This window comes from Dactylosporangium sp. CA-139066 (assembly GCF_050936175.1).
GTDB lineage: Bacteria > Actinomycetota > Actinomycetes > Mycobacteriales > Micromonosporaceae > Dactylosporangium.
In genome coordinates this window covers 2,156,766-2,382,655 of sequence record NZ_JBNJNH010000002.1, presented here as the reverse complement: position 1 = coordinate 2,382,655, position 225,890 = coordinate 2,156,766, and the positions used below count along the sequence as shown (strand labels likewise).

Below are 225,890 nucleotides of genomic sequence, written 5' to 3'. Positions count from 1 at the left end.
ACGACGACGTGCACCGCCGCGTCCGCGCCGTGCTCGCCTACCTGCGCGGCGCCTGACCGGCGAGGTCCCGTCGCTGAGGGGACGTCGGTCCCGGCCGGTTGGGGCGGTTCGGCCCGGGCGCCCGGCACGCTGGCTGATCTGAACACCCCCACCGCCGAAGCCCGGTGCGACAGCCGACCGCTGCCGCACCGGGCTTCGCCGCGATTCCTTGCATCGCGGCTACTAGGGTGTCGGGAATGAGGGTGTCGGCATGACCGAGGACGCGACGGGCGACAAGTCCACAAGCGACAAGCCGTGGCCGGTCCGGGTGGTCAGCCAGAAGATCGGCCAGTGGATCGGCCGGCTCGGGTGGATCTGGATCGACGGGCAGGTCACCCAGGTGGTGCGGCGGCCCGGCACCAACACCGTCTTCATCACCCTGCGCGACCCGTCCGCCGACCTCAGCCTCAGCGTCACCACCAACCGCGACGTCGTCGACCTCGGGGCGCCGGCCCTCGCCGACGGGGCGCGGATCGTCGTGCACGCGCGGCCCGAGTTCTACGCCGCGCGCGGGTCGCTCAGCCTGCGGGCCGACGAGATCCGGCAGGTCGGGCTCGGGGAGCTGCTCGCGCGGCTCGAGCAGGTGAAGCGGCTCCTGCAGGCCGAGGGGCTGTTCGCGCGGGAGCGCAAGCGGCGGATACCGTTCCTGCCGCGGCGCGTCGGGCTGATCACCGGGCGGGCCAGCGCGGCCGAGCGGGACGTGCTCACCAACGCGCGGCGGCGGTGGCCGGCGGTCGACTTCCGGGTGATCAACGTGGCCGTGCAGGGGGCCTCGGCCGTGCCGCAGATCATCGACGCGCTCAACGTCCTCAATCGGGACGAGTCGATCGACGTCATCGTCATCGCGCGCGGCGGCGGGTCGGTCGAGGACCTGCTGCCGTTCTCCGACGAGGCGCTGTGCCGGGCCGTGTTCGCCTGCCGCACGCCCGTCGTCTCGGCGATCGGGCACGAACCCGACACGCCGCTGCTCGACTTCGTGGCCGACGTGCGGGCGTCCACGCCGACCGACGCCGCCAAGCGGATCGTTCCCGACCTGGGGGAAGAGGTGCGGCTCATCGGGCAGGCCAAGCAGCGGCTCGACCGGGCGCTGCGCGGGCTGCTCGACCGCGAGCAGCACCGGCTCGACGCGCTCAGGTCGCGGCCGTCGATCGCCCGGCCGCTCACGATGGTCGACTCGCGGGCCGCCGAGGTCAGCGCGCTGCGGGACCGGGCCACGCGCAACCTGCTCCACCGCGTCGACCGGGCCGGCACCGCGCTCGAGCACACCCTCGCCCGGCTCCGCACGCTCTCGCCCAAGGCCACCCTCCAGCGCGGCTACGCGATCGTGCAGCGCGAGGACGGGGCCGTCGTGCGCGCACCCGACGACGTGGCCGCCAAGGACCGGGTGCGCATCCGGCTCGCCGATGGGTCGCTCGCCGCGACCGTGGAGGGATGATCGATGTCACGACGCCTGCAGGAGTACATGCTGGCCAGCGCCTCCGCCGGACGCGAGGTGGTCCGGGCCGGGCCGTTCACGGTGACGATCACCGGGCACGACCCGAACGTGTACGTCAACTACGCCATCCCCGACGCCGGCGCCGAGCCGTCGGTGGACGACATCGCGGCGCTGGTCGAGGCGTTCACCGCGCGCGGGCGGACGCCGCGCCTGGAGTACCTCCCCGGCCTCGCCCCGGCCGTCGAACCCGCCCTGCTCGCCGCCGGGTTCACGGTCGCCGACCGGCTGCCGCTCATGCAGTGCGCGCCCGGGGACGACGTGGATCACCCCGTGCCGGACGGGTTCGAGCTCGTCACGCCCGCGTCCGACGCGGACACCGAGGGGATGCTCGCCGCGCAGCACGAGGCCTTCGGGGAGCCGCCGCCGTCGGCCGAGCACGTCGCGGCGACCCGGGCGAAGGCCGCGGCCGGGCACATGTACTCGCTCGCCCCGCGAGATCGCCACCGGCGAGGCGGCCGGCGGCGGCGTGGCGGTCGCCGTCCGCGACGGGATCTCGGAGGTCGCCGGGATCGCCGTCCGCCCGCGGTACGAGCGGCGCGGCCTCGGCGCCGCCCTCACCCTGCACCTGACGCGGGCCGCGTTCGCGGCCGGGGCGACGCTGGTGTTCCTCACCCCGGCGGGCGACGCGCAGGAGCGCATCTACGCGCGCGTCGGCTACCGTCGCACCGACTCGGTGCTGTTTTTGGAGAAGGCCAAGTGAGTGAAGGCCCAATGAGTGAGGCACTGACGTACGAGCAGGCGCGCGCCGAGCTCGCCACCGTCGTGGAGCGGCTCGAGTCGGGCGGCTCGACGCTCGAGGAGTCCCTGGCGCTGTGGGAGCGCGGCGAGGAGCTGGCCGCGATCTGCCAGCGCTGGCTGGACGCGGCGCGGGCCCGCCTCACTCCCCCGGAGTCGTGACGACGGCCCAGGCCTCGTCGAAGGAGAGCGATCGCAGCCCGGCGGCCGTGAACCGCCGGGCGGTCGCCAGCGCGGGCGACCCGTCGTAGGCCGACAGCAGCCAGCCGGCGTCGCGCTCAAGGGCCGCCGTCAGGTGCATCACCGACGAGAACGTCTCCAGCGGGCCGCCCTGCGGGCCCTCGAGGCGGGGCCAGCCGCGGGCCAGGTGGGCGTTGAGCGCCGGCACACCCTCGACGCCCCGCCACATCGGGTCGGGCGCGGCGAACCGGGCGGTGCCCACGTGGCTGTGCCGGATGGCGGCGGTGCACAGCAGGCAGGGCTCGAGGGTGGAGTACAGGATGTGCTCCGGGTAGTGGCCGGGCGGCAGGTGCAACAGGGCGCCGATCTCGGCATGGGCGATGTTGCTGCCGCCCGGTTCGGCGCGGCGGTTGCGGCCCCGCGCCACGATGTCGCCGCCCGGCGCCACCAGCACCGCGCCCACCGGGATGCTGCCCGCCACGAACGACGCCCAGGCCAGCTCGAAGCACGCCCGCCAGGGCCCGCCGGGCGTCATGCGGTCAGGCCGATGTAGCGGGCCTGCGCGCGCATCTGGTGCTCGAAGAACTCGTCGCGGTGGTTGATCGTGTTGCGCAGCTGCCCGAAGATCTCGAAGCTCACCTGGCCGAACAGCGTCACCCAGGCCGAGAGGCCGCGCGCCATCACCGTCACCGGCACGCCGGGCGCGATCGCGGCGGCGATGCGCTCCAGGTCGCCGGCCGAGTCGGGCGGGGGCGGCGGGTCGTCGTTCGGCCGCAGCGCGCCGGCGGCCGCGGCGTCGTGGAGGATCGCGCCGAGCACCTGCACCGCCCGGGTGGCCGCGACGACCGTGTCCTCGGGCGCCTCGTACCCGGGGACGGGGCTGCCGTAGATCAACGCGTACTCGTGCGGCCGCTGCAGGGCCCAGCCGCGCACCGCCCCGGCGACGGCGAGCCAGCGGTCGGTGTGGGCCTCCCGCGGTACCGCTGCCTCGGCCTCCTCGGCGAAGCCGCCCAGCGCGTTGTATGCGTCCAGGATCAGGGCGGTGAGCAGCTCGTCGCGGCTGGCGAAGTACCGGTAGATCGCCGAGCTCACCACGCCCAGGTCGCGGGCGACGGCGCGCAGCGAGAGGTTCGCCCCGTCGGTCGCGAGGTGCCGGCGGGCGATCTCCTTGATCTCGTCCGTCATCTCCGCCCGGACGCGGGCCCGGATCGAGTTGGCCTTCATCAGTACATCATGACACACGCTCCTCTTCGAGAGCATCGCTCTTGCTTTTGTGTGATCGATGCTCCATGCTCTAAATCGAGAGCACCGCTCACAAAACCCAAGGGGAGGATGTCATGCAGGTCGTCGTCGGTTCGGGTTCGGTCGGCACCGCCGTCGCGCTCCAGCTCGCGGAGGCCGGCGAGGAGGTGCGCGTGGTCACGCGCAGCGGCCGCGGCCCGGAGCACAAGCTGATCTCCCGCGTCCAGGCCGACGCCGGCGACGCGGCCGCGCTGGCGAGGATCGCCAAGGGCGCCCGGGTGATCTACAACTGCGCCAACCCCGCCTATCACGAGTGGCCCACCGCCTGGCCCCCGATCGCGAACGCGCTGCTACGCGCGGCCGAGGCCAACGATGCCGTGCTGGCCGTCACGGGCAACCTGTACGGCTACGGCCCCGTCGACCGCCCGATGACGGAGGACCTGCCGCTGGCCGCGACCACGGTGAAGGGCCGCGTGCGGGCCAAGATGTGGCAGGACGCGCTGGCCTCGGGCGTGCGCACGATCGAGGTACGGTCGTCGGACTGGATCGGCCCGCTGAACTCCCTGATCGAGCAGGCGCTGCCGGCCATGCGCCAGAACAGGACGGCGTGGCTGCCGGCCCCGCTCGACGTGCCGCACACGTACACGTACACCGCGGACGCCGCCCGCACCCTGGTCGCCCTCGCCCTCGAGGAGCGCGCGTGGGGCCACGCGTGGCACACCCCGTCGGTGCCGCCGATGACCGCGCGCCGGCTCCTCACGCGCGTCGCCGAGCTGGCCGGCCTGCCCGCCCCGGCGCTGCGCAGCTACCCGAAGGCCGCCGTGCGCATGGCCGGCCTGTTCGACAAGCTCGCGCGGGAGTTCGTGGAGATCCGCTACCAGCACGACCGCCCGTTCGTCATGGACTCCTCGCGCGTGACGACCGAGTTCGGCCTGGTCGCGACGCCGCTGGACGAGTCGATCCGCGCCACGCTGCGGGAAGCCTAGAACGCCGTTTTCCCTGGCTCGGGCCCGTGCAACTGACGACCGTTCTTCCTACGAGACACCGGTCGACGCTGAAGCGTCTCCCTGCCACCCCCGCGGTGCCAAGGGCCTAAGCCGTGAGGCTCTCCGCCAGGCGCTGCAGCTGCTCGTCCTTGCCCTGCCCGACGATGATCACGGTGCGCGGGTCGGTCGTCTGCACAATGGCGCGCTCGCCCGGGCGGGTGCCGGTCACCCGGAGCCAGGTGGTGCCGCCGATCATCACGTTCTCGCCGGCCTGGGCGCTCTGGCTGACCACGGTCGACAGCAGCTCGGCGCGGGGCTTGGCGCTCTCGACGACCTGCATCGCGCCGTTGTCCGGCGCGGTTACCCCGAGGCGCAGCACGCCGTCGGTGAAGGTGGCAGACTCGATACGCCAGCCGCTGGGCAGGTTTTCGATCTGCAGCGGCTGGAACTGCCCGGCCCGCTGGGCCGACCCGTACGCCTCGCTGGGGTCCACCTGCGGCGGCGTCTCGTGGCCCAGGAAGCGGTAGAACCCGACGAGCAGGAACACCGGGACGATGAGCACCAACATCGACAGCGCCATGTCGCGCGGCCGGCGCGCCTTGGGCTCTCGGGTCGCCTGTGTCGGAGTCACCACCCGTCCATCTTGACAGGCGGGTCAGGCCGGGTCCCTGTCAGGATTACTTGATACGCACCACACCCACGCAACGACGCGCGAGGAGTGCACGAATGAGTCGTGAGATGGACCGGAACCTGGCCCTTGACCTCGTCCGGGTCACCGAGGCGGCGGCGATGGCGGCCGGCCGCTGGGTCGGCCGGGGCGACAAGAACGGCGGCGACGGCGCGGCCGTCGACGCGATGCGCCTGCTGATCAACTCGCTGCCCATGCGCGGCACGGTGGTGATCGGCGAGGGTGAAAAGGACAACGCGCCGATGCTGTACAACGGCGAGAGCGTCGGCGACGGCACCGGCCCGGAGGTCGACGTGGCCGTCGACCCGGTCGACGGCACGACCCTGATGAGCAAGGGCATGCCCAACGCGCTCGCCGTCCTCGCCGTCGCCGAGCGCGGCGCGATGTTCGACCCCTCGGCGGTCTTCTACATGGAGAAGCTCGCCGTCGGCGCCGACTGCGCCGACGTGGTCGACATCGAGGCCGGCGTCGAGGAGAACCTGCGCCGGATCGCGAAGGTGAAGCGCTCGAGCGTCTCGGAGCTCACCGTCTGCATCCTGGACCGCCCGCGCCATCAGGAGCTCGTCCACCAGGTACGCCAGACCGGCGCCCGCATCCGCTTCATCTCCGACGGCGACATCGCCGGCGCGATCAGCGCGGCCCGCGAGGTCAGCGAGACCGACGTCCTGATGGGCATCGGCGGCACCCCGGAGGGCATCGTCGCCGCCGTGGCCCTGAAGTGCATGGGCGGCGCGATCCAGGCGAAGCTGTGGCCGCGCGACGACGCCGAGCGCGAGAAGGCCCTGGCCGCCGGCCACGACCTGTCGCGCGTGCTGCACACCGACGACCTGGTGAGCGGCGACAACATGTTCTTCTGCGCGACCGGGGTGACGAGCGGCGACCTGCTGAAGGGCGTCCGCTACCGCTCGGGCGGCGCATACACGCAGTCGATCGTGATGCGGTCCCGCTCGGGCACGATCCGCTGGATCGACTCGTTCCACCGCCTCGAAAAGCTGCGCGCGTACTCCCTGGTCGACTTCTCCTGACCCACGGCGCCCCCGGGGCGCCCTTCGCAAAGCGCCCCGGCACCGCGCTGCTCGCCGCCTGACGGCGGGCCGAAATGTCGGGCCTCCTCCGTCGGCCCGACATTTCGGATTTATACCCTGACAGGCGACTTGTCGGGTTGCGATTGCTCGCGATGCGGCTTTCGGTTCGATATGCGAAGCTTCGGCCTTCCTGTGCACCGCACCTGCGTGCGCCGTGCCTGTGCAGGCCGCGCCTGCGTGCGTTGCGCGCAGTGCCCCGCCGAGAGCCGACGAGGTTGCGAAGCTTCGGCCTTCCTGTGCACCCACCTGCGTGCGCCGTGCCTGTGTAGACCGCGCCTGCGTGCGTTGCGCGCAGTGCCCCGCCGAGAGCCGACGAGGTTGCGAAGCTTCGGCCTTCCTGTGCACCGCACCTGCGTGCGCCGTGCCTGTGTAGACCGCGCCTGCGTGCGTTGCACGCAGTGCCCCGCCGAGAGCCGACGAGGTGCCGCGGTGTCGCGGTGTCGCGTTCTGCGTAATCTCTGAGCCGTTACGCTCCGGGCGCGCCGCCGCAGGTCTTCTTGACGGGGCCTCTAAGGCGTAGGCAGGCCGAAGCCGACGGTGGTGCCGCTGCCCTCGATCGACTCGAGGGCGATCCACCCGCCGTGCGCCTCGACGATCGCCTTCGAGATCGCCAGGCCGAGGCCGCTGCCCTTGATCGCTCGTTTCTGCGCGTCCGCCGTACGGAAGAAGCGGTTGAAGATCATCCCCTGCTCGTTGTCGGGGATCCCGACGCCGGTGTCGCGCACCCACAGCACGACCTCGCCGTCGCGCTCGCGGCCGGTGACGGTGACCGTGCCCGCCGGTTCGGAGAACTTGACGGCGTTGTCGAGCAGGTTGAGCACGACCCGCTCGAGCTGCTCGGCGTCGCCCTGCACGACCGGGATGTGCTCGTCGACGTCCAGCGTCAGCTGCAGCCCGGCCGCCTCCATCGCGGGGCGGATCGCCTCGCACGCGGCGTCGACGAGCCCGCGGATCCGCACGGGGCCGAGGGTGAGGGTGAGCGTGCCCGACTCGATGCGGGAGAACGTGAGCAGGTCCTCGATGAGGTCCAGCAGCCTCCGGCCGTTGCGGTCGATGATGCCGACGATCTTGCGCTCGGTCGGGCCGAGCGCGGTGGCGTCGCTGTCGGCCAGGATCTCGGTGTACCCCCGGATGCTCGTCAGCGGCGTGCGCAGCTCGTGCGAGACCGTCGCCACGAACTCGCTCTTGAGCCGGTCGAGCTCCTGCAGGTCGCTGTTGGTCCGGGCCAGCTTCTCGGCCTGCCGCTGCAGCGCCTCCTCCGCGCGGCGGCGGTCGGTGACGTCGGCGATCTGGTGCACGACGCTGCCGGCCTCCCCGCCGATGAGCGACGCCGAGTACTGCCCCCACACCAGCGACCCGTCGGCCCGGCACAGCCGCAGCTCCTTGGTGACCTTGTCGGCCTCGCCGGCGACGAGCCGCTTGAGCCGCTCCGCGACCAGCGGCCGGTCGTCCTCGCAGATCATGGCGGGCAGGAAGTCGTCCGGCTCGAGCCCGGTCATCCGGGACAGCTCCTGGTTGACCTGCAGGACCCGGCCGGCGAGGTCGGTGACGGCCATGCCGACCGGCGCGTGGTCGAACGCCGCCCGGAAGGTCAGCTCGGCCCGGCGGCGGTCGGCGAGCAGGCGCCGCTGGGACAGCGCGTGCTGTACGGCGGACCCGAGCCGGCTCAGCCGGTCCTTGAGCAGGTAGTCGACGGCGCCGTGGCGCAGCGCGTCGACGCACGACTCCTCGCTGAGCGCCCCGCTGACCACGATGACCGGGATCTCGTACCCGTCCGCCCGCAGCATCTCGAGCGCCTCGAGCGCATTGAACCGCGGCAGCGAGTAGTCGGCGAGGATGATGTCGGGCGGCCCCCCGCCGTCGCGCAGCGCCGCCCGGAACTCCTCGCGCGCCTCGACCCGGCGGCAGGCGGGCTGGAACCCGGCGCGGCGCAGCTCCAGGACGAGCAGCTCGGCGTCGTCGGCGTTGTCCTCGATCAGCAGGATCTTCATGGGCGCGTGTCGGTGAGGTTGAGGCCCAGCCAGTACACGCCGATGTTGTTCACGGCGGCCATGAACTGCTCCATGTCGACGGGTTTGACGATGTAGCTGTTGGCGCCCAGCTCGTAGCAGGCGTGCAGGTCGCGGTCCTGGGCCGACGAGGTGAGCATGACGACCGGGATGTGCCGCGTGCCCGGGTCGGCCTTCACCCGGCGCAGCACGTCGATGCCGTCGACCAGCGGCAGCTTGATGTCCAGCAGTACCACCTGAGGCGGATCGGCCCGGTGCGCGAACAGGTAGTCGAGGGCCTCCGCGCCGTCCCGGGCGACGTCGACGGCGCTGGCGACGTGGCCGCGCGCGAACGCCAGCCGTGCGAGCTCCAGATCGTCGGGGTTGTCCTCGACGAGCAGCACCCGGTTCACCGCACCACCTCCAGCGCGGGTGCGACCGCAGGGCGCGTGAACTCCGGGAGAGTGAAATAGAAGGTGGCGCCCGCGCCCGGCGCCGCGTCGGCCCAGATCTGCCCGCCGTGACGGTGCACGATGCGGTGGGCGAGCGCGAGCCCGATGCCGGTGCCCTCGTAGTCCTCGGCCCGATGCAGCCGCTGGAAGACCTTGAAGAGCTTGTCGGCGTACCGCATGTCGAAGCCGGTCCCGTTGTCCCGGACGAAGTAGGTGGCCTCGCCGCCGGCGGTGACCTTGTGCCCGACCTCGATGCGGCCCGGCTCGGCGTCCCGGGTGTACTTCACCGCGTTGCCCAGCAGGTTGGCGATGACGTGCCGCACGAGCCGCGGGTCGCCGAGCGCGTCGGGCAGCTCGCCGACGACGAGCTCGACCGCGCGGTCGCCGCGCTCGATGGCGAGCTCCTGCCACACCTCGGCGACGAGCTCGTCGAGCCGGACCCGGCGGCTGGCCATCTCCTGACGCTGCAGCCGGGAGAAGGCGAGCAGCCCGTCGATGAGCTCGCCCATGTGCTGCGCGCCGGCGCGGATCCGCGCGACGTAGCGGCGGCCCGGTTCGTCCAGCGCGGCGTCGTAGTCGAGGGCGAGCATCTTGGCGAAGCCGTCGACGGCCCGCAGCGGGGCCCGCAGGTCGTGCGACACGCTGTACGAGAACGACTCCAGCTCGTCGTTGGCCTCGCGCAGGTCGGCGGTGCGCTCGGCGACGCGCCGCTCCAGGTCCGCGTTGAGCCGCTCGATGACCTGCTCGGCCTGCTTGCGGGCGGTCACGTCCTGGCTGACCTTGACGAACCCGCGCACCGAGCCGTCCCGGTGGTGCACGGCGGTGAGCAGCCCATGGGCCCAGAACCGGGTGCCGTCCCTGCGCACCTGGGGCCTGTCGATCTCGACCCGCCCCCGCTCGGCCGCCTCCGCCAGGATCCGCTGCGGCCGGCCCGCCGCGCGGTCCTCGGCCGTGAAGAAGCGCTCGTAGGAGTCGCCGATGATCTCTTCGCTGCGGTACCCCTTGAGCCGCTCGGCGTTCACCGACCAGCTCACGATCCGCCCGTCGGGGTCGAGCATGTAGATGGCGTAGTCCCGCGCGCCGTCGAGGAGCAGCTGCAGCAGCTCCTCCGACGCGCGCAGCTGCTCCTCGGCGGCGTGCCGGTCGGTGATGTCGCGCAGCACGGCCACCGCGCCCGGCGGCTCACCCTCCTGCATGAGCGTCCGCAGCCGTACCTCCACCCGCCGCCCGCCCATGAGGCAATCGAGGTAGGTCTCGGTGCCGGCCTCCCCGCCGAAGCGCGTCCGGTACGGGGTGACGCCGTCGGCCTCGCGCATGTCGAGCAGCTCGGCCCACTCCGACGTCGGGCGCTCGGCCGCCTCCGGGCCGAGGATCGCCCGGGCGGTCGGGTTGAGCCAGGCCGCCCGGCCCTCCCCGTCGATGACCGCGACGCCGTCGGCGATGGTGTCCATGACGGCGGTCAGCAGCGCCGCCTGGTGGTGGGCGTGGGCGCCGGCGGCGCGCACCTCGGCGGTGGCCGCCTCGACGCGGTCCTCGGCGCGGCGGCGGGAGGTCGCCAGGGTGTACACCAGCAGCGCCGTCACCAGCGTGAGCGCCGCCCCGCCGGAGAACATGCTTTCGGCGAGGTAGCCGGCGGCGCCGGCCAGCGCGCGGCCGTCGGTGGCCACCCACAGCCGCCACTGCCGGTCGGCGACCTGCACCTCGACGCTGCGGCGCAGGGCCGGGCCGGTCGCGTCGCGGCGGTGGATGGCGGCGATCGTGCGCCGCTCGGACCCGGCGTCGGCGACGAGGCTGATGTCGAGCAGCTCCCGGGCCGGCTGCAGCATGGTGTCGGCGAAGAAGTCCGGGACGCGGACGGTCAGCTGGAGGTACCCGCGCAGCGCCCCCGTGCCCGGCTCGACCACCCGCTGCACGAGCGCCACGGTCTGCGGCTGCGCGTCGGCGGGGCCGTCGGCGTCGCGCAGCTGGACGTACGGCTCGGACGCCGCCGGCAGCCCGGTCTTCCCGGCGCGCACCACCGCGGACTCCGCCTGCGGCACGGCGGCCAGGTCGCGCCCGGGCCCCGGGCCGGGGGCCGGCGACCCGGCGAGGTCGCGCCCGACGACGACGAACAGGTGGTCGGCGATGCCCGGCGTGGCGGCCAGCGCCAGCCCGGCGACGCCCCGGCCGCGCCAGGCCGCCTGGGCCGGGCCGACGTCGGCGTCGGCGACCGGCACGACGTAGTCGACCGAGGTCGCGCCCGGCAGCCACAGCTCGCCCAGCGGCTGGGTGACGGTCGTGAACGCGTTCGCGTCGAGGTTCGGCAGCGCCTCCAGGGCCCCGGCGGCCAGCTGCAGCGCGTCGACGTAGCGCTGGGCGGCGGACGCGACCGCGTCCTGCGCGGCGGCGGTGCGCCGGTCGAGGGCCTGGGCGACGCCGTCGCGCTCGACGCGGTGCATCAGCAGCCCCGCGCCGCCGGAGACCAGCAGGCCCAGGAGCACCACGCCGAGGACCTGCAGACGGACGCCCACCACGCCTTGTCACATCGGCGCTGCGCATCGGTGGTTAAGAAGTTGCCGGTTAACCGTTGTCCGACGAATGGCCGGGGAACAGGTGCGCGGCCGGATCGATGATCACGGCGGCGTTGTTGACGGCGGTGGCCGCCTCCCCGAAACCGACCGCGATGAGGCGGACCTTTCCGCTGTACTCGCTGATGTCCCCGGCCGCGAAGACCCTCGGCAGGTTGGTGGCGGTCGTCGAGTCGACCCGGATGTGGCGCTTGTCGAGCTCGAGACCCCAGTCGGCGAGCGGCCCCAGGTCGGCGGTGAACCCGAGCGCGGCGACCACCGTGTCGGCCGGCAGGGTGCGCGGCTCGGCCCCGCGGACGGCCACCTCGACCGCCGACACGTGGCCGTCGCCGTGCAGCCGGGTGACCTCGGCGTTGACGACGATCTCGATCGGCAGCGCCTGGACGCGCGACACGGTGTGGGCGTGCGCGCGGAACTTGTCGCGCCGGTGCACCAGGGTCACGGACTTCGCGATCGGCTGCAGGGCCAGCGCCCAGTCGAAGGCGGAGTCGCCGCCGCCGACGATGACGACGTCGTGCCCCGCCAGGTCGGCCAGGTGCGGTACGAAGAACACCAGCCCAGAGCCCCCGAAGCTCTCGGCGGCCGGCAGCGGGCGGGCGGTGAAGCTGCCGAGCCCGCCGGTGATCAGCACGGCCCCGCACTTGAGCGACTGCCCGTCGGACAGGCCGAGCACCGGGCGCTCGTCTACATAGGACAGCTTCTCGGCCCGCACGCCGAGCAGGTACTCAGGGTTGAACTGCGCGGCCTGCTCGACGAGGTTGGCGACGAGGTCGCGGCCGCGGATGCCCGGAAAGCCCGCCACGTCGAAGATCATCTTTTCCGGATACATCGCCGTGACCTGGCCGCCCGGCTCGGGCAGCGCGTCGATGACGGCGGTCGACAGCCCGCGGAACCCCGCATAGTAGGCGGCGAACAGCCCGGCCGGTCCCGCGCCGACAATGGCCAGGTCGACTTCCCGCATGGGCCGAACGCTACGTCAGGTCCGGCTCCGGGGCCAGAGGCGCGCCCGGGGCGCGGCCAACGGCGGTCGTCTTGCGCGCGCCGCAACGTCAGCTCTGGCTCCGCGGCCGTGGCGGCCGGGCCCCGGCGGCACCGGTCGTCTTCCGCGCGCCGCGCCGCCGCAACGTCAGGTCCGGCTCCGCGACCGCGGGGGCCGGGCGCGGGCGGCGCCGGTCGTCTTGCGCGCGCCGCTACGTCAGGTCCGGCTCCGCAACCGGGGCGGCCGGGCCCCGGCGGCACCGGTCGTCTTGCGCACGCCGCTACGTCAGGTCCGGCTCCGCAACCGGGGCGGCCGGGCGCGGGCGGCGCCGGTCGTCTTGCGCGCGCCGCTACGTCAGGTCCGGCTCCGCAACCGGGGCGGCCGGGCGCGGGCGGCGCCGGCGGAACAGGATGGCCGCGAGCAGGCCGCCGCAGAACCCGAACAGGTGGCCCTGCCAGGAGACCTCGGGGTCGTTGGGCAGCACCCCGACGATCTGCCAGCCGTAGAGGAGCCCGATCAGCAGGCCGACGGCGATGTGCCACAGGCTGCGGCCCATCACGCCGCGCATGAGGATGACGCCGAGGTACCCGAAGATGACCCCGCTGGCGCCGACCGTGAGCCCGTCGCCGAGGAACCACACGCCGATGCCGGACACCACCGCGATGAAGATGGTGGTGAGCCAGAAGCGGGCGCCGCCGTCGGCCAGCACGAACGTGCCGAGCAGGATCAGCGGGATGCTGTTGGCCAGCACGTGCTCGAAGCTCGCGTGCAGGAACGGCGCGAACACGATGCCGTCCAGGCCCTCGATGCGGTGCGGCTCGATGCCGCCGTCGCGGGCGAGGCGGTGACCCGACAGCTTGTCCAGGAACTCGATGAGGAACAGGACCGGGACGAACGCGCACATGGCCACGAACGCCCGGCCGATCGAGGCGTAGAAAGCCTCGGTGCCGAAGCGGGTCGGGTCGGACTGCCGGTCAATATCTGAGGCCACGCCAATGTGGTAACAGAGTCGCGCCACCGCCGCCAGACGGCGACGGCGGCGCGCTCACGTTCGGCTTAGTACCAACCGGTGTTCTGGCTGTGCTGCCAGGCGCCGCAGGGCGTCTTGTACTTGCCCTTGATGTAGTTCAGGCCCCAGCGGATCTGCGTCTCCGGGTTGGTCTTCCAGTCGGCGGCGACCGAGGCCATCTTGCTGCCGGGCAGGGCCTGCGGGATCCCGTACGCGCCGCTGCTCTTGTTCGACGCGGTGGTCGTCCAGTGGCTCTCGCGGTCCCAGAGCTTCTCCAGGCAGGGCATCTGGTCGAGGCCGAAGCCGTAGCCGACGAGCACCGCGCAGCCGATCTTCTTGTTGCCTGAGTAGACGTTGCACGAGCTCGGCACCGGGTACTTCGGCGCGCCGTTCGTGGGCGGCGGCGCCGACGTGCTGGTGCGCTGGTTGGCCCGGCTCGCCTCCTCGGCCTGCCGCCGCGCCTCGTCGTCGGCGGCCTTGGCCGCGGCCGAGGCGTCCGATGCGGCGTCCTTGGCCTTGGCCATGGCGTCGGCCTCGTCGAGGGTGAAGGGCGACCGCGACACCGACGGGGTCGCGGAAGAGGAGGAGAAAACGCCGACGGCCTTTGGAGAGCCCGCGGACGCATCGTGCTGGGTCATTCGGTTGGCGATCACGAGCCCGCCGACCAGCCCCGCGAGGATCACGAGGGCGAACACGGCTCGCAGAGTGCCGACCCGGTGCCACAGCCGGATCACGTGGTCATCCATTCGTCGGGGACAGGGACACGGTGCCCGGGTCCGGCCGGGATTACACTCCCGCCCGGACCCTTACGCACCGTGAGCGCCTGATGCCGACTTACCTGGCGTCACGCGCTCGAGTCCCACCATCGCCTAGTGCATTCAATGGTGAGAACCCAAACGGTAGACCTTGTGATTCTAATCACGGCGCAATTCGGATACATTTCCTCAACTCGGACCGCCGTCACCGCTCGAATGGCAGGTCTTCCAGCAGATCCGTCACGACCTCGGCGATTGGAGATCGCTCCGAACGGGTGAGGGTGACGTGTGCGAAGAGGGGATGGCCCTTCAGCGCCTCGATCACCGCGGCGATACCGTCGTGCCGACCCACCCGGAGGTTGTCACGCTGCGCAACATCGTGGGTGAGCACCACCCGCGAGTTGCTCCCGATCCGCGACAGGACGGTCAGCAGTACCCCTCGTTCGAGCGACTGCGCCTCGTCGACGATCACGAAGGCGTCGTGCAGGCTGCGCCCCCGGATGTGGGTCAGCGGCAGCACCTCGAGCATCCCGCGCCCCGCGACCTCTTCCATCACGTTGTCGTGGACGAGCGCCCCGAGCGTGTCGAAGACGGCCTGCGCCCACGGCGACATCTTCTCGGCCTCGTTGCCGGGCAGGTAGCCCAGCTCCTGCCCGCCGACCGCGTACAGCGGCCGGAACACGATCACCTTCTTGTGCTTGCGCCGCTCCATGACCGCCTCGAGCCCCGCGCACAGCGCCAGCGCCGACTTGCCGGTGCCGGCCCGCCCGCCGAGCGACACGATCCCCACGGAGTCGTCCAGCAGCAGGTCGAGGGCGACGCGCTGCTCGGCCGAGCGCCCGCGCACGCCGAACGCCTCCCGGTCCCCGCGCACGAGCCGCACCGACTTGTCCACGCCGACCCGCCCGAGCGCCGACCCGTTCTGCGAGGTGAGCACCAGCCCCGTGTGCACGGGCAGGTCCCCGGCGCCGTCGAGGTCGACGGCCTCCCCCGCGTACAGCCGCTTGACCTCGGCCTCGCTGATCCCGAGCTCGACCATGCCGGTCCAGCTGTGATCGGCGGTCGGCCCCGGCTGGTACTCGTCGGCGGCAAGCCCGACGGACCCCGCCTTGACCCGCAGCGGCATATCCTTCGTGACGAGCAGGACGTCCTTGCCCTCGGCCTGCAGCGCGAGCGCCACGGCGAGGATCCGCGCGTCGTCGGTATCGGCCCGGAACCCGGCCGGCAGCACGTGCTGGTCGGCGTGGTTCAGCTCGACGCGGAGCGTCCCACCGGCGTCGGTGAGGGGCAGCGGCTCGTCCAGCCGCCCGTGCTTGGCGCGCAGCTCGTCGAGGAAGCGCAGCGAGCGCCGCGCGAAATAGCCCAGCTCGGGATGGTGCCGCTTACCCTCCAACTCAGAGATGACGACCAGCGGCAGGACGACGTCATGCTCCCCGAACCGAAGGAACGCCCCCGGATCGGACAGAAGCACGGACGTGTCGAGCACAAAGGTGCGCCGCACGGGAACGGGAGCTTCCTCGGCCTTCTTACGAGTACGCCGAACCGCCTTGACCGGCGCTGGCGCCGGCTCCGAGGCGGTGGAAGAGGAGGCTGCTGAGGGACTACGGCGAACGGTCACGGGATCTCCGGGGACGGGCACCTCGCCGCCCGCACTCGCGTCCTCCGACGCCCGCACGGGGTCGGGTGCTTGGCCCCGTGGCTTCACATGCGTTCGCTCGGTCCGGGCCTCGGATGCCGGGGAAAGCCCCCGCCACAGCATTGACGCTATCCGGTGCCAGCAAAATCCACTAGATCGCGAGGCCGATTCCCAGCCGATCGCGCCTGAACAGCTGACAGTGGCCGCCTTCCCCGCCTCCCCAGCCCCTCAAGACGCCGTCCTCCACCTCCGAGCGACTTCGCCTTGCGCACCTCCCTCACGCCCACAGCGCACCCACCAGACCGCACCCCACCTCCGGGCCGCCCTCACGACGCCGTTCCCCCACCGCCGAGCGACTTCGCCTTGCGCACCTCCCCTCGCCCACAGCGCACCCACCAGCCGCACGCGCCCCCCACCCCTCAGCCCGGCGGTGACCTGCCCCGCCGCTTCCGGGGCGGTCGTGCGCCCGACGGGCTAGAGCACGTCCCGAGGCCGCGCATCAGCGCGATCCGATCAAGCATGGCCATCAACCCCCTTTGACGGCGGAGGCGTCCGGACACCTCCCTTTACGCTGCTGACCGTACGCGCGGGGTACGACATTTTTCGGCGCCGCAAGATCGAGTCCCGCCATTGCCCTTCACCGCGCTTTATCGCCCGGCGGGGTATAAATCCGAAAAATCCGGCCACGGAGTGGCTGGATTTTTCGTGATCAACACCCGGCGCAGCCGAGCGAGCCGCCAAAACGCGCGACAACTACAGCGAGGGGCCACGAACGCCACGCGGGCGCGAGAGCCGGCCAGGGTGGTGGTCCGTTCAGCCTCGGGCTAGAGGACCCTATACAGGCGCCGAGGACCCGCTAAGCCAGCCAGCGAAGCGCCGCTGGTGGACCCGCAGCGACCCCGTGGGGCCCCACGCCGAAGGCGCCGGAAATCAAGCCCCGAAGCGGCGCTGGCGGTTCGCGTAGGAGCGCAAAGCGCGCAGGAAGTCCGTGCGCCGGAAGCTCGGCCAGTGCACGTCGCAGAAGTAGAACTCCGAGTGAGCGCTCTGCCAAAGCAGAAAGCCGGAGAGCCGCTGCTCCCCCGAGGTCCGGATCACCAGGTCCGGGTCGGGGAGGCCGCGGGTGTACAGGTGATCCGAGATGTGGTCGACGTCCAGGATCTCGGCGAGCTCCTCGATCGTCGTCCCGGCCTTGGCGTGCTCGTGCAGGAGGGAGCGCACCGCGTCGGCGATCTCGCGGCGGCCGCCGTAGCCGACGGCCAGGCTGACCTGGGCGCCGCCCGTGCGGTCGACCGTCTTCTCCTGGGCCGCCTTCAATGCCTGGGCGCTCGCGCTCGGCAGCAGGTCCAGCGCGCCGACGATGCGAAGTTCCCACGGGTTGCGGTCCGCGGCCAGGTCGGCGGCGAGGTTCTCGATGATCTGCAGCAGGGGGTCGAGCTCCTGCGCGGGGCGGGAGAGGTTGTCGGTGGAGAGCAGCCACAGCGTCACGTGAGCGACGCCGGCGCCGTCGCACCAGCGCAGGAGCTCCTTGATGCGCTCCGCGCCGACCCGGTGGCCGTCGTTGGGATCGACGTAACCCATCTCGCGCGCCCAGCGGCGGTTGCCGTCGACGATCACCCCGACGTGGTGCGGCTTCGGCTTGCCGAGCAGCCTCCGGGCGAGACGCTTCTCGTACAGCGAATAAACCACGTCACGCAGACCCACGGCAGCAAAGACTAGCGACCAACCGGGCGAAACAACACCGCTAGCCGGGCACCTGACAGTACCGAATCTGTAAACGCAGGAGCGGCCGGTCACCCGGGGGACCGGCCGCTCACCTGCGGTTATAGGGCGAGTCGGGCGCGCAGGGCGTCCAGCTCCGCCCAAAGAACACCCGGCAACTTCTCGCCGAACTTCTCGAACCAGGCCGCGATCTGCGGCAGCTCCTCGCGCCACTCGGCGGGGTCGACCCGCAGTACCGCGGCCAGGTCTTCCTCGCTCAGGTCGAGGCCCGACACGTCGAGCGAGCCGGGCGCCGGCACCGCGCCGATCGGGGTCTCCACGGCCGCGGCGGTGCCTTCAAGGCGCTCCACGACCCACTTGAGCACGCGCGAGTTCTCGCCGAAGCCGGGCCACAGGAAGCGGCCGTCCTCGCCGCGGCGGAACCAGTTGACGTAGAAGATCCTGGGCAGCTTGGAGGCGTCTCCGTCGGCGCCCTTGCCCATGTTGATCCAGTGGGCGAAGTAGTCGCCGCCGTGGTAGCCGATGAACGGCAGCATGGCCATCGGGTCGCGGCGCACGACGCCGACCTGGCCGACCGCCGCGGCCGTGGTCTCGCTGGACAGCGTGGCGCCGAGGTAGACGCCGTGCACCCAGTCGCGGGCCTCGGTGACCAGCGGGATCGTCGTCTTGCGGCGGCCGCCGAAGAGGATGGCGTCGATCGGCACGCCGCGCGGGTCGTCGTACTCCGGCGCCAGGATCGGGCACTGGGAGATCGGCGTGCAGAAGCGCGAGTTCGGGTGCGAGGACGGCTCGTCCGACTCGGGCGTCCAGTCCCGGCCGCGCCAGTCGGTGAGGTGCGCGGGCGGCTCGCCCATGCCTTCCCACCAGATGTCGCCGTCGTCGGTGAGCGCCACGTTGGTGAAGACCGAGTTGCCCCGCGCGAGCGTGCGCATCGCGTTGGGGTTGGTCTTCCAGTCGGTGCCCGGCGCGACGCCGAACAGGCCGAACTCCGGGTTGACGGCGTAGAGCCGGCCGTCGGCGCCGAAGCGCATCCAGGCGATGTCGTCGCCGAGCGTCTCGACCTTCCAGCCGGGGATCGTCGGCTCGAGCATGGCCAGGTTGGTCTTGCCGCACGCGCTCGGGAACGCCGCCGCGACGTACTTCACCACGCCCTGCGGCGAGGTGAGCTTGAGGATGAGCATGTGCTCGGCCAGCCAGCCCTCGTCGCGCCCGATGGCGCTCGCGATGCGCAGCGAGAAGCATTTCTTGCCCAGCAGCGAGTTGCCGCCGTAGCCGGATCCGAAGCTCCAGATCTCCCGGGTCTCCGGGAAATGGGAGATGTACTTGGTGTCGTTGCACGGCCACGCAACGTCAGCCTGGCCGTGCTCCAGCGGCGCGCCGACGGAGTGCAGGCAGGGCACGAAGGCGGCGTCGGCGCCCATGCGCTCGAGCACCGCGGTCCCCATCCGGGTCATGATGCGCATGGACGCGACCACGTACGGCGAGTCCGTGACCTCCACGCCGAACATCGGCTGCTCGGCGTCGAGGGAGCCCATGCAGAACGGGATCACGTACATCGTGCGGCCGCGCATGCACCCGTCGTACAGCTCGGTCATGCGCCGCTTCATCTCTTCCGGCGCCATCCAGTTGTTCGTGGGCCCGGCGTCGGCCTCGTCGGCCGAGCAGATGAACGTGCGCTCCTCGACGCGGGCCACGTCCGATGGGTCGGTGCGGGCCCAGAACGAGTTCGGGCGGGCGGCCAGGCGGACCAGCGCCCCGCTCTCGACCAGCTCGTCGGTCATGCGGCGCCACTCCCCCTCGGAGCCGTCGCACCACACCACCCGCTCGGGTCGGGTGAGCTCGGCGACCTCGCGGACCCAGGCGAGCAGCCTGGTGTGTGGGGTCGGCGCCTGATCCAGGCCGGGCACGATTACCGGGGCAGACATGCGGTGACTCCTCGTGGTCGGCATTGACCTGCAGGCCGGAGGGTGCGCGTCAGCGCGGCGCGCGATGCAGCAAGCGCGTCGAAAAACTCCAGCCGATTTAACTCAGCCTAAGCCGATCGACTGGGCCCAGCACCGCGAGAGCTTGTGAAAACCTGCACAAGTACCGAAGAAGTTTGCGGCCCGACGCAGATTTACGCGCGAACTTTTCGTGCAGCGCGCATGACTGCGCAACGGATGCCGTGCCTTACCCTGGCGAGGGTGACCGACGTGCAGTCCAAACCGCGCCCTGGGCTCCTGGCGCGCTTCGAGGGGCTCATCCGCGAGGTGGGCAAGTTCGGCGTCATCGGCGCCGTGTCCTTCGTGGTGGACACGGTGGTGTTCAACCTGCTCTGGGCGCCGCTCAACACGCTCGTGGCCGGAGCGATCTCGATGACGGTCGCGGCGACCGTGGCGTTCGTCGGCAACCGCTTCTGGACCTGGCGGGACCGGGCCCGCTCCGACCTGCGCCGCGAATACGCACTGTATTTCTTCTTCAACCTTTGCGGACTGGGCATCGCGCTGGGCTGTCTGTACCTCAGTCACTACGTGTTCGGGTTCACCTCGCAGCTGTCGGACAACATCGCCAAGAACGGGGTCGGGCTGGTCCTGGGCACCGCGTTCCGGTTCTGGTCGTACCGTCAGATCGTGTTCCGCAAGCAACCCTCCGTGGCATCGGGTGAGGACGCAGGGTGACCTGTGTCGCCCTGCACCCGCTGGGACGAGCGGCGTTTGGTCGCTTACCGTAAGGTTGGCCGGTGCGCCTAGCCAGCAGTCTTCGTGACCGGTACATCCCTGAGCGATACCGGTCCCTCGCGACCGAGCTGTTCAAGTTCGCCGCGGTCGGCGGGATCAACACCGTCATCGACTTCGCCCTGGTCAACGCACTGCTGTTCATCGGGCCGCTCAAGGCCAAGATCGTCGCGGCCGTCGTCGCCACCACGGTGTCGTACGTGCTCAACCGCCAGTGGACCTACTCGCAGCGCGACCGCAGCAGCGTTCGCCGTGAGTACATCCTGTTCTTCGCCCTCAACGGCGTCGGCCTGTTCATCCAGGAGGCGGTGCTGGCCGTGGCGAAGTACGGCCTGCACTTCAGCGAGTCCAACTCGGGCGACCGGCTGGCGTTCAACATCGCCAACGCGGCGGGCATCGGGCTGGCGATGATCTTCCGCTTCTGGGCGTACCGCACCTGGGTCTTCACCGCGTCGGCCGAGGAGCGCGAGATCGAGGCGCTCGAGGTGGCGTTCTCCGACACGAGCGCGATCGTGCCGGACGAGCGGCAGATGGAGGCGCTCGAAGCGGCCTTCTCCGACCCGTCGGTGCCGGCGCCCGCGCCGCGGCAGTCCGCCGACGAGGCGGCCCCCGTCGCGAAGCGCTGACGAGGGCCGGTGGCTCGTGTGTCGGGTTGCTGACTAGTCGTTCTTCATCTCCTTGACGAGGGCCTCGCGGTCGTCGTCGCCGAAGGTGTGCTTCTGCCGGTCCGCGTCGACCAGCTCGTAGAGCACGCTCTGGGTCTTCTCGACGTGCGGCAGGCTGTTGAGCTGCACCTGGCCGCGCTCACCGGCGGACTCGATCGTCAGGGTCCCGCAGCCGAGCATGCGCTCGAACAGCGAGTGCGAGAACGACACGTCGTTGACCCGGCCCAGCGGGATGTCCCGGCCGGTGCGCGAGAAGACGCCGCTGCGCATGATCACCCGCTCGTTGGTGAAGACATAGTGCGTGGTCCGCCACTTGATCCACGGCCACACGGTGACCACCAGCACCACCACGAGGGCCACGCCGGCCACGATGGCCATCGGGATCAGGCCCCAGCCGGTGAAGATCGCGAGCGCGATGACCGCCGCCAGGGCCAGCACGAACCAGACCACCGGCAGGAACAGCGCCTTCCAGTGGGGGTGCAGGCTCAGCACCACCTGCTCGTCCTTGGTCAGGACGCTTTCCGGGAACCCCACGCCAACCCCTCCTCGTTCATGAATGTCGGAGGTGAGGCTAGACCCTGATTGCCACCCGGCGGCATTGCCTACCCGGACGTATCTAATGCCCCGCTAACCTTGCGTGCACCACGTCGCCGGCCGCCACCGCGTGCACCGCGCCGAAGCGGTCCGTCACCTGCAGCCGGCCGTCGCCGTCGATGTCGGCGGCGAGGCCCTCGAGCGTGCCGCCGCCGGGCAGCTCGACCGTCACGCGCCGCCCGATCGTGCCGCAGTGCAGCTTGTACTCCTCGCGCAGCCCCGAGGCCGCCGGGTCGCCGCCGTGCCCGGTGAAGCGGGTGTACCAGTCGGCGAGCGAGCGCAGCAGCGCCTTCAGCAGGGGGTCCCGGTCGGCGTTCGCCGCGCCGCCGAGCGCCAGCGAGGTCGCGTCGGGGCGGGGCAGCTCGTCCTCGCGCAGGGTGACGTTGAGGCCGATGCCGAGGACCACGGCGCCGTCGGCCGCCTCGGCGAGGATGCCGGCGGTCTTCCGATCGCCCCGCAGCAGCAGGTCGTTCGGCCACTTGAGGTAGGCGTCGATGCGGGCGACCCGGCGCACCGACTCGGCCAGCGCCACCCCGGCGAGCAGCGGCAGCCAGCCCAGCCGGGAGGGCGGAAGGTCCGGGCGCAGGAGCACGCTGAGCATGAGCCCGGCCCGCGGCGGCGACTGCCACTGCCGGTCCAGGCGCCCGCGGCCGGCGCTCTGCCGCTCGGCGGCGATCACCAGGCCCTCCGGCGCCCCGTCGCGGGCGGCCGCGACCACGTCGGCGTTGGTCGAGCCGGTCTCCTCGACGATCCGCAGGTCGGTCCAGAACCCGCCGGGCACGACGAGCGCGCGGCGCAGGGTCGCCTGGTGCAGCGGGGGCCGGTCGAGCCGCGAGTACGCACCGGTGGAAATGTTCACAAGGCGACCCTATGCCGCCAAGAATAGGATGCCGAACGTGACAACAGAGCAGGTTGGAGTCGGCGCCGACATCCACACGACGGCCGGAAAGCTCGCCGATCTCGAGCGCCGCACGGAGGAGGCGGTCCACGCGGGGTCGGCCCGGGCCGTCGAGAAGCAGCACGCGCGCGGCAAGAAGACCGCCCGCGAGCGCATCGACCTGCTGCTCGACCCCGGCTCCTTCGTCGAGCTTGACGAGCTCGCCCGGCACCGGTCCACGAACTTCGGCCTGGAGGCCACCCGGCCGTACGGCGACGGCGTCGTCACCGGCTACGGCACCGTCGAGGGCCGCCAGGTGTGCGTCTTCGCGCAGGACTTCACCGTCTTCGGCGGCTCCCTCGGCGAGGTCTTCGGCGAGAAGATCGTCAAGGTCATGGACCTCGCGATGAAGATCGGCTGCCCGATCGTCGGCATCAACGACTCCGGCGGCGCCCGCATCCAGGAGGGGGTCGTCTCCCTCGGGCTGTACGGCGAAATCTTCTTCCGCAACGTCCGCGCCTCGGGCGTCATCCCGCAGATCTCGCTGATCATGGGCCCGTGCGCCGGCGGCGCCGTCTACTCGCCGGCCGTCACCGACTTCACCGTGATGGTCGACCAGACGTCGCACATGTTCATCACCGGCCCCGACGTGATCAAGACCGTGACCGGCGAGGACATCGAGTTCGAGGAGCTCGGCGGCGCCCGCACCCACAACACCAAGTCGGGCAACGCGCACTACCTCGCCTCCGACGAGGACGACGCGATCGACTACGTGCGCGCGCTGCTGTCCTACCTGCCGTCCAACAACATGGACGACGCTCCCGTCGTGCCCGCGCCGGCCCCGCTCGAGGTCACCGACGAGGACCTGGCCCTCGACGGCGTGATCCCGGACTCGGCGAACCAGCCGTACGACATGCACACGGTCATCGAGGCCGTCGTCGAGGACTTCCTCGAGGTGCAGCCGCTGTTCGCGCAGAACATCCTGGTCGGCTTCGGCCGCGTCGAGGGCCACCCGGTCGGCGTCGTGGCCAACCAGCCGATGCACTTCGCGGGCTGCCTGGACATCGACGCCTCGGAGAAGGCGGCCCGCTTCGTGCGCACCTGCGACGCCTTCAACATCCCGATCCTGACGTTCGTGGACGTCCCCGGCTTCCTGCCGGGCGCCACCCAGGAGTGGGACGGCATCATCCGCCGCGGCGCCAAGCTGATCTACGCCTATGCCGAGGCGACGGTACCCAAGGTCACGGTCATCACCCGCAAGGCCTACGGCGGCGCGTACGACGTCATGGGCTCCAAGCACCTCGGCGCCGACCTCAACTTCGCGTGGCCGACCGCGCAGATCGCGGTGATGGGCGCCCAGGGCGCGGTCAACATCCTGTACCGCCAGGAGCTGCGCGACGCCGCCGACCCCACGTCCCTGCGCGCCGACCTGGTGCAGGAGTACGAGGACACGCTCGCCAACCCGTACGTCGCGGCCGAGCGCGGCTACGTCGACGGCGTCATCCCGCCTTCGACGACGCGCGTCGAGATCGTCCGCGCGCTGCGGCTGCTGCGCACCAAGCGCGAGACGCTGCCGCCGAAGAAGCACGGCAACATCCCGCTGTAGCGCCGGCTCACGGGGGCGGGGGCTGGAACGTGACCTTGATGATGTTGTAGATCTGCTGGACCGGCGGGGACGACCAGATGTCGGCGGTGCACTCCCAGTAGATGGCCACGCCCAGGTTGGGGCGCACGCGGCAGCCCAGGTTGGACACGCGCATGTGGCCCTGCGACGAGTCGTAGGTCCACTGCCATTCGGCGCATGCGCCGAGGTAGTTCGGGACGTCCACGATCTTGACGCGCTGGTAGTTGGTGTACAGGCCCTTGGCGACGCGGGCGCGCTCCTGGTCGGCCCAGTCGGCCTTCGGGTCGCCCGGGGGCGGCGTGTACGTCACGTCGAAGCCGATGCGCATCCGCGGGTCGGTGTTGCTCTGGAAGAAGACCATCGACGGGGTGTCGGGGCTGGGTTGCGGAAGCCAGCCGATCGGCAGGCCGACGCGCCAGCCGAACTTCGGGTCGGTCTTCCACTCGTAACCGGGCGGGAGCTGGACCGTGTTGTTGCCGATCGAGCCCACGACGATCGGGGACGGCGACGGCGAGGCCGGCAGCGAGGACGACACGAGCGTGGCCGACGCCGGGGGTACCGCCGGCGGGGCGCCCCGGTCGGACCGGATGGAGTCGGAGAAGTACAGCGCGGCGCCCACGACCACCAGGAGCACGGCCACGCCGGCGGCGATCCAGCGCCAGCGCTGCGAGCGCGGGACGGTGCGGTCGAGCTCGTCGTCGTCCGACGTGAAGACCACGAGCGGCTCGTCCGAGGGCGCCGCCGACGGGGCCGGCGGGGCCACCGTGGCGCTGCCGTGGACGCGGCCGGGGTACCGGATGCTGGCGAACGGGACCGGTGACAGCTCCGATGCGGCGCCGGGCGCGGCGCTCACCGGGGCGATCGGCTCGATCGCCGCGGCGGGGCGCTGGTCCGAAGCGCCGGAGTGCGACGGATACCGCGAGTACTCCCGCGACCGCCGCGGCCGCGGCAGGGCCGGCATGCTCCAGGGCCAGCCGCGGCCCGCCCCGATCGCGGCGCGCTGCAGCAGCCGCTCGGTCTCGGCCACGCCGGCGCGCGAGCGCGGGTCCTTGCGCAGCAGCGCGTTGAGGACCGGCTTCATGACGCCGGCGCGAGTTGGGGCGTCGGGCTCCTCGGTGGCGAGGGCGGTCAGCGTGGCGTAGGTGGTCGAGCGCGCATACGGCGACCGGCCCTCGACCGCGGCGTACAGCGTGGCGCCGAGCGACCACATGTCCGACTCCGGGCCGGAGGTGCCCTCCTTCGCCCGCTCCGGGGAGATGTACTGCGGCGAGCCCAGGATCAGCCCGGGGCGCGTGACGGCGCCGTCGCCGCCGTCGAACACCGCCAGGCCGAAGTCGGTGAGCACGACCCGGCCCGTGTCGGCGAGCAGCACGTTGCCCGGCTTGACGTCGCGGTGCAGCACCCCGGCGGCGTGCGCGGCCTTCAGCGCGCCGAGGACCGCCAGCCCGATCTGGGCGACGCGCTCCGGCGGCAGCGGGCCGTCATCGGTGATCACCTGGTGCAGCGAGCGCGACGGGACGTACTCCATGACGATCCACGGCGCCTGCTCGGTGCGCACGACGTCGTAGATCCGCACGACGTTGGCGTCGTTGAGCCGGGCCGCGGCCCGGGCCTCGCGCAGGGTGCGCTGGCGCAGCTCCTCGCGCTCCTCCTGGGTCAGGCTCTCCGGGAAGATGATCTCCTTGATGGCCACGTCGCGGCGCAGCATCTCGTCGCGGGCCAGCCAGACCCGGCCCATGCCACCCGCGCCGAGCGACTCGATCAGTCGGTAACGCTCGGCAATCAGGGCCTTGGGCTGGGTCATCACCAAGAAAGTTACCCAACGCGCGCACCCCGCAAAAACCCCGGAAACGGTGAAGATCTCGCGTCAGTCCGCGCGGGACCGAAGCACCATGATCAGCAGGATGAGCAGGCCGAGCCCGACCAGGCCGGCGCCGATCAGGGCCACCGGAAGGACCTTGAACGTATCGAGGACCTTCTGCTGCGTCGGGGGCGCCTCCGAGGTGTCGAAGGTGACGGTGACGACGACGGTGTACTCCGGCTCGTCGGCCGCGTTGTCGGCGGCGATCTCGACCGTGCCGGGGATGGCGAGGGGGCCCTTTCCGGGGTTGGGGTCGAGGGTGGCGGTGACCGACACCTGTGCGCTCTTCGCCGCCGGGGCCGTCGGCCGCTGGACCATGCACCGGGTCGGGCTCAGGAAGCCCAGCGGCGCCGGCAGGGAGGCCTCGCTGTTGTCCTCGGCGGCGAGCACCGCGCGGCCGCTCGAGCCGTCCTCGCACTGCACGTCGAGCACGACGGCGCCGGCCCGCCCGTCGACGTTGCCGGCGAAGCGGACCGTGACCTGCAACTGGCGGGCGGGATCGAACAGGAACGTGGCCGTGCACTTGGCCGCGGGGCGGCCGGCGGAGAGGTGTGCGACATCGGCGGCCACATCCGGCATATCCGGATTGTCGCCCGGGTCGCAGGCGAACGAACTCAGCCGCCAGCTGCCGTCCACGGTGGACACCGGCGGGACCGGGGTGACCAGATAGTCGCCGAACGCCAGCGACCCGGGCACGTCGCCCTGGGCCACGGCGCCGATGCCGACCCCGGTCGTCGTCGCGACCCCGGACCAGCCGGCCAGGGCCTCGGCGCGTGGCGTCACGGCGAAGGACGCGGCCGCGGTGCCGCCGACGGTGACCGAGCGCAGCTCGAGCGAGCCGGCCTTGCGGCTGACCCGCACGGCGCAGTCGATCGCCGCGCCGGCCGGCACGACCACGGTGACGGTCATGTTGTCGGGCTTGAGCGTCTGGTCGCCGCAGGCCGCGCCGGCCAGGCTCCACGCCGCGGCGTCGCCGGCCGGCGGGGTGAGGGTCACCGCATACGAGCCGGGCAGCAGCGTGCCGAGGTCGGCGCCGGCCGCCGTCGAGGCCGAGCCGTCGCCCGTCGGCGTCGCGCTGAGCAGCCGGGGCGGGCCGCCGGCCGGGTCGGCGACGGAGAGGTTGAAGGCGCCGCCGGGGCTGTCGGAGTACAGCAGCAGGGTAAGGCCGGGCGGGACGGCCGGCGGGGCGTAGGTGAAGGTGCACGTGACGATCTCGCCGGGGGCCAGCGTGACGGTCGCCCGGCCGGTCGGCACGTCGGTGGTGGCGAGGCTCTGCCCGGCGCCGCTCTTGGTGCAGCCGAGGTCGGCGAGCGTCCAGCCGGGCGGCGTGCGTGAGGCGATCGTGCTCGGCTGTCCGCCGGAGCTGCGCACGAACGTCGCGTCGGTGCTCGTGTCGACGCTGATCCGCTGGTCGCGGTTGTAGCTGGGGCTGGCGTCGAAGGCGAAGCGCTGCGGATAGCCCGGCGCGCGCGTCGTGCGCGCCCGCACGATGAGCGTGCCGGGCGCCGGGGCGCCCTTGACGTAGTACGCGAAGCAGAACACGTGGCGGGTGCCGGCCGGGAAGCCGATCCACTGCACGTTTCCGCCGGTGTGGTCGTCCAGGGCGCAGCGCAGGGCGCCGAAGCCGTATCCGGCCCGGCCCGACTGCGCGCCGGTCATCAGCGGGTCGCCCGGCGTGCCGCCCTGGGCCCACAGCTGATGGCGGGCCGCGGCCCTGGCCTGGTCGTCGGTGAGGATCACGGTCACCGCGCCGTCGATCGTCTTGTCGGTCTTCTGCCCCGTGCGGTCCAGCAGCGGCGCGGCCGCGGCGGTCGGCCCGCTGCCGGTCGCCGGCGCCGTGACGGTCGACAGCGCGCCCTTCTTCTCGTGCCCGGCGCCCAGTGAAAATTGCCACCCGTTGAGCGGCTCGCAGCCGGACGAGTTGGCCGCCTCGACGTCCGGGTCGACCTCGGAGCCGTCCTGGTACGCGGTTTCGCGCCCGGTCAGCGCCGCGCTCTCGGCGTGGTCGTCACGGACCCGGTTGCCCATGACGTCGTGGTAGCTGTCGCAGGCCCGCGCCACGAACGTGACCTGGTAGTGCAGCGATGCGGACACGGACGCGGGCGACTCGCCCTCCCGGGCCGACGCCGAGACGGCCGGCGCAAGCACCAGCACAACGAAAACTATCGATATCGCGGCACAGACTCGGCGAAGCAGGACGTTTGTCAATGCGGCCCCCCAACTCGCCATCGACTCCCGTTCCGTTCGAGTATGCGCTGCCGGGGTGTGCGTATGCTCGCAAGACGGCAACGTTTCGTGAACGAGTCCGGGAGGGTCACGTGAGCGAGGAGCCCCTGTTCAGGGTGGTGCGCGGCACGCCCAGCGCCGAGGAGGTCGCGGCGATCGTCGGCGCGCTGTTCAGTCTCGCGCCGGCTCCTCCCGTGGCTGCGGCTCCGAGTTCCCGCTGGGCCCGGAGCGCTCGTCCGGGCCGGGCGCGGCACTGGCGCGCCGTCGCGGGATCGTGATCGGCGGCAGCGTCGGCCATTTCCGCGCCTCCCGCTCCCGCTGCAGCCGCTCGGCCTCCTCGGGCGGGGGCAGCTCGGACACCAGCGGCTGGCCGCACGATCGGCAGGTCATCGCGGCCACCGGGATGCGGTCGAGGCAGTAGGGGCAGTTGCGCAGCTCGAGCGAACGCCCCCGCTCGACGCCGATGAGCGTCATGAGCTTGATGACCACGAACAGCCCGACCGCCAGCAGCATGAACTGCAGCAGGTCGTTGAGGAACACGCCGTACTTGATGGGCGTGCCGTGGATCTTGAACTGCAGCGCCTTGAAGTCCGGCTCGTGCACCAGCACGGCGACGGCCTGCAGGAACAGGTTGGTCACGAAGGACTGGATCAGGGTCGCGAACGCGGTGCCGATGATGAACCCGAGCGCCAGATCGAGGACGGAGCCCCCGATGGCGATGGCCTTGAACTCCGCCCAGAGCTTGCGCACGGCCATGATGGTACGGAGACTTCGCTAACCTTCCGCTACGTGAAGACGTTCATTCTGGCCTCGGCGAGCCCCGCCCGCCGCCGCCTGCTCACCCACGCCGGCATCGATCCCCAGGTCGTCGTGAGCGGCGTCGACGAGTCCGTGATCGAGGCGGGCGACGCGGCGACGCTGGCCGGCACGCTCGCCGCCCTCAAGGCCCGCGCGGTCGCCGCCGGCGTCACCGAGCCGTCCGCCCTCGTGCTCGGCTGCGACTCCGTCCTCGCGTTCGACGGCGAGATCCTCGGCAAGCCGGCCTCGGCCACCGAAGCGACCGCGCGCTGGAAGGCGATGCGCGGCCGCTCGGGGGTCCTGCACACCGGCCACTGCCTGATCGACCTGGAGACCGGCGCCGTCGCGGAGGCCGTCGTGGCCACCACGGTGCACTTCGCCGAGCCCGACGACGACGAGATCGCCGCCTACGTGGCCTCGGGAGAACCGCTCGAGGTCGCCGGGGCGTTCACCATCGACGGGCTGGGCGGCGCGTTCGTCGCCGGCATCGAGGGCGATCACACCAACGTGGTCGGCCTGTCCGTACCGACGCTGCGGCTGCTCCTGGCCCGGCTCGGCGTTCCGATCACGTCGCTGTGGTCGCGCGGCAGGATGGACCCATGACGAAGGAGACCTTGAGCCTGACGGACGAGTTGCACGCGTACGTCGTGGCCAACGGCAGCGAGCCCGACGACGCGGTGCGTGACCTCATCGACGAGACGGCGAGCGTGCTGCCGGACCAGGCGGGCATGCAGATCGCGCCGGAGCAGGCCGCGTTCATGACGCTGCTGACCCGCATCCTCGGCGCGAAGCAGGCGGTCGAGATCGGCACGTTCACGGGCCTGTCGAGCATCGCGATCGCCCGCGGGCTGGCCGACGGCGGCCGCCTGATCTGCCTGGACGTGTCCGACGAGTTCACGAGCATCGCGCGGCGCTACTGGGCCCGCACCGGCCTGGCCGAGCGCATCGAGCTGCGCCTCGGCCCGGCCGCCGAGTCACTGGCCGCGCTGCCGCCCGAGCCGCACCTCGACCTGGCGTTCATCGACGCGGACAAGACCGGCTACCTGCGCTACTGGGAGGAGCTCGTCCCGCGCATGCGCCCGGGCGGGCTGATCCTGGTCGACAACGTGCTGCGCCACGGGCACATCGTCGATCCCGACCCGGCCGACGCCGGCACGGTCGCGATGGTCGAGTTCAACCGCCGGGTCCTGGCGGACCCGAGAGTGGAGTCCGTGCTGCTTCCGCTCGCCGACGGACTCACGATCGCCCGCCGCCTCTAGCTTTTCCTGGCTCGGGTCCGCGCAACCGACTTGGTGTGGTGTAGCGAGCTCCAGTTGCGTTTGCCAGCCCAAGATCAGGCGGGCAGCGTGAGTCGGTCGAGGCGGAGGATGGCGACGGCGGAGACCGCCGCGAACAGCGGTACCAGCAGGAAGGCCGGGTGCGGACCCACCCGGTCGGCCAGGGCGCCCAGCGCGAACGGCGCGACCGCGAACGAGATGCCGACCGCGAACGACGCCCGTGCCGCCGCCAGGTCGGGCTGGCCGTCCGAGTGCGCGAGGGCCAGCCCGATCCCGAGCGGGTAGTGCAGCCCCATCCCGAGCCCGGCCACGAACAGCCCCGCCATCGCCAGCCACGGCACCGTCACCGACCAGAACACCGCGAACCCGCCCACGCTCACCGCGAGCGCGGCCAGCAGCATCCGCGTCGGCCGGAACAACAGCAGCATCCGCCCGCCGGCCAGCCGCCCGCCGACCATCCCGGCGATCATCGTCGACACGGCCGCGGTGGCCACCCCGGCCGAGACGTGCGCATGGGCGCGCAGCACGTCACTGCCCCACAGCGTCAGGCAGATCTCGATCGACCCGGTCGCGAACAGGCTGGCCAGCGCCAGCGGAAACGTCCCCGGCAGCGGCCGGTGCGCGGCCCGCTCCCCGCCGAACCCGGCGGCCTCCGGCGGCCGCACCGCCCGCGCCCGCGCGTAGAACGCGATGACGACCACGGGCACGACGACGAGCACCAGCCCGAACCGCCACCCCCACCCCGCCGCGAACGTCGCCCCGACGATGAGCGGCGCGACCAGCCCGACCCCGGCCGCGGCCGCGTTGGCCTCGCTGATCGCGGCCGGCGCGGCGGTGCCGTGGTGATCGGTCATCGCCGCGTTGATCGCGTTGACGCTGAGCGCCCCGCCGAAGCTGCCCAGCGTCGTGAACGCCAGGGTCAGCGCGAGATGGTGGGCGGCGTACATCCCAGCCGCCGCCGCGCAGACCAGGCCCAGCCCGATCCAGATGAGCCGGTGCCGCCCGAGCCGCCGGGTGAGCAGCGGCAGGACGGCGCCCCCGACGATCCCCCCGGCCGCGAACGCGGTCCCGTGCAGCCCGGCGAGGGTCCGGCTGATGTGCAGCTCGTCGCGCAGCAGCGGGGCGACCGGCCCGAACCCGTACAGGAAATAGACCCACAGCGCCAGCTGGACGTACATGACCCAGGTGAGCCGGTCGCGGACGAGTTGCACCCCCAGACGCTGTCACGGCCCCTTCCACCGGGGAAGGGGCCGACAGCGTGACGGTCATTACCGGTAAAGCCGATCGGGCGGTCCTACCGATCCGAAATGTCCGCCACTTCGTGACGGACATTTCGGATTTATCGGTTATGCCCCGGCTCTCTCGATGCTCTCCGGTTTCTAACGGACGCCCTTCGCGAAGGCGCGGGACGCCCAGATCACCGTCAGCACGGTCAGGCTGCCGATGACCACCGCCGCCTGCCACACCGAGTCCGCGCCGGGGTGGCCGTCGAACAGCGCGCGCACCCCGTCGACGGCCCACGAGAACGGGTTCCAGTCGGAGACCGTCTTCAGCCACTTCGGCGCGAAGGTCAGCGGCAGCAGGATGCCGGCGGTCAGCAGCAGCGGCTGCGAGATCGTGTTGAGCAGCGGCGCGAGGGCGTCCTCGCTGCGCAGCTTGAGCGAGATCGCGTACGAGAACGCCGAGAGCATCAGCGAGATCACGGCCATCAGCCCGAACGCGGCCACCACGTCCAGCGCGTTGACCCGCAGCCCGAACGCGACCGCGATGACCACGATGAGCAGCGCCTGGAACAGCAGCGACACGACGTCGCGCAGCGAGCGGCCGACCAGCAGCGCGAACCGGCTGACCGGCGTGACCCGGCTGCGCTCGATGACGCCGGCCCGCAGCTCCGCGATGAGCCCGAAGCCGGTGAACAGCGAGCCGAACATCGCCAGCAGCACCAGCAGGCCGGGCACGAACAGCTTGTAGGCGTCGGCGTTGGAGCTCACGCCCAGCGCCGGCTTGAGCAGCGGCGCGAAGAGCAGCAGGTAGAACAGCGGCTGGATGATCCCGACGATGAGCCAGACCGGGTTGCGCAGCATGAGCTGCATCTGCCGCTGGAAGACCAGCCAGGTGTCGCGGAAGAATTTCATCGCTCAGCTCTCCCTCAGGGAACGGCCGGTCTTGGTGAGGAACACGTCGTCGAGGCTCGGGCGGTGCAGCTCCATCTCGCCGAGCGTCACGCCCGCGTGGTCGAGCAGCCGCAGGATGTGCGGGATGGCGGTGGCGCCTTCGGTGACGTACAGCCGCAGACGCCCGTTCTCGCGCTCGACGCGGCGCACGTAGTCCTGGTTGGTCAGCAGGGTCTCGGCGGTGTCGATGCTGCCGTTGACCCCGACGGTCACCACGTCGCCGGCGACCTCGCGCTTGAGCGCGTCGACGGTGCCCTCGGTGACGATCTCCCCGTGGTCCATGATCGCGATCCGGTCGCACAGCGCGTCGGCCTCGTCGAGGTAGTGCGTGGTGATGAAGACCGTCATGCCTTCCTCGCGCAGGCGGCGTACCTCGTCCCACATGTGGGCGCGGCTCTGCGGGTCGAGCCCGGTGGTCGGCTCGTCGAGGAAGACGATGCGCGGCTCGTGGATGATGCCGAGCGCGATGTCGACGCGGCGGCGCTGGCCGCCGGAGTAGGTCTTGCAGCGACGGTCGGCGTACTCGGTCAGCTGGAACGCGTCGAGCGCCTTCGCGGCCCGCACGCGCGCCTCGGACTTCGAGATGCCGTAGTAGCGCGCCTGAAGGACCAACTCCTCCCGGGCGGAGCTCTCGTCCCAGGTGCTGCCGCCCTGTGCGACGTAGCCGATGCGGCGGCGCACCTCGCCGGGGTCCTTGAGCAGGTCGGCGCCGGCGATGCTGGCCTCACCGCCGTCCGGGGTGATGAGCGTGGCCAGCATGCGCAGCGTGGTGGTCTTGCCGGCGCCGTTCGGCCCGAGGAACCCGAAGATCTCCCCCTCCTTGACGGAGAGGTCGACGCCCCGCACGGCCTCGACGACCTTCGTCTCGCGACCGGCGCGGGAGCGGAAGGACTTCCGCAGCCCCCTCGTCTCGATCATGTCCGTCTCCCTGTCTGTGTGCCCTCGGCAATTCCCGCCCGGCTTGGCGGCCTGGCCAGTGGGGCGCGCCGGGCCTGCGGCCCGGCAGGGAGACCATAACGCGATATAGTTTTGACGGTCAAGCTTGAATATTTCGCGTACTACTCGTCGTCCTCGTCGACGGGCTCGCCGTACTCGGCCCGGATCGCCTTGCGCCACTCCTCGGCGCTCTCCCCCTCGGGCCCGGGACCCTCGTTGGTGTGCGTACCCTCGCCGGCCTCGATGCGCGCGGCGATGTCGTGGCACCAGCGGGCCTCCGCCTCGCAGCGGGCCATGGTGAGCTCGAACTGCCAGGCGACGTGCACCGGCTTGTACGCGGTCCACTCCTCGACGTTGTCGCGATAGGTCGCGTTCCAGCCCTCGAGCAGCCGGGCCCGGGCCCGCAGCGCGCCGACCGCCTCCGCGCGCGGCAGGTGCGGCAGGAACGCGAACCCGGCCAGGAACGGGTCCGTCGGCTCCTGATACTCCCACCAGTACTTGCGCAGCAGCGTCTGATACTCCGCCGCACCGGCCGCGGTGAGCGCGTACTGCGTGTGGGCCGGCCGGTTGCCGGTCTGCCCGGTCCCGGCCTCCTCGAGCAGGCCCTCCTCGGTCATCTTGCGCAGGGCGTGGTAGATCGAGCCCGGCTGGACGTTGGCCCAGCTCTCTACGTGCCAGCTGGCCAGCTCCTTGCGGATGTCGTAGCCGTGGACGGGCTGGAGGTACGAGATCAGGCCGAGGATCAGCAGACGCGTAGTAGACACGACACAAGCGTAATAGGAAAGTTTGACTAGTACCCCGAAGTGATTTTGTTGGCAACGGAAAGTGTCGGACCCTGGGCTTAGACTGCGGCCGAGGGCCCAGAGCAAAGGGAGCGTTCAGTGCAGAAGGTACTCATCGCCAACCGGGGTGAGATCGCGGTGCGGGTCATCCGCGCCTGCCGCGACGCCGGCCTGGGCAGCGTGGCCGTCTATGCCGACTCCGACCGCGACGCCCTGCACACCCGGCTCGCCGACGAGGCCTACGCGCTGGGCGGCGACACCGCGGCCGACTCCTACCTGCGTATTGAGAAGCTCATCGATGTCGCCGCCCGCTCCGGCGCCGACGCGGTCCACCCCGGCTACGGCTTCCTTTCGGAGAACGCCGACTTCGCCCAGGCGGTCCTCGACGCCGGCCTCACGTGGATCGGCCCCACTCCGCAGGCGATCCGTGACCTCGGCGACAAGGTGACGGCGCGTCACATCGCCCAGCGTGCCGGCGCCCCGCTGGTCCCCGGCACCGCCGAGCCCGTCGCCGACGCCGACGAGATCATCGCCTTCGCCGAGGCACACGGCCTCCCGGTCGCCATCAAGGCGGCCTTCGGCGGCGGCGGCCGCGGCCTGAAGGTGGCGCGCACCATGGAGGAGATCCCGTCCCTCTTCGAGTCCGCCGTCCGCGAGGCGGTGGCCGCCTTCGGCCGCGGCGAGTGCTTCGTCGAGCGCTACCTGGACCGGCCCCGCCACGTCGAGGCCCAGGTCCTGGCCGACCAGCACGGCAACGTCGTTGTGGTCGGCACCCGCGACTGCTCGCTGCAGCGGCGCCACCAGAAGCTCGTCGAGGAGGCGCCGGCCCCGTTCCTCACCGACGACCAGCGCGCTCAGATCCACGAGTCGGCCAAGGCCATCTGCCGCGAGGCCGGTTACCACGGCGCCGGCACGGTCGAATACCTCGTCGGCAGCGACGGCACCATCTCGTTCCTCGAGGTCAACACCCGCCTGCAGGTCGAGCACCCGGTCACCGAGGAGACCGCCGGCATCGACCTGGTCCGCGAGCAGTTCCGCGTCGCCGACGGCGAGAAGCTGCGCTTCGACGCCGACCCGGCCCCGCGCGGCCACGCGATCGAGTTCCGCATCAACGGCGAGGACCCCGGCCGCAACTTCCTCCCGGCTCCCGGCACGGTCACGGCGCTGAGCATCCCCACGGGCCCGGGCGTGCGCGTCGACACCGGCATCGAGTCCGGCAGCGTCATCGGCGGCAACTTCGACTCCCTGCTCGCCAAGGTCATCGTCGTCGGCGAGACCCGCGCCCAGGCCATCGAGCGCTCCCGCCGCGTCCTCGACGAGATGGTCGTCGACGGCATGGCCACCGCGCTGCCCTTCCACCGCAAGGTCGTGCGCGACCCGGCCTTCGCCGAGGAGCCGTTCCGCGTCCACACCCGCTGGATCGAGACCGAGTGGGTCAACGACGTCCCGCCGTTCGTCGCGGCCGCGACCGAGGTGTCGGCCGCCGAGGCGCGCGAGACGATCGTCGTCGAGGTCGGCGGCAAGCGGCTCGAGGTCACTCTGCCGGCGGGGCTGGGGGCGGCATCCGCGTCAGGCGGGTCGGCGGCCGCGGTGCCGCGGCGGCGCGGCGGGGGGAAGAAGCAGGCCGCGGCGGCCGGCGGGGACGCGCTGACCAGCCCGATGCAGGGGACGATCGTGAAGATCGCGGTGGCGGAGGGAGACACGGTTGCCGAAGGGGATCTCATCGTGGTGCTGGAGGCGATGAAGATGGAGCAGCCGTTGAATGCGCATAAGGCGGGGGTTGTCACGGGGTTGAATGCGGTGGTGGGGGAGGTTGTCTCGGCGGGGGCGGCCATCGCGGAGATCAAGTAGTTCTGTCGCGGCCGGGGGCCGGGGGGGCCGGGGGGGCCGGGGGGGGCCGGGGGGCACCGGTGCGCCTCTGATGAGCAGGGGCCGTGGTTGCTTCTGGGCCGTGCGCGCCTCACGGTTGTGCAGTTGGCGCGGGTTGCGGTCTGGGAACGTTGCGGCTTTTCTAGACAGTGCTAGGCGGCGGCGTGGGCTCCTGTTCTGGCGTGGATTGGGACTGCTACTACTGCGGTGCCGTAGGCGCAGAGTTCGACCCACGTGTTTGTGACGTCTCTGTGGTCGAAGCGCATGCCGACGATGGCGTTGGCGCCTCGGTTCTCGGCGGCCTGGACCATTTGGCCGACCGCCCTCGATCGGGTCTGGACCAGGAACTGGGACAAGTCCTGGCCGGGGCCGCCCTCGGTGGATCTGATGCCCGCGGCGAATGGGTTACGGGAGGTGGCCACCACTCCCAGGACCTCTCCGAGCACCGCGGTGATCTCGAAGCCGGGGAGGCCCTCAGTCGTTACAACCAGCACGAAGCGATCGTATGCAGAAATATTCGGATTTGAGACGGTCTCGTCCGAATCATCCCTTAAGTTACCCTCTTGAGGCGCCAAGAACAGCGTGCAACACGCCGCGGGGTGGCGCCTCATGCCAAAGGGGTGTCAGCCGTGGCCGACCTGGGCCGACGGGGTGACCTCGATCGTGGCGGCGAAGCGCAGCAGCAGGTCGCGGGGCAGCGCGGCCTCGGGGGCGATCTGCAGCAGCAGGGAGCGGCCGCCGGGCTGCGGGATCTGCAGGGTCTGGCCCTCGTCCGTCGACGTCAGCCAGGCCCGGCGGCCGGCGACCTGGACCTCCACGGCCTGGTTGCCGAACTTCGGCTCGATGCCGGCGGTCTCGTCGAGCATGACGGCCAGCTTGTGCTCGTACGACGGGTCGGGGGTCACACCCGGCGGGCAGACCGTGACGACGCCGCCGTCGATGTTGTCGGTCGTCCATCCGGCCGGCATGAGGCCGAACGTGAACGGGGCCTGGGCCTTCGCGCCGCCGGGCTTGACCGCCTCGGCGTAGGCGACCAGGTCCGCCGTGCTCGCCGCCGGGGTGACGCGCAGGCTCAGCCACTGGCCGGCGGACGGCTGCCAGACCAGGGTGCGCTCGAGGTCCGAGAACGGGATGGTCGGGTCGTCGTCGGCGTAGCGCCACTCGTACACCGTCGCCGTCTGGCCGTTCACCGCGGTCGTCGCGGACGTGGTCTTCGAGGTCGGGGCGGGCGGGCGCTCGGAGTACAGGGTCAGGTCGGCGCTCACGCCCTTGGCCAGCACCTGGACCGACGTCGGGTGGCCGCCGGTCAGCGCGATCCGCGGCTGGCCGTAGCCCGCGAGCGCCGGCGCGGTGAACGGGAACGTCACGCTCGCCGGGACCGTTGACTGGACCAGCAACGGCACGGTGGTGGTGGTGCTCCCGGCCGGCGCGGCCGACGGGTTCGCCGGGATCGGGGCGGGGGTCAGGGTCGACGCCGCGCCCGGGCGGTCGGCCGCGACCTGCGGGGCGGCGCCGCCCGACGACAGGGCGAACGGGATCGCCGCGCCGATCGCGACCAGCGCGGCGGCGCCGGAGGAGAACGCGGCCAGGCGGGCCCGCTTGCCGCGGCGGACCGACTCGGTGGTGACGGTGGAGAGCATCGCGGCGCCCGGCGGGGCGTCGGCCGCGTGCAGGCGAAGGGCCTCGCGGAGGCGCTCCTCGACGTCGTCGTTGATCATGTATGGCCTCCCGGCGCGGGGGCGACCCGGTCCTTGGCCAGGGCCGCCCGAAGCTTCTGCAGTGCGTGGAACGCGTGGACTCGAACGGTTGAGGTGGAGCAGTTGAGCAGGCGGGAGATCTCCGCGTCGGGGAGGTCCTCGTAGTACCGCAGCACCATGACGGCGCGCTGCGACCTCGGCAGGGTGGCCAGCAGGGTCCACATCGCGTCGGCCTCGACGACCCTTCCGGCGGTGTCGTCGGCGACGGTGCCGGGCAGCGGGTCGGGGACCTCGGCGATCGGTCGCTCCGCGAAGGAGCGGCGCCGGCGCCAGGAGAGGTACTGCCGCAGGATCGCCTTGCGCACGTACGGCTCCGGCCCCTCCGCGCCGACGATGCCCGACCAGCGGCGGTGCGCGCGCACCAGCGCCTCCTGTGTCAGGTCCTCGGCCAGGTGCCGGTCCCCGGTCAGCAGGTACGCGAAGCGCAGCAGCGCATGCGACCGGCCGAGCACGAACTCGGTGAACTCCTGCATGGCCCTCCCTTCCCCCACCGGGATAGACGAGGGCGAAGGCCGCCGGCGTTTACGGGTCGCGCGGAAGCGGGTCGTCGTACTGGCCGGAGCGCCCGGCGTACGAACGGCCGTCCACGATCGGCCAGGCGTTGGCGGTGCAGCCGTGCAGGCCGAGGGTCTGCTGCTGCATCACCGGCGCCGGGCGGCCGGGGCCCGGGCACAGCTCGTGGCCGTGATAGAGCCGGTGGCCGGTCTCGTGATTGATGACGTACTGCCGATAGGTGACCAGGTCGGCGCCATAGTCCGGCACGCCGTGGACCCAGCGGGCCACGTTGATGACGACGCTGTCGCCGTTGCGGCAGCTGGTGTACCGGTCGAAGGAGCTGTGGCAGAGCCGGTCCCGCGTTGCCGGGGTGACCAGGTAGATCGTAAAGTCGAAGCGCTCACCGGTGCCGGCCCGGCGCAGCCGCCACTGGCCGGTGCCGGGCCAGCTGCGCGGGTCGGCGAAGACCGCCTCGACGGCCTCGGCGAACCCGGCGGGGGAAATGCCGGCGATGTCGCGCTCCACCGCGATGCGGTAGCTGAGCAGCCGGCCCGCGGCGCCGGCGACCGGGCCGGCCGTTGGCGCGTACTCGTAGGCGCCGCCGCCCACCGCCGGGTACTCGATGTCGGGCACGGCCACGGTCGCCGGGCCGCGAGTCGGGGACGGACCCGCGCTGGACGGAACTGCTCTCGACGGAACCGCCGAGGAGGGTGCGGCGTAGGACGAGGGCGCGGAGCACGCGGCCATGGAGAGCGCCGCGAGCCCCGCGCCGATCTTGCGAAGAACCTTCACACGGAGACAGACGAACCGGCCGCTCCCGCGTGTTTAGGCGGCCGGCACACCGAAATCAGCCGCTCCAGGGCCGCGTCCACCGGGAGCTGCGACACCGCGCCGTCGCGGGAGCGCAGCGAGACGGAGCCGGCGGCGAGCTCGTTCGCGCCGATCACGGCCACGAACGGGACCTTGCGCACCGAGGCGTCGCGGATGCGGGCGGCGAGGCTCCCGGCGTACACCTCCTCGATGCGCAGGCCGAGCGCGCGGCAGCGATCGGCGAACTCCCGCCCGGACGCGTCGCCGACCGGGAGGACCTCGACCTGCACGGGCGCGTACCAGGCCGGGAACGCGCCGTCGTGCACCTCGATGAGGTGGGCGAACAGGCGCTCCATGCTGCCGGCCGCGCTGCGGTGCACCATCACCGGGCGGCGGCGGGCGCCGTCGGCGTCCACATAGGACAGATCGAAGCGGCCGGGCATGAAGTAGTCGACCTGCACGGTGGCGAGGGTGCTCTCCCGGCCGGCGTAGTCGCGCAGCTGGATGTCGATCTTCGGCCCGTAGAACGCCGCCTCGCCCTCCGCCGCCTCATAGGGCACATCGGCCGCCTCGAGCGCGCGGCGCAGCACGGCGGTCGCGCGGTCCCACATCGGCGGGTCGTCGACGTACTTGTCGCCGCCGCCGCGCAGCGAAAGCCGCCACGACGACGGCTCGAAGCCCAGCGCGGCGTGCGCCTCCTTCATGACCGACAGCGCCGCCACGATCTCGTCCTCGACGGCGTCCTCGGCGCAGAAGACGTGGCCGTCGTTGAGCGATATCGCGCGCACCCGGGCCAGGCCGCCGAGCACGCCGGAGCGCTCGGCGCGGTACTGCCCGCCGATCTCGCCGATGCGCAGCGGCAGCTCGCGGTAGGAGCGCCCGCGCGAGCTGAACACCGCGGCGTGATGGGGACACAGGCTCGGGCGCAGGACGAAGGCGTTGTCGGCGTCCAGGGCCATCGGCGGGAACATGTCGTCGGCGTAGTGCGGCAGGTGGCCGGATCTGTAGTACATCTCCGCCTTGGCCAGCGGCGGGGAGTACACGTGCTGGTAGCCGTGGCAGCGTTCCAGGTCGAGCAGGTAGTCCTCGACCGCGCGCCGGGCGGCCGCGCCGCGGGGCAGCCACAGGGGCAGCCCGGCGCCGACGAGCGGATCGGAGTGGAAGAGCTCGAGCTCGCGCCCGAGCCGGCGGTGGTCCTGCATGTCGCGGTCTCCTTCGAAGAGGCCGGAGCGACGCGACTCGGGACACGAAAAAGCTCCGGAGCGCATCGCCCCGGAGCAGAAGCTGAACGTCGGTCAGCGCCGCCGGGGAAGGCCCGGCGTCGTCGTGGACAGTGCGCTGCGACTCACGTCACCAACAATAGCGTGCCGCCCGCGCGGCGACCCGGTATAAACGGTCGGTGCCCGAAGGTCACACCATCCACCGCCTCGCCGAGCGGCACCGCAAGCTGTTCGCCGGCCGCCCGGTCGCGGTCTCCAGCCCGCAGGGGCGCTTCGCCGCCGACGCGCTGCGCGTCGACGGCCGCCCGCTGGAGGACACCTCGGCGCACGGCAAGCACCTGTTCCACCACTACGAGGGCGGCCCGGCGATCCACGTCCACCTGGGCCTGTACGGCAAGTTCGCCGACGGCGACGGCCCGGCCCCCGCCCCGGTCGGCGAGATCCGCATGCGGATGGCCAACGGTGAACACTGGCTGGACCTGCGCGGCCCCACCGCCTGCGAGCTGCTCGACCCGGCGCAGGTGGATGCCCTGCGCGCCCGCCTCGGCCCCGACCCGCTGGATGAGGGCAGCGACGGCGACCTGGCGTACCGAATCATCAAAAGCTCGACCCGTCCCCTCATGGCGTTGCTCATGGACCAGGCGGTGGTCGCGGGCGCCGGGCTCATCTATGTGACCGAGTCGCTGTTCCGCGCCGGCCTGCCCCCGACCACGCCCGGCACGAAGCTCGGCCGCCGCCGCTGGGACGCCATCTGGCAGGACCTGCGCACCCTCATGCGCGCCGGCGTGGCCGAGGGCCGCATCGACACCGTCCACAGTGCACACATGCCGGAGGCGATGGGCCGGGCGCCGCGCGTGGACCGCCACGGCGGCGAGGTGTACGTCTACCGGCGCACCGGCCAGCCGTGCCTGGTGTGCGAGACCCCGGTGCGCACCGCGGTGCTCAACGCCCGCAACGCCTACTGGTGCCCGCGCTGCCAGAGGGCGCGCTGATGGTCGCGTCGGTCGAGATGTACCTCGACGAGCGCTCGACCCGCCGCATCCGCGTGCTGTGGGAGCAGCTCGAGGAGATGGGCGTGCAGACCCTGGCCACCCCGCATGAGGGCCGGCACCGCCCGCACGTCACGCTCGCCGTCGCCCGGCAGCTCGACCCGGAGGCGGTCGCCGAGGCCCTCGCCGGGATCCGGGTCGCCGAGCCGCTGCGGATCAATTTTCAGTACAGCGGGGTCTTCGTCGGCCGCGTGGTCTTCCTCGGCCCGGCGCCGACCCCGGAGCTGGTCGCCCACCAGGCCCGCGTGTGGTCCCGGCTGGACGCGGCCGGCATGGAGACGCTGCCGCTGTACGCCCCGGGCGAGTGGGTCCCGCACTCGACCGTGTCGATGCGGGTACCCCGGCCCTTGCTGACCGAGACGCTGCGCCGCTGCCTGGAGTCCCTGCCGATCGACGCCACGGTGACGCGGGCCGCCGTCGCCGACTACGCCCGCGACATCTTCCAGGAGATTCCCTAGTCCTCGTCGTGCTGCATGAGCTGGCGCGCGGCCTCGGCGATCGACCCGGAGATCGACGGGTAGATCGTGATCGTGTGGGCCAGCTGGTCGACGCTCAGGTGGTTCTCCACCGCCATCGCGATCGGCATGATGAGCTCGCTCGCCTTCGGGGACACCACCACGCCGCCGACAACGAGCCCCGACGCCGGCCGGCAGAAGATCTTCACGAACCCGTCGTCGAGCGCGTCCATCTTGGCCCGCGCGTTGCCGGCCAGCGGCAGCATGACGGCCCGCGCCGGCACCCGCCCGCTGTCGATGTCGGACTGCGTGATGCCGACGGAGGCGAGCTCGGGGTCGGTGAACACGTTGGCCGCGACGGTGCGCAGCTTGAGCGGCGCGACCGCCTCCCCCAGCGCGTGCCACATCGCGATGCGCCCCTGCATGGCGGCGACGCTGGCCAGCGGCAGCAGCCCGGTGCAGTCGCCGGCCGCGTAGATCCCCGGCACGTTGGTCCGCGAGACACGGTCGACGGTGACGTACCCGCCGGGCGCCACGTCGACGCCGTACTCCGCGAGCCCCAGCTCCCCCGTCTGCGGCACCGACCCGACGCACATGAGCACGTGGGAGCCCTCGACCGAGCGCCCGTCGGCCAGCTCGACCACGACCCCGTCGGCCGTGCGCCGGGCGGCCGAGGCCCGCGAGTTGTTGAGGATCGTCATGCCCCGGGTGCGGAACACGCGCTCGATCGCCATCGCGGCGTCGGGGTCCTCGTGCGGCATGACCCGGTCGCGGCTGGAGACGAGCGTCACGTCGACGCCCATCGCGAGGTACGCGGAGGCGAACTCGGCCCCGGTCACACCGGACCCGACGACGATGAGCTTCTCGGGGAGGCTCGGCAGGTCGTACACCTGCCGCCAGTCAAGGATGCGCTCCCCGTCGGGCGCCGCGGTCGACAACACGCGGGGCGTCGCCCCGGTCGCGATCAACACGGTCGAGGCCGCGATGTCATACGGAGCGTCACCGTCGGCCGGGCTGACCCGGATCTTGTGAGTGTGACCGAGCGTATCCTCACCGAGGCGCGCAGTGCCCGTGACGAACTCGACGCCGGCCTTGACGAGCTTGGCGTGAATGTCGCCCGACTGCGCGGCGGCGAGCCGCTTGACCCGCCGGTGTACGGCCGGCCCGTCCACCCGCACGTCCGGCCCCTCGGGCCCGATCACCCCGAACGCCTCGGTGTCGAGGTGGGCGGTCACGACCGAGGAGCTCGCGATGAACGTCTTCGAGGGCACGCAGTCGTGCAGCACGCAGGCGCCACCGGCGCCTTCCGCCTCGATCACGGTCACCTGGGCGTCGAGCTGCGCGGCGACGAGCGCCGCCTCGTAGCCCGCCGGGCCACCTCCGATGATCACGATCCGGCCCACGCCAGCCACCCCTCCTCGGCCTTTTCTTCAGTCGTATTCTCCCTCGCCCCTCAAACCCGCCGCGCCAAGCCCCCGATTCGACCCCAACCTCCTGCCTTTTATGTGAGCGTTGCCCCTCGTGTCCGCATTGCCCTCGGTGCGGCGACCCTGCGGCGCGAACTATGGCCGAACGACGTAGGGAGTGGGCGATTTGCACCCCCGCACGACCGCGGTCAGCGCGTTCCCCCGCGGTGCCGGCCCGGCGACGAGGTCCGCGTTGTCCCTCGTCAAACACTCGCGCAACACAGACCCCAACCGAACGGTGTATGGCGCGCCGACGAGTGGATCCGAATCCGACACGCTCGGCAGTATTCTCTCGCGCACCCGGTCGGGTTTATCGTCATCGCCGTGCGTCATTACGCCGCGTATGGCTCGAACCTGGACCCTGCCCGCATGCGGGCCTACTGTCCGTACTCGCCAATGATCGGAACCGGCTGGCTCGAGGGCTGGCGCCTGACCTTCGCCGGCGAGGACGTCCTGGGCTGGGAGGGCTCGGTCACGACGATCGTCGAGTCGCCGGGCGACCGGGTCTTCGTCGCGCTGTACGACGTGCACCCCAACGACGAGAAGCAGCTCGACGAGGTCGAGGGCGCCCTGGCCGGCACCTATCGCAAGCTGCACCTGCGCGTGGCCACCCTGGACGGCGAGGAGACCGCCTGGGTCTACGTCTTCAACGGCTACGAGGGCGGCCTGCCCACCGCGTGGTACCTGGCCGAGATCGCCAACGCCGCCGCCAAGGCCGGCGCCCCCGCCGACTACCTCGACGCCCTGCGCGCCCGCCCGACGAAGACGGCGATGCCCTAAGCCTCCACCGCCCGCTCGCAGAGTTCGGCGCCGAACGCGAGGCTCATGCCGGGCCCGCCGTAACAGCGACGCTCCCACACTCCACCGCCCGCACGTAGAGGCCGGCGCCGACGCTCATGGCCATCCGGTGGTGGGGCTGCGGGTGGCGGAGACCGATGTGACGGCGACACCCTACGGCTCCACCGTCCGCTCGTAGAGGTCGGCGCCGAAGGCGACGCTCATGCCGAGCCCGCTGTAGAGGCTGTACGCCCCCGTCGGGTTGGTGAGGTCGACCCCGAGCCCCGCGCTGGTGCGCCCCTTGGCGGCGTAGATCGCGAAGGCCGCCCGCAGCAGCGCTCCCCCGACCCCGTGGCGCCGGTGCTCCCGCAGCACCGCGAGGTTCTTCACCCACCCCTCGTCGTTGCCGCGATCGGCCGATTGCAGGACCCCAATGATCTGTCCGGAAATTTCGGACACGAGCCACTCGTCCCAGCTGATCGACGGCAGGGCGGCCAGCGACTCCCGCCACGCCTCATAGCTCACCGGCTGAAAGTCGGGCGTGTCGGCGAACGCGGCCTGCAGCACCTCGTGAAAGCGGCGCATCTCGACCTCGTCGTCGGCCCGCACAACCCGCACCCCGGGCACCGCCTCCCCACCGTCCGCCCGGACGCCGGTCGCTCCGGAGGCCAGCTCGTCGCCGCCAGCGGCGACGCCGGTCGCCCCGGGGGCTGACTCCTTGCCGCCCGCGGGCACGCCGGTCGTCCCGAGGCCCGACTCCTCGCCGTCCGCTCGGACCGGATCCACCTCAGCGGCCCCCGCCGCTCCCCCGCCCTCCACGCGCGCCGTCTCCCCGCCGTCCGCGGGGACGCCGGGCGCTGCGAGGGTGGGCTCGTCGGGGCCGGTCAGCGAACGGGTCATGCGCGCGTGCCGCTTGCGGAAGACGAACCCGCGCTCCGTCAGCGCCGCGATGTAGTCCAGCTCGCTGGCCACCGCCCCCGCCCGCAGCGTGACCCGCGGATGGCCGGCCTCCCGGGCCCGCTCCGCCACCCGCGGCAGCGCCAGGTCGAGCAGCGGGCCATACGCCTCAGCGCGCCCGGGCGCCGCGTAGACCTCGACGTTCTCCCGGTCGCCGCGCTCCGGATTGTCGACATAGGCCCAGGCCGAGGGCGCCCCGCCGGGGTCGAACGCGAGCCAGGAGTCGCGGGCCGGGTCCTGGTTGGGGGCGGTCAGCGTCGCCACGACCTCGTCCTCGGTCCAGTCCGGCTCGCCCAGCGTGGCCTCGTCGCCGGCCCGCGTCACGGTCAGGATCGCCGCCACGTCGCGCAACGTGCAGCCCCGAACCGTCCACCCCGGGCACCCCTGCAGCTCCATGCCGAGAAACCTAACCCCGAGGTATGACAAAAACCCGAACTACGAAGGCAGGGCCTCCTTCACCGACTGCACGGCGGCGTCGAGGAGGTTGACGAGCTCGGTGCGCTCGGTGGGGCCCAGGGCGCGGAAGGCCTCGCCGGCGATGCGGTCGGTCAGGGCCTCGGCCCAGCTGCGGCGGCGTACCAGGGGCTCGAACGGCGGGTACGGCGGCTGCCAGCCGAAGGCCGTCGCCTCGGCCTCGCCCTCGGGGCCGGAGATGATCGCCTCGAGCGGGGTCAGGCCGCTGGCCCGGATGGCCAGCAGGTGGGCGGCGCCGCGGTGCTCGCGCAGCAGGTGGGCCAGGACCGCGGCCCGGGCGCCCGGCGAGTCGTCCGGCAGGGGCATCGCCCGCCAGGCCGCGAACAGGGGCATGCCGGCCGTCTCGGCGCTGACCACGACCCGCTCGGCGAGCTCGACGAGCTTGGGCAGCGCGTAGAAGCTCTCGAGGTGCTCGCGGCCCCAGCGGCAGCACTCGTCGAGGTTGTCGGCGGCTATCTGCTCGGGCGGCGCGACCTTGCGCGCGGCGTCCCAGCCGTCCTGGACGGCCTCGGGCGCGATGAAGCCCAGCGCGGCGGCGACGGTGTCGGCGCGCACGTCGCCCAGCGCACCGCCGCGGCCGGCCACGTAGAAGGCCCAGCCGGTCAGGCCGATCTGCCGGGCGCGCCGCATGGTCTTCGGGTCGTCGCTGAAGGCGCCGCCCAGGACCAGGACCGCTTGCTTCGCCGCCGCGGCCGCCTGCTCGGGAGTCACCCGGGTCATTCTGCCAACCCGCATGGATCACGGTGAAGGTACTCGTTCGAGGAGTAGCCATGTGCGCGAACGGACGAACGGATCAGCCCAGGTCGGACAGCGCATCCTGGGCGAGTTTGACCCGCTTCTCGGCCTGGCGGATCGCCTTGTCGGCGGCGGCGACCGCCCGCTCGGCCTCGGCCTTCGCGTTCTCGGCGTCGGCGAGCACCTGCAGCGCCGTCATGAGCTCCCGCCGGGCCTGCTTGACCGCGCGGGCGTGCTCCTCCTCGGCGGCGCGCCGCTCCTCCTCCCGGCGGCGCGCCTCGGCCCGCCGCTCCCGCTCGGTTGCGTCGGGCGCGGACCGGATCGGCGTGACCTTGGCCGAACCGGCCGCCTCCGCCGGCTCCGCCGCCTCCGCCTCCGGGGTGCCCTGCACCAGCCGCAGGTTGGGGCGCGGGGTCTCGCCGAAGCCCGTGTACTCGAGGGCCTTCGTCAGGCGCCCCTCGCGTACCGCCGAAGCCACCTCCGCATCCGCCAGCGCCGCGGCGAACGTCGCCTCCACCTCGGTCATCGGCAGGTTGCCGCGCGCGCCGCCGGCCAGCCGGGCCGCCTCGCGGGCCAGCGCCGTCACCGTCTCGCGCCGGCGCACCGACAGCTCGCGCAGGTCGGCGCCGCGCAGCTCCCGCTGGGCGGCGCGCAGCTGCTCGGCCAGGGCCAGCAGGTCGGCGACGAGGTCGGGCCGCTCGTGGGCGAGCCGGTTGACCAGCCACGCCGCCACGGTCGGCTTGCGCAGCTTGGCCAGCGCCGCCGCCCGTGCGGTGTCGCGGGCCTGCCGGGCCTTGGCGATCTCCTCGCCCCGCAGCGCGATGAACTCCTCGGGCGGCGCGGAGTACAGGCGGGCGATGGCGTCATCCATGCGGACAACGCTAGATGGAGCTGCCCGGTTCGAGGCGCTCGTAGTGCGTGCCGGACAGGCGCGTCATGTGGCCGGTGACCATCTGCTGGCCGACGTCCACGAGCAGGCTGTCGTGCAGGGCGAAGGCGCGCTCGGGCTTGACCGCCCGGGCGAAGTCGACCGCCTCGGAGAGCTTGAGCCACGGGGCGGAGACGGGCACGAACAGCGTCGCGACCTCCTCGGACGGCACGTGGAACGAGTCGCCGGGGTGGTAGATCGGGCCGCCGGGGGCGTCGATGACGAACCCCAGGTTGACGATCCGCGGGATGTCGGGGTGGATGATCGCGTGCTGCCCGCCGTGGGCGCGCACCGTCATGCCGGCCGCGACGAAGGTGTCGCCGGGGTTGACCGCGTACTTGTCCGCGTCCACGTCGGTCAGCTGGTCCTCGACGTCGGGGTGGGCATAGACGACCAGCGAGGGCTGGCGGGACGCGACGCCGCGAAGCCGGTCGATGTCGATGTGGTCCATGTGCTCGTGGGTGACGAGCACGGCGTCGGCGCCGTCGAGCGCCTCGGGCTCGCTGAACACGCCGGGATCGATCACCAGTACGCCGCCTTCGTGCTCCAGGCGCAGGCAGGCGTGCGTGTACTTCGTGATGCGCATCCGGTGACCTCCTCGTGGCAGAACCGTGACCCAGGCGGATGGAACCGGAGCCGCACCGGCCCGCGTCCGAGGTGGTGTTTCCGGCTTCCGGAACGACCCTACCCAGGAGGCGTCATGTCAGTCAGGCGCACGACCGTGTTCCTCGCGGCGGCCGCCACCGCCGTGGTCCTCGCTCTGAGCGGCTGCGGCAGCTCCGGCAAGAGCGATTCGGCCAGCTCCGCCGACCGGCCGGCCGCCCCGGCCGCGGCGGACAACGGGGCCGCCGGCGCGGGCCCGGCCGACCAGCGCCAGCTCCAGGCCGGGGGCCAGGGCCAGGAGAAGGCCGGCGGCGAGGCGCAGAACCAGGCGCAGAGCGGCACCGAGCAGAAGGCGCCGGACAACATCGACACGAGCGAGCGCGCGATCATCTACGCCGGCACGATGACGGTGCAGGTGAAGGACGTCAACGAGGCCGCGGCCAAGGCGATCGCGTTCGCCACCGGCGCGGGCGGCTTCGTCGGCGGCGACAACCGGCAGATCAACGGCGACAGCTCGACCGCGACGCTGACGCTGCGTGTGCCGGCGGCGAAGTTCTCGGCCACGTTGGATCAGATCAAGACGATCGGCGACGAGGAGAGCCGGCAGCTTTCCGCGCAGGACGTCACCGACCAGGTCGTCGACGTCGAGTCGCGGATCCAGACGGCGCAGGCCAGCGTCGATCGCATCCGGGCGCTGCTGGCCCGGGCGCAGACGATCTCCGAGATCACCTCGCTCGAGTCGGAGCTGTCGCGGCGCGAGTCCGACCTCGAGTCGCTGCAGGCCCGCAAGCGCCGCCTCGACGGGCTCACCGCGCTGTCCACCATCACCGTGTTCCTGCACGGGCCGCACGCCCCGGCGGTGTCCAAGGAGGACACCGGCATCCTGGTCGGCCTGCGCCACGGCTGGGACGCGTTCGTGGCCTCGCTGCGCGTCGCGCTGACGGTGCTCGGCTGGCTGCTGCCCTGGCTGGTCTTCGTGGGCGGCCCGGCCTACCTCATCGTCTGGCTTTACCGGCGGTACCGCCGGACGCATCCCCGCCCGCTGCGCCCCACGCCGGCACCCGCGCCCGCGGCGGCCTACCCCGGCCGTCCCATGCCGCCGCACGCCGTGCACCCCGTCGCGCCCGGACCCCGCTGGACGGTGCCGCCCCAACCGGCGCCGGTGTCGGCGCCGCCCGCCGATGAGCAAGGCGGACGAACGCCGGTTTCGGAGGCGGAAAACGGGGCAGAGCCGGGACCTACGCGGGCCCCTGAGGACGCGGCCCCGCACCGGTCGCAGCCTGGGGAGGAAGGGCCGTCAGGTCCCGAACCAGCCCGCTGACCACCGCACCGAACTCCGGCCGAAGCTGATAGCCGGAATGTCCGTCAACCTTGGGCGGGACCGTGTCGCCGGGCGGCATGCCGAAGCCCGGCGGGTCGACGAGCCGCACGTCATGGGCCGTCGGCGGCGCCACCGGTCCGCCGATGGGGTCCGTGTCCCGCCACAGGTTGACCCAACGGGGGGTGTGCTGGCCCGGTTCCTGCCGGGGCCGGGCCAGCACCGCGCCGCCCTCATCCGGCGACCCGCCGCCGTCAGCCGGCAAGGCGCCGGCCGGAGCCGGAGCGGGAGCGGGAGCAGGGGTGGCCAGCATCGCACCCACGTCCGACAGCACTGAATCCGTGAGGTAGGCGGGGAAGAACCGGGCGTACAACCGGCGCAATGGCGAACCGTAGGTCAGCAAGGCGGTGCGGGCCCGCGCCTCCGGCGGCAGCTGCAGCACCGTCGCGGCCACGAGCACGCTGCCCTGGCTGTGCCCCGACAGGATCACCCCGCCCTGCGTACCGGCGAGCCACGACGCCCGCCGGGCCAGCTCCGGCACGGCCCGCTCGGCGTAACACGGCGGCGCGAGCGGATGGGCGGCGCGGGGCCAGAACGTGCCCAGGTCCCACAGCACCCCGACGATGCGGCGGAAACGCTGGTAGCGGTACGCGAGCACGCCGACGAGGACGAGGGCGAGCGCGGACAGGCCGATGAGGTACGTGCCGAGGTTCACGGCGAACGACAGCACCCCGGCCGCCGCCGAGCCCGACTCGGCCAGCCGGATCGGGCGGCGCCCGGCCAGCGCGAACCCGGTCGCGGCGATCGCGCCGAGCGCCGAGGGGATGAAGACCCACACCAGCATCCGTCCGATGTGGTCGGTGACGCGGGCGTCGGCGACGGCGCGGTCGATCCGGGTGGCCCGCGCGGTGTCCTGCGCGCGGCCGCCGGCGAAGTCGGCGTCGGTCACGGCCCGGGCCTCGCGGCGCAGCCGGCGCACCAGCGGCACGCCGCCGGCGAGCGCGACGACCAGCATGATGAGCAGCATCAGGACGAACCCGGCGGCGGCCCACTCGTAGGCCGGCGGCGGCTCGAGCCGCGGCTCGACGGCGTAGTCCTTCGTGGACGGCAGCGCGCGGCGGTCGAGGAAGTCGGCGACCCGGTACGCCAGGCCGGCCGCGAACGCGACGGCGACGCCGAGCCCGGCGCTGGCGATGAGCGGGCCGGCCAGCCCCTGCAGGAACGTGCCGCGCGGGCGGGCGGCCAGGACCACGCCGCCGAGGACCACCATGAGCAGCACCTGCACGGAGAACAGGCCGGTGACCGTGCCGCCGAGGATCGGCATCCGGCCGGTGGCCGGCCACGGGTCCGGGACCAGCAGCGCGTAGGCGAGCGCGAGGACGGTGAGCGCCACCGCGGTGTGGCTCAGCAGCCGGGTGAGCGGGCGGGCCCAGCGCGCCGGGTTGTCGCGGTCGACGACGGGCGTGGCCGCGACGGAGACGACGCAGGCCAGCAGGATCAGGGCGGTCGCGCCCGCGAGGGTGTACGCGGTGGCGTCGCGCCGGTGCGGCAGCAGGACGGCCAGCAGTACCGCATCCAGGGTCCCGAAGGCGAACGCGATGTGCAGGGAGCGCAGCCGTCCGACCAGCGGGGCGCCGTTCCAGAAGCACGGGTGGGCCAGGCCGTCGCCGTCGCCGTCGGTCGCGGCCGGGAACGCCTCGTAGCGCTGCCACGTGCGCCGGCCGAGGAACCACAGGAAGGCGATGGCCAGCACGGGCACCAGCGCGCTCGCGGCGAGGCGGCGAGGCGTGGTGGCGAGGAAGCCGTCGGCGAGCGGGGCGAGGTACCAGCGGCCCTGCAGGCAGTGCGGCAGCGCGGCGCACTGCCAGCCGACGAGGTCCATCGAGATCTCGACGAAGGACAGCACGAACGAGCCGGTCATGCTCAGCGCGAAGATGCGCGTCAGCGCCCGGATCACGGCCCGCGGGCCGGCCTTGGTCGCCGGGCGCAGCCAGAGCGCGACGTTGGCCAACATGAACGGCAGCAACAGCAGCCACAGCGCGCGGGCCGCGGCGCCGGCGGTGAGGTTGCCCCAGCGGTACGCCTCGAGGGTCGCACCCCCGGGGCCGGTGACGGCGCCGTACTCGGCCCGCGGGCGGAAGAAGCCCGCGTCCTTGTCGCCGGCGACCCGGCGCAGCAGTGGACGGTCCAGCACGTCCTCGGCCGGTGAGCCGGTGACGCCGTGGACGCGCAGCTCGGTGACCACGCCTCCGGATTACCAGAGGCGGGCCCCGAAGTCTGTCCGAAAGGTTCCTAGAAGGCGCCGGCGCTGAGCGCGGCCAGGGCGGTGTGCACCATGATCCGCACGCCGTGGCCGATCGCTCGCTCGTCGACGTCGAACGCCGACTGGTGGATGTCGAACTTCGTCTCCGCGCCGGGCACGCCGACGCCGAGGCGGATCATCGAGCCGGGGATGCCGTCGAGGTAGAACGCGAAGTCCTCGCCGCCCATGCTGATCTCGGCCTCGACCACCCGGTCCGGGCCCAGGGCAGCGCCGGCCGCGCCCGCGATGATCGCGGTGGCGAGCCGGTCGTTGACGACCGGCGGGACGCCCCGGGTGTAGGTGACCTCGACGTCGGCGCCGGTGGGCGCGATGACGTCGTGGACCAGCTTGGTGACGAGCTCGGGCACGTCGCGCCAGGCGTCGCGGCTCAGCACGCGGATGGTGCCCCGGGCCACGCCCTCGATCGGGATCGCGTTGGCCGCCTCGCCGGCCCGCACCGCGCCCCACACCATCGACACGCCGGCCCGCGCGTCGAGCTTGCGGTCCAGCAGCGACGGCACGTCGACGAGGATGCGGCCGAGGGCGTGCACGAGGTCGGCGGTCAGGTGCGGCCGGGCGGTGTGCCCGCCGCGCCCGGTGAGCCGGACCTCGATCTTGTCGGCGGCCGCGGTGAAGGGGCCCGAGCGCACGCCGACCAGGCCGACCGGCAGCTGGGGCGCGCAGTGCAGGGCGAAGATCGCGGCGACGTCCTTGAGCCCGCCGGCGGCGATCACCTCGGGCGCGCCCGAGGGCATGGTCTCCTCGGCCGGCTGGAACAGCAGCCGCACGCGGCCCGGCAGCTCGTCGCGCTCGGCCAGCTGCGCGAGCGCCAGGCCGGCGCCGAGCAGCACGGTGGTGTGCACGTCGTGGCCGCAGGCGTGGCAGACGTTGTCGACGGTCGAGCGGTACGGCACATCCTTGGTGTCCGGCAGCGGCAGCGCGTCGAGGTCGGCCCGCAGCGCGATCACGCGCTCGCCGTAGCCGATGTCACACATGACGCCGTTGCCCTTGGGCAGCATGCGGGGCGAGAGGCCGGCGCGGGTGAGCTCGCGGGCGACCAGCGCCGCGGTCTCGAACTCGTGGCCGGACAGCTCCGGGTGCGCGTGGATGTGACGACGGATCGCTACCAGCTCGGCGCCGCGGGAAGCCAGCCAGCGGTCCAGCTGGCCTGGGAGTGGGTCGGCCCCGGGCGGCGTCTCGGGCCACCCCTCGGACAAATGCCCGGCCTTGGACGACCCGGACGACGACTTCAACTTACCGACCGGGCGCGCCGCCGTGGCGGCGGTCTCGGTCAGTGTCAGCGCTCTCGTCACGGTGTGTTCTCTATTTCGGTCTAATGGAGCGGCCCGCCCCATGCGTGCCATGGACAGACTAACCGGGTCAAGGTGACGGAGCGCAACATCATTCTCGTGATGTTGATATAGCTGAGTGTCACTGGGACCCGCACAGAGGCGCGAATCAGCAGGCACGGCCGGGATGGCGGCTTCAGCACCGGACACGTACCCCTCACCTCCTGCAACGAGTGACCGGCGCCACGGTCACGTGGTGTCGCGATAACTTTTTCACAGTGGCGCATCCAAAAGCGTCGCCGCTGTTCGACGCACAGTGACGGAAGACGTCGCAGGGTGGCACGAAGCGGCGACCCGCCGGCGTACCCCTCGTCCGTCAATTCGGCACTGACCAAGTGAAATCCAGGAAACCTAGTCCGCCGATGTTCCATCGAGGTTTCCGTCACCTGCCTAGACGCTCCATCCAGCTGTCCAGGTTCCCCGGATGAACGAATTCAATCCTGCGACGGTCCGTAGGGCGACATGATCGGCACCCTCGGTTGCTCACGGGTCACGGTACGGTGAAGGAGCGGACCCCACCTTTCTTAACCGGGCGCGAGCACGCAAGATAGTGGGGCGAGAAGTCAACCTCCCCCTCCCATGACGGTTTACTGCCTGTGACTCAGCTTCCGACGTGGCATGGCGAGCCCCTGCCACCCACCGGTGCTCTGGCCTCGGCCGGGGCCGGGCGCGAACCTGCGCGCGGCTCCGACTCTCCCTCCAACCCACCCGCCCGCGAGCCACGCGAGCCCGGGTCGACCGCGCCCCCGGTTCCGGGGCAGCGGGCGGCGCCCGGCGTCGTCATCGGGGGCCGGTATGCGCTGCGCACCGCGATCGGTCACGGCGGCATGGGAACCGTCTGGCGCGCCAGCGACACGCTGCTGCGCCGCGACGTGGCGGTCAAGGAGGTGATCCTGCCGCCCGGCCTGGCCCCCAGCGACCGCGACGCGATGTACCAGCGCACCCTGCGCGAGGCCCGCGCGGCCGCCGCGCTGTCGCACCCTGCGGTCGTGCAGGTGTACGACGTCGTGACCGAGGCCGGCCGGCCCTGGATCGTCATGGAGCTGCTTCAGGCGCGCAGCCTCGCCGAGATGATCGTCGAGGACGGCCCGCTGGCCGCCCGGGCGGTCGCCAAGATCGGCATCGCGCTGCTGGGCGCGCTCGAGGTCGCTCACGCCGCCGGTGTACTGCACCGCGACGTCAAGCCGGCCAACGTGCTCATCTGCGGCGACGGCCGCTGCGTGCTCACCGACTTCGGCGTGGCCCGCATGCCCACCGACAGCGAGCTCACCACGCCCGGCATGGTGCTCGGCTCGCCGCACTTCATCTCGCCCGAGCGGGCCATCGGCGCGAAGTTCGGCCCGCCGAGCGACCTGTTCTCCCTCGGCGTCACGCTCTACACCGCGGTCGAGGGCCGCCCGCCGTTCGACCGGCGCGACCCGTTCGAGACGATGCGGGCCGTCGTCGAGGAGCCCCCGGCGCAGTCGATGCGCGCGGGCCCGCTCGCCGGCGTGCTCTACGGGCTGCTGGAGAAGGACCCGGCCCGCCGGTGGAACGTCGACACCGCCCGCGCGGTGCTGCGCGACCTGCTGGCCGGCCCGCTGGCCAGCAACGCCCCGGCGCACATGACCGACCCCTACGCGGTGGTCCGCCCGCAGCACCAGCCGACGATCGTCCACCCGCCGCAGCCCACCGGCCAGATCGGCGGCCGGGCCATGATGGCGCCCGGCGAGACGGTCAGCGGCGCGCTGCGGCGCATGCACTCCGGCGGGCCCGCGGCACCGGCGGCCGGCGCCCAGGGCACCGAGCTGGAGCGCACGGGCGCGGACCAGTACAACGCCTACGCGCCCGAGATGGAGCGCACCGGCGCCGACAACTACAACGCGTATGCGCCCGGCTACGGCCAGGACGACTGGGCGCAGGGCCCGCCGCCCCCGGCCCCGAAGCCCGGCGCCGGCGACGTCGTGCGCCAGTTCACCGCCAAGGCCAAGGCCGCACCGGGCTGGGCCAAGGGCGCGGTCGCGGCCGGCGTCGTGCTCGTGCTGGTCCTCGGCATCGGCGCGGCGACCGGGCTGTTCGGCGGCGGCGACGGCGACAACCAGGGCAAGGGCCCGGCCGGCCAGGCCTCCAGCGCGCCGGCCAAGCCCACCTTCGACGTCGAGGCGTTCACCCACCCCGGCGGGATCACGGTCAACGTGCCGAAGGGCTGGAAGCAGACCAGGCTCGGCAACGCCAGCGCGCCGTACTTCGACATCGTCGACCCGAACGACGGCAACCGCCGCATCCGGGTCAACATCGAGAAGTCCGGCAACGGGCCGAAGGCGTTCCTCGAGTCGGCCGAGAACCGGCTCAAGTCGACCCCGGCCAGCTGCGAGCAGCCGTATGCGCGGGTCAACCTGACCGAGGACAGGCTCGACGGGCAGCCGGCGGAGATCCTCGAGTACACCTGCGGCTCCGGCGACAAGCTGCGCCACGCGCTGTGGAATGCGGTCGTCGTCGGCGGCAAGGCGTATCACTTCTTCGTCACCGTCCCCGACGCCCGGTTCGCCGAGAGCAAGGCGATCTTCGACGAGATGGTGAGCTCATTCAAGCTGACTACGCCGTCGAGCGGTCCCTGACCCGTGTTATGAAGGGCGGGTGACCTCCCTTCGCGAGACGGCCGAAGCGTGGCTGGCCGACGATCCCGATCCGGCCAGCCGCGAGGAGCTTCGCGCGGTGCTGGACGACGCTCCCGAGCTGGCCGACCGCTTCGCCGGGCCGCTGCGGTTCGGCACCGCCGGGCTGCGCGGGCCGCTGCGCGCGGGGCCCAACGGCATGAACCTGGCCGTGGTCCGCGGCGCCGCGGCCGGCCTGGTGCGCTGGCTCGCCGACCAGCAGGCCGGGCCCGACGACCGGCCGCTGGTCATCGGCTACGACGCCCGGCACGGCTCGCACGCGTTCGCGGTGGAGACGGCCCGGGTCGTCACCGGGTCCGGCCGCCGCGCGCTGCTGCTGCCCCGGCCGCTGCCCACGCCGGTGCTCGCCTTCGCCGTGCGCCGCCACCGGGCCGCGGCCGGCGTCATGGTCACGGCCAGCCACAACCCTCCGCAGGACAACGGTTACAAGGTGTACCTCGCCGACGGCGCCCAGCTCGTCCCGCCCGCGGACGCGGGGATCGAGCGGGCCATCCGCGAGGTCGGGCCGCTCGCCGAGGTGCCCCTCGGTGGGCCGGGCGAGGTGCTCGACGAGGCCATCGTCCGCGAGTACGTCGACGCCGCCGTCGGTGTCGTCGACCCGGACGTGCCGCGGGAGCTCGCCGTCGCGTACACCCCGATGCACGGCGTCGGCCGCGAGGTCTTCACCGCGACGCTGGCCGCGGCCGGATACTCCGCCCCCTTCGTCGTCGCCGAGCAGGCCGAGCCGGACCCCGACTTCCCCACCGTGGCGTTCCCCAACCCGGAGGAACCGGGCGCGATGGACCGCCTGCTCGCGCTCGCCGCGCACGAGAGCGCCGACATCGCCATCGCCAACGACCCGGACGCCGACCGCTGCGCGGTGGCCTACGAGCGCGACGGCCGGTGGCATCAGCTGCGCGGCGACGAGGTGGGCGCGCTGCTGGCCGACCACCTCATGCGCCGCGGCGTGCAGGGCCGCTACGCGACCACGATCGTCTCCTCGAGCCTGCTGTCGCGCATGTGCGCCGAGCGGGGGCTGCCCTACGGCGAGACGCTGACCGGCTTCAAGTGGATCGTGCGGGCCGGCGACGACCTCGTCTACGGCTACGAGGAGGCGCTCGGCTACTGCGTCGCCCCCGGCATGGTGCGCGACAAGGACGGCATCACCGCCGCGCTGCTGGTCTGCGAGCTCGCCGCCGGGCTCAAGGCCGAGCTTCGCACGCTCGGCGACCGGCTCGACGAGCTCGCCCTGCAGTACGGGGTGCACGCCACCGACCAGCTCTCGGTGCGGGTCGAGGACCTCGGCGAGATCGCCGAGATGATGGCCACGGTCCGCGGCCGGCCGCCGGCGGACCTGCTCGACGAGCCGGTGACCGCGATCGAGGACCGGCTGCCCGAGTCCGACGTGCTCATCCTGCGGGCCGGGACCACCCGGGTCGTGGTCCGCCCGTCCGGGACCGAGCCCAAGCTCAAGGCGTACCTCGAGGTCGTCGAGCCGGTCGCGGGCGGCGACATCGCCGGGGCCCGCGAGCGCGCCGCCGCCGCCCTGTCCGCGCTGCGCACCGAGACGGCGGAGGCGCTCGGGCTGCGCTAGAGCGTCACCGAAAACACGCCGGACTCGGCGAGCTTCTTGAACTCGCTCAGCGCGGGCTCGGACGAGTCCGGCCGCGTGTCGCCCTTCGGGGCGTTCGGGGAGTCGAAGTACACCAGCGCCCGGATCGCCGGGAACCGGCCGAGCTGCTGGGCGACGGTCGAGAAGATCCACGCCTTCTCGGCCGGGTCGTGCTCGTAGACGCCCCACTCGGCGACCATCAGCGGCTTGTTGCCGTGCTCGCTCGTCACCCAGGAATAGAAGCCCGGCCATTTCGCGGGATTCGACGTGTGGTCGACGAGATAGGAGAAGTCGCCGTATCCGTACCCGCCGGGCCGGGCGTACAGGTAGGGATCCATGCCGATCCAGTCCACGACGTCATCGCCCGGATAGAGATCGGCGAACCAGTCCTTCTCGCACCAGGGCTCGTACGCCATGTAGACAAGCACGAACACGACGTTCGTGACGCCGTCGGCGCGCAGCCGGCGCACGGTGTGGCGGAACATCGCCGCATAGTCCTCGGCCGTCATGCCGCCGCCGGAGCGCACGTCGTTCTCGGGCTCGTGGTGCAGCGCGAGGAACATCGTGCCGGGGAACGCCTTGAACCGGGCGGCGGCGCGGTCGATGCGCGCATCCTGTCCCCCGGCGGCCACGTCGGCCCAGGTCGTGTTCCAGGCGACCTTCCAGTTCGCGAACAGGATGCGTTTTCTGGGCTGCTGTACCGCCGCGATCTCCTCGGCCGTCGGAAAGACCTCGTCGCCGCGGTGGTACGAGTGCAGAATGTCGGCCGGCCGCCCGGTGGTGCGCTCGAAGTTGACCAGCGCCCGGCCGGGGGAAAGCCCGGTGAACGCACCCGGCGCCACGCCCCACAACAGCCCGCAGGTCGGCACGAGCTTGCGGTCGAGAACGCAGCGCCTGGTCTTTTCCGGCTGCTGTGTCACCGCCGCGTTCAGGCCTTGTCCGGCTTGCGCCGATGGTGCCGCCGGTTGCGCCGGCAATGGGCCGGTCTTGCCGGAGGCGATCGCGCCGGTGCCGCCGAGGCTGATCAGCGCGGCCGCGACGAGCAGGTACTTTCGCAGTTTCATCGCGGGCCAACGTAAGCCGGACCCCGTTCACCCGTTCAAGGGTGCGGCCGCCGTAATCCCTCGTTACGGCGACCGGAATTAAGCGGCCCTTTAAGAATCGCCGAACCGCGGCATGCCGCCGAACTGGCGGTCGCCGGCGTCGCCCAGGCCCGGGACGATGAACATGTGCTCGTTGAGCCGCTCGTCGATCGCCGCGGTGACCAGGCGCATCGGCAGGCCCGAGTTGGCCAGCCGCTCGATGCCGGCCGGCGCGGCCAGCACGCACAGCACGGTGATGTCGGTGGCGCCGCGGTCGACCAGCAGCCGCACGCAGTGCTCCAGCGAGCCGCCGGTGGCCAGCATCGGGTCGAGGACCAGCACCGGGATGCCGGACAGGTCGCGCGGCAGCGACTCCATGTAGGCCCGCGGCTCGAAGGTCTGCTCGTCGCGGGCCAGCCCCACGAAGCCCATGGACGACTCGGGCAGCAGCGCCAGCGCCGAGTCGGCCATGCCCAGGCCCGCCCGCAGCACCGGCACCAGCAGCGGCGGGTTGGCCAGCCGGGTGCCCTCGGCCGTCGCGACCGGCGTCTTGACCGGGAACTGCTCGGTGGCGAACGACCGGGCGGCCTCGTAGACGAGCATCGTCGTCAGCTCGGTCAGCGCGGCCCGGAAGGAGCCGTTGTCGGTGCGCTCGTCACGCATCGCGGTCAGCCGCGACTTGGCCAGGGGGTGATCCACCACGAGTACGTCCACGAGCCGACAGCCTAGTATTTGGGACATGACCCTCACCGCCGAGGTCGCGGGCTCACGAGGCCTCCGGACCTTCCTGCACGGCCTGCCGGGAGTCGACCAGGTCGGCGCCGAGCAACGCGCCGCGATGCTGGGCACCCGCTCGATCAAGACCACCGCCAAGGCCCAGGCCCTCGACCTGGCGATCCGCATGGTCGACCTGACCACGCTGGAGGGCTCCGACACGCCCGGCAAGGTGCGGGCCCTGTGCGCGAAGGCGGTCCGCCCGGACCCGGCCGACGCGACCTGCCCGAGCGCCGCCGCCGTGTGCGTCTACCCGGCCATGATCAGCGTGGCCGCCGAGGCGCTGCGCGGCAGCGGGGTGCACCTGGCCAGCGTCGCGACCGCGTTCCCGTCCGGCCAGGCGCCGCTGTCGGTGAAGCTCGCCGACACCCGGGCCGCCGTCGCCGACGGCGCCGACGAGATCGACATGGTGATCTCCCGCGGCGCGTTCCTGGCCGGCCGCTACGACGAGGTCCACGACGAGATCGCCGCCGTGAAGGAGGCGTGCGGCGACGCGCACCTCAAGGTCATCCTCGAGACCGGCGAGCTCGCGACGCTGGACAACGTGCGCCGGGCCTCCTGGCTGGCGATGCTGGCCGGCGCCGACTTCATCAAGACCTCCACCGGCAAGGTGCAGCCCGCGGCCACGCTGCCGGTGACGCTGGTCATGCTGGAGGCGGTGCGCGACTTCCGGGCCGAGACGGGCCGGATCATCGGCGTGAAGCCCGCCGGCGGCATTCGCACCGCCAAGGACGCCATCAAGTACCTCGTGCTGGTCAACGAGACCGCCGGGCCGGACTGGCTGGACCCGGACCGGTTCCGCTTCGGCGCGTCCACGCTGCTCAACGACCTGCTGATGCAGCGCACGAAGCTCGCCACCGGCCGCTACAGCGGCCCCGATTACTTCACTTTGGACTGAGCCGTGGACTTTTCCTACGCCCCCGCGCCGGAGTCGCGCTCGATCGTCGACATCCGCTCGTCCTACGGCCTGTTCATCGGCGGCGAGTTCGTCGACGGCAAGGGTGAGCCGTTCAAGTCGATCAACCCGGCCAGCGAGGAGACCCTGGCCGAGGTCGCCTGCGCCGACGCCGCCGACATCGACGCCGCGGTGATCGCGGCCCGCCACGCCTACGACACGGTCTGGGGGCCGATGCCGGGGCGGGAGCGGGCGAAGTACCTCTTCCGGATCGCCCGGATCATCCAGGAGCGCTCCCGCGAGCTGGCGGTGCTCGAGTCGCTCGACAACGGCAAGCCGATCCGCGAGTCGCGGGACGTGGACGTGCCGCTGGTGGCCGCGCACTTCTTCTACTACGCGGGGTGGGCCGACAAGCTGGCGTACGCCGGATTCGGCCCCGACCCGCGCCCGCTCGGGGTCGCCGGCCAGGTCATCCCGTGGAACTTTCCGTTGCTGATGCTTGCCTGGAAGATCGCTCCGGCCCTCGCCGCCGGCAACACGGTGGTGCTCAAGCCGGCCGAGACGACGCCGCTGAGCGCGCTGCTGTTCGCCGAGATCTGCCGCCAGGCCGACCTGCCGCCGGGCGTGGTCAACATCGTCACCGGCGCCGGCGAGACCGGCCGGCTGCTCGTCGAGCACCCCGGCGTCGACAAGGTCGCCTTCACCGGCTCGACCGAGGTCGGGCGGGCGATCGCGCGGTCGGTGGCCGGCACCCGCAAGCGGCTCACCCTGGAGCTGGGCGGGAAGGCGGCCAACATCGTCTTCGACGACGCCCCGATCGACCAGGCCGTCGAGGGCGTGGTCAACGGCATCTTCTTCAACCAGGGCCACGTGTGCTGCGCCGGCTCCCGGCTGCTGCTGCAGGAGTCGGTCGCCGAGGACTTCCTGGCCGTACTCAAGCGGCGGATGGCCCACCTGCGCGTCGGCGACCCGCTGGACAAGAACACCGACATCGGGGCGATCAACTCCGCCGCGCAGCTGGCCCGCATCCGGGAGCTGTCGCAGGTCGGCGAGCAGGAGGGCGCCGAGCGCTGGTCGGCCCCCTGCGAGCTGCCCGACCGCGGGTTCTGGTTCGCCCCGACGATCTTCACCGGGGTGACCCAGGCGCACCGGATCGCCCGCGAGGAGATCTTCGGGCCGGTGCTGTCGGTGCTCACCTTCCGCACCCCGGACGAGGCGGTCGAGAAGGCCAACAACACGCCCTACGGGCTGTCGGCGGGGGTGTGGACCGAGAAAGGTTCACGGATCCTCAACATCGCGGACCGGCTGCGGGCCGGGGTCGTGTGGGCCAACACGTTCAACAAGTTCGACCCGGCCTCGCCGTTCGGTGGGTACAAGGAGTCGGGCTACGGCCGCGAGGGCGGCCGGCATGGGCTGGAGGCCTACCTTGAGCACTGAGTCCACGATTGGAAGCACTGGGCCCATTGTCGGAAGCACTGGGCCCACTGCCCGCCTGGCCGTGCGCAAGACGTACAAGCTCTACATCGGCGGCGCGTTCCCGCGCAGCGAGTCCGGGAGGTCATACCAGGTGCAGTCGGCCTCGGGCGACTTCCTCGCCAACGCCGCGCTCGGGTCCCGCAAGGACGTCCGCGACGCCGTCAAGGCGGCCCGGGCGGCCGTGGCCAAGTGGTCCGGCGCGACCGCGTACAACCGCGGGCAGATCCTCTACCGCGTCGCCGAGATGCTGGAGGGCCGCCGCGACCAGTTCGTCGCCGAGGTGTCCGCGGCCGAGGGTGTCACCGCGGCCGACGCGGAGGCGCTGGTCGACGCCGCGATCGACCGCTGGGTCTGGTACGCGGGCTGGTCCGACAAGATCGCCCAGGTGCACGGCGGGGCCAACCCCGTCGCCGGGCCCTACTTCAACCTCTCCGCGCCCGAGCCGACCGGGGTGGTCGGCGTCGTCGCGCCCGCGGAGTCGTCGCTACTGGGGCTGGTGAGCGTCGTCGCGCCGGCCATCGTCACCGGCAACACCGTCGTCGTGCTCGCCTCGACCGAGCGTCCATTGCCGGCGGTCACCCTGGGCGAGGTACTGGCGACGTCCGACCTGCCCGGCGGGGTCGTCAACCTGCTGACGGGCTCGGTCGCCGAGATGGCCCCGTGGCTCGCGGCGCACATGGACGTGAACGCCATCGATCTCACCGGTGTGACGGACCCCACACTGGCGCAAGCGTTGGAGGTGGCGGCGGCGGAAAACCTGAAGCGGGTGATCCGCCCCGAAACCGGGCATGACCCCGACTGGACCGCCGACCCCGGCGTGTCCCGGATGCTCTCGCTGCTGGAGATCAAGACGGTCTGGCACCCCAAGGGGGTCTGACCGCCACAGAACCTGCACACTAGGGTGTTTTGTGCGCGAGGCCACACACGCCCTAGTGTGCCCGCACGCCGAGCCCGACTACGGAGGTCACAGTGGCCCGCCAGTCTTCCCGGTCCGCTTCGTCGCGGTCGAACGCCGCTTCGTCGCGGCCGAGCGCCAAGCCGGCCGAGCAGGTCGAGGAGGAGGTCGACGCCGTCGAGGAGATCGAGGACGTCGACGTCGAGGACGACAACGAGGTCGAAGAGGACCTCGATCTTGATGACGAGGAAGCCGGAAGTCGCTCGGCCCAGGCCGACGCGATGTGGGCCGACGTCAAGATCGAGCCGGTCGAGCTGGCCCTGCCGAAGGGCGTCGGCTGGACGCTGCGGGCGTACCGGCTCTCGACCGAGCTGACGCCGACCCAGGTGGACGAGGAAGAGGATGAGTTCGCGATCCTCCACCGCCGCGCGGACGAGCACGACGAGGACGACGACCGCGTCGTGATCCTCGAAAACCCGGAGATGTTCGAGGAAGAGGAGCCGGCGCCGGTCGCCTCCTCCGCCGCTGCCAAGAGCCGCAAGAAGGCCAAGCCCGCCGACGACGACGAGGAGTCGGACGAGGACGAGCTGGACGAGGCCGAGGCCCGGGACGAGTCGGACGCTTCCGACGAGTCGGATGACGCCGAAGAGGCGGAGGCCGAGGAAGAGGAAGAAGAGGACGAGGACGAGGAAGAGGAGGAGCCCGAGGAGGTTCCGGTCTTCCTCAGCGACCACGGCAAGCTCCTGCTCTTCCGCAGCCCCGAGGGCCTCGTCGAGTTCGTGAAGTCCGACGCCGAGCACGACATGACCCAGCTCGACACCTGGGAGAGCCTCAAGGACCGCATCACGGCGTCGTCGATCGTGGCCACGGACGAGAACCGCTACGAGCTCGACCTCGTCGTGGAGAACCTCCGCGGCGGCCAGGACGCCTGGGACACCGACCTGCTGCTCGGCGCCGGCGAGGCCGCACGTGACCTTGCTTACGCCCTGCGGCTCGAGCCGGTCCGCACCGCGCTCTCCACTGGCTCACCCCTCGACGACCTGGACGAGGGCCTGCGAGCTGCGGCGAACGGCGGCGTCGGCGGATTCTTCGCCAAGCGCCGGCTCAAGAAAATCGGGGCACAACAGGCAGCGCTCGGCTGGCGGACGATTATTGGCAAGATTTCTGCCGCCGTGGACTGGCGTGATTGATTTGTGACCGACAGGATCTAAGCCGTGGGCATTTTGGCACGGCGGGCCCGACCCGGCCCCTAGCCGGACGGGTGGCGACGGTGGACGACGATCAGCCAGCGGGGCATTCAGCCGAAACGGCTGATCGCGTCACCGGCCGTCAACCTGTTCACTAGAGGTCGTTCAGTTTGACCTGCGGCAACACGTCGGTGGGGAGCCGGGACAGTCCCCGCCGCCGTGACGAAAGCTCAACCGATGTCCCGAGAGGAGGACGACGCGGTGGCGCTCGTTCGGGTGTACTGCGGTCTGGCGTCGGCTGACCCCGCCGAGCCGCAGTCGGGTTCCGACATCTGGTTGACCGTCGCGGTCGTCGACGACGCCGGCCGACTCATCGACATCTGCGAGGTGAGCGATGACGCCGGCGGCTACGCCGAGCTGAGCGCTCTGCTGGCGCAGCGCTCCGGCGGCACGTCCGCCGTGGCGGTCGCGGCCGAGAGCGACGACCACGTCGTAACCCAGCTGCTCACCGCGGCCGGCCGCAACCTCGCGTTCACCGACGACGACTCGGCCGACGACTACGCCGAGCGCTTCGCCGACGACGAGTCGCCGGAGGAGATCCAGTCCAGCGCCGCCGAGCGCCGCGCGGTCGGGCTCGCCCGGGCGCTGCAGGCCGGCGTGCTCTCCGCGGTCGGCCAGAGCCCGCCGCGGGACATGCTGCCGCTCAAGCCGGTCCTGGCCGCGCACGCCGCCGTGGTCTCCGGCCGGCAGAGCGCCGCGGCCACGCTGCGCGAGGTTCTCCGCGAGCTCTACCCGGCCGCCCTGCGCGCCTACCCCGACCCGGCCGAGGCGATCCCGCTGGCCGTCCTCGACGCCCTGCCGGAGCCCGGCATCCTCGGCGGCGGCGCCACCGGCCGCAAGGCCGACGCGACCGTCGTGGCCGAGCTCGCCAAGGCCGGCGTGGCCGACGCCGACACCCTCGGCGAGGCGATCACCGCCCTGCGCGTCGCGATCGCCGAGACGCCCCGCCGCACCGGCGTCAACCGAGCCATGAACAACGCCGTCGCCGAGACGATCAGGCAGTCGGTCGCCGCGGTGCGCGCGAGCGACGCCGCGGCCGCCGCTCTCGTTGCGGTACTGGCGGACAAGATGACCCCGGCCGTGCCGCGGGTGGCACCAGGGCGCCAGCGCCCGGCCACGCCGCTCGCCCCGGCCACCCCGCTGCGCCCGGGCGCCGTCCCGGCCCAGGCCGCGAGCCCGGCCCACGAAAGCATGCCGTCCCGCTCGCGGGCCGTCGCCGTCGCCTCCAACGCCCGCCCGCCGGCCGCCGCGGCCGAGGCGGCCCCGACCCGCTCGCGGGCCGCGTCCCGCGCCGCCGAGGCCGCCCGCGCCGAGGAGTCGGCCGCCGCGCGCGCCGTCGGCGGCCGCCGCCGCGCCCAGACCCCGCCGTCGCAGGCCCAGCCGCCGGTCGTCTCGGCGCCGCCGGCCGCGGTCGTCTCCACCCCGCCGGTCATCTCCACCCCACCCGGCTACACGCCGGCCGCGGCGAGCGGGTCGACCTACGGGCAGATCTCCTCGGCCCCGCCGGCGTACGGCCAGGTTTCCTCGGCCCCGCCCGCCTACGGTCAGGTCTCGTCGGCCCCGCCGGCGTACGGGGTCACCTCGGCGCCGCCGGTGACGTCCACGCCGCCCGGCTACACGCCGCCGTCGCACGCCGCGCCGCCGCCGTACCAGCCGGCCGCCTACCAGCCGCCGACGCCGATGTACGCGCCCGCGCCGCCGGTCCCGCCGACCTACCAGCCGCCGGTCCCGGCCTCCATGCAGTCGATCCCGGTGCCGCTGCAGGCGCCGCCCCCGCAGCCCCAGCCGGTCGCGCCGCTGCCCGTGGCCCCCGCGCCCGTCGCGCCGCCGCCGGTCGCGCCCGCCCCGGTGATCCCGCCGCAGCCGACGGCGAGCGAGCCGCAGTACACCTCGCTCATGCCGCCGCCCCCGCCGGGCATCGCCCCGCTCGTCGGCGAGCCGCCGCGGTTCGACCCGTACGCGTACGACCCGCTGTCCGGCCCCTCCTCGGCCCCGCCGGCCGCGTCGGTCTCGGCCGCGCCCACCTCGGGCGGCGGCGCGCACGACAACGGCGCCATGCGCCTGAGCGACCTCAGCGCCCTCGGCGAGCCCCCGACCCTCGACACGGCCACCGCGGCGGCGGACTCGCGCTCCGGCTGGCCGCTGGGTGCGTCGGACACGCCGGCGACGGAGGCGGCCGCGTACAAGTTCGGGGCCGACCCGCTCGCCTCCCCCTCGGAGCTGAGCAGCCTGCCGAAGCTGAGCGACATCCCGCAGCCGCCGGACTTCTCGGCGCTCGAGGCGGCGGCCCTGGAGACCAGCTCGTTCGGCACCGGCCAGGCGTCCCGGTCCGCGTCCGGCTCCGGCGAGTTCGCCGCGCTGTCCCGCGCCGAGCTGTCCCGGCCCTCCGACCCCACCGCCGGCATGTCGCGCTCCGAGCGCAACCGCGCCGAGCGCGAGCGGGCCGAGCGGGCCGAGCAGCTCACCCGGTCGGAGTCGCGGCGGGCCGAGCGCGGCCGGGCCGAGGAGGACGAGCGCAGCCTCCCCGCCGCCGCGCGCACCGAGCTCCCCGACACTTCGCGCACCGAGATCCCGCGCTCCGAGCGCTCGCGCACCGAGATCCCGCGGTCGGAGCGTTCCCGGACCGAGATCCCCCGCTCCGAGCGGTCCCGCACGGAGATCCCGCGCAGCGAGCGGTCCCGCACGGCCGAGCGCCACGTCGAGCTCCCCCGCCAGCGCGAGGGCCGCGTGCCCCCGCCGTGGCAGACCGGCGAGCTGCCCCTCGAGCCGGCGGGTCTGCGCCTGGTCGAGCCGGCCCCCGTGCCGGACCCGGCGCTGAAGGGCGGATATCCGGACGAGCTCAGCGGGGAGTACAGCGGCGAGTTCCGCTTCGAGCCCCCCGCCCTGCGCCTGGTCGACTCGGACCGCCCGGCGGAGCGCGCCACGGCCCGCAGCAGCGGCTCGGGCGCCGGCCGTTCGCGCCGCGCGACCGCCGAGCGCGAGGCCGCCGCGGCCAAGCCGGCCGACGAGGGCGACGGCGACCTGCTGATCTTTGCCGCGGCCCGCTCGGCCTGGTTCACCGACTGGGACGCCGAGTCCACCGGCGAGACGGCGGTCCAGGCCGCCCGCCCCGCGTGGGAGAACTCCAACGACACCGCCTGGCAGGCGGCCCAGCGCGCCGCCGCTCCGGAGATCGGCGACGAGACCCGCTCGGGCCTGCCCCGCCGCGTGCCGCAGCAGAACCTGGTGCCCGGCGCGCCGGTCAACAACCCGGAGCGGCCGCTGCGGATCGTCCGCGACGCCGCCCAGATCGCCGCCCACACGACCGGCTACTTCCGCGGCTGGCGCCGCGGGCAGGAGGTCGGCGGCTTCTCGGTCGGCGGTCGCCCGGGCCGCGAGTCGGCGGGTGGCTGGGACTTCAGCCGGGACGCGAGCAGCCGGGACTACCAGGAGCGCGAGTACGAGTACCGGTCCGCGCGCCGCTGAGCAACGCCCGATCAAGGGCCGCTTCCCCTCGGGGGAGGCGGCCCTTGTCGTTGCGCCTCCCGCATCCGGCACTCCCACGCCGCCCAGGATCGCCGTGAGCGGTCCACGCCCCGCCATCCCGCATCCGGCACTCCCACGCCGCCCAGGATCGCCGTGAGCGGTCCGCCCCTGACCGGGTGTCCCCCAGGCGCCGCCGTGAGCCCAGGCGGCATTCAGGGCCGTCTAAAGGCACACCAGAGTCGCGGCAGGGGCGGACGCCCTGCGGGTCCATCGCCGCCGATCAACCGTCACATAACCGAAAAATCCGATATGTCCGTCACGGAGTGGCGGACATATCGGATCTGCTCGGGTCGTCGCGGGCGCGGGCGGCATTGCGAGAGCGGCGAATGCCTGGTGCGGTTGGATGGGTACGCTGCGTACAGGAGGCACAACACAAACGCGCACCGGGCGGCCCTGTGGGCTACTCGGTGCGCGGCTGCGGCTGAGGGGTGCCGTGCTGCTGTGCAGTTGTGGTGCGCGGCGCTGCTTACGCCGGCGCGGTGGCGCGGGTCCGGCGCATCGACAGGACGTACTCGACCAGCGAGATGAGCACGTTCTTCGTCGACTCGCGGGAGCGCGCGTCGCACGAGACGACGGGCACGTCGCTCGAGATCGCGAGCGCCTCGCGCACGTCGTCGGCGTTGTGGTACTGCACGCCGTCGAAGCAGTTGATGGCCACCAGGTACGGCAGCCGCCGGTGCTCGAAGAAGTCGATCGCGGCGAAGCAGTCGGCGAGGCGCCGCGTGTCCACCATCACGACCGCCCCGATGGCCCCGCGCACCAGCTCGTCCCACATGAACCAGAAACGCGTCTGGCCCGGGGTGCCGAACAGGTACAGGATCAGGTCCCGGTCGATCGAGATACGACCGAAGTCCATCGCGACCGTGGTCGTCGTCTTGCCGGGCACATTGCGGGTGTCATCCACACCGACACCGGCGGAGGTCATGATGGCCTCGGTGGTCAGCGGCGTGATCTCCGAGACCGAGCCGACCAGTGTGGTCTTGCCCACGCCGAACCCACCGGCGATGACGATCTTCGCTGACGTGACCCGCCCTGGGCGGTGCGCCACGTCAGAGCCTCCGAAGTCCACTCAGCACCCTCTCAAGCAGTTCTGTGCCCACCGACTCGTTTTCGTCGAGCGAGGTCGGCTCGTACACCGCGACCAGTCCGTCGGCAGCCATGTCCGCGACGATGACGCGGGCGACACCCAGCGGGAGCTGCATGCGCGCCGCGATCTCGGCGAGGGACTGCAGGCGCCCGTCGCAAAGCGTGGAAATGTATTGCTGCTCCTGGCCGTGAGCACCGCCCGGCCGGGTATTCGCCGCCCGGCCACGCACGGTGGTCTCGACCAGCGCCTCGATCGCAATCTCCAGCTTGGGCCGGGTGCGACCTCGGGTGACGGCGTACGGCCTTACCAACGCGCCCGTTGGCTCATCGCGTTCGGCCATGTTCGCCGTTCACCTCCTCACTCGTCGGGCCTCGTAAGCAGCCACTTCGGCTGTTAGCAGCCTAGATATTGGTAAGCCTGACAAAAACTGCTCTGTCACCTGGTTCAGCTTCAGCCGAGCATCGAAGCGGCAGGCCGTGGCGGCGGCGTCAGCGCGTCACCGACCCGGTCGACCAGCAGCGCCATTTCGTAGCCGACCTGACCGACGTCGCAGGCGCGGGCCGCGAGGACCGCGAACGACGAGCCGTCGGAGATCGACATGAGGAACAGGAAGCCGTTGTCCATTTCGACGACAGTCTGCAGCACCGCGCCGCCCTCGAAGCACCGCGACGCGCCCTGGGTCAGGGACACCAGACCCGAGGCGATCGCCGCGAGCTGATCACCGCGGTCGCGGGGCAGGTCGCGAGAAGCAGCCAACAGCAGACCGTCCGCCGAGACGGCGACCGCGTGGGCGACCCCCGGCACTCGGTCCGCGAAGTTGGCGAGCAGCCAACCGAGATCCTGCGTAGATGTCATGCCTCTTGCTCCTTGCCAACCTGCGAGTTTTGAGGCCCGGCCGAAGTCGGCTCCGGGGTTTTCGAGTCGTCGGACCGCGTGCGGCCGCGCTGAACGCCTCGGTGATACGCCGACAACAGACCGCGCACGGACTCCGGCGTCCGCTTGTGCGCAACGGTGGTGTTCTTTTCAACGCCGCCTGGAACCAACTGCGACATCGGAACGCGCTTGGGCAAACCAATGTCGGTAGTCGTAAATTCCTGCGCCTCAGCGAGTGCCGCTGCCGCCTGCCATCCTTCGTCTGCAGCAGTTTGCCAGTTTACTGCCGAACCGCTCGACGCCCGGTCGGCCGAACCTCGCGAAGCTTCACCCGGACTACGGGTTTCAAATCGCTGCGGAGGCACGTATGGAGGCGGCGCTTCACTGTACGTGACCTCGACCGGGCGGGTGCTCGGGGAGGGCTGAGCAGGGGCGGGAGCAGCCGCCGGCGGCGGTTCATCCAGGGGCTGCCGCTTGGTCGTGAACCAGGCCGACTCGAGCTCCCGGAAGATCGGCAGCTCCATCGTCTCGTCCACGAAACGCTGGCGAGAGTCGCGAGCGTCGCTTTCGTTCGCCGGAGGATCCCAGTCCAGACGGACCCGCGGGATCTCCGCCGTCATGTCGACGGGCGCGTAGGGCTCGGGCTGCGGCGCGGGGCGCGGCGGCTCGGGCTCGGCGGGCGGCCACGCGACCGGCGCCGGGGCGGGCGCCGGGGGCGGGCCCGCGGGGGCCTCGTCGTAGGTGGGGAAGCCGGGGCGCTGCCGCGGGATGGGCCCGCTGACCTCCTCGGCGTCGACGTCGTCGGACGGCCAGGACTCGTTGGCGCGGCGCTGCGGCAGCGCGCCGAGGTCGCCCGTCCGGTCCGCGCGGCCCGGGCGGTCCTGCGGGCTCGGCGTGTCCGGTCGGCTCGGCGCGAACGCGTCGTTGCCGACGCCGGTCAGGTCCGACCACGCCGGGAGGTTGCGGCCACCGCCGGTCCGGTCGCCCGCACCCGGCCGGTCGCCCGCGCCGTTGCCGGAACCGAAGCCGTTGCCGGCGCCGAAGCCGCCGCGGCCGTTGCCGCGGTCGCCGTAGCCACCCTGGTCGCTGTATCCGCTCTGGCCCGCGAAGCTGTCCCCGCGCTCGAACCCGCCGCCGCTGGGCGGCAGGGACGGGCGGGCCGGGGGCTCGGGCGGGGCCGGGCGCGGCGGAGTGCCGTTGGCGAAGCCGTTGACGGTCGGGCGCTCGCCCGTGTTGCTCTGGCCGCCGCCGCCGCCGAAGAGGCCGCTGCTGGTGAGGGTGCCGAAGCGGGGTCCGCTACCGCCGCCGGGGCCGCGACCCGCGCCGCTCAGGCCGCCGCCGAGGCCGCCCGGGGTCGGGCCGCTCTCGAGCGCCAGCGGCGAGGAGAGCGGGGAACGCGGCGCCGGCGCCGACGGGATCGGCCGCGCCTGGACGACGTCGTTGGGGCCGACGGCGGGCATGCCGGCGCTCGGCATCCCGGCGGCCAAGCGCCCGGACAGCGCCCGCGGCACGAGCACGCCGGCCGGCAGCGTCATGTCGGCGATGGTGCCGCGCTCGCGCGCCGCCCGCAGCTCGACCTTGACGCCGTGCCGGGCCGCCAGCCGGGCGACCACGACCAGGCCCATCATCCGGGAGACGGCCACGTCGACCATCGGCGGGTTGGCCAGGCGATCGTTGAGCTCGGACAGCTGCTCGGGCGAGATGCCGATGCCGTGGTCCTCGACCAGCAGCACCGAGCGGTCGCCCACGCGGCGGGCCTCGACGATGACCGCCGAGTCCGGCGGCGAGAACGCCGTCGCGTTGTCGAGCAGCTCGGCGACCAGGTGGACCATGTCGTTGACCGCGTGGGCCGCGATCTCGATGTCCCGGTCGATCATGCCGAACTCGATGCGCGTGTAGTGCTCGACCTCGGACTGCGCGGCGCGCAGCACGTCCATCAGCGGCGCCGGCTCGCGCTGGATGCGCGTGGAGTCGGCGCCGGCGAGGACCAGGAGGTTTTCGTCGTTGCGGCGCATCCGGGTGGCCAGGTGGTCGAGCTGGAAGAGCTCGGCCAGGCGGTCCGGGTCCTCCTCGCCGCGCTCCAGCCGGTCCAGGTGACCGATGAGCCGGTCGACCAGGATCTGGGAGCGGCGGGCGAGGTTGACGAACATCGTCGCAACGCTGGCTCGCAGGGCGGCCTGCTCGGCCGCGGTGCGCACGGCCTCGAGGTGGACGGCGTTGAACGCCTCGGCCACCTGGCCGAACTCGTCGCGGCTGCGAATGGGCAGCGGCTCGGCGATCTGCAGGGCGAGCTGGTGCGGCGACATCTGCGTGGCCAGCGACGGGTCGCGCAGGCGCTGCACCGCCTGGGGCAGGCCGAACTGCGCAACCGTGAGCGCGCCGTGGCGCAGCTCGCGCAGCGAGCGGGCCATCGACCGGGCCACGATCCAGGCGAAGAGGATCGCGAGCAGCAGCATGCCGAGCAGGAGGCCGGCGGTGACGAGCACCTGGCGCTGCAGGTCGTTGCGGTGCGCCGTGGCGTTCTCGATGTTGTGCTCGTCGAACTCGATCTCGATGCCGCGCAGCAGGTTGGCGCGGTTGACCATCGCGTTGTCCCAGTCGGCCGCCTTGAAGATGCCCTCGGGCAGCGCCTCGGTGGTCAGCGGCGTCAGCTCGCCCTCGAACTTCTGGGCCTCGCGCAGGTCGGAGCCGGAGATCTTCTTGTCGTACAGGTCGCGGTGCCACGGCTGCGAGTTGACCCGGAACTGCTCCTCGGCCTGGTCACGACCGGCGACCGCGGAGGCGAACTCCTTGCGTAGCTGCGGCGTGAACTGGGTCGTGGTGAGCGCCCGGAGCACGACCTCGCGCTCGAGGGACACCTGCTCCTTCATCTCGGAGATGGCGGCCGCGGCGCGCATGTCGGCGCCGAGCGACGGGTTGTTGGACAGCCCCGCCGCGGAGTCGCGGATGCCGAGCAGGTCGTCGATCAGGGTGCGGTAGCGGCCGACCACGGTGCTGGCCAGGATCTCCTTGCCACCGTCGCTGATCTGCTTGCGCATGCCGGCGAGGTCGCCCAGCTGCGTGTCGATCGAGGCGAGCTGGTCGCGGAAGTCCGCCGGCGGGTCGGCCAGGCCGGACCGGGTGAGGCGGTACTGCTTCGCCGCGTCGTCGGTCTTCTGGATCTGCCGCTCGTAGACGCTCTTGGCCTCGACGGTGGCGGCCTGGTCGGTGATGACGCCGAGCAGCAGCGCCGCGTTGGCGCGCTCGCTCTGCAGCTCGTGGACCAGGGCCGACGCCTGGGCCGACAGCCCGGACAGGGTCCGCGCCCGGTCGGCGTCGTTCGCCTCGCCGATGTTGTTCACGAGGCCGTTGGTGCCCACCACGATCGTGGCGATGATCGGGACGATCATGATCAGGCCCAGCTTGGACCAAATTGGCAGGTCTCGGAGCCGGCCGATCGGGAAACGCAGACGCGACGAGGCCGGCTCCCGCGTCGATGGCCGTTTGCTCACTTCACCGCCCTCCGAACCGGCGCCTTGTGGAACAGCAGGCACCCGCGACCGGCCGACCCTACTGGGCCAGACCTCCGAGATTCCACCATGTCCCGTGCCAAGAAGAAAGCCCAGGTCTACCGGTGTTCCCTATGTACAGGTACGCAAGAAATGTCCAGATGGCTCGGATTTAGGCCGATCGTCCGCCTACGCTGGGCGGTTTACCCGATACACCCAGATGATCGTCGGCGACAAATGCGGACATCAGGTCAACTTCGCGTACGCCGGCTTGATGACATCGTTGATCAACGCCAGCCGCTCGTCGAACGGAATGAAGGCACTCTTCATCGCGTTCACCGTGAACCACTGCAATTCCGGCCAACCGTAGCCGAACGCCTCGACGAGCAGCGCCATCTCACGCGTCATGCTGGTGCCGCTCATGAGCCGGTTGTCGGTGTTCACGGTCACGCGGAAGCGCAGGTCACGCAGCAACCCGATCGGGTGTTCCCGGATCGAGGCGGCGGCGCCGGTCTGCACGTTGGAGGACGGGCAGAGCTCCAGCGGTATCCGCTTGTCCCGCACGTAGGCCGCGAGCCGGCCGAGGGTGTTGTCCGGGCCGATGTCGTCGACGATGCGCACCCCGTGCCCGAGCCGGTCCGCGCCGCACCACTGCAGCGCCTGCCAGATCGACGGCAGGCCGAACGCCTCGCCGGCGTGGATGGTGAAATGTGAGTTCTCGCGCTGGAGGTACTCGAACGCGTCCAGGTGCCGGGTGGGCGGGTATCCGGCCTCCGCTCCGGCGATGTCGAACCCGACGACGCCGGCGTCGCGGTACCGGATGGAGAGCTCGGCGATCTCCATCGAGCGCGCCGCGTGGCGCATCGCGGTGAGCAGCGTGCCGACCCGGATCGGGGTGCCCTGCGCCGCCGCCTCGGCCGAGCCGTCGCGGAACCCGTCGAGCACCGCCTCGACGACCTCGGGCAGCGTCAGGCCCCGCTCCAGGTGCTGTTCGGGGGCGAAGCGGACCTCCGCGTACACCACCCCGTCCGCCGCAAGGTCCAGCGCACACTCCCGGGCGACCCGCTTCAGCGCGACCGCCGTCTGCATGACGGCCACGGTGTGGGCGAAGGTGGTGAGGTACCGCTCCAGGGACCCCGAGTCGGCGGCGGCGACGAACCACTCGCCGAGCCCCTCGGGCGTCGCCGCGGGCAGCTCGTGGCCGATCCCGGCGGCGAGGTCGAGGATCGTGGCGGGCCGCAGCCCCCCGTCCAGGTGATCGTGCAGCAGGGCCTTGGGTGCGCGACGGATCTCGTCGTACGTAGGTACAGCCATGCACCGACACTAGTGCTGTGCACCCCGCCGTCATCACTCATCTGCGCTGTCCGGTATGCCGCGAGTCGCTGTCCCCCGCCGAGCGGGCGCTACGGTGCGGCAACGGGCACTCGTTCGATATCGCCCGGCAGGGGTACGTCGACCTGACCGCCGGCCGCCCCGCCCACACCGGCGACACCGCGGAGATGGTGCAAGCCCGGTCGGCGCTGCTCGCGGCCGGCCACTTCGAACCGCTCGCGTCCGCGATCGCCGCGGAGGCGACGGCCGAGGGTCTCGTGGTGGAGGTCGGGGCCGGCACCGCGTACTACCTGGCGCGATGCGTCGGACAAACCGAACACGCCGGGATCGCCGTCGACACCTCCAAGGCCGCCCTGCGTCGCGCGGCCCGGGCCGGCGAGCGGATCGGCGCGATCCGGGCCGACATCTGGCAGGGCCTGCCCATCGCCGACGGCGCGGCCGCCGTGATCCTGGACGTGTTCGCCCCGCGGTCCGGCGCGGAGTTCGCGCGGGTGCTGCGCCCCGGCGGCCGGCTCGTCGTGGCCACCCCGGCCGAGGGTCACCTGGCCGAGCTGGTCGACGCGCTCGGGCTGATCCGGGTCGACCCGGCCAAGCGGGAGCGCCTGCACAAGAGCCTGGACGAGTGGTTCGTCCAGGCGGCGCAGCGGCGGGTCCGCGCGCCGCTGGCCCTGTCGCGAGCCGACGCGCACGCCCTCGTCGGCATGGGGCCGAGCGCGTGGCACACCGAACCGGCCGCGATCGCCCGCGCTCTCGACGCGATGACCGAGCCGATCGCCGCGACCCTGGACGTCGACCTCACGGCGTGGCAACGGCGCGAAAGTAGGGCATAGGCGGATTTATCCGCTCAGGTCGACAGGTCCACCTGCTCCCAGCCGGGCGGGGCGCCGTGGTACGGGCCGGTGAAGACCACCGCCCACTCCAGGGCCCACCGGCGCTGGCCCACCGTGTTGGAGTCGGCCTCGCCGGGCAGCGGCAGGCGGCTGCGCTCGGCCTCCAGGATGGAGCGGTCCAGGCAGTAATAAAGGTCCAGCTGAGCGGCGGCGGCCAGGGGCGAGCGCGGGGCGGCCAGCGTGCGGCGGCGCCAGGCGTCGAAGCTCTCGCCCTGCGCCAGGTTGGGCAGGCGCTCCAGCAGGCCCTCGGCGGCACAGCGCAGCAGGGGATCCAGGTCCAGCGCGATGCCCAGCAGCCAGGACAGGGCGAACAGGGCCTCCAGGTGCAGCGCGAAGGAGCGCTCGTCGCCCGTGCCGTCGGCGACGAACTGCCACTCCGGCGGCGTCAGGCGATCCACCAGCCGGGACTCATCCAGCCACTGCAGGGCCAGCTCGGGCGGCATGCCGAGGGCGCGGGCCAGGACCACGTTCAGGCAGGCGGCCCGCGCCTCGATCTCGCCGCCGGGGCGCAGGTCGACCTGATCACCCGGCTCCCAGACCAGCGGGAAGTCGGGCGGGGGAAGTGGGAGCCGCAGGCGGTGCAGCTCCTCCAGGCTTGCCTCCCGCACCCGCTGCGGATCCGGCGCCGTGACGCTCACCCGCGCACAATAGCCAACCGTTCAGATGGGGTGTACATCAGGAGATCCGGTCGAGAATCAAGGGCCGCTTGGCCAGGGGCGCCCCGGTGACCGTAACGGCGCCGCGGGCCACCTCCAGCGCGGCGGGCAGCTTCGCGGGGTCCTCCGCGCGCAGCTCCATGATCACGTCGCCGGCCTTGACCGCCTCGCCGGGCTTGCGGCGCAGCCAGATGCCGGCCGAGGCGCTCACCGGGTCCTCCTTGCGGGCGCGGCCCGCGCCCAGGCGCCAGGCGGCCACGCCGACCGCGTAGGCGTCCATGGTGGCCACGAAGCCGTCCTCGTCCGCGGTGATGGTCTCGACCTCGTTGGCGACCGGCAGCGGGGCGTCCGGGTCGCCGCCCTGGGCCCGCACCAGCGCGCGCCACGAGTCCATCGCGCGGCCGTCGGCGATCGCCTGCTGCGGATCGATGTCGCCGAGGCCGACGGCGTCGAGCATCTCCCGGGCCAGGGCGAGGGTCAGCGTGACCACGTCCTGCGGGCCGCCGCCGGCCAGGACCTCCAGGGACTCCTCGACCTCGATCGAGTGGCCGACGGCGCGGCCCAGCGGGATCTCCATGTCGGTGAGCAGGGCGACCGTGGTGACGCCGTGGGCCTTGCCGAGCTCGACCATGGTGCGGGCCAGCTCGCGGGCGTCGGCGACCTCGCGCATGAAGGCGCCGGAGCCGAACTTGACGTCCAGCACGAGCGCGGAGGTGCCCTCGGCGATCTTCTTGCTCATGATCGAGCTGGCGATGAGGGGAATCGCCTCGACGGTGCCGGTGACGTCGCGCAGCGCGTAGAGCTTGCGGTCGGCCGGGGCCAGGCCCTCCCCCGCGGCGCAGATGGCGGCGCCGACGGTGCGCAGCTGCTCGACGAACTCCTCATTGGACAGCTTCGTGCCGAAGCCGCGCACCGCCTCCAGCTTGTCCAGCGTGCCGCCGGTGTGGCCCAGGCCGCGGCCGGACAGCTGCGGTACGGCGGCGCCGCAGGCGGCCACGAGCGGCGTGAGCGGCAGAGTGATCTTGTCGCCGACGCCGCCGGTGGAGTGCTTGTCGACCGTGGGGCGCCCGACCCCGGTCAGGTCCAGCCGCTCCCCCGACGCGATCATCGCCGCCGTCCAGCGGGCGATCTCCCCCGGCGTCATGCCGTTGAGCAGGATCGCCATCGCCAGCGCCGACATCTGCTCGTCGGCCACCTCGCCCCGGGTGTACGCGGCGACGACCCAGTCGATCTGCTCGTCGCTCAGCACGCCCTTGTCACGCTTGGCGCGGATGACGTCCACGGCCGCGAAGCTCATCGGGTGCTCCAGTCTCGTTCGATGCCGGCCGGGCGCGGGGTGTCCCCGGCCCAGCTCGCGGTGCCCTGCGCGTCGACGACCACGACCCGCGGGGTGCGGATGCGGCCCCACTCGACCGCCTCGGGGGCGGTGGCGAAGATCGGGCCCTCCTCCAGGATGCCCGCCGGCTCGTCGTCGGCGGTGCCGGACGAGCGTTCCCAGTACGACGTCCAGACCTGCCGCCCGTCGGCGATGTCGGGGTGGACGAACACGGTGCCGCTGCCGACCTTCAGCGCGAGCGCGGCCGGCACGGCCGGACGGCGGTCCTGCTCGGCGCGCTCGGCCGCGATGCGGTCCAGGTCCTCGTTGTCGAAGGCGTGCGGCAGCAGGGCCGACATCGGCAGCGGCCCGCTCGCGTGGTCGATGAGCAGCGCCGAACCGCCGTGCTCCCACAGCAGCTGCCGGCAGCGCCCGCACGGCATGAGCGGGCGCCCGTCGGCGTCGACGCAGGCCAGCGCGACCAGCCGGCCGCCGCCGGTCACCTGAAGGCTCCCGACCAGGCCGCACTCGGCGCACAGGCCGAGGCCGTAGGAGGCGTTCTCGACGTTGCAGCCGACCACGATCCGGCCGTCGTCGACGAGCGCGGCCGCGCCGACCGGGAACTTCGAGTAGGGGGCGTAGGCCCGTTCCATGGCGGTGATGGCCGCGCTGCGCAGCGCGGCCCAGTCGATGTTCACAGCCCTAGTCTGCCCCGCCCTCATCATCCGCCGCGGCGATAGGGCTTGCCGTCGGCCGCGGGCATTCGCAACCGCTGCGCGGCCAGGGCCAGGACCACCAGCACCGTGATGTACGGCGCGGCCTGCACCAGCGCCGTGGGGATCTTGTCGACGGCGAAGAAGATGACGTACGACAGCACGCCCAGCACCGCCGAGGCGATCGCGACCACGCGGTTGCGCCGGATCGTCTCCCACACGGCCAGGGCCAGCAGCAGCGCGCCGACCAGGATCAGCAGCGCGTGCACCGACTCGGAGCCGCGGCGCAGCTGCAGGGCGTCGGTGTAGCCGAACAGCGACGCGCCCAGCGCCAGGCCGCCCGGCCGCCAGTTGCCGAAGATCATGGCCGCGAGGCCGATGTAGCCGCGGCCGCCGGTCTGGCCCTCCCGGTAGATGACCGAGCTCACGGTCGACAGGAACACCCCACCGAGGCCCGCCATCGCGCCGGAGATGATCACGCCGTAGTACTTGTACTTGTACACGTTGATGCCCAGGCTCTCGGCGGCCTGCGGGTCCTCGCCCACCGACCGCACGCGCAGCCCGAACGACGTGCGCCACAGCACCAGCCAGGTCAGCGGGATGAGCAGCACGGCCAGGATCGTCACGACCGACACGTCCACGAGCAGGCCGCGCAGCACGCCGGCCACGTCGCTGACCAGGAACCAGTGGTGCCGCTCGAGGGAGGCCAGGCTGTCCACGCCGGGCACGGAGACCCGCGGCAGCGGCTTGACCGTCGGCGACTGCGTCGGGCCGGCGCCGGGGGTGCCGTTCCACGCGAGGAAGGAGAGGTACCGCGCGATGCCCGGCGCCAGGATCGTCATCGCGACGCCGGAGATGATGTGGTCGACGCCGAACGTGACGGTCGCGAGGGCGTGGATGAGGCCGCCGATCGCGCCACCGAGGATGCCCAGCGCCAGGCCGGCCCAGGGGCCGTACTGCAGGCTGCCCCAGGCGCCGAACCACGTGCCGAGGATCATCTGGCCCTCGAGGCCGATGTTGACCACGCCGGCCCGCTCGGACCACAGCCCGCCCAGTCCGGCCAGGCCGAGCGGGATCGCCGCCTGCAGCGCGGCCTGGATGGCGCCCTGCGAGGTGACGTCGTCCGCGCCGGTCAGCAGGTGTACCAGGGAAAGCCCGACGAGCACGCCGGCGATGATCAGCAGGATCCGCGGGGTGCTCAGCCGGCGCCGCTTGGGCGTCTCCGGGGTGCCCGACGCGGCGGTCGAGAGCATGGCGTCGGTGCTCATTTGGACTCCTCCGAGCTCGTGGCGAGCGGGGCCGAGCCGACCGGGGCCGCCGCGGTGGCGGCGCCGACGCGTCGCTGCTGTGCACGCCGGCCGATGCGGGCGGCCAGCTCGTAGGCGATGACGACGGACAGCACGGCGACGCCCTGCATGATCAGGACGATCTCCTTCGGGATGCCGTCGAGGTCCAGGATCAGCTGCGAGCGGGCCAGGAAGCCCCAGAGCACCGCGCCGAGCGCCATGCCGACCGGGTGGTTGCGCCCGAGCAGCGCCACGGCGATGCCGGTGAAGCCGATGCCGCCGAAGCCCTCGGTGTAGGTGTGGCTCTCGCCGAGCATGCGGGGCAGGTTGACCAGGCCGGCGATCGCGCCCGAGATGAGCATCGCGGTGATGATCATCCGCTTGGCGTTGACGCCGCTGGCCGACGCGGCGAACGGGTTGTAGCCCGTCGCCCGCAGGTCGAAGCCGAAGCGGGTGCGGTTGATCGTGAACCAGTAGCCGACGCCGAGCACGATCGAGATGATCAGGAAGCCGAGCACCTTCTGGTCGGTGCCGGAGATGATCGGCAGGCCGGGGAACCAGGAGTCCTCGGGGAGGATGCCGGTCGTCTTGATCTGCGCGCCCGGCTCCTGCACGCCCCAGTGGTCGTTGAGCAGCCACGTCACGACCAGCGCGCCGATGGAGTTGAGCATCAGGGTCGAGATGACCTCGCTGACCCCGCGCTGGGTCTTGAGCAGCGCGGCGATCGAGGCCCAGGCGGCGCCGACCAGCATCGCCACGATGATGATCATCACGATCCGCAGCGAGCCGGGCATCCACTTCATGAACGAGGCGCTGGCCAGCGAGCCGGCCATGAACGCGGCGACCTTGGACTGGCCCTCGACGCCGATGTTGAACAGGCCCATCTTGAAGCCGATGGCGACCGCGACGGCGGCGATGTAGTACTCGCTCGCCTTGTTCAGGATCTCCACCTGCGAGTCCGGCGTGATGCCGAAGTTGTACATGTCGGTGAAGGCCTGGACCGGGTCCTTGTCGCTGATGAGCAGCGCGATCGAGGAGATCGCGGCGGCCAGCAGCAGCGCGGCGACCGGGGCGATGAGCTGCGGCACCAGCTTGGCCGGGTCGATACGCCGCCAGAACGGGGGCGGGGCGGCGGTGGTCACCGAGGTCACTCGGACGCCTCCTCGGTCGTGGCGCCGGTCATGGCGACGCCCAGCTGTTCGGGGGTGACGGTCGACGGGTCGGCGTCGGCCACCAGCCGCCCGCCGTAGATCACCTTGAGGGAGTCCGACAGGCCGATGAGCTCGTCGAGGTCGGCCGAGATCAGCAGTACGCCCATGCCGGCGATCCGGGCGTTGCGGATGTGGTCCCAGATGGCGGCCTGGGCGCCGACGTCGACCCCGCGGGTCGGGTGGGCGGCGATGAGGACCTTCGGCTCGTGGCTCATCTCCCGCCCGACGATCAGCTTCTGCTGGTTGCCGCCGGACAGCGCGCCCGCGGCCACGTCGATGCTGGGGGTGCGTACGTCGTACTGCTCGACGATCCGCTGCGTGTCACGGCGGGCCCCGCCGACGTCGATGAGGAAGCCGCGGGCGTTGGGCCGCTCGGTCTGGTGGCCGAGGATGCGGTTCTCCCACAGCGGCGCGTCCAGCAGCAGGCCGTGGCGGTGGCGGTCCTCCGGCACGTAGCCGATGCCGGCCTCGCGGCGGCGCCGGGTCGGCCAGGCGGTGACGTCCTCGCCGCCGAGCAGGATCGTGCCGGTCGCCGGGCGCACGCCGAGGATCGCCTCGGCCAGCTCGGCCTGGCCGTTGCCCTCGACGCCGGCGATGCCGACGACCTCGCCCCGGTGGATGGTGAAGGTCGCGTTGTCCACGACCGGGCGGCCCTCCGGGCCGAGGACCGTGAGCCCCGAGACGACCAGGGCCGGCTCGTCGGTGACGGTCGACTCGCGCGCCTCCGGGCTGGGCAGCTCGCTGCCGACCATGAGGGTGGCCAGCTGGCGGGCGGTCACGTCGGCCGGTTTGACCGCGGCGACCGTGGTGCCGCGGCGGATGACCGTGATGTCGTCGGCCACCCCGCGCACCTCGTCGAGCTTGTGCGAGATGAACAGGACGGTCAGGCCCTCGCGGATGAGCTCGCGGAGGTTGCCGAAGAGCTCGTCGACCTCCTGCGGGACGAGCACCGCGGTCGGCTCGTCGAGGATCAGGATCCGCGCGCCGCGGTAGAGCACCTTGAGGATCTCGACGCGCTGGCGGTCGCCGACGCCGAGGTCTTCCACCAGTGCGTCCGGTCGCACGCCCAGGCCGTACCGCTGCGAAATCTCTTTGATCTTGTTCTTGGCCCCGGCCCCGATCCCGTGCAGCTTCTCGGCGCCGAGCACCACGTTCTCGGTGACCGTGAAGTTGTCGGCGAGCATGAAGTGCTGGTGCACCATGCCGATGCCGGCGTCGATCGCGCCCTGCGGCGAGGAGAAGCGCACCCTGCGCCCGTCGACGACGATCTCGCCCTCGTCAGGGGGCTGCATGCCGTACAGGATCTTCATCAGGGTCGACTTGCCGGCGCCGTTCTCGCCCACGATCGCGTGGATCGTGCCCTTGCGGACGGTGAGATTGACGTCGGAGTTGGCCACGACGCCGGGGAATCTCTTGGTGATTCCCTTCAGTTCGACGGCGGGCGCGTCCGCGGTCATCCAGGCTCCCTCTAACAGATGAATGGCGGGGGACCGGATCACAGTCCCCCGCCGCTCACCCGTTGTCTACTACTACTTGGTAGCTACGGTTACTACTTGGTAGGTACGGTGACCTTACCCGACACGATGTCGGCCTTGGCCGCGTCGAGCTTGTCCTTGATGTCGTCGACCTGGCCGCCGGAGGTGGCGTAGCCGACGCCGTCGACCTTGAGGTCGAAGACGGTCGCGCCGGCCTTGAAGTTGCCCGCGGCGAAGTCCTTGACGAAGTTGAACACGGCGTTGTCGACGCGCTTGAGCATCGAGGTCATGATGACCGGCTTGAGCGACGCGTCGGTGACGGTGTTGTACTGGTCCGAGTCGACGCCGATGGCCAGGGCCTTCTTGTCCTTCGCGGCCTCGAAGACGCCGGTGCCGGAGCCGCCGGCGGCCGCGTAGACGATGTCCGCGCCCTGGTCGTACATGCCGCTCGCCGCCGTCTTGCCACCCGCCGGGTCGTTGAAGCCCTTGCAGGCCTCGGCCGGGGTCGACAGGTAGTTGCTCAGCACCTTGATGTCGGGCTTGGTGGCCTTGGCGCCGGCGGTGAAGCCCGCCTCGAACTTCTTGATCAGGTCCACCTGGCAGCCGCCGATGAAGCCGACCGTGCCCTTCTTCGACTTGAGCGCGGCCGCGACGCCGACCAGGTAGGATCCCTGCTCCTCGGCGAAGGTCAGGTCGGCCACGTTGTCCGCCTGGGTGCCGCCGTCGACGATCGCGAACTTGGTGTTCGGGCAGTCCTTGGCGGCGCGCGCGAGCGGGCCGTTCTTGGCGTCGGCGCCGTCGTAGACGAAGCCGACGGCGATCACCGGGTTGTAGCCGCTGGTGCACAGCAGCTTCAGCCGCGAGTACTTGTCGTTCTCGGTCTCGCCGGCGACCGCGGCCAGGTCCTTGACCTCGAGGTTGAGGTCGCTCTTGACCCGGTCCAGACCCGCGGCGGCGGAGTCGTTGAAGGACTTGTCGCCACGGCCGCCGATGTCGAAGGCCAGGCCGACCTTGACGTTCTTCTTGGCGGCGGGCGCGCTGCCGTTGTCGCTGCCCGTCCCGCTGTCCTTGCTGTCACCGCAAGCGGCGACCGTGCCCAACGCGACAAACGCCACCGCGGCGGCCGCGAGAACCTTCATCCCACGCACTCGGCGCAAGACGGTCTCCCTTCCCAATGCACCGCCCCAACGCGGTGAACCCACCGCGGGAGCGTACGCCCTCGGTGGTGCAGTTCCTGCCTTCGCTGCCGGGTTGGGAGGAGTGCGTTATAGGGCCGTGACGTGCCAGCGGTCCCGTCCGCCTCGTGGGATCGATCTTGTAACACGGCAGTTACCGCCAAAACACGGCAACCGCGGCGTTAGCGATCGTTAAGCCGACCAATGCGAGAAAATGGCCGCGGTTGACCTCGTCCCGTTTACGCGAGAAGAACGCCATGACGAAAATCATCAGCCCGATCACGAGCTTCACGGCGAGCTTCGCCGTGGGCGGCTCGTGATCGCCGCCGCCGCGCAGCGGAGCGGCCAGGCCGAGGCCGGTGACCACCTGGATGATCGAGCCCCAGAGCATGGCCGGGTTGATGCGCAGCCGGCCGGAGAGGTACTGCGCGACCGAACCACCCAGCAGCAGCGCGAAGCCGATCAGGTGGATGAAGAGGAGGGTGAGCCGCAAAGGTTCCACCGGGGCAACGTAGCCGCCCGTTGACTCTCCCCCTGCTGGAGGGTCGAGGATCCGGGACATGAACATCGGCGAGCTGTCGCGCCTCACCGGGCTGCCGGTCAAGACGATCCGGTACTACTCGGACGTCGGCCTGGTGCCGGAGGCCGAGCGGTCGCGGGCCGGCTACCGCCGCTACGACCACGCCTCGATCGTCCGGCTGGAGTTCGTCCGCACGCTGCGCGAGCTCGGCCTGGATTTGGCCACGATCCGCCAGGTGCTCGACCGCGGGGCGGACCTGCGCTCGGTCGCCGCCGCCCACGCGGAGGCGCTGGGCGCGCAGATCCGGGTGCTGCGGCTGCGACGAGCGGCCCTGCGCGCCGCCAGCCGGGACCGCCTGCTCAGCGGCGACGACCTGGAGCGCATCGCCAAGATCGCCCAGGCCGGCGCCGACGAGCGGCAGCGGATCGTCTCCGAGTTCTTCGACAGCATTTTTTCGGATATTTCGGATTCGGACGAATCGCGGGAGTTCACCGCGGGGATGCGCAGCGTGTCGGCGGACCTGCCGGACGAGCCGACGGACGAGCAGGTCGACGCGTGGATCGAGCTGGCCGAGATGCTGCGCGAGGAGGACTTCCGGGCCCGGCTGCGCGAGATGGGCCGGCGCAGCTTCGCGCCCGGCGCCTCGCGGGTCGTGCCGACGGACATGTCGGAGATCAAGTGGTTCGTCGAGCTGGTGGCGTCGGCCGCGGACCAGGGCACCCCGTCGCCGGCCGCGGCGGTCGACGAGGTCATGGCCCGGTGGGCCGAGACGGCGGGTCGCCGCGACTCGCCCGAGCTGCGCGACGAGGTGATCGCGGCCCTGGAGGGGGCGATCGAGCCGCGGGCGGAGCGATATTGGCAGCTCATGGCGACGATCAACGGCTGGCCACCGATCCCGTCGACCATGCATCGGTGGGCCTGGTTCCTTTCGGCCCTCAAGGCGACCCGGGATCGGTAGCTTCGCCGGCTCCGACGGGGATGGGATCGGCTGGTGGTTCGACGCGCTGTGGCTGTCGCCGTTCTGCCGCTCCCCCATGATCGACGGCGGCTGACCACCTCGACCTGGAGCCTGCCTTCGCCACGGCACTGCTGGCCGCCATACCTCTTCTCTCTGCATCCGTGCTTCACGTCGGACCTGCGGGACCGTTACGTGGTCGCCCCCGGCCCGCCGGACGGATCGCGACATCTACATCCCTTCGATTCAGCGCAATTCGGTCTGAATGGGAATAATTTGGACGCTCGCAAGGAGTTCGAGGGCGTTCTGCGCTTCTGGCTGGATCGCGGCGTTCGGCGGCTTTCGCGTGGACGTGGCCCATGAGCCGCCGCGCCCGAGGTCGGCCGCCGCCCACGCGGGTGCTGTCCAACCATGATCGCCGCCGGACCGTGACCCCGTTTCGGCGACGGCGCGACGGGCCCGCGCCGCCGCGCTGCTCATGCTCGGCCTGCCCGGGTCCGCGTACCTGCACCAGGGCGAGGAGCTAAGCCTGCCCGAGGTCCTCGACCAGCCCGACGACGCCCGCGCCGGCCCCAGCGGCGGCTCCGCTCCGGCGGCGCCGAGCCGAACCGCGACGGCTGCCGCGCCCGCTGCCCTGGCCGGGCCTCGACGAAGCCCACGCCCACCCGCAGCGGCACCGAGCCGGACCACAACGGCTAGTCGGGCGACGCCCCGCCGTTCGGCCTCGGGCCCGGCGAGCGCTCATTCTTGGCTGTCGATGCCCCGACTGGACGGTCCCGCACGGTCGCCGCCCAGCGCACCGACGCCGACTCGATGCTCAGCCTCTACCGCGCGGCGCCGCGCCTGGGGCCGCCGCCGCCCTGACGTGGCGACCGAGGGGCCTTGGTCGCGACGAACTTCGGCGGCTCGGCGTTCGGGCTGCCGCGCGAGCCGGTGCCGGCCAGCTCGCCGGTGGGCGGCGCCTTGCCGCCCAACACGACGGTCTGGATGGAGCGGGACCGACGGACCACCCGGCCCGCCGCCGTCCGTTTCCCTGCCTCAGCCTAGCCCACCCCAAAAAATTCGATCTTGCGATCTCACCCCGGGTGGCGGCCGCGTGACGCTTAGTTCGTGAGTTTCGCGGCGATGCGTGCGAAGCCGGAGCGGATCTCTTCGACCGACGGCGGCTCGTGCGTGTGGTCGTCGCCGTGCTCATGGTCGTGGTCGTCGTAGCCGGCCAGCTCGGCGTCCATGGCGGCGGTCTCGAGGTCCTCGTTCTCCGCGGCCATCCGCGACGCGGCGATGTCGCCCTGGATCTGGGCGACCGTCACGTGCGGCTGCAGCGGCTCCACGACCGCCATCAGCTCCTCGTCGGCCACCACCGCCTCGGCCAGCGCCAAAGCGTGCGCGCGCTCATAGGGGCCGCATACGACCGGCTCCCATTCCTCATCGTCGTTCATCGGGCCGAAGGTGATGATCCACGGCAGGGTCAGCGCCGGCGCGTCGGCCGGCAGGTCCAAAGTCACGAGTGCACCCACGGCGCCCATCATGACGGTTCGGGGCGCCCAGCACCCGCCGAACCGCCGGACGGCATGATGTGGGCCGCCGCGCCGGCGGCGTGGTCGGCCTGTTCCGCGGCCTGTTCGACCAGTTCCGCGGCGCGGCGGGCGGCCTGCACGTCGGCGCGGGGGGCGCCGCCGGCCAGGTCCACCACGCGGCCGTGCGGGCTGGTCGCGGCCAGGGCGGCCGAGAACAACAAGAGCTGATGCAGCAGGTACATGTACAGCAGCAGCCCGATCGTGCCCGCCACCAACTGGTAGGCCGGGTTGTGCTCGGTCCGGGTGATGTACAGCTTCCCCAGCGTCTTGAGCAGGCCGAGGCCGACCGCGAACAGCAGCGCCGAGGGCCACAGGCGGCGCAGCGACATGCGCAGGCGCGGGACGCCGAGCAGCAACGCGGCGCCGAGGAACACGTCGACGACGCCCGACAGGACGGTCGAGGACGCGCGCAACGCGACCCGGACCGGGTCCTGGCCCGAGTCGCCGGCCAGCCAGTACAGCAGTTCCTGCACGCCCGCGAACACGCCGATCGAGATGAGGAGCAGCAGGCCCAGGGCGACCAGCACGGCGAGGTCGACCAGCCAGCGCACGACCGGGTTGCCGGGGTGCTCCTGCAGCTGCCACAGGGCCCGCTGCGAGGAGCGCAGGTTCTCCACCCAGCCGACGCCCGCGATGACGAGGCCGACCAGGGCGAGCAGGCCGATCTGCTGGCTGCCGGCGAAGATCTCGTCGGAGTGCAGCTGCGGCAGGTTGGCCGCCAGGTAGACCTGCACCCGCTCGACCACGAGCTTGTTGCCGCCGAGGACCTGGCCGAGGATGAAGAACAGCACGACCACCATGGCGAAGACGGCGAAGAATCCGTAGTACGCCGTGGCGGCGGCCAGGCGGACGGCGTCGACGTCGAAGTACCGCTGCTGGGCCCGCCAGAAATGATCGAACACCCGGGACCGGCGCCGCCCCGCGGCGACCATGCGGTCGAAGCCGGCCTCCAGCCGGTCGAGGGTTCCCACCCCTCAATCGTCCGTCGTCAGGCGGTACTCCGCATAGGGACGCCACCGGCCCTGGGAGTCGTGCTCGAAGAGCGTGAACCCGTCGACGGGGAACGACGCCTCGTAGGAGGACAGGTCGGCGAACGCGGCGTCGAGCTGCGGCGCGGGCACGTCGTGGGCGACCGTGACGTGGGGGTGGTACGGGAAGCGGGCCGCCGCCCGGATCGGCTCGGCGGCGAGCACGGCCTCGTGCAGGCGCTCGCACTCACTGATGCCCGCCGCGACGGCGACGAACACGACCTGGGTGACCGGGCGGAAGGTGCCGGTGCCGCGCAGCTGGATCGTGAAGGCCGGGTGCGTGCGGGCGACCCGGGCCAGGTACGCGTCGATGACGGGCACGTCGTCGGCGTCGACCTCGGTCGGGCCGAGCAGGGTGACGTGGGCCGGCACGTACTGCGCGACCCGGTCCCCGGCGGCCAGGCGGGCGGCGGTGAGCTCGCCGCCCCATGGCTGCGGGATGTCGATCGCGACGCCGATGGTGGTCGTGTCCACCTCAGTGCGAAGCAGCGCCGGGGGCGAGGAAGCCGATGCGGTCGTACACCGTCCGCAGGGTCGGCGCCGCCACCGCGCGGGCCTTCTCGGCGCCGATGGCGAGCAGCTTGTCCAGCTGCGCCGGGTCGTCGAGGTAGGCGTGGGTGCGCTGCTGGATCGGCTTGACGAACTCGACCACGACCTCGGCGAGGTCCTTCTTGAGGTCGCCGTAGCCGCGCCCGTCGTACGCCGCGACGAGGTCGTCGATCGTCCGGCCGGTCAGGGCCGCGTAGATCGTGAGCAGGTTGGACACGCCGGGCTTGTTGACCTGGTCGAAGATGATCTCGCGGCCGGTGTCGGTGACCGCCGACTTGATCTTCTTGGCGATCCGGGCCGGCTCCTCGAGCAGCTCGACGAGGCCGTTGGCGGTCGACGCCGACTTCGACATCTTCGCCGTCGGCTCCTGCAGGTCGGTGATCTTGGCGGTGTCCTTGATGATGAACGGCGCCGGGACGGTGAACGTCGGGCCGAACGTGGTGTTGAAGCGCTGGGCCAGGTCGCGCGTGAGCTCCAGGTGCTGGCGCTGGTCCTCGCCGACCGGCACGGCGTCGGCGTGGTACAGCAGGATGTCCGCCGCCTGCAGGATCGGGTAGGTGAACAGCCCGACGCTGGTGCGGTCGGCGCCCTGCTTGGCCGACTTGTCCTTGAACTGGGTCATCCGGCTGGCCTCGCCGAAGCCGGTCAGGCAGTTCATCACCCAGGCGAGCTGCGGGTGCTCGGTGACGTGGCTCTGCACGAACAGGGTGCACAGCTCCGGGTCGAGGCCGACGGCGAGGAGCTGGGCGGCGCTCACCCGGGTGCGCTTACGCAGCAGCGCCGGGTCGTGGCCCATCGTGATCGCGTGCAGGTCGACCACGCAGTAGAAGGTGTCGTGCGTCTCCTGCATGGCCACCCAGTTGCGCAGGGCACCGAGGTAGTTGCCCAGGTGGAACGAGTCGGCGGTGGGCTGGATCCCGGATAGCACCCGGGGCCGGGCGGGAGACGACATGCCCGCCATTCTGACAGGGCGCAACCGCGGAGCCCACACAGGCGTCTGTCTGGATAACGTGAGGGTGAGGGAGGTGGCGTGTGGGCGAGGAACTCGAGGCGCGCGAGGCCGTGCGCGATGCGTACCAGGCGCACTACCGCCGCCTCGTGGCCGCGCTGTATGCGCTGACCGGCGACCATGCCGAGGCGCAGGACCTCGTCCAGGAGGCATACGCGCGGGCCCTCGCCCGGCCCCGGCAGTTCCTCGACGTCGCCGACCCGGAGGCGTGGCTGCGCACCGTCGCCATGAACCTTGCACGCACGCGCTGGCGCCGCCGTCGCCTGTTCGACACACTGGTTCGCAGCGGCCGGGTCGCCCGTCCGGTGGAAAGCGTGCCCGGGATCGACCCCAACCGGGTCGCCCTGGTCGCCGCTCTGCAGCAGCTGTCGCAGGCCACGCGGGAGACGATTGTGCTGCACCACCTGGCCGACATGTCGGTGCACGAGGTGGCCGACGCGCTGGGTGTGCCCGTCGGCACCGTCAAGGCGCGCCTGTCCCGCGGCCGCGCGATGCTCGCCACGCTGCTCAGCGACGTCGAGGCGGGCGACGGTGACCAGCGCCGGGGCCTGCCGCTGAGCCCGCCGCCCGGCCAGGTGCCGGCGCCACAGGTGCAGGTGCGAGCGGACCGCAGCCAGGGGGTTCGCGATGCGCCCTGACCTGGACTTCCGCACCCTCCGCGCGCAGATCGAGGCGGCCACCTGGGTCCCCGACTTCACGACGCTCTACCGCCGGGCCGGCCGCGTGAAGATGCGCGACCGGATGGCGGTGGCCGGCGCGCTCGTCGGCACGCTGGCCGTGCTCGCGCCGGTCGCGCTGGCCGGGGTGTTCGGCCGGCCGGCCCCGGCGGTCCTCGGGCCCAACCCCGACCTCGGCGACCTGACGGCGCCGACCGTCTCGCCGAGCACCACGGACAACTACAAGTACCCGACCACGAAGACCGTGCTCGCCGCGGCCGGCGACCTGCCGCACCTGGTCGCCGCGGTCGACGTCTGCGTCGACGTGCCGCAGGCCCGCCGCTGCAGCCTGCAGGTCATCGCGATGGGCAGCGAGAAGTCCGACCTCGCCGCGCCCTACGTGATCGACGCGCTGCGCACGAGCCCGCTGGACAAGATCAGCGGCGTCCAGCTGACCCGCATCGGCGCCGGCGCCTACATGCTCAGCGGCGAGGTCAGCGGCGGCTCGCGCTCCTCGGTGCGCTTCGACCTGACCGGGGCGGCCAAGGCCTCGCCGAGCCAGTCGCCGGGCCAGGGCCAGGTCGTGATCGGGCCGACCGAGTGGCTTCCGCTGGGCGCGCAGGACCGGGCGGTGCAGCTGGTGCAGTATGGCGACCTGTTCGGCGTGCGCGCCGTTGACGGCGAGCTGAGCCGGGTCGGCCAGCCCCCGATGGCGCGGCGCACGGTCGTCAGCGACGCGCCGGTGACCGCCGGGTGGTGGGTCGCCGGCGCCGACCTGCACAGCGGGGCGCCGGCGGTCAGCGTGAGCACCGACCAGGGCCACAGCTGGGTGGCGCGCACCCTGGACGCCCCGCCCGGCATCGACGTGCCGACGGTGGTGACCCAGGACGGTCAGAACGCGTGGGCCTTCGTGCGGTACAGCCGCCAGATCCGGCTCTTCCGCACGGTCGACGGCGGCCGCGACTGGCGCGAGATCCACGACCCGGTGGAGCTGCCGGCCGCGCTCAAGACGCTGGACAACCACCCGTTCGGGGCGCTGATCCGCCCGGACCGCTCCCTCATGCTGTGGATCCAGGTCGACAACGACGTGCTGTTCCTGGACAGCAACGACGGGGAGCGCTTCGTCACCGAGTCCGGACCGGGCGGCGCCATCACCCCGGTCGACAACGGCTTCGCGTCCCTGGGCAACCCGGCCCGGGTCTCCTCGGATGCCCACGCCTGGCAGGAGGCCGACCTGTCACCGACCGTGTTGCCGAACTGACCGCACAACGCGGGAACCGATCGACCGCTCCGGGGATCGTTGTGGGTGTGGGCGACGTCGCCGAGGTGTACCACACCTGCTACCGCAGGCTCGTGGTGCAGCTCTTCGCGTTCACCACCGACCTTGCCGAGGCCCAGGACGCCGTGCAGGAGGCGTTCGCGCGGGCCGTCGCGCGCCCGCGCGGGTTCGCCGGCATCGACAACCCCGAGGCTTGGCTGCGCACCGTCGCGCTCAACGTCGCACGCCGGCGCTGGCGCCGCCGCCGGGTCCTCGACCTCATCCTGCTGCGTGAACGCCCGCTCCACGAGCCCGCCATCCCCGACGAACCCGACGCCCGGACCGACCTGTCCGAGGCGCTCGACGCCATCCCCCGCAGCTACCGGGAGGTCATCGTGCTGCACTACTACGCCGACCTCAGCGTGGAGGAGATCGCCGCCGCGCTGGGCGTCCCGGCCGGCACCGTGAAGTCCCGCCTCTCCCGCGGCCGCGCCGCCCTGGCCGGCCGGCTCGACGGCTACGAGCGGGCCAGGACGGGGGCGTCCCATGCCTGACCCTCTCGGGACGCGGCTGCGGGCGGAGCGGGACCGGCTCGACATCGAGCAGCCCCCGCTGTCCGCCATCGCCGCGCGGGCCGCCGCGCTGCGCCGGCGCCGGATCGCCGCGCGGACCGGGGTCGCCGCCCTCGCCGCGCTGGCCACGGCCGGCGTGGCCGTCACCGTCCTGGACGGGCGCGGCGCCGTCCCGCCGCAGGTCGCCGCCTCCGCCACCGATCCGGCCCGCACGTGGAGCGCCGAGGGCATCACGATCGAGGGCCTGCCGCAGCTGCCGCGGGACCTCCCCGGCACGGTCCGCGACGCCGAGTTTCTCGATGCGGACCGCGGCTTCCTGGTGACGGCGGACTGCTGTACCGCATGGGTCAGCGTCACCACCGACGGCGGCCGGACCTGGGCCACGCAGCCCTCGCCGGTCGCGGGCCTGCCCTCGCTGGTCGCCGGCGCGAACGCGGTGACCCTCGTCGGCGACGGCGCCGGCCGCCCCCGCACCACCAGCGCCGACGGCCGGCACTGGACCGCCACCGACGCGACGGTGGGCGCGCCGTCCCCGCTCATCGGCGATTCACGTCTGGTACCCCTCGACGCCCCCGCCTGCGGCGGCCGCACCGCCGCCGTCACCGGCGACGCGCTGGCCCCGGTGGTGCAGCAGCCCCCGATCACGGTGTGCTGGTGGTCCCCGGTCCGCGCGGGCGACGGCTCGTGGTGGGTCGGCGGCCGCGACGCCGAGGGCCGCCCCGCGCTGGCGGTCACCCGCGACGGCGGCTCAAGCTGGCAGGTTCGCGCCTTCCCGGGCTTCCCCGCGACGGCGTACGCCCGGGCGGCCATGCTCGGCAACCGCGTCTACGCCGCGGTCCTCCTCCCGCCGTCCGACGCGTCGGTGCCCGAGCGCTTCGTGGCGATCGCCGCGTCCGGCGACGGGGGCGAGACGTTTGCCCCGGCCCACCCGACGGCGGGCCAGGCCACCATCGCCGGCGACCTGGTCCCCCTGCTCGACGGCCGCCTCCTGATGGTCGACGGCTACGGCCACTGGCTGCTGTCGGCGGACGGCGGCGCGTCGTGGCACCGCGTCGAGGGCCTGCACGCGACCATGCGCCTGGCCCGCACCGAGGCCGGCTACGTGGCCTACGAGATGGCCACCGTCTACACCGCCTTCTCGGTCGACGGCGCCACCTGGCACAAGCTCAACGCTGCATGAACGCCCACGCGTCGGCGACCATCGTCGACAGTTCCGGGTGCTGCGGCGTCCAGGACAGCTCGCGCTTGGCCTTGTCGGACGACGCGACGAGCTGGGCCGGGTCGCCGGGGCGGCGCGGGGCAATCTCGACCGGGATCGCGTGCCCGGTGACCTCGCGGACGACCTCCACGACCTGGCGGTTGGAGAAGCCGGTGCCGTTGCCCAGGTTGTAGATGCGGTGGCTGCTACGAAAGTCTGACCGATCCATCGTGCCCAGCGCCAGCAGGTGGGCCGCCCCGAGGTCGGCGACGTGGATGTAGTCGCGGATGTTGGTGCCGTCAAAGGTGTCGTAGTCGTCGCCGAAGAGCTGCAGCTTCTCGCGGCGGCCGGCGGCGACCTGCAGCGCGATCGGGATCAGGTGTGTCTCCGGGTCATGGCGCTCGCCGATCATGGAGCCGTCGGGGCGGTGGAGGGCGCCGGCGACGTTGAAGTACCGCAGGCTGACGGCCGACAGCCCGTGGGCCGTGGCGTAACCGGTCAGCGCGTGGTCGGCGGCGAGCTTCGAGGTCGCATACGGGTTGGGCGGGCGCACCGCGGCCGTCTCCGGGATCGGGACCTCGTCCGGGTCGCCGTACACGTTGGCGGTCGAGGAGAAGACCAGGCGCCGCACCCCGGCCTCGCGCATCGCCTCGAGCAGGCGCAGCGTGCCCAGCGCGTTGTTCTCCCAGTACTTCTCCGGCTTCTGCACGCTCTCCCCCGCGGCGATGAACGCGGCGAAGTGCAGCACCCCGTCGAAGCCGGCGGCCGGGGTCAGGAGGTCGGCGACGGCGTCGTGGACGCGGCCGCGGACGAAGGCCGCGCCGGCCGGTACCGCCTCGGCGTGGCCGGTCGAGAGATCGTCGAGCACCACCACCTCGTGGCCGGCGTCCAGCAGCAGCGCGGTGACAATGCTGCCGATATAGCCGGCACCGCCGGTGACGAGCAGCTTCACTAGAACCTCCCAAAATTCGACGTGTTCAAACAAATTTACACGTCGGGCATGAACGAGCGGGAGCGGGACGCCTACACTTTGTGTCATGCCGGAGCCCGGCCATCATCAAACTGGCCCCGGAACCATAAGGCAGGCTGTGGCCGCCCTGTTGAGCCGCTGCGCGGAGCGGCTTCACGCTACCCCGGCCCGTGCCCGCATATCCGAGGCCGAGCTGCGGACGCTCATCACGGTGAACTCCGGCACGGGCCACGTGCGCGAGGTGATGGTCCCGCGCACCGAGGTGGTCTTCCTCGACTCGGCGCTCACGGTCGCCGATGCCGTTCATGCGGTACGCCAGGCCCGGCACTCCCGTTTCCCGGTCATCGCCGGCGACCCGGACGACGTGCTCGGCTTCGTCCACGTGCGCGACCTGACGCTGCTGCCGGCCGTCGACCCGAGCCTGACGCTGCGCCACCTGACCCGCGAGGTCAAGCGCCTGCCGGCCAGCAAGCGGGTGCTCGCCGCGCTGTCGGAGATGCGCCGGGAGGGCCACCACCTGGCCGTGGTCGTCGACGAGTACGGCGGGACGGCCGGCATCGTCACGCTCGAGGACCTGATCGAGGAGCTCGTCGGGGAGATCCACGACGAGTACGACGCGCCGCCCGCCCCGCCCCGGGTGGACGAGGTCGACGGCCGGCTCAACCTGGCCGACCTGGCCGAGCGCACCGGGCTGTCGCTGCCCACCGGCCCCTACGAGACGGTCGCCGGCTTCCTGATGGCGCGGCTGGGCAGGGTGCCGGCCGTCGGCGACAACGTGCGTCACGACGGCTGGCACCTGCAGGTGAGCACGGTGGAGGGCCGCCGGGTCGCCCGCGTCTCGGTGGCGCGGCCGGTTCCCCCGCCGCGCTCACCGTCCTGACCGATCAGTCGGCCTCGATGATCATCCCGGCGCCGACCGTGCGGTTGGTCGACTCGTCGATGATGATGAACCCGCCGGTCGTGCGGTTGCGGCGGTACTCGTCGGCGAGCAGCGGCACCGTCGTGCGCAGCTTGACGCGGCCGATCTCGTTGAGCGTCAGCTGCGTCGCCGAGTCGTCCCGGTGCAGCGTGTTGACGTCCAGCCGGTACTGCAGCCCGCGGACCACCGTGCGGGCCGAGCGGGTCGTGTGCTTGATCGCGTACTTGCCGCCGACGGTCAGCGGGCGCGTCTCGTCCATCCAGCAGATCATCGCCTCGATGTCCTGCGCGACGGCGGGCGCGTTGTGGGGCCGGCAGATCATGTCGCCGCGGGCGATGTCGATCTCGTCGGCGAGGCGGATCGTGACCGACATCGGCGGGTAGGCCTCGCTCAGCTCGCCGTCGGCCGTCTCGATGTGGGTGATCTTCGTGGTGAAGCCGGACGGCAGCACCATGACCTCGTCGCCGGGCTTCATGACGCCGCTGGCGATCTGGCCCGCGTAGCCGCGGTAGTCGGACACGGTGGTCGACTGGGGCCGGATCACGTACTGCACGGGGAAGCGCACGTCGACGAGGTTGCGGTCGGACGCGATGTGGACGTGCTCCAGGTGGTGCAGCAGGGAGGGGCCCTCGTACCACGGCATCTTGTCGCTGCGGGAGACCAGGTTGTCGCCGTGCAGCGCCGAGATCGGGATGACCGTCAGGTCGGGCGCCTCGAGCTTGGCCGCGAACGAGGTGAACTCGTCGGCGATGCGGTCGAAGACCTCCTGCGAGTAGTCGACCAGGTCCATCTTGTTCACGCACAGCACCAGGTGCGGCACCCGCAGCAGCGAGCACAGGAACGCGTGCCGGCGCGACTGCTCGACCAGGCCCTTGCGGGCGTCGACCAGGATCAGCGCCAGGTCGGCGGTCGAGGCGCCCGTGACCATGTTGCGGGTGTACTGAATGTGCCCGGGCGTGTCGGCGATGATGAACTTGCGCCGCGGGGTGGCGAAGTAGCGGTACGCCACGTCGATCGTGATGCCCTGCTCCCGCTCGGCGCGCAGGCCGTCGGTGAGCAGCGCCAGGTTGGTGTACTCGTCGCCGCGCGAGCGGGACGTGGCCTCGACGGCCTCCAGCTGGTCCTCGAAGATGGCCTTCGAGTCGTACAGCAGCCGCCCGATCAGCGTCGACTTGCCGTCGTCGACCGAGCCGGCGGTCGCGAAGCGCAGGAGGTCCATCTGCCGCTGCTGCGGCGTCTCCACAACGGCGGTCATTTTAGAAGTACCCCTCACGCTTGCGGTCTTCCATAGCCGCCTCGCTGACCTTGTCATCGCCCCGGGTGGCGCCCCGCTCGGTGATCCGCGTGGCCGCGACCTCGTCGATCACCTTGCCGATCGTGTCGGCGTCGCTGCGCACCGCGGCGGTGCAGCTCGCGTCGCCCACGGTCCGGTAGCGCACCCGCTCGACGAACGGCGTCTCGCCCGCCCGCAGCGGCAGGAACTCGTTGATCGCATACAGCATCCCGCCGCGGTCGACGACCTCGCGGTCGTGCGCGTAGTAGATGCTGGGCAGGTCGATCCCCTCACGGGCGATGTAGTGCCAGACGTCCAGCTCGGTCCAGTTCGACAGCGGGAACACGCGGATCGACTCGCCCGGGGCGATCCGGGCGTTGTACAACGCCCACAGCTCCGGCCGCTGGTTGCGCGGGTCCCACTGCCCGAAGTCGTCGCGGAAGCTGAACACCCGCTCCTTGGCGCGCGCCTTCTCCTCGTCGCGGCGGGCCCCGCCGAACAGCGAGTCGAAACGGTACTTCTCGACCGCGTCGAGCAGCACCGGCGTCTGGATGCGGTTACGCATCCCGTCGGCCGACTCGCGCACCAGGCCCGAGTCGATCGCCTCCTGGACACTCGCCACGATCAGCTGCACGTTGAGCTCGCTCACCCGGCGGTCGCGATACTGCAGGACCTCTTTGAAGTTGTGGCCGGTGTCGACGTGCATGACCGGAAACGGAATCCGGCCCGGCGCGAACGCCTTCTCAGCCAGGCGCAGCATCACGATCGAGTCCTTGCCGCCGGAGAACAGCAGCACGGGCCGCTCGAACTCGGCGACCACCTCGCGCATGATGAACAGGCTCTCGGCCTCGAGCGCATCCAGGTGGGAGACGCGATACGGGGGGCGGCTCATGCGCGCGCCCCCGCTTCGCTCCCGTAACGTGCGAGCTTGGATCTGCTCACCTGATGAGCGGTCACTCCGCTCCGCTTCGTACCGCTCATGAGTTGGCGGGGACCTTTCAGCTGTTGATCGCGGCCAGCAGTTGCGGCGCCAATGCCTTCCGACATACCACCAGGTCGGGCAGGCGGGGGTCGGGCTGGTTGTATTCCAACGTAGTCCCGTCGATACGGGAAGCGTGCAGACCCGTGGCGAGAGCCACAGCGACGGGCGCGGCGGAGTCCCACTCGTACTGGCCGCCGGCGTGCACGTACGCGTCGACCGCCCCGTCGATCACGGCGGCGATCTTCGCACCGGCCGAGCCCATGGGTACCAGCTCGATCGGAAGCTTCTCGGCCAGCGCCGCGAGCAGCGCGGGCGGGCGGGTGCGGCTGGCGGCCAACCGGATGGGCTCGCCCTGCACGCCGGGCATCGGCGGGAAGGGCGGCGGCGTGTCGGTGCCGAGCACGCAGTGCTGCGCGGGCAGCGCGACCGCGCCGGCGGTCAGCCGGCCGGCGTAGAGGGCCACGTGAACGGCCCAGTCGGCCCGGCCCTCCTCGCCGAACTCGCGGGTGCCGTCGAGCGGGTCGACGATCCAGACGCGCTCGGCGCGCAGCCGCTCGGCGCTGTCCTTGCCCTCCTCGGAGAGCACGGCGTCGGCCGGGCGCCAGCGCACAAGCTGCTCGACCAGCAGCTCGTGTGACAGTCGGTCACCAGCCTTGCGCAGCGCGTCAGGATTGGAGTACCCCATCTCCTCGCGCAGCTTGAGCAGCATGTCGCCGGCCCGTTGGGCCAGCCAGCGGGCGAACCCGCCGTCGGTGGCGGGTGGTAGGTCGGTCATGTTCAGTACGCTCCAGCCCCTCGGGTCACCGCGCTCAAGGTCCGCAGCATGATCACCAGGTCGAGTGAGAGCGACCAGTTCTCCACGTACTGCAGGTCGAGGCGGACCGCTTCGTCCCACGATAGGTCCGACCGGCCGGACACCTGCCAGAGACCGGTCATCCCGGGCCGAACGGCCAGCCGGCGCCGGGCGTCGTCCGGATACACGGCGACCTCCTCCGGCAGCGGCGGGCGCGGCCCGACCAGCGACATGCTGCCGCCGATCACGTTGAGCAGCTGCGGCAGCTCGTCGAGCGAAAACTTGCGCAGAAGCCGCCCGACGCGGGTCACCCGCGGGTCGTTGCGCAGTTTGAACAGCGCGCCGTCGACTTCGTTGAGGTGCCGCAGCTCGGCGAGGCGGGCTTCGGCGTCGATGTGCATGGTGCGGAACTTGAAGATCACGAACTCGTGACCGTCCTTGCCGACTCTTCTCTGTCGGAACAGTACCGGCCCGGTGGAGTCCACGCGAACCGCAAGTGCCAGAAGGGCCAGAATCGGGCATGCGAGCACCAGGAGTACCACCGCGCCCACCCGATCGACGAAAGCCTTGACCAGTCGACGGGCCCCGTTCAGGGTGGGGTGCTCGACGTGGAGCATCGGCAGGCCGTCCACCGGCCGGATCGTCGTGCGACTGCCGGCCACGTCGATCAGCGTGCTGGCGACGATCAGGTCGATGTCGTCGCGCTCCAGCCGCCAGGCCAGTCGTCGCAGCGCGTGACCGTCCAGCTCCGGACAGGACAGGACGAGGACCGTGTCGGCCCGGGCCCGGCGCACGGCGCCCGCGATCTCGTCGAAGGTGCCCAGGATGGGCACGTCGGCGACGGTACCGGCGGTGGGCAGGCACGCGCCGACGACCTTCAGCCCGTGGTACCGCTCGCGGCACAGCTGCCGCGCCATGGCCTCGACGGCGAGCTCGTGGCCGACCACGACGACCCGCCGCATGCACGCCCCGCGCCGCTTGCGGGCCCGGTGCAGCAGCTTGCGCAGCAGGAACCGGGCGAGCAGGCAGGCGAACGTGACCAGCGGCAGCGCGACGACGAACCAGCCGCGGGCGAGGCGGGTCTCGGTCGCGTAGGCGAAGAACACGGTGGCCGCGGTCAGGGCCAGGCCCGCGCGCAGCACGCGCTGATATTCGTCGGTACCCACGAAGAGGTACCGCTTCTCATACGCCCGGTTGGCCGCGAGGCTGGCCGTGAACGCGACCGGCAGCAGCGCGCTCAGCAGCGCGTAGCGGCTGTTGTAGATGGTGAGGCCGTTGGAGAAGCGGGCCTCGAAGGCGACCCCGCCGGCCAGCAGGCCGATGACGAAGTCCAGGACGAACAGCGTGCGCAGGTAGCGGCCCTCCCAGGCCCACCGCGCACGGTGCCGGGCCCCGCGCCCGGCCGGCTCGACCACGACGCGCGGCGCCGCCGGGGCCTTGTCCGGGGTCTCCTCGGGCGTCCGCACGAAGGGCGTGGTGCCGCGGACCGCCTCCTCGACCTCGGCGGCGAGCTCGGGGTCGACCTCCGCGGGCGGGACCGGGCCGGGCGCCGGCGAGACGGGCGCGGCCACCCGGGCCCGGATCGTTGCGGGGCGCGACGCCTGGCGAACGTTGCTCGCGCGGACCGGGCTCGGCCGGCGGCCGCGGCCGGGCGCCGCCGGGCGACCGTAGACGGGGGCGGGCTCGTGCAGGAGCGGCGCCACCGGGTTCGCCGCTGCGGGCGCCTCCGGGGAGGCCGGGGGCGCCGGCTCGCGGCGCGGGGCGCCCGGGCGATCCTCGCGGCGGAGGTGGGCCGGCCGATGAAAGCCGTCCCGCATACGTCCGCTGTCGATCGCCACGCCGCCTCCTCAAGAGAACCGTCATGTGCAAACGGTGCAACCTGAGGTACAACGTGCAACTCAGACATTCGTCACGAAGACGGATGCGGCGCAGCTATACCCGAAAGGGCCGTTTAATCGGCGTGGTACCGGTTCTGCGCGGGCTCCAGGCCCTGTTCGACGATCATCTCGACGGCGTCCGCGGCGCGGTCGACGAAGAACTCCAGCTCCTTGCGCTCGACCGACGAGAAGTCCGACAGCACGAAGTCGGCCGGGTTCTGCCGGCCGGGCGGGCGGCCGATGCCGAAGCGGACGCGCAGGTAATCCTTGCCGCCCAGGGAGCTCGACATCGAGCGCAGGCCGTTGTGGCCGCCCTCGCCGCCGCCCTGCTTCAGGCGCAGCTGGGTCCACGGGATGTCGAGCTCGTCGTGGACCGCGATGACCTGCTCCCGCGGCACTTTGTAGAACTGCGCCAGGCCGGCCACGGGGCCGCCGGACAGGTTCATGTACGTCAGCGGCTTCACGAGCACCAGCCGCGGCCCCCCGACGCGCAGGCGGCCCTCGGCCACGTCGGCGACGACCCGCCGGTGCCGGCCGAAGCGCAGGCCGGCCCGCTCGGCGAGCAGGTCGGCGACCATGAAGCCGACGTTGTGGCGGTGCCGCGCGTACTCGGGCCCGGGGTTGCCGAGCCCCACGACGATCCACGGTGCGGTGTCCGTCACCGCTGTCTCCTCACGTGACAAGGCCGCGGCTCGCCGATGGGGCGAGTCGCGGCCTTGGGAAGAACTCGGACGATCAGGCCTCGGCGGCGGCCGGGGCGGCCTCGGCCTCGGCGGCCTCCTCGCCGCCCTCGGCCTCGACGGCCTGGCTCGGCGCGACCGTGACGACGGCGATGATCAGCGCCGGGTCGGCGGCGAGCTCGACGCCGGCCGGGAGCTTCACGTCGGCCGCGGTCACGTGGTTGCCGGCCTCGAGGCCCTCGATCGAGGCCTCAAGGTGCTCGGGGAGCTTGGTGGCGTCGGCCAGCACCGAGAGCGTGGTGCTCTCGGTCATGATCAGCGTGTCGCGGGCCGCCTCGCCGGTGAGCTGCACCGGGATGTCGACCGTGACCTTCTCGCCGCGGCGGACCACGAGCAGGTCCACGTGGTCGAAGGTGTCCTTGATCGGGTCGCGCTGGATCGCCTTCGCCAGGGCCAGGGCCGCGCTGCCGTCAGAGATCTCGATGTTGAAGACCTGGGTCATGCCGCCGTGGCGAATGGCCGCGGCGAACTCACGGGCGGGGAGGGCGATGTGGCGGGGCTTCTCGCCGTGGCCGTACAGCACGGCGGGCACCTTGCCGGCCCGGCGCGTGCGGCGGGCACCACCCTTGCCGAACTCGGTGCGGGGCTCGGCGCTGATCTTTACCTCGGACACGACAAAACTCCTGATGCGGTTTCTGACGGCGGGCACCGGACGGCGCGACCGGTAGGTTGTCTGGTGCGGTGCTCGGGCGAGGGGGCGCACGGGGCAGAGGCCCGGAGCACCGCGTCGATCACGGAGCCCGATCGGCCGTCATGCCGGTTCCTGTGTGGCCGCCGGGGTGACATTCACCCGGCGGTCACACAGGAACCGCACGCCCGGCCCGATGAGCACCCTCGCCGTGGCAACCGCACTAGCTTACCCGAGGCCCGGAGCCCTGCTAACACCCTCCCCGCCCGGTTGTGCTCATCACGCCGGAGTGTCAGCCGATCGCCCGGCCCGACGACGCTTTCAGTGTGAGCGCAGCGAGCATGGGGGTCCGGGGTGAGAACCCCCAGGACCCCCGAGCGAAGCGAGCGCAAACGACGCTTTCAGCTCAGACCGCCGAAAAGGGTCGTGACGGATCCGTCGTCGAACACCTCGCGGATGGCCCGGGCCAGCAGCGGGGCGATCGACAGCTGCGTGATCTTCTCGACCTTGCGGTCGGCCGGCAGCGGCAGCGTGTTGGTCACCACGACCTCGCTGATCCGGCTGGCGTCCAGCCGCTCGCAGGCCGGGTCGGACAGCACCGGGTGGGTCGCGGCGACCACGACCTCCGCCGCGCCCTCGTTGAACAGGATGTCGGCCGCCGAGACGATCGTGCCGCCGGTGTCGATCATGTCGTCGACGATCAGGCAGACCCGCCCCTCGACCTCGCCGACGACCCGGTTCGCGACCACCTGGTTGGGCTTGCTGGGGTCGCGGGTCTTGTGGATGAAGGCGAGCGGGCAGCCGCCCAGGCGGTCGGTCCAGCGCTCGGCGACCCGCACCCGGCCCGAGTCCGGGGCGACGACCGTGATCGGGCGGCCCGCGTACTTGGCGTCGATGTGGTCGGCCAGCGTGTTCATGGCGAACAGGTGGTCGACCGGGCCGTCGAAGAAGCCCTGGATCTGCGCGGTGTGCAGGTCGACGGTGAGGATCCGGTTGGCGCCGGCCGTCTTGAGCAGGTCGGCGACCAGGCGGGCCGAGATCGGCTCGCGGCCGCGGTGCTTCTTGTCCTGCCGGGCGTACGGGTAGAAGGGCAGGACCACGGTGGTCCGCTTGGCCGAGCCGCGCTTGAGCGCGTCGACCATGATCAGCGTCTCCATAAGCCAGTCGTTGATCGGGGCGATCATCGACTGGACGACGAACGCATCCGAACCGCGGACGCTTTCGCGGTACCGGATGAAAATCTCACCGCTGGCGAAGTCGTACGCCTCCATCGGGGTCGGGTCGACCCCCAGCACGGCGCCGATCTCCTCGGCCAGAGCGGGGTACCCCCGGCCGGAGAAGAGCATGAGGTTCTTGCGGTTCTCCGAACTGATGCTGGCCATGGATTGCCGCTCCCGATCTCGTGGTTGCGCTCATTGTTCGTCGAGAGGCGGCGCTTCGCCCACTTGACCGGCGCCGACGTGGTTTTGTTCACCACTGGCGGCCTCTTGCGCCGCGCGCGCAGCCTCGGCGGCGGCACTGCCGGCCCGCTTACGCTCGACCCAACCCTCGATGTTGCGCTGCGGGGCCCGCGAGACGCCGAGCGCGCCCGGCGGCACGTCCTTGACGATGACGCTGCCCGCGGCGGTGTAGGCGCCGTCGCCCACGTGGACGGGCGCGACGAACATGTTGTCGGCGCCGGTGCGCGCGTGCGCGCCGATCACCGAGCGCTGCTTGCGCACGCCGTCGTAGTTGACGAAGACGGTGGCGGCGCCGATGTTGGAGTGCTCGCCGATGCTGGCGTCGCCCACGTAGGACAGGTGCGGGACCTTGGCGCCCTCGCCCAGGGTGGCCGCCTTCGTCTCCACGAACGTGCCGACCTTCGACTTGCGACCCAGCTGCGAGCCGGGGCGCAGGTACGCGAACGGCCCGACGGAGGCCTCGGGCCCGATCTCCGAGGAGACGGCGTGGGTGCGCACGACGGCAGCGCCCGCGCCGACCACCACGTCGATGAGCGAGGTGTCCGGGCCGACCACGGCGCCCTCACCGATGCTGGTAGCGCCGCGCAGATGGGTGTTGGGCTCGATCACCGCGTCGCGCTCGAGCGTCACGGTCACGTCGATCCAGGTGGTGGCCGGGTCGATGATGGCCACCCCGGCGCGCATCCACTCGTCGTTGATCCGGTCGCGCATGATGGCCCGCAGCGCCGCCAGCTCGGCGCGGTCGTTGGCGCCGAGGGTCTCGGTGGCGTCGGGGGCGCGGTGGGCGACGATCGGGGCGCCGGCCGCGGCCAGCAGGCCGATGACGTCGGTGAGGTACTCCTCGCCCTGGTCGTTGTCCGTGGAGAGCTTGCCGAGCATCTCGCGCAGGGCGGCCGCCTCGAAGACGTACGCCCCCGAGTTGATCTCCCGGATGGCCCGCTGGGCCGGCGTGGCGTCGCGCTCCTCGACGATCGCGGCGAACTCGCCGCCCCGGTTGCGCACGATGCGCCCGAGCCCGGTGGGGTCCTCGACCTGGGCGGTCAGCACGGTGGCCGCCGCCTTGGTGTTCTCGTGCGTGTGGACCAGCGCGGCCAGCGTGTCGGGGCGCACCAGCGGGATGTCGCCGTTGAGCACGACGACGGTGCCGGTCAGCTCATGACCTAGAAGATCGGGCATGGCCTCCAGGGCGATGCGCACGGCGTGGCCGGTGCCGCGCCGCTCCTCCTGGGTGACCGCCACCACCTCGGGTGCGACCTGGGCCAGGTGCTCGCGGACCTGCTCGCCGCCGTGTCCCACCACGACGGTCACGGTGCCGGTGCCCGCCTCGTCGCCCAGGAAGGGCTCAGCGGCGGCCAGCACGTGCCCGAGCAGTGTCCGGCCCAGCAGGGGGTGCAGGACCTTGGGGACCGACGACTTCATCCGCTTGCCTTCGCCGGCGGCCAGGATGATCACGTTTCTCACGCAGCGCTCCTCGACGGTGTCGGTGCGCCTCATCGTAGTCAGGTGGCTGGGGTGCCTGGATTCGAACCAGGACTGCGAGGCTCCAAAGGCCTGCGGGCTGCCGTTACCCCACACCCCATCACGCCGCACCGAAAGCCTAGCTTGCGCGTCGATCCCTTTTGCCCGAGGGGCGCGTTCCCTCACCCGGAGCCCGACTCAGCCGATCAGGTGAAGTCGGCGGCCGGACGAAGATCACATGAAGCACCGGGTAATCGACTTGACACCAGCTTCGTATGGCCAACCTACGCCCCCGTAAGTTACGGTGACGTAGGCGTAGCCCCCGCCCGGCGACGAGTCCACTGAGAGGTGCCATGTCCGTATCGGTCCTTGATCCAGAGACCAGCGAGAGCCCCGACCGGGGCCCGAAGCCGCTTACCGAGGGCAAGCAGCACCCCGGGATCATCGTCGCGCTGTGGGGCTTCGTCGTCCTGCCGTTCGTCGCGCTGGTCGCCGCCGTGCCGGTCGCCTGGGGATGGGGCCTGAACTGGCTCGACATCGTCCTCGGCTTCGTGTTCTACGTGATCGGCGGCCTGGGCATCGGGACCGGCTTCCACCGCTATCTCACCCACGGGTCCTTCAAGGCCAAGCGCGGGTTGCGCATCGCGCTGACGATCGCCGGCAGCACCGCGATCGAGGGCGAGGCGACCCAGTGGGTGGCCGACCACCGCCGCCACCACGCGTTCTCCGACCGCGAGGGCGACCCGCACTCGCCCTGGCGCTTCGGCGAGTCCTTCGGCGGCCTGGTCAAGGGCCTCTTCTACGCCCACGTGGGCTGGCTGTTCTTCCGCGAGCTGGCCAACCGCGAGCGCTTCGCCCCCGACCTGATGGCCGACAAGGACATCCAGCGCATCGACAAGGCGTTCCCGCTGATCGTCACCCTCTCGGCCACCCTGCCCGCGATCATCGCCGGCCTGGTCACCTGGTCGTGGCAGGGCGCGCTGTCGGCGTTCTTCTGGGCCGGCCTCGTCCGCATCGGCCTGCTGCACCACGTCACCTGGTCGATCAACTCCATCTGCCACGTCTACGGCGAGCGGCCGTTCGAGACCCGCGACGGCGACAAGGCCAGCAACTTCTGGCCGCTGGCGATCCTGTCGTTCGGCGAGAGCTGGCACAACCTGCACCACGCCGACCCGACCTGCGCCCGCCACGGCGTCGACAAGGGCCAGATCGACATCAACGCCCGCCTGATCTGGATCTTCGAGAAGCTCGGCTGGGCCTCCGACATCCGCTGGCCGCGCCGAGACCGCCTCGACGCCAAGCGCGTGGCGGCTGGCACGATGAACGGGTGACCGAGCGCCCGGAGAACCACGAGCAACCGCGGCCGCCCGTCCCGCCGCTCTCGATCCCGACCAAGGGCCGGGTGCGGATGTCCTCCGCGCAGCGCCGGGAGCAGCTGATCTCGATCGGCCGGGCGCTGTTCGCCGAGCGGGGCTTCGACGCCACCTCCATCGAGGAGGTGGCGTCGCGCGCAAAGGTGTCCAAGCCGGTGGTGTACGAGCACTTCGGCGGCAAGGAGGGCCTCTACGCGGTCGTCGTCGACCGGGAGGTCCGCTCGCTGCTGGACCGGATCACCAACGCGCTGACCGCCGGCCACCCGCACGAGCTGCTCGAGCAGGCCGCGCTGGCCCTGCTCGACTACATCGAGGCCGAGACCGACGGCTTCCGGGTCCTCGTGCGCGAGTCGCCGGTGATGTCTCCGACCGGCAACTTCATGAGCGTGCTCAACGACGTGGCCCACCAGGCCGAGCACATCCTCGGGGCGGAGTTCAAGCGGCGGGGTTTCGACCCCAAGCTCGCCGAGCTGTACTCCCAGGCCCTCGTCGGCATGGTGGCGCTCACCGGCCGGTGGTGGCTGGAGGTGCGCAAGCCCAAGAAGGAGGTCGTGGCGGCGCACCTGGTGAACCTCGCCTGGAACGGCCTGTCCAACATGGAGGGCAAGCCGACGCTGGTCACCGGCGCGGGGAAATGAAGAACGGGCTGAGGTAGGCCACCGTCCGGCCCGCCTCGGCGAAGACCCCCTCGGCCCGCGCGCCGGCGGGCCGGGCCGGGTCGGCGATGCGCAGGACAAGCCACGCCCGCTCGTCGAGCGACACCCGCAGCCGCGCCCGGTCGCCGACGGCGAACTCGCACTCGGCGACCACGGACGGCATCGGGCGCCCCGAGCACAGCGCCTGCACCCGCAGCCGATGCCCGGTCCACTCCGGCGGCGCGGCGAAGTCCACCTCCACGGTCGCCGGGCCGCGCGCGGCGACCGTGCCGCCCATCGCGACGCCGCCCAGCCGGGCGTCGACGCTCAGGCCGCGCTCCCGGGTGGCGAACATGCGCCGGGCCGGCATCGCCGCGCGGACCCCGGCCCGGCTGCGCCGCGGCGTCCAGAGCCCGGTCCGGCCGAGCCCCTCGTGGAAGCCCCACCGGTCGCGGTGCTCACGCGCGCGCAGACGATTCGAGGCCCGGTCCGCGGGTGCGGTCCGGGCCTCGGGAAAAGGTGAGGCGCGAGGTCAGGCGACGCTGGCGCTGTGGTGCTTGTCCGCCTCGGCGCGCGCCGAGGCCGTCGGGCCCACGCGGTCGTAGAGGCTGGCGATGCCGACGATGCCGGCGAGGATGAAGGTGACGATCACGTTGACCATCGAGAAGGCGAAGACATTGGCCTCGGTCTGCATAACGGCCAGCGACCACATGCCGACGACGACCAGGACGATCCCGGCGAGCTGGTTGATCTGGTGGGCGACGTTGCGGCCGATGATGTTGGCACCGAGCACGACGACGCCGGCGATGATCGACAGCAGCGCGAACGCCGGGTTGGTGCGCAGGCCGAGGACCCATTCGGTCTCGTCACGCGTGAAGAACGGGGCGCCGGAGGTCTGCACGAAGCCGACCACGCCGAAGACCAGCATGTAGAGGCCCGCCACCGCGCTGAGCAGGCGGTACAGCGGCCGGAGGTGGTGGTTGATCGGAAAGTGAGCGGCCATGGTCCAATCCTAAAATGCCGTCACCCGGCGATCTCGGCCAGGGCGAGCCATTGCTCCTCGATCTCGGCCTTCTCCTGCTGTACCACCCGTAGCGCGGCGTCCAGCTCGGTGATCTTCGCGTAGTCGGTGGCGTGCTCGGCGAGCTGCGCGTGCAGCGCCTCCTCCTTCTGCGCCAGGCGGTCGATGCTGCGCTCCAGCTTGGCCAGCTCCTTCTTGGCCGCCCGCTGGTCCTTCTCGCTGGCCCGCAGGTCCGGGCCGCTCTGGGCGGGTGCGGCCTTCGCCGGCGCCGCCGGGCTGAACCCGGTCGGCTCGGCGACGCGCTCCAGGTACTCGTCGACGCCCCCGGGCAGGTGCACCAGCCGGCCGTCGCCGAACATGCCGAAGACGGTGTCCGCGACGCGCTCGACGAGGTACCGGTCGTGGCTGGCCACCACCAGCGTGCCCGGCCACGTGTCGAGCAGGTCCTCGAGCGCGGCCAGCGTGTCGATGTCCAGGTCGTTGGTCGGCTCGTCGAGCAGCAGCACGTTGGGCTCGGCGGCCAGCAGCCGCAGCAGCTGCAGGCGGCGCCGCTCGCCGCCGGACAGGTCGGCGACCGGGGTCCAGACCCGGGCGCCGGTGAAGCCGAAGACCTCGGCCAGCTGGGCGGCGGACAGCTCACGGTCGCCGAGCCTCACCCGCTTGGCGACCTCCTCGACCGCCTCGAGCAGCCGGAGGTTGTCGGGCAGCTCGCGCAGCTCCTGGGACAGGAACGCGGGGCGGACCGTGGTGCCGCGCACCACCCGGCCGCCGTCGGGCTCGCGCACGCCGGCGAGCACGCGCAGCAGCGTGGTCTTGCCCGCGCCGTTGGCGCCCAGCACGGCGACGCGGTCGCCCGGGCCGACGAGCCAGTCGGTGCCGTCGAGCAGGCTCCGCTCCCCCGCCTGCAGCCGCAGCCCGTCCAGCTCGTACACCTGCTTGCCCAGCCGCGTCACGGCCAGGCGCTGCAGCGACACGGTGTCGCGGGCGGGCGGCACGTCGGCGATGAGCGCGTTGGCCGCGTCGATGCGGAACTTGGGCTTGCTGGTGCGGGCCGGCGGGCCGCGGCGCAGCCAGGCGATCTCCTTGCGCAGCAGGTTCTGCCGGCGGGCCTCGGTCTCGGCGGCGACCCGCACGCGCTCGGCCCGGGCCAGGGTCCAGGCCGCGTAGCCGCCCTCGTAGGAGCGCACGGTCGCGTCGGCGACCTCCCACGTGGTCGTGCACACCGCGTCGAGGAACCAGCGGTCGTGGGTGACGACGATGAGGGCGCCACGGCGCTGCAGCAGGTGCCGCGCCAGCCAGGCGATGCCGGCCACGTCGAGGTGGTTGGTCGGCTCGTCGAGGATGAGCAGGTCGGCCGGGCGCACCAGCAACGCGGCCAGCGCGACGCGGCGGCGCTCGCCGCCGGACATCGGCCCGACGGGCGCGTCCAGGCCCAGGTGCGGCATGCCCAGCCCGTTGAGGACCGTGCGCACACCGGCGTCGCCCGCCCACTCGTGCTCGGCCGCGAAGCCGGCGGGCAGCCAGGCCGTCCCGACGATGACGTCGCGGACCGACGCCGTGGGCGGCAGGTCCAGGCTCTGCGGGAGGGCGGCCACGCGCAGGTCGCGCCGGTGGGTGACCCGGCCGGCGTCGGGCTCCTCGGCCTTGGTGAGCATGCGCAGCAGGGTCGTCTTGCCGGCGCCGTTGAGCCCGACGATGCCGATCCGGTCGCTGTCGTCGATGCCGAGGGATACCTCGTCGAAGATGCGCCCGGCCGGGTACGTCTTGGAGACCTTGTCCAGGTTGACGATGTTGGCCACTACAGAACCCCAGCCATGACAAAAACCACTACAGAACCCGCGCGCCCGGTACGGGGCCGACGGCGGTGCGCACGGCGCGGCAGCATCGGCGATCCTCGAGGTCGGCGGCGATGAGCGCGGCATGGCGGGCGTCCTCGGCCAAAAACACGCAGGTCGGCCCAGAGCCGGAGATCATGCCGGCCAGCGCGCCCGCGTCAAGCCCGGCGTCGAGCACCTGCTGCAGCTCCGGGCGCAGGTGCAGGGCGGCGGCCTGCAGGTCGTTGGCCAGCTCGCCGGCGAGCACCTCGGGGTCGCGCTGGCGCAGGGCGGCCATGAGCCCGTCCGGCGGCCCGGCGTCGCTGTTCCCGCCGAGCTCGTCGAAGGCGCGGTAGACCACCGGCGTGGACAGCCCCTCCTCGGCCACCGCGAGCACCCAGTGCCACGCGTGCCCGCCGGTGAGGATCGGGCTGACCAGCTCGCCCCGGCCGGTGCCCAGCGCCGTGCCGCCGAGCACCAGGAACGGGATGTCGGAGCCGAGCGTCGCGGCGATGACGGCGAGGTCGTCGCGTGACAGCCCGGTGCCCCACAGCTGGTCGCAGGCCACGAGCGCGGCGGCCGCGTCGGCGCTGCCGCCGGCCAGCCCGGCCGCGACCGGGATCTGCTTCTTCAGGTGCAGCCGGGCGTGCGCGTCGTGGCCGGTCTCGGCGGCCAGCGCCCGGACGGCCCGCACGACGAGGTTGTCCTCGCCGAGCGACAGCTCGCCGGTGCCCTCGCCCTCCATCGTGAGCGTCAGCGTGTCGCCGCGGCGGGCGGTGATCTCGTCGTAGAGCCCGATCGCGTGGTACACCGTGGTCAGCTCGTGATACCCGTCCGGCCGGGCGGGGCCGACGTGCAGGTGGAGGTTGATCTTCGCGGGCACGCGCACTCGGACCGGTCCGTGCGCGGCCAGGCGCGGCCGGTCGAACTCCTCGTCCTCGGAGAAGAGCGGCTCGGTCACTGCTGCACCCTACCCGGACGTCCCCGCCGGGCGTCGCTGGCTCGCGATGCGCATGAAGTCGTCCACGGTGAGCTGCTCTCCGCGCAGGCCCGGATCGACGCCGGCGGCCCGCAGGATCCGCTCCGCCTCGGCGGCTCCACCCGCCCAGCCGGCCAGGGCGGCCCGCAGCGTCTTGCGCCGCTGGGCGAACGCGGCGTCCACCACCGCGAACGTGCCCGTTCTGTCGCCTTTGTCGGTGTCGTTGACGGTGAACGCGACCAGGCCGGACTCCACGTTCGGGACCGGCCAGAAGACCGAGGCCGGCACCTTCCCGGCCTGGCGCGCGGTCGCGTACCAGGCCAGCTTCACGCTCGGCACGCCGTAGACCCGCGACCCCGGCCCGGCGGTCAGCCGGTCGGCGACCTCCTTCTGCACCATCACCAGGCCCCGCCGCAGCGTGGGCACGGTCGCCAGGAGGTGCAGCACGACCGGGACGGCGACGTTGTACGGCAGGTTGGCCACCAGCGCCGTCGGCTTCACCGCCGACAGGTCCACCCGCAGCGCGTCCCCGGCGACGACGGTGAGCCGGTCGGCGCGCTCCGGCGCGAACTGCGCCACCGTCTCCGGCAGCGCCGCGGCCAGCGGCGGGTCGATCTCGACGGCGCAGACGGCGTTGCCGGCCTCCAGCAGCGCGAGCGTCAGCGAGCCGAGGCCCGGCCCGACCTCGAGCACCACGTCGTCCGCCGCCAGCTCGGCGGCCCGCACGATCCGGCGCACGGTGTTGGGGTCGTGCACGAAGTTCTGCCCGAGCTGCTTGGTGGGCCGGATGCCGAGCCGCTCGGCGAGCCGGCGCACCTCGGCCGGACCGAGCAGGGTCACGCCCAGCCGCCGAAGGCTCGGTCGCCGTTGGCGGAGATCGCGGCGCACAGCGCGTCGAGGTCGTGCCCGGTGACGTCGGCCAGCGCGCGCACGGTCAGCGGGATGAGATACGAGGCGTTGGGGCGGCCGCGGTACGGCATGGGCGTGAGAAACGGCGCGTCGGTCTCCACCAGCAGCCCGTCCAGCGGGGTGATCGCCGCCGCCCGGCGCAGGTGCGCGGCGTTGCCGAAGGTCACCGTGCCCGCGAAGCTCAGCAGGAAGCCCCGGTCGAGGCACTCCCGTGCGAACTCCTCGTCGCCGGAGAAGCAGTGCATGACGACCTGGTCGGGCGCGCCCTCCTCGTCGAGCACGGCCAGCACGTCGTCGTGCGCGTCGCGGTCGTGGATGACGAGCGTCTTGCCGTGCCGCTTGGCGATCGCGATGTGGGCCCGGAAACTTTCGTGCTGGGCCTTGCGCCCCTCCTCGCCGGTGCGGAAGTAGTCCAGCCCGGTCTCGCCGATGCCGCGCACCCGAGGGTGGGCGGCCAGCCGCTCGATCTCGCGCAGCGCCGCGTCGAGGTCGGCCAGGCGCGGCGCGTCGTTGGGGTGCAGCGCCACGGTCGCGACGACCGCCGGGTGCCGCCCGGCGACCTCGACGCCCCACCGGGACGACTCGACGTCGACGCCGACCTGCACGAGCCGGTCGATGCCGGCCGCCGCGGCGCGCGTGATCGCGTCCTCGACCGTCGACGGGCCGCCGTCGTTGTCATCCGCAAGAGTGATGTCGATGTGGGTATGGCTGTCGAGCACCGCGACCGGCAGCGGGTCGGGCGCGGGCGGGAAGGCGCCCTGGCGACTGTGTTTTCTCGCACTCATCGGGCTCAAGCATGCCACCCTCGGTTTGTCGTTTACACGCCGTTCACCGGGCCACAACCACCCGCACCTAGCGTCGCGGAAGTGACGGTAATTGGACACGCGGAAGGGTCCGCGACCCACAGCGTGACCATCGACGGGGTCGCCTACCCGGCCGAGGAGATCGCGCAAGGGGCAGCCTACGAGGTGTACGCCACCAGTGCCGCCCCGGGCTTCCTGCCCAACCCGCGGCCGGGCGCGCGGTGGCCGTATCGGCGCTTCATCCACGCGACGGAGGTCGCCTCGGCCCTCGACGGGCTGGAGGACGAGCCGCTGCTGATGCCGGTGACCCGCGCGCTGGACTGGGCGGCGATCCACCGGCTGAGCCAGACCCCGTCCGCCGCCGGCGCGCTCGCCCCGATCCGCCGCACCGCCGTCGTGCGCCGGGGCACCCGGATGATCAAGTTTCTCTCCGGGCGGCAGCTGCAGGGGTACCTCAAGGGCTGGCCGATCAGCGGCTTCTGCTACCGCGCCTTCGACGTGGCCCACCTGCGCACCCCCGAGGACCTCGCGATCCTGTCCGGCGAGTCCACCGGCGACGTGATCTTCGCGGTGCGCTGGCGCGCCGTGGACGCCCACGACTACGACGTGCCGCTGGCCGACAACTACGGCGGGCTGGTCACCATGCCGCCCCACGACCGGCTCGGCCCGCCAGTGATCGGCACGGGGTTCGCGCCCAGCGGCCGGCACATCGTGCCCGAGTTCGTCACCGCCGACCTGGCCGAGCTGCCCGTGCCGGCCAACACCTCGCTCGTGGCCTACACGGGCGACGGGACCGAGGTCACGCTGTACACGTACCTGCCGGAGCAGCGCGCCTGGAGCCGCATGCACGGCCCGCAGTGGCGCCACCTGCTGCCCAACCAGTCCGACCAGGAGTACTTCCCGGTCGACACGCCGCTGACCCGCTACATCGGCACCTACCGCGAGAACGTCTTCGAGGCGATCGTCGACCCGCCGGGCGAGTTCCGGGTGGCGGCGAAGACCCGCGCCGCGCGGTACCCGCTGGAGACCCTGGCCCGCCGGGTGCCCCGCGCCACCTGGCGCGACGCCCGCTGCACGGTGATCCGCCAGGAGGGCGAGTGGCTGCGGCTGCGCCTCTCCCGCCCGGACGGCGACCAGGTCGCCCGCCTGGGGGCCCACTGCGTCGAGCGCGGCCTGTACGAGGCGTGGGCGCCGGCCAACGAGGTGGCCGACGCCCACGAAAGCGATCACTGGTACTCGCTCTAGCTGAAAGAGCAGCCGGCGGCGCCTCCGGCGCGGCGGGGGGTTCCCACCCCGCACCCCCCCCATGCCCGCTCCTCGGGCACCTTTTACCGCGCTTTGCGCGCCGCTCAGCCTTGGAGGCGGGCGAGCTCCTCCTCGACGATCGACTCGTCCAGCTTCTTGAAGACCGGAGTCGGTGCCTCGAGCTTGGTGCCGGCCTCGATCGCGACGTGCTCCCACTTGCCGCCGACGCTGTAGTCGCCCATCAGCACCGGATAGGTCCGGCCGTTGTCCAGGTCCTCGACCTCGCGGATCTCCGGCATCGGGGCGTGCACGCCCACGCCGCCGAGCAGCTCGTGGATGCGCTGCGCGGCGTGCGGCAGGAACGGCGTGAGCAGCGTGTTGCAGTCCCGGACCGCCTGCAGCGCCACGTGCAGGACCGTGCCCATGCGGGCCTTGTCCTCCTTGAGCTTCCACGGCGCCTGGTCGGAGAAGTACTTGTTGACCTCGCCGACGACCCGCATGGCCTCGGTGATCGCGGCCTTCTGGCGGTGCTTGGCGAGCAGCTGCCCGACGGCGTCGAACCCGGCCCGCACCGACGCCAGCAGCGCCTCGTCCTCCGCGGTCAGCTCGCCGGCCGCCGGGATCTCGCCGAAGTTCTTGGCGGCCATCGAGATCGAGCGGTTGACCAGGTTGCCCCAGCCCGCGACGAGCTCGTCGTTGTTGCGCCGGCGGAACTCCGACCAGGTGAAGTCGGTGTCGTTGGACTCGGGGCCGGCCACGGCGATGAAGTAGCGCAGGGCGTCGGCGTCGTAGCGCTCCAGGAAGTCGCGCACGTAGATCACGACCCGTCGCGACGAGGAGAACTTGCGCCCCTCCATCGTGAGGTACTCCGAGGAGACCACCTCGGTCGGCAGGTTGAGCGCCCCGAGGGACTGCGGCTTCGGCCCGGAGTAGCCGAGCAGGATCGACGGCCAGATCACCGAGTGGAAGACGATGTTGTCCTTGCCCATGAAGTAGTACCCCTGGGCCTGCGGGTCCTGCCACCACAGCCGCCACGCCTCGGGCTCGCCGGTGCGCCGGGCCCACTCGATCGAGGCCGACAGATACCCGATCACGGCGTCGAACCACACGTAGATCCGCTTGTCGTCGCGGCTCTTCCACGCATCGAGCGGGATCGGCACGCCCCACTCCAGGTCCCGCGTGATCGCCCGAGGCTGCAGGTCGTCGATGAGGTTCCGGGAGAACTTCAGCACGTTGGGCCGCCAGCCCTCGCGCGTGTCGAGCCAGGCGTTGAGCTGGTCGGCGAACGCGGGGAGATCCAGGAAGAAGTGCTCGGTCTCCACGAACTGCGGCGTCTCGCCGTTGATCTTCGAGCGCGGGTTGATGAGCTGGTCGGGGTCGAGCTGGTTGCCGCAGTTGTCGCACTGGTCGCCGCGCGCGCTGTCGTAGCCGCAGATCGGGCAGGTGCCCTCGATGTAGCGGTCGGGCAGCGTGCGACCGGTCGACGGCGAGATCGCCCCGAGCGTGGTCTTCGCGATGATGTACCCGTTGTCGTACAGCCCGGAGAACAGCTCCTGCACGACCTGGTAGTGGTTGCCGGTCGTGGTGCGCGTGAAGAGGTCGTACGTCAGCCCGAGCCCGTGCAGGTCCTCCACGATGACCCGGTTGTAGCGATCGACCAGCTCCCGCGGGGTCACGCCCTCGGCGTCGGCCTGCACCTGGATCGGCGTGCCGTGCTCGTCGGTGCCCGACACCATCAGCACGTCGTGGCCGGCCATCCGCATGTAGCGGCTGAAGACGTCGGAGGGCACCCCGAATCCGGACACGTGACCGATGTGACGCGGACCGTTGGCGTAGGGCCAGGCGACCGCGGCGAGAACACGACTCATGACTGGCAAGCCTAATGACCCGCCCCGGGCTTCGGCGAACAGGTGGGATTCTCCCGACACGCGCCGGACGTCCGATACGTTGGCGATCGCCCGTTGTCCAATGAAAACGTGAGTGAAATGCCCGCCCGGCGGGGGTGGCGGGGCGAGGCCGCGGGAATCCCGCCGGTCCGCACCCCGGCGCCGCCGACCGTCCAGCCCGAGCCGCCGGCCACCGAGCCGGCCGCTGCGCCCTTCGCCGCATCCGCGGCGCCCGCTCCGGCGGTGACGGAGACCACGCGGCGGGCGCTCGCGCCGGCCGTGGTTCCCCGCCCGCCGGCCCTGCCCGGCGCCGAGCCGGGCCCGCGCCGGCCCCGGCCGGGCCGATCGGCCCGCGAACGTTCGGCGGGTGAACATTCAGCCGCCGAACGGTCGGTCCCCGAACGGCGGCACCTGGCGGCCCGGGAGCAATTCCCGCTGTGGCCCACCACGAGTACCGTCGCGCTCCACGAGGCGCCCGATCCCGTGGAAACACCCGGTGCCGTGCCGGAACCGCAGCCGGAGCCGCCGCTCGACGACACGGCCCGCCAGGCCGGGCGGAACGCGGTGCTGGAGCATCTGGCCGGGCAGCCGGAGCAGTTCGCCTGGACCGAACGATCCGCACCGGCTGAGCGGACCGAGCAGTGGCCGCCGCCGTCCATGCGGGTGCTGCGCGAGGCCCGCGACGAGCGGCGATCGGCGCCCGCCCGGCCACAGCGTCGGCCGCGGCGCACCCGGCCGCCGCGCGGGCCGCTGGCCGGGCTGTCCGCGATGCTCCTGCTCGGGCTGCTCGCCGGCTTCTTCGCCTGGACCAGCGCGGAGCCGTTCTGGCTGGACATGGGCCACCGCGTGCGCGGCACCGCCGAGATCACGGCGTGCCAGGGCGACGGAGTCCTGCGCCGCTGCCTGGCCGACTTCGCCGCCCCCGGCCGCGAACCGGTCGACGGCGCCCGGGTCTTGGGCCTCGACGGGGGCCCGGGCGCCTCGGTCGCCGCCGAGATGGTCCCGGGCGGCCGCACCGTCTACGCCGGCAACGAGTCCGGCCTGCGCGTGCGCTGGGCCGCCGGTCTCGGCCTCATCGCGCTGTGCGGCATCCTCCTGGCCTGGCTCACCGGCGCGTGGCGCTTCGGCCGCTTCCGCGACCGCCTGATCGCCTGGACCCTCACCGCGCTGGCCCCGCTGGTCCTCGGCGCGGCCATCGTCGCCGCCGCCTACTAGCGCCTGTTTCATTACTGAGGCGGGGCTGCGGCCGGCCCAGATTCCGCCTGGCGGCGTCCCGCGAAAGCCGGGTTACAACACCGGTAGCCAGGCTTCCGCGGGCCACCGCCAGACGAAATCTGGACTCGGCCTCGCTCCCACCCCAGTAATGAAACAGGCGCTAGCCCCGCCTACAGCCCCACGCCGTCGAAGGCGCGGCCGTGCTGGACCACGAGGTCGGCCGCCACCGCCTCGTGGTCCTCCCCGGCGAAGACCCGGCGGGCGCCGTCCAGGCGGCGGGTGGCAGGGCTACGAGCGGCCCGGCGAGCACCCGCTGACCGGTCGGCTCGGCCCCGACCTGGAGCTGTCCGACGGCACGCGCCTGGCCGAGCGGCTCCACGGCGGCCGGGCGCTGCTGCTCAACCCCAAGGCCGACGGCTACGAGGACCGGCTCGACCAGGCCACCGCCGGCGGCGCGGCGCGGATGCTCGTGCGCCCGGACGGGTACGTCGCCTGGGCCGGCGACACCGAGGACGAGGAGCCGGACCTGGCCCCGTAGCTGGGGGCGCCTACTTGTGCGCGATGACTGCCGCGTAGACGTCCCGCTTGGCCAGGTCGTGGCGGCGGGCCACCTCCAGGGTCGCCGCCTTGCGGTCGGCGCCGGCGGCGACCAGGGCGGCCACCTCGGCGGCCAGCGCCGCGTCGGAGGGGCGCTCGGCGGCGACCGGCGGCGCGCCGGCGATGACCAGCGTGATCTCGCCGCGGGCGGTCTCGGCCTCCGCGGCCAGGGACGCCAGGCTGCCGCGGCGGATCTCCTCGTAGGTCTTCGTCAGCTCGCGGCACAGCGCCGCGGGCCGGTCCTCGCCGAAGGCCAGGGCCATGTCCTGCAGCGTGTCGGCGATGCGGTGCGGCGACTCGAAGAAGACGAGGGTGCGGGGCTCGGCCGCGAGCGAGGCCAGGTACGCCCGCCGCTCCCCCGGCTTGCGCGGCGGGAACCCCTCGAAGCAGAACCGGTCGCACGGCAGCCCGGAGACCGCGAGCGCGGTGACGACGGCGCTCGGGCCGGGCGCCGCGGTCACCGGCACGCCGCGGGCGATGGCGGCCCGCACGAGCCGGAACCCGGGGTCGGAGACGCTCGGCATGCCGCCGTCGGTGACCACCGCGACGGTGAGGCCCTCGGCGAGCAGGTCGGCCAGCTCGGGCGTGCGCCGCTCCTCGTTGCCCTCGAAGTAGCTCACCAGCCGGCCGGTGATCTCGACCCCGAGATGCTGCGCGAGGCGCCCCAGCCGGCGCGTGTCCTCGGCCGCGATCACGTCGGCGGTCGCGAGTGTTTCACGCAGTCGCGGCGACGCATCCTCGGGATTTCCCAGCGGCGCTCCGAGCAGAATCAATGGCACATGTGCGATGGTGGCATCCCGCACCCTACGATCGCCCAATGACCTCGGGTGTGCTGACCCAAGCAAGCGAGCCGGAGAGCCCCGCCGCGACGCCGACGCTGCGCGCGGTGCCCGATATCGTCCGCCGCCGGCTCGCTCGGCCGCCGGCCGGGGGCATCAACTTCTGGCTGGTCGCGATATTGATCACCGGCATCGGCGCCCTGGTGCGGCTGGTGAACCTCGCGCAGCCGAAGGAAGTGATCTTCGACGAGGTCTACTACGCCAACGAGGCACAGGACCTGCTCCAGCACGGCGTGGAGTGGAACCCCGAGGACAACACGCCGCAGTACGTGGTCCACCCGCCCGTGGGCAAGTGGATGATCGGCATCGGCGAGCAGCTCTTCGGGTACAACTCCTTCGGTTGGCGCATCTCGGCCGTCACCGTCGGGGTCATCTCGATCCTGTTGATCGTCATCGCGGCCTACCGGCTCTTCCGCTCCACGATCCTGGCCGGCGCGGCCGGGCTGCTCATGTCGCTGGACGGCATGCACTTCGTGCTCTCCCGCGTGGCCCTGCTCGACATCTTCCTGATGTTCTGGATCGTGGTGGCGTTCTTCTTCCTGGTCCTGGACCGGGAGCAGCGAAGGGCGCGGCTGCTGCGCGCGCTGGAGGACGGGCACGAACCCGACCGGCCGGGCCCGCGCCCGCGGCTGGGCTACCGGTGGTACCGCCTGTTGTGCGCGATCTCGCTTGGCCTCGCCTGCGGCGTGAAGTGGAGCGCGATCTACTACGTGCTGATCTTCGCGGTCGCCATGGTGCTGTTCGACATGAGCGCCCGCCGCAGCGCCGGGTTCAAGCACTGGGTGGCCGAGGGCATCTGGACCGATGGGGCCATCTGGTTCCTGGGCACCTTCGCGATCGCGTTCGTGGTGTACGTCAACACGTGGTGGGGCTGGTTCCTCTCCGACAACGGCTACTTCCGGCACTGGTACGCCGAGACCAACGGCCTTCCCCACGACCGCTGGTTCGACCCGCTGCTGAACCTCTGGCACTACCACGAGGAGGCGTACAAGTTCCATACCGGCCTGAGCACGCCGCACCAGTACCAGTCCTGGCCCTGGCAGTGGCTGCTGCTGGGCCGGCCGGTGGCGTTCTACTGGGACCAGAGCGGGCCGTGCGGCGCGTCCAGCTGCGCCGCGGAGATCCTGCTGCTCGGCACGCCGCTGCTGTGGTGGTCGTTCCTGCCGGCGCTGGTCGCGCTCGTGTGGCTGGCGATCGCCCGCCGCGACGGCCGGGCCTGGCTGATCCTGGCCGGCGCCCTGACCGGCATCGTGCCCTGGTTCAACGAGATGCCCGAGCACCGCACGATGTTCTACTTCTACGCCCTGCCGGCCGAGCCGTTCCTGATCCTGGCGGTGGTGTACGTCCTCGGGGCGATCATCGGGCCGCCGCGCAGGCTGCGCCCGGCGAGCGACCAGCGGATGATCGGGGCGATCATCGCCGGGGCGTACGTGCTGCTCGTGGCCGCCTGTTTCGCCTATTTCTATCCAATCTACGCAGGCGAGAGCATTTCGTACACGAGCTGGTTCTCGCGCATGTGGCTTGGATCCCGATGGGTGTAGCCGCACCGCAGTAGTGGGTATCTGAAGAGTCGAAGAACCCGCCTTATATTATTTGCCGCACGGCAAGCAAAGGCTGGCGAAAGGCTCGCATGTCCGGCGTTGGCTCCATCGAGAAGGCCCTGCGCATCGCTCCACCGGATCGGCTGGTGGAGACCCTCGACGCATATCTCAGCGCGACCCACGGCACGAAGTTCAGCACGGTGTGGCTGGCCGACTATCGCACGACCACGCTCTCGCCGTCCGGCATCGACATGTCCGACACGGTCGGCGACCAGCTGGCCCCGGCGACCCGCGCGTTCGCCAGCCAGGAGCCGGTGCAGGAGGCCCGCGAGGGCCAGGCGCTGGCCCGGCTGTACCTGCCGGTGACCGCCTGGGGCGAGCGCGTCGGCGTGCTCAGCGTCGGGCTGGACGCCGACCGGCTGCCGGCGGAGCGCCCGCGCCTGGAGGAGCTCGCCGACGCCTTCGCGATCGCGCTGGCCGCGGCGTACCGGCGCACGGACCGCTACCACATCGACCGCCGCCGCACCGGCCGGCTGACCATGGCCGCCGAGATGCAGTGGGACCTGCTGCCGGCCCGTGGCTTCGAGCAGCCGGGCCTGAAGTTCGCGGGGCAGCTCGAGCCGGCCTACGCGGTGTGCGGCGACCACTTCGACTGGTCCATCAACGGCGACTGGCTGACCGTGACCGCGCTCAACGGGATGGGCACCGGGCTCGAGGCGGCGATGCTGACCACGCTCGCGGTCAACGCCATGCGCAACGCCCGCCGCTCGATCCCGGCCGGGCAGAGCAGCCCCGGGGACCTCGCCGACCAGGCGGTGCTCGCCGCGGACGCGATCTTCTCGCAGTACGGCGGGGCGCGGCACCTCGCCACGCTGCTCCTGTCGCTGAACGCGAGCACCGGCGAGCTGCGCATGATCGACGCCGGCTCGCCCCGGATGGTGCTCGTGCGCGGCGGCCAGGTGCGCGACATGCCCCTGGATCCGCAGCTACCGCTGGGGATGTTCGGCGACACGCGATACGTCGAGGAGCGCACCAACCTGCAACCCGGCGATCGGCTCTTCATCCTCAGCGACGGAGTTCACGCCGCCGCCCGGCCGAACGAGCCGACGTTCGGTGAGCGGGAGTTGAGCCGTGCCATACGATCGACCCGGTTGCAGCCTCCGGCCGAGGCGGTCAGCAGCGTCATGCGCAGCCTTCGTGACTATCACGCGGGCACCGAGTTCGCGGACGATGCCGTGATCATCTGCCTGGACTGGTCGCCCCGAGCCGACCCGTGACGCCCGCCGACACCCGGAGGACAACGTGCGGACCAGACCCTCACCGCACCCGTCTGGCCATGACGACCTGACCGCCGCCGCGGCGCTGGTCGACGCGGCCGGCCAGGCGCTGGTCCTCGCCACGAGCGCGGCCAACGACAACTCCGGCGTGTCCGCGGCCCAGCTGCGCGTCCTCGGGGTCGTCGACCAGGCCGGCTCGGTCAACCTGACCCAGCTCGCCGTCGCCCTGCATACGGCGCCGTCCTCGGCCAGCCGGCTCTGCGACCGCCTGGAGGCCGCCGACCTCCTGCGGCGCACCGCCGACGAGCGGGACCGCCGGGAGGTCTGGCTGGTGCTCACCCCGAGCGCGCGCCGCCTGCTCGACGGCCTGGGCCGGCAACGGCAGGAGACCATCGCCGCCGTGCTGCGCCGCATGCCGCCCGACGATCGGGCCGCGCTCATGCAGGGCCTCGCCGCGTTCGCGCGGGCCTCCGGCGTGCCGCTGGCCGAGGACGACGCGGCCGCGCAGGCCAGCTGACGCTTGCGCCCCACCGCACCGCGTCGGAGCGATTGCACCGACCGGGTTCGACGCCTGTTTGCGCCCCGCGTTGTGCGGGTTGCTCGACCGCGCCTCGTTCGCCCGTCCGTCACGACACGACCCGGCTGGGCGGTTCGTGCCGAAATGCCGGGCCTTTCTGCCTGCAAATTGCAGATTGGCACGCGTTTGAGTGAGGCTCGAGCGATCCTCCAGCAGTTTCACTGATGACAAGCTTGTAATTCTAGGTAGCGAGCCGGGGCTGGAGCCGTATTTGTTGAGTAGCGCCGGTAGATGATCTGAGTACTTGCCGTCACAACACGCCACAGACATCAGTAATCGAGGGATCCTGGGCGGGGTTGCGGGGCCTAGCACCCGGGTTGGGCCGATTGATACCGGCAGCGGCACTGGAGCCAGTCGTTGCCAATGTCACGCTGTGTAGTCAACCGCCACCAGGTCTCAAGTCACGCGGACAGCAAAACCGGGCAAAATCCTCCGTTCGCCGCCTGCGGTGCGCACGAAGTGTTCACTGCAACCCTGCAACATATTGATGAATATCGAACTATAAGCCACCCAATCAGGGAAAACCGGGGGCAGCTCCACGCTCTTTTAGATCGACATAGATGAATGGAGCCCTCCACGAAACGCGCTTCGAGTTCTAAGGTGTTCGACGTCGGCAGATGGCCAATCAGCGAGGGAAAGGTGCCAGTCCGGGGCACGTCGTAGACCCGCGATTTCGGGAGAGACCGTGCAAACCAGTCACCACGGCGAGACCACGCTTGACAGATTGGCGCACAACGACGCCGCCGAGCGCTTCCTCGGCTCGTCGAGCTGGGCCGCGACGGTCCGACCCCTGGAGGTGCGGCCGGCTCCGGCCGTGGCCGAGCTCACGGGCGACGTTGCGCACCTGCCCGGGGTACACCTGGAGCGCGGACGACTGCTCGACCAGCTGGACGCGGCGGTGGAGCTGCCGGTGACCCTCGTCTGCGCGCCCACCGGGTGGGGCAAGACGGTGCTCGCCACGTCGTGGCTGCAGACGGCCCGGCTCCACGGACGCACGGCCTACGTGCGGTTCGAGCCCAACTGCGGCGCGACGGCGTGGCGGCAGATCACGGACGCGCTGACCGCGGCCGGCATCGCGCTCGACCCGGCGACGTACGCGTGGAGCAACGGCCGGCTGTACGAGCGCGCGGTGGTGGTCCTCGACGACCTGCACAACGTCACCAACCGCACGGTCCTGCGCCGCATCGAGCGCCTGATGACCCGCCTCGGCGAGCGGATCAGCTTCCTGCTGCTGGCCCGCAGCGAGCCGCCGCTGTCGCTGTACCGCTGGCGGGTGCGCGGCCAGCTCACCGAGCTGCGCTCCGACCACCTCGCCTTCTCCCAGGCCGAGCTCGCCGGCCTCGCCGAGCGCTTCGACGTGCGGCTGGCCCAGCACTTCCGGTACGCCCTGTGGCACGTGACCGAGGGCTGGCCCGCGGCGGTCGCGGTGGCGCTGTCGGCGATGGTCGGCCGCCACGAGCCCGAGCGGATCGTCGCCGACCTCGTCGCCGGCGAGGCCGGGCTGAACGAGCAGGTGGGGCTGACCGAGTACGTGCAGCGGGAGATCCTCGCCCACCTCGACCCCGACGTGTACGACGTCATGCTGCGCACGTCGATCGTGGAGACGGTCTGCCCGGGGCTCGTCGAGGCGCTCACCGGCAGCCGCAACGGCGCCCGGCAGCTCGCCCAGGCCAGCCGGGCCAACGCGCTGGCGACCTTCTACGGCGGCTCGCACTCGTGGTACCGCTACCGCCGCCTGCTGCGCTCGGTCCTGCGCGCCGAGGTGCACACCACGCTCGCGGCCGAGGAGCGGGGCCTGCACCGGGCCGCCGCCGGCTGGTACGCGGCCAACGGGCTGCCCGGCGACGCGGTCGTGCACGCGGTCTTCGGCGCCGACTGGGTGAGCGCCGAGCGATTATTTCTGCAGTACTGGCCGGAGCTCTGCGGGTCGGGGCCGCGCGCAATGGCGCCGCGGACCGGCCCGCACCCTCCAGCGGACATCGCCGACCGCCCGATGCTCGCCTTCGCGCTGGCCATCTGCTGCCGCGACACCGGCGACACTGCCGGCATGTCGGCGTTCATCCGGCTGGGTGAACGGGCTCTGGGCGAGTCGCCGAGCCCGCTGGACGCCGAGATCCTGGCGGGCGCGCGGCTGGCCGAGGCGATGGCGGCCGAGGACCCGGAGCGCTCCCGCGACGCGGCCGCCCGGCTGCTGCTGCGCATCGAGGAGGCGGCCGGCGAGCACCTGTACGCCGACGCCGCCGACGCCGCGCGCTCGGCCGCGTACCTGTCCGTCGCCGGCTCCGGCATCGCCTACGACGAGCTCGACGACGCCGACGCGGCCCTCGAGACCGGCGCGGCGCTGGCCCGCAAGTCCGGGTTCAACCTGCTCACCGTGCAGGCCAACCGCCAGCAGGCGCTCATGCACCTGTTCCGCGGCCGGCTGTCCGCGGCCGCCGCGTGCGCCCGCCGGGTGCTCGACGGCAGCCGCGACGCGGGCATCGACGAGTCGCGCAACATCAGCTACGCCCGGCTCGTACTCACGGCCGTCTGCCGCATCCGCGGCCAGCTCGACGAGGCCCGGTTCCACATCGACGAGAGCGTCACCGCCGAGGCACAGCCCGACCCGCACGGCTGGGTCAGCGGCGCGATCAGCCTGGCCCAGCTGCTCTTCGACGCCGACGACCTGGCCGGCGCGGCCGAGGCGCTCGACCCGCTGCTGGGCAGCCGGATCGGCACCATGCCGCCGACCGCCGAGGTCTCGGCCCGGGTGCTGCACGCCGACCTGTGCCTCGCCGAGGGCCGGCTGGACAAGGCGCACGCAATCCTCGACGAGCTCACCCGCCGCTGGCCGCGGGCCGAGCTGGTGGCCCTCGGGGACGCCCGGCTCAACGTCGCGCTCGGCCGCCCCCAGGTCGCCGCGCGCGTGCTGGAGGAGGTGCTGGCGGCGCAGCCGGCCTCCCTCGTCACGACGGTGTCCGCGACGGTACTGCTGGCCCAGTCCCTGCGGCAGCTCGGCGACCTCGCCGGCGCCGCGGAGCAGATCGAGCACGCGCTGCGGCTGGCCGCGCCCGAGGGCATCCGGGCGCCCTTCCTCGGCCACGGCGTGTGGATCGCCGAGCTGCTCGACGCGCCGCCGCCGGCGCCCCTGGAGCAGCCGTCCGCCTCGCTGCCGGCGGAGCATCCGTCCGCCTCGGCGTCGCTGGAGCGGCCTTCGGGTGAGACGAGTTCGCCGACGGCGGTTTCGTCCGCGGCCTCCGGGGGCGACGGGTTCGAGGTCGCCGCCGGGCAACTGGCCGAGCCGCTGACAGAGCGGGAGACGCTCGTGCTGCAGTACCTGCGCAGCATGCTGTCGATCGCCGAGATCGCCACCGTGCTCAGTGTTTCGGCCAACACGGTCAAGACCCACGTCCGGCATGTGTACCGCAAGCTGGGCGTCAGCCGCCGCCGCGACGCCGTGCGAAAGGGAAGGGAGCTGAGCCTCATCTAGGCTCTCACCCGCCTCAGGCGAGCCGCCGGGGCCCGCGCCGGGGACAGGATATGCGGCATGGCTATGGCGGTGCGGGAGCAGGTCAACGGGGTCCGGGTGGGCGTGCGGTACGCCGCCGCGGACCACGCCTCCAACCTCGGGGGTGACTGGTACCTCACCACCCCGCTGCCCGGCGGGGACGTGATGCTGGCGGTCGGCGACGTGATGGGCCACGGCCGCGCCGCCGCCGCGACGATGGTGCAGCTGCGGGCGGCGATGACGCGCCTGGCGCTGGCCGGTGACGAGCCCGGCGCGATCCTGGCGGCCCTCAACCGGATGCTGTGCCGCCGGCCCAACACCACTCTGGCGACGGCCGTCTGCGGCCGTTTCCGCCCCGCGGACCACACGCTGACGTGGTCGCGCGCCGGTCACCTGCCGATCCTGCGGGCCAACGCGGCCGGCGTGACCGCGCTGGCCCAGCCGGCCGGCATGGCACTCGGCGTCGACCCGGCCGCCCGCTACGCCACGGCGCGCGCGGTCGTGGAAGCGGGAGACTTGCTGCTGATGTACACCGACGGCGTGGTCGAGCAGCGCGACCAGGCCATCGACCAGGGCGTGCAGCACCTCGCCGACGACGTGCGCCTCGCGATGCGCGTGTGCGCGCCGGGCGAGCGCCTGCGCACCGCGCTCGACCTCGCCCACCGCGGCAACCCCGACGACGACGCCTGTCTGCTGGCCGCCGAGCCCGCCTGAGGCCTGCCGTTTCGCCACCCGGCGCTTCACCCATCGAGGGTGATCCCCATTCACCCGCCTCGCTCGAAGTATGTCCTCAAGGCACGACACGTTGCCGACTGAGGCAGGCGCCGATGTCCGGCGAGTGCGGAGGCCGGGGGATCCGCCCATGTCCGCGGGAGGGATCAACCGGCACCGAGCGAGCCGGCGCGGAGGGGTCTGCGCCGGTGTCCGGTACCGCGGGCGGCGGGACCGGACACCACGGGTCGGGCCTGTTCCGGGGGGAACAAGTAACGGGGGATATAGGCCGTGCCGGTCTTTCGGTTTTGACCGGGGACCGGCACGGCCTCACGCATTTACGGCGCCTTAGAGCACGATTCAAGGGAGAAGACGGGCGGATGCGGGTGAAGGAATTTCGGACGTTCGGCACGACGATGCTCACACTGGTGGGCACGCTGAACGTCTCGCAGGGGCTGCTGGTGGCTTTCGCCAGCGGCGGGGTCGGCTTCGACCGCGACGACGTGGCGTTCACCAACGCCGGCACCTGGGCCGCGGCCACGGTGACGCTGGGTGTGCTGCTCGGGGTCACCGGCTTCGCGCTGCGCGCCCGTAAACCCAGTGCCAAGCTGGCCGCGGTGAGCGTCGTGGCCCTGCACGCGATCTCGCAGCTGGCCATGCTCCGGGCGTACCCGGCGTGGTCGTTGCTGATGGTCACGCTGGACGTGATCATTTTGTTCATCCTGACGGTACCGCGGGGCAGCGTCGTCGCCGCCGAGGACCTCGAGCCGGAGCGGCCCGCCCGCCCGGCCCCGACGGCAAAGCTGGCCCTGCGCCGCAACAGCCGCTCGAACGCGTACCGCGGCCGCCACAAGCTCGGCCGCCCGGTGGTCCGCCACAGCGCCGAGCTCAACGACATCATCATGATCGACCTGATGGTCGACCCGGATGAGCAGCCCGCCGTGCCCGTCCCCGCCCCGCCCGCCGACCGGCCGCTGTCCGGCCTGTCGATGCAGGACACGGTCATCGTCCCGGCCACGGTCGGCGCCCCGGTCAACTCGGCCCTGGGCGAGGAGACGGTCGAGGCGGAACTGGTCGAGCTCATCGGCGAGCACCCGCAGGTGTGGGTCCGCGCCATCGGCCAGGCAACGGTGCCGGCGTCGGCCGACGAGCCGGTGGTGCCCGTGCAGCGGGCTTCGCTGGAGTCGCTCGATCCGCTGATTGATCCGCTTCCGCTGGTTCTGGCCGGGGAGGCGGCGATCGCCAAGGCGGCTACCGGGGACGGGGAATCGGAAGTTGTGGAGCTGGCGGCTATTGGTGCGCGGCCTTATGTGAACCGCTGAGAGCTACCCACCCCGCCGGGAGCGGCGGCGTCCCTTTTGGGGGCGCCGCCGCTTCGTTTTGGTTGCGGTTTTCGTTGCGCTTCGCGCGCTGCCTTGGGGTCCGAAAATTAGCCTGGCGCTCGCTTCGCTCGGGCGCGGGCGGGGGGTTCCACCCCGCACCCCCCATGGCCGCTGCGCGGCCACTTTTGTTGCGCTTCGCGCCCCTGGCGTCCGCGCGCGGTCGCTTGTCGCGCTTCGCGCGGTGACTGGGGTTTTTTGTTGCGCTTCGCGCGCTACCTTGCGGTCCGAAAGTTAGCCTGGCGCTCGCTTCGCTCGGGCGCGGGCGGGGGGTTCCCACCCCGCACCCCCCATGGCCGCTGCGCGGCCACCCTTGTCGCGCTTCGCGCCCCTGGCGTCCACGCGTGGTTTCTCGTAGCGCTTCGCGCGGTGGCTGGGGTTGCTCGTCGCGCTTCGCGCCGTAGGCGCGGTCTCTTGTTGCGCTTCGCGCAGTGGGCGCGGTCTCTCGTCGCGCTTCGCGACGTGGGCGCGGGGTCTCGTTCGCGCCGTAGGCGCGCTTTACGCAGAAAGGAGCGCGGCCCGGGCTGAGGGTCGCGCTCCCTAGTGCGTTTGGCGGTGGGCGGCGTTACAGCAGATTGAGCTCACGGGCGCGCTCGATCACCTCCCGCCGGCGGCCGACGCCGAGCTTGCGGTAGATGTTCTTCATGTGGGTCTTCACCGTGTTGACCGAGACGTACAGCATGGACGCGATCTCGCCGGCCGACAGCGTGCCCTGCAGGTAGCGCAGGACGGCCAACTCCCGTTCCGTCAAGGGTTCGGCCAGCTCGCCCGCCGCGGCGGCCGGGCGGCCGAAGCCGTTGAGCTCCTGGGCTATGTCCTCGGCCAGGCCGCGGTAGCCGCTGCCGGCCGGGAGGTACGTCACCAGGAGCTCGCGGACGGGCTGGCCGCCCGCGACGAAGGGCCAGCGGATCGACTCGTCGTCGGAGAACCGTAGCGCCTGCTCCAGCGCGCGGCCGGCCTTCGAGCGGTCGCCCAGGGCCCGCAGAGCCCGGGCGCTGGTCAGGTTCGCGTCGACCGTCCACACCAGGGATCCCGTTGTGGGTTCCAAATATGGTTGTACGGCACCCAGCGCGGCCGCGGGACGGCGCTCGGCCAGGTGGGTCTTCGCGCGGACCACGCCGAGCCAGGGAGCCAGCATCTCGACCGGCTCGATCGTGAGCAGGCGCTTGGCGGCCTCCACGTCGCCGGCCGCCAGGCGGAGCTCCGCCTCGGCGAGGGTGACGCAGTGTTGCATGCGCGGCGTGTACCGCCAGTCGGCCAGCTGCCGGCGGATCGCCGACAGCTCCGTGCACGCCGACCTCGCGTCGCCGGCGGCCGCGCGGATGTGGGCGCGGGTCATGGTCGCCACGGCGACCAGCGCCGGGTCGGCCAGGCCGCCGCCGTCCAGCGCGCGATCGAGGTAGTGCTCGGCGGCGCGGACCCGGGCCTGCAGGTAGCAGACCTCGGCGACCGTGAGCTGAGCCCACACCACGTCGCTGCCCTGGGTCTGGCCCTCGCGGTCGGCCAGCGCCAGGGTCTCCTTGCCGTAGCGCATCGCGGCGGTCAGCCGGCCCCTCGTCGCGTTCAGCTGGGCCAGCTGGCGCAGCGCGGCGAGCTGGGACTGCACGCCGCCGCAGCGACGAGCCAAGTTGAGCGACTCGTGCAGAGCGTGCTCGGCCGCCGCCAGGTCGCCCTGGATGAGGCGCGCGCCGCCGACGGCGACGAGGGCCAGCGCCCGCATGCGGGCGGCGTCCTGGTCGTCGAGGCCGGTGTCCTCCCTCAGCAGGAGCGGGGCTGTCGCGAGTACCAACTCCGGCTTCTGGCTTTGATGCGCCTCCGCCATCCGAAAGCTGTCCACGATCGGGCGCAGAGCCGCGCGAGCCGAGTCGACGAGTGTGTGCTGGGATCGGTCGACCAGGTGCAGGAACGTCTCCGTGCCCTGCGGGTCGCTGGCGTCCAGTCGCTCGGCCGCGAACGCCAGGGCCAGCTTCGGGTCGTTGCGCACCTCCTGCGGAGGCGGCGGCACGAGCTCCTTGATGGTGCGCATCCGGGCGCCGGGCACCAGCTCCTGCCAGCTCGCGGCCAGCAGGTCCGAGGCCTGGCTCCAGTTGCGCGCCGCGAGCGCGTGGCGCAGCGCGTCGGCCGGCTGGTCGTGCGCGGCGAACCAGTCCGCCGCGCGGCGGTGCAACTGGCGCACCTGTTCGGGCCGGCGGTGGCGCAGCTCGTCGTACAGCATCAGCCCGAAGAGCGGGTGACACCGGTACATCCCGGCATTCCCGCTGCCCTGCACCACGAAGAGGTTCGAGTGCTCGAGCTGGCCCAGGATGCGGGCGCCGTCGACGCGGCCCGTGAGCGCCTCCACGAGCTCGGCGCTGACCTGGTCGAGGACCGACGTGCACAGGACGACTTCGCGGACGTCCTCCGGCAGCGTGTCGAAGACCTCGCCGACCAGGTACTCCCCCAGTGCCCGGTCCTGCAGCGCGAACCGCGGCACGAGGCTGTCCGGCTCCGGGTGACCCTGCACCGCGAGCGCGGCCAGGCGCAGGCCCGCGGCCCACCCCTTCATCACCGCGTGCAACTCGACCAGCGCCGACTCGGCGAGCCGGACGCCGTGCGCGTTGAGCATCTGCGCGGTCTCGTCGAGGGTGAACCCGAGCGGCCCGGTCCGCAGTTCGCTCAGCGCGCCGCGGATCCGGAAGCGGTACAGCGTGAGCGCCGGATCGGTGCGGCACGCGATGATGAGACGCAGGCGTTCACCCGCCTGGGAAAGCAGCGTCTCGAGTTCCCCCCACACGCGTGGCACCGAGAGCTCCTGCAGATCGTCCAGGACCAGCACGACCGGCGGACCGGTCCGGCGCAGCAGGGTGACAAGCTGATCCAGCGCCTCACCCGGCCCCTCGCCCTCCTCACCCGCCACCGGTGCCTCGCCGGCCCCCTGTGTTACGGCGTCGAGCACGTGGTCCCAAAAACGTGGGCCGTGGTGCGCTTCAACCGTCAACCACGCCAGCGGCCAGGGCGCTCGCCCCGCCGCCACCCACTCGGCCAGCAGGGTGGTCTTGCCCCACCCCGCCGGAGCGGAAATCAATGTCAAAGGCCCCGCCACGGCACGATCAAGTGCGTCCAGAAGACGCGGTCGTGGCACGTGATAGCGGGGCGGCTCGGGCACTGCGAGTTGCAGTGCGGGACGGGTGATGGTGTCAACGAGCGTTTTCTGCCCCAACGTTTTTCGCCCCCTCCCACCCACCGCAGCACGGCGGATGACCACGGGATTGTGAGGCGACAAAAGGTGATGTCGCCTCACCCGTAGGGGGTGAACAAATGACAGTGCGTGGTCACCCCGCTTGTGGGGATTGACGCCTCACACATCGAAAGCCCACGTGACAACTGCCGTTGTCGATCGCCTCGGGCTGGCGGGCCGCCGGCCGGAACCGGTGGTCGTACCCCGGTGAGCACAGGTACGAGCCGCCCTTCACCACCCGGCTGGCGAACACCGTAGCCCCGGGGGGCGTGTCCACACGCGGGTTCTCGGGGATCTCACCCTCGACCTCATCGAACCGCGCGCTGCCGGAACGATAGTAGTCCGACGTCCATTCCCACACGTTCCCGACGACGTCGAACAGTCCGTAGGCGTTGGCCGCGAACGCGCCGACCGGGCTGGTGCCGTGGCCGTCCTCGCTGCGGTCCAGCCAGGGAAATATCCCCGTCCAGATGTTCGCGCGGCCCGGTTCGGGCTCGTCGCCCCAAGGGTAGGGAGCGCCGTCCAGGCCGCCGCGGGCCGCGAACTCCCACTCGGCCTCCGTGGGCAGGTCCTTGCCGGCCCAGCTGGCGTACGCCTTCGCGTCCTCGTACGCCACATGCACCACCGGGTGCGCGGACCGCCGGCAGACGTCGGAGCCCGGCCCGAACGGCTGGCGCCAGTTCGCGCCCGGCCGCAGCTCCCACCACACGCGCCAGTCCCGCAGGGGCACCGGCCCCGGCGGCTGCACGAACACCATCGAGCCCGGCGGGCCCTGGTCGGTGGGGCGTTCGGCGACCGTCTCGTAGCCGGTCTCCTGCACGAACAGGGCAAACTCGGCGTTCGTCACCGGATGCGAGTCGATCCAGAAGCCATCGACCGCGACCTTGCGGACGGGCGCCTCTTCCGGATAAAAGCCCTCGGCACCCATGGCGAAGGTGCCACCGGGGATCCAGGCCATCTCCACGAGCGCATTGTGCGAACGGCCGCGGGTGACTAGTCCTCACCCGCCCTGGGTGAGGGCCGCCAGGACCGGCACGGAGCCATTCACACCCCCGGGGTGATGCCCGATCATCCGGCCCGGCCGAACGATCGCATCCAAAAGCACCGGTACAACGCATTTGCGAGGGAGGGAGGCAGCCACACGAGTTTCGCCGGATGCGGCCGCGGCGCCTCCTCTCTTGTCCGCCGCGGCCGATCGGCGAACCGGTGACCCTCCCCGGAATTTGTCGTCACCTTCGATCTATGGGAAGGGAGACAGGGATGGCTGAGACCGGTATGACGCGCCGCAGCGGCGCCTGGTCGGGCTGGGTCAGCTTCGCGGCGGTCCTGCTGACCGTGCTGGGGGTGCTGAACATCCTCGAGGGCCTCGTCGCGCTGATCCGCCGGCAGGTGGCGTTCATCGACGGCGACAGCCTCGTCGTCGTGGACGTGGCCGGCCTGGGCGTGGTGATGGTCGTTTTCGGCGCACTGCTCACCCTCGCCGGCATCGGGCTGTTCGCACGCAACCCGGTGGCGCGCGTCGCCGCGATCGTGATCGTGGCGCTGCACGCGCTGGCCCAGATCGGCTCGCTCGGCGCGTACCCGGTGTGGTCCCTGCTGATGATCGCCCTCGACGTGATCGTCATCTACGCGCTGACCGTGCACTGGGCGCCGCTCGAGCCCGCGCTGCCGCCGCCGCCGACCGGCGGGGTACACCGGGCCGACCGCGACCAGCAGGCCGCGGCGTTCCCCATGAACCCACCGCGCCCGGGCGCGCACGCCGCGGACTCCGCCCCCGAAATGCCGGAACGGGCGGCACCTTCGGCGGACTATGCGGATTATCAGGGGCAGCGGCGCAGCGAGAACCAGGGGTCAGGGGAGTCTGGCGCCCCGAACGCCGGGCCGTACCCGCCGGGGCGCGGCACCAACTCGCCCGCCCACTCCTCCGCTCCGACGTCGGGTCACGGTACCGGGGCGATCTAGCCGATAACGCGAAAAGTCCGGCGACTGCGTCGCCGGACTTTTTTCTGTCTGTGCGCGCGGCTGCCCACGACGGCGCGTCTCGACGCGACTCGAGCTCGCCCACGCCCTGCTGGCCCGGACCCGCTGCGCGGCATCGCCCGGATCGCGCCCAAGGAGCACGACCGCGCGATCAACGCGACTCGAGCTCGCCCACGCCCTCCTGGCCCGGACCCGCTGCGCGGCATCGCCCGGATCGCACCCAAGGAGCACGACCGCGCGATCAACGCGACTCGAGCTCGCCCACGCCCTCCTGGCCCGGGCCCGCTGCGCGGCATCGCCCGGATCGTGTCCAAGGAGGTCGACCCGCAAAACGATAAGTCGGGCACTTCGTGCCACGACTTATCGGATTTTTCGCCTGTCAGGGTATAAATCCGATAAGTCCGGCACGGAGTGCCGGACTTATCGCGCCAAAGCCGGCAATCAGGCCGACCGGTGGTGGTGATCCAGCGAGGCGTGGACCTGCGAGCCCGCGGGATCAGGATGGACCGTGGCCGACGTCAGCCGCGGTACCGCATGCAGCAGCCGATGCTCCGCGTCCACCGCGATCCCATGAGCCTCCGCCAGCGACAGGTCCGGCGCCATCACCAGGTCCGTCTCCGCGTGCAGCCGGTGGCCGATCCAGCGCATCCGCAGCGCCCCGACGCGCTGGACGCCCGGCGTGGACGACAGGGCCTCCTCCGCCCGCGACAGCAGGGACGGGTCGACGGCGTCCATCAGGCGGCGGTACACCTCGCGGGCCGCGTCCTTCAGCACGAACAGGATCGCCAGCGTGATGAGCAGCCCGACCAGCGGGTCCGCCCACGGCCACCCGACGGCCACGCCGCCGGCGCCCAGCAGCACCGCCAGCGACGTCAGGCCGTCCGTGCGGGCGTGCAGGCCGTCCGCCACCAGCGCGGCCGAGCCGATCCGGCGGCCCGCCCGGATGCGCATGCGGGCCACGAGCTCGTTGCCGGCGAAGCCGATCACCGCGGCGGCCGCGACGAACGGCAGGCGCGTGACCGTGGCCGGGTGCAGGAGGCGGTCCACGGCGGCGTAGGCGGCCAGGCCGGCCGAGGCGGCGATGGTCAGCACGATCGCGATGCCGGCCAGGTCCTCGGCGCGGCCATAACCATAGGTGTACCGGCGGTTCGCGGGACGGCGGCCGAGGACGAAGGCCACCCCCAGCGGTACCGCCGTCAGCGCATCGGCGACGTTGTGCAGCGTGTCGCCGAGCAGGGCCACCGAGCCGGACCACCAGGCGACCAGGGCCTGCAGGGCGGCGGTGACGCCGAGGACGGCCAGGGAGAGCCAGAGCACCCGGATGCCCTCGCGGGAGCCCTCCATCGCCGGGTCGACCTTGGCGGCGGCGTCGTGGGAGTGCGGCACGAGGAGATGGTGCAGGCGGTGCATCAGCGAGGACGCCATGAGACCAGGGTCCCAGAAAGAGTGCGGATACGCTGCGGCGCCGGCGCGGGCCTGGGAGCGCGCCGGCGCCACAGCGCCGTCCTGGTGGAGCAGGAACGTTCTAGAAGGTGACTTGCGATGGGTGGGCGGCCTCCTCCGGATCAGCCGCCCACCCATCGGCTCCCGCCGCCCTCGCTGAAGGTCGGCCGGTGCTCAGGACGCGGGCCATGTTCACCGCTGACTCCTGGACCGTTGAGTACCCCCTGCTCAACGGTTTTCACCGAACGGCCCAGCTGGGTCCGTCGCGCCGGGGACCACCGACGACGCGACGCCCGCGGCTGGCGGGACCGGACGAACCACATGGCACAGCGCAGCAGTCGCTGTCCCCGATCCGTCCGTCGCTTGCCTTGTCACGTAAGGAATCCTGTCTTCAACCGGAGTGATCCGTCGTCACCCGGCCCGGGTGATCCACCTGCCTGATCGACATCATGCGGACGACAGGTTGGCCATCTCCTTCTCGGCCATCTCCACCTCGGCGAGCAGCCTGGTGTGCTCGGCGATGAGCGCGTCGAGCAGCCGGCGGGTCACCTGCACGCTGTCGTTGCCGACGGAGCGCGTGGTGGCCAGCAGGTTCTCGGCCGCCTCGCGCTGGCGCTGGCGGCGGGCGTCCCACTGGGCGCGCCGGTTCGCCTCGACGCGGGCCTCCTCGGCGCGACGCTGCTTCAGGGATTCCTGGAATTCGTGCATCGTGTCCTCGGCGTGCTTGCGGGCGTCGGCCAGCAGCGCCTCGCCGGCCACGCGGGCGTGGTCGAGATCCTGCTGGGCCTGCAAGCGCAGGGCACCGGCCTCTTCCTCGGCCAGGTCGATGATCTTCTGGATCCGGTCGCCGACGACCTTCGAGGTCTCTCCGCCGCAGGTGCACTTCTTGAGCTCGGCGCCGAGCCGCTCCGCACGGCCGGCGAGCTGCTGTTCGCGGTAGCGGGCCGCGGCGAGCTCGGTCTCCGCCGTCGTGAGGCGCATCTGCAACGTGGCGACGTACCGATCGACCTGGGCGCGATGGTAGCCCCGCAGGCTCAGTTCGAACCCGTTCTCGGGGCGCAGCTCGATCTCGCCCGCAACCGCGCTCATCCTGGCTCATCCCCTCCCCGCCCGTCCCGCGACGGGCGATAGCCGGAACGCTGCCGATGACAGTGGTGACCACGCTTCACCCTTTCCGGGTGAGCCTTCGGCGCCCGGCGCGGCGGTGCAATGGTGTCGATGGAACCGTTGGCACGTAAGGGAAATCGGCGTGCCAAGGGCCGGCAGACCACCCAGCCTGGGTGAGGCGGCGCAGCGTGCGGCGATGGTTTGCTCGTCACGTTTGACCCGGATGAAAGACAAAGCGAAAACCAGGCCGGGAAAGCGATTTCGGGGGGCACGGGTGTCACAAGCGTTGGTACAGCAGGAACGTCGCGGATTCTCGCCACCGCCGTCATTGGCGGTCCCGGATCTGCCACCGGGCTATGTGATGCGGGAGCGGGTGGTCGCCCAGCTGGACGCCGCAGTGCGCTCGCCGCTGACCCTCGTGACCGCGCCGGCCGGCTGGGGCAAGACGGCTGCGCTGGTCGCGTGGGCTCGCACGGTGCGCATCGGCGACAGCAGCGAGGCGCCGGTGGTGCGGTGGGTGACGTCGCACTCCGAGCACGGCGCGGACGTCCCGGGCCAGCTGCTCGGCGCGCTGTCGACGCACACCGAGAAGAGCGACGGCGACGACCTGCTGCGGGCGGTCGACTCGCTGCAGCAGCCGCACGTCGTGGTCGTCGACGACGTCCGCGAGATCAGCGACCCGGACGCGCTGGCGCAGCTGGAGGCGCTGGTACGCCACGGCATGGGCCGGCTGCGGCTGGTGCTGTCCTGCCGGCGGGACCCGTCATTGCCGCTGTACCGCTGGCGCGTCAACGGCTCGCTGACCGAGATGCGCACGAACGACCTGTCGCTGACGATCGCCGAGACGGCGGCGCTGCTGGCGGCGCACGACGTCGTGCTGCCGAGCTCGACGCTGTACGCGCTGCACTCGATCACCGAGGGCTGGCCGGCCGGCGTTCGCCTCGCCGCGATGGCGATGCGCGGGCACCCGGAGCCTGAGCGGGTGCTCGACGACGGCGGCGCGTTCAGCAGCGCGGTCGGGGACTTCCTCACCGGCGAGGTCATCGACTCGCTGCCGCCGGAGACGCGGCGGCTGCTGCTGGAGACCGCGATCGCGCCTCGCCTGAACGCCGGCCTGGTCGAGGCGATCACCGGGCGCGACGACGGCGCCCGGGTGCTCGCCGAGCTCAAGGGCTCCAACGCGTTCCTGACCCGCAACGCGGGCCCCGGCGGCTGGTACCGCTTCCACCCCCTCTTCGCCCGCACCCTGCACGCCGAGCTGCTGCGCCGCAGCCCGGAGCGGGTCGCCGACCTGCACCGGCGGGCGGCCGCGTGGCACAACACGTACGGCATCCCGGCCGAGGCCCTGCGCCACTCGCTGCTGGCCGAGGACTGGGCCGGCGCGGTCGAGACGCTGGAGCGCAGCTGGCCCGACATCGTCGGCGGCGTGCGCTTCGACCGGCCGCACGAGGCCGCGCCGCACGCGCCGGCGTCGGAGGAGAACACCGACCCGCGGCTGCCGCTCGCGTTCGCGGCCGAGCGGCTGCGGGTGGGCGACCTGGAGGGCGCCCGCGACTTCCTGCGCCGCTGCGGCGGGGACCGCACGACGCCGATCTTCCGCGCGTTCACGGCCGCCGAGGCGTGGCTGGCCGGCGACCCGCGCCGCATGATCTCCGAGATGTCCGAAATATCAGCCAAAGTCGATGTAAGTGCCAATGACGAGGCACGGGCGCTGACCCTGCTCGACGAGGGCGAGGCCCGGCTGCGCCTCGGCGAGCTGGGCGCGGCCGGCGCGCCGCTGCACGGCGCGCTCGTGCTCGCCCAGCGGGCCGGCATGGCCCAGGCCCAGGTCTGCGCGGCCGCCCAGCTCGCCGTGCTCGAGTCGCTGCGGGGCCGCCTGCGCGCCGCCGCCCGGCTCGGCCGCCAGGCGCTGGTGACCGCCGACCGGTTCGGCATCACCGACGCGACCGACCTCGGCTGGGTACGCATGGCCCTGGCCGGCGTCTACGGCGAGTGGGACCGCATCGCGGAGGCCGACCGCCTGCTCGACGAGGCCCTCGACCTCGCCGCCGGCGACCCCGACCTGCTGGTTTCCATCGCGACGGTACGCGCGAAGCTGCGCCACGGCTCGGGCCGGCTCGCCGCCGCCCTCGAGGTGCTGCACACCGCCCGCCGCGAGCTGGGCGGCGCGCCACTGGCCCCCACCGTCGAGCGCTCGCTCGCGCTGACCGAGGCCGAGCTGCGCATCAGCGGCGGCGACCTCGGCGCGGCCCGGCGGCTCGTGGCCACCGGCGGCGACCCGGACGTCTTCCCCGGCTGGGCCGCCTGCGTCGACGCCTCGGCGGCGCTCATCGAGGGCAAGGCGGCCGCCGCGGCGACGACCGCGGCGCAGTTCGCCACGCCGTCGGTGGACAACGCGCTGACGTGGACCGTGCAGGCGGCCATCCTCACCAGCCTCGCCGGGCGCGCGCTCGGCGACCGCAACCGCGTGCTGCGCGGCCTCGAGGTGGCGCTGGACATCGCCGAGGAGGAGAGCTTCCGCCGGCCGTTCCTCGTGGGCGGGCACCCGGTGCGCGACCTGCTCGCGAACTTCGCGCCACTGCTGCCGGTCTACCATCCGCTCGCCGCGGAGCTGGCCGCCGGCTCGTCGCCGCTGGCCGGGGGCTCGCGCAACGGCGGGGACGGCAACCTGGTCGAGCCGCTGACCGAACGTGAGCTGACGGTGCTGCGCTACCTGCAGGGCACCATGTCGAACCTGGAGATCGCCTCCACGCTCTACGTGTCGGTCAACACGGTGAAGACCCACGTGAAGAACATCTACCGCAAGCTGCACGCCGGGCGCCGGCGCGAGGCCGTCGAGCGCGCGCGGGAACTGCGGCTGTTGTGAGCGGACCGTCGCCGGCGACCCTGGTCAAGGCCGTCGACGCCGGCGAGCGGCCAGGTGCCGCGACGGCCGCCACGCACCGGGTCCTGTGGGGAGCGCTGGCGGCCGCGGTCGCCTGGCCCGTGCTGAGCACCTGCGGGGTCGCTCATGCACAGGCCGCGGCGGTGGTCGTCGGACTGCTCACGGTCCTGCCCTGGCTCGGGCCGCTGCTGGGCGTGCTGTTCGCGGGCGTGCTCACCGCATTGGTGCCGCAGCCGTACGCCCCGCTGCTGGGCCTCGCCGCCGCCGCGCTCATCACGCTCGCCGCGGCGCCGGCCCAGCACCCGCCGGGCTGGCTCGGCCCGCTGTCGATCCCGGCGGCCTCAGCGGCGGCGGTGCTGGGCGGGGCGGTGTGGGGCGTGTTCGGTGCGCTCCTGGCACTGGTCCTCGCCAGCATCGCCGCTCACATCCGCAGTCGCTTCCGCGGGGAGAAGCCGTGACCTTCGAGAGGACTTATCGCCCGCCAGGGTATAAATCCGATATGTCGTGGCGACGGAGTCGCCCGACATATCGCCCGGCCCTGCGCCGACATGCTTGAGTACCTGCGCGGGCTCCGGGTCGGGGTGCTGCGGCGGAGCGGGAACGCCGTCGAGCGCAGCCTCGCCGCCGTCGGGGACGAGATGCCGGGCGGGCGCGGCTCCCGGGGTACGACCTCCGGGCCGTTCTGGCCCGTCGACAAGACCATCCATGCGCTCTACGCTGCCGGGCTCACCGCGGCCGCCGCGGTCGCCATCGCGATCAACTGGCTCGCGCCGCCGGCCGTCGTGCGGACGTTCCTGGCGACGGTCGCGGCGACGATGTTCCTGCTCGTCGGGTACATGCTCGTCGCCACGCCGACGCGGCGGGGGCGGGCGATGCGGCGGTACCTCACCGACCCCCGCGACCGGACCGAGTTCGAGGCCGCGGCGGCCAACGCCGACCGGATCCAGCTGACCTGGCCGGCCCTGGAGCGCCTCGGCGAGCCCGAGGACCCGACGGCGACGCTCGAGCGGGCGCTGTGGCAGCTGGCGCAGGCGCTGGCCGAGCGCGGCGAGCTGCGGGCGGCCGACCGCGACCTGCGGGCCTCGGTCGGCGACCCGATCGGCGCCGGCAGCCTGTTCAGCGCGGTCACCGACCGCCAGGCCGAGATCGCGCAGCGGCTCACCGAGGTAGACGCCGAGGTGCGCCGGCGGGCCGCCCAGCTGCGCAGGCTGTCCGTGCTGTGCCAGGACTTCCTGAACCAGCGCAACGCCCAGGCGCGGGCCCGGATGCGGGTCACGGCGGCCGACGCGCTGCTCGGGTCGCTGCGCTCGCGGCCGGAGCCGGACCTGGTCGAGCGCACGGAGGTGGTGCTCGCCGCATATCGGGAGCTGGCCGACGAATACACCTGATCGGCTACTCTCCCGGGGTGCGACAGAGGCTATTGATCGGGCTCGGGTGCGTGGTGGCGGCGGTCGGGCTGTTCCTGGCCTACCTGCGGATGGCGTGGGCGTTCCCGATCAACGGCGACGGTGCCAGCAACGCCCTGCAGGCGTGGGACATGTTCCACGGCAACCCGCTGCTGAAGGGGTGGGCACTGTCGGACGTGTCGTTCTACCCGACGGAGCTGGTGCAGTACGGGATCGTCCAGTGGTTCACCGGCGTCACCGCGGGCCAGGTGCACGTGACGGCGGCGATCACCTACACGATGATCGTTTTCCTGGCGGCGGTACTCGCAAAAGGCCGGACGTCGGGGCGGGAGGCCTGGCTGCGCGTCGGGGTGGCGGTGGCGATCCTGCTGCTGCCCGTCCCCGGCATCGGCTACCAGACCCTGCTGTCCTCGCCCAACCACACCGGCTCCGCGGTGGCGCTGCTGCTGGCCTGGCTCGTCCTGGACCGCCTGCGCCACCGCGTCTGGGCCCCGGTCCTCATCGCCGTGCTGCTCGGCTGGGGCGCGATGGGCGACCCGCTCGTCACCTTCGTCGGCGCCGCACCGCTCGCCGTCGTCTGCGCCTACCGCGCGCTGCGCTCCCGCGGCGCCGACCGCTGGTACGAGCTGAGCCTCGTCGCCGCGGCCGCCGTCTCGGTCGGCATCTCGCGCGGCTTCCGGCACCTGCTCGACGGGCTCGGGGCGTTCCAGTCGCCGCACCCGCCGATCGAGCTGGCGCCGCTGGCGGACTGGCCGCACCGGGCCTGGATGACCGCCCGGATGCTCGGCGTCATCTTCGGCACGCACCGGCCCGGCTGGCACCCGGCCGCGCTCGAGGTGTTCCTCTCCGCGCTGCACCTGATCGGCTTCCTGGTGGCGCTGGCCGCGTTCGCCGTGACGCTGGTCCGCCTGGTCCGGGGCAGCGCCGACCGGCTCGACGCGGTGCTCATCACGGCCATCGCCTGCGACCTCGGCGCCGAGATCGTCTCGACCATCTCCGTCGATCTCATGGCGGCCCGCGAGATCGCCCCGGTCCTGCCGATGGGCGCCGTCCTCGCCGCCCGCTACGCCGGGCCCTGGCTGAACAGCCACCGGTACCGCAGGGCCGGGCAGGGCGTCCTGGCCGGCGTGCTCGCGGTCTTCCTCGTCACCCTGGTCGTGTACTCCCCGCCGCGGGCCGAGCCGTCGGAGGCCCAGGAGGCCGCCGACTACCTGCGCGCGCAGGGCCTCACGTACGGCCTCGGGGCCTACTGGGCGTCGAACAACATCACCGTCACCACCGAGCGGCGGGTCACCGTCGCGCCCGTGGTCGGCGGTGGTGACCGGCTCGTGCCGTTCTGCTGGCAGTCGAAGGACACGATGTACGACCCGGCCGCCCACGACGCCCGCTTCGTCGTCTTCGAACTGGATCGCCCGTTCTACGGGACGCCGGAGCAGGCCGAGCGCATGTGGGGCGCGCCGGTGGAGCGCCATGACGTCGGGAAATACGCGATTCTGCGGTACAACGTCAATCTTCTGGAAGGATTGCCGCCCCACTGCGGGTAGCAGAGCGTCGATACGATCGTGGCGTGCGCAAGTTCGTCGTCTGGGGTGACAACGCGCTCGCCCGCCGGCTCGTCGGCGAGCTCATCAACACCTACTCCGCCCAGGTCACGGTCATCGTGCCCGACCTGGCCGGCGGCCAGGCACCCGAGATTGCCGACATCCGCGCCGATGACGACCCGGACGAGGCCCCGGTCGTCATCGCCGCCCGGAAGCTGACCCGGGCCGTCTTCGAGGCGGCCGACCTCACCGACGCCGACGCGATCGCGTTCGTCGACACCGACGACGTGGCCAACGTCGACGCCGCCCTCATCGCCCGCGAGGTCGACCCGTCGATCCGGGTCGTGCTGCGGATGTTCAACACGGTCCTCGGCGCCGGCATCGTCAAGCAGCTGTCCAACTGCGCCGTGCTGTCGGCGTCGGAGATCGCCGCGCCCGCATTCCTGGCCGCCGCGCTCGGCGACAGCAACCCGCCGGTCATCCGGCTCTCCGACGGCCAGCAGCTCGTGGCCGTGGACCGGGCCGTGGCCAACCCGACCAACATCCGCTGCGGACTCGCCGTGACCGCCGCCGGCGAGAGCCTGCCGACCGAGGAGGACCGCGCCGACCTGGTGCTGGAGAGCGTCTACGGCCGCCGCACGGCCGAGCCGCGCCGCCGCCGGCGCCGCCACCCGCTGCGCGCGTCCCGGCTGCTGCTCGGCGGCGGGCTGCGCCGCATCCTCGGCGCCGCGGTCGGCGTCCTGGCGCTGGGCACGGTGGCGGTCGCGACCGCGCGCCACGTCGGCCCGTGGAAGGCGATCTACCTGGCCGTGCTGACCGCGCTCGGCGGGGCCAACCCCGACCTGGGCGCCTCCCTGCCGGCCCAGGCGGTCGACGTCGTGCTGGTCGTCGCCGGGGTCGCGCTCATCCCGGCGCTCACCGCCGCCGTCGTCGGCATCGTCGTCAAGGCCCGGCTGGCGATCGCCGCCGGCGGGCTGACCGAGCCGATCTCCGACCACGTGGTCATCGTCGGCCTCGGCAACGTCGGCACCCGCGTGCTGCGCGAGCTCTACGACCTCGGCATCGGCGTCGTCGCCGTCGACCGCGACGACCAGGCCCGCGGCGTGCAGGTCGGCCGCGACCTGGGGCTGCCGGTGATCATCGGCGACGCCACCAACCCCGACACGCTCAAGGCCGCCTCCGTCGGCACCGCCCGCTGCCTGGTCGTCGTCACCACGTCCGATGTGACCAACCTCGAGGCCGCGCTGCTCGGGCGCAACCTGTGGCGCGACCCCGACGACCCCGATCGGCGGCTGCGGGTCGTGCTGCGGCTGTTCGAGGAGGACTTCGCCCGGCGCATCAAGACCGCGTTCGACATCAACCTGTCGCGCAGCGTGTCGTACCTGGCCGCGCCCGCCTTCGCCGCCTCCATGGTCGGCGGCGAGGTGATCGACACGATCCCGGTCGGGCGCCGGGTGCTGCTCGTCGCCGAGGTGCCGGTCGGGGCCGGCTCGCAGCTGGAGGGCCGGTACTTCCGCGACGTCAACGAGGCCGGCAAGGTGCGCCTGGTCGCGGTGCAGACCGGCCGGGCCGGGCTGGGCGTGGGCGTGCAGACGTTCTGGGCGCCGGAGCAGAACCGCTGGCGCACCCTGGACCGCACCCACACCATGGTCGTGGTGGCCACCCGGGCCGGGCTGGAGGCCCTGCTGCGCCTGGCCACGGGCGTGGACAACCCCCCGCCGTTCCACCCGCCGTCGGCGCCGCCCCTCCTCACTCCTCAACCTCGAAGGTGAGGCCGGCCGAGGCGCCCACGCAAGATGCTTGCCGCATGGAACGTGGCTTCCCCCCGGTCGAAGGACACGGGCTCATCGGCGACCTGCAGACCTCCGCGCTCGTCGCCCAGGACGGCACCATCGACTGGTTCCGCGCACCGCGCTTCGACTCCCCCAGCGTCTTCATGACCCCGCGGGGGCGTCGGCGCTGGGGTAATTCGCTGGATCGGGGTCCGGGCCGGCGATAAGCTACCGCTCGGCTGTGGCCTGGATCTAGGGGGTGAGCATCGTGAACGTTGGATCGACATGGGTGCTCCCCATCTCCGTCACGGTCGGGCGACTGCGGTAGGTGCCGCCCGGGAGCGTCTCGAACCCTCCCGAAAGGCGACACCGATGCAATCTCCAGTGATCACACGCGTCGCGACGGGGCAGTGGCATGCCCTCGACGACGACCTCGTGGTCGGGCGCGGCGACGCGTCGCCCCGGCCCGACGGGCGGCTCTTCCTCAGCATCGACACGTGGCAGGCCGCGGTCTTCGACCGGCTCGCCGAGGCCATGCTGGCCGCCCTGCCGCGGCCGCTGTACACCGTCGTGGACGAGGCTGACCTCGACCTGACGTCCACGTGGGAGCGGGCCGGCTTCACGACCCGGCGGCGCGAGTGGGAGTACGTCATGCCGACCGACCCCCGGGTCACCGGCCTCGACCGCGCGGCGGCGCCGCCGGGCGTCACGACGCTGCCGGTGGGCGCGGGCGAAACGGCCCCGCTGCGCCGGCTGGACCGCGCGATCCGGGCCGAGGTCGAGGCGACCGTCGGCTGGCAGGAGATGCCGGCCGAGATTCTGTCCATTCCGGTCGATCCCGGCCGGTACGCGGTGGCCGCCGAGCCCGGCGCCTATGTGGGCCTGGCCCGGGTGGTACCGCTGCCGCGCCAGACCCGGATCGGCCTGATCGCCGTGCGGGCCGACCGGCGCCGCCGCGGCATCGCGCGGGCGCTGCTGGCCGAGGTCCTCGGCGCCGCGCACGAACGCGGGATCGCGACGGCGTCCGCGGACGTGCACGAGGCCAACGCCGCGGCGATCGCGCTCTTCGAGGGCGCCGGCGCCCACCGGGCGAGCAGCAACCTCGAGCTGGTGATCCACTGACATGGCGAAGGCGACGGACGGCATCCAGGTCGAGGGCACCGTGGTCGAGTGTCTGCGCAACGCCAACTTCCGGGTCGAGCTCCCGAACGGCCACGTGGTCCTGGCCCACATCAGCGGCAAGATCCGCAAGAACTACATCAAGATCCTCCCGTTCGACCGCGTGCTGGTCGAGCTCAGCCAGTACGACCTGACGAGAGGCCGGATCCTCTACCGGTACCGCAACTGACCCGAAAAACGGGCGGTGGCGGCCGCCCGGGGCAGGGACGGCCGCCACCTCAACACCCCCACGGTGGAGTCGTTACGGCAGCGTCCAACGCTGGTTGGCGCCGGCGAAGCAGTCCCAGATCTGCAGGCGCGCGCCGTCGGCCGAGCTGTTGTCGGTGACGTCGAGGCACTTGTTCGACGCGGGGTTGCGCAGCGTGCTGTTGCCGGTGTTGTACTGCCAGACCTGCGCGCCGGTGCCGTTGCAGTCCCACAGCTGGATCTTCGTGCCGTTGGCGGTGCCGGCCGAGGTGATGTCCATGCACTTGCCGAGGGCGCGCAGCGTGCCGTCCGACGCCACCGTCCAGTTCTGGGCGTTGGTGCCGTTGCAGGTGTACAGCTGGATCGCCGTCCCGTTCGCGGTGGAAGCGGCGGCGACGTCGGCGCACTTGCCGGCCAGGCCCGTGATGCGGCCCGTGCGGCCGGTCGGCGGCTGCGTGGTCGGCGGGGTGCCGCCCGTGGCCGTCTCGTAGGCGGCGCTGATGAGCGAGTTGGCGCCGGTGGCGTCCTGCGACAGCTCCCAGAACATGATGCCGCCGCCGTTGGCCATGGCCCACGAGGTCTTGCGGCGCACCGTGTTCAGGCCGTTGTAGCACTCGTTGGAGCCGTTGATCGTCACGCAGTCGCGGTTGGCGTTGGCCGGGTCGCGCGAGACGAGGTCGGCGTACGTGAGGTAGCTCGGGCGGGAGTAGATCGGCACGCCGATGACGGCCTTGCTCGCCGGCAGGCCGCGGCTCTTCCAGCCGTTGACGGCGTTGACCGACCAGTCGTAGTTGGCGTGGGGGCTGCCGCCGTCGTACGTCATGATGTTGAGCCAGTCGACGTAGCCGAACACGGCCGGCTGGACGCCGCCCGTCGTGCCGCCCTCGGAGACGACGGCCGCGGTGAGCAGCTTGCCCCGGCTGTGCATCGCGGTGCTGAGCTGGGACATCAGGGCGGTGTAGTTGTTGGCCGAGGCGCCCGGGTCCGGGTACTCCCAGTCGATGTCGACGCCGTCGAGGTTGTACTGGTTGATGAGGTTCACGACGTTGTTGACGAAGGCCGTGCGGGCGGTCGCGTTGCCGGCCAGCGCCTCGAACGCGGAGTCGTTGCCGTCGTTCCAGCCGCCGATCGAGATCGACACCTTGGTGTTCTGGGCGTGGCCGAGCGAGACGATCGACTGCAGCTTGGACGGGTTGTCCAGGCCCTGCAGGCTGCCGTTGCTGTTGGGCAGGACGAACGCGTAGTTGATGTGGGTCAGCTTGTTGTATTGGATGGCGTTGGCGCTGCCGGCCCACGACGGCATGTAGCCGATACTCTTGAATCCATTGGGCAGCGTGGCCGCGTTGGCGGCCGGCTGGGCGGCGAGCGCGAAGAGCGCGCCGGCGGCGGCCGTGGCCACCGCGACGGCCGCGGCCGCGAAGGCGGGCCGGCGTTTGGAGGAGGACATGGCGGGGTTCTCCTTCGGGTCGGGTGCCCGACACGATAGGAAAGTTAACTATTAGTTGTCAACCGCTCTTAATTTAAGTCGTGTATTGACTGCCCTCACCGGCACGTCATAGCCTCCGATGGATCTGTGAGGTTCCTTTACAGATCCGCCTTAGGCCGCCGGCCCCACCCCGACCCCGGTCGCGCGGCATCCGCCCAGGAGGTGTAACAGGTGCGCAGACTCAGATCGTTGGCCACCGCCGCGGTGGTCGCCTCGATGTTCGCGACCGGACTGGTCCTGGTGACGGCGCAGAGCGCCGCCCAGGCCGCGGTCGTGTGGAACGAGGACTTCAGCGGCGCGTCCGGCCAGGGCGTCGACGGGTCGAAGTGGAACTTCGACACCGGCGGCGGCGGCTTCGGCAACTCGGAGCTGGAGTACTACAACAGCGGCACCAGCAACGTGTACCAGGACGGCCAGGGCCACCTGGTGATCGAGGCCCGCCGGGAGAGCGGCGGGCACAGCTGCTGGTACGGCACGTGCCAGTGGACGTCGGGCCGGATCCAGACGGCCGGCAAGTTCACGCAGCTGTACGGCCACATCGAGGCCCGCATCCAGGTGCCGAAGGGCAACGGGCTGTGGCCGGCGTTCTGGATGCTCGGCGGCAGCAACTGGCCGACCGACGGCGAGATCGACATCATGGAGAACGTCGGGCGCGACCCGAACACGGTCTACGGCACGATCCACGGCCCCGGGTACTCCGGCGCCAGCGGGGTCGGCGGCACGCGCAACATCGGCCAGCCGCTCGGCAACGCCTTCCACACGTTCGCGGTGGACTGGTCGCCGAACCTCATCATCTGGACGATCGACGGCTCCGAGTACTTCCGGGCCACGCCGGCGAACATCCGGGGCAACCGGTGGGTGTACGACCACCCGTTCTTCATCATCCTCAACCTCGCGGTCGGCGGCAGCTTCCCGGGCAACCCCGACGGCAGCACCCCGTCGGTCAACCGCATGCTGGTCGACTACGTGCACGTGAGCACCAGCTCGACCACCCCGCCGCCGACCGGCAGCACGAGCGCCCTGCGCGGCAACGAGAGCGGCCGCTGCATCGACATCCCGGGCGCCAACCCGGTCGACGGGGCGCGCCTGCAGGTGTACGACTGCAACGGCACCGCGGCGCAGCAGTGGACCATCGGCACGGACGGCACCGTCCGCGCCCTTGGCAAGTGCATGGACGCGGCCGCCGCAGGCACCGCGAACGGCACGGCGGTCCAGCTGTACACGTGCAACGGCACCGGCGCCCAGAAGTTCACCCTCACGGCCGCCGGCGACCTGGTGAACGTCAACGCCAACAAGTGCGTCGACGTCGCCGGCCACGCCACCGCGAACGGCTCGCAGCTGCAGCTGTGGGACTGCACCGGCGGCGCGAACCAGAAGTGGACGAAGGCCTGACCCTTCCCCCCTGATCCGTCGGCCGCCCTCGCGCATGGGGGCGGCCGGCGGTCTGTGTTCCTGGCTCGCTTCGCTCGCGGTGGGGGAGCTTCGCTCCACCCACACCCCCTCAAAACCAGCAGCGGCGCACCCGATCCGCAAACGGCCGGGCCAGCGACTACTGGACGTTTCGTCGGCGGTCGAGGAGCAGACCACTTCCACGTCTCGCCGCCCGCCTGCGCGACGTTTTCGCTGGCGCACCGCGATGACGCTCGATCGCACCCGGCAGGTGCGCAGACGATATGTCGGGCGCTCCGCGCCACGACATATCCGCATTTTTCGCCTGTCGGGAGATAAATCCGACAAGTCGTGGCGCGGAGCGCCCGACTTGTCGAACGTGCAGTTGGGGCCGCCGATCCGGGCGAGCAGTCAGGGCACACAGCCAAAGCGGGCAATCACGGCCCAGAACGCCCGACCCGTCCGACGCCCAGTCGGGGCGCGCAGTCCCGGCGCCGACTCGCGGTGCCCGCTCGCGGCGCAGCCGTGGCGGAGAACACCGACCCGTCCGACGCCCAGTCGGGGTGCTCCCTCGGGGCGCAAGCCCCGACCAGTCGGACGCACGATCGGAGCAGCCCAGCGGCGGCGCACGGTCGCGGCGCAGAACGCCCGACCCGTCGGACGCACAGTCGGGTGTGCGGTCGCGGTGCAGGACGCCCGGGCCGGTCGGATGCAGCAGGTGGCAAGCTTGCTGGTCATGAACGTGGGGCGGCCGACCATCGAGGACGTCGCGAGAGCGGCGGGCGTTTCGCGCGCCACCGTGTCCCGGGTGATCAACAACGAGCCGGGTGCGTCGGGGGCGTTACGGGCGCGGGTGCAGGAAGCCGTGGCCGCGCTCGGGTACCTGCCGAACGAGAGCGCCCGGGCGCTGGCCTCCGGGCGGGTCCGAGCCGTGGACGTCGTGGCCGTGAACTACTCCGCCATCGGGTGGCTCGGCACGCACCCGTACTACAGCCGCGTCCTCGCCGGGGCCATGTCCGTGGTCGAGAACGCCGACGTCCAGCTCCGGGTGCACGCGGTCAACCAACACAGCGGCGCGGAAGAGGCCATTGACGCGATCGCGCAGCAGGTCACCGTCGGGGCGCTGCTGGCCAACGTGACGCCGGAGCTGGCGGCGCGGTTCCACAGGCGGTGCCGGCGGGTCGTGTCGCTGGTGGCCACAGCGCCCGCGGTGCCGGCGTTCGAGGCGGACAACGGGCAGGGGACGTACGCCGCCGTCGAGCACCTCCACCGGCTCGGGCGGCGGCGGATCGCGGCCGTGCACGGGCCCGAGGGCAACACGTGCGCGATCGACCGGCGCGAAGGGTACCGGCGGGCCGTCAAGGATCTGGGGCTGGAGGAGATCGGCGACGGCGGGGACTTCCTGCGCGAGGACGGGTACGCGGCGGCGCAGCGGCTGCTGGCGCGGCGGCCCGACATCGACGCGATGTTCGTGGCGTGCGACCTCATGGGGGCCGGCGCGGTGCAGGCGATCACCGCGTCCGGGCGAACGGTGCCGCGGGACGTCAGCGTGGTCGGGTTCGACGACAGCATCGCCGCCGTGTGTGCCAACCCGCCGCTGAGCACGATGCGCATGCCGGTCGAGGAGATGGCGGCCGAGGCCACGCGGTTGCTGCTGGAGGGTACCCCGGCGACGGGGCTGCGCCGGCGGTTCCCCGTCGAGCTGATCGAGCGGGCCAGCACCTTCCGCTGAGAGCGCTCTCGCCCGTAGCGTGCCCGGCCGTGACGTCGCTCAACGCCGCCGCCCGCGCGACCTACCTCGTGTTCGCCGCGTGCGGCATCCTGCTCGCCAGCTGGGTCGCCCGCATCCCGCAGCTGCGCGACCATCTGCACCTCGACCCGGCGCGGCTCGGCTGGGTGCTGCTCGGCGGCGCCGCCGGGTCGCTGGTGGCGCGGCCGTTCTCCGGGCCGATCCTCGAGCGGCTCGGGCAGCGGCGCACCGTCGCGGTCACCGGGGTGCTCGGCGCGGCCGGGCTGGCGGTCATCGGGCTGGGCGACGTCGCGGGGCTGTGGGTGCTCGTCGCCGGGCTGCTCACGATCGGGTTCACCGTGTCGGTGTGGGACGTCGCCATGAACGTCCAGGGCGCCGAGGTCGAGCGGCGGCTCGGGCGGTCGATCATGCCGCGGTTCCACGCCGCGTTCGCCGCCGGGACCGTCGCCGGGGCCGGACTGGCCGCTGCGCTGGTCGCATTGCACGTGCCCGTCGCCGTACACCTCGGGGCCATCGCCGTCCTCATCGCGCTCGCGGTGCCGGCCGCCACGCGCGAGTACCTCCCGGCGGAACCCCGCCCCGACAAGCAGCCCGGGGCGCTGCGGGCGTGGCGCGAGCCGCGCACGATCCTCATCGGGCTGTTCGTGCTCGCGTTCGCCTTCGGGGAGGGCGCCGCCGGCGACTGGATCGGCGTCGCGCTCATCGACGGGCACGGGGCCGCGGCGGCGGTGGGCAGCCTGGGGTACGCCATCTATCTCGCCGCCACCACCGCGGTCCGGTGGTTCGGCGCGGGCCTGCTCGACCGGTTCGGCCGGGTGATCGTGCTGCGCGCCCTCGGCGGGATCACGATCGCCGGCCTGCTTCTCTTCATCTTCGGGCCCGGCCTCGTCGCCGCCCTCGCCGGCGCGCTGCTGTGGGGCGTGGGGACGGCGTTCGGATACCCGGTCGGCATGAGCGCCGGCGCCGACGACCCCCGCCACGCCGCCGCCCGCGTCACCGTCGTGTCCACGCTCGGCAAGGTCGCGTCGTTCGCCGGGCCGCCGCTGATCGGGCTGATCGGCGACCACGTGACGGTCCTGCGCGCGCTGCTCGTCGTCGCGGTGCTGCAGGGCGTCGCCGTCGTGATCGCCGGCGCGACGAAACCGCTGAGCGTTCAGCGGCTGTAGAACTCCACGATCAGCTGCTGCCGCGGCGGGCACTGCAAAGGGCCGCCGCCCGACTGACCTTCGGGCGGCGGCCCTGTCTTACCGGTGTGCCTCTGGTACCTCAGCAGGCTCCGTTGTCGGTCCAGACGTTCTGCGAGTTGTTACCGGGGATGTCGCCCTGGGTCCACCACTTGGCGGTCCACTTGTGACCGCCGTAGGAGACCGTCGCGCCGCCGTTGTAGGCCGTGCCCGAGTTCCAGGCCGGCGGGCAGGTCGGCGGCTGGGTGGTGCCGCCACCGCCACAGGTGCCCTGGTCGACCCAGACGCTCGCCGTGCCCGGCGTCTCGCCCTGCGTCCACCACGCGGCCTTCCAGGTGTGGCCGTTGTAGGACACGAGGGCGCCGCCGGTGTACGCGGTGGTCGACACCCAGGCCGGCGCGGTGCACGAGCCGGTCGGCGGCGTGCTGGTCGGCGGCTTGCTCGTGGTCGGCGGGATGCTGGTGGGCGGCGTAGCGCCCGCGAACCGCGCCGTGTACTTCGTGAACTCCCACGCCGTCTGCGGCACGCTGCTGCAGGTGCCCGACGTCGTGCTCTGGTTCGGGTCGGCGCACTGGCGGTCGCGGTTGACCGACCAGTACGTGTACCGCGCCAGGTGGTGCGAGGTCGCGTAGTCCAGGACCGTCTGGAAGTCGGCCTGGCGGAAGTACTCGCCGGCGTCGCTGCGGCCGTTCATCATCGAGACGCCCTCGTGGGCGTACGCGGTGGCGCTGTCCCAGCCGAAGGTGTTCATCAGGATGCCGTGGAACGCCTCGAGCGCGCTGGTCTGCGCCGACGCGCCGTTGAAGCCGCCGTCGAACGGCATGATCGAGTAGTTGTTCGGGGTGAAGCCGAGGCTCTTGGCGTCGTTGAGCATCTGCGTGCCGAACCACCCGGTCCCGGCCGCGGTGCCGGCCGTGGTCACCGAGACGTACAGGCCGGGGTTGTTCTGCTGCAGGATCTGCGCCGCGCCGAGCTCGTTGTGCACGGCCGCGGCGTTCTCGTACTCCGGCTCCTCGAGGTCGAAGTCGATCGCCTTCAGCCCGTACTTCGTGACCACCTGCTGGTACGCGGCGGCGGTCGCGGCCGGCGTGCCACAGGTCTGGCCGAGCTTGGTGCCGCCGTAGCCGCCGATGGAGACGCTGACGTCGCCGCCGTTGGCGCGGATGCGGGAGATGAGGTTGGCCGCGTCGGTGTCGGAGGACACCGCGCGGGTGCCGTCCCAGGTCGGGGTACAGCCGCCGCCGTTGGGCGCGAGGATGAATGCGAGCTGGAATGCCTTCTGGCCGGTCGCGTTCATGACCTCGACGGCGTCGGGCGGGCTGTTGTCGAACGGCATGAGGTACGGCGCCGAGGCGTACCAGTTGCTTGTCAACGCGGCACTGGCGGACTGCGCGTTGATCACGCCGAAGATCGTCGCACCGACGGTAGCGACGGCGGTCAGCGCGAGGGGGACGAGGGTTTTGCGTTTCATGGACCCCTCCACGAACACGTGCGGACGTGTACGCTAACTGTTAACAAAGTTAAGCGTTGTGACAGGAAAGTACAGCGTCGTCGATGCCTCCGCAAGTGCTGTTAAGGCCCCGCTCAACTCGCGGACCATTTCAGTTGCCGCTTCGCCCGGCGATCCTCGGCCTTCGCCCCCCGAGGTCGACCCGCGGCGCGTCCCCCGCGGCGGCGGCCCGGTCGACCCGGCGCAGCAGGGCGGTGCCGTGGCGGAGCAGGAACTCGTAGAGCTCCGGGTTGGTCGGCTCGGCGCCGAAGACGTGCCCGACGGCCCGCACGGTGCCGTCCGGGAAGCGCTCCTCAAGCACGGCGACCCAGAAGGGCCGGTCTTCGCGCTCCGTCAGGCTACCCGCGGCCCCGGGCCAGGGCATCCACTCTGCGCAAGGCGTCGGGGAGGCGGAACGCTCCGGTCATCGTGCGGACGTACTCGGCGGCATCGGCCAGCGGGAGGCCCACGGCCGTGACGTACAAGGGCTTCGCGGCCGCGCCGCGCACCACCGACGCGGCGTGCGTCGCGGTGCGGAACGACGTCTTCGCCACGCCGATGACCGGCAGGCCCAGCTCGTCGTGGACGTGCGCGCCGAGGCCGGGGCGGCCCTCGGCGTCGAGGTCGACGTAGCCGTCGACGATCAGCAGCTCGACCGGGGCGACGCCGGCCAGCACCGCGTGGATCGCCGGGAGCTCGCGCTTGTAGAAGCTTCCGGGCTCGTACGGCGCGACCTCGTCCAGCCAGCACACCCGCTCCTCCACAATGGACGGAAACGTGGGCGCCGCGCCGACGACGAGGGCGGCGCGTCCGCCGCCGGTCTCGGGGTAGTGCACGTCGACGGCGCCGGTGCGGGTCACCCGACGAAGATATCGCTAGTCGAGGCCCAGCCGGCGGGCCGCGGCGGCGGCCTGGGCGCGCGACGGCACGGAGAGCTTCGCGAGGATCGCCGAGACGTGGTGCTGGACGGTCTTCTCCGACAGCGTCAGGCGCGCCGCGATGTCGGCGTTGGACAGGCCCTCGGCCAGCAGGCGCAGCACCTCGCCCTGGCGGCCGGTCAGCCCGGCGGCGTTCGCGGCCGTCGACGCCCGCGGGCCGCGCGGCACGCCCGTCACGCCCCGTTGCCGCAGCCGGGCGCGCAGCCACTGCGCGGCCGAGCGGGCGCCGAGCGACTCGAGCGTCGCGAGCGCCTCGCCGGCGGCCGCGGCGTCGCCGGCCGCGAGGGCGTGGACGCGCATGAGCGGCCGCCCGCCGCGGTGCCACGCCTCGGCCGCCGCCGCCCACTTTCCGGCCACGAGGTCCGCGAAGGGGCCGCCGCCGGGCGGGAGCGGTTCGCCGGTGGCCAGCCAAAGACGATAAGCGATTTCCCGGGTGTACCTGCTGTGCCCGACCGACACCGCCAGCCCCAGCCCGCGGCGCGCCTCCTCGGCGGCCCGCTCGGGGGCGCCGTTGAACAGGAAGTGCTCGGCGCGGGCGATCGCCACCGGGCCGATGCGCTGCACCTCCCCGGTGCCCAGCGCCAGCTCCAGGGCGCGGTCCAGGGTGGCCTCGGCGGCGGGGTCGCCGCGGCCGGACTGCACGCGCCCGCGCGCGACGTAGGCGGGCAGGGGCGCGACGCCGATGTGGGTGGCGTACGACAGCGACTCGTCGGCGTCGCACAGCGCGCCCTCCCAGTCGCACCGCTCGACGCGCACGCACGCGCGGACGCCGAGCAGGTACTGCACGTAGCCCTCCAGGTCGCTCCCGGTCGCGTACCGCAGCGCCGCCTCCAGCGCCTCTGCGGTCCAGGCCAGGTCGTCGCCGATCCACATGGCGACGGCCGCCCGGTTGACGAGGGCCCGGGCGGCGTGGTCGACGAGGCCGGCCGCGGCCGCGCGCTCGTGCAGGCGGCGCAGCTCCTCGGCGGCGCCCGCGTCGGCGGGGTCGCCGCGCTGGTGGCGGGCGGTCTCGACGTTGGTCGCGGCGTGCACGGCGGTCTCGACGTCGCCGAGGCGCTCGGCCAGCGCGGCCGCGCGGGTGCCCCAGTCGATCGCCGCGTCCACCTCGAAGGCGAGCATGTGCAGCTGGGCGCGGTTGCTGTGCGCCATCGCGAGCTCCCGCCCGGGCGGCGCCTCCCGCAGGATGTCCACGGCCCGCTCGGCCGCCGCCCGGGCCTGCGCGGCGTCGCCGTTCCACCACGCCAGTCGCGAGATCCAGCGCTCGTTCGCCCCCTCGCGCTCGGGATCGCCGAGGCGGCGGCGCTCCGCGGCGGCGCGCCGGCGCGCGTCGAGGGCGTCGGTGGCGATCCCGGCCAGGTACGCCTGGAACGCGAACGCCTCCAGCAGGTCCGCGTACGCGGCGCCGGTGTGCGCCTGGGCGGACAGGATCGCGCGGTAGTGCGCGGCCGCCTCGCGATGCGCGCCCTGTGCGGCGGCGGCCTCGGCGGCCATCCCGGAGTACCGCAGCAGCATGGTCTTGTCCCCGGAAAGCGCGGCGTGGTGCGCCAGTCTCGCCGGGTCGGCGCCCCCGGCCTCGGCGAGGCGGCGCATCGCCCGCCGGTGCAGCGCGCGGCGGCGCCCCGGCGGCAGGGCGTCCTCGACGCTGCGGCGCAGGAGCTCGTGCTTGTACCCCACGCCGCCGTCGACGGCCACGAGCACGCCCCCGGCCACGCAGCGGTCGACCAGCGCGGGCTCCGGCCCGTCGCCGGGCACGTCGAGGCGTTGCAGGACGGCGGCGAGCTCGGCGAGGTCGCGGGCCGGCGGCTCCAGCCGCGCGAGCCGGGTCAGGATGAGCCCGGCCACGGCGCCGCCGGCCGGGTCCCCGCTGCTCAGCACCTCGGTGACGAGCAGCGGATTGCCCCCGGTCAGCGCGTACACCGCGGCGGGGTCGCGGCCGGAGCGCGCCGCCTGCTCGGCCACGCACGCCTGGGACAGCCGCGGCAGGGCGACGCGCCGCACGACGTCGCGCGGGAACGCGGCCAGCGCGGCGGTCAGCGGGTGGCCGGCGGCCTCGTCGTCGCGGTACGTGAGCACGAGCAGCGCCCCGAGCCGGTCGATGCGCCGCGCGAGGAGCACGAGCACGTCGAGCGTGGCCGCGTCGGCCCAGTGCAGGTCCTCGACCACGAGGACGGGCGCGCGCCGGGACCGCTCCAGCGCGTCGAGCAGCGCCGCGAAGAGCCGGGCCGGCGGCTCCTGCACGGCGAGGGCGGCGGCGAGCGCCCCGCCGGCGACCCGGCCGATGTCGTGCAGCGGCCCGAGCGCCCGCGGGGTGACGAGCGGGTCGCACGCGCCCCACCACACGCGGTCGGGCTGCGCGCCGGCGAACGCGCGCACCAGGCTGGACTTGCCGATGCCGGCCTCGCCGGCGACGAGCGCGATCCGCCCGCCGGCGCGACGCAGCCCGTCGAGCTCGGCCAGCGCGGCCTCGCGCTCCCACAGCACCACGGCCGGCCTACGCCACCCGGGTTCCGGCCTGCTTCCGGTCCTCGGCCACCGCCTCGGCGAGCGCGGACAGGTCGTCGGCCACCGCCTCGGCCAGCGCGGACAGGTCGAGGCCGAGCACCCGCGCGAGCGCCGCGACGGTGAAGAACGCCGGCGTGGCGATCGCCCCGCGCTCGATCTTGCGCAGGGTGTCGAGCGAGATCCCGGCCTCGAGCGCGACCGCCGCCGCGCTGCGCGCACCGCGCGCCTGCTGCAGCACGCGCCCCAGCACCAGCCCCCGGTGCCGCTCGTCATCGGTCAGCGGGTTCCGCACCATGTGGACGATGATAATCCTGGTATTAGAATCTGCGGCATGGTGGTACTCAAGAGCGCGTCGGAGCTGGCGACCATGCGCGAGGCCGGCCGGGTGGTCGCGCAGACCCTCAAGGCGGTGAGCGAGGCGGCGGCCCCGGGCGTCACCCTGCAGGAGCTCGACGACCTGGCCCGCGAGATGCTCGCCGCCAACGGCGCGAAGAGCTCGTTCCTGCACTACCACCCGTCGTTCGCCCCGATCCCGTATCCGGCGGTCCTGTGCCTGTCGGTCAACGAGGCGATCGTCCACGGCATCCCGGACGCCCGCCGCCTGTCCCCCGGCGACCTGCTGTCGATCGACTTCGGCGCGCACATCGACGGCTACCACGGCGACTCCGCCGTCACCATCGGCATCGGCGAGATCGACGAGGCCGCCCAGCGCCTCTCCGACGTCTGCCGCGCGGCCCTGGAGGCCGGCATCGCCGCCGCCCGCCCCGGCAACCGCCTCGGCGACATCTCGTACGCGGTGCAGACCGTCTGCCGCGCCGCCGGCTACGGCATGCCCACCGGCTACGGCGGCCACGGCGTCGGCACCGCGATGCACGAGGACCCGCACGTCCCCAACGAGGGCCGCCCCGGCCGCGGCCTGGCCCTGCGCCCCGGCCTGGTTCTGGCCATCGAGCCGATGGTCGTGGAGAGCGGCTCCGACCGCCACCGCCTGCAGCGCGACGGCTGGACGGTGTCCACTGTGGATGGTTCGCGGGCCGCGCACTGGGAGCACACGATCGCCGTCACCGACGACGGCCCGGTCATCCTGACGGCGCTCTGATCAGCGGCGGCGCTCCGACCAGCGGCGGCGCTCTGATCAGCGGCAGCACCGTCCGCCACGCCGCCCGGACGCCGGGATCGAGCAGCCCGTGATCGGGCTCGTGGTCGAACGTGTCCGCCTGCCGGTTCCGGTACTCCGCCGTCATCCCCCGCAATGTACGAGAATCCGCGCATGCCCGACGAGGCCCACGCGCCCCCGCCGCGCGGCGCACGCTACATCGTGGCCGCGCTGATCGCGGTGCTGTCGTACGGCGGCGTCGTGCATGTGTTCCAGATCACGACGGGCGGCTGGCCGCCCTACGCGTGGGCCCCGCCCTGGCTGGCCGCGCTGGTCACGGGCCCATACGTGCGAAGAGCCGGCCGCATGCGCGGCCGGCTCTTCTGAGGTCCGGTTGTCAGCTGGAGGCGATGCCGTAGCCGGGCTCGCCGCCGTGGAACTCGGTGCCCTGGGCGAAGGCGGAGTCGAAGCGCTGCTGGAGGGCGTCGAGCTCGCCGAACTCGGCCTGGTGGGCGTGCTCGGAGCCTTCGGCGGCGAAGACGTGGTCGTCGACAGAGCCGTCGTGGCTGTAGTTGGTGTAGTCGTCCGACTCGTAGTGCACGGCCGGGCCCTGGTCGAACTCGGTGTGGTGACCCTGCGAGAAGTCGGTCGAGGTGTCGGCGTGGTGGTCGTTCTCGTACACGCCGTACTGGTTGCCGTAGTCCGACTCCGAGCCGTGGGCCTGGTGCAGCTGGTCGAGACCCGCGTGCTCCTGACCGGCCTCGTAGTGGCCGTAGTCCACGTCGTGGCCGCCGTCGTACGAGCCGGTGTCGATGTCGCTCATCTGCTGTATCCCCTCGGAAGCTTCACGTCGTCGCTGTTGACACCGACATTAGAAGCCGGCCGACGACGTCGAATCCCGGAAACGTGCCACCGCCGGACCTTGGTGCCCGGGATCGGCGGTCGCCGGAAAGTGCGGAGGTTCGGTACTCTGGATGGCACGAACGGACTCCACGTTGCGGCGGCAACAACTGACCCGGGGGGAAGCCATGGGACGCGGACGCGCGAAAGCCAAGCAGGCCAGGATCGCTCGCGAGCTGAAGTACTTCAGCCCACCCACTGACCTCGACGCCCTGCAGCACGAGCTGAGCGGCGACCGGCACCCCGACGACGAGTCCCCCAGCGCCGCGTTCCGGCCCAGCGAGCCGGACGACGACCCCATCCAGTAGCCCGCCCCGGTTCAGCCCGGCGGCGGCCGTCGCCATGGGCTCGTCCGTAGCAGCACCGGCATGACGATCGCGGCGACGCCGATGTGCATCGCCGCGAGTGTTGCGCGGGTGAGCGCGTCGAGCCCCGGCCCGCCGACCGGCACCAGCGACACCGGTAGGACGGCTGCCGTGAGGGCGGCTCAGACGGGCGAGCCCGGCGGGTGAGACGTTCCAGCAGCGCCAGCGCGGCCCAGCCGGCCAGCACGGCGGGCAGGGCGGGCAGGGCGACCTGATCACGGCGGCCGGACCGGTGTCGAGCGATGCCTTTCGCCGCGATCCGCAGCGGGTGACCGAGCAGCGAGACGCCCACCGACCGGATGAGCAGCGCCGTGGCGGTCGCGGCGAACTCTGCGCGCGTCTCCCGAGGCGTCCGCCGGTGCGCTTACGGGCGCCCAGGGTCGAAGAGCGCGATGGGGTGGGCGGTCTCGCCGGTCAGCGCGAGGTCGGCCAGGATCTCGCCGACGACGGGCACGAACTTGAAGCCGTGCCCGGAGAAGCCGCAGGCCACGGTGACCCGCTCGTGCGCGGGGTGGCGGCCGACGACGAAGTGCTTGTCGGGGGCGTTGGCGTACATGCAGGTCTTGCCGCGCAGGTAGCGCCCGGCCGCGGCCGGCACGCGGGTGGCCAGGTGGGCGGCGACCTCCTCGATCTCCGCGGGCCGGATCGACCGGTCGATCGTCTCGGGAGTGGTGGCCTCGCCGCCGCGGAAGAACGCGACCTTGATCCCGCCGTCGGGCCCGTCGAGCGCCGGGAACCCGTACACCTGCGTGTCCGCCGGCCCCTCCCAGATGAAGATCGGCTGCACCTCGGGGCGGAACGGCTCGATGCCGCCCTCGGGCGCGAACCAGAACTGCACCTGCCGGGTGACGACGATCGGCACGCCGAGGTCGGCCAGCAACTCGGGCGCCCATGCGCCGGGGCAGAGCACGAGGGCGCCGGCCCGGTACGTGCCGGCGGCCGTGCGCACCGTGACCCCTTCGCCGTCCTCGCTCCACGCCTCCACCGGCTCGTGGAAGCGCAGCTCGGCGCCGTGCCCGGCGGCCAGCGCGAGGTTCGCCTCGACGGCCGCCTCGGGCCGCAGCAGCCCGGCCTTGGCCTCGAACAGGGCGACGTCGCCGGGCGCGGGCCGGAACACCGGGAACCGGCGGCGGATCTCGGCGGCGTCGAGCATCTCGTGCGGCAGCCCCCACTGCTCGGCACTGCGCCGGCTGCCGTCCACGGTCACCGAGTCGGGCGCGCCCATCATGAGGCCGCCGGTGAGCGTCATGAGGTCCCGCCCGGAGTCGCGCTCGAGCCGCTCCCACAGCTCGTAGGCGCGCAGCAGCAGCGGCACGTAGGCCGGGTCCTCGAAGTACGACTGCCGGGTGATCCGCGACCCGCCGTGGCTCGCCCCGCGGTCGTGTGCGGGCCCGAACCGCTCCAGCCCGAGCACGCGCTTCCCGCGCGCGGCGAGGTGGTAGGCGGCCGAGCTGCCCATACCCCCGAGCCCGGCGACGATGACGTCATAGTTCACGGCTGTTCCCTCGCGTCGGCCCCGGTTTCATCGCCAGAACATACTCTTGTCGCCGCTGGTGCTGGGCCCGATGCCCGGCGAGGCCATCGACGAGCACCTGGCCCGCGTAGTCGCCGCGGTGGCACGTTTCCGGGATTCGACGTCGTCGGCCGGCTTCTAATGTCGGTGTCAACAGCGACGACGCGAAGCTTCCGAGGGGATACAGCAGATGAGCGACATCGACACCGGCTCGTACGACGGCGGCCACGACGTGGACTACGGCCACTACGAGGCCGGTCAGGAGCACGCGGGTCTCGACCAGCTGCACCAGGCCCACGGCTCGGAGTCGGACTACGGCAACCAGTACGGCGTGTACGAGAACGACCACCACGCCGACACCTCGACCGACTTCTCGCAGGGGCACCACACCGAGTTCGACCAGGGCCCGGCCGTGCACTACGAGTCGGACGACTACACCAACTACAGCCACGACGGGTCCGTCGACGACCACGTCTTCGCCGCCGAAGGCTCCGAGCACGCCCACCAGGCCGAGTTCGGCGAGCTCGACGCCCTCCAGCAGCGCTTCGACTCCGCGTTCGCCCAGGGCACCGAGTTCCACGGCGGCGAGCCCGGCTACGGCATCGCCTCCAGCTGACGCATCCAGCCTCGAAAGGGCCGGCCGCACACCGCGGCCGGCCCTTTCGTCATGGGAACACCGGGCGCAGGCGGCCCGGTGGCGTCGGGCGCTTGCGCCACTCCCGGGGATAGCCGACCGAGACCTCCTCGTGGCGGATGCCGTCGTGCCACGTCGTGCGCGGGATGTGGAGGTGGCCGTAGACGACCGCCTCGGCGCCGAAGCGGACCGGCCAGTCGGCCGTGCGGGTGGTGCCGCACCAGAGGGCGAACTCGGGGTACCACAGAATGTCGGTCGGCTCGCGGACCAGCGGGAAGTGATTCACCAGCACGGTTGGCGCGCCGATCGCGGACAGGCGCCGCTCCGTCGACTCCGCGCGGTCCCGGCACCACTCGGCGCGGCCCGGGTAGGGGTCGGGGTGCAGCAGGACCTCGTCGGTGCCGACGACGCCGGCCGCGCGGGCCATCGCCAGCGCCTCCTCGCTCGACGTCGCGCCCTTCGGCCAGAAGGAGTAGTCGTACAGGACGAACAGCGGCGCGACGGCCACGCGGTCCTGCCACAGCGGGTACGGGTCCTCGGGGGTGACGACGCCCGCGGCGCGGCAGGCCTCGACGAGCAGCTCATAGCGGGCCACGCCGCGGGACTGCTCCGGGTCGTCGCGCGGGGTCCACAGCTCGTGGTTGCCGGGGGCCCAGATCACCTTGGCGAAGCGGCCGGCGAGCAGGCGCAGCGCCCACATGACGTCGGCGAAGCGCTCGGCCACGTCGCCCGCGACGATGAGCCAGTCGTCGTCGTGGGTGGGGCGCATCGCTTCGACGATCTCGCGGTTCTCGGCGTATCCGACGTGCAGGTCGCTGATGGCCAACAATCGCCCGGTCACCGTCGAAGCTTAAGCGAACGTCACGGCGCCAGCTCCTGGCCCAGCCGGACGGCGAGCGTGGCCGGGTCGACGCCGGAGGCGCCCAGCATGCGGGCGGCGGGGTTGGCGGCGTCGGAGGCGATGACGTACAGCAGATGCGACGTCCCGACGGCCCGGTGCCCGAGGTCGGCGGCCAGGCGCGCGGCGTCCAGGCTCACCTGCAGCAGGCCGGCCGAGAACGGCGGGCTCTCCCGGTCGGGCCGCCACGTGCGGTCGCCGCGCGGCGGGTCGGCCGGCTCGACCTCGAGGTCCATGGCGAAGTCCTTCAGCTCGGGGTAGCCGACCCCGGCCGCGGCCAGCGCCCGCGCGCCGCCGTTGACCCCCGCGACCGGCTCGGACCACCGGGCGCCGATGCGGCGCATCGCGTAGTCGACCGCGCACATCGCCATGACCAGGTGCGGCGGCCCGACGAGCGCGCAGCCGCCGCGCACCGCCTGGCGGGTCGCCTCGGCCCGTAGCGCCGGCTCCAGCGCGCCGGCGACGCGCACCCGCCCGCCGGCCGGCTCGTCCGGGCCGGTGACCTGCCCGCAGCGGTGCAGCGCCTGCAGGCAGCCCTGCGCGTCCGGCGTACCGTCGGCCAGGAACTCCTCGTCGGGGCGCAGGTGGAAGCGGCGCACGAACTCCATCCACTCCCCCGGCGAGTCGCACTCGGCCAGCAGCGAGCGCAGGAACAGCTTGTAGCCGACGTAGCGGATGTCACCCTCGCCGGCCGCGGCGAGGGCCCGGCCGAGCGCCACCCGGACCCGCTCGTCCCACGCCGGCACCGCGTCGCCCGGGCGGCGCCGCAGCCGGCCGCGGGCCCGCCACGCGCCAAGGCGCAGCGTGGCGTCGACCTCGTCCTCGGCCTCGTCGGGGACCTCGTCGCCCGACGCCCCGAAGCCGGGCGCGACCTCCCACCGGATGTCGGGCGCCCCGAGCCACGACAGCAGCACGCTCGCCAGCAGCTCGGCGCTCACCACCCGCCCGCCGGCCGCGCCGGCGCGGAAGCTCGCGTCCGACAGCCCGGCGACGATCTCGAGAGAGGCGACGACCACGCCAACACCGTATGCCGTGGCGCCCCGGCCGGCTCCGGCGGCCGGGCCGCGGACGGCCGGGCGTCGGGGCCGGCCACGACTTCCCGCTCGACGTGCCGGAGAACTACCGCTGGATGACCCTGCACCAGGTCAGCGACCTGCTGGAGCACAGCAACTCCCTCAACATCCAGGCCCGCAGCCTCCTGGCCGGCCTGCACACCACCTGGTGACGCCCCGACCGGCCCGGCGGCCGGGGCGTCACGCGGGCGGCGTTCAGACGTAGCTGAGCGCGGGCGCCCGGCCGGGCCGGCGGATGCCGGCGAGCACGTCCTCGTCCCGCACCGGCTCCGCGTAGTCGAAGCCGACGCGCCGCAGGGCGGCCAGCCGCGCCTCGCGGGCGATCATCGCGATGTCCGCGCCCGAGGAGCCGGGGGTCATCGCGGCGTACTCCGCGCAGCGCTCCCGCAGTTCGTCGGAGTCGAGGTACATCCGGAACAGCGCCTCGCGCCCGGCCTGGTCCGGCAGCGGCACCTCGATGTGCAGGCCGAGCCGGCCCGGCCGCAGGATCGCCTCGTCGATGCCGGCGGGGTTGTTGGTGGCGCCGATGATGCACACCTGCCCGAGGTCGACGAGGCCGTCGATCTCGGCCAGCAGCTGGTTGACCACCCGATCGGCCGCCCCCGAGTCGGTCTCGCCGCCCGTGCGGCGGCGGGCGATCGCCTCGATCTCGTCGAAGAAGATCACGCAGGGCGCGACCGAGCGGGCGCGCTCGAACAGGTCCCGCACGGCCTGCTCCGACTCGCCGAACCACTTCGTGAGCAGCTCGGGCCCGCGCACCGACATGAACCGCGCACCGCACTCGTGCGCGATCGCGCGGGCCAGCAGCGTCTTGCCGGTGCCCGGCGGGCCGTACAGCAGGACGCCCCGCTCCATGCGCAGCCCCGCGGCGGCGAAGACGTGCGGCCGCGACAGCGGCAGGATCAGCCGCTCGGTCAGCTCGGCCACCGTGTCCGGCAGCCCGGCCACGTCGGCGAAGGTCGTCGGCGGGATCTCCGAGACCAGGCTGCCGATGGCCGACGGCGTCACCAGCGTGAGCGCCTCCTCCCAGTCGTCGCGCTGGATCTGCAGCGGCGCCTGCGGCACCGGGTTGGCCGACTCGAGTACGTCGGCCGGGAACGCCCGGCGCAGCGCCACCCGGCCGGCCTCGTGGCACAGCGCCTCGAGGTCGGCGCCGACGAACCCGGCCGTGCGCCGGGCCAAATCGGTGACGAGCTCGGCCCGCTCCTGCTCGCCGAAGCCCAGCGCGAGGTCGCGCGTGTGGACCATGAGGATCGCCCGGCGGTCGCTCTCGCCGGGCGCGCCGACCGCGATCTGCCGCCCCAGCCGGCCGAGCCGCCGGATCCCCGGGTCGATGTCGTCGCGGCGGCTGGTCGTCGCGATGACGACCGGGCGGCGGTGCTCGTCGAGCAGCCGCTGCAGGATACTCAGCAGCGCGCCGTTCATCCGCGGCACCGACCGGTCCGGGGCGAGGTAGTCGATGTCGTCGATGACGACGATCCGGCCCGTGTCGCCCTCCATCGCGAACGCGGCGCGCAGGACCGTCTCGGCCTCCTGCGGCTGGCGCCCGGCCAGCTCCGAGCCGCTCACCAGCGTGAACGGCACGCCGCTGTGGTGGCTCACGGCCCGGGCGAGCAGGGTCTTGCCGGTGCCGGGCGGCCCGTAGAGCAGCACCCCGGGCGGCGCGTCGACCCCGATCGCGGCCAGGTCGGCCGGGCGGCGCAGCGGCAGCTCGACCTCCCGGCGCAGCAGCGCGATGGCCTCGTCGTGCCCGCCGACGTCGTCGTACGTCGGCGGCCAGTCGGCCACGCCCTGCGGCCGGCGCACCGCGGTCGTCAGGTGCGGCCCGACGGTGGCCACCCCGACGGCGGCGCCGCCGGCGTGCACCGACTCGATCCGGTACTCGCTCGTGTCGCGCCCGCCCAGCGGCCGGTACGTGAAGCGCAGCCCCGGGTACAGCAGATACCGCCCGTTGCGCAGGAACTCGACCAGCCCGGTGCGGTGCTCGCCGGGCGTGCCGGACCATCGCAGCACCGACAGCTCGACCGCGTCGGCCGCCGGCACGAGCTGCGGCTCGATCGGGTCGACCTCGGCCGTGTCCTCGTGGTCCACCCCGAGCGCCTCGCACTGCCAGCGGTCCAGCGCGACCCGGCCCGGCCGGTCGAAGCGGTTGCCCAGGTCCCAGGCGAGCGTGCAGTAGATGACCGCGTCGCCCGCGCAGATGCGCACCGGGGCGCCGGCCGGCAGCCCCGGCACGCTGCTGAAGCAGTTGCCGTAGTGGATGTCCGTGGGGGTGCGCTGGACGGTGGCGGCGGTCATCGGTCGGCTCCGCTCGGTGGGATGGGGCGCACGTGCGTGTACAGGCTGACCACGTTCCAGGGCGTCACGATCTCCCAGGCGCCGGCGGTGGGCGCGACCTGCGCGATGGCGTTCGCGATCGCGCTGCCGTCGGGAAACTTGATGCTCTCCGTCTTCGGCGGCTGGCCGCCCAGGTCCGGCACCTCGAGGGTCTCCGAGCGCCAGAACGCGATCCGGTCCCGGTCGCCCGGGCCGAGATACGGGTCGAGGACGACCGCGATGGCCTCACCGTCGAGTTGGCGCCACCGCCCGAACGTCGACACGTCGATGTGCGACAGGAAGAGCCCGAGCCGGGGGTGGGTGTGCACCCAGCCGACGATCGTGGCGATGTTGCGCCGCAGCCGTTCGGACTGCAGCACCCCGGTCGCGTTGCGGAAGGTCTCGATCGCCCGAACGTCGAACACGCAGTGGTCAGCCGCCTGCACCCGCTGCGGCGGCAGGATCACCGCCGTCACCCGGATCTTCGTCGCGTCCCGGCGGCCGAGCAGCAGGCCGCCCCGCTCGTTGCGGCCGACCGAGCCGAGGTGGCGCAGCAGGGTCCACGCCAGGCCCGCGTCGAACGACACGGTCCGCTGCTGCAGCGGCGGCGGGGTCCGCTCACGCGTCGGCTGCATGCCGGCCCTCCGACGCCGGCTCCGGCGCCGGGTGCTCGCCCTCCGGTGCCGCCAGGTTCTCCACCGGCGGCTCCGACGGCTCGGACGGCTCCGGTTCGGGGCTGGGGTTGGGGTTGGTGCCGGGTTCGAGGTCGGGGCGGCCGATCAGGACCAGCGGAATCGGCCGGCGCTCGGCGTGGTACACGTTCTCGATCGCCTCGGCCAGCCGCTGCGCGGGGCCGTACTCGATCAGGCCGCCGACGGTGCGGATCGGCAGGATCTTGTGTCCGTCGCCGTCGAAGACGCCGATCTGCTCCTCCAGGTGCGGCCGGCTGACGTCGACGACGATGGGCCGGAACGCGGGATCGAGGCTGCGCCACTTCGCCGACGTGGCCAGGTCGGTCGCGGACAGGAACACGCCCATCCGCGGGTGCGTGTGGACCCACGCCATCTTCACGGTGCCGGGCGGCAGGCCGATCTTCGCCGCGACCGAGTTGACGCCGCGGCGCACCCGGTCCACCTCGTCGGTCGAGAACTCGCACCGCACGGCGCTGGCTCGCACCTGGGCCGGGAACACCATGCCGAGCACGAGCAGCGTGTCCTCCGCCTGGATCGTCAGCGCGACGCCGCCCTGCTCGTCGGCCTCGGGGTCGAGCCGCCGGAGCAGCGTGGCCCAGCACCCCGCCTCCACCGCGACCGCCGCCGGGTCGTCGCGCAGGCGCTGCAGGAAGTCCTGCCGCATCAGCTCGCGGGCCTCCGGCTCCTCCCGTTCCTCCCGCTCCTCGAGCTCGGCCGGCTGCTCCTGCACGTCCGTCTCCTCCACGAGCTGGGCTCCCTCGGCTTCGTCGGTGTCCGCGATGGCTTCGATGTCGTCGGGTACTTCGTCGACGTCACCGGCGTCGTCGACGACGCCTTCAACGTCACCGGCGTCTTCGGCCTCTTCGGCGCCGCCGGCCTCCGGCGCCGGGGCGGTCGCCGACCGCCGCTCGAGCAGGACCAGCAGCGGACCGGCCGCCGCGGGCAGCAGCAGCGCCCAGGCCCCCAGCTGCCGGCCGTCCAGGGTCAGCGACACGCTGACCCCGATCAGCGCGGCGGACCCGGCGAGCAGCAGCAGGAACACCGGCACGGTCGCCCGGTCCGGCCAGGGCAGCGCCGCCGGGGCGCCGGACGGGCGGCGCAGCGCGCTCGGCAGGGTCAGCAGCGCGACGGCGACCGCGATGGACAGGGCGTAGACGGCCGCGCGCTGGGACGGGGCGTCGCCCCGCCCGTACGCGACGGCGAAGGTGACCGTCAGCGCACCGACGAACAGCATCCAGGTGACGGCGCCGGCGAGCGCCGGGCGCGTGAGCAGGCCCGTGCCGGTGGGCACGTGGTCATCGGGCTGGGCTCTCATGATTCTCCGTATTCAGGAGCTGTTTGGCGTACTCGAGCACCGTGCCGAGGGTCCGGTGGGCGGGCGGCGCCTGGTGCCAGCCCACCGCGAAGGTGTTCCAGCACAGGCTCGGCAGCCACGCCCGCATCCACGGGCAGTACTCGCGCGACGCCGGCCAGATGTTGACGTGTTCGATGTCGCGGTCCGCGGGCGAGCGGACCCAGATGGACGGGATGCGGCCGGCCGGCTTCGAGACGTCGACCACCAGCACGTACCGGCAGCGCAGGCCGGCGGCCGGGGTCCGGCCGCCCCGCACGCCCTCGATCGACAGCCGCACGGCCATCACCGGGCCGGGCGGGTCGCCGCCCGGCGCCGATCGGGCGCCGAAGCGGTCCGGTGACCCGCCCGGCCGCGGCAGCACCCCGGGCTGGCGCGCGAGCGCGCCGATGTCGGGGTACTCCGCGCGCAGGCGGGTCACCGCCTCGTCGCCGATGCCCATCTCAGCTGCGCGCGGCGCTGTTCGGGTTGGACTGGGCGAGCACCTGCCGCACGGACTCGAGCAGGTTGGCGAGCTTCCGGTTCGCCGTCGACGTGCCCCGCCACGCGCCCGGGGTGGTCCCCCAGCACAGCGTGGGCAGGCGCGTGCCGGTGAAGGGGCAGACCTGGGTGGCGCGGAAGACGTTGACGTGCCGGATGCTGTTGTCGTCCGGCGAGGCGATCCAGATGGTCGGCAGCTGGGCCTCCAGGTTCTGCACGGAGGCGAGCACCTTGTAGGAGACCGGGTTGGTGGCCCTCGGCGACGAGCCCTCGATGCCGCCGATGGTCACCGAGATCGCGCTGATCCGGCCGTCGCGGTCGGTCGCGAGCGGTTGCAGGCTCGTGAACATCCCGATCGCGACGTGGAAGTCCTCACGGCTGACTGACATGGGTCAACTCCTCACTGTTCTTGATCAGGTGGTCGGGGCACTCCATGGGGTCGCGGTCGGCGGCGCGGTAGCCGGTCAGCGTGCCGGCCGCCCCGTCGAGGGCGTGGAAGCGGGCGACGGCGGCGGCGTGCCCGGCGAGCTCGGCGATCAGCGTCGCCGCCTGGATGCCGCCGATGATCGCGGCGCTGGTGACGATCGACGGCACCGGCGCCGGGCCGACGAGGTCGGTGCAGGAGCGCCGGGTCGGGTCCTGAGCCACCGCGGTGCCGAGCCAGCAGACGAGGCAGCGGCCCTTGTCCGCGGGGTCGCAGACGTGCACCCGGCCGACGAACCCGTCGACCGCTCCGTTGATGAACGGCACCCCGAGGCGCTCGGCGATCCGGTTGAGCACCCAGCGGGTCTGCTGGTTGTCGGGGCAGGACAGCACGGCGTCGGCGGCCGCCAGCGCCTCGCGCAGCTCGTCGATGCGCCGCCGCTGGGCCGCGATGTCCGGGTCGTCGATCTCGAGCCGCGTCCCCTCGCCGAGCAGGTGGTCCTCGAGCTCGGGGGCGATCACGGTCTGCACGGGCCGCAGGCGCATCGCCGGGTTGATCTCGGCGAGACGCTGCACCGCCCGCGTCGCCTTCGGCCGGCCGATGTCCTCCACCCCGTACAGCACCTGGCGGTTGAGGTTGTGGTTCTCCACGGCGTCGTCCATGTCGACGACGGTGAGGTCCAGGCCGTGCGACGGCGTGGCCGCCAGCACCGCCCCGACCCAGCTGCCGAGCGCACCGGCGCCGCACATGAGCAGCCGCGATGCCGCCAGCCGGTCCGGCAGCGCGACGTCCTCGTTGGCCAGCGGCGACCAGCGCAGCGCCCGCACCGGCACGGCGTGCGCCCGGACCGGGCGCACGACGGCGCGCCCGGGCTCGTCGGTGCGGGCCGGCAGGCTCACCACGACGTTGTCGTCGTCGACGACGGTGGTGACCCGCGCCTCGACGGGCCGGCCGTCGACGAGCACCTGGAAGCGCTCGCCCGGGTCGCCCTGCAGGAGCCCGCGCAGGACCGGGAACGGCGTCCGCGCGTCCAGCGCGCGGCGGCCGATGCCGCCGTAGCTGAGCCAGAGCCGCTCCTCCACCCAGCTCGACAGCACCGCCGGGCCGGACACGAGCGCGCCGATCCGGTTGATGACGGCCTGGGCGGTCAGGCCGCCGCACACCGTCGCCAGCGCGGCGGTCAGCACGTTCGCCGGCCCGGCGCCCGCGACGGCCTCCGGGCCTACGTGGACCGCGGTCGGCAGGACCTGGCCGTAGACCGCGATGCCGCCAAGACCGGCGAGCCGCTCGACCTCGTGGGCCGCGGGCACGGCGACCGCCACGCCCGTCGGCAGCGGCGGCCCGGCCTCGACCGTCACCGCCGGGTCGAGCCGGCCGATCCGGCCCGCCAGCGCCGCCGCGAGCGGCTGGCCGAGGTCCTCGGCGCGCAGCAGGAACTGGTCGGCCAGGTCCGGCTCGGCGACCGCACGGTCGTCCAGGCACAGCCGGATCCGGCCGTGCCGGGCGCCGACGCCGAGCATCGCCAGGCACTGCAGCAGGTACGTCAGCGCGGGCCCGGTGCCGTGCACGGTGACGTCGGCGTCGGCGAGCAGATCCTGGGCGACGAGGCCCCGCTGGCGGGAGTACTTGTCCATCCCGGGCTCAGATGCCGCCACCGGTGATGCCGTCGCCGGGCAGGCCGACCGACAGCATCATGCCGGAGAAGTCGCTGGCCGGACGGTTGTCGACGACGACGCCGTCCTTGTCACGCACGCTGAAGTCGTTGCCGGTCGCGATGAACCCGGCGTTGGCGACCGCCTGGTGCACCGTCTGGCCGGGCTGCACCTCGATCGTCTGAGTCGAGTCGGTCAGGGCGTTGCGAAACGTGACCGTGTTGGTCATCGGTACCTCCGGGAATCGTGGAATCGAACGGTCGCTCTCCCGTCCGCCTCTTTCTGACGGACGGCTCAGCCGGCGTCGGTGCGGCGCCAGCTCACACGGGCCACGTCGAGGCCCGCCGCCTTGAAGCTGCGGTCGAGACGCTGCAGGGTGCCCCGGCGCGGCACGCCGACGATCCAGGCGCCGGCGGCGTCGACGCGCACCTGGATCGGCGGGTTCTCGGGGCGCTCGTGCACGTGCTCGGCGAAGCGGCGCCGGCCCAGCTCGGTGCGCAGCACCATGGCCTGGTTCGCCGAGCCGCGCCAGACGAGGTCGGTCGGGGCCGACGCGTCGTAGCGGCCGGTGACGAGCACGTCGGCGTGCTCGGTCGCGGCCCGCTGCGCCGGGTCCAGCTCGCCGGGCTCGTAGCCGGTGTACAGGAGGATGTCGCACTCCCGCCCGGCCTCCCGGCGGATGCGGTCGGCCTCGGCCAGGAACCCGGCCAGCGCCACCGGCTGCGCGAGCGGCTCCCCGCCGCTGACCGTCAGCCCGGTCGCGCCCTGCTCGATCGCCTCGCGCCAGCGCCGCGCGAGCTCGGCGACGGCGACCTCGGTGCCGCCGCCGGGGTCCCAGGTGTCCAGCGCCATGCAGCCCTTGCAGGCCAGCGGGCAGCCCTGCACCCAGACGCCGAGGCGCCGGCCCGGGCCGAGGGCGGTCACCGGGAAGTGGGTCCGGTTCACGCGCAGGGCCGGGGTGTTCATGCCGTCCCGCGCAGGCCGCGGCGCTGCTGTACCGCCTCGGTGAACGTCGGGTCGCCGACCGCTCGGGTCAGCGCGGCGAAGTAGGCCTCCTCGGCGGCGGCGTAGGCCTCGCGGATCGCGCGCGCGGTGTCGTCGACCGTCACGGCGCCGGTGTCCGGGTCGTAGTACCCCGGGTTGAGCCGCGCGGCCATGCCCCGCATGAGCGTGTCGAACCGGTCGCGCCGGTTGCGGTGCCGGACGTACGCCTCCTGGAACGGGTGGCGCCGGGCCAGCCCCAGCATGAACGCCATCGTGCCGACCACGACGAGCAGCGCGACGAACAGCAGCACCACCGTCGCCGGCGTGATGTGCCGCCCGGGGTCCGGCGAGCCCTGCTCGAGGATCGTGCCGCGCACGAAGCCCAGCACGGCGACCACGAGCAGCCAGCCGGCGGCGAGCACGATGACGGCGTGCAGCACCCGCCGCTCCGCGGTGCTCGCCTGCCGGTTGCGCATGAGCGCGCCGGCGATGAACGGGGCGAAGACGACCACGGCCGCCGTCACCACGGCCATCCAGCGGCCGAGGGCGCGGTCGCCGAGGAAGTACCCGAACACGTAGAACTGCACCGGCAGCTCGGCGGCGATCAGCCCGGCGAGGATGAGCAGCCGCCAGCCGAGCGGCAGCGGGTCGGTCTCGCCCTCCCAGGGCGTGTCCTCGTCGGCGCCCTGCGGGTCGGGCGGCAGCGCGGCGTCGTCGTCGAGCTCGTCGATGCGCAGCGCCTCCAGCGCCCGGTCGCGCACGGCCAGCCCGGACATGCGCACGCGGGCGTCGTTCATCCGGCGCTCCTGCTCGTCGCGCATGTTGCGCACGTTGCTGATCCGGGACTCGGTCTGCCGCTGCGCGTCGAACAGCGCCGCGACCGCGGCGTCGCGGCGGCGGCGCAGCTCGTGGACGTAGTCGGGGTCGAACTCGGCGGACGGCGGCTGGTTGGGCCAGCCGTACATCCAGCTGTCGGTCGCCTTCGCGCCGGCGTCCTGCGCGCCACGGGCCTCGGCCTCGGCGATGAGCGTCGTCGCCGAGATCCGCGGGTCGACGAGGGGGGCCGGCAGTTCCGTCTCCAGCCGGCTCGTGTCGAGCCCCACGATCGCGGCCCAGACGGACCACCAGCGCGTCACGAGGCGTTGTATGAAGTTCATCGCGTGTCTCCGGGCCTCGGGAACAGGGTGACGGTGCCCTCGGCGTGCAGGGCGAGCCGGATGCGCTGGTCGTGGCGCAGCTGGACACGGTCGGAGGAGCGGATCTCCCGGCCGTTGACGAAGGTGCCGTTGGGGGTGGGGCCGGGCTCGATCCAGGCGCTGCCGTCGGGCTCGGCGCCGACCACGGCGTGGCGGCGGGAAACGTTCGGGTACGAACGGAATAGCCGCGCGTAGCGGCCCAGGCGGCCGAGCTCGGCCCGCTCGCCGCGGCGCACCTCGACCTGCCCGCCCTCGAACCGGATCAGCAGGGCGGGCGGCTCCAGCGGCCGGTGGCACTGCAGGCACTCGGTGTTGGCGGCGTCCGGCGGCTCGGTGCCGCAGTTCCAGCACGCGCTCGAGCGCGCCGGCGCCGGCTCGGGGACCGGATCACCGCCGGCGAGCGGTTCGGCGTCGGCGTCGGGCTCCGCGTACGGCTCGAGGTCGACGAGATCCACCGGGCAGAACGGCTCGTCGTCGGAGTACAGCCCATTACAGATGCGGCAGATCTGGCTCATGCGCCACCGCCCCGCACGATGCGCACCGACAGCTCGGGGCCGGCCGTCTCGGTGGCCGGCTGCAGCTGCGTCACCACAACGGTCGCGCCGGCGCCGCAGTCGTTGTCGAACAGCTTCCGCGCGAGCGGGTTGATCAGGTTGCTCTCCAGCAGGTTGCCGATGCCGCGGCCGCCGTTGCCCTTGTCGACGGTGCAGGCGTCGCACAGCTGCCGGCGGGCCGGCTCCTCGACCCGCAGCGCGATGCCGAGCTCGCGGTCGACGGCCGCGGTGATGTTGCTCAGCTGCAGGTCGAAGATCTTCTCGGCGACCCGCGGGCCGATGAAGTCGAACACGACGATGTTGTCGCCGAGCCGGTTGAGCAGCTCCGGGCGGCCGAGGTCGACGGTGAAGTGCTCGCGCACCGCGGCCTTCACGGTCGACTCCAGCAGCGGGTACGGCATGCCGGGCTGCACGAGCTGGCGCCGCTCCCCCGTCGCCGGGTCGGTGCGGCTGACGCCGAGGTTGGAGGTGAAGATCAGGACGCACTCCGAGAAGTACGTCGTGATGCCCTGCCCGTCGGTGAGCCGCCCGTCCTCGAGGATCTGCAGGAACTTGTCGAGGACCAGCTTGTGCGCCTTCTCGATCTCGTCGAAGAGCACCACCTGGAACGGGTTGCGCCGCACGGCGCCGGTGAGCTCGCCGCCGGCCTCGAAGCCGACGTACCCGGGCGGGGCGCCGATGAGCCGGTCGGCCGCGTGGTCGGCGGCGAACTCGCTCATGTCGAAGCGCAGGTAGGCGTTGGCGTCGCCGAAGAGGATCTCGGCCACCTGCTTGGCCATCTCGGTCTTGCCGACGCCGGTCGGCCCGGCGAAGAACAGCACGCCTCGGGGGCGCGACACGGTGCTGGTCGCCTGCGCGCCGGACAGGCCGAGCGCGGCCCGCTTGAGGATGTCGAGGGTCTTGTCGATGGCCCGGTCCTGGCCGATGACCCGCGCGCGGATGAGCGACTCGCCCTTCTGGATCTGGTGCCGGACGCTGTCGTGGCGCCACTTGTTGTCCTCGATGCCGAGCTTGTAGATGCGCACGGCGTCGGCGATGTGCGGCGCGTCGATGCCGCGGTCCTTGGCCAGCCGGGTGATCTCCATCATCGAGCGCAGGGTCATGCCGTCGGTGCGCTTGGCGAACTCGGCGACCGCCTGGTCGGCCGTCTTCGCGTCGAGCCGCTCGTGCCCGGGCAGCGAGCGCAGCAGCGGCCGGGCGAGCCGGTCGCGCTCGTCGAGCGCCGGCAGGCCCAGCGCGATCGGCCGGATCGCCTCGACGCCCGCGGTCAGCCAGGCCGGCAGGTCGCGCTCGCCCTCGACGAGCCAGATGACCGGGTTGAACAGCTCGCCCCGCGGGCCGGCGCCGCCGATCGGCTTGGCGGTCAGCGCGAGCTTCTGGCAGTACAGGAAGAAGTCCCGCTCCACCGGGTCGAGCTGGCCGGGCACCCGGGTGATCCGCGCCGCGTAGTCGATGACGAACGCGGCCCGGACCGGGGGCATGACCTCCTCGCGCTTCGGCGGGGGCGCGTCCGCGTCGGCCCCGCCGCCCTCGCCCTCGGGCGGCGGGGGCTCGGCGACGCCGGCCACCTTCCCGAGGTGGATGCGCAGGCGCTCCAGCGACGGGCGGCGGCCGACGGCCCGCTGGCCGAGCAGCTTGCGGGCGGCCGCGGTCGCGCCCGGCGACTTCGGGTAGACGGTGATGCCGTCGACCGGGTCGTAGCAGATGAGGCACTCGTAGCCGCTGGGCTGCAGCGCCTCCCACAGCAGCCGCATCAGCGGCATCGGGCGGGCCGGCCCGCCGGGCGGCTCGACGAGGAACTGGTCGCGCACGTTGCCGTGCAGCACGTACTGCGACTGCACGGCCAGCGTGCCGACGAGCTCCCGGGCCGGGGCCGGGAAGCCGGGCAGGAGGATCTCGGCCGGCGCGCTCACGGGCGGCGCTCCCGCGCGAGGGGCGGCTGCGTGGTGTTGGTGACGGTCGTGTCGTAGACGACGTCCGTCTCGGCCCGGGGCGAGTACTGCGGCACGTGCGCCGGGTCGACCTCCACCTCGGCGCCGATGATCTCGCCGAACTCGCGCAGGTGGGCGTTGAAGGTGCCGCAACGGTCCACGTTGCGGGCGCGAGCCTCGTCGTCGAGTGACGGGGTGTGCCGCACGACCCGCCCGTGGACCGTGCCCTCCTCGTCGAGCCAGACCTCGGCGCTGTGCTCGCCGTACCAGTCATCGCGGCGCAGGCGCACCGTCGAGTGCTCGATGTCGAAGTCGCCCTCGACGCGGTACCCCTGATCGGCCAGGCAGCTGCGCAACGTGTCCTGCACGAACTGCTGCCGCGTCGTCTCGGCCGCCCACTCGGCCGCGGCCCGGCTCTCGCGCCGCAGCTCGTCGGTCATCTCCCGCTCGCCGGTGACGACGGCGAGGAGCTTGGCGGCCGTACCGCTGAACGGCTCCGGCGGCTCCACCCGCGCGACCGCGGGCTCCTCCAGCGCCGCGAGCCGGATCGCGGCGACGCGCCGGCCAGCGGTGCGCCGGTTGACGTCGGCGATGCGGGTCTGCAGGGCCATGAGGTACGCCGTGGCCGCCCGCGCGTCCCCGGGCCCGACGAGGGCGGCCGCCTGCAGCACCCCGACCTGGTCGGCCTCGGCCGCGTCCGGGTCCAGCGTGGCGAGGGCGGCGCGGACCTCGGCCTCGCCCGGCCCGCCGCGCCCGGCGGCGACCGGTACGGCGACGGGCGGCGCGGCGTCCGCGGCCAGCCGCCGCTCCAGCGTGTCCTTGTAGCGCAGCAGCGCGGCCGCCGCGGCCTCGCGGTCCAGCCGGGTCGCCCCGGCGGTGCCGGGCATGGCCGGCAGCTCGATCCGGGCGCTGCTGATCGCGGCGGCGTGCAGCGCCTGCTGGGCCGCGCACAGCTGCCGGTGCGCGGCGGCGACCGCCGCGCCCACCTCGGCGCCGGAGCGGCCGGCCACGCTGACCGGCGACGGCAGTGCCACGGTGGCGCCGGCCCGGCGGGCGCGCTCGGCGACGAGCCGGATGCGCGCGTTCACCTCGACCACGTCGGCCGTGACCGCCCGCCACACCTCGGCGTTGACCTCGGCCGTGGCCTGGGCGGCGGCCTGCCGCTCCAGCAGGTCGCCGTAGTCGCCGACGGCGCGCACGGCGCCCTCGGCCGCGGCGTTCGCGGCCTGGACCACCAGCACCGCGGCGGCCGCGGCGGCCACCACGACGGCCGCGCCGGCGGCCACCACGATGGCGGCCGGGGCGATCATCACTCCACCAGAACTCATCGGCTCCTCCTCGCCCTCTACTGACGGACGGCCGCCCGTCCGCGCCGCCCGCCCGGTCAGCGGGCCGCGGCGGCGCGCTGTTCGCGGATGTTGCGGTCGATGTCGCGCCGCTCCTCGGCGGCGTCGGCCCGCCAGCGCAGGTAGCGCCACACCGCCCAGACGACGACGGCCGCCCCGGCGACCAGCGGGGTGGCCAGCGGGGCCAGGACGGTCAGCAGGTAGCCGCCGACGACCAGTGCGACGATCACCAGCAGCGCGATGCCGCGCCCGGCGATCGAGCGTGCGGCCCGGCCCAGCGCGATCATGCCGGCGCCGAGCATCGAGTACCGCGGGTGGAACCGGCCGCCGATCTCCCAGGCGAGCAGGGACTCGAAGGTGAGCGCGACCGCGGCGGCGAGCACGAGCGCCAGCCAGGCGTCGAGGATCGCGCCGTCCGAGGCCCAGTTCGCGATGTCGCTCACGCCGATGAACAGCGTGCACAGCGCGGCCAGGGCGACGACGCCGGCCACCGCCCACGACAGCGCCAGCGGCCGGTTCTGCCGGCGGGACCACTCGCGCAGGGTCTGGTTGCGCCGCAGCCACGCCCGCCGCCGGGCCGCCGCCCGCTCCTCCTCGGCCGCCGCGGCGGCGCGGTCCTCGGCGTACGCCCGCAGCCGATACGCCACCGCGAGCCCGTCCGGGCGCCCGACCAGCTCGGTGAACCACGGCAGGCGGCAGCGGCGCTCGACGCCGAGCAGCTCGCGCCGGGCCTGCCGCCGCTCGGTGTCGTTCATCGTCGCGGCCCACAGGGTCACCGCGAGCATGCGGTCGTAGGCCTCCCGGCCGGCGTCGCCGCGGCCGACCTGCAGCGCCGCCCGGGCGCCGTCGTCGGCGATCTGCCCGGCGATGGCCGCCCACCGCCGCTGCTGCTCCTCCCACCGGGCCCGGACCTGGGCCAGCCCGCCGCCGCCGGCCGGACCGCCGGGGTCGTCGAGCGCCGCGCCGGCGTCCAGCAGCGGCAGCAGGTCGTGCCGCCACAGCTCGCGCACCAGATCGGGGTGGGTGCCCTCGCCGCCGGCGGCGCGGTGTCCCAGCTCGGGCAGCGTGCCCCAGGCGATGTTGAGTCCGCGGTACATCGGCGGCAGCCCGGGCGCCATCCAGCGCAGCAGCCGCAGCAGCCGCACGTCGGCGGGCTCCCGCGGGTCGGAGCGCGGCGGGGGCGGCCCCGGCAGCCCGCGCAGCCACGCCTCGAGCCGGGCGAGCGGGGCGGGGTCGGCGCCGAAGAACTGGCTGACCGCGGTCTCCCACGTCGCCGTCATCGCGAGCGCGAGGTGGCGGCGATGGCGGTAGGCGACGTCGAGGTACACGAACGGCTCCGGCGCCTCCGCCTCCTCCGACGCCGCGGGCGGCGCCGGGTTCGGCACGCCGGGCGAGCCGCCATCGAGCCACTGCTGCACCTCGTCGGCGCCCCAGCGGGCCGCCGTGCTCGATCCGAGCAGACCCTGGCAGAGCATGCGCAAGCGGGGATCGACGACCGACGAGGCGTCGACCCCGCCGGCGATGTAGGCGCGCAGCGCGTTGTCGTCCTCGATGCCGGGCAGCAGCGGCGCGCCCGTGGCCAGTTCCAGCAGGGTGATGCCGAAGGACCACCAGTCGTACGCCGGCGACACCATCCCCCCGCCGATGAACTCCGGCGGCATGTAGCGGGTCGTCCCCGACCGGTCCTCGGTCAGCTCCCCGGACGCGGCGACGCGCTGCGCGAGGCCGAAGTCGACCAGCACCGCCTCGAACGGGTCGAGCGAGCGCAGGACGATGTTGGCCGGCTTCACGTCGCGGTGCACGACGCCCAGCTCGTGCAGCGCGACGAGCGCGTGGCGGGCCTGCCCGGCCACGGCGTGCAGCACGGCGGGGTCGAGCCCGCCGGGATTGCGCTCCCGCAGCGCCGTCAGGCTTCCGCCGCCCAGGTACTCCATGAGCTCGTAGGGCAGCCCGCCCTCCTCGCCGGTCTCACTCGGCCGCACGAGGTGGCGGCTGCGGGTGCGGGCCAGCAGGTCGCGCACCTCCCGGTCGGGCTCGTGCTCGCGGTACAGCTTCAGCACGTGCTCGACGCCGGTCGCCCGCTCCTGGACCTGGTACACCTCGGCGGGCGCGGCCGGCCGGCTGAGCAGGCGGATCACCTTGAACCGCGCGTCCAGACCGGCCGGCAGGCCCTGCGCGAGCGCCGGGCCGCCGGTGGGGACCCGCCGGCGGCGGCCCGGGTCGAGCACGGTGACGTCGGCGTCATCCGGCCGCGCCCGCCCCGGGTCCAATGTGGTCGGTGGCTCCTCGCCCGGGCCGCCGCCGGGAACGGTCATGCTCGCCTACCCCTTTTGGCAGGTCAGCTGCACGACCACCGACCGGTTGTGCGCCGCCTTGTCCGGGATGAGGTTGCCCTTCTGGTCGACGTCGGTCTCGCGCTGCTCGTAGTGCTCGCCCTTGCCGATCGTCGCGATCCGGCCCGCGTCGACGCCGAGCTGCACGAGGACGTCCTTGACCGCGGCCGCCCGCTGCTCGGACAGCCGCTGGTTGTCCTCGTCGGATCCCTCGCTGGAGGTGGTACCGATGAGCGTCACCTTCTGCGTATGGCCAGCGAGCGTCTTGGCCAGCGAGTCCAATGTGGACTTGGCGGCGCCCGGGTCGCGGAACTGGGCCTTGCCGACGACGAACCCGACCGAGCTGCTGTCCGACAGCACGGTCGTGCCGCAGTCCACGAAGGTCGGTGGGGGCGGCGGCTTCACGACCGTCACGGCCACGCTGGTCTGCACGGAGTTGCGCGGCACGGCGGTGTGCAGGTCGGCGTCGCACGAGGCGCCGGCCTTCTTGGCGATCGTGTGCCACAGCCGGCTGACCTGGTCGTGCGTGTCGCCGACCAGCTGCGGCTGCGGATCGGCGGTCTCGCCGAGGCCGACGAAGAGCACGCTGCGCCCCTGCAGCTGCGGCATCAGGTGCTGGTTGGCCAGGAACGTCGCCACCTGGTCGGGGTCGGCGCCGAACATGTCGGGGTTCTGGTAGCTCAGCGGGCCGGTCGTCGAGACGCCCGAGTCCATCACCACGACCGTCCCGTTGTCCGGCGTGATCTGCCCGGCCTGGACGAGCGCGCCGAGGACGTCGGCCTCCGGCTGCTTGGGCTGCAGGGTGTCGGCGAACTGCACGGTCTGGGAGACGAAGTTCTCCAGGTCGCGGTCGCGCAGCTGCTGGTTCTTGCTGTTCGTCGCGAAGGTCGCCGTCAGCGCCACCGACGGCACGCCGTCGACCCGGACGACCTGCACCTTCTGGCCCTGCAGGGCGGCGCCGCGCACGAGCTGCTGCACCTCGGACGGCAGGTGGGTCTTCGGGCTGTTGGCCCGGGACCCGACGACGAGCGTCAGCGCCGAGCTCGTCTGGTTGGGGCACTGCAGCGCCCACGCCGGCGCGGGCGTCGACTGCTCCAGGCAGGAGGTCAGCGAGCCGCTCGCGAGCGCGAACACCGCGGCGGCGGCGCCGCCGCGGACCAGGCTGATCATCGTAGGTCTCCTTCGGTGTTGCGCGGTAGCTCCTGGGTGGCCTCGGCGGCCGGGTCGACCACGTCGTCCGGGACGTCGTAGTAGTAGCGGGGGGTCTGGTGCGGGATGCGGGGTCCGTAGTCGTCGCGTCGCTGCCGCTCCTCGTCGGCGCGGCGTTCATGCTCGGCCCGCCACCGCTGCTCGGCCTCGCGGCGCTCCCGCGCGGCCCGGTGGCGCTCCTCCTCGGCCTGCCGGCGCTCCTCGGCCTGCCGGCGGGCGGCGGTCACCCACAGCCGCGCCTGCTGCTTGAGCCGGGTGGCGGCGTCGGTGCACTGCTGCTGCGACAGCTCCCACAGCTCTTCGCGACGCACGCGGGCGCGCTCGATCGCCTGCTGCGCCTGCTCGGCCTGCCCGAGCCGCGAGCGCGAGGTGGCGTGCCGGCGGGCCGCGTCCGAGCGCTGGCCGAGCGCGATGCCGTACTGCCGGGCCGCCGGGTCCTGCCGGAAGAACCCCTGCAGCGCCGCCACCGTGCCCGTGGCCACGTACAGCGCCAGGAACAGCAGCGCGCTCAGGTGCTGCGACGTCGTCTGGGCGCTGTCGTTGAGCGCCTGCTGGGTGGCGCCGTCGACCACGAACTTCGAGTTGCCCGCGCCGGAGGTCTCGCTGATGACGTACCGCACCAGGAACGCGATCGCGCCGAGCGAGAACCAGATCCCGAACGAGACCCAGCCCCACGTCGCCGCGTGCGGGATGTTGCGCGGGTTGGTGGCCTGGCGGGCCTGCAGCCCGGCGTAGTGCGCCAGCGCCAGCGCGACCGCCGCGAACCCGACGACCGAGACCCAGACGAGGACCTCGGGCACGTCGAGGACGAGGACGAGAACCTGGTAGAAGGTGACAATGTCGACGCCGACCGCGACGAGCACGAGCACCCACAGCAGCGCGTGGGACTTGGGCCGGCCGGCGATCTGGGAGAGGTCGCCGTGGATGACCCGCCCCTCGTCGCGACGGGGCCGCTCCGGCGTTTGAACCGTGGTCATGTGGTGCCCCTGTTGTGGTTGGGCCGGATCGGGTCGCGGTAGGGCTGGTCCGGGTCGCTCACCCGGTCCAGCGCGTGGGTGACCGCGCCGTTCATGTGCTCGACGCGGCTGCGCTCGTCGCTGTTGACCTCGTCGGCCCACTCCAGGTACGGCCGCAGGCGGGTCTCGAGCAGGTCGAGCTCGATGAGGTCGCTGTTGTAGCGCTCGTACATCTCGCGCCGGAACTGCGACACGTACGAGTCGACGTACTGGTCGATCGCGGCGTAGATCTCCTCGTCGATGTGCTCGGGCGCCATGCCCGCGATGAGGTCCCGCAGCTCGCGGCCGACCCGCTCGCTGTCGATCACGTTGTCCTGGCCGGCCGGAAGCCGCTGCAGGCGCCGGATGACCAGGCGGACGCCGAGCGACGTCATGATGCGCGGGCGCAGCTTCACGGCCCCACTCCCTCTCCGGGTGTCCTCTCGGGCGGCAGCGTGATCACGCCGCCGCGGCAGGTGCCGTCGACCCAGGCCGGCAGGTTCGGCGTGACGGCCGGCAGCAGCGACGCCAGGTGGCGCCCCTCGGGATGCGCCTTCACGAGCGCGTCCCAGTAGGTGGCGATCCGCAGCACGTAGTAGTCCCCGATGCGCTGCCCGAGGGCCTGCGCGACGGCGAACTCGTGGTCGATGCGGCCGCCGACCTCGTCGATGTGGCGCTGGCAGCCCTCGGCCGCGCCGATGCGCCGCTCGAGCTCCTCGCTTGCCTCGGCGATGCGCCGCTCCCGCATGGCCACGCGCCGGCTGTGCAGCGCGACGGTCCCGGCGAGCGGGATCTCCTGCGGGTTGCGCGGCAGCAGCTCGTCCTGCGTGAGCTCGGCCGAGGCCGCGGCGAGGTCGTCGCGGGCCCGGGCGACCGCCCGCTGCGCCGCGGCGAGGTCGCCGTGCAGCCGGCTGAGCTGGTGCTGCAGGCTCTCGGTGCGCCGCAGGAACCGGCGGAACTCCTCGGTGATCTGATACCGCCCGGTGCTGCTCAGCTGCTCCTGGTAGGGAGTGGTGATCCGGGCCTCGTTCTCGATCAGCTCGACCAGTCCGGTGTACGCCGGGATCTGCTTGCGCCCGTCGCGCCGGCCGGCGCGGCTGTCCGCCCGGCGGTCGCCGGTCATGTAGGGCAGCGCCTCCGGCAGCGCGTCGTTGCGGCTCATCCGGTCACCCCCGGCATCGCCGGCGCGGCCACGCCGCAGCGCTCCAGCGCCTCCAGGCACCAGCCGAGCACGGCGGCGCGGTACTCCACCGCCACCCGCCGCAGCCAGGCATTCTGACGATCCAGGTCACGCTGCAGCGCGTGACCCGGGACACCTTCTTCCGGCACGGGAAGCCCCACCTCCGACAGGACTCGCATCGCCTGGACCAGATTTCCGGCGTCGGCCAGCTTGGCGCTCTCCCGCACCGCCCCGTCGACGCTGCCGAAGACGCCGCTGAGCCGCTCGCGGCACTCGTCACCGATCACCTGCAGCGCCCGGGCGTGGGCGACGACGATCCGCCCGCGCCGCACCGCGTCGGCCAGCACGCGGCCGAGGCCGAGGCAGCACTCCAGCGCATCCTCGCCGTCCGGCAGCCGCGGCACGGCCACCATCGGGCCCGGCAGCCCCGCGTACTCCTCGCGGGTCGGCTCGGGCGTATCGGCCATCCCGTCGAGCTGCCGCTCCGGCGCGCACAGCACCGCGAGCGCGCCGTGGATGTCCACGGCCACCTCGACGCCGATGAGCAGCCCGGTGAGCGGCGCCCGCTTCCCCGGATGGGCCGGGATCCGCGGCCGCACGTCGCGGTCGAGCCGGTCGGCCTGCTCGTCGTAGGCCGCGAGGATCCGGACCAGGTCGAGGCTGGCCGACCACGCCGGCCCCGGCGCCTCCGCCCGCGGCTCGCACAGCACGCGCGCCGCCTCTTCGATCAACTGCTTGTGCAACCGCCGCCGCCGGCGCGCCAGCACGATCGTCCCGGCGGCCGTGACGACGGCAGCCACCACCGCGACCGCGACGATCGCGGTCCGCTCGGTCACCATCCAGCCCATCACCTGCACGCCCATAACTGACGGACAGCTTTTCGGCGCCAGGAACAACTGGGGTGCAGGGGTTGATCGCCGCCGCGGCGCTCCGATAGGAGGCTCCGTGACCTCGACGGCCCGAACGGAGCCCCAGGTCGAGCCGGACGGCGAGTTCCGTCGCCTGGCCGGCCGGGCGATCAGCGCGATCTTCGCCCGCGCTGTCGGGTTACTCGCCGCTGGCGTACCTCAAGAATCTCCGATCCAGGGGTACTTCCTGGGCCGCCCCATGCCCGCCCCGGACGTGATCGGCTGGCTCGGCGCGCACCGCTGCCTGGCGCCGGCCGCCGGCCTGTCGTGAGGCCGGCAGCCGGGCGTCTATCGGGTCGGCTCACCTTCGACGGGGTTGGCCGCCATGCGGCCGGCGACGTGTCGGCGTACCGATGCGGCGGCGCTGTCCGGCTTGCGCCGGGCCTGGCAGCGCGGGCGAGTAGCTCCGCTCGGCCACGACCAGCACGGCCGCGGCGGCGGGGGTCTCCGGGCCGCTAGTTGAGCACCTTCAGGACCTTCTGGGCCAGCGGGCCGGCGGAGGCGGGATTCTGCCCGGTGTACAGGTTGCGGTCGACCACGGTGTAGGGCTCCCACATCGGGCCCCGGGTGAAGTCCACGCCGAGCTTCCTGACCTCGTCCTCCATCAGCCACTTCGCCTTCGACGCGAGCCCCACGGCCTCCTCCTCGTCGTCGGTGAAGCCGGTGATGTGATAGCCCGCGAACGGCGACTTGCCGTCCGCGCCGCGGGTGGCCAGCAGCGCGGCCGGGGCGTGGCACACCACGGCCAGCGGCTTGCCGGAGGCCAGCGCGTCAACGAGCAGCCGGCCCGAGTCGGCGTCGTAGGCCAGGTCCTCCATCGGCCCGTGCCCGCCCGGGTAGTACACCGCGTCGTAGTCCTCGACCCGGGCGTCGCTCAGCGCGATCGGCCGCCGCAGCTCGTCGGCCGCCTCGATGACGTCCTCCTCCTCGCGCGACTTGGCCTCGCCGCCGGCCATGTCGGGCCGCAGGCTCAGCATGTCCACGGTCGGCACCGTCGCCCTCGGCGTGGCCACGGTCACGTCGTGCCCGTGCCCGGTGAAGGCGCTGTACGGGGCCACGAACTCCTCGGCCCAGTACCCGGTGGGATGCCGGTGCCCGTCCTTCATCGTCCAGTAGCTCGCCGCGGGCATCACGAACAGGATGTCGGCCATGTTGGGATCCCGCCCCTCAATCCGATCCGGGCGCTCTGACCGTCCTGAGCTACCCCGCAGCGCCCGCAAAACACGCCCGGGTCAGGCGCGCCGGGCGGCGCTGCCGAGCAGTTCCGCCGTGGCCTCCCAGAGCCGGCTCTCGCGGGCCCGGTCGTTGGCGACGGGCCGCACCTCGGTCACCTGGTCGACCACCACGAAGGCGCCGTCGCGCAGGCCCGCCCAGCGGTCGTCGAGCGCCACCGAGGCGAGCGCCGGCCCGGAGCGCACGGGGGTGGACACCCCGGGAATGCGGCCCAGCGCACGCCCCATCGCCTGCATGGCCTCGGGCGCACCCCGGCTCAGCGCGGTGCCGGGCATCCAGCCCGGTTCGAACACCGACACGTTGACGCCCGGCCCGACACGCCGCTGCAGCTCGTGGGCGTAGTAGATGATCGCGAGCTTGGCGTTGGAGTACGCGACGCCGCTCGCGGTGAAGCCCGGACTCGCCGCCCCGGTCGCGGGCTCGGCGATCGCGACCGGGTCCCGCCATTGCGCCTCGGGCACGCGCAGCATCCGCCGCCAGATGTTGGCGCTGTAGGTGTTCGAGCCGACCAGCACGACGCGGGCCGGCGCGGCGAGCGAGGGAAGCAGATCCCCGATCAGCTGGGCGTGGGCGAGGTAGTTGACGGCAAAGGTCATCTCGTAGCCGTCGGCGGACGCGGCCCTTGTGTCGGCCGACATGAGGCCGGCGTTGGCGACCAGGGCCCGCAGCGGTCCGACGGCGCCGGAGTCGAGCAGCTCCCGCACGGCGACCGCCGCTGCCCGCACGTCGGCGAGCCGCGACAGGTCGCAGCCGATCTCGTGAACCTGGACGCCGCGGGCACGGGCCTCGCCGGCGACCTCGGAGAGCGCCTTGCCGGCCCGCCCGACCAGCAGCAGGTCGGAGCCACGGTCGGCGAGCGCAAGGGTGGCGGCCCGGCCCAGACCTCGAGTCGGGCCGGTGATCAGCGTGGTTGTCATATCCAAAGCCTGGATCGAGCCCGCCCGGTCAGGCAGTCGTCCCGTTTTCGTAGGAATGCCAGACTCAGGACGACGCCGACGACCGCTAGCCAATTGGCAGGTGGCCGCGTGGTTCGGTACCCGCGAACCTGTAGCACCACGAATGCTCGGCACCGTCGCCGCCCGTCGCCGACAGGACGTAGACGGACCATGCGTCGCCGCCGCCGTTGCTCGTTCGCAGTCGTGTCGGGGGCCGCCCGTCCGCGTCCAGCTGTACGATCTTGCACCGGCCGGCACGGGGACCATCCATCAATCGGATGCCGGTGGTCCGGTCGACGATCTCGCCCCTGAGCCATCGGCGAATGTTCCGCATGGCCGCCGTCTCGATGCCGCCCACAGCGGAACTACAACACCATTCACACCCCCTCGGCAACAACCCGACGGGCGCTCCAAGCCCCGCTATGGCAGCGCCCACCGGACCGTAGGGTTTCCGGGGGCCCGGCCCCCGCAGCAGACATGACAAGCGCCCCCCGTTCGCGCTTTCCGCGACAGAGGGCACCGGCGCCACACCCCCTCAGCAACAACCGACGAGCGCTCCAAGCCCCGCTATGGCAGCGCCCACCGGTCCGTGGGGTTTCCGGGGCTCGGCCCCCGGAGCAGATATGACAAGCGCCCCCGGTTCGCGCTTTCCGCGAACAGAGGGCACCGGCGCCACACCCCTCAGCAACAACCGACGGACGCTTCAAGCCCCGCTATGGCAGCGCCCACCGGTCCGTGGGGTTTCCGGGGCTCGGCCCCCGGAGCAGATATGACAAGCGCCCCCGGTTCGCGCTTTCCGCGAACAGAGGGCACCGGCGCTTGTGGAGTTGAGGGGACTCGAACCCCTGACCCCCTCGATGCGAACGAGGTGCGCTACCAGACTGCGCCACAACCCCAAACCGTTCCGCCGAACCGGACCGGCGCTAAGACTAACAGAGGGCCCGAGGGCGACGCGAATCAGATACCCCCCGAGGCTCCCCGCGTGTCGGGGGAGGTCACTGGCCGGAGGCGCGCGTGTCGTAGGGGCGGCCGCGCAGGGAGTTCAGGCGGGCCGCCTCGCGGCGGGCGCGGTCGCGTTCGGCCAGCTGGTGGGCCAGGGCCTCGCGGCGGGCGGCTGCGCGGCGGAGTTGCTCGCGGCGGACCAGAGCCTGGCGGCGGGCGATCCACGCGGCGTAGCGGGCCTCCTCGCGGCGGCGGCGGCGGTCGCGCAGGGCGCGGGTGCGCAGGTGGGCCAGGTACGCGACCAGCAGCACGCCCGTGACCGCGAAGCCCACCCAGAAGCCGGGGCTCACCAGGGTGATGCCGCACACCTCGACGAGGTTGAGCAGGACGAGGGCGAGCAGGACGCGCCGGCGGCGGTACATCGCCCGCGGCGCCCGATGCACCCGTCGCCGGGCGGTCGGGGAGACCGGGGTGAGGGCGCGGCGCGGCGGCGGTAGGGGGCCCGACGCGGAGGAGACCCGCGGCACGAGCAGGCGCGGCGGGTTGATCGGGCGGCGGCCGGGCACGGTGCGGCGACGCCGGTCCACGCGGGTCAGCACCCGCGCGGTCGACAACGCCCGCTCCGCCACCAGCCGCTCTGTTGCGTCGTATCGGCGCACCAAAGCGGGCGCCAGGGCGAGGAGCCCAGCAGCGGCGAGGACGGCGAGGAGCACCGAGGTCGGCACCCTCACGCCTCCAAATCACAAGCCTTCCGCGCCGGTCCCCCCGGGCGCGCAAGCCATCCAAGTCTGTGGAAGTTACACGTAGGTAACTCCGACTCATGACCATACGTCGCGTGGGGGCCTGTACCACGTCAACACGCAGAACGACACGCCCGATCGAGCAAACCGGACATAGCCGAAAAATCCGAAAAGGCGCCGAAGGGGCGAACCGCTAGGCGTTGGCAGACGACTTGTGCCAGCGCGGCAGGATGGAGCCGCCGGCGAACCGCTAGGCGTTGGCCGACGACTTGTGCCAGCGCCCGACTTGTGCCAGCGCCGCAGCAGGGAGCCGCCGGCGAACCGCTAGGCGTTGGCCGACGACTTGTGCCAGCGCCGCAGCAGGGAGCCGCCCTCGTCGGCGAGGTCCTCGGTGGTCATCGCGTAGCCGAGGTGGTCGCGCCAGTCGCCGTCGATGTGGAGGTACCGATGATGGTAGGCCTCCTGGCGGAACCCCAGCTTCTCCACGACCCGCCGGCTCGCGAGATTGTCGGGGCGGATGTTCACCTCGATGCGGTGCAGGCCGCCGACGCTGAACGCGTGGTCGACCACCAGGGCCAGGGCGGTGGGGATGATCCCCTTGCCGGCGAAGCGGGCGTCCACCCAGTAGCCGGCGTAGCCGGAGCAGAAGGCGCGCCGCACGATGTTGCCGAGCGTGAGCTGGCCCACCAGCTGCTGCTCGTAGCAGACCGCGAACGGCATCGCGGTGCCGTGGCGGGCGGCGCGGCGCAGGTCGGCGTGGACCGCGCGGAAGGCGGCGACCGAGTTGAGGTCGTACCAGGTGCCGTAGGGGGTGGGCTCCCACTTGCCGAGCCACTGCTCGTTGGCGCGGCGCACCTCGGACCAGAGGCGCGCGTCCGAGCGCCGGTAGGGGCGCAGGGTGACCGGGCCGTCGGAGAGGATCGCGGGCCATCCGGGCTGACTCATCGCCGCCTATCCAAGAGTATGACGTCCACGGTGGAGCCGGCCGCCGCGCTGATGACCTTCTCCCCCAGCACCATCAGCCCGTTGGCGTCGGCCAGGCCGGAGAGCGTGTAGGGGCCACCGGCCAGCGGAGCGACAGTGTACCCGCCTCCGCGGCGCTCCGTGATGTACGCGGGCCGGAACTCGCGCATCCCGGACGGCGAGTTGACCGTCTCCAGCAGGTGGGCGCGCACGCTCGGGCGGAACACCGGGTCGGCGCCGGCCAGCAGCTGGATCACCGGGCGGGCCAGGACCTCGAAGCCGATGAGGGCGGCGCCGGGGTCGCCGGGCAGGCAGACGATCGGCACGCCATTGGGGCCGCCGACCGTGCCGTAGCCGAGGGACGAGCAGGGGTACACGGAAAGGTCCGAGAAGACTACGGTGCGCGACAGGATCCGGCGGACCATGTCGCCCGGGCCGGTGCCGGTGCCGCCCGTGGTGATGATCAGGTCGGCCCGCAGCATCTGGTCGTCGAGCAGGCCGCGCAGGCCCTCGGGGTCGTCGTCGCAGATGCCGACGCGGTACGCGTGGGCGCCCGCCTCGGCCGCCGCGGCGGTCAGCGCGTGCGAGTTGGCGTCGACGACCTGGCCCGGCTGGCTGGCCCGGCCGACGTCGACGAGCTCGTCGCCGGTGGCGATGACCACGACGCGCGGGCTGGGGCGGACCACGACGTGGCCGATGCCGCTGGCGGCCAGGACCGAGACCAGCGGCGGGGTGACATAGGCGCCGGCTCGGGCCAGGACCGCGCCGGCGGGCAGCTCGTCGCCGGCCCGGCGCACGCCGTGGCCGCGCTTGGTCGGGTGGTACACCTCGACCGCCGCCATGCCCTGGTCGGTCATGCCGGGCGGCACGACGACGTCGGCGGAGACCGGCATGAGCGCGCCGGCGGCGACGGAGAAGCAGGTGCCGGGGGTGAGCCGGACGGGGCGCCAGCTCGAGGCGACCAGGTCGCCGACGACGCTCAGCCGGACCGGCCGGCCCGGCTGGGCGTCGCTGATGTCGTCGAAGCGCGCGGCGTAGCCGTCGATGGCGGCGTGGTCGAACGCGGGCACGGGGCCCGGCCCGACCACGTCCTCGGCGAGCACGTTGCCGTGCGCGGCGGTGATCTCCAGGTCCAGCGGGGGCAACGGGCGCAGCCCTCGGAGCACGCCGGCGAGGTAGTCGGCGAGGGGGACGCGCGCGTTCGACCCGACGCCGGCGTCACGCGCCGCGTCGTGGTGGGAGCCCGTCGCTGGAACCGCTGTCACCCGCGCAGATCCTTCTCCACGAACTGGGTCAGCCAATGGCTGAACGCCTTGCCGAGATCGTCGCGCTTCACCGCGAGCTGGACGACCGTCTGCAGATATCCCAGTGGCATGCCGGTGTCGTACCGCGTGCCGCGGTAGACGATGCCGTGCACCGGGGTGCCCTCTGCCAGCAGCAGCGCCATGGCGTCGGTGAGCTGGATCTCACCGCCGGCGCCGGGGCCGATGCGGCGGATCGCGTCGAAGACCTCGGGCGGCAGCACGTAGCGCCCGACGATCGCGAGGTTGCTGGGGGCCTCCTCCGGCGACGGCTTCTCCACCAGCGCGGTGACCTTCACCGTCTCGCCGGCGTCGACCTTGTGATCGGAGGGCTCGACGGCGGCGATGCCGTATCGGTTGGTCTCCTCGGGGTCGACCTCGATGAACGCCAGGACGATGCCGCCGGTCCGCGCCTGCAGGTCGAGCATCGCCGGGAGGAGGGGTTCGGTCTCGTCGACGAACTCGTCGCCGAGCAGGACCGCGAAGGCTTCGTTGCCGATGTGCGACTCGCCGTACGAGACGGCGTGACCCAGACCGAGTGGCTCACCTTGCCGGCAGGTGTAGATCTCGGCGAGCTCGGCGGGGCGCGTGATCGCCTCGAGGCGCTTCGTGTCGCCCTTTTCCGCCAGGCGCGCCTCCAGGTCGGGGCGGCGGTCGAAGTGGTCCACCATGGACGTCTTGCCGCGCCCGGTCACCAGGAGGATGTCCCGGATGCCGGCCGCGGCCGCCTCTTCGACGATGTACTGCAGCACCGGGCGGTCGACGACCGGCAGCAGCTCCTTGGGGACGGCTTTGGTAGCTGGGAGGAAGCGGGTGGCTAGCCCCGCCGCCGGGATCACGGCTTTGACAGCCCGCTGGCGCGTCGCGGACTGGTGAGGAGTCGTGTCAGGCATGTAGAAAGGCTAGCCGCCGCGGCTCTGTCGCGGTGGTTGTGCCGCCTTTGGCGCGCCGGGCGTCACCTCAGCACTCGCCTTCCCGCTGATCAGAGCCGTCGCCAGGCGATACGTGTCGCGGCCGCCGGCCTTGGCCGCGTACAGGGCGTCGTCGGCCGCCTCGAGCACGGCCGCGCCGGTCGTGCCGTGATAAGGGAAGACCGCGATACCTATCGATACGGTAACGGGAATGCGCCGGGTCGGCTGGCCGCCGGTGGACGACACGACGATCACGGGGCTGCGCCGGACGGCCGCGCCCAGCCGCTCGGCCAGCACCGCGGCGCCGCTCGCGTCGGTCTCCGGCAGCAGTACCACGAACTCCTCGCCACCCTGGCGGAACGCGAAGTCGACCTCGCGGATCTCCGCGCGCAGCCGCCGGGCGAACTCGGCCAGCACCGCGTCGCCGGCGGCGTGCCCGTAGGTGTCGTTGACCTCCTTGAAGTGGTCGAGGTCCAGGGCGAGCACGGCCAGCGCGCGGCCGAAGCGGCTGGCCCGCTCGACCTCCCGGCGCAGCGACTCGCGCAGGTACCGGTAGTTGGACAGGCCGGTCAGCGGGTCGGTGAGCGACAGCCGCTGGGCCTCCTCGTGCACCCGGACGTTGTCGACGGCGACCGCGGCCTGCCCGGCGAACGTGCGCAGGGTGATCAGGTCGGCGTCGTCGAACTCGTCGAAGCCGTGCCGGTCGTAGAGGGCGAGCACCCCGCGGGCGGCCGGCGGGCGTTCCGACTGCGGCTCCAGCCCCGTCGTCGGGCCGGCGGCCGGCGCGGCGATCGGCACCGCGACGTACGTCACGCACCGTGGCTCGAGCGGCGAGAGCGCCGGCCCGTCGCGCTCGACCCGCCCCCGCATCGGCTCACCGGTCGCGGCGACTGCGCCGAGCAACCCCTCCCCGGCCGGCAGCCGCAGCTCGGCGACGTCGATGCCGCCCGGCAGGCCGATCGGGCCCTCGCCCACCTGTCCGCGCAGCTCGGAGCCGGCCGGGTCGACCATGAGCACCACCCCGGACTGGGCCCCGGTGGCGGCGGTCGCGGTCTGCAGGATCACCTGCAGGATGCGGTGGAGGTCGTGGGTGCCGGCGAGGGTGTCGCCCAGCACGCCGAGCTGGCCGCGCAGCTGGTCGCGGCTGGCGGTGAGCGCCTGGACGTACCCCTGCATCTCCCGCGTCATGCGGTTGAACGTCTGCCCGAGCCGCCCGACCTCGTCCTGGCTGCGCACCGGCACCCGGGCCCCGAGGTCGCCCCCGGCGACGCGATCGACGGCCTGGGCGAGCTCGGTCAGCGGCTGCGTGGTCGAGCGGGCCAGCCACCAGGCGACGCTGATCGCGACCAGCCCGGCGCAGACCACGACGGCCACCAGCACCGCGTAGAGGCCCTGCGTGTCGGGCGCGGGCACGCTGATGGCCAGGGCGAGCGGCTGCCCGGGCTGCGGGTCGAGCCGGCGCACGAGGCGGCCGTCGTCGGTGGTCCCGGTCGCGCCGGTCACCAGGCCGCGGGCGAGGTCGGCGATGCGGGCGTCCTCGGCGGTGGCCTGCACGCCGGCGGCCAGGGAGTTGATCCGCACGCCGCTGGCCGAGGCGAGCCAGCCGAGCAGGTCGGAGTCGACGGGCTCGACCGCCCAGGCCCGCCCGGCCGGCCGGCCCTGGGCGTCGAGGACGTCGACGGAGGCGGACACGGCGGCGTACGCCGAGGCGGTCGGCGCGGCGCAGTCGGCCCACGGCCGGGCCGGCCGGTCGCCCGCCGAGGCCAGCACGGCGCCGTCGGGCCGGGTCACCTCGACCGCGCGGGCCAGGCCGCGGGTGACGGCGGCCTGGGCGGCGTCGGGCCGGTCGCCGAGCAGCGCGGCGGTCTCGGCCGCCAGGCGCAACCGCTGGCAGGTCACCGCGAGGGCGGCGCGGAGGTTCTCGGCGCCGGAGTCGAGCCGCTCGGATGCCCGCTGGTCGCTCACGGCGGCCACGGCGATCCCGACGAACACCGCGCCGAGCAGGACGGGCCCGAGGACGACGGCGAGGAAGGCGGCGGTGAGCCGCGCACGCAGCGTCACGGTCCGTTCCCTCCCAGTACATCGGTTGATGAGATGCTGTCACAGATAAGGAGGAACTGAGTGGTGCTGCCTGGGGTGTCCCCCAAATCCGAGCTCAGAGCGCACATCCGGTCCGTCCGCCGGGCCCTGCCGGCCCCCGTCCGGGCGAACGCGGATCGATCCCTGGCCGCGGCCGCCGCCGATCTGGTACGGCAGTCCGGCGCCCGCACCGTCGCCGCCTACGTGCCCCTCGCGACCGAGCCCGGCGGCGCCGACCTGGTGCCGGCCCTGGCCGAGGTGGCCGAGCGCCTGCTGCTGCCCGTCCTGCTGGACGACGACGACCTGGACTGGGCGGTCTTCGGCCAGGGGTTCGCGCCCGGGCGGCGGGGGCTGCTCGAGCCCACCGGCCCGCGGCTCGGGCCCGAGGCGATCACCGAGGCCGGGCTCGTCCTGCTGCCCGGGCTCGCCGTCTCGGATGACGGGACACGGCTGGGGCAGGGCGGCGGCTCCTACGACCGGGTCCTGCGCCGGGTCGAGGCGCCCACGATCGTTCTGCTCTACCCCGGGGAGTTCCTGGCCGATATCCCCTCCGAGCCGCACGACCAGCGCGTCTGCGGCGCGGTGGAGGCGAGCACGGAAGGTTATGAAACCGCGCACGTCCACTGGACGAAGGGGTGCCCGATGACGCAACATTGGCACTCGAAGTATCGGAGTGCCAATGATGGAGGCTGAGCGGTGCCGACCTACCAGTACGCCTGCACGCAGTGCGGACACCAGCTGGAAGCTGTCCAGTCGTTCACCGACGAGGCGCTGACCGTGTGCCCGGAGTGCCAGGGCCGGCTGCGCAAGCAGTTCTCGGCGGTCGGCGTGGTGTTCAAGGGCTCGGGCTTCTACCGCACCGACTCGCGCAACTCCTCGAAGTCGACGTCCTCGAGCTCGTCCGCGAAGGCCACCGAGACGAAGACGGAAACCAAGACCGAGACGAAGACCGAGTCGAAGCCGGCCACCACGAGCTCGACCCCGGCCGCCTGAGCTCACAAAAAAGCGCCCGGGAACCCGGGCGCTTTGCTGTGTGAGATCAGTCCCAGTGCGGCGGGCGGTCGGAGAGCAGCCGGTCGTCGTTGGTCGACGCGCGCTCGCCCCAACCGGAATCCGTGTCGTCGGTCGTGTGGTCCGGGAGCACGACCAGCTCGTCGGCGAAGTCCTCGAAGGACACTTCACGCTGTTCATCGGTGGGAGCCCACCCGTTCGTACCTGCCACGGCAGCGAGCGTACCCCCGGCAGTTTGCGGGAAAGTGGCCGAATGACGACAGTCGCCTCCGCGGTGCACGGGTCACACTCGGCGGCATGACACAACCCACCCCCGATGCGGCGTCCGACCTCCCCCTCGGCGAGTCGCCCGCGGACGACCAGGAGACCCAGCGCCTGGACCAGTCGGACCCCGACTCCACCCGCCCCATGTCGCTCGCCGAACTGCGTGAACTGAACGTCGACTGATTCCCGGAACCGTCTGACCCGCCCACCCGGCGTGGGTGAGCGGGTCAGACGGCTACGCTCGGGGGCGTGAGCGACGACGCGTACTGGCGGCGGCCGGCCGACGGCACCGGTGGCCTCGAGGCGCCCCCTCCGACGCCCGAAGCCCCGCCGAGCGCCCCCTACACCGGCGCCCCGCGCAGCACCCCGCCGCCGCACGGCTGGCGCCCGCCGGTGGTCGAGAACCCGGCGCCGCCCCGCACCCTGCCCGCCCAGGACGTCGAGCGGATCGAGCGCGAGGAGCAGGCCGCGACGATCCTGACCAAGGGCATGGGCATCTTCGCCGGCGCCGTCGCCCTGGTGCTGCTGCTCATCCTGTGCGGCCGGGTCCTGTTCTAGAACCCTTCCCAGGCCATGTGGGCGCCGCTGTCGCCGGTCTTGTAGACGTAGTACGCCGACACGACCGCCAGCACCACCGTGAGCCCGGACGCGACCCAGTGCACCGCGACCGGCGCCTTGATCCGCGCCGCGCTGCCACCGACCGGCACCAGGAACGCCAGCACCAGAGCCACCACGGCCAGCGCGAGGATCCAGAGGAACAACGCGTCGGCGTACTCCTCGTGCTGGGCGACCAGCGCCTTCACCTGCGCCGACTGGAACGCCCGGTTGGTGCTGAACTGCTCGCCGGACTCCTTGGCGAAGAACACGGCGCCGGGCGAGGCCAGCGCGAACGCCACGAGCGGCCAGCGCACGTGCCGGCGGCAGCCCGGCCACACCGCGTACAGCACCGCGGTCAGCGCCAGCAGCGGCACCAGGACAACGGCCGCGTGGATGTACAGCGGGTGGGCCGGAATGCCCAGTACACGATCGAACACGGGGTGCCTCCTCGTCCGGTTGGGATCCTCCCCCACGGGGGGTACACGCGAGAAAGATCCGCGGTTCAAGAGTCCGGAAACATTTGAACGGTTCCAGCCTGCGTGGTGTCATTGGAACTGTGTCGGGTGAAGATCTGCTGCGCGCCCGGGGTCTGCGCGTGACGCGGCCCCGGCTGGCCGTGCTGGAGGTCCTCGAGCAGTCGCACGGCCATCTCGATGTCGAACAGATCGCCGCCCGGGTGCGCCTGCGCCTGGACACGGTCTCGACCCAGGCGGTGTATGACGTGCTCAGCGCCCTGTCGCGGGCCGGGCTGGCCCGGCGGATCGAGCCGGCCGGCAGCCCGGCGCGATACGAGTCGCGGGTCGGTGACAACCACCACCACGTGGTCTGCCGGGGCTGCGGCGAGATCGCCGACGTCGACTGCGCGGTCGGTGACGCGCCCTGCCTGACGCCCTCGCAGGCCCACGGCTTCGTCCTGGATGAGGCCGAAGTCACATTCTGGGGCCTGTGCCCGGCCTGCCAGGCCAAGCGGGACGAAGAAGAACTGACGTGAGCGACGTGGGCCTGTTCGGCCCGGACTCGATCACCTGGCGCGTGCACCGCGAGCCGATCGTCGGCCTCGGCGGGCTGCGCAGCTTCTACCTGCAGGCCCTGCACCCGCGGGCGGTCGCCGGCGTCGAGCAGAACAGCCGCTACCGCCAGGACCCCTGGGGCCGCCTGGCCCGCACGTCGACGTACGTGAGCACCGTGATCTACGGCACCACCGAGGAGGCCGAGCGGGCCGGCCGGCGGGTCCGCGCCATCCACGCCCGCATGACGGCCGTGGACCGGCGCACCGGCGAGCGCTTCCGCGTGGACGAGCCGGAGCTGCTGCGCTGGGTGCACGTCACCGAGGTCGAGTCGTTCCTGACCGCCGTGCGCCGCGGCGGGCTGCGGCTCACGCCGGCGGAGGTCGACGGGTACTACGCCGAGCAGACCCGCGCGGCCGCGCTCGTCGGGCTGGACCCGGCCACGGTGCCGGCGTCGGGCGCGCAGGTCGAGGCGTACTACGAGGCGATGCAGCCGTCGCTCGGGCTCACCGTCGAGTCCGCGGCCGCCGGGCTGTTCCTGACGGTGCCGCCGCTGCCGTACGGGCTGGGCCTCACCCCGGTCCGCGGCGCCGCGTTCGGCGTGTCGGCGCTGGCCATCGGGCTGCTGCCGCCCTGGGCCCGGCGTCTCTACGGCCTGCCGCCGCTGCCCGGCGCCGACGGCCTGACCTCGATGAACAGCATGATCCTGGGCCGGCTGCTGCGCACGGTCCCGCTGCCGTGGATCGAGTCGCCGGCCCGCAAGCGCGCGATGGAGCGCCTCGGCCGGCGTGACTGATCCGGCCGCGGGCGCGTTCATCCGGGCGTGACCCGCTGGCTGCCCGCGCTCACCGTCGCCCTCGCCGTTGCGGTCACGCTCGTCGCGCTTGGGACCGATATTTTCGATATCGCGGCTTATGCCGCCTATAGCGCTCTCGGCGTCGTCCTGCCGGGGACGCTGCTGTACCGGGCGCTGCGCCGCGATCCGCACAGCCTGGTCGAGGACCTCGCGTTCGGCACGGCCGTCGGGCTGATCGCCGAGACGGCCGTGCTCGCCCTGTGCCGGCCCGCGCTGTGGGCCTGGCCGGTCCTCGTCGTCATCCTGCTGCGCCGCCGGCTGAGCGCGCCCGAGTACCCGCACCGCCCGAGCCGGGCCTGGTCCTGGTCGGTCGCCGCCGTCGCTCTGGCCTTCATCGGGTACCTCACCTGGGCCTTCCTGCGGGTCAACGCGCCGGTGCCGACGGGGCGGCCGCGGTGGTACATGATCGACCAGCTCAACCTGCTGGCGATCGCGGGCGACCTCGCCCACCATTTCCCGCTCGCCGTGCCCGAGCTGGGCGACGAGGGCCTCGGCTACCACTGGTTCGCCTACGCCCACCTGGCCGCCGCGGAGAACCTCAGCGGCGTCGACCTGCCGGTGCTGTGGTTCCGCCTCGACCTGCCGGCACTCGCCGCGCTCGCGGTCGTGCTGCTGGCCGTCGCCGCCTGGCGGGTCACCGGGCGCGCCTGGGCCGGGCCGGTCGCCGCCGCGCTCATGTACGCCGTCGGCGAGGCCGGCTTCCCGGCCCGGGCGCCGGCGTTCTTCGGCTCGATCACGGCGTACTACACCTGGTCGAGCCGCTCTGTGCTCTACGCGTCGGCGCTGACGATGCCGCTCATCGCGGTCCTCGCGCAGGTCCTGCGCCGCGAGCACACCACCCGCACCTGGCCGCTGCTCGTCCTGCTCGCGGCGGGCGTCGCGGGCGCCAAGTCGACGGTCCTGCCGGTCGCGCTGGCCGGCCTGCTCTGCGCCGGCCCGCGCCGCGCGTGGCGGCCGATCGCGGTCCTGGCCGGCGTCCAGGCGCTCGCGGTCGGGCTGCTCTACGGCACCGACGGCGGCGGCCTGACGTGGTCCCCGTTCGGGATCATGGCCGACTTCGCACACGGCCGCCCGGCGGTCATCGCGGCCGGCCTGGGCGCCTACGCGTTCGCCCTGGGCGCCCGCCTGGCCGGCGCGGTCGCGATCGAGCGCTGGGGCCCGGTCGAGCGCTTCCTGGGCGGGGCCGCGCTCGCCGGCCTGACCGCCGCGGTCGTGATCTGGCACAACGCCTGGGGCCAGCACTTCTTCGCGATCGCCGGCTTCCCCTTCGGCGCCATCCTGTCGGCCCGCGGCCTGCTGCGCGCCGGCCGGGGCAGGGTCCCGATCGCGGGCGTCATCGGCGCCGCGGTGGTTTCGCTGCTCGCTCTTTTCGCGGTGGTACCCCATGTGCGCCGCCCCTGGGACGCGGTGTTCCCGGTCTATCTCTTCGGTGCGCTCGTCCTCGTCGCCGCGCTCGCCACCCGGACGCGGGCGGCGGCGCTGACCGTGGTGCTGTTCGCCGGGGGCGCCGGGCTGCCGTACGACGCCGCCCACCACGCCAACCTCGGCACCGCCTACCACGTGCTGGTCACCCCCGAGCAGGCCGCCGGGGCGCGCTGGCTGCGCGCGCACAGCTCACCGGAGGAGTACGTGGCCACCAACGCCCACCGCATCGGCACGGGCGCGCAGGCCGGGCTGAGCCTGTCGTACTGGATCTCCGCCTTCTCCGAGCGCCGGGTGCTGCTCGGCAGCTGGGGCTACTCCCCCGAGTCGGCCCGCATCCAGTCGCAGCGGCGCCGGATCGGGCCGGTGGCGCAGTACTGGGACCCGGCCCGCCTGGAGGCCAACGACCGGGCGATCTACGAGCCGACGCCGGAGCGCCTGCGCTGGCTGTGGGACCGCCGGGTGCGCTGGATCGTGGTGGACCGGGCGCAGGGCCGCGAGTCCCCGCGCCTGGCGGACCAGGCAACGCGTGCCTGGTCCGCCGGTGACGTGGTGATCTACCGCCTGCGCCCGCCCGGTCAGCGGGCCGTGCAGGTCAGCGTGGCCGGGGCCGAGTTGGTCCCGGAGTAGCTCGCGCTGAAGCCCGGCGCGACCGAGGCCGACGGGGCCAGGGTCCCGTTCCAGTCCGCATTGGTCACGGTGACCGCCGCGCCCGACTGGCTCCAGACACCCGACCAGCCGTTGCTGACCTTCTGGTTGCCCGGGAACGTGAAGTTCACGGTCCAGCCGGACAGCGCGGTCGTGCCGGTGTTGGTGACCGTCAGCTCGCCGTTGAAGCCGTCGCCCCACTGGTTGGTGACCTTGTACGTCGCCGAGCACGACTTGCTCGTCGAGCCGCCGGTCGTGGTCACCGACACCGGGTCGGACGCCGTGGAGAGGTTCCCGGCCGCGTCCTTGGCCCGCACCGCGAACTGGTACGCGGTGCTCGCGCTCAGCCCGGTGACGGTGGCCGTGGTGCCGGTCGCCGTGGCGACGACGACCGGGCCGGCCGTGCCACCGAGGCGGAGCACGTCGTAGCCGGTGACGCCGACCGCGTCGGTCGAGGCCGCCCAGGTGAGCGTCACGGCGGACGAGGTGATCCCGGAGGCGACCGGCGTGCCGGGCTTGGTCGGCGGGGTCACGTCCCCGGTCTGGGTCGACGTGGTGACCGTCCCCGCCGCCGACGCCGCCGAGGCGTTGCCGGAGGTGTCCAGCGCGACGACGGTGAACGAGTACGCGGTCGCCGGGCTCAGCCCGGAGATCGCCAGCGAGTTCGTCGTGCTCGTGCCGACGAGGGTGCTGCCGTTGTACACGTTGTAGCCCGCGACGGCCACGTTGTCCGTGGACGCCGTCCAGCTCGCGGTGACCCCGGTCGCGGTGACGTTCGTGAACGTCGGCTTCCCGGGCGCGCTCGGCGGCGTGGTGTCGGCCGGGCCGCTGCCCGGCGCGTCGCCCCACACCTTGTTCGCGCCGTCGAACAGCGTCATGTGGCTGTTCGCGGCCTGGGTCGTCCCGGCCGGCACCGACCAGTCGTTGGCCGGGTCCCAGCTGCCGGCCGAGGTGATGCGGAACTGCACCTCGCGCCGCCACGCGGACTGCCCGGCCGGCGCGATCGTCTGCCCGGCGCAGCTCACGGTGACGTAGTAGACGCTGCCGGACAGCTGCGTCGGCCCGGTCGGGGCCGAGCACTGGTTGTAGGCGCTGGACAGCGTGATCTGGCTCGGGGTGGTCGAGCCGTCGAGCGTGAAGTAGTAGCGGAACGAGCCCTGGGTCAGCGCCCGGGCCGGCCACGCCGACTTGTTGTAGACCAGCGCCTTGACCTCGGTGAAGCCCGGGCCGGTGGCGTTGATCGAGGATTCGATGTACATCTCCGGGCCGTCCGGCGTCTCCGCGCCGGGGAAGCCGGCCAGCGGGGTGCCGCCGTACTCGCCGTACATGCGGGCCAGCGCCGACGTGAACCCGGCGTTGTAGTCGGTGGCGACCTCGTTCATCGTGTAGTCGCTGCGGCTGTCGGTGTAGGCGTCGTTCGGCGACGTCGGGCCGCCGACCAGCGCACCGTAGAGCGTGTGGCGCGACTGCGCGGGCTCGTTGATGTTGTCCGTCCACGAGCCGTGCGCGGTGCGGTGGTGCGGGTTCTTCGGCGGGTTGGCCCCGAAGCCGATCATGTAGCTCGAGCTGCGCGGGTTGTCGCCGAGGATGTAGTTGATCTGGCGGACGCCGAAGTCGTGGTACCGCGCCTTGCGGGTCGCGTCCGTGAGGTAGTCGCTGTAGACGAACGCGACGAAGGAGGTGTTGGCGGCGTACCGCAGCGACCCCCAGCTGTCGAGAACGGCCTCGCCGCCGGGCGACGTGGGCACCTTCTGCCCGTTGACGCCAACGGTCCAGTAGTCCAGCCACCGGTTGGCGTCGTCGATGTAGCGCTGCTTGCCGGTCAGCTTGGCCAGCAGCACGTAGCACCCGTACGACTTGTCGTCCCAGGCGATCGTCCAGCGGTACGACTTGGTCGTCGTCTGGTTCTCGTTGCTGAGGTTGTCGTAGCCGGTCTCGGCCTTGGCCAGGTACGAGGCGTCGTTGGTGGCCCGGTAGAGCCAGATCGCGCCCCAGACGAGCTCGTCGTTGTAGCCGCTCCACGAGTTGTAGTAGCTCGCGGCGTCGGTGATGCAGTCCGTGTACTTCTTGCGGACCGTGTCGGCGAACGTGTACAGCTGCTTCGCGTGCGTCACCAGGGTGTCGGCGTAGGTCGGGTCGGTCGGGCGCAGCACGATCGAGGAGGCGGCCATCGCCGCCGCGGTCTCACCGGCCAGGTCCGAGCCGCCGCAGGTGGCGTCGATCTTGTACGCCGGCCGCGCCATCGGCATCACCTCGGCCGGCCCCCACCAGGCATGATCGGCGTTGCCGTTGCCGACCTGCCCGTAGAGGACGTTGGCGCTGGGGTGAGCCTTGATGAAGTAGTCGTTGACGAACTTGAGGTTGTTGAGCAGGTACGACAGCTGCCCCGACTTCACGTACGAGTCGCGGTACTCCACGGCCCCCCACGCGAGCATCGTCGTCGAGAACGCCATCGGGAACCCGAACTTGACGTGGTCACCGGCGTCGAACCACCCTCCGGTGAGGTTCACCCCCACGTCGGACCCGTCGTTCATGGCAGAGTTGCCGCGCCACCCGACACGACTCCAGGACGGCTTCGCGCCCGACTGCTGCGCCTCGTAGAACCAAATAGACTTCTGCAGCGCCTCGGCGTAGTTGAACGTGGGCGCCGCGTGCGCGACGGGCTGCTGTATGGCCACTCCCAGCGCCGCGGCCGCGGCCATGCCAACGGCGACGACGGCGCTGAGTATTCTGCTGCGTTTTCTGCTTGCGGGCATCGACTTCCCTCCCTGCGGCGGCTGACGGGATTGAACCCGCCGCCTTGGCGGCATTACGAGGGGAGCGCTCTCCGCAGGGCCATCGCCGCAGGTCGGCCCCTGAAACTTGCACGCACTCCGCCCGCTGCCCGCCCCACGAAAGCCGGCCGCCTCAGCCCCCCCGCACGCTCGGCATGCCGATAAGTCGGGCGCTGGCGCGCCACGACTTATCGGATTTTTCGCCTGTCGGGGCATATGTCCGAAGCTGCTGCGCTTGGCTCGGTGGTTCGCAGTTTGCGCACCCGGGTGGAGCGGTCGAGCCTCGGAGTGCGCGAGCAGCGACTTTCCCTACCGGATCAGCGGGTCGTCGACGGGTCCATCCGCGCCAAGGCCGATCCGGTGTCAGCCCAAAGCGCCGGCCAGGGGCGTGCGGGGCCGTCGGGTTTCCCTACCGGATCAGCGGGTCGTCGACGGGTCCATCCGCGCCAAGGCCGATCCGGTGTCAGCCCAAAGCGCCGGCCAGGGGCGTGTGGGGCCATCGGGAGTGCGGGACCGCCGGGCGCGCGGGTGCCGCGGCAGCCAAGCGTGTCGGCCCGCCGGGCGCGAAGGCCAGCGGCGGCCGGGGCGTGCGGGGTCGCGGGGGTCCGCGGCGGCTGGGGGGCGTAGGGCCGTCGGGCCGTCGGCTCTGCGGTGCGGCGGTGCGGCGGGGCGGCTGGGGCGCGTAGGGCCGTCGGGCCGTCGGGTCTGCGGTGCGGCGGGGCGACCGGGCCGGCGGGCTAAGCGGTGCGGGCGGGGTGGTTGGGCGGCAGCGCGCACGCCGCCGTGCCGCCGGGCATGCGGTGGCGGTTGCGGGCCACCCAGCGGTACGCGGGCCAGGCCAGCGCGGAGACCGGCCGCAGGCCCAGGATCGCGCCCGCGGCGCGCCACGGCTGGCGGGCGCGCCCGAGCAGGTCGGCGATCGCCACCGGGCCGCCGGTCGCACGGCCGGGGGCCACGTAGTACACCGCGGAGCTCACCTGCTCCTCGGTCAGCCCCAGCGCGTCGAGGTCCGCGAACTGCCAAGCCACGACGTCGGCGTCGGGGCGGATGCGGCGCTCGATGAAGCGGGCGCATGATGAACAGAAGGCGCAGTCACCGTCGAACACGAAAGCCGGACGTTCCACGAACCCATCATCGCGCGTCCAGGTGACGGCGAGAGGGTGAGCCCCGACACCGGTTGGGAATGCCGGTAAGGGGTATGTGGTTATGACGGTGCATACCCGAGCGACGCCATGAACGATCGGAGCTGAAAAGCATGGCAACCGTAGAGCTGACCGCGGAGAACTTCGCCGAGAAGATCGGCGGCGAGGGCATCACTCTCGTCGACTTCTGGGCGTCCTGGTGCGGCCCGTGTCGGATGTTCGCACCGGTCTACGAGCGGGTCTCGGAGGACAACCCGGACATCGTCTTCGGCAAGGTCGACACCGAGGCCGAGCAGACTCTGGCCGCCGAGTTCAACATCCGGTCGATCCCGACCCTGATGATCGTGCGCGACGGCGTGGCGCTGTACTCCGAGCCCGGCGCGCTGCCGCAGCAGGCTCTTGAGTCCCTGATCCAGCAGGCCCGCGATCTCGACATGGACGAGGTGCGCGCCAAGGTCGCCGAGGCCCAGCAGAAGGCCTCCGACGATGGCGTAGTCAACGCGTAACACCAGGTAGTAGGCCGGCCAGCCTCCTTGAAATCCGTTCGTACGCGTGTTCGAATGAACCCGTGCGATGGGACAACCTGAAGGCGACTGGCGGTCCTGGCACCGGTGACACCGGGCAGGCGCGGGCGCTACCGCTCGCGCTGCCCGGGGCCGTCGTGCGGACCTTCGACACACCGGAGTTCCGCGGCGTCACCTTCTACGAGGTGCAGGCCAAATCCCTGATCAACCGCGTGGCGGGCGGCGCCCGGGTGCCGTTCCAGTGGACGCTCAACCCCTATCGCGGCTGCACGCACGCGTGCGTCTACTGCCTGACCGGCGACACCGCGATCCTCATGGCGGACGGCACCACCCGCGCCCTCGCCGACCTGCGGGTCGGCGACGAGATCGTCGGGACCGTCCGCGACGGCCGGCTGCGCCGCTACACGACCACCCGCGTGCTCGCCCACTGGTCGACGGTGAAGCCGGCCCACCGGGTGACGCTCGCCGACGGCACCCGGCTCGTCGCCTCCGGCGAGCACCGCTTCCTGACCGACCGCGGCTGGAAGCACGTCACGGGCACGCGCCACGGCCGCAGCCGCCGGCCCCACCTCACCACCGCCAACCGGCTCGCCGGCTTCGGGGCGTTGCCGGATGCGGCGCCGCTGGGCTCGGTCGAGTACCGGCGCGGGTATTTGTGCGGTTTCGTCAACGGTGACGGCCACGTGGGCCCGGTCCCCGCGGCGGCCCGGCGGCGGGCCCATGACTACGCGGCCGCGTGCGGCGGGCTGCATGCCCTGGCCGCGGACGCCACCGGCGCGGGCCGCGAGTTCGCCGGCGCGAGCGTGCGCGACGCGAGCGCCGTGCTCGACTGGCCCGAGGCGCCTTCGCGGCCGTGGCGCATCGGCTTCGTCGCCGGCCTCTATGACGCGATCGGCGATGCGGCCGGGGGCCTGCCCCGCTTCGCCGCGGCCGACAAGGTCGTCGTCGACTGGCTGGTCGAGTGCCTGGCCGTACTGGGCTTCGCCGCCGCGGTCGAGGACCCGTGCGACCAGCTCGACGCGTTCGGCGCCGGGGTCCGGGTGCTCGGCGGGGTGCGTGAGCGGGTGCGGTTCGACCTGATGTTCGGGGCGCTGCGGCCGGCCGGCGGCGGGGTCGCCGGCGAGCTCGTGCGCGGCGACGACGGGCTGCGGGTCGTCGGCGTGGAGGACCTCGGGATCGACGTGCCGATGTACGACATCACGACCGGCACCGGCGACTTCATCGCCAACGGCGTCGTCAGCCACAACTGCTTCGCCCGGCACACGCACACCTACCTCGACCTCGACTCGGGCCACGACTTCGACTCGCGGATCGTGGTCAAGGTCAACGCCGCCGAGGTGCTGCGGCGGGAGCTGTCGGCGCCGAGCTGGGCCCGGCCGCACCTGGCCATGGGCACCAACGTCGACTGCTACCAGCGGGCCGAGGGGCGCTACCGGCTCATGCCCGAGATCATCGCGGCGCTGCGCGACCACGCCAACCCGTTCTCGATCCTCACCAAGGGCACGCTGATCACCCGGGATCTCGAGCTGCTGCGCCAGGCCGCCGAGGTGACGTCGGTGGGCCTGTCGATGTCGGTCGGGTTCGTCGACGAGGCGCTGTGGCGCTCGGTCGAGCCCGGCACCCCGAGCCCGCGCCGTCGGCTCGACGCGATCCGCCGGCTGAGCGACGCCGGGTTCGAGGTCGGGGTCCTCATGGCGCCGATCCTGCCGGGGCTGACCGACGACCAGGGCTCGATCGACGCCACCGTCGGCGCGCTGTCCGCCGCGGGGGCCGCGAGCATCGTGCCGCTCGTGCTGCACCTGCGCCACGGCGCCCGGCAGTGGTACCGGGAGTGGCTGACGCGGGAGCATCCGGCGCTCGTGCCGCGCTACCGGGAGCTGTACGAGCGCGGCTCCTACGCCCCGCAGGCCTACCAGCGGGAGGTCGGCGCGCGGGTGCGCCTGGCCGCCCGCCGGCACGGCCTGGACGTCGGCGGCGTCGGCTCCACCCGATCCGTCTCACCCGAACCGCAACCGGCGCCCGCACCGCCGAACGAGCAGCTCACGCTGCTGTAAAACCGGACGTCGGCGGCGTCGGCTCCACCCGGCCCGTCTCACCCGAACCGCAACCAGCGCCCGCGCCACCGAACGAGCAGCTCACGCTGCTGTGAACAAGGCTCAGACCTGGACCATGCAGCCCCAGCCGTCGTAGATGCCGTCGTGGCTCTCCACGATGCCGCGGACCTTCCACGTGGTCTCGTGCAGCGCCGGCGGCTCCACCGAGTCGCGGCGGATGGCCTGGAGCACGAAGTCGCCCTCGTCGCCGCGCTCGACCGTGACCGCGAAGCCGTCCTCGCGCAGCTCCTGGGCCGACAGCTCGGCGCGGTCGGGGTCCGGGAAGTACGCCAGAAATTCGACCGCGCGCGGCGCGCTCAGGCGGTCGCCGTGGGCCTCGAGCTCCTGGACCACCTGGTTGTCGTCCATGATGTTGCGCTGCCAGGCGTCGGGGGTGAGCTCCTCGCGCACGCGGGTCCAGCCGGGGTCGGCGTGCAGCGTCACCGTGGGCGCCAGGCCGTCGATGGGCGCGAGGGGCGGCGGGGTGGTGTCCGCGGGGAGGTACCCGGTGATGCGGCCCCCGTTGTCCGACAGCACCCGGCCGACGAACGCGCCGCCGGCCGAGCGCAGGACCTGGCGGACCGCCTCGTCGAGGGCGTGGATCGCGCCCAGCTCCGCCGCGGCCGGCATGCCGCTCGCGCCGTCACCGGCGTAGGCGAACTCGACGTCGTACCGCTGGGGGAACCTGGCCACCGGAGCGGCCTCGACCGCGCCGAGATCGATGTTGTACATCGCCAGCCGGCCGCCGACCTCGCCTGGGTACACCGCCCAGCGCTCGTCCCATGCCGGTTCCCGCCCCAGCAGTCTGCGGAGCAACCCCACGCCGTCCTCCTTGACGCTTACCTATTCGGCTCCGGTTTCGGCTCCGGGAAGCTGGGCGCCTCCGGGCCCGCGTGCGACTTCTTCGGCACCATCACCTTGCGCCTGAACACGCAGACGAGGGTCCCGTCCTGCTTGTAGCCCTTGGTCTCCACGGTCACCACGCCGCGGTCTTCCTTCGACTCCGACTCGCGCTTGTCCAGCACCAGAGTCTCGCCGTAAATGGTGTCGCCATGGAAGGTCGGCGCGGTGTGGCGCAGCGACTCGACCTCGAGGTTGGCGATGGCCTTGCCGGACACGTCGGGCACCGACATGCCGAGGAGGATGGAGTACACGTAGTTGCCGACGACCACATTGCGCTTGAAGTGCGTCGACGTCTCCGCGTAGTGCGCGTCGAGGTGCAGCGGGTGGTGGTTCATCGTCAGCAGGCAGAACAGGTGGTCGTCGTACTCGGTGACCGTCTTGCCCGGCCAGTGCCGATAGACGGCCCCGACCTCGAACTCCTCGAAGTATCGACCGAACTGCATCTCGCACTCCTCTTGAACAGCTGACAGCTCTGTCACGTGCTTGGGAGCATGCAGTCCGGGCCGGCGAACCGATAGAGGAGGCAGGTAAGTGTGACAAAACGCAGCGAGCGGCGGGGCTCTCCCTGGCGCCCGCCGCCCACGCTCTGTGGTGAGTATCTTGGTACCGCCGCCCGCGAGATCGCAACGCTCCGTATAGAGACGCGCGTCACATTCTCGCGGGTCAGGCGTGGCCACTACGGAGTGTGAAGACCCTCTCACTACGGAGGGTGACCGATTGGCCGTGCGGTAAGGTACCGGCCCGATGGAACGCTTGAGCACGCGAGGTCGCCGGCTACGAGTGGCGGCGGCGCTGCTCGTCGGCGCTCTCACCCTCGCGGGGTCCCTCTGGGGCGATGACACGGTGTTCCCGTTCGCCCCCTTCCGAATGTTCTCCACCGCCGACGACCCCGACGAGCCGGTGCTGGTCCTGCGCACCGACGGCATCGACACCACGGGCCGGCGGCTGGAGCTCGACGAGCGCAACGCCGGGGTGCGCCGGGCCGAGATCGAGGCGCAGATCGACCGCTTCAAGGCGGACCCGTCGCTGCTGCACTCGATCCGGGAGTCGTACGCCGCCCGCAACCCCGGCCGGCCCGCGCTCGTGGAGGTCGACATCGTCGAGGTGCAGCACCACCTGCGCCACGCCCAGCCGACGGGGGAGATCACCGAGGTCGTTCTGGCGAGGTACCGCCCGTGATGTCACGCTGGCTCTTCTCCCCCGTGCCGAAGGCGCGGATCGCTGCGTTCAGGACGTTGGTGTACCTCTTCATCCCCCTGGACCTGGTCTTCTTCAGCGCCTGGATCAAGAGCCACGGCAACCTGCCCGGCAACCTGTACCAGCCGCTCGTCGTCGGTCACCTGCTGCACCTGCCCACCCCGACCCACCTGATCGTCAACTCGATCTACTACGCGCTCATCCCGCTGTCGCTGCTGGCCGCGACGGGCCGCGCCCATCGCCTGCTCGGCTGGACGGTGTTCGCCCTCTACTTCGAGTGGATGATCATCGCGATGAGCTACGGCAAGATCGACCACGATCGGTACGCGATCCTGGTCGCCCTGGCCGTCCTGCCCACGGCCGGCCGCGCCCGCCACGGCGACCAGACCCCGACGGAGGCCGGCGGCTTCGCGTTGCGCGCGACGCAGATCGCGGTCATCGCCACGTACTTCCTGGCGTCCGTCGCGAAGCTGCGCTACGGCGGCCTGGCCTGGCTGACCGGCGCGACGCTGACGAGGTCCTTCATCCGCCGCGGCACGCTGCTGGCCCAGTGGCTGCTGCAGATCCCCGCCTTCACGACGGTGTCGCAGTTCGGCATCGTCGCGTTCGAGGTGTTCAGCCCGGTCGTCTTCTTCGTGCGGCCGAAGTGGCGCTACCTGATCGTCGCCGGCTTCTACGCCTTCCACCTGCTGACGTTCGCGCTGATCACGATCTCGTTCGTCCCGCACCAGATCGCGATGGCGGCGTTCCTGCCGCTGGAGAAGGTCACCCCCGTGCGCTGGCTGAGGCGCCTCCGCCGCGGCCGGACCTCAACCGGGGACTCGCCCGCCCCGGCCGACGCCACCGAGGCGCGGACAATCACGGCTCCCGGGACGGCCCAGTCCTCCACGGCGACGGCAACTCCCGGCTCGGCGACCGCGGCCGAGGCCTGACAACCCGCGGCCACCGCCTTCCCGACGGTCGCTGCATCGCACGAAGCCTAAATCGCCCGTCGGGCGAAAAGTCGGACATGGAATGTCCGTGGGGGTTGGGCGGCGGGGAGACGGCGTGTTGCGTGATCGAAAACGGTGGGCGGTGGCTGCGGAAAAGCCGCAATAGCCGGATATTTCGGCATACGCTCGGCGGTGGGAGGTTGCCATGCCGAGCCAGCCCGCACCCGGCCCGTCCGGTCGTCCGGCCGTTGGGGTCGACCTGCCGCTGCGGCGGCCGGAATGGGACCTGCTCGTCCGGCTGCCCCGCGCCGTGCTCGTCGCGGCCTGCGCCGGGGACGAGCGGGTGGACGCCGTCGCCGGGGTCGAAGCCATCGCCGCCGGGCAGCGGTCCCGGGCGCTGCTGGTGCGCGGGGTGGTCGCGGCCATCTTCGCCGAGCAGCTGACCGACAACGACATCGACGCTACCGCGGCCGAGCCGGGGGCGGTGATCGCCGACTGCGGCTTCGCGGCGCGGCTGCTCGCCGAGCGGCTCGGGGTGGACATCGCGCTCGCGTACGGCGAGTGGCTGATGGACATCGCGGCGAGCGTCGGGCGGACCGCCTGGCACGGGCGGCGTATCCGGCTGGGCGGAGTGGAGGTCCAGCTGGCGGAGCGGCGCTTCGTCAATGGGATCGCCCAGGAGCTGGCGCGCGCCCTGAACCGCTGAGCGGAGGCGCGGCGCCGACGAGCGCCGGTCGGGTGAGCTGGACAACCTTCTCACTCGGCCGGCCTCCAACCCGGGGCCGTCGTCGGGCGGCTCTCGATGTACCGTCGCCGGAAATGGAACCGGACACGGATCTTGAGATCGGGGTCGGGCCCTGGGACGGGCCCTGGCCGGCCGCGCCGCATTACGACCCGCAGCTGCTCGCGGAGGGTGACCGCCGCAACGTGGTCGACCGCTACCGCTACTGGCGGCTCGAGGCGATCGTGGCCGACCTCGACACGCGGCGGCACGAGTTCCACGTGGCGATCGAGAACTGGCAGCACGACCTCAACATCGGGACCGTCGTGCGCAATGCGAACGCCTTTCTGGCCGCCGAGGTGCACATCGTCGGGCGGCGGCGGTGGAACCGGCGCGGGGCCATGGTCACCGACCGCTACCAGCACGTCCGGCACCACCCCGACGTGGAGTCGTTCCTGGGGTGGGCGCGGGAGCACGAGCTGCCGCTGATCGGGATCGACAACCTGCCGGGGGCGCTCGCGCTGGAGCGGGCCGGGCTGCCGCGGCGGTGCGTGCTGCTCTTCGGGCAGGAGGGGCCGGGGCTCTCCGAAGCCGCGCGGCTGGCCTGCGACGCCGTGTACTCGATCGCGCAGTACGGTTCCACCCGGTCGATCAACGCCGGGGTGGCCAGCGGCATCGCCATGCATGCGTGGATCCGGCAGTACGGGGTCGCAAACCCCTGAACCGGCCTTACCGTGGGTATATGGGCGTCGCAGTCAGCTGTCCCCGCTGTGGTGGTCCGGTGCGGCCGCCGGACCTGATGCACTCCGAGTGGCGGTGCGACTCCGACGGAGCGGTACTGCCGCTGCACGTCGCGCAGCACATCGGGCCCGAGATCGTCGAAGCGGCCAGAACGCGGCTCATCGCGGCCGCCCAGCGCGCCGGCGACAAGCGGCCGACGCCGCTGTGGTGCCCGTGGCCGCTGCCCAGCGGGTGGACCGTGACCGGTGTGGGCTGGGTCGGCGACGAGCGCTCCGGTGTGCGGGCGACCGCGCTGGCCTGCAGCGGGCCGGGGCCGGTCGAGCACGGGCCGGCCGACGCCGTGATCGTGGCCGAGGAGCCGGGCGTCGGGCTCGGCACCCGGTTCGCCGGCATTCCGGGGACCGACCCGGGGCCGTTCTTCGACGGCGACCTCGCCACCACCACCGCGCACGCCAAGGTCCGCACCGCCGGCTGGCCGACGCCGCTGTGGATGGCGAAGTCGCCGGAGGACCGTTGCGCCTACCTCGGCGAGGCGGCCGGAATGTGGCTCTACGTCGTCACCTGGCCGGCGGCCGCCGGTTATCTCCTCGAAGAGGAGCTTGACCTGCACGATCTTTCCGATGACGTGCCGAGTCAACTCGTATTCGGCGCGCCGTCGCCCTATCTTCAGGGCAAGGCGTAGACAGCCGCGACTAGGATCAAGCTCCGAGTCGACGCTCGGCGCGGCGTGAGTGCACGCTGAGCCGCGCAGCTGATACGCTGAGTTCGCCGGGACGTTGGTGTCGCAACGCCTCGGGGAGGGGATTGACGGCAATGGTCAAGAAGGTCCTCACCTGGGGAAGTATTGCCTTCCTCATTTTCTTCGTGGCCTATCGGCCGCAGTCTGCCGCCCAGGTTTTCAAGTCCATCGGCGGAGGCATCATGGACATCGCCACCGGATTCGGCGACTTCTTCTCTAGCCTGGTTGCCTGACGTCGATGTCCACCGGCGCCGAGCCTCCCGAGGACGATCCGAACGCCCGACGTAACCAGGACCGGGACACGGAGCCGATTCCCCGTGCCCGGCCGGAGTCACGACCCGAGCCGCTGTCGGACTCGTTTCCCGCCTCGGACGCCAGAGCGGACGCCTACGCGGCGTCGGCGAGCTACACGACGGACGGCGACGACTTCGTCTCGGACGCCTACGCCGACCCGATGACGGATGGCGCCTATGCGCGGGGCGGGGCCGGCCCGCAGTATGCCGGCGCCCCGCCCACGTTCTCGCAGGACGAGTTCGCCCGGCTGCAGGGCGGCGACGCCGGACCCTCGGTGCCGCCCGGCAGCCGCATGGCGCCCCTGGAGGACGAGGCCAGCCGGCACGCGTCGCGTTATCTGTTCCCGACGGAGAAATTCCGCGGTGAATGGAAGCGGCACTGGATTCAGCTGGCCAAAGAGGGCGCGATCGCGATCGCCGCGACCATCGCGATGGGCTACATCGCCGGTTGGCTGACCAAACACAACCAGACCGAGATGCGCACCGTGGTGCTGATCATCTGGGCCCTGGTGATCATCTGGTGCGCGTGGCGCGTCGCCGACTGGTGGTACGACCGATTCATCCTCACCAACAAGCGGGTGATGGTCGTATCGGGCATCTTCACCCGCAATGTCGCCATGATGCCGCTGCTGCGGGTCACCGACATGAAATACGTGCAGTCATTGACGGGCCGCATGTTCGGCTACGGCCATTTCGAGCTCGAGTCGGCGGGTCAGGACCAGGCGCTGCGCAACATCCGCAACCTGCCCAACCCCAACGAGCTCTACCTGCGTATCGTCGAGGAGATGTACGAGCCGGAGGCCGTCGAGGCGCGCCTGGGCCGTGCGGCCAGCGGCGAGGACGACGGCACCTGAGAGTTCGCTGAGAATCGCGGACAAGTGCAACCCGCCAGCCCCTTGGTCGCGTCTACGTACGTGGGCGGAGGGGGAGGGGGCGGCCGGTGCCGGACGACGCAGGGTTCCGCGAGGAGGACTTCCGTGACTTCGTCGCGCTCCGTTCCAAGGCGCTCCTGCGCACCGCCTACCTACTGGCCGGCGACTGGGCGACCGCGGAGGACCTCCTCCAGATCGCGCTGACCAAGACCTTCCTGGCGTGGAAGCGGCTCGGGCACATCGAGGCCGTCGAGCCCTACGCCCGGCGCGTGCTCGTCAACACCTCCACCAGCTGGTGGCGGCGCCGCTGGCACGGCGAGCGCCCGACCGAGGTGCTGCCCGAGGGGGCCGCCGCCGACCAGCTCGAGGAAAGCCTCGAGCGCGACGCCATGTGGCGGCACGTGCGCAACCTGCCCAACCGGCAGCGGGCCGTGCTCGTCCTGCGGTACTACGAGGACCAGTCCGAGGCCGAGACCGCCCGCCTGCTCGGCGTGTCCGTCGGCACCGTCAAGAGCCAGACCTCCCGCGCCCTCGCCACGCTGCGCGAAAAGCTCAGCGCGGAGGGTGTCCGCCCGTCCACCCGCACCCCCGCGACCGCTGCGCCGAGGTCGCCGGCTGAGGAAATCCCCTCAGTTGAGGAGCCGGAACAACCTTTCGACGAGGTTGACGCGCTTCTTCCCGCGGAGACCTTGGTGGAAGCGCCGGTTGAAGAGCCGGTTGAAGTCTGACTGGGGACGTGACGAGCATGCTGGAAGACGAACTCCGCGAGACGTTCGCGGCCAAGGCGGGTAGCCTCCCGCCGGGGCCGCTCGCGTCGCTGAACGGGGTCGCCGACGCCGCCCTGCTGGGGGCCGCCCGGATTCGCCGACGCCGGCGACAGGCGGTCACCGGGCTGTCCGGGCTCGTCGCCATCGCCGCCGCCTCGGTGGTCGTCCTCCAGACGTTCACGGGCGGTGGTGCGCCCGGCGGGCCCGTCGCCGAGAGCTCGCAGCAGCCGACGATCGAGCAGCGCCCCTCGCCCGGGCCGGCGTCGCTGCCGCCGGGCCCCACCGGTATGCGCGAGGTCGACGCGATCGGCCCGAGCGCCCAGGCCGCCACGAAGGTCCGCTTCCAGCTGCCGGCGGCCAGCACCGTCACCGCGGCCTACCAGGCCAAGGACGGCTACCTGGTGGTCAACACCCAGCCCGACGGCGACAAGCAGCTGGTCCTGCAGGACGACAGCCAGAAGCCGCCGCAGGTCCTCGTCGACGACGCGAGCAACATCGCCGTCGCCCGCGACGGCAAGACTGTGGCGTGGGCCGCGCAGGGCCAGATGAACGTCGGCTCGCGGGCCAACGGCGACGGCGGGGGCAACAAGAAGGACGACAGCAACAAGATCACCAAGACGGTCTCGACGGACGTGCCCCGCGACACGCAGCCGGTCACGTTCGTCGGCAACAAGCTGGTGCTGAGCAGCGAGAGCCAGGGCTTCGACGTCTGGCGCACCGACCGGGTGTACAACCCGTCGTGGGACAAGACCGTGGTCCGCGTGTTCGGCGGCACGACGGACAGCGGCGGCGTCTACGCCGAGGTGGCCGCGGCCGGCACCGACACCGCGATGTGCCTCGCGCAGCTGCTGTTCGACCAGCCGTTCACGGTCAAGAACAAGATCTGCGGCCTGCCGATGGCGGCGAAGCTCGGCGGGCGCATCTCCCCCGACGGCCGCTGGCTGGCGTACCCCGTCGAGGGCCTCAAGCAGGTGGCGATCGTCGACCTGACCACCGTGTTCACCGGCGCGAAGCCGAAGCTCTGGCCCCTCACGGTCACCGCCAAGACCGTCTGGCTCAACTCGACGACGTTCGTGGTCGACACCGGCAGGAAGTTCCTCAAGCTCAACCCGACCGGCAAGACCGGCGACTACCAGCCCCTCGACCAGGACGAGCCGGACGATCAGGAGACCACCGACCAGGTCGTCCTCATCGAACCGCTCGAGGCCCAGTAGCGGCGCCCTGCCCTCTATAGGCTGAAGGCGTGCGGATCGATCTTCACGCCCACTCCACCGCCAGCGACGGCACGTCGACCCCGTCCGAGCTGGTCGCCGAGGCGGCCGCCGCCGGGCTCGACGTCGTCGCGCTGACCGACCACGACACAACAGGGGGCTGGCCGGCCGCGGCCGCCGCCCGCCCGGCCGGTCTCACCCTGGTGCCGGGGGCCGAGCTGTCGTGCCGGTGGCACGGCGGCGCCTGGCCGATCGGCCTGCACCTGCTCGCATACCTGTTCGACCCGGCCGACGCCCCCCTGTCCACCGAGCTGGCGCGGGTACGCCTGTCGCGGGAGACCCGGGCCGAGCGGATGGTCGAGATGATGTACGCCGACGGCATCGACGTCACCTGGGACGAAGTCCTGCAGGACGCGGCCGGCGGCACCGTGGGCCGTCCCCACCTCGCCCAGGCGCTCATCCGGCGGGGCCTGGTCGGCACGGTCTCCGAGGCGTTCGAGCCGGAGTGGCTCGGCCGGCGCTACCGGGTGCCGAAGGAGGACCTCGACGTCTTCGTCGCGCTGCGCCTGGTCCTCGGCGCCGGCGGGGTGCCGGTCTTCGCCCACCCGCGGGCCAGCGTCCGCGGCCCCATCGTGCCGGACGAGCTCATCGTCGACATGGCCGCCGCCGGGCTCTTCGGGCTGGAGGCCGACCACACCGACCACAGCCCGGCCGAGCGCGACCACGTGCGGACGCTCGCCGCCTCGCTCGGCCTCGTCACCACCGGCAGCAGCGACTACCACGGCACCAACAAGACGGTCCGGCTCGGCGCCCGCACCACGGCGCCGGAGGTGCTGGAGCGCATCATCGCGGCCGGTCGGGGCACCACCGTGCTGGGGTGAGCGGGAGATGGGCACGGAGTACAGCAGCGCCGGCGATCCTCGCCGCAGCATCAACCTGCTGTGGGGCCGGGTGTCGACCCCGGTCGCCACGCGAGGCCCGCGACCCAAGTTCACCGTGCCGGGAATCGTGGCCGCCGCCGTGGCGCTGGCCGACGCCGAGGGACTGGCGGCCGTTTCGATGCGCCGGGTCGCCGAACGACTGCGCATCACGGCCATGTCGCTGTACACCTATGTGCCGAGCAAATCCGAGCTGCTGGACCTCATGGTGGACGCCGTGTACAGCGACGCGGCCCGGGACAAGTACGCCCGCACCGGCCTGCGGGAGCGGCTGAGCGAGGTCGCGGCGAACAACTGGCGGCTGTACTGCGCGCATCCCTGGCTGCTGGAGGTCGCCACCAGCCGGCCGGTGCTCGGGCCGAACGCCATCGCGAAGTACGACTTCGAGCTGCGGGCGTTCGATGGCACCGGAGTGTCCGACGTCGACGCCGACCGGCTGCTGAGGCTCGTGCTGGACTACGTCACCGGCGCGGCGCGCGGCGCCGTGCTGGCCGAACAGGCCGAGCAGCACACCGGGCGCAGCGACGAGAAGTGGTGGGCCGACTGGGCGCCCGTGCTGGCCGACGTCATCGACCCGGCGTGGTTCCCGACCGCGGCCCGCGTCGCGTCGGCGACCGGCGAGGAGCACCGCGCGGGCGGACGGCAGCGGGCCTTCGCGTTCGGCCTGCAACGGGTGCTCGACGGGATCGAGCAATACGTGAGCCGCCCCGGGTGAGGTGTCCCGGGGCGGCTCGCGCGCTATCGCGTTACTGCAGCGTGCTGTAGATCGTCTTGGTCAGGGTGCCGTTGGCGTCGTCGCCGTCGAGCGACCAGACCATCGCGCCGCCGTAGCCGGCCAGGCGCACGTAGAGACCCTTCTGGGCCACCACGATCGGGTCGTCGTAGGTCCAGTACGTCGAGCCGTTGAACAGCCAGGCGCTGCCGGAGAGCAGGTCGTGGTACACCTTGTAGCCCTGCTGAGGCAGCGTCGCGAGGACCTTGTAGTCCTCGTTGCCGGCCGCCCAGGTGCCGGCCGCGGGGCCGGTCGCCGGCTGGAACAGGCCGTGGTTGGCGTTGGTGACGCCGGTCCAGCCCTGGCCGTAGTAGGGCACGCCCAGCACGAGCTGCTTCTTCGGCGCGCCGCGGTCGGCCCAGGCCTTCAGCGAGCTGGCACCGCTGAAGTCCGGGTTGGTCGGGTTGTTGCGCGGCACGAACAGGGCCGACTGCTGGTTGGTGGTCGACTCCCACGTGCCGTGGAAGTCGTAGCCCTGCACGGAGCCGAAGTCCAGGTACTTGAAGATCTTGTTCGCCTCGAAGCCCGCGTCGATCTTGGCGGGGGCGGCCGGCAGGAACGCGGTGAGGGTGGCGTTCTTGCCCAGCTGCTTGCGGAACTCGGCGACGAGCAGCGTGAAGTTCTGCTTGTCCTCCGGGCGGATCACGTTGCCGGGGTTGCCCTCGGAGCCCGGCCACTCCCAGTCGAAGTCGAAGCCGTCGAAGACGCCGGTCGACATGAACGTGTCGATGCAGGACTTCACCAGCGCCTTGCGCGACTCGTCGGTCAGCGCGGCGTTGGAGAAGTTGGCCGAGAGGGTCCAGCCGCCCAGCGACATGAGAACCTTGAGGCCGGGGTGCATGAGCTTGAGCTTGCGGAGCTGGTTGAAGTTGCCGTTGAGGGTCTGGCCCGGCGCATCGGCGACGCCGTCGACACTCTCCGCGGCCGAGACCGGGCGCTGGTAGTCCGCCCACGGGTCGGCGGAGGCGCACTTGCCGGTCGCGTCGACGTTGCCGAAGGCGTAGTTGATGTGCGTCAGGCGGGCGGCCTGGCCACTCGTCTCGAGGTTCTTGACGTAGTACTGCCGGCCGTAGATGCCCCACTGGATGAAGTACCCGACGCGCTTGTACTGGTCCTGGTGCGGTGCGGCGCCGTGGGCGCTCGCCGCGGTCCCGGGCGCGAGCGCCAGCGACGTGGCCGCCAGCGCGGCCGCTAACCCGGCCAGGACGCTGCGTTTGCCCATGAAACCCTCCATCTGACCGGAAATACGGAGCTGTTAAGAAAGTTTGCTGTTCTCTCTGGGCAACGTAGGGGCGCCGTTCGATGACGTCAAGACCCTGGTTTCGGCTCGATACGGGGCGGCCACGACAATCCGGTCGTGGATTTGAAGCTCTTCGGAGAAGTGTTCGTGACGCTTCTGGTCATTCTGGACCCGCCCGGCGCGGTACCGATCTTCCTCGCGCTCACCGGCCAGATGGAGCGCCGGCAACGGCACCGGGCGGCGCTGCAGGCGGTCGCGCTCGCCTGCGGCGTGGTCGTGGCGTTCGCGTTGCTGGGCCGGCAGATCCTCGCCTACCTGCACATCGACCTGCCGGCCCTGCAGGGCGCAGGCGGCCTGCTGCTGCTCCTCGTCGCGCTCGAGCTGCTGACCGGCAAGACCGACGACCCCCGCGACCAGGTCACGACGAACGTCGCGCTGGTGCCGCTGGGCACGCCGCTGCTAGCCGGGCCGGGCGCGATCGTGGCGACGATGCTGTTCGTGCGGCGGGCACACCATCTTTCGGGGTACGTCGCCGTCGCGGTCGGCATCGTCGCCGTCATGCTCATCGTGTACCTCGTGCTGCGCTTCTCCGGCGTCCTGGTCCGCATCCTGCGGCCGAGCGGCATCGAGGTCGTCACGCGCATCGCCGGGCTGCTCGTGGCGGCGATCGCGGTCCAGCTGCTGGCGGACGCGATCGGCGCCTTCGTCACGACCTACCTGCACTCACCGCACTGAAAGCTGAAGCTGAAAGCGTCGTTGGCGCTCGCTTCGCTCGGGCGCGCCGGGGGGTTCCCACCCCGGACCCCCCATGCTCGCTGCGCTCACACTCAAAAGCGTCGTCGGCGCTCGCTTCGCTCGGGCGCGCCGGGGGGTTCCCACCCCGGACCCCCCCATGCTCGCTGCGCTCACACTGAAAGCGTCGTCGGCGCTCGCTTCGCTCGGGCGCGCCGGGGGGTTCCCACCCCGGACCCCCCATGCTTGCTGCGCTCACACTGAAAGCGCCGTCGGCGCTCGCTTCGGTGAAGGCGCTGAATGCGTTTTTGTCGTACCCGGGTGGCAGGATGCTGGGCGTGGAGCAGTTGGGACTTTTCGCAACGCCGCGGCGGCTGTTCACCTGCACGCCCAGCAAACTCGGCAGCTACGAGGACTGCCCGCGGCGCTATCGATATACATACGTCGACCGGCCGGCCCCGCCGAAGGGGCCGCCGTGGGCGCACAACTCGCTGGGCGCCTCGGTGCACACGGCCCTGAAGAACTGGTATGCGCTGGAGCCCGAGCGGCGCACGACAGCGGCGCTGCCCAAGCTGCTCAAGGCGACCTGGGTCCGCGAGGGCTACCGGGACGACGAGCAGGAGCGCGAGGTCTACCGGCGGGCGCTGGAGTGGCTGGAGTCCTATGTGGACGGCCTCGACCCGCACGACGAGCCGCTGGGCGTGGAGCGCACGGTCGCCACGCGCACGGAGACGCTGGCGCTGTCGGGGCGGGTGGACCGCATCGACCAGCGCGGCGACGAGCTGGTGATCGTCGACTACAAGACCGGGCGGGCCGGACTGTCGCAGGACGACGCACGGGGATCGCGGGCGCTGGCGCTGTATGCGATCGCCGCCTCGCGGCAGTTCCGCAAGGTGTGCCGGCGGGTCGAGCTGCACCACCTGCCGACGGGGAGCGTGGCGGCGTTCGAGCACACGGACGAGTCGCTGGCGCGGCACCTGCGGCGCGCGGAGGAGACCGCGGCGGACATCGTGGCCGCGGAGGCCTCGGCGGACTTCCCGACGGTCGCCGGGCCGCGGTGCTCCTGGTGCGACTACCGGAAGGTCTGCCCCACCGGGCAGGAGGCGCCGGTGCGCGATCCCTGGGCCGCCGTCGAGCTAAAAGCCGGCCATCACAATGGGGACGCCGCAGAAGACCAGTAGCTCCGTGTAACCGACGATCATCGCGGCCAGGGCCAGCCCGGCGCCGGGGCGGTGCTCGCGTCGGCACTGCGACCAGGCGATGTGGCCCATCAGGATGCCGAACGGGGGAAGCACGATGGCGCAGGCCAGGGCGGCGATCGACAGCGGGTGTAGGCGCACCTGAGAACCATTTCACAGCGTTACGTGGGACGCTCACATTGGCCCGGGGTGTGAAAGCTCCGATACTTCGAGGGGATACCAGCGGGTAACTTCGGCCGACCAACGGAGGTCTCGTCATGGCTCGTCTCGCCCAGACGCCCGGGCTCAGCGACGTTCAGCGGGCGATGCTCGAGACCGTCCGGGAGTTCGTCGACAAGGAGATCATCCCGCACGCGCAGCGGCTGGAGCACGACGACGTCTACCCGGCGGACATCGTCGCCGGGATGCGGGAGATGGGGCTGTTCGGCCTGACGATCGCCGAGGAGTTCGGCGGGCTCGGCGAGTCGCTGCTGACCTACGCGCTCGTCGTCGAGGAGCTCTCCCGCGGCTGGATGTCGGTCTCCGGGATCGTCAACACGCACTTCATCGTGGCCTATCTGGTCTCCCAGCACGGGTCGGAGGAGCAGAAGCGGCGGCTGCTGCCGCGCATGGCCACCGGCGAGGTGCGCGGGGCGTTCTCGATGTCCGAGCCGGGCACCGGGTCCGACGTCGCCGCCATCCGCACCAAGGCCGTCGCCGACGGCGACGAGTGGGTGCTCGACGGGCAGAAGATGTGGCTCACCAACGGCGCCTACTCCTCCGTCGTGGCGACGCTGGTGAAGACCGAGCTCGGGGCCCGGTCGGTGTACGGCAACATGACGACGTTCCTGCTCGAGAAGGAGCCCGGGTTCGGGCTCAACGAGCAGCTGCCGGGGCTGTCGATCCCGGGCAAGATCGAGAAGATGGGGTACAAGGGCGTCGAGACCACCGAGATGGTCCTCGATGGCGTCCGGGTGCCCGCCTCGGCCGTCCTCGGCGGCGCCGAGCAGGCCGGTCGCGGCTTCTACCAGATGATGGACGGCATCGAGGTCGGCCGGGTCAACGTGGCCGCGCGCGCGTGCGGCATCTCGATCCGGGCGTTCGAGCTCGCCATCGCCTATGCGCAGCAGCGGCACACGTTCGGCGCGCCGCTGGTCAAGCACCAGGCGATCGCGTTCAAGCTCGCCGAGATGGCCACGAAGATCGAGGCGGCGCACGGGCTGATGGTCAACGCGGCCCGGCTCAAGGACGCGGGGCAGCGCAACGACGTCGAGGCCGGCATGGCGAAGCTGCTGGCCAGCGAGTACTGCGCCGAGGTCGTGCAGGAGGCCTTCCGCATCCACGGCGGCTACGGCTACTCCAAGGAGTACGAGATCGAGCGGCTGATGCGCGAGGCGCCGTTCCTGCTCATCGGCGAGGGCACCTCGGAGATTCAGAAGACCATCATCAGCCGGGGGCTGCTCAGGGAGTACGGGGTGCGCTGATGGCGTGCACGGCGCGGATGACGGCGATGCAGGAGTTCTCGACGTAGTCCACGCCGGCCGCCTCCGCCAGCGCCCGGCCCTCCGGGGACACGATGTCCTGCTGCAGCCAGATCGCGGGGGCGCCGATCGCGAGCGCGTCCTTGACGACCTGCGTGGCGTCGGCCGACGGGCGGAAGACGTTGACCAGGTCGACCGGGAACGGGACGTCGGCGAGGGTCGCGTAGGCGCGCTCGCCGAAGATCTCGGTCGCGAACGGGTTGACCGGGATGATGCGCCAGCCGTGCCGCTGGATCTGTTGCGGTACGGCATGGGCGGTCTTGGTGCGATCCCTCGATGCGCCCACGACGGCGATCGTCCGGGCCTCGCGCAGGATCTGTTCAGCAGTGCGCATGCCTCGACGTTAGCTCGGCATGAATGCCGGGCGGCCGGTCAGGATGGGGCGCGGGCCGCCGCGCAGGCCGGCCGCCAGCCGGGCCTCCAGCAGCAGCGCGTGGGCGCGGCGGGCCTCCTCCTCGGTGCCGATCGCGGTGCGCCGGTCGGGGTGCGTGGCGTAGTACCCCAGCAGGTCCATCAGGAACAGCAGGCTCGCCTCGACGCCGGACGGGCGCAGCGTGACCGGCTGGCGGCGGCCGGCGATCAGCAGATCGAGGCGCGGGTTGGCGCGGTCGCCGTTGAGCTCGACGCCGCCGATGCTCTCCCAGCGGTACCGCCGGCCGCGCACTTCGACCCCGGTTACGCCCAGCCGCAGCGCGGGGGTGCGCCGGACCAGCCGGAGCAGCAGCAGGGCGCCGATGGCGGTGCACCAGACCGCGGCGATGCCGGCGGCGACGCGCGCCGGCGGGTCGGCGGTGACGAACACCACGATCCAGACGAACATGACCGCGACGGCGAAGGCGCGGCCGGCGCGGGCCGAAGCGAGCCGGGCCGGCGGGTGGAACTCCCAGCCGGGGCGGGCCGGCGGCTCCTCGCGCCGGCGCAGGTCGGTCAGCATCTGGTTGAGCCCGAACCCGGCGACCCCGAACAGTCCGAAGATGATGTAGCCGCCCGGGTAGAACGCGAGCACCAGCGCGCCGGCGCCGAGCACGAGCAGCGACGGGATCACGACCCAGGGCCAGCGCATCCTTCGATGCTAGGGACGGCGCCGCGCGGTCCGCGTCAGGCAATCAGGTGGACTGGCGGGCTAACGTGCCGCGCAGGTGCTCCAGTTCCTCGGGCGTGCCGATCGCCGTGCGGCGCTCGGGGTGGTCGAGGTAGGAGTGGATCGCCCGGAACAGGAACCACAGCGACACGTCCAGCGGCACGATCTGCCCGGGCTGGAAACGCTTGATCGGCCGGCCCCGCACCAGCTCCGGGTGGGACAGCGTCCACTGCGGACGGTCCGGACCGGCCTGGAGTGCGGCCCACGGCACGAACGTGCGCCCGCCGTCGATCGCGATGCCGTCGGGCGTGATCAGCAGCGGCCCGCTGCGGATCATGCGGACCAGCAACAGGAGGATCGCGCCGCCGTTGAGGGCCAGGATGACCCAGGACAGGCCCGGGACGATCCGGCCCGGCACCCGCAGGCCGTTGAGCGCCATCAGCAGCAGCGCGGCGCTCAGCAGGCCGTTGAAGATGCACTGGCGGCGAAACGTGGGGCGGGCGCCGAAGACGACGTGCCCCTCGTACACCACCAGCTGGAACGTCTGCGGCCCGCGGGTCGTCCGGGTGAGCTGCACCAGCCCGACGACGATGCCGAGCGTCGTCAGCGGCTGCAGGACCAGCAGCAGGGGCAGGAACGCCTCGGGCTCGCCGGAGAGCAGCACGACGCCGACGGCCGACCCGACGACGACCGGCGGGCCGAGCAGCACCACGTAATCCCCGGGTCGTGCCCCCATGCCGCCGAGCGTAGCCAGCAAACCTGATGATTGGCTGACCGCTTGCTCAGCGGTACTGGGCCTCCCTGACCGAGTTGCCGCCGTCCACGACCAGCATCTGGCCGGTGATGTACGACGCGCCGGGCGAGCACAGGAACGCGATGGTGGCCGCCACCTCCTCCGGCGTGCCCGGGCGGCCCATCGGCGTGCCGAAGCCCTGCTTGAGCTCGACCAGCGTGGACGCGCCGGTGTGGATGATGCCGGGGGCGACGGCGTTGACGGTGATGCCGTCGGCCACGAGCTCCATGGCCAGCGCGCGGGTGAGCCCGACCACACCGGCCTTCGCCGCCGCGTAGCCAGCCTCGGCGGGCAGGGCGTTGACCGGCCCGGCGGTGGCGGCGAGGTTGACGATGCGGCCCCAGCCGTGCTCGGCCATGCCGCCCACGAACGCGCGGCTCACTAGGAACGCCGTGGTCAGGTTGCGGTCGATCTCGGCGCGCCACTCTTCGTAGGTCAGCTGCGCGACCGGGCGCAGCACCTCGGGGCTCGCCTTGCTGGCCAGGCCGGCGTTGTTGACCAGGATGTCGACCGGCCCGAGCTGGTCGGAGATGGCGTCGGCCAGCGCGCCGACCTCGGCCTCGACGGTGAGGTCGGCGACGAAGCCGATCACGCCGAGCTCGCTGGCCCGGTCGTGGATGCGCCGGGTGGTGGACACGATCGCGACCGCGGCACCCATCTGCTTGAGCCGGCGGGCGGTCGCGTAGCCGATGCCGTCGGGGCTGCCCGCGCCGGTGACCAGGGCGATGCGCCCCTCGAGCCGGTCGGCGGCGGTCGGGGACTCCTCGTCGACGGGGTCGCCGGCGAGCTCGGGACCGCCGTTGGACGGTACGGCGCGCAGGGTACGCCGGGCTGAGGACGGCCGGCTCGCGTCGCGCCGGCCGCTCTTACCGGCGGGGCCGCTGGAACGTAGGTCGGGTGCCATAGGACAAATCCTGCCTGCCGGACACACCGGCGGGCAATGCGACGCGCGTTTTCTCAGTTCGGCGGGGTGAACGTGGTGGTGCGTTTCATCCCCGCGGCCCGACCCTTCGCGGAGATCACCAGCGCCATCTTGCGCGATGCCTCGTCGATCATCTCGTCGCCGAGCATGACCGCGCCGAGCCGGCCGCCCTGCTCCGAGGTGTAGTACTCGTACGCGTCGAGGATGAGCTCGGCGTGGTCGTAGTCCTCCTGCGCGGGCGAGTAGACCTCGTTCGCGGCGTCGATCTGCCCCGGGTGCAGCACCCACTTGCCGTCGAAGCCGAGCGCGGCGCTGCGCTTGGCGACCTCGCGGAACGCGTCCACGTCGCGGATCTGCAGGAACGGCCCGTCGATCGCCTGCAGGTCGTGCATGCGGGCGGCCATGAGGATGCGCATGAGGATGTAGTGGTACGGGTCGCCCGGGTAGTCCGGGATCAGCGCGCCGACCACGAGCGACTTCATGTTGATCGAGGCCATGAAGTCGGCCGGCCCGAAGATGATGGTCTCGATGCGCGGGCTGGCCGCGGCGATGGCGTCGACGTTGACGAGCCCCGCCGCGTTCTCGATCTGCGCCTCGATGCCGATCCGCCCGACCGGCAGGCCCACGAGCTTCTCGATCTGGGTCAGCGTCAGGTCGAGCCACTGCACCTGACCGGCGTTCTGCACCTTGGGCAGCATGATGCAGTCGAGGTTCTCGCCGGCGCCCTCGACGACCTCGATGACGTCGCGGTACGTCCACGGCGTGGTCAGGTCGTTGACCCGCACGACGCGGGTCTTCCCGGCCCAGTCCCCCTCGTTGAGGGCGGCCACGATGTTCTTGCGCGCCTCGGGCTTGGCCAGCGGCGCCACGGCATCCTCGAGATCGAGAAACACCTGGTCGGCGGGCAGCCCCTGGGCCTTCCCGAGCATCTTCACGCTCGATCCGGGCACGGCGAGACACGAGCGTCGCGGACGTCCGAGGGCGGCCATGGCGGGGCTCCTTAGCAAGGGTTAAGGACGGATACCAGACGGTAACCTCGACGCGTGAGTACACAGAATGCCCCTGTGGGAGATCTCACCGGCCGTACGGTGGTGATCACCGGGGCCAGCTCCGGAATCGGCTTGGCCGCCGCCATTGACATGACCCGCCGCGGCGCCAACACGGTTCTCGTGGGCCGGAATCCGGAACGCCTGGAGGCCGCCGCCACGGCCGTGCGAGCCGTCGCGTCCGGCCGCAACGTCCCGGCGTACCGCAGCGACTTCGCCCGCCTCGACGACGTACACGTGCTGGTCGACCACCTGCGCCAGCGGTACGAACGCATCGACGTGCTCGCCAACAACGCCGGCGGCGTCGTGCGCGGCCACCAGGTGACCGCCGACGGCTTCGACGCCACATTGCAGACCAACCACCTGGCGGCGTTCCTGCTCAGCAACCTCCTGCGCGAGCAGCTGCGCGGCGGCCGCATCATCAACACCGCCTCGGCCGCCCACGCGATGGGCGCCCTGGACCCGTCGGACCTGCGCGGCTCGAAGCGCCACGGCCTGTGGCGCCAGTACGGCTCGGCGAAGCAGGCCAACATCCTGTTCGCCGCGGAGGCCGCGCGCCGGTGGCCGGACATCATGTCAGCGTCGTACCACCCGGGCTTCGTCCGCAGCCGTTTCGGCGCATCGATCGGCATAAACCTGATGACCCGCCTGGCCCCGTTCGCCCGCACCCCGGAGCGCGGCGCCGACACCCTGGTCTGGCTGGCCGCCACTCCCCCGGTCCAGCTCACCTCGGGCGGCTACTACGTGGACCGCCACCTGTCCCGCCCGACCCGCGACACGGCAGACCCGGCGCTGGCCGCCAGCCTGTGGAACGAAAGCCTCCGGGCGGTAGGCTTGGGGTAACGCTGCGTTGTCGCTGCAAAGATCGTTTTGATGGCGGATGCTAGCGTTGAGCAAGGAGAAGGAAGGGCGCGCGACCCGCACCTTCGTTCGCTTTCAGCTTCGCCGTTCTTTCGCCGCCCCACGCACCTTGTGCAGCCGGAACGGCCGCCGCGGGATACGCGTCGCGGTCGTCGGCCGCGGCGGAGCGGCCTGACTGTCATCCGGCATCGGCGCGGTGCCCCCGACCGGGGTCAGCCGGCACACACTGCAACTGCCACGCTCGACCCGCTCGGCCCACGCACGGGCGAGGTCCTCGGCTCCCCCGGCGCCGTTGAGCCGCTTGCCGGCCAACTGCGTCACAAGCTCGCCCCACGCCTCGTCGTCGGGCCGGATCGTGCTCACCTCAGCGTCGAACGTGACGATGCGGCCGCCGTGGTCGCCGCGCAGGCTGACCTCGACGGTCGCCGCCTCGGGCAGGCCGGGGAGGGTCTGCTCGCCTTCGCCGCTGACGACGAGGAGGGCACCGCCCAGCCAGGCGCACCAGACCAGCTTGGCCGGGCGGGCGGATACGGCGATCCAGGCTACGGCGGCCTTCTTCGCGGCCTCTTCCACGAGCGCGTCCACACTGCCATCCAATCACGGGCCGGGCCCGGATTGCGCTGGCCGGACCGCGGATTGCGGCCGGCTCCCGGAGGTCGCGGCCGCGCCGGGCTCGCTCGCGCCGCCGCCCCGCGCAGTCCTCCGTCCGCCGCCAGGCCGCAGACGCCGGGGGCTACCGCGTCGCCGCGGCACGACGCGCGGGCTGCAGGGGCCGGATGCGGGCCGTGAGCAAGATGAGCGCACCGTTACGGCGCGGTCCGCGGGAAAAGCCGATCGCGGCCCGCGACAGGGACCAAGATCCTCAGCAGGGCCCGCGAGGACCCAAGACGCAGCCAGATCCACGACTGCCCAGGTCCTCAGCCGGCCGTGGTGCGGCTGGCATTGGGCACCCGCGGGGTGCGACCGCAACCCCCGCAGGGGGCTTCGATTCGCGATCATGCGCAATCGCGGCACAGAAATCGGAAATTACGGTTATATCCGATTTGCCCCCGATCAGGTGGGCAGAGCCTCGCGCGGGGACTCGTCGTGGAACTCCGTCGAGGCGTAGCGGGCGGCACGGAGGTCCGGCGGCCACGCGCCCTCCGGCCAGCCGCCCTTGCGCAGCAGCGCCGCCACGAACAGCTCCGGGTCGTCGACCTTCGCCCACACCGACGGCAGGAACGTCGCCCGGCGGCCGTCGTCCGAGTGCAGGATCAGGCCGTCCTGGCCGGGGCGCAGCGCGGCCACCACGTCGGCGCGGCTCGTGGACGGGATCGGCTCCGGGTGTGACAGCACCGACACCTTCACGTCCAGGGCGGGCCAGTCCAACACCGTGACCGGGGGCAGCCGCGGGTCGTTCATCGCGCGCATCGCGTTCTGCACGACATCGCGGTGCAACGGGCAGACCGGCTCCAGGGTGCCGACGCACCCGCGCAGGGCGCCGGCTCGTTCGAGCGTGACGAACGACGCGCCGTCGTCGCGCAGCGGGCTGTCGGGCGGGATGCGGGCCGCGAGGCGGGCGCCGGTGAGCCGTGCATGGACCGCGTCCGCCGCGAGGCGGGCGAGGAAACGGCCATCCGTTGGCGACAGCGCCGCCGTCACGGTCACGCCACCAGCATAGGCGCACCCACCAGCTCCGGTACCTCCTCCAGCGACGCTATCGACGGCCCACGCCAGTCAGGCTCGGCGTGGAACGTGAGGTGGCCGCCGAGGTCGGGGGCGCGCAGCTGGACGGCGGTGAGGCCGAACCGGGACGCGCCGGTGAGCTCGCGGCCGCCGCCGTCGCCGATGTACAGGCAGCGGGCGGGGGCGACATCGAGCAGTCCGCAGGCGGTGGCGTACATCGACGAGTGCGGCTTGGTGTGCCCGACCTGCGAGGAGTACACGGCCGCGTCGAACACGTCGGCCAGGGGCGAGCGCGGCAGCACCATCGGCAGCTCGAACCAGCAGTCGCTCACGATCGCGATCCGAATTCCGGCGGCGCGCAGGGCGCGCAGGACCGGGATGGTCTCCGGGCGCAGCGGGGCGTCGTCCAGCAGCGTCGCCAGGCGCAGCTCGGCGGCGGCGCGCAGCTGGGCGGTCGACGGCTCCACGCCGAGCTCGCCGCACAACCGGCGCAGGCCCGCAAAGTGGCTTCCGTATGCGCCGCGGGCCCGTTCGTCGTATGTTCGGTCGAGTAACTTGACCCATTCCGCCGGGTCTACGCCGAGCAGCTCGGCGGTCCGGCGATGCCCGTGACCTCGACGGACGGCGCTCGTGCACGTGTTGAAGTAGTCAAAACAGACGGCTTCTATCACCGTTCGGCCCCCCTCTTATCCTCCGAACGGTGTACATGGTCCTGACGGGCCTCTGTGTCGGATGGACGACAATTCGCACCATGCGCCAGGTCAGCCCTAGCACGTTTATTGCTCTTGTGATTGCGATCGTGGCCGTGTCGGCATCGGCACCGCTGATCGCGTTCGCGACGGCGCCGGCGCTGGGGATCGCGTTCTGGCGCAACGCCGCGGGCGCCGCGGTACTGGCCCCGCCGGCGCTGGCCGGCCGCCGCGAGCAGCTGCGCGACCTGTTCCGGCCGGGGGCGGGGCGGCGGACCCTGGCGGTGACCGTGCTGGCCGGGGCCTGCCTGGCGGTGCACTTCGGCACCTGGGTGCCCAGCGCGAAGCTGACCAGCGTGGCGATGTCGGTGGCGCTGGTCAGTACCACCCCGGTCTGGACGGCACTGATCTCGGCCGCCCGCGGGATCCGGGTGCCGGCGCGCACCTGGACCGGCATCGGGATCGCGGTCGCCGGGGTGGCCCTCGCCACCGGCGCCGACCCCCAGCTGTCGAGCCGGGCGCTGCTCGGCGACGCGCTGGCGCTGGCCGGCGGGATCGCCGCCGCCGGGTACACCCTGCTCGGCGCGCGCGCCCGCGCCAGCCTCGCCACGACCACGTACGCCACGGTCTGCTACTCCGTCTGCGCCGCCCTCCTCGCGATCGCGTGCGTGGTCGGGCGGACGCAGCTGTGGGGGTACACCGGCGTCACCGTCCTGGCGATCGCCGGCATGGTGGTGGGCCCCCAGCTGCTCGGCCACACGCTGGTCAACTACGCGCTGCATCGGGTGAGCGCCACGACGGTCGCCGTGCTGCTCCTGCTCGAGGTGCCGGGCGCGCTGGTCATCGCGTGGCTGCTGCTTGGGCAGCTGCCGCCGGCGCGCACGCTGCCCGGCATCGCCGTACTGCTCGCCGGCGTGGCGGTGGTCCTCCTCGGCGGCCGCCGTCAGCCCACGAAGGGCGGCACGATCATCTCGCCGGAGGCGATCGGCACGACGTGACCCGTGACGGTGGCGGACACGGCCCGGCCGCCGCTTGCGGTGATCGCGCAGTGCAGCGCCGAGGGCCGGTGCATTTCCAAACCCTGGCCTATCTCGTACTCCGAGAGCCCCTCGCCCGGCAACAGTCCGCTGGTCACGAGCCAGACCCCCAGCCCCAGCGCCGCCGAGCCGGTCGCCGGGTCCTCGGCCACGCCGACCTCGGGCACGAGCACCCGCACGTGCGCGAAGCGCCGCTCGGGGTCCCAGTGGAACACGCTCAGGTTGTCCACGAGGCCCGCGGGCCGCAGGCGGGCGACGGCGTCCTCGGTCACGGACAGGAACGTGAACTCCAGGCCGCAGCCGGCGCTGCGCGGGGCCGGGCCGGCGTAGTCGGCCTCGGTCAGCCCGATCGACTCGAGCAGCGGGAGCGGGTCGAGCTCGGCGCCGACGGTCGGCTGCCCGCCGGTGACCGTCGCCGTGCCGTGCACCTCGTCGATGTGGATCGGCAGGAGCCCCGCGCCGCACTCCTGGACGACGTCGGGGCCCTTGATCGCCCCGTTGCGCAGCAGCGTGACCGCGCACCCGACGGTCGGGTGGCCCGCGAACGGCAGCTCGGTGCCCGGCGTGAAGATCCGGACACGGTACGTCGCCTCCGGGGTCGTCGGCGGCAGCACGAAGATCGTCTCGCTGAGGTTGAACTCGCGCGCGATCGCCTGCATCTGCTCGCGGGCCAGGTCCTGCGCGTCGAAGACGATCGCCAGAGGGTTGCCCGTGAACGGGCGGTCGGTGAAGACGTCGACGATGGAGTACCGCAGCAGGCTCATGAACTGCAGCCTAGGCCCGGCGGACCCGGCAGGTTCGGTCCAACCGCAACGCGGTGGATTCCTTAAGTAGGCTTGAGCCTCGTGAGCACTGCGCCGCGGGTCTACATCGCGCGCCTCGCGGGCCTGAGCGTGTTCGATCCGAACGGCGACCAGGTCGGCCGGGTGCGCGACGCCGTTGCCCGGCCCCGCACCGGCAACCAGCCGCCGCGCGTCGTCGGGCTGGTCGCCGAGATGCCGATGCGCCGGCGGATCTTCCTGCCGATCGGGCGCATCACCGCGATCGAACCCGACGCCGTGGTGCTCAACACCGGCACGCTCAACCTGCGCCGCTTCGAGAAGCGCCCGGGCGAGCTGCTGGTGCTCGAGGACTTCATGGATCGGCACGTGACGGTGGTGGCGACCGGGCGAACCGGTGCCGTTGTCGACGTGGCCATGGATGCCGACCGTACCGGTGAGTGGGCGCTGTCGCGGGTCGCGGTGCGCGAGTTCACCGGCCGGCTCACCCGCCGCGGGCACCTCAACCAGCTCGAGTGGGGCGAGGTGTCGGGCCTGACCGGCGAGCCGCAGACGCAGGGCACCGCCGGCCTGCTGGCCGTGCTGGACAACATGCGCCCGGCCGACCTCGCCAACGTGCTGCAGGACCTGTCGGAGTCCCGGCGCGTCGAGGTCGCCTCCGCGCTGGACGACGAGCGGCTGGCCGACGTGCTCGAGGAACTGCCGGAGCACGACCAGCTGGAGATCATCACCGCGCTGGAGCCGCAGCGCGCCGCCGACGTGCTCGAGGAGATGGACCCGGACGACGCCGCCGACCTGCTCGCCGAGATGCCCAAGCCCGAGCAGGAGGTCCTGCTGGACCTCATGGAGCCGGACGAGGCTTCGCCGGTGCGGGCCCTGCTGGAGTACGCCGCGGGGACCGCCGGCTCCGTCATGACCTCCGAGCCGATCGTCATGGCGCCCGACGCCACGGTCGCCGAGGCGCTCGCCCGCATCCGCGAGCCGCAGCTGTCCCCCGCCGTCGCCGCCGGGGTCTTCGTCACCCGCCCGCCGATGGCCACCCCCACCGGCCGCTACCTTGGTGTGATCCACTTTCAGCGGCTCCTTCGCGAGCCGCCGTCGGCGCTGCTCGGCGGGGTCGTCGACAACGGCATCGACCCCCTGGCGCCCGACACCACGCTCGCCGAGATCACTCGCCGCATGGCGACCTACAACCTGGTGGTGATGCCCGTGGTCGACGACAACGACAAGCTGGTCGGCGCCGTCACCGTCGACGACGTGCTCGACCACCTGCTGCCCGAGGACTGGCGTGACCGCGATCACGCCGAGCCGCTGACCGTCGCGGTCCCCTCCGATGCCCCCGCTCCCGGACACGGCAGTGGCCGTGGCTGAGCGGCGGCGGGGTCTCGACCAGCCGCGGGACAGCCGCATTACGCTGCCGAGGTTCGACCCGGAGGCCTTCGGCCAGTGGTCGGAGGGCATCGCGCGCTTCATGGGCACGGCGAAGTTCCTCGTCTACATGACGATCGTGATCCTCTTCTGGATCGCCTGGAACACGCTCACACCGAAGAGCTGGCAGTTCGACCCGTACACCTTCACGTTCCTCACGCTGGTCCTGTCGCTGCAGGCGTCGTACGCGGCGCCACTCATCCTGCTCGCCCAGAACCGCCAGGCCGACCGGGACCGGCTGGCCTCCGAGGAGGACCGGCGGCGGGCGGCGGCGCAGAAGGCGGACACCGAGTACCTCGCGCGGGAGATCGCCGCCCTGCGCATCGCGCTCGGCGAGGTGGCGACCCGCGACTTCCTGCGTTCGGAGCTGGCGCGGGTGGCGGAGGAGCTGGACGAGGCGGCCGACCGACGGGCGAAGGCGGAGCGCAAGAAGGTCCGCAAGGCGCTCGGCACGCTGTCGGATCCGCTGGCGCCGGACGAGTCGGATGATTCGTTGGACACGGACGAGCCGCCGCGCCGCCGCCGCTGAGCCGTGATCTCCGTGCGTCCACCGTCGGCCCGTAGTCGTCGGCGCTGCGAAAAGTCGGGCGCTGGCGCGCCACGACTTTTCGGATTTATACCCTGACAGGCGATAAGTCGGGCATCAGGTAGCTCGTTAAGCCTGGTGATTTAAGTCCTATTTGTCCCGTACAACGCTCGCCTGGCTCACACGAAACGCGGAAGCAGGCCCGCGCCGCGCTGCGCCGGCCGGAAACGTCGCCGCGCCTCAAGGGCGAGGCGGAGGCGCGGCCGGAAAGAGCCTCAACGGGCGAAGCGTTGGGCCGGAAAGGTTGCGCCGCGCGCCTCAAGGGGCGAGGCGCGCGGCGGCACCCCGTAATTGTGACGCGCTC

General features: G+C 72.4%; 211 protein-coding genes, 2 tRNA genes and 3 pseudogenes (1 of these 216 only partly in view). 87 read left to right on the top strand and 129 right to left on the bottom strand.

The window, feature by feature from the left end:
• The 4 genes from ACQEVU_RS55760 to ACQEVU_RS55745 form a co-directional block, all read left to right on the top strand.
• Window positions 1-56 carry the 3' portion of a response regulator gene (locus ACQEVU_RS55760; RefSeq protein WP_433339346.1) on the top strand. It extends 589 nt beyond the left edge of the window, so the window shows 56 of its 645 coding nt (coding positions 590-645); the start codon falls outside the window, past its left edge; it ends in the stop codon at window positions 54-56.
• Window positions 57-250: 194 nt separating this feature from the next.
• Window positions 251-1,474, top strand: coding sequence for an exodeoxyribonuclease VII large subunit (gene xseA, locus ACQEVU_RS55755; RefSeq protein WP_433339345.1), 1,224 nt, complete (start codon window positions 251-253; stop codon window positions 1,472-1,474).
• 322 nt (window positions 1,475-1,796) lie between these two features.
• A complete protein-coding gene (locus ACQEVU_RS55750; protein ID WP_433339777.1) occupies window positions 1,797-2,234 on the top strand; it encodes a GNAT family N-acetyltransferase in 438 nt (145 codons plus the stop codon).
• Between the two features lie 11 nt (window positions 2,235-2,245).
• Window positions 2,246-2,431: an exodeoxyribonuclease VII small subunit gene (locus tag ACQEVU_RS55745; RefSeq protein ID WP_433339344.1), complete on the top strand. Its 186-nt coding sequence runs from the start codon at window positions 2,246-2,248 to the stop codon at window positions 2,429-2,431.
• Here the strand turns inward: ACQEVU_RS55745 and ACQEVU_RS55740 are convergent.
• Both ACQEVU_RS55740 and ACQEVU_RS55735 read right to left on the bottom strand, forming a co-directional pair.
• Window positions 2,412-2,984 (bottom strand): nucleoside deaminase, encoded by a 573-nt coding sequence (locus tag ACQEVU_RS55740; RefSeq protein WP_433339343.1) that lies wholly within the window; start codon window positions 2,982-2,984, stop codon window positions 2,412-2,414. The genes ACQEVU_RS55745 and ACQEVU_RS55740 overlap by 20 nt on opposite strands.
• Window positions 2,981-3,673: a TetR/AcrR family transcriptional regulator gene (locus ACQEVU_RS55735; protein WP_433339342.1), complete on the bottom strand. Its 693-nt coding sequence runs from the start codon at window positions 3,671-3,673 to the stop codon at window positions 2,981-2,983. The genes ACQEVU_RS55740 and ACQEVU_RS55735 overlap by 4 nt, the downstream gene beginning before the upstream one ends.
• Window positions 3,674-3,786: 113 nt before the next feature.
• Here ACQEVU_RS55735 and ACQEVU_RS55730 point away from each other — a divergent pair, with 113 nt between their 5' ends.
• Window positions 3,787-4,677: an NAD-dependent epimerase/dehydratase family protein gene (locus ACQEVU_RS55730; RefSeq protein WP_433339341.1), complete on the top strand. Its 891-nt coding sequence runs from the start codon at window positions 3,787-3,789 to the stop codon at window positions 4,675-4,677.
• A 106-nt stretch (window positions 4,678-4,783) separates the two neighbouring features.
• Here the strand turns inward: ACQEVU_RS55730 and ACQEVU_RS55725 are convergent, their stop codons facing one another.
• Window positions 4,784-5,311 (bottom strand): DUF4245 domain-containing protein, encoded by a 528-nt coding sequence (locus ACQEVU_RS55725; RefSeq protein ID WP_433339340.1) that lies wholly within the window; start codon window positions 5,309-5,311, stop codon window positions 4,784-4,786.
• Between the two features lie 92 nt (window positions 5,312-5,403).
• Between ACQEVU_RS55725 and glpX the strand changes: the two genes are divergently transcribed.
• A complete protein-coding gene (gene glpX, locus ACQEVU_RS55720) occupies window positions 5,404-6,390 on the top strand; it encodes a class II fructose-bisphosphatase (protein ID WP_433339339.1) in 987 nt (328 codons plus the stop codon).
• Between the two features lie 569 nt (window positions 6,391-6,959).
• Here glpX and ACQEVU_RS55715 read toward each other — a convergent pair.
• The 9 genes from ACQEVU_RS55715 to ACQEVU_RS55675 all read right to left on the bottom strand — a co-directional run bounded on the left by ACQEVU_RS55715 (window position 6,960) and on the right by ACQEVU_RS55675 (window position 19,480).
• A complete protein-coding gene (locus ACQEVU_RS55715) occupies window positions 6,960-8,441 on the bottom strand; it encodes an ATP-binding protein (protein ID WP_433339338.1) in 1,482 nt (493 codons plus the stop codon).
• Complete coding sequence (locus tag ACQEVU_RS55710) at window positions 8,438-8,851, bottom strand: response regulator (protein ID WP_433339337.1); 414 nt, start codon at window positions 8,849-8,851, stop codon at window positions 8,438-8,440. The genes ACQEVU_RS55715 and ACQEVU_RS55710 overlap by 4 nt, the downstream gene beginning before the upstream one ends.
• Window positions 8,848-11,403, bottom strand: coding sequence for a PAS domain S-box protein (locus ACQEVU_RS55705; RefSeq protein WP_433339336.1), 2,556 nt, complete (start codon window positions 11,401-11,403; stop codon window positions 8,848-8,850). The genes ACQEVU_RS55710 and ACQEVU_RS55705 overlap by 4 nt, the downstream gene beginning before the upstream one ends.
• Before the next feature lie 46 nt (window positions 11,404-11,449).
• Window positions 11,450-12,418: an NAD(P)/FAD-dependent oxidoreductase gene (locus tag ACQEVU_RS55700; RefSeq protein ID WP_433339335.1), complete on the bottom strand. Its 969-nt coding sequence runs from the start codon at window positions 12,416-12,418 to the stop codon at window positions 11,450-11,452.
• A gap of 367 nt (window positions 12,419-12,785) precedes the next feature.
• Window positions 12,786-13,427, bottom strand: a complete 642-nt coding sequence (locus tag ACQEVU_RS55695) for a rhomboid family intramembrane serine protease (protein WP_433339334.1) — start codon at window positions 13,425-13,427, stop codon at window positions 12,786-12,788.
• Window positions 13,428-13,492: 65 nt separating this feature from the next.
• A complete protein-coding gene (locus ACQEVU_RS55690) occupies window positions 13,493-14,179 on the bottom strand; it encodes a lytic transglycosylase domain-containing protein (RefSeq protein ID WP_433339333.1) in 687 nt (228 codons plus the stop codon).
• Between the two features lie 226 nt (window positions 14,180-14,405).
• Window positions 14,406-15,818 (bottom strand): PhoH family protein, encoded by a 1,413-nt coding sequence (locus tag ACQEVU_RS55685; protein WP_433339332.1) that lies wholly within the window; start codon window positions 15,816-15,818, stop codon window positions 14,406-14,408.
• Between the two features lie 948 nt (window positions 15,819-16,766).
• Entirely contained in the window at window positions 16,767-17,537 is a 771-nt protein-coding gene (locus ACQEVU_RS55680; protein WP_433339331.1) for an isoprenyl transferase, read from the bottom strand.
• Window positions 17,538-17,656: 119 nt separating this feature from the next.
• Window positions 17,657-19,480 carry a phosphoenolpyruvate carboxykinase (GTP) gene (locus tag ACQEVU_RS55675; RefSeq protein WP_433339330.1) on the bottom strand — a complete coding sequence of 608 codons (1,824 nt, stop codon included), beginning with the start codon at window positions 19,478-19,480 and terminating at the stop codon, window positions 17,657-17,659.
• Between the two features lie 258 nt (window positions 19,481-19,738).
• Between ACQEVU_RS55675 and ACQEVU_RS55670 the strand changes: the two genes are divergently transcribed.
• Together ACQEVU_RS55670 and ACQEVU_RS55665 are read left to right on the top strand one after the other, a co-directional pair.
• The gene (locus ACQEVU_RS55670; RefSeq protein WP_433339329.1) at window positions 19,739-20,212 is read left to right on the top strand and encodes a GtrA family protein; all 474 of its coding nucleotides are present in this window, start codon (window positions 19,739-19,741) and stop codon (window positions 20,210-20,212) included.
• Window positions 20,213-20,274: 62 nt separating this feature from the next.
• Window positions 20,275-20,895, top strand: coding sequence for a GtrA family protein (locus ACQEVU_RS55665; protein ID WP_433339328.1), 621 nt, complete (start codon window positions 20,275-20,277; stop codon window positions 20,893-20,895).
• Window positions 20,896-20,928: 33 nt separating this feature from the next.
• Here ACQEVU_RS55665 and ACQEVU_RS55660 read toward each other — a convergent pair whose 3' ends face one another.
• Window positions 20,929-21,468 (bottom strand): PH domain-containing protein, encoded by a 540-nt coding sequence (locus ACQEVU_RS55660; protein ID WP_433339327.1) that lies wholly within the window; start codon window positions 21,466-21,468, stop codon window positions 20,929-20,931.
• Window positions 21,469-21,550: 82 nt separating this feature from the next.
• Window positions 21,551-22,381 (bottom strand): biotin--[acetyl-CoA-carboxylase] ligase, encoded by an 831-nt coding sequence (locus tag ACQEVU_RS55655; RefSeq protein ID WP_433339776.1) that lies wholly within the window; start codon window positions 22,379-22,381, stop codon window positions 21,551-21,553.
• Between the two features lie 34 nt (window positions 22,382-22,415).
• Between ACQEVU_RS55655 and ACQEVU_RS55650 the strand changes: the two genes are divergently transcribed.
• Complete coding sequence (locus tag ACQEVU_RS55650; RefSeq protein ID WP_433339326.1) at window positions 22,416-24,011, top strand: acyl-CoA carboxylase subunit beta; 1,596 nt, start codon at window positions 22,416-22,418, stop codon at window positions 24,009-24,011.
• 7 nt (window positions 24,012-24,018) lie between these two features.
• Here the strand turns inward: ACQEVU_RS55650 and ACQEVU_RS55645 are convergent, their stop codons facing one another.
• Both ACQEVU_RS55645 and ACQEVU_RS55640 read right to left on the bottom strand, forming a co-directional pair.
• Window positions 24,019-25,833: a serine/threonine-protein kinase gene (locus ACQEVU_RS55645; RefSeq protein ID WP_433339325.1), complete on the bottom strand. Its 1,815-nt coding sequence runs from the start codon at window positions 25,831-25,833 to the stop codon at window positions 24,019-24,021.
• 63 nt (window positions 25,834-25,896) lie between these two features.
• A complete protein-coding gene (locus ACQEVU_RS55640) occupies window positions 25,897-28,044 on the bottom strand; it encodes a prealbumin-like fold domain-containing protein (protein ID WP_433339324.1) in 2,148 nt (715 codons plus the stop codon).
• Between the two features lie 164 nt (window positions 28,045-28,208).
• Here ACQEVU_RS55640 and ACQEVU_RS55635 point away from each other — a divergent pair, with 164 nt between their 5' ends.
• On the top strand, window positions 28,209-28,394 hold the full coding sequence (locus tag ACQEVU_RS55635) for an acyl-CoA carboxylase subunit epsilon (RefSeq protein ID WP_433339323.1): 186 nt from the start codon (window positions 28,209-28,211) through the stop codon (window positions 28,392-28,394).
• A 190-nt stretch (window positions 28,395-28,584) separates the two neighbouring features.
• Here ACQEVU_RS55635 and ACQEVU_RS55630 read toward each other — a convergent pair.
• Window positions 28,585-28,872, bottom strand: a pseudogene (locus tag ACQEVU_RS55630) (MscL family protein); the annotation flags it as partial.
• A 33-nt stretch (window positions 28,873-28,905) separates the two neighbouring features.
• Between ACQEVU_RS55630 and ACQEVU_RS55625 the strand changes: the two are divergent.
• Window positions 28,906-29,517: a Maf family protein gene (locus ACQEVU_RS55625; protein WP_433339322.1), complete on the top strand. Its 612-nt coding sequence runs from the start codon at window positions 28,906-28,908 to the stop codon at window positions 29,515-29,517.
• A complete protein-coding gene (locus tag ACQEVU_RS55620; protein WP_433339321.1) occupies window positions 29,514-30,173 on the top strand; it encodes an O-methyltransferase in 660 nt (219 codons plus the stop codon). The genes ACQEVU_RS55625 and ACQEVU_RS55620 overlap by 4 nt, the downstream gene beginning before the upstream one ends.
• Before the next feature lie 74 nt (window positions 30,174-30,247).
• On the opposite strand, the gene ACQEVU_RS55615 is transcribed toward ACQEVU_RS55620, so the two are convergent.
• From ACQEVU_RS55615 to ACQEVU_RS55600, 4 genes are all read right to left on the bottom strand, one after another.
• Complete coding sequence (locus ACQEVU_RS55615; protein WP_433339320.1) at window positions 30,248-31,402, bottom strand: MFS transporter; 1,155 nt, start codon at window positions 31,400-31,402, stop codon at window positions 30,248-30,250.
• A gap of 168 nt (window positions 31,403-31,570) precedes the next feature.
• Window positions 31,571-32,326, bottom strand: coding sequence for an ABC transporter permease (locus ACQEVU_RS55610; RefSeq protein ID WP_433339319.1), 756 nt, complete (start codon window positions 32,324-32,326; stop codon window positions 31,571-31,573).
• A 3-nt stretch (window positions 32,327-32,329) separates the two neighbouring features.
• The gene (locus tag ACQEVU_RS55605) at window positions 32,330-33,283 is read right to left on the bottom strand and encodes an ATP-binding cassette domain-containing protein (protein ID WP_433339318.1); all 954 of its coding nucleotides are present in this window, start codon (window positions 33,281-33,283) and stop codon (window positions 32,330-32,332) included.
• Window positions 33,284-33,423: 140 nt separating this feature from the next.
• Entirely contained in the window at window positions 33,424-34,065 is a 642-nt protein-coding gene (locus ACQEVU_RS55600) for a PadR family transcriptional regulator (RefSeq protein WP_433339317.1), read from the bottom strand.
• 117 nt (window positions 34,066-34,182) lie between these two features.
• Here ACQEVU_RS55600 and ACQEVU_RS55595 point away from each other — a divergent pair, with 117 nt between their 5' ends.
• Entirely contained in the window at window positions 34,183-35,934 is a 1,752-nt protein-coding gene (locus tag ACQEVU_RS55595; protein ID WP_433339316.1) for an acetyl/propionyl/methylcrotonyl-CoA carboxylase subunit alpha, read from the top strand.
• Window positions 35,935-36,104: 170 nt separating this feature from the next.
• Here ACQEVU_RS55595 and ACQEVU_RS55590 read toward each other — a convergent pair whose 3' ends face one another.
• The 5 genes from ACQEVU_RS55590 to thrS all read right to left on the bottom strand — a co-directional run bounded on the left by ACQEVU_RS55590 (window position 36,105) and on the right by thrS (window position 40,216).
• Complete coding sequence (locus tag ACQEVU_RS55590; protein ID WP_433339315.1) at window positions 36,105-36,446, bottom strand: YbjQ family protein; 342 nt, start codon at window positions 36,444-36,446, stop codon at window positions 36,105-36,107.
• Between the two features lie 129 nt (window positions 36,447-36,575).
• Entirely contained in the window at window positions 36,576-37,670 is a 1,095-nt protein-coding gene (locus tag ACQEVU_RS55585; protein ID WP_433339314.1) for a hypothetical protein, read from the bottom strand.
• Entirely contained in the window at window positions 37,667-38,182 is a 516-nt protein-coding gene (locus ACQEVU_RS55580) for a SigE family RNA polymerase sigma factor (protein WP_433339313.1), read from the bottom strand. The genes ACQEVU_RS55585 and ACQEVU_RS55580 overlap by 4 nt, the downstream gene beginning before the upstream one ends.
• A 49-nt stretch (window positions 38,183-38,231) precedes the next feature.
• Window positions 38,232-38,837, bottom strand: a complete 606-nt coding sequence (locus tag ACQEVU_RS55575; protein WP_433339312.1) for a DUF3152 domain-containing protein — start codon at window positions 38,835-38,837, stop codon at window positions 38,232-38,234.
• A 155-nt stretch (window positions 38,838-38,992) separates the two neighbouring features.
• On the bottom strand, window positions 38,993-40,216 hold the full coding sequence (thrS, locus tag ACQEVU_RS55570; protein ID WP_433339311.1) for a threonine--tRNA ligase: 1,224 nt from the start codon (window positions 40,214-40,216) through the stop codon (window positions 38,993-38,995).
• 197 nt (window positions 40,217-40,413) lie between these two features.
• Here thrS and ACQEVU_RS55565 point away from each other — a divergent pair, with 197 nt between their 5' ends.
• The gene (locus tag ACQEVU_RS55565; protein ID WP_433339310.1) at window positions 40,414-41,226 is read left to right on the top strand and encodes an Fpg/Nei family DNA glycosylase; all 813 of its coding nucleotides are present in this window, start codon (window positions 40,414-40,416) and stop codon (window positions 41,224-41,226) included.
• Window positions 41,199-41,741, top strand: a complete 543-nt coding sequence (locus ACQEVU_RS55560; RefSeq protein ID WP_433339309.1) for a 2'-5' RNA ligase family protein — start codon at window positions 41,199-41,201, stop codon at window positions 41,739-41,741. The genes ACQEVU_RS55565 and ACQEVU_RS55560 overlap by 28 nt, the downstream gene beginning before the upstream one ends.
• Here ACQEVU_RS55560 and ACQEVU_RS55555 read toward each other — a convergent pair.
• A complete protein-coding gene (locus ACQEVU_RS55555) occupies window positions 41,738-43,141 on the bottom strand; it encodes an NAD(P)H-quinone dehydrogenase (RefSeq protein WP_433339308.1) in 1,404 nt (467 codons plus the stop codon). The two genes, ACQEVU_RS55560 and ACQEVU_RS55555, sit on opposite strands and share 4 nt — an antisense overlap.
• 387 nt (window positions 43,142-43,528) lie before the next feature.
• Here ACQEVU_RS55555 and ACQEVU_RS55550 point away from each other — a divergent pair, with 387 nt between their 5' ends.
• Window positions 43,529-43,984 carry a gamma-glutamylcyclotransferase family protein gene (locus ACQEVU_RS55550; RefSeq protein WP_345124357.1) on the top strand — a complete coding sequence of 152 codons (456 nt, stop codon included), beginning with the start codon at window positions 43,529-43,531 and terminating at the stop codon, window positions 43,982-43,984.
• Between the two features lie 171 nt (window positions 43,985-44,155).
• On the opposite strand, the gene ACQEVU_RS55545 is transcribed toward ACQEVU_RS55550, so the two are convergent.
• The 4 genes from ACQEVU_RS55545 to ACQEVU_RS55530 form a co-directional block, all read right to left on the bottom strand.
• Window positions 44,156-45,334 (bottom strand): GNAT family N-acetyltransferase, encoded by a 1,179-nt coding sequence (locus ACQEVU_RS55545; protein WP_433339307.1) that lies wholly within the window; start codon window positions 45,332-45,334, stop codon window positions 44,156-44,158.
• A gap of 39 nt (window positions 45,335-45,373) precedes the next feature.
• Window positions 45,374-46,123: an SCO6745 family protein gene (locus ACQEVU_RS55540; protein ID WP_433339306.1), complete on the bottom strand. Its 750-nt coding sequence runs from the start codon at window positions 46,121-46,123 to the stop codon at window positions 45,374-45,376.
• 82 nt (window positions 46,124-46,205) lie between these two features.
• The gene (locus ACQEVU_RS55535; RefSeq protein ID WP_433339305.1) at window positions 46,206-47,018 is read right to left on the bottom strand and encodes a hypothetical protein; all 813 of its coding nucleotides are present in this window, start codon (window positions 47,016-47,018) and stop codon (window positions 46,206-46,208) included.
• A gap of 10 nt (window positions 47,019-47,028) precedes the next feature.
• Window positions 47,029-47,661 (bottom strand): MBL fold metallo-hydrolase, encoded by a 633-nt coding sequence (locus tag ACQEVU_RS55530; RefSeq protein WP_433339304.1) that lies wholly within the window; start codon window positions 47,659-47,661, stop codon window positions 47,029-47,031.
• A gap of 114 nt (window positions 47,662-47,775) precedes the next feature.
• On the opposite strand from ACQEVU_RS55530, the gene ACQEVU_RS55525 reads away from it, so the two are divergent.
• Window positions 47,776-48,999, top strand: a complete 1,224-nt coding sequence (locus tag ACQEVU_RS55525) for a DUF4349 domain-containing protein (protein WP_433339303.1) — start codon at window positions 47,776-47,778, stop codon at window positions 48,997-48,999.
• Here ACQEVU_RS55525 and ACQEVU_RS55520 read toward each other — a convergent pair.
• Together ACQEVU_RS55520 and ACQEVU_RS55515 are read right to left on the bottom strand one after the other, a co-directional pair.
• Window positions 48,917-51,241, bottom strand: coding sequence for a hypothetical protein (locus ACQEVU_RS55520; protein WP_433339302.1), 2,325 nt, complete (start codon window positions 51,239-51,241; stop codon window positions 48,917-48,919). The two genes, ACQEVU_RS55525 and ACQEVU_RS55520, sit on opposite strands and share 83 nt — an antisense overlap.
• A 47-nt stretch (window positions 51,242-51,288) precedes the next feature.
• Window positions 51,289-52,797 carry an amidohydrolase gene (locus ACQEVU_RS55515; protein WP_433339301.1) on the bottom strand — a complete coding sequence of 503 codons (1,509 nt, stop codon included), beginning with the start codon at window positions 52,795-52,797 and terminating at the stop codon, window positions 51,289-51,291.
• Window positions 52,798-53,474: 677 nt separating this feature from the next.
• Here ACQEVU_RS55515 and ACQEVU_RS55510 point away from each other — a divergent pair.
• Together ACQEVU_RS55510 and ACQEVU_RS55505 are read left to right on the top strand one after the other, a co-directional pair.
• Complete coding sequence (locus ACQEVU_RS55510; protein WP_433339300.1) at window positions 53,475-55,244, top strand: serine/threonine-protein kinase; 1,770 nt, start codon at window positions 53,475-53,477, stop codon at window positions 55,242-55,244.
• A gap of 19 nt (window positions 55,245-55,263) precedes the next feature.
• Window positions 55,264-56,874: a phospho-sugar mutase gene (locus ACQEVU_RS55505; RefSeq protein ID WP_433339299.1), complete on the top strand. Its 1,611-nt coding sequence runs from the start codon at window positions 55,264-55,266 to the stop codon at window positions 56,872-56,874.
• Here ACQEVU_RS55505 and ACQEVU_RS55500 read toward each other — a convergent pair.
• Both ACQEVU_RS55500 and upp read right to left on the bottom strand, forming a co-directional pair.
• Window positions 56,871-57,956: a glycoside hydrolase family 26 protein gene (locus ACQEVU_RS55500; protein WP_433339298.1), complete on the bottom strand. Its 1,086-nt coding sequence runs from the start codon at window positions 57,954-57,956 to the stop codon at window positions 56,871-56,873. The genes ACQEVU_RS55505 and ACQEVU_RS55500 overlap by 4 nt on opposite strands.
• A gap of 90 nt (window positions 57,957-58,046) precedes the next feature.
• Complete coding sequence (gene upp / locus ACQEVU_RS55495; RefSeq protein ID WP_433339297.1) at window positions 58,047-58,688, bottom strand: uracil phosphoribosyltransferase; 642 nt, start codon at window positions 58,686-58,688, stop codon at window positions 58,047-58,049.
• Between the two features lie 25 nt (window positions 58,689-58,713).
• Between upp and deoC the strand changes: the two genes are divergently transcribed.
• The 5 genes from deoC (at window position 58,714) to ACQEVU_RS55470 (ending at window position 66,726) form a co-directional block, all read left to right on the top strand.
• Window positions 58,714-59,646 carry a deoxyribose-phosphate aldolase gene (deoC, locus tag ACQEVU_RS55490; RefSeq protein WP_433339296.1) on the top strand — a complete coding sequence of 311 codons (933 nt, stop codon included), beginning with the start codon at window positions 58,714-58,716 and terminating at the stop codon, window positions 59,644-59,646.
• 3 nt (window positions 59,647-59,649) lie between these two features.
• Complete coding sequence (locus ACQEVU_RS55485; protein ID WP_433339295.1) at window positions 59,650-61,080, top strand: aldehyde dehydrogenase family protein; 1,431 nt, start codon at window positions 59,650-59,652, stop codon at window positions 61,078-61,080.
• A 25-nt stretch (window positions 61,081-61,105) separates the two neighbouring features.
• Window positions 61,106-61,996: an aldehyde dehydrogenase family protein gene (locus ACQEVU_RS55480; protein WP_433339775.1), complete on the top strand. Its 891-nt coding sequence runs from the start codon at window positions 61,106-61,108 to the stop codon at window positions 61,994-61,996.
• Window positions 61,997-62,088: 92 nt separating this feature from the next.
• On the top strand, window positions 62,089-63,204 hold the full coding sequence (locus ACQEVU_RS55475) for a DNA primase (protein WP_433339294.1): 1,116 nt from the start codon (window positions 62,089-62,091) through the stop codon (window positions 63,202-63,204).
• Window positions 63,205-63,438: 234 nt separating this feature from the next.
• Window positions 63,439-66,726 carry a hypothetical protein gene (locus tag ACQEVU_RS55470; RefSeq protein WP_433339293.1) on the top strand — a complete coding sequence of 1,096 codons (3,288 nt, stop codon included), beginning with the start codon at window positions 63,439-63,441 and terminating at the stop codon, window positions 66,724-66,726.
• 526 nt (window positions 66,727-67,252) lie between these two features.
• Here ACQEVU_RS55470 and ACQEVU_RS55465 read toward each other — a convergent pair.
• The 5 genes from ACQEVU_RS55465 to ACQEVU_RS55445 form a co-directional block, all read right to left on the bottom strand.
• Entirely contained in the window at window positions 67,253-67,855 is a 603-nt protein-coding gene (locus tag ACQEVU_RS55465; protein WP_345124326.1) for a GTP-binding protein, read from the bottom strand.
• Entirely contained in the window at window positions 67,836-68,213 is a 378-nt protein-coding gene (locus ACQEVU_RS55460) for a DUF742 domain-containing protein (RefSeq protein WP_345124324.1), read from the bottom strand. The genes ACQEVU_RS55465 and ACQEVU_RS55460 overlap by 20 nt, the downstream gene beginning before the upstream one ends.
• 110 nt (window positions 68,214-68,323) lie before the next feature.
• Window positions 68,324-68,728, bottom strand: a complete 405-nt coding sequence (locus ACQEVU_RS55455) for a roadblock/LC7 domain-containing protein (RefSeq protein WP_389342733.1) — start codon at window positions 68,726-68,728, stop codon at window positions 68,324-68,326.
• Window positions 68,725-72,237 (bottom strand): sensor histidine kinase, encoded by a 3,513-nt coding sequence (locus ACQEVU_RS55450; protein WP_433339292.1) that lies wholly within the window; start codon window positions 72,235-72,237, stop codon window positions 68,725-68,727. Before ACQEVU_RS55450 ends, ACQEVU_RS55455 begins: the two co-directional genes overlap by 4 nt.
• 243 nt (window positions 72,238-72,480) lie before the next feature.
• Window positions 72,481-73,548 (bottom strand): adenosine deaminase, encoded by a 1,068-nt coding sequence (locus ACQEVU_RS55445; protein ID WP_433339291.1) that lies wholly within the window; start codon window positions 73,546-73,548, stop codon window positions 72,481-72,483.
• Between the two features lie 17 nt (window positions 73,549-73,565).
• Between ACQEVU_RS55445 and ACQEVU_RS55440 the strand changes: the two genes are divergently transcribed.
• Complete coding sequence (locus ACQEVU_RS55440; RefSeq protein WP_433339290.1) at window positions 73,566-74,396, top strand: putative RNA methyltransferase; 831 nt, start codon at window positions 73,566-73,568, stop codon at window positions 74,394-74,396.
• 14 nt (window positions 74,397-74,410) lie between these two features.
• On the opposite strand, the gene ACQEVU_RS55435 is transcribed toward ACQEVU_RS55440, so the two are convergent.
• The 8 genes from ACQEVU_RS55435 to ACQEVU_RS55400 all read right to left on the bottom strand — a co-directional run bounded on the left by ACQEVU_RS55435 (window position 74,411) and on the right by ACQEVU_RS55400 (window position 82,789).
• Window positions 74,411-75,094 carry a DUF4272 domain-containing protein gene (locus tag ACQEVU_RS55435; RefSeq protein ID WP_433339289.1) on the bottom strand — a complete coding sequence of 228 codons (684 nt, stop codon included), beginning with the start codon at window positions 75,092-75,094 and terminating at the stop codon, window positions 74,411-74,413.
• A 37-nt stretch (window positions 75,095-75,131) separates the two neighbouring features.
• Window positions 75,132-76,409, bottom strand: a complete 1,278-nt coding sequence (locus tag ACQEVU_RS55430) for a thymidine phosphorylase (protein ID WP_433339288.1) — start codon at window positions 76,407-76,409, stop codon at window positions 75,132-75,134.
• A complete protein-coding gene (locus ACQEVU_RS55425; protein ID WP_433339287.1) occupies window positions 76,406-77,125 on the bottom strand; it encodes a cytidine deaminase in 720 nt (239 codons plus the stop codon). Before ACQEVU_RS55425 ends, ACQEVU_RS55430 begins: the two co-directional genes overlap by 4 nt.
• A 23-nt stretch (window positions 77,126-77,148) precedes the next feature.
• Entirely contained in the window at window positions 77,149-78,408 is a 1,260-nt protein-coding gene (locus ACQEVU_RS55420) for an ABC transporter permease (protein ID WP_433339286.1), read from the bottom strand.
• Window positions 78,405-79,577, bottom strand: a complete 1,173-nt coding sequence (locus ACQEVU_RS55415; RefSeq protein ID WP_433339285.1) for an ABC transporter permease — start codon at window positions 79,575-79,577, stop codon at window positions 78,405-78,407. The genes ACQEVU_RS55420 and ACQEVU_RS55415 overlap by 4 nt, the downstream gene beginning before the upstream one ends.
• Entirely contained in the window at window positions 79,574-81,094 is a 1,521-nt protein-coding gene (locus ACQEVU_RS55410) for an ABC transporter ATP-binding protein (RefSeq protein WP_433339284.1), read from the bottom strand. The genes ACQEVU_RS55415 and ACQEVU_RS55410 overlap by 4 nt, the downstream gene beginning before the upstream one ends.
• A 92-nt stretch (window positions 81,095-81,186) precedes the next feature.
• The gene (locus ACQEVU_RS55405) at window positions 81,187-82,251 is read right to left on the bottom strand and encodes a BMP family lipoprotein (RefSeq protein WP_433339283.1); all 1,065 of its coding nucleotides are present in this window, start codon (window positions 82,249-82,251) and stop codon (window positions 81,187-81,189) included.
• A 190-nt stretch (window positions 82,252-82,441) separates the two neighbouring features.
• Window positions 82,442-82,789 carry a hypothetical protein gene (locus ACQEVU_RS55400; RefSeq protein ID WP_433339282.1) on the bottom strand — a complete coding sequence of 116 codons (348 nt, stop codon included), beginning with the start codon at window positions 82,787-82,789 and terminating at the stop codon, window positions 82,442-82,444.
• A gap of 58 nt (window positions 82,790-82,847) precedes the next feature.
• On the opposite strand from ACQEVU_RS55400, the gene ACQEVU_RS55395 reads away from it, so the two are divergent.
• Entirely contained in the window at window positions 82,848-83,765 is a 918-nt protein-coding gene (locus ACQEVU_RS55395) for a MerR family transcriptional regulator (RefSeq protein ID WP_433339281.1), read from the top strand.
• A gap of 1,100 nt (window positions 83,766-84,865) precedes the next feature.
• On the opposite strand, the gene ACQEVU_RS55390 is transcribed toward ACQEVU_RS55395, so the two are convergent.
• From ACQEVU_RS55390 to trpS, 4 genes are read right to left on the bottom strand one after another with little or no spacing between them, the layout of a single operon-like run.
• Entirely contained in the window at window positions 84,866-85,279 is a 414-nt protein-coding gene (locus ACQEVU_RS55390) for a hypothetical protein (RefSeq protein ID WP_433339280.1), read from the bottom strand.
• 8 nt (window positions 85,280-85,287) lie between these two features.
• A complete protein-coding gene (locus tag ACQEVU_RS55385) occupies window positions 85,288-86,310 on the bottom strand; it encodes a YihY/virulence factor BrkB family protein (protein ID WP_433339279.1) in 1,023 nt (340 codons plus the stop codon).
• Window positions 86,311-86,313: 3 nt separating this feature from the next.
• On the bottom strand, window positions 86,314-86,841 hold the full coding sequence (locus ACQEVU_RS55380) for a 2'-5' RNA ligase family protein (protein ID WP_433339278.1): 528 nt from the start codon (window positions 86,839-86,841) through the stop codon (window positions 86,314-86,316).
• A 1-nt stretch (window position 86,842) separates the two neighbouring features.
• Window positions 86,843-87,877: a tryptophan--tRNA ligase gene (gene trpS / locus ACQEVU_RS55375; protein WP_433339277.1), complete on the bottom strand. Its 1,035-nt coding sequence runs from the start codon at window positions 87,875-87,877 to the stop codon at window positions 86,843-86,845.
• Between the two features lie 71 nt (window positions 87,878-87,948).
• Here trpS and ACQEVU_RS55370 point away from each other — a divergent pair, with 71 nt between their 5' ends.
• Genes ACQEVU_RS55370 through ACQEVU_RS55355 form a run of 4 tightly spaced genes read left to right on the top strand, consistent with a single transcriptional unit; the run spans window position 87,949 to window position 91,591 of the window.
• Complete coding sequence (locus ACQEVU_RS55370; protein WP_433339276.1) at window positions 87,949-88,563, top strand: RNA polymerase sigma factor; 615 nt, start codon at window positions 87,949-87,951, stop codon at window positions 88,561-88,563.
• Window positions 88,553-89,842, top strand: a complete 1,290-nt coding sequence (locus tag ACQEVU_RS55365) for a hypothetical protein (RefSeq protein WP_433339275.1) — start codon at window positions 88,553-88,555, stop codon at window positions 89,840-89,842. The genes ACQEVU_RS55370 and ACQEVU_RS55365 overlap by 11 nt, the downstream gene beginning before the upstream one ends.
• Before the next feature lie 47 nt (window positions 89,843-89,889).
• On the top strand, window positions 89,890-90,393 hold the full coding sequence (locus tag ACQEVU_RS55360; protein ID WP_433339274.1) for an RNA polymerase sigma factor: 504 nt from the start codon (window positions 89,890-89,892) through the stop codon (window positions 90,391-90,393).
• Window positions 90,386-91,591: a hypothetical protein gene (locus ACQEVU_RS55355; protein ID WP_433339273.1), complete on the top strand. Its 1,206-nt coding sequence runs from the start codon at window positions 90,386-90,388 to the stop codon at window positions 91,589-91,591. The genes ACQEVU_RS55360 and ACQEVU_RS55355 overlap by 8 nt, the downstream gene beginning before the upstream one ends.
• On the opposite strand, the gene galE is transcribed toward ACQEVU_RS55355, so the two are convergent.
• Window positions 91,578-92,561 (bottom strand): UDP-glucose 4-epimerase GalE, encoded by a 984-nt coding sequence (galE, locus tag ACQEVU_RS55350; RefSeq protein WP_433339272.1) that lies wholly within the window; start codon window positions 92,559-92,561, stop codon window positions 91,578-91,580. The genes ACQEVU_RS55355 and galE overlap by 14 nt on opposite strands.
• An 85-nt stretch (window positions 92,562-92,646) precedes the next feature.
• Between galE and ACQEVU_RS55345 the strand changes: the two genes are divergently transcribed.
• The gene (locus ACQEVU_RS55345) at window positions 92,647-93,459 is read left to right on the top strand and encodes a hemolysin family protein (RefSeq protein WP_433339271.1); all 813 of its coding nucleotides are present in this window, start codon (window positions 92,647-92,649) and stop codon (window positions 93,457-93,459) included.
• Window positions 93,460-93,463: 4 nt separating this feature from the next.
• Here ACQEVU_RS55345 and cysN read toward each other — a convergent pair whose 3' ends face one another.
• The 9 genes from cysN to ACQEVU_RS55300 form a co-directional block, all read right to left on the bottom strand.
• Complete coding sequence (gene cysN / locus ACQEVU_RS55340) at window positions 93,464-94,753, bottom strand: sulfate adenylyltransferase subunit CysN (protein ID WP_433339270.1); 1,290 nt, start codon at window positions 94,751-94,753, stop codon at window positions 93,464-93,466.
• 1 nt (window position 94,754) lies between these two features.
• Window positions 94,755-95,663, bottom strand: a complete 909-nt coding sequence (gene cysD / locus ACQEVU_RS55335; RefSeq protein WP_433339269.1) for a sulfate adenylyltransferase subunit CysD — start codon at window positions 95,661-95,663, stop codon at window positions 94,755-94,757.
• Window positions 95,664-95,769: 106 nt separating this feature from the next.
• A complete protein-coding gene (locus ACQEVU_RS55330; protein ID WP_433339268.1) occupies window positions 95,770-96,528 on the bottom strand; it encodes a 3'(2'),5'-bisphosphate nucleotidase CysQ in 759 nt (252 codons plus the stop codon).
• Window positions 96,529-96,530: 2 nt separating this feature from the next.
• Complete coding sequence (locus ACQEVU_RS55325) at window positions 96,531-98,384, bottom strand: exopolysaccharide biosynthesis polyprenyl glycosylphosphotransferase (RefSeq protein WP_433339267.1); 1,854 nt, start codon at window positions 98,382-98,384, stop codon at window positions 96,531-96,533.
• 113 nt (window positions 98,385-98,497) lie between these two features.
• Complete coding sequence (pth, locus tag ACQEVU_RS55320) at window positions 98,498-99,085, bottom strand: aminoacyl-tRNA hydrolase (RefSeq protein WP_433339266.1); 588 nt, start codon at window positions 99,083-99,085, stop codon at window positions 98,498-98,500.
• Window positions 99,086-99,158: 73 nt separating this feature from the next.
• Window positions 99,159-99,776, bottom strand: coding sequence for a 50S ribosomal protein L25/general stress protein Ctc (locus ACQEVU_RS55315; protein ID WP_433339265.1), 618 nt, complete (start codon window positions 99,774-99,776; stop codon window positions 99,159-99,161).
• Window positions 99,777-100,192: 416 nt separating this feature from the next.
• Window positions 100,193-101,173: a ribose-phosphate diphosphokinase gene (locus ACQEVU_RS55310; protein WP_433339264.1), complete on the bottom strand. Its 981-nt coding sequence runs from the start codon at window positions 101,171-101,173 to the stop codon at window positions 100,193-100,195.
• Window positions 101,174-101,203: 30 nt separating this feature from the next.
• A complete protein-coding gene (gene glmU / locus ACQEVU_RS55305; protein WP_433339263.1) occupies window positions 101,204-102,712 on the bottom strand; it encodes a bifunctional UDP-N-acetylglucosamine diphosphorylase/glucosamine-1-phosphate N-acetyltransferase GlmU in 1,509 nt (502 codons plus the stop codon).
• A gap of 43 nt (window positions 102,713-102,755) precedes the next feature.
• Window positions 102,756-102,830: transfer RNA gene (locus ACQEVU_RS55300), tRNA-Gln, on the bottom strand.
• A gap of 232 nt (window positions 102,831-103,062) precedes the next feature.
• On the opposite strand from ACQEVU_RS55300, the gene ACQEVU_RS55295 reads away from it, so the two are divergent.
• Both ACQEVU_RS55295 and ACQEVU_RS55290 read left to right on the top strand, forming a co-directional pair.
• Window positions 103,063-104,040, top strand: coding sequence for an acyl-CoA desaturase (locus ACQEVU_RS55295; RefSeq protein ID WP_433339262.1), 978 nt, complete (start codon window positions 103,063-103,065; stop codon window positions 104,038-104,040).
• A 77-nt stretch (window positions 104,041-104,117) separates the two neighbouring features.
• Window positions 104,118-104,720, top strand: coding sequence for a TetR family transcriptional regulator (locus tag ACQEVU_RS55290; protein WP_433339774.1), 603 nt, complete (start codon window positions 104,118-104,120; stop codon window positions 104,718-104,720).
• On the opposite strand, the gene ACQEVU_RS55285 is transcribed toward ACQEVU_RS55290, so the two are convergent.
• The 6 genes from ACQEVU_RS55285 to ACQEVU_RS55260 form a co-directional block, all read right to left on the bottom strand.
• Window positions 104,701-105,087 (bottom strand): hypothetical protein, encoded by a 387-nt coding sequence (locus ACQEVU_RS55285; protein ID WP_433339261.1) that lies wholly within the window; start codon window positions 105,085-105,087, stop codon window positions 104,701-104,703. The two genes, ACQEVU_RS55290 and ACQEVU_RS55285, sit on opposite strands and share 20 nt — an antisense overlap.
• 162 nt (window positions 105,088-105,249) lie before the next feature.
• The gene (locus tag ACQEVU_RS55280; protein ID WP_433339260.1) at window positions 105,250-105,720 is read right to left on the bottom strand and encodes a DUF4383 domain-containing protein; all 471 of its coding nucleotides are present in this window, start codon (window positions 105,718-105,720) and stop codon (window positions 105,250-105,252) included.
• 20 nt (window positions 105,721-105,740) lie between these two features.
• Complete coding sequence (locus ACQEVU_RS55275) at window positions 105,741-107,537, bottom strand: ABC-F family ATP-binding cassette domain-containing protein (protein ID WP_433339259.1); 1,797 nt, start codon at window positions 107,535-107,537, stop codon at window positions 105,741-105,743.
• A gap of 28 nt (window positions 107,538-107,565) precedes the next feature.
• The gene (locus ACQEVU_RS55270; protein ID WP_433339257.1) at window positions 107,566-108,513 is read right to left on the bottom strand and encodes a 4-(cytidine 5'-diphospho)-2-C-methyl-D-erythritol kinase; all 948 of its coding nucleotides are present in this window, start codon (window positions 108,511-108,513) and stop codon (window positions 107,566-107,568) included.
• 9 nt (window positions 108,514-108,522) lie between these two features.
• On the bottom strand, window positions 108,523-109,377 hold the full coding sequence (rsmA, locus tag ACQEVU_RS55265; RefSeq protein WP_433339773.1) for a 16S rRNA (adenine(1518)-N(6)/adenine(1519)-N(6))-dimethyltransferase RsmA: 855 nt from the start codon (window positions 109,375-109,377) through the stop codon (window positions 108,523-108,525).
• Window positions 109,368-110,225: a TatD family hydrolase gene (locus ACQEVU_RS55260; RefSeq protein ID WP_433339255.1), complete on the bottom strand. Its 858-nt coding sequence runs from the start codon at window positions 110,223-110,225 to the stop codon at window positions 109,368-109,370. Before ACQEVU_RS55260 ends, rsmA begins: the two co-directional genes overlap by 10 nt.
• 81 nt (window positions 110,226-110,306) lie before the next feature.
• On the opposite strand from ACQEVU_RS55260, the gene ACQEVU_RS55255 reads away from it, so the two are divergent.
• Window positions 110,307-111,488 carry a hypothetical protein gene (locus tag ACQEVU_RS55255; protein ID WP_433339253.1) on the top strand — a complete coding sequence of 394 codons (1,182 nt, stop codon included), beginning with the start codon at window positions 110,307-110,309 and terminating at the stop codon, window positions 111,486-111,488.
• A gap of 104 nt (window positions 111,489-111,592) precedes the next feature.
• Here ACQEVU_RS55255 and metG read toward each other — a convergent pair whose 3' ends face one another.
• Window positions 111,593-113,356 (bottom strand): methionine--tRNA ligase, encoded by a 1,764-nt coding sequence (metG, locus tag ACQEVU_RS55250; RefSeq protein WP_433339251.1) that lies wholly within the window; start codon window positions 113,354-113,356, stop codon window positions 111,593-111,595.
• Window positions 113,357-113,464: 108 nt separating this feature from the next.
• Here metG and ACQEVU_RS55245 point away from each other — a divergent pair, with 108 nt between their 5' ends.
• A complete protein-coding gene (locus tag ACQEVU_RS55245) occupies window positions 113,465-114,589 on the top strand; it encodes a hypothetical protein (RefSeq protein WP_433339249.1) in 1,125 nt (374 codons plus the stop codon).
• Window positions 114,590-114,737: 148 nt separating this feature from the next.
• Entirely contained in the window at window positions 114,738-115,127 is a 390-nt protein-coding gene (locus ACQEVU_RS55240) for a hypothetical protein (RefSeq protein WP_433339247.1), read from the top strand.
• A 10-nt stretch (window positions 115,128-115,137) separates the two neighbouring features.
• On the opposite strand, the gene rsmI is transcribed toward ACQEVU_RS55240, so the two are convergent.
• Window positions 115,138-116,004 carry a 16S rRNA (cytidine(1402)-2'-O)-methyltransferase gene (gene rsmI, locus ACQEVU_RS55235; protein WP_433339245.1) on the bottom strand — a complete coding sequence of 289 codons (867 nt, stop codon included), beginning with the start codon at window positions 116,002-116,004 and terminating at the stop codon, window positions 115,138-115,140.
• Here rsmI and ACQEVU_RS55230 point away from each other — a divergent pair.
• The 6 genes from ACQEVU_RS55230 to ACQEVU_RS55205 all read left to right on the top strand — a co-directional run bounded on the left by ACQEVU_RS55230 (window position 115,959) and on the right by ACQEVU_RS55205 (window position 124,940).
• Window positions 115,959-117,566, top strand: a complete 1,608-nt coding sequence (locus ACQEVU_RS55230; protein WP_433339243.1) for a dolichyl-phosphate-mannose--protein mannosyltransferase — start codon at window positions 115,959-115,961, stop codon at window positions 117,564-117,566. The two genes, rsmI and ACQEVU_RS55230, sit on opposite strands and share 46 nt — an antisense overlap.
• 89 nt (window positions 117,567-117,655) lie before the next feature.
• A complete protein-coding gene (locus tag ACQEVU_RS55225; RefSeq protein WP_433339241.1) occupies window positions 117,656-118,843 on the top strand; it encodes a PP2C family protein-serine/threonine phosphatase in 1,188 nt (395 codons plus the stop codon).
• A 25-nt stretch (window positions 118,844-118,868) separates the two neighbouring features.
• The gene (locus ACQEVU_RS55220; protein WP_433339239.1) at window positions 118,869-119,360 is read left to right on the top strand and encodes a MarR family transcriptional regulator; all 492 of its coding nucleotides are present in this window, start codon (window positions 118,869-118,871) and stop codon (window positions 119,358-119,360) included.
• Window positions 119,361-120,144: 784 nt separating this feature from the next.
• Complete coding sequence (locus tag ACQEVU_RS55215) at window positions 120,145-122,889, top strand: LuxR C-terminal-related transcriptional regulator (RefSeq protein WP_433339237.1); 2,745 nt, start codon at window positions 120,145-120,147, stop codon at window positions 122,887-122,889.
• A gap of 57 nt (window positions 122,890-122,946) precedes the next feature.
• Entirely contained in the window at window positions 122,947-123,621 is a 675-nt protein-coding gene (locus tag ACQEVU_RS55210; RefSeq protein ID WP_433339235.1) for a PP2C family protein-serine/threonine phosphatase, read from the top strand.
• Between the two features lie 377 nt (window positions 123,622-123,998).
• Window positions 123,999-124,940 (top strand): DUF7144 family membrane protein, encoded by a 942-nt coding sequence (locus tag ACQEVU_RS55205; RefSeq protein ID WP_433339233.1) that lies wholly within the window; start codon window positions 123,999-124,001, stop codon window positions 124,938-124,940.
• Window positions 124,941-125,562: 622 nt separating this feature from the next.
• Here the strand turns inward: ACQEVU_RS55205 and ACQEVU_RS55200 are convergent.
• Complete coding sequence (locus tag ACQEVU_RS55200; protein ID WP_433339772.1) at window positions 125,563-128,118, bottom strand: LuxR C-terminal-related transcriptional regulator; 2,556 nt, start codon at window positions 128,116-128,118, stop codon at window positions 125,563-125,565.
• A 190-nt stretch (window positions 128,119-128,308) separates the two neighbouring features.
• On the bottom strand, window positions 128,309-129,172 hold the full coding sequence (locus ACQEVU_RS55195) for a formylglycine-generating enzyme family protein (RefSeq protein WP_433339771.1): 864 nt from the start codon (window positions 129,170-129,172) through the stop codon (window positions 128,309-128,311).
• Between the two features lie 302 nt (window positions 129,173-129,474).
• On the opposite strand from ACQEVU_RS55195, the gene ACQEVU_RS55190 reads away from it, so the two are divergent.
• Complete coding sequence (locus ACQEVU_RS55190; protein WP_433339231.1) at window positions 129,475-130,176, top strand: DUF7144 family membrane protein; 702 nt, start codon at window positions 129,475-129,477, stop codon at window positions 130,174-130,176.
• 459 nt (window positions 130,177-130,635) lie between these two features.
• Here ACQEVU_RS55190 and ACQEVU_RS55185 read toward each other — a convergent pair whose 3' ends face one another.
• Together ACQEVU_RS55185 and ACQEVU_RS55180 are read right to left on the bottom strand one after the other, a co-directional pair.
• Window positions 130,636-131,619, bottom strand: a complete 984-nt coding sequence (locus ACQEVU_RS55185) for a cation diffusion facilitator family transporter (protein WP_433339229.1) — start codon at window positions 131,617-131,619, stop codon at window positions 130,636-130,638.
• A 465-nt stretch (window positions 131,620-132,084) separates the two neighbouring features.
• On the bottom strand, window positions 132,085-132,726 hold the full coding sequence (locus tag ACQEVU_RS55180; protein ID WP_433339227.1) for a hypothetical protein: 642 nt from the start codon (window positions 132,724-132,726) through the stop codon (window positions 132,085-132,087).
• Window positions 132,727-133,105: 379 nt separating this feature from the next.
• Here ACQEVU_RS55180 and ACQEVU_RS55175 point away from each other — a divergent pair, with 379 nt between their 5' ends.
• From ACQEVU_RS55175 to infA, 8 genes and pseudogenes are all read left to right on the top strand, one after another.
• Window positions 133,106-135,610 (top strand): LuxR C-terminal-related transcriptional regulator, encoded by a 2,505-nt coding sequence (locus tag ACQEVU_RS55175; protein WP_433339225.1) that lies wholly within the window; start codon window positions 133,106-133,108, stop codon window positions 135,608-135,610.
• Window positions 135,607-136,086 carry a hypothetical protein gene (locus tag ACQEVU_RS55170; protein WP_433339223.1) on the top strand — a complete coding sequence of 160 codons (480 nt, stop codon included), beginning with the start codon at window positions 135,607-135,609 and terminating at the stop codon, window positions 136,084-136,086. Before ACQEVU_RS55175 ends, ACQEVU_RS55170 begins: the two co-directional genes overlap by 4 nt.
• A 90-nt stretch (window positions 136,087-136,176) precedes the next feature.
• Window positions 136,177-137,016, top strand: coding sequence for a hypothetical protein (locus ACQEVU_RS55165; RefSeq protein WP_433339221.1), 840 nt, complete (start codon window positions 136,177-136,179; stop codon window positions 137,014-137,016).
• A gap of 17 nt (window positions 137,017-137,033) precedes the next feature.
• Window positions 137,034-138,578 carry a hypothetical protein gene (locus ACQEVU_RS55160; protein ID WP_433339219.1) on the top strand — a complete coding sequence of 515 codons (1,545 nt, stop codon included), beginning with the start codon at window positions 137,034-137,036 and terminating at the stop codon, window positions 138,576-138,578.
• A gap of 23 nt (window positions 138,579-138,601) precedes the next feature.
• Complete coding sequence (locus ACQEVU_RS55155; protein ID WP_433339217.1) at window positions 138,602-140,347, top strand: potassium channel family protein; 1,746 nt, start codon at window positions 138,602-138,604, stop codon at window positions 140,345-140,347.
• A 35-nt stretch (window positions 140,348-140,382) separates the two neighbouring features.
• Window positions 140,383-140,541, top strand: a pseudogene (locus tag ACQEVU_RS55150) (trehalase-like domain-containing protein); the annotation flags it as partial.
• Window positions 140,542-140,731: 190 nt separating this feature from the next.
• Window positions 140,732-141,469, top strand: a complete 738-nt coding sequence (locus ACQEVU_RS55145) for a GNAT family N-acetyltransferase (protein ID WP_433339215.1) — start codon at window positions 140,732-140,734, stop codon at window positions 141,467-141,469.
• Between the two features lies 1 nt (window position 141,470).
• Window positions 141,471-141,695 (top strand): translation initiation factor IF-1, encoded by a 225-nt coding sequence (infA, locus tag ACQEVU_RS55140; RefSeq protein ID WP_433339213.1) that lies wholly within the window; start codon window positions 141,471-141,473, stop codon window positions 141,693-141,695.
• 72 nt (window positions 141,696-141,767) lie between these two features.
• On the opposite strand, the gene ACQEVU_RS55135 is transcribed toward infA, so the two are convergent.
• Window positions 141,768-143,159: a glycosyl hydrolase family 18 protein gene (locus tag ACQEVU_RS55135; RefSeq protein ID WP_433339211.1), complete on the bottom strand. Its 1,392-nt coding sequence runs from the start codon at window positions 143,157-143,159 to the stop codon at window positions 141,768-141,770.
• Window positions 143,160-143,369: 210 nt separating this feature from the next.
• Between ACQEVU_RS55135 and ACQEVU_RS55130 the strand changes: the two genes are divergently transcribed.
• From ACQEVU_RS55130 to ACQEVU_RS55120, 3 genes are all read left to right on the top strand, one after another.
• On the top strand, window positions 143,370-144,590 hold the full coding sequence (locus ACQEVU_RS55130) for a ricin-type beta-trefoil lectin domain protein (protein ID WP_433339209.1): 1,221 nt from the start codon (window positions 143,370-143,372) through the stop codon (window positions 144,588-144,590).
• Window positions 144,591-145,305: 715 nt separating this feature from the next.
• Window positions 145,306-146,319: a LacI family DNA-binding transcriptional regulator gene (locus ACQEVU_RS55125; RefSeq protein ID WP_433339207.1), complete on the top strand. Its 1,014-nt coding sequence runs from the start codon at window positions 145,306-145,308 to the stop codon at window positions 146,317-146,319.
• A gap of 29 nt (window positions 146,320-146,348) precedes the next feature.
• On the top strand, window positions 146,349-147,503 hold the full coding sequence (locus ACQEVU_RS55120; RefSeq protein WP_433339205.1) for an MFS transporter: 1,155 nt from the start codon (window positions 146,349-146,351) through the stop codon (window positions 147,501-147,503).
• A 100-nt stretch (window positions 147,504-147,603) separates the two neighbouring features.
• Here the strand turns inward: ACQEVU_RS55120 and ACQEVU_RS55115 are convergent, their stop codons facing one another.
• The 5 genes from ACQEVU_RS55115 to ACQEVU_RS55095 form a co-directional block, all read right to left on the bottom strand.
• Window positions 147,604-148,992 (bottom strand): chitinase, encoded by a 1,389-nt coding sequence (locus tag ACQEVU_RS55115; protein ID WP_433339203.1) that lies wholly within the window; start codon window positions 148,990-148,992, stop codon window positions 147,604-147,606.
• A 130-nt stretch (window positions 148,993-149,122) separates the two neighbouring features.
• Entirely contained in the window at window positions 149,123-149,395 is a 273-nt protein-coding gene (locus ACQEVU_RS55110) for a DUF2992 family protein (RefSeq protein ID WP_433339201.1), read from the bottom strand.
• Window positions 149,370-149,870, bottom strand: a complete 501-nt coding sequence (locus ACQEVU_RS55105) for an endonuclease V (protein WP_433339199.1) — start codon at window positions 149,868-149,870, stop codon at window positions 149,370-149,372. The genes ACQEVU_RS55110 and ACQEVU_RS55105 overlap by 26 nt, the downstream gene beginning before the upstream one ends.
• Before the next feature lie 15 nt (window positions 149,871-149,885).
• On the bottom strand, window positions 149,886-152,429 hold the full coding sequence (locus ACQEVU_RS55100) for an ATP-binding protein (RefSeq protein WP_433339197.1): 2,544 nt from the start codon (window positions 152,427-152,429) through the stop codon (window positions 149,886-149,888).
• 10 nt (window positions 152,430-152,439) lie between these two features.
• Window positions 152,440-152,745, bottom strand: coding sequence for a helix-turn-helix domain-containing protein (locus ACQEVU_RS55095; protein WP_433339195.1), 306 nt, complete (start codon window positions 152,743-152,745; stop codon window positions 152,440-152,442).
• 36 nt (window positions 152,746-152,781) lie between these two features.
• Here ACQEVU_RS55095 and map point away from each other — a divergent pair, with 36 nt between their 5' ends.
• A complete protein-coding gene (map, locus tag ACQEVU_RS55090; protein ID WP_433339193.1) occupies window positions 152,782-153,549 on the top strand; it encodes a type I methionyl aminopeptidase in 768 nt (255 codons plus the stop codon).
• Here the strand turns inward: map and ACQEVU_RS55085 are convergent.
• Window positions 153,530-153,694, bottom strand: a complete 165-nt coding sequence (locus ACQEVU_RS55085) for a hypothetical protein (RefSeq protein WP_433339191.1) — start codon at window positions 153,692-153,694, stop codon at window positions 153,530-153,532. The genes map and ACQEVU_RS55085 overlap by 20 nt on opposite strands.
• Before the next feature lie 26 nt (window positions 153,695-153,720).
• Here ACQEVU_RS55085 and ACQEVU_RS55080 point away from each other — a divergent pair, with 26 nt between their 5' ends.
• Entirely contained in the window at window positions 153,721-153,933 is a 213-nt protein-coding gene (locus ACQEVU_RS55080; RefSeq protein ID WP_433339189.1) for a hypothetical protein, read from the top strand.
• 10 nt (window positions 153,934-153,943) lie between these two features.
• On the opposite strand, the gene ACQEVU_RS55075 is transcribed toward ACQEVU_RS55080, so the two are convergent.
• Window positions 153,944-154,369 carry a hypothetical protein gene (locus tag ACQEVU_RS55075; protein WP_433339183.1) on the bottom strand — a complete coding sequence of 142 codons (426 nt, stop codon included), beginning with the start codon at window positions 154,367-154,369 and terminating at the stop codon, window positions 153,944-153,946.
• Window positions 154,370-154,574: 205 nt separating this feature from the next.
• On the opposite strand from ACQEVU_RS55075, the gene ACQEVU_RS55070 reads away from it, so the two are divergent.
• Complete coding sequence (locus tag ACQEVU_RS55070) at window positions 154,575-154,754, top strand: DUF3073 domain-containing protein (RefSeq protein WP_433339187.1); 180 nt, start codon at window positions 154,575-154,577, stop codon at window positions 154,752-154,754.
• Window positions 154,755-154,765: 11 nt separating this feature from the next.
• Here the strand turns inward: ACQEVU_RS55070 and ACQEVU_RS55065 are convergent.
• Together ACQEVU_RS55065 and solA are read right to left on the bottom strand one after the other, a co-directional pair.
• Window positions 154,766-154,918: pseudogene (locus ACQEVU_RS55065) on the bottom strand (DUF6069 family protein); the annotation flags it as partial.
• Window positions 154,919-155,175: 257 nt separating this feature from the next.
• Entirely contained in the window at window positions 155,176-156,306 is a 1,131-nt protein-coding gene (solA, locus tag ACQEVU_RS55060) for an N-methyl-L-tryptophan oxidase (RefSeq protein WP_433339185.1), read from the bottom strand.
• A gap of 208 nt (window positions 156,307-156,514) precedes the next feature.
• On the opposite strand from solA, the gene ACQEVU_RS55055 reads away from it, so the two are divergent.
• Window positions 156,515-156,940: a hypothetical protein gene (locus ACQEVU_RS55055; protein ID WP_433339183.1), complete on the top strand. Its 426-nt coding sequence runs from the start codon at window positions 156,515-156,517 to the stop codon at window positions 156,938-156,940.
• Window positions 156,941-156,989: 49 nt separating this feature from the next.
• On the opposite strand, the gene ACQEVU_RS55050 is transcribed toward ACQEVU_RS55055, so the two are convergent.
• Together ACQEVU_RS55050 and ACQEVU_RS55045 are read right to left on the bottom strand one after the other, a co-directional pair.
• Window positions 156,990-157,799 (bottom strand): metallophosphoesterase family protein, encoded by an 810-nt coding sequence (locus tag ACQEVU_RS55050; RefSeq protein ID WP_433339181.1) that lies wholly within the window; start codon window positions 157,797-157,799, stop codon window positions 156,990-156,992.
• 20 nt (window positions 157,800-157,819) lie between these two features.
• The gene (locus ACQEVU_RS55045; protein ID WP_433339179.1) at window positions 157,820-158,872 is read right to left on the bottom strand and encodes a Clp protease N-terminal domain-containing protein; all 1,053 of its coding nucleotides are present in this window, start codon (window positions 158,870-158,872) and stop codon (window positions 157,820-157,822) included.
• 11 nt (window positions 158,873-158,883) lie between these two features.
• Between ACQEVU_RS55045 and ACQEVU_RS55040 the strand changes: the two genes are divergently transcribed.
• Window positions 158,884-159,081 carry an NDP-hexose 2,3-dehydratase family protein gene (locus ACQEVU_RS55040; RefSeq protein ID WP_433339177.1) on the top strand — a complete coding sequence of 66 codons (198 nt, stop codon included), beginning with the start codon at window positions 158,884-158,886 and terminating at the stop codon, window positions 159,079-159,081.
• A 43-nt stretch (window positions 159,082-159,124) separates the two neighbouring features.
• Here ACQEVU_RS55040 and ACQEVU_RS55035 read toward each other — a convergent pair whose 3' ends face one another.
• The 18 genes from ACQEVU_RS55035 to ACQEVU_RS54950 all read right to left on the bottom strand — a co-directional run bounded on the left by ACQEVU_RS55035 (window position 159,125) and on the right by ACQEVU_RS54950 (window position 178,435).
• Entirely contained in the window at window positions 159,125-161,227 is a 2,103-nt protein-coding gene (locus ACQEVU_RS55035; RefSeq protein ID WP_433339175.1) for an AAA family ATPase, read from the bottom strand.
• Entirely contained in the window at window positions 161,224-161,880 is a 657-nt protein-coding gene (locus tag ACQEVU_RS55030; RefSeq protein WP_433339173.1) for a Mov34/MPN/PAD-1 family protein, read from the bottom strand. Before ACQEVU_RS55030 ends, ACQEVU_RS55035 begins: the two co-directional genes overlap by 4 nt.
• Window positions 161,864-163,252 (bottom strand): hypothetical protein, encoded by a 1,389-nt coding sequence (locus ACQEVU_RS55025; protein WP_433339171.1) that lies wholly within the window; start codon window positions 163,250-163,252, stop codon window positions 161,864-161,866. Before ACQEVU_RS55025 ends, ACQEVU_RS55030 begins: the two co-directional genes overlap by 17 nt.
• Window positions 163,233-163,730, bottom strand: a complete 498-nt coding sequence (locus tag ACQEVU_RS55020) for a hypothetical protein (protein WP_433339169.1) — start codon at window positions 163,728-163,730, stop codon at window positions 163,233-163,235. Before ACQEVU_RS55020 ends, ACQEVU_RS55025 begins: the two co-directional genes overlap by 20 nt.
• 1 nt (window position 163,731) lies before the next feature.
• The gene (locus ACQEVU_RS55015; RefSeq protein WP_433339167.1) at window positions 163,732-164,157 is read right to left on the bottom strand and encodes a hypothetical protein; all 426 of its coding nucleotides are present in this window, start codon (window positions 164,155-164,157) and stop codon (window positions 163,732-163,734) included.
• Entirely contained in the window at window positions 164,141-165,847 is a 1,707-nt protein-coding gene (locus ACQEVU_RS55010; protein ID WP_433339165.1) for a ThiF family adenylyltransferase, read from the bottom strand. Before ACQEVU_RS55010 ends, ACQEVU_RS55015 begins: the two co-directional genes overlap by 17 nt.
• Window positions 165,834-166,073, bottom strand: coding sequence for a hypothetical protein (locus ACQEVU_RS55005; RefSeq protein ID WP_433339163.1), 240 nt, complete (start codon window positions 166,071-166,073; stop codon window positions 165,834-165,836). The genes ACQEVU_RS55010 and ACQEVU_RS55005 overlap by 14 nt, the downstream gene beginning before the upstream one ends.
• Window positions 166,074-166,138: 65 nt before the next feature.
• Entirely contained in the window at window positions 166,139-166,810 is a 672-nt protein-coding gene (locus ACQEVU_RS55000; RefSeq protein WP_433339161.1) for a 4Fe-4S single cluster domain-containing protein, read from the bottom strand.
• Window positions 166,807-167,985, bottom strand: a complete 1,179-nt coding sequence (locus ACQEVU_RS54995) for a hypothetical protein (RefSeq protein ID WP_433339159.1) — start codon at window positions 167,983-167,985, stop codon at window positions 166,807-166,809. Before ACQEVU_RS54995 ends, ACQEVU_RS55000 begins: the two co-directional genes overlap by 4 nt.
• On the bottom strand, window positions 167,982-168,539 hold the full coding sequence (locus tag ACQEVU_RS54990) for an FHA domain-containing protein (RefSeq protein WP_433339157.1): 558 nt from the start codon (window positions 168,537-168,539) through the stop codon (window positions 167,982-167,984). The genes ACQEVU_RS54995 and ACQEVU_RS54990 overlap by 4 nt, the downstream gene beginning before the upstream one ends.
• A complete protein-coding gene (locus ACQEVU_RS54985; protein ID WP_433339155.1) occupies window positions 168,536-170,491 on the bottom strand; it encodes an AAA family ATPase in 1,956 nt (651 codons plus the stop codon). Before ACQEVU_RS54985 ends, ACQEVU_RS54990 begins: the two co-directional genes overlap by 4 nt.
• Window positions 170,488-171,837, bottom strand: a complete 1,350-nt coding sequence (locus tag ACQEVU_RS54980) for a hypothetical protein (protein WP_433339153.1) — start codon at window positions 171,835-171,837, stop codon at window positions 170,488-170,490. Before ACQEVU_RS54980 ends, ACQEVU_RS54985 begins: the two co-directional genes overlap by 4 nt.
• Before the next feature lie 56 nt (window positions 171,838-171,893).
• Window positions 171,894-174,170 carry a serine/threonine-protein kinase gene (locus ACQEVU_RS54975; RefSeq protein ID WP_433339151.1) on the bottom strand — a complete coding sequence of 759 codons (2,277 nt, stop codon included), beginning with the start codon at window positions 174,168-174,170 and terminating at the stop codon, window positions 171,894-171,896.
• A 6-nt stretch (window positions 174,171-174,176) separates the two neighbouring features.
• Window positions 174,177-175,358, bottom strand: coding sequence for an OmpA family protein (locus ACQEVU_RS54970; protein ID WP_433339149.1), 1,182 nt, complete (start codon window positions 175,356-175,358; stop codon window positions 174,177-174,179).
• The gene (locus ACQEVU_RS54965; RefSeq protein ID WP_433339147.1) at window positions 175,355-176,374 is read right to left on the bottom strand and encodes a hypothetical protein; all 1,020 of its coding nucleotides are present in this window, start codon (window positions 176,372-176,374) and stop codon (window positions 175,355-175,357) included. Before ACQEVU_RS54965 ends, ACQEVU_RS54970 begins: the two co-directional genes overlap by 4 nt.
• The gene (locus ACQEVU_RS54960) at window positions 176,371-176,808 is read right to left on the bottom strand and encodes a hypothetical protein (protein ID WP_433339145.1); all 438 of its coding nucleotides are present in this window, start codon (window positions 176,806-176,808) and stop codon (window positions 176,371-176,373) included. The genes ACQEVU_RS54965 and ACQEVU_RS54960 overlap by 4 nt, the downstream gene beginning before the upstream one ends.
• On the bottom strand, window positions 176,805-177,554 hold the full coding sequence (locus tag ACQEVU_RS54955) for a hypothetical protein (protein ID WP_433339143.1): 750 nt from the start codon (window positions 177,552-177,554) through the stop codon (window positions 176,805-176,807). The genes ACQEVU_RS54960 and ACQEVU_RS54955 overlap by 4 nt, the downstream gene beginning before the upstream one ends.
• Entirely contained in the window at window positions 177,551-178,435 is an 885-nt protein-coding gene (locus ACQEVU_RS54950) for a hypothetical protein (RefSeq protein WP_433339141.1), read from the bottom strand. The genes ACQEVU_RS54955 and ACQEVU_RS54950 overlap by 4 nt, the downstream gene beginning before the upstream one ends.
• An 82-nt stretch (window positions 178,436-178,517) precedes the next feature.
• On the opposite strand from ACQEVU_RS54950, the gene ACQEVU_RS54945 reads away from it, so the two are divergent.
• Window positions 178,518-178,751, top strand: a complete 234-nt coding sequence (locus ACQEVU_RS54945) for a hypothetical protein (protein WP_433339139.1) — start codon at window positions 178,518-178,520, stop codon at window positions 178,749-178,751.
• A gap of 184 nt (window positions 178,752-178,935) precedes the next feature.
• Here the strand turns inward: ACQEVU_RS54945 and ACQEVU_RS54940 are convergent, their stop codons facing one another.
• From ACQEVU_RS54940 to ACQEVU_RS54905, 8 genes are all read right to left on the bottom strand, one after another.
• Window positions 178,936-179,631, bottom strand: a complete 696-nt coding sequence (locus tag ACQEVU_RS54940) for a type 1 glutamine amidotransferase domain-containing protein (RefSeq protein ID WP_433339137.1) — start codon at window positions 179,629-179,631, stop codon at window positions 178,936-178,938.
• 81 nt (window positions 179,632-179,712) lie between these two features.
• Window positions 179,713-180,630, bottom strand: coding sequence for an SDR family NAD(P)-dependent oxidoreductase (locus ACQEVU_RS54935; protein ID WP_433339135.1), 918 nt, complete (start codon window positions 180,628-180,630; stop codon window positions 179,713-179,715).
• Between the two features lie 840 nt (window positions 180,631-181,470).
• Window positions 181,471-181,544 (bottom strand) — tRNA-Ala (locus tag ACQEVU_RS54930).
• A gap of 99 nt (window positions 181,545-181,643) precedes the next feature.
• On the bottom strand, window positions 181,644-182,321 hold the full coding sequence (sepX, locus tag ACQEVU_RS54925) for a divisome protein SepX/GlpR (protein WP_433339133.1): 678 nt from the start codon (window positions 182,319-182,321) through the stop codon (window positions 181,644-181,646).
• 333 nt (window positions 182,322-182,654) lie between these two features.
• A complete protein-coding gene (locus ACQEVU_RS54920; RefSeq protein WP_433339131.1) occupies window positions 182,655-183,275 on the bottom strand; it encodes a GNAT family N-acetyltransferase in 621 nt (206 codons plus the stop codon).
• The gene (locus ACQEVU_RS54915; RefSeq protein ID WP_433339129.1) at window positions 183,272-184,558 is read right to left on the bottom strand and encodes a molybdopterin molybdotransferase MoeA; all 1,287 of its coding nucleotides are present in this window, start codon (window positions 184,556-184,558) and stop codon (window positions 183,272-183,274) included. Before ACQEVU_RS54915 ends, ACQEVU_RS54920 begins: the two co-directional genes overlap by 4 nt.
• Complete coding sequence (locus ACQEVU_RS54910; RefSeq protein ID WP_433339127.1) at window positions 184,555-185,487, bottom strand: UTP--glucose-1-phosphate uridylyltransferase; 933 nt, start codon at window positions 185,485-185,487, stop codon at window positions 184,555-184,557. Before ACQEVU_RS54910 ends, ACQEVU_RS54915 begins: the two co-directional genes overlap by 4 nt.
• A gap of 9 nt (window positions 185,488-185,496) precedes the next feature.
• A complete protein-coding gene (locus tag ACQEVU_RS54905) occupies window positions 185,497-187,566 on the bottom strand; it encodes a diguanylate cyclase (RefSeq protein WP_433339123.1) in 2,070 nt (689 codons plus the stop codon).
• 60 nt (window positions 187,567-187,626) lie between these two features.
• Here ACQEVU_RS54905 and ACQEVU_RS54900 point away from each other — a divergent pair, with 60 nt between their 5' ends.
• Complete coding sequence (locus ACQEVU_RS54900; RefSeq protein ID WP_433339121.1) at window positions 187,627-188,277, top strand: 5-formyltetrahydrofolate cyclo-ligase; 651 nt, start codon at window positions 187,627-187,629, stop codon at window positions 188,275-188,277.
• Window positions 188,278-188,280: 3 nt separating this feature from the next.
• Window positions 188,281-188,577 carry an FmdB family zinc ribbon protein gene (locus ACQEVU_RS54895; protein ID WP_433339119.1) on the top strand — a complete coding sequence of 99 codons (297 nt, stop codon included), beginning with the start codon at window positions 188,281-188,283 and terminating at the stop codon, window positions 188,575-188,577.
• 46 nt (window positions 188,578-188,623) lie between these two features.
• On the opposite strand, the gene ACQEVU_RS54890 is transcribed toward ACQEVU_RS54895, so the two are convergent.
• Window positions 188,624-188,806 (bottom strand): hypothetical protein, encoded by a 183-nt coding sequence (locus ACQEVU_RS54890; RefSeq protein ID WP_344617915.1) that lies wholly within the window; start codon window positions 188,804-188,806, stop codon window positions 188,624-188,626.
• 86 nt (window positions 188,807-188,892) lie between these two features.
• Here ACQEVU_RS54890 and ACQEVU_RS54885 point away from each other — a divergent pair, with 86 nt between their 5' ends.
• Window positions 188,893-189,042, top strand: a complete 150-nt coding sequence (locus ACQEVU_RS54885) for a hypothetical protein (protein WP_433339117.1) — start codon at window positions 188,893-188,895, stop codon at window positions 189,040-189,042.
• Window positions 189,043-189,108: 66 nt separating this feature from the next.
• The gene (locus ACQEVU_RS54880) at window positions 189,109-189,417 is read left to right on the top strand and encodes a translation initiation factor 2 (RefSeq protein WP_433339115.1); all 309 of its coding nucleotides are present in this window, start codon (window positions 189,109-189,111) and stop codon (window positions 189,415-189,417) included.
• On the opposite strand, the gene ACQEVU_RS54875 is transcribed toward ACQEVU_RS54880, so the two are convergent.
• Complete coding sequence (locus ACQEVU_RS54875) at window positions 189,414-189,893, bottom strand: DUF2231 domain-containing protein (RefSeq protein ID WP_433339113.1); 480 nt, start codon at window positions 189,891-189,893, stop codon at window positions 189,414-189,416. The genes ACQEVU_RS54880 and ACQEVU_RS54875 overlap by 4 nt on opposite strands.
• A 119-nt stretch (window positions 189,894-190,012) precedes the next feature.
• Here ACQEVU_RS54875 and ACQEVU_RS54870 point away from each other — a divergent pair, with 119 nt between their 5' ends.
• From ACQEVU_RS54870 to ACQEVU_RS54860, 3 genes are read left to right on the top strand one after another with little or no spacing between them, the layout of a single operon-like run.
• On the top strand, window positions 190,013-190,447 hold the full coding sequence (locus tag ACQEVU_RS54870; protein ID WP_433339111.1) for a Fur family transcriptional regulator: 435 nt from the start codon (window positions 190,013-190,015) through the stop codon (window positions 190,445-190,447).
• Between the two features lie 5 nt (window positions 190,448-190,452).
• On the top strand, window positions 190,453-191,259 hold the full coding sequence (locus tag ACQEVU_RS54865; RefSeq protein WP_433339770.1) for an oxygenase MpaB family protein: 807 nt from the start codon (window positions 190,453-190,455) through the stop codon (window positions 191,257-191,259).
• 27 nt (window positions 191,260-191,286) lie between these two features.
• Window positions 191,287-193,371, top strand: coding sequence for a hypothetical protein (locus tag ACQEVU_RS54860; RefSeq protein ID WP_433339109.1), 2,085 nt, complete (start codon window positions 191,287-191,289; stop codon window positions 193,369-193,371).
• Here the strand turns inward: ACQEVU_RS54860 and ACQEVU_RS54855 are convergent.
• Complete coding sequence (locus ACQEVU_RS54855; RefSeq protein WP_433339107.1) at window positions 193,320-196,145, bottom strand: glycoside hydrolase family 9 protein; 2,826 nt, start codon at window positions 196,143-196,145, stop codon at window positions 193,320-193,322. The two genes, ACQEVU_RS54860 and ACQEVU_RS54855, sit on opposite strands and share 52 nt — an antisense overlap.
• A gap of 755 nt (window positions 196,146-196,900) precedes the next feature.
• Window positions 196,901-197,287: a thiol-disulfide oxidoreductase DCC family protein gene (locus ACQEVU_RS54850; protein ID WP_433339105.1), complete on the bottom strand. Its 387-nt coding sequence runs from the start codon at window positions 197,285-197,287 to the stop codon at window positions 196,901-196,903.
• A 131-nt stretch (window positions 197,288-197,418) separates the two neighbouring features.
• Here ACQEVU_RS54850 and trxA point away from each other — a divergent pair, with 131 nt between their 5' ends.
• Both trxA and ACQEVU_RS54840 read left to right on the top strand, forming a co-directional pair.
• Window positions 197,419-197,811 carry a thioredoxin gene (gene trxA / locus ACQEVU_RS54845; RefSeq protein ID WP_433339103.1) on the top strand — a complete coding sequence of 131 codons (393 nt, stop codon included), beginning with the start codon at window positions 197,419-197,421 and terminating at the stop codon, window positions 197,809-197,811.
• Window positions 197,812-197,873: 62 nt separating this feature from the next.
• Entirely contained in the window at window positions 197,874-199,883 is a 2,010-nt protein-coding gene (locus ACQEVU_RS54840; protein ID WP_433339101.1) for an intein-containing Rv2578c family radical SAM protein, read from the top strand.
• A 102-nt stretch (window positions 199,884-199,985) separates the two neighbouring features.
• Here ACQEVU_RS54840 and ACQEVU_RS54835 read toward each other — a convergent pair whose 3' ends face one another.
• Together ACQEVU_RS54835 and ACQEVU_RS54830 are read right to left on the bottom strand one after the other, a co-directional pair.
• Complete coding sequence (locus ACQEVU_RS54835; protein ID WP_433339099.1) at window positions 199,986-200,744, bottom strand: DUF695 domain-containing protein; 759 nt, start codon at window positions 200,742-200,744, stop codon at window positions 199,986-199,988.
• A gap of 17 nt (window positions 200,745-200,761) precedes the next feature.
• A complete protein-coding gene (locus tag ACQEVU_RS54830) occupies window positions 200,762-201,268 on the bottom strand; it encodes a MaoC family dehydratase (protein WP_433339097.1) in 507 nt (168 codons plus the stop codon).
• Window positions 201,269-201,569: 301 nt separating this feature from the next.
• Here ACQEVU_RS54830 and ACQEVU_RS54825 point away from each other — a divergent pair, with 301 nt between their 5' ends.
• The 11 genes from ACQEVU_RS54825 to ACQEVU_RS54775 all read left to right on the top strand — a co-directional run bounded on the left by ACQEVU_RS54825 (window position 201,570) and on the right by ACQEVU_RS54775 (window position 209,951).
• The gene (locus tag ACQEVU_RS54825) at window positions 201,570-202,004 is read left to right on the top strand and encodes a hypothetical protein (protein WP_433339095.1); all 435 of its coding nucleotides are present in this window, start codon (window positions 201,570-201,572) and stop codon (window positions 202,002-202,004) included.
• Window positions 202,004-202,954, top strand: coding sequence for an MFS transporter permease (locus tag ACQEVU_RS54820; RefSeq protein ID WP_433339769.1), 951 nt, complete (start codon window positions 202,004-202,006; stop codon window positions 202,952-202,954). The genes ACQEVU_RS54825 and ACQEVU_RS54820 overlap by 1 nt, the downstream gene beginning before the upstream one ends.
• 205 nt (window positions 202,955-203,159) lie before the next feature.
• Window positions 203,160-203,660 (top strand): hypothetical protein, encoded by a 501-nt coding sequence (locus ACQEVU_RS54815; protein ID WP_433339093.1) that lies wholly within the window; start codon window positions 203,160-203,162, stop codon window positions 203,658-203,660.
• A 113-nt stretch (window positions 203,661-203,773) separates the two neighbouring features.
• Window positions 203,774-204,397, top strand: a complete 624-nt coding sequence (locus ACQEVU_RS54810; protein ID WP_433339091.1) for a TrmH family RNA methyltransferase — start codon at window positions 203,774-203,776, stop codon at window positions 204,395-204,397.
• Between the two features lie 20 nt (window positions 204,398-204,417).
• The gene (locus tag ACQEVU_RS54805; RefSeq protein ID WP_433339089.1) at window positions 204,418-205,098 is read left to right on the top strand and encodes a DUF6758 family protein; all 681 of its coding nucleotides are present in this window, start codon (window positions 204,418-204,420) and stop codon (window positions 205,096-205,098) included.
• Between the two features lie 131 nt (window positions 205,099-205,229).
• Entirely contained in the window at window positions 205,230-205,388 is a 159-nt protein-coding gene (locus tag ACQEVU_RS54800; protein ID WP_433339087.1) for a hypothetical protein, read from the top strand.
• A 5-nt stretch (window positions 205,389-205,393) separates the two neighbouring features.
• On the top strand, window positions 205,394-206,302 hold the full coding sequence (locus ACQEVU_RS54795) for a PH domain-containing protein (RefSeq protein ID WP_433339085.1): 909 nt from the start codon (window positions 205,394-205,396) through the stop codon (window positions 206,300-206,302).
• An 86-nt stretch (window positions 206,303-206,388) separates the two neighbouring features.
• Window positions 206,389-207,048, top strand: coding sequence for a SigE family RNA polymerase sigma factor (locus ACQEVU_RS54790; RefSeq protein ID WP_433339083.1), 660 nt, complete (start codon window positions 206,389-206,391; stop codon window positions 207,046-207,048).
• Window positions 207,049-207,065: 17 nt separating this feature from the next.
• Entirely contained in the window at window positions 207,066-208,301 is a 1,236-nt protein-coding gene (locus ACQEVU_RS54785; RefSeq protein WP_433339081.1) for a hypothetical protein, read from the top strand.
• Between the two features lie 29 nt (window positions 208,302-208,330).
• Window positions 208,331-209,179 carry a PHP domain-containing protein gene (locus ACQEVU_RS54780; protein WP_433339079.1) on the top strand — a complete coding sequence of 283 codons (849 nt, stop codon included), beginning with the start codon at window positions 208,331-208,333 and terminating at the stop codon, window positions 209,177-209,179.
• A gap of 7 nt (window positions 209,180-209,186) precedes the next feature.
• Complete coding sequence (locus tag ACQEVU_RS54775; RefSeq protein WP_433339077.1) at window positions 209,187-209,951, top strand: TetR/AcrR family transcriptional regulator C-terminal domain-containing protein; 765 nt, start codon at window positions 209,187-209,189, stop codon at window positions 209,949-209,951.
• Between the two features lie 31 nt (window positions 209,952-209,982).
• Here ACQEVU_RS54775 and ACQEVU_RS54770 read toward each other — a convergent pair whose 3' ends face one another.
• On the bottom strand, window positions 209,983-211,230 hold the full coding sequence (locus ACQEVU_RS54770; RefSeq protein ID WP_433339075.1) for a glycoside hydrolase family 18 protein: 1,248 nt from the start codon (window positions 211,228-211,230) through the stop codon (window positions 209,983-209,985).
• 135 nt (window positions 211,231-211,365) lie between these two features.
• On the opposite strand from ACQEVU_RS54770, the gene ACQEVU_RS54765 reads away from it, so the two are divergent.
• Together ACQEVU_RS54765 and ACQEVU_RS54760 are read left to right on the top strand one after the other, a co-directional pair.
• Entirely contained in the window at window positions 211,366-211,983 is a 618-nt protein-coding gene (locus tag ACQEVU_RS54765) for a MarC family protein (protein ID WP_433339073.1), read from the top strand.
• A gap of 326 nt (window positions 211,984-212,309) precedes the next feature.
• On the top strand, window positions 212,310-213,161 hold the full coding sequence (locus tag ACQEVU_RS54760; protein ID WP_433339071.1) for a RecB family exonuclease: 852 nt from the start codon (window positions 212,310-212,312) through the stop codon (window positions 213,159-213,161).
• On the opposite strand, the gene ACQEVU_RS54755 is transcribed toward ACQEVU_RS54760, so the two are convergent.
• Window positions 213,117-213,320, bottom strand: a complete 204-nt coding sequence (locus tag ACQEVU_RS54755) for a DUF4190 domain-containing protein (RefSeq protein WP_433339069.1) — start codon at window positions 213,318-213,320, stop codon at window positions 213,117-213,119. The two genes, ACQEVU_RS54760 and ACQEVU_RS54755, sit on opposite strands and share 45 nt — an antisense overlap.
• A gap of 116 nt (window positions 213,321-213,436) precedes the next feature.
• Here ACQEVU_RS54755 and ACQEVU_RS54750 point away from each other — a divergent pair, with 116 nt between their 5' ends.
• Window positions 213,437-214,642: an acyl-CoA dehydrogenase family protein gene (locus tag ACQEVU_RS54750; RefSeq protein WP_433339067.1), complete on the top strand. Its 1,206-nt coding sequence runs from the start codon at window positions 213,437-213,439 to the stop codon at window positions 214,640-214,642.
• Here the strand turns inward: ACQEVU_RS54750 and ACQEVU_RS54745 are convergent.
• The 5 genes from ACQEVU_RS54745 to ACQEVU_RS54725 are packed head-to-tail and all read right to left on the bottom strand — an operon-like array spanning window position 214,620 to window position 218,484.
• A complete protein-coding gene (locus tag ACQEVU_RS54745) occupies window positions 214,620-215,033 on the bottom strand; it encodes a CoA-binding protein (protein ID WP_433339065.1) in 414 nt (137 codons plus the stop codon). The genes ACQEVU_RS54750 and ACQEVU_RS54745 overlap by 23 nt on opposite strands.
• A 9-nt stretch (window positions 215,034-215,042) precedes the next feature.
• Window positions 215,043-215,762: a hypothetical protein gene (locus ACQEVU_RS54740; protein WP_433339063.1), complete on the bottom strand. Its 720-nt coding sequence runs from the start codon at window positions 215,760-215,762 to the stop codon at window positions 215,043-215,045.
• Between the two features lie 43 nt (window positions 215,763-215,805).
• Window positions 215,806-216,516, bottom strand: a complete 711-nt coding sequence (locus ACQEVU_RS54735) for a hypothetical protein (RefSeq protein ID WP_433339061.1) — start codon at window positions 216,514-216,516, stop codon at window positions 215,806-215,808.
• A gap of 46 nt (window positions 216,517-216,562) precedes the next feature.
• Entirely contained in the window at window positions 216,563-217,477 is a 915-nt protein-coding gene (locus tag ACQEVU_RS54730) for an SDR family NAD(P)-dependent oxidoreductase (protein ID WP_433339059.1), read from the bottom strand.
• Between the two features lie 53 nt (window positions 217,478-217,530).
• Window positions 217,531-218,484: an HpcH/HpaI aldolase/citrate lyase family protein gene (locus ACQEVU_RS54725; RefSeq protein WP_433339057.1), complete on the bottom strand. Its 954-nt coding sequence runs from the start codon at window positions 218,482-218,484 to the stop codon at window positions 217,531-217,533.
• Window positions 218,485-218,559: 75 nt separating this feature from the next.
• On the opposite strand from ACQEVU_RS54725, the gene ACQEVU_RS54720 reads away from it, so the two are divergent.
• Window positions 218,560-219,384 (top strand): SDR family NAD(P)-dependent oxidoreductase, encoded by an 825-nt coding sequence (locus ACQEVU_RS54720; RefSeq protein ID WP_433339055.1) that lies wholly within the window; start codon window positions 218,560-218,562, stop codon window positions 219,382-219,384.
• 93 nt (window positions 219,385-219,477) lie between these two features.
• On the opposite strand, the gene ACQEVU_RS54715 is transcribed toward ACQEVU_RS54720, so the two are convergent.
• The 3 genes from ACQEVU_RS54715 to ACQEVU_RS54705 all read right to left on the bottom strand — a co-directional run bounded on the left by ACQEVU_RS54715 (window position 219,478) and on the right by ACQEVU_RS54705 (window position 221,738).
• Complete coding sequence (locus ACQEVU_RS54715) at window positions 219,478-219,987, bottom strand: hypothetical protein (RefSeq protein ID WP_433339053.1); 510 nt, start codon at window positions 219,985-219,987, stop codon at window positions 219,478-219,480.
• Between the two features lie 468 nt (window positions 219,988-220,455).
• Window positions 220,456-221,049 (bottom strand): AmmeMemoRadiSam system protein A, encoded by a 594-nt coding sequence (gene amrA / locus ACQEVU_RS54710; RefSeq protein WP_433339051.1) that lies wholly within the window; start codon window positions 221,047-221,049, stop codon window positions 220,456-220,458.
• A complete protein-coding gene (locus ACQEVU_RS54705) occupies window positions 221,046-221,738 on the bottom strand; it encodes an HAD family hydrolase (protein WP_433339049.1) in 693 nt (230 codons plus the stop codon). Before ACQEVU_RS54705 ends, amrA begins: the two co-directional genes overlap by 4 nt.
• Window positions 221,739-221,818: 80 nt before the next feature.
• On the opposite strand from ACQEVU_RS54705, the gene ACQEVU_RS54700 reads away from it, so the two are divergent.
• A complete protein-coding gene (locus tag ACQEVU_RS54700) occupies window positions 221,819-222,754 on the top strand; it encodes a DMT family transporter (protein ID WP_433339047.1) in 936 nt (311 codons plus the stop codon).
• On the opposite strand, the gene ACQEVU_RS54695 is transcribed toward ACQEVU_RS54700, so the two are convergent.
• The gene (locus ACQEVU_RS54695; RefSeq protein ID WP_433339045.1) at window positions 222,700-223,557 is read right to left on the bottom strand and encodes a PhzF family phenazine biosynthesis protein; all 858 of its coding nucleotides are present in this window, start codon (window positions 223,555-223,557) and stop codon (window positions 222,700-222,702) included. The two genes, ACQEVU_RS54700 and ACQEVU_RS54695, sit on opposite strands and share 55 nt — an antisense overlap.
• Window positions 223,558-223,638: 81 nt before the next feature.
• Here ACQEVU_RS54695 and ACQEVU_RS54690 point away from each other — a divergent pair, with 81 nt between their 5' ends.
• Entirely contained in the window at window positions 223,639-224,943 is a 1,305-nt protein-coding gene (locus ACQEVU_RS54690; RefSeq protein WP_433339043.1) for a magnesium transporter MgtE N-terminal domain-containing protein, read from the top strand.
• A complete protein-coding gene (locus tag ACQEVU_RS54685) occupies window positions 224,936-225,529 on the top strand; it encodes a DUF1003 domain-containing protein (RefSeq protein ID WP_433339041.1) in 594 nt (197 codons plus the stop codon). The genes ACQEVU_RS54690 and ACQEVU_RS54685 overlap by 8 nt, the downstream gene beginning before the upstream one ends.
• Window positions 225,530-225,890 lie beyond the last annotated feature (361 nt).

What these genes read in the sequence shown, in the direction of transcription:
- xseA (WP_433339345.1), top strand. Translation starts at nt 251, where the DNA reads ATGACCGAGGACGCGACGGGCGACAAGTCCACAAGCGACAAGCCGTGG.
- ACQEVU_RS55745 (WP_433339344.1), top strand. Translation starts at nt 2,246, where the DNA reads ATGAGTGAGGCACTGACGTACGAGCAGGCGCGCGCCGAGCTCGCCACC.
- ACQEVU_RS55740 (WP_433339343.1), bottom strand. Translation starts at nt 2,984, where the DNA reads ATGACGCCCGGCGGGCCCTGGCGGGCGTGCTTCGAGCTGGCCTGGGCG.
- ACQEVU_RS55735 (WP_433339342.1), bottom strand. Translation starts at nt 3,673, where the DNA reads ATGAAGGCCAACTCGATCCGGGCCCGCGTCCGGGCGGAGATGACGGAC.
- ACQEVU_RS55730 (WP_433339341.1), top strand. Translation starts at nt 3,787, where the DNA reads ATGCAGGTCGTCGTCGGTTCGGGTTCGGTCGGCACCGCCGTCGCGCTC.
- glpX (WP_433339339.1), top strand. Translation starts at nt 5,404, where the DNA reads ATGAGTCGTGAGATGGACCGGAACCTGGCCCTTGACCTCGTCCGGGTC.
- ACQEVU_RS55715 (WP_433339338.1), bottom strand. Translation starts at nt 8,441, where the DNA reads ATGAAGATCCTGCTGATCGAGGACAACGCCGACGACGCCGAGCTGCTC.
- ACQEVU_RS55700 (WP_433339335.1), bottom strand. Translation starts at nt 12,418, where the DNA reads ATGCGGGAAGTCGACCTGGCCATTGTCGGCGCGGGACCGGCCGGGCTG.
- ACQEVU_RS55675 (WP_433339330.1), bottom strand. Translation starts at nt 19,480, where the DNA reads ATGTCTGCCCCGGTAATCGTGCCCGGCCTGGATCAGGCGCCGACCCCA.
- ACQEVU_RS55650 (WP_433339326.1), top strand. Translation starts at nt 22,416, where the DNA reads ATGCCGAACGTGACAACAGAGCAGGTTGGAGTCGGCGCCGACATCCAC.
- ACQEVU_RS55645 (WP_433339325.1), bottom strand. Translation starts at nt 25,833, where the DNA reads ATGACCCAGCCCAAGGCCCTGATTGCCGAGCGTTACCGACTGATCGAG.
- ACQEVU_RS55620 (WP_433339321.1), top strand. Translation starts at nt 29,514, where the DNA reads ATGACGAAGGAGACCTTGAGCCTGACGGACGAGTTGCACGCGTACGTC.
- ACQEVU_RS55610 (WP_433339319.1), bottom strand. Translation starts at nt 32,326, where the DNA reads ATGAAATTCTTCCGCGACACCTGGCTGGTCTTCCAGCGGCAGATGCAG.
- ACQEVU_RS55605 (WP_433339318.1), bottom strand. Translation starts at nt 33,283, where the DNA reads ATGATCGAGACGAGGGGGCTGCGGAAGTCCTTCCGCTCCCGCGCCGGT.
- ACQEVU_RS55585 (WP_433339314.1), bottom strand. Translation starts at nt 37,670, where the DNA reads ATGATCAACGACGACGTCGAGGAGCGCCTCCGCGAGGCCCTTCGCCTG.
- ACQEVU_RS55580 (WP_433339313.1), bottom strand. Translation starts at nt 38,182, where the DNA reads ATGCAGGAGTTCACCGAGTTCGTGCTCGGCCGGTCGCATGCGCTGCTG.
- thrS (WP_433339311.1), bottom strand. Translation starts at nt 40,216, where the DNA reads ATGCAGGACCACCGCCGGCTCGGGCGCGAGCTCGAGCTCTTCCACTCC.
- ACQEVU_RS55545 (WP_433339307.1), bottom strand. Translation starts at nt 45,334, where the DNA reads ATGGAGCTGCAGGGGTGCCCGGGGTGGACGGTTCGGGGCTGCACGTTG.
- ACQEVU_RS55535 (WP_433339305.1), bottom strand. Translation starts at nt 47,018, where the DNA reads ATGGATGACGCCATCGCCCGCCTGTACTCCGCGCCGCCCGAGGAGTTC.
- ACQEVU_RS55530 (WP_433339304.1), bottom strand. Translation starts at nt 47,661, where the DNA reads ATGCGCATCACGAAGTACACGCACGCCTGCCTGCGCCTGGAGCACGAA.
- ACQEVU_RS55525 (WP_433339303.1), top strand. Translation starts at nt 47,776, where the DNA reads ATGTCAGTCAGGCGCACGACCGTGTTCCTCGCGGCGGCCGCCACCGCC.
- ACQEVU_RS55510 (WP_433339300.1), top strand. Translation starts at nt 53,475, where the DNA reads ATGGGAACCGTCTGGCGCGCCAGCGACACGCTGCTGCGCCGCGACGTG.
- ACQEVU_RS55500 (WP_433339298.1), bottom strand. Translation starts at nt 57,956, where the DNA reads ATGAAACTGCGAAAGTACCTGCTCGTCGCGGCCGCGCTGATCAGCCTC.
- deoC (WP_433339296.1), top strand. Translation starts at nt 58,714, where the DNA reads ATGACCCTCACCGCCGAGGTCGCGGGCTCACGAGGCCTCCGGACCTTC.
- ACQEVU_RS55470 (WP_433339293.1), top strand. Translation starts at nt 63,439, where the DNA reads ATGTCCCGAGAGGAGGACGACGCGGTGGCGCTCGTTCGGGTGTACTGC.
- ACQEVU_RS55460 (WP_345124324.1), bottom strand. Translation starts at nt 68,213, where the DNA reads ATGGCCGAACGCGATGAGCCAACGGGCGCGTTGGTAAGGCCGTACGCC.
- ACQEVU_RS55455 (WP_389342733.1), bottom strand. Translation starts at nt 68,728, where the DNA reads ATGACATCTACGCAGGATCTCGGTTGGCTGCTCGCCAACTTCGCGGAC.
- ACQEVU_RS55445 (WP_433339291.1), bottom strand. Translation starts at nt 73,548, where the DNA reads ATGGCTGTACCTACGTACGACGAGATCCGTCGCGCACCCAAGGCCCTG.
- ACQEVU_RS55430 (WP_433339288.1), bottom strand. Translation starts at nt 76,409, where the DNA reads ATGAGCTTCGCGGCCGTGGACGTCATCCGCGCCAAGCGTGACAAGGGC.
- ACQEVU_RS55420 (WP_433339286.1), bottom strand. Translation starts at nt 78,408, where the DNA reads ATGAGCACCGACGCCATGCTCTCGACCGCCGCGTCGGGCACCCCGGAG.
- ACQEVU_RS55410 (WP_433339284.1), bottom strand. Translation starts at nt 81,094, where the DNA reads ATGACCGCGGACGCGCCCGCCGTCGAACTGAAGGGAATCACCAAGAGA.
- ACQEVU_RS55405 (WP_433339283.1), bottom strand. Translation starts at nt 82,251, where the DNA reads ATGAAGGTTCTCGCGGCCGCCGCGGTGGCGTTTGTCGCGTTGGGCACG.
- ACQEVU_RS55395 (WP_433339281.1), top strand. Translation starts at nt 82,848, where the DNA reads ATGAACATCGGCGAGCTGTCGCGCCTCACCGGGCTGCCGGTCAAGACG.
- trpS (WP_433339277.1), bottom strand. Translation starts at nt 87,877, where the DNA reads ATGGCGGGCATGTCGTCTCCCGCCCGGCCCCGGGTGCTATCCGGGATC.
- ACQEVU_RS55365 (WP_433339275.1), top strand. Translation starts at nt 88,553, where the DNA reads ATGCGCCCTGACCTGGACTTCCGCACCCTCCGCGCGCAGATCGAGGCG.
- ACQEVU_RS55355 (WP_433339273.1), top strand. Translation starts at nt 90,386, where the DNA reads ATGCCTGACCCTCTCGGGACGCGGCTGCGGGCGGAGCGGGACCGGCTC.
- ACQEVU_RS55345 (WP_433339271.1), top strand. Translation starts at nt 92,647, where the DNA reads ATGCCGGAGCCCGGCCATCATCAAACTGGCCCCGGAACCATAAGGCAG.
- cysN (WP_433339270.1), bottom strand. Translation starts at nt 94,753, where the DNA reads ATGACCGCCGTTGTGGAGACGCCGCAGCAGCGGCAGATGGACCTCCTG.
- cysD (WP_433339269.1), bottom strand. Translation starts at nt 95,663, where the DNA reads ATGAGCCGCCCCCCGTATCGCGTCTCCCACCTGGATGCGCTCGAGGCC.
- ACQEVU_RS55330 (WP_433339268.1), bottom strand. Translation starts at nt 96,528, where the DNA reads ATGACCGACCTACCACCCGCCACCGACGGCGGGTTCGCCCGCTGGCTG.
- ACQEVU_RS55310 (WP_433339264.1), bottom strand. Translation starts at nt 101,173, where the DNA reads ATGGCCAGCATCAGTTCGGAGAACCGCAAGAACCTCATGCTCTTCTCC.
- ACQEVU_RS55295 (WP_433339262.1), top strand. Translation starts at nt 103,063, where the DNA reads ATGTCCGTATCGGTCCTTGATCCAGAGACCAGCGAGAGCCCCGACCGG.
- ACQEVU_RS55290 (WP_433339774.1), top strand. Translation starts at nt 104,118, where the DNA reads ATGTCCTCCGCGCAGCGCCGGGAGCAGCTGATCTCGATCGGCCGGGCG.
- ACQEVU_RS55285 (WP_433339261.1), bottom strand. Translation starts at nt 105,087, where the DNA reads ATGCCGGCCCGGCGCATGTTCGCCACCCGGGAGCGCGGCCTGAGCGTC.
- ACQEVU_RS55280 (WP_433339260.1), bottom strand. Translation starts at nt 105,720, where the DNA reads ATGGCCGCTCACTTTCCGATCAACCACCACCTCCGGCCGCTGTACCGC.
- ACQEVU_RS55260 (WP_433339255.1), bottom strand. Translation starts at nt 110,225, where the DNA reads ATGAGTGCGAGAAAACACAGTCGCCAGGGCGCCTTCCCGCCCGCGCCC.
- metG (WP_433339251.1), bottom strand. Translation starts at nt 113,356, where the DNA reads ATGAGTCGTGTTCTCGCCGCGGTCGCCTGGCCCTACGCCAACGGTCCG.
- ACQEVU_RS55240 (WP_433339247.1), top strand. Translation starts at nt 114,738, where the DNA reads ATGAAACAGGCGCTAGCCCCGCCTACAGCCCCACGCCGTCGAAGGCGC.
- ACQEVU_RS55230 (WP_433339243.1), top strand. Translation starts at nt 115,959, where the DNA reads ATGGCACATGTGCGATGGTGGCATCCCGCACCCTACGATCGCCCAATG.
- ACQEVU_RS55225 (WP_433339241.1), top strand. Translation starts at nt 117,656, where the DNA reads ATGTCCGGCGTTGGCTCCATCGAGAAGGCCCTGCGCATCGCTCCACCG.
- ACQEVU_RS55210 (WP_433339235.1), top strand. Translation starts at nt 122,947, where the DNA reads ATGGCTATGGCGGTGCGGGAGCAGGTCAACGGGGTCCGGGTGGGCGTG.
- ACQEVU_RS55205 (WP_433339233.1), top strand. Translation starts at nt 123,999, where the DNA reads ATGCGGGTGAAGGAATTTCGGACGTTCGGCACGACGATGCTCACACTG.
- ACQEVU_RS55195 (WP_433339771.1), bottom strand. Translation starts at nt 129,172, where the DNA reads ATGGCCTGGATCCCCGGTGGCACCTTCGCCATGGGTGCCGAGGGCTTT.
- ACQEVU_RS55190 (WP_433339231.1), top strand. Translation starts at nt 129,475, where the DNA reads ATGGCTGAGACCGGTATGACGCGCCGCAGCGGCGCCTGGTCGGGCTGG.
- ACQEVU_RS55185 (WP_433339229.1), bottom strand. Translation starts at nt 131,619, where the DNA reads ATGGCGTCCTCGCTGATGCACCGCCTGCACCATCTCCTCGTGCCGCAC.
- ACQEVU_RS55180 (WP_433339227.1), bottom strand. Translation starts at nt 132,726, where the DNA reads ATGAGCGCGGTTGCGGGCGAGATCGAGCTGCGCCCCGAGAACGGGTTC.
- ACQEVU_RS55175 (WP_433339225.1), top strand. Translation starts at nt 133,106, where the DNA reads ATGCGGGAGCGGGTGGTCGCCCAGCTGGACGCCGCAGTGCGCTCGCCG.
- ACQEVU_RS55165 (WP_433339221.1), top strand. Translation starts at nt 136,177, where the DNA reads ATGCTTGAGTACCTGCGCGGGCTCCGGGTCGGGGTGCTGCGGCGGAGC.
- infA (WP_433339213.1), top strand. Translation starts at nt 141,471, where the DNA reads ATGGCGAAGGCGACGGACGGCATCCAGGTCGAGGGCACCGTGGTCGAG.
- ACQEVU_RS55135 (WP_433339211.1), bottom strand. Translation starts at nt 143,159, where the DNA reads ATGTCCTCCTCCAAACGCCGGCCCGCCTTCGCGGCCGCGGCCGTCGCG.
- ACQEVU_RS55115 (WP_433339203.1), bottom strand. Translation starts at nt 148,992, where the DNA reads ATGAAACGCAAAACCCTCGTCCCCCTCGCGCTGACCGCCGTCGCTACC.
- ACQEVU_RS55110 (WP_433339201.1), bottom strand. Translation starts at nt 149,395, where the DNA reads ATGCCCTGGCCCGGGGCCGCGGGTAGCCTGACGGAGCGCGAAGACCGG.
- ACQEVU_RS55095 (WP_433339195.1), bottom strand. Translation starts at nt 152,745, where the DNA reads ATGGTGCGGAACCCGCTGACCGATGACGAGCGGCACCGGGGGCTGGTG.
- map (WP_433339193.1), top strand. Translation starts at nt 152,782, where the DNA reads ATGGTGGTACTCAAGAGCGCGTCGGAGCTGGCGACCATGCGCGAGGCC.
- ACQEVU_RS55085 (WP_433339191.1), bottom strand. Translation starts at nt 153,694, where the DNA reads ATGACGGCGGAGTACCGGAACCGGCAGGCGGACACGTTCGACCACGAG.
- ACQEVU_RS55080 (WP_433339189.1), top strand. Translation starts at nt 153,721, where the DNA reads ATGCCCGACGAGGCCCACGCGCCCCCGCCGCGCGGCGCACGCTACATC.
- ACQEVU_RS55075 (WP_433339183.1), bottom strand. Translation starts at nt 154,369, where the DNA reads ATGAGCGACATCGACACCGGCTCGTACGACGGCGGCCACGACGTGGAC.
- ACQEVU_RS55070 (WP_433339187.1), top strand. Translation starts at nt 154,575, where the DNA reads ATGGGACGCGGACGCGCGAAAGCCAAGCAGGCCAGGATCGCTCGCGAG.
- ACQEVU_RS55055 (WP_433339183.1), top strand. Translation starts at nt 156,515, where the DNA reads ATGAGCGACATCGACACCGGCTCGTACGACGGCGGCCACGACGTGGAC.
- ACQEVU_RS55040 (WP_433339177.1), top strand. Translation starts at nt 158,884, where the DNA reads ATGCCGTGGCGCCCCGGCCGGCTCCGGCGGCCGGGCCGCGGACGGCCG.
- ACQEVU_RS55035 (WP_433339175.1), bottom strand. Translation starts at nt 161,227, where the DNA reads ATGACCGCCGCCACCGTCCAGCGCACCCCCACGGACATCCACTACGGC.
- ACQEVU_RS55030 (WP_433339173.1), bottom strand. Translation starts at nt 161,880, where the DNA reads ATGCAGCCGACGCGTGAGCGGACCCCGCCGCCGCTGCAGCAGCGGACC.
- ACQEVU_RS55025 (WP_433339171.1), bottom strand. Translation starts at nt 163,252, where the DNA reads ATGAGAGCCCAGCCCGATGACCACGTGCCCACCGGCACGGGCCTGCTC.
- ACQEVU_RS55020 (WP_433339169.1), bottom strand. Translation starts at nt 163,730, where the DNA reads ATGGGCATCGGCGACGAGGCGGTGACCCGCCTGCGCGCGGAGTACCCC.
- ACQEVU_RS55015 (WP_433339167.1), bottom strand. Translation starts at nt 164,157, where the DNA reads ATGTCAGTCAGCCGTGAGGACTTCCACGTCGCGATCGGGATGTTCACG.
- ACQEVU_RS55005 (WP_433339163.1), bottom strand. Translation starts at nt 166,073, where the DNA reads ATGACCAACACGGTCACGTTTCGCAACGCCCTGACCGACTCGACTCAG.
- ACQEVU_RS55000 (WP_433339161.1), bottom strand. Translation starts at nt 166,810, where the DNA reads ATGAACACCCCGGCCCTGCGCGTGAACCGGACCCACTTCCCGGTGACC.
- ACQEVU_RS54995 (WP_433339159.1), bottom strand. Translation starts at nt 167,985, where the DNA reads ATGAACTTCATACAACGCCTCGTGACGCGCTGGTGGTCCGTCTGGGCC.
- ACQEVU_RS54990 (WP_433339157.1), bottom strand. Translation starts at nt 168,539, where the DNA reads ATGAGCCAGATCTGCCGCATCTGTAATGGGCTGTACTCCGACGACGAG.
- ACQEVU_RS54980 (WP_433339153.1), bottom strand. Translation starts at nt 171,837, where the DNA reads ATGAGTTCTGGTGGAGTGATGATCGCCCCGGCCGCCATCGTGGTGGCC.
- ACQEVU_RS54975 (WP_433339151.1), bottom strand. Translation starts at nt 174,170, where the DNA reads ATGACCGTTCCCGGCGGCGGCCCGGGCGAGGAGCCACCGACCACATTG.
- ACQEVU_RS54970 (WP_433339149.1), bottom strand. Translation starts at nt 175,358, where the DNA reads ATGATCAGCCTGGTCCGCGGCGGCGCCGCCGCCGCGGTGTTCGCGCTC.
- ACQEVU_RS54965 (WP_433339147.1), bottom strand. Translation starts at nt 176,374, where the DNA reads ATGACCACGGTTCAAACGCCGGAGCGGCCCCGTCGCGACGAGGGGCGG.
- ACQEVU_RS54955 (WP_433339143.1), bottom strand. Translation starts at nt 177,554, where the DNA reads ATGAGCCGCAACGACGCGCTGCCGGAGGCGCTGCCCTACATGACCGGC.
- ACQEVU_RS54950 (WP_433339141.1), bottom strand. Translation starts at nt 178,435, where the DNA reads ATGGGCGTGCAGGTGATGGGCTGGATGGTGACCGAGCGGACCGCGATC.
- ACQEVU_RS54940 (WP_433339137.1), bottom strand. Translation starts at nt 179,631, where the DNA reads ATGGCCGACATCCTGTTCGTGATGCCCGCGGCGAGCTACTGGACGATG.
- ACQEVU_RS54935 (WP_433339135.1), bottom strand. Translation starts at nt 180,630, where the DNA reads ATGACAACCACGCTGATCACCGGCCCGACTCGAGGTCTGGGCCGGGCC.
- ACQEVU_RS54920 (WP_433339131.1), bottom strand. Translation starts at nt 183,275, where the DNA reads ATGAGTCAGCCCGGATGGCCCGCGATCCTCTCCGACGGCCCGGTCACC.
- ACQEVU_RS54910 (WP_433339127.1), bottom strand. Translation starts at nt 185,487, where the DNA reads ATGCCTGACACGACTCCTCACCAGTCCGCGACGCGCCAGCGGGCTGTC.
- ACQEVU_RS54885 (WP_433339117.1), top strand. Translation starts at nt 188,893, where the DNA reads ATGACACAACCCACCCCCGATGCGGCGTCCGACCTCCCCCTCGGCGAG.
- ACQEVU_RS54855 (WP_433339107.1), bottom strand. Translation starts at nt 196,145, where the DNA reads ATGCCCGCAAGCAGAAAACGCAGCAGAATACTCAGCGCCGTCGTCGCC.
- trxA (WP_433339103.1), top strand. Translation starts at nt 197,419, where the DNA reads ATGGCAACCGTAGAGCTGACCGCGGAGAACTTCGCCGAGAAGATCGGC.
- ACQEVU_RS54830 (WP_433339097.1), bottom strand. Translation starts at nt 201,268, where the DNA reads ATGCAGTTCGGTCGATACTTCGAGGAGTTCGAGGTCGGGGCCGTCTAT.
- ACQEVU_RS54825 (WP_433339095.1), top strand. Translation starts at nt 201,570, where the DNA reads ATGGAACGCTTGAGCACGCGAGGTCGCCGGCTACGAGTGGCGGCGGCG.
- ACQEVU_RS54820 (WP_433339769.1), top strand. Translation starts at nt 202,004, where the DNA reads ATGTCACGCTGGCTCTTCTCCCCCGTGCCGAAGGCGCGGATCGCTGCG.
- ACQEVU_RS54815 (WP_433339093.1), top strand. Translation starts at nt 203,160, where the DNA reads ATGCCGAGCCAGCCCGCACCCGGCCCGTCCGGTCGTCCGGCCGTTGGG.
- ACQEVU_RS54810 (WP_433339091.1), top strand. Translation starts at nt 203,774, where the DNA reads ATGGAACCGGACACGGATCTTGAGATCGGGGTCGGGCCCTGGGACGGG.
- ACQEVU_RS54805 (WP_433339089.1), top strand. Translation starts at nt 204,418, where the DNA reads ATGGGCGTCGCAGTCAGCTGTCCCCGCTGTGGTGGTCCGGTGCGGCCG.
- ACQEVU_RS54800 (WP_433339087.1), top strand. Translation starts at nt 205,230, where the DNA reads ATGGTCAAGAAGGTCCTCACCTGGGGAAGTATTGCCTTCCTCATTTTC.
- ACQEVU_RS54795 (WP_433339085.1), top strand. Translation starts at nt 205,394, where the DNA reads ATGTCCACCGGCGCCGAGCCTCCCGAGGACGATCCGAACGCCCGACGT.
- ACQEVU_RS54785 (WP_433339081.1), top strand. Translation starts at nt 207,066, where the DNA reads ATGCTGGAAGACGAACTCCGCGAGACGTTCGCGGCCAAGGCGGGTAGC.
- ACQEVU_RS54775 (WP_433339077.1), top strand. Translation starts at nt 209,187, where the DNA reads ATGGGCACGGAGTACAGCAGCGCCGGCGATCCTCGCCGCAGCATCAAC.
- ACQEVU_RS54770 (WP_433339075.1), bottom strand. Translation starts at nt 211,230, where the DNA reads ATGGGCAAACGCAGCGTCCTGGCCGGGTTAGCGGCCGCGCTGGCGGCC.
- ACQEVU_RS54760 (WP_433339071.1), top strand. Translation starts at nt 212,310, where the DNA reads ATGCTGGGCGTGGAGCAGTTGGGACTTTTCGCAACGCCGCGGCGGCTG.
- ACQEVU_RS54750 (WP_433339067.1), top strand. Translation starts at nt 213,437, where the DNA reads ATGGCTCGTCTCGCCCAGACGCCCGGGCTCAGCGACGTTCAGCGGGCG.
- ACQEVU_RS54745 (WP_433339065.1), bottom strand. Translation starts at nt 215,033, where the DNA reads ATGCGCACTGCTGAACAGATCCTGCGCGAGGCCCGGACGATCGCCGTC.
- ACQEVU_RS54740 (WP_433339063.1), bottom strand. Translation starts at nt 215,762, where the DNA reads ATGCGCTGGCCCTGGGTCGTGATCCCGTCGCTGCTCGTGCTCGGCGCC.
- ACQEVU_RS54735 (WP_433339061.1), bottom strand. Translation starts at nt 216,516, where the DNA reads ATGGGGGCACGACCCGGGGATTACGTGGTGCTGCTCGGCCCGCCGGTC.
- ACQEVU_RS54730 (WP_433339059.1), bottom strand. Translation starts at nt 217,477, where the DNA reads ATGGCACCCGACCTACGTTCCAGCGGCCCCGCCGGTAAGAGCGGCCGG.
- ACQEVU_RS54725 (WP_433339057.1), bottom strand. Translation starts at nt 218,484, where the DNA reads ATGGCCGCCCTCGGACGTCCGCGACGCTCGTGTCTCGCCGTGCCCGGA.
- ACQEVU_RS54700 (WP_433339047.1), top strand. Translation starts at nt 221,819, where the DNA reads ATGCGCCAGGTCAGCCCTAGCACGTTTATTGCTCTTGTGATTGCGATC.
- ACQEVU_RS54695 (WP_433339045.1), bottom strand. Translation starts at nt 223,557, where the DNA reads ATGAGCCTGCTGCGGTACTCCATCGTCGACGTCTTCACCGACCGCCCG.